This is a genomic window from Psychrobacillus sp. FSL K6-1267 (genome assembly GCF_038003265.1).
In the GTDB taxonomy this organism is placed as follows: domain Bacteria; phylum Bacillota; class Bacilli; order Bacillales_A; family Planococcaceae; genus Psychrobacillus; species Psychrobacillus faecigallinarum.
Map to the genome: position 1 here is coordinate 1,614,805 of NZ_JBBOOR010000001.1, position 230,686 is coordinate 1,845,490.

Below are 230,686 nucleotides of genomic sequence, written 5' to 3' on the forward strand. Positions count from 1 at the left end.
GCGAATTGTCGGATGAAATTTATTGAAGCTCATTTTTTTTATCTCCTTTATTATTGATTGATTAATCAATCGTTATTTTGTTAAAAAGAATCTATTTGGAATTAACTCCAAATAGATGAATTGTTGAGGGTATAAAGCGATCCCACATAATACTAGATTCATTGTCTGTTGTATTTAGACGAATACCGATCAAAAGACTAGTGTAAAGAGTAGCGACTATAGATGGATCTTGTTGTATAAATAAATTATTCTTTTGCCCGTTTTTGATTAATAGAATGACTTTTGCTTTAAATTCATCATGAAAGACATCTAGTTTCTCAAATACTCTAGGGAATCGCTGATGCTGACCAACAACCTGAACAACCAATCCAAGATAGTTATTGATACCTGCATAGAGTCTAATATGAGTTTTTATCATATTTTCTAATTCATTTAAAAGGTCTTTTGCATCTGGATTAAATGCTAATACTTGGTTTGATAATTCCTCGAGAGGTTCTACAACAACAGTATAAAAGAGCTCTTCCTTATCTTTAAAATAAGTAAACACACTGCCAAAGCTAACCTTTGCAGCCTCAGCAACTTTTTTTATAGTTGTTCCTTCATATCCTTCCGTTGCAAAAAGGTAAGTAGCGGAATCTAATATTATTTGTCTTCTAGTCTGCATATTCAGTATTTGTTTTTCTGATAAAGGCATTATACTCCTCCTTAATGAATGATTAATCAATCGTCTGTTGTTAATAATATCTCTCTTTTTAATAGATGTAAAGTATTTTATTGCAAATTTTAACAAAGGTACTTGGATTGGAATATTTCTTAGTACCCATTTTCATACTGAACGGAAGGAACAGTTTAGTTCAACAAGAAGGTGAATTTGAAAGGACATCGAAGTAGTTAATATAAGAAAAGTATTCAAGTAATGGGTTAGTTGAATAAAAAGTTTAATTAACCATCAAGTAAATCACTAGAGTGGTTAATGATTGTACTTCAAGAGTAAATAGAGGTGATTTATTGTTTTAATAGACATAGGGTCTGGTGATATAAACAGAATAATTTCTATCCACTCTCATTATTATTAAAATGATGAAATGTTGCATTCTTTGGCAACACACTTTTAATCATTTTAATTTCATTTTCATTAGGATTCTCTATATTAATTTCAGAACCCCAATGTGAAGATTCAAAGAATAAATTGCCCTTAAATTTTAGAAAGATCGAAAACCATTTTACTTCTCCGTGATTATTTAAACTTTCTTCTAAAATATAGTTAATTAGGTTTTGATTTATGTCCCCAACAAAACTAACCATTTTTAAACGGTCTAAACAAATTTTTTTTAGATCCGTTTTCAAACTTAACTCTTTAATAGTTTCGACTTCTTCGTTCCATAAATGAAATTCTATAGAGTCTGCAGATTTTATAAAATATTTAATGAAAGAAAACCAATATTTATAATCTTGCGTGCCATTTTCTTCTGAAAAATTTACATAGATAAAAAAATTATTCTCCATCCAATCCCACCTCATATTTTTAAGTTACTTAATGTACCATTCAATATCCGCTGATTCCCTTTAGAGATGCTCCATAATCTTGCCATTAGCTTAATAATAAAATTATACACTAGCATATAATCCAACATCTGGGTCAGAATGGATCCCACTATTAACAGTTGATTCAGATGAAAGTCTTGAGTGGTGTTGGCATGACGGCGATAAATTAATGATATTCATTGAAAAAGAACGACTAAATAATTTTGACTTTAGTAGGCTAAAGTCAGATGCAGGCTAAAGAGATACATATATGTAGATCTAGTGTCTTCTAATATTTTTGCTCTTTTTAGAATTCTTTTACATCTGTTGCTAAAAAATTATTCCAATTTATACTATTGACGGTTTAAATTAAACTTGTTATCATTCTCCTAATGTTTTTAAAAGAATAGATATACCTTGTATAATTTCAAGAATACGGCTTGAAAGTTTCTACCAGCTACCAATAAATAGCTTGTCTACAAGGAATGGGAAATTAATGATGTTTTTTATTCCATTTTTTGTAGAAAAGCTTTGGCCAATTAGTGGTCAAAGCTTTTTTTATATTAAGAGGATAATAAAATGATTTGGTTGGAAAACTAAATTCAGAGTCATTCCCTTTCAATTCTTAATTATAGGAAATAGGAGATTACAACATGAGAAACTTTTTTAAATTTACAGAACGGAACACTTCCTATAAGCAGGAATCACTCGCAGGGATAACGACCTTCCTATCTATCGCTTATATATTAGTCGTAAATCCTATTATTCTAAGTCAATCTGGGATGGATAGTGGAGCTGTATTCACGGCAACTGCTCTTACTGCAATCATCGGAACACTACTTATGGGTCTACTTGCTAACTACCCAATCGCAATTGCACCTAGTATGGGATTGAATTCATTTTTCACTTTTTCTGTCTGTATTGGGATGGGAATAGAATGGCAAGTCGCTTTGACGGGTGTCTTTGTTGCAGGAATCATTTTTATGCTATTAAGTTTAATGAAAATCCGTGAGAAAATTATCAATATCATTCCACTGGATTTAAAATATGCAATAGCTTCTGGAATAGGCTTCTTCATCACATTTATTGGGCTGAAAAATGGAGGAATTATTACTGGCAATCCAGATACATTTGTTTCCATCGGAGATTTAACTTCGCCAATGACCCTACTAGCAATTATTAGTCTTATCCTTACTATTGTTATGTTAGTTCGTGGAATAAGGGGCGGAATTTTCTACGGGATGGTCATTACAACGATTATTGGTATGATTTTTGGATTAATTGATGTTCCTTCATCCATTGTTGGAAGTATACCGAGCATTAAACCGACATTTGGTGTTGTATTTTATCATTTAGATGAGATTTTTACACCAGAAATACTGACAGTTATTTTCACTTTTTTAATCGTTGCCTTTTTTGATACAGCTGGCGCATTAATTGCACTTACTAGTCAAGCAGGAATGATGAAAGGTAACACGATTCCAAATATCGGAAAAGGTCTACTTGCCGATTCAACAGCTGGAGCGATTGGTGCTATTTTAGGTACATCGACACCTGCAACGAGTGTTGAATCTTCCGCTGGTATTGCTGTCGGAGGAAGAACAGGCTTTACGTCTGTCGTGATTGCAGCTTGTTTTGTAATTGCTTTATTCTTTTCACCACTAGTTGCAGTTATTTCAGTCGAGGTTACAGCAGCTGCATTAATTATTGTAGGCGCATTAATGGCAATGGAGATCAGTAAAATAAACTGGACTAAATTAGAAGTTGTCATTCCATCATTTTTAACAATTATTATGATGCCTCTTACTTCTAGTGTGGCAATTGGAATCGGATTGGGTTTTGTTCTTTATCCAATTTGTTTAGTAGCACAAAAGCGTTATAAAGAAGTTCATCCAATTATGTATATACTTTGTTTATTATTCATTTTATACTTTGCTTTTATCGTATAGGAAGAGAATTAGAGGACTGTGAGAATACAGTATCTGGGTAATTAAATTAAAAGAGACATAGATTAGTTCAGCTAATTTATGTCTTTTTTATTATATGAACATAGCGTCCATATTTTGCTCACACACTACTTTCGATACATCACGAACTCTAGTCACACTTAAACCTTGTATTTAGTAGAATAGATGTTATTGTATTATAAATACTAAAACTAATGCCTCGATAAATATTTACAATTTAAAGATTAAGGAGAATCACATGAGCTGGAGCAAATTGAAGAAAAAATTGGAGAGTTATCTCTGTCCTGCATTATATGGAAGGGTAGAATACAGTGCAAGCAGCTACCGTTATTTACCTGATAAATCCGGACTTTGTTATATTACGGTAGATAGAAAGAATGTACTGAATATGAGTGATAAAACTAACATAATCAAATGGTATCTGACTGAGCAGGAAATTAAAAATGATTCAACTATCCAAATACCTATCAACATTGAGGAAATTGAAGCGGTAAAAAAAGAAAGCAATGGTATAATTCCAGAAGATCGTTTACAAGTAATTGCAAGGGGTAGAAAATTATCAGAATATGCAAAGGAAGTTTTGTCAGCGCAGTCATCATTAAGCAAATCAAATTTTGTAATTGTATCTAATAAGTTTTTATCCACTCCTATAGAGGAAAGCATAGAGAGTAATGATATATTATTGAATGTTCTTGCTTTGGTAGACAGACGGCTTGGCAAAAAACGAATTTTAAACATGTCGGAGAAGATGAAGTTAAAACATCCAATTGTGCAGTATTTTTATAAACTACGGCTCAGTACGTTATGATAATAAATAACGTGAAAGTATGCCACAATCAAATGGAATAAACCAAAACCAAGAAAAATATGCTTACATTAAAGAGTTTCTTACCTTATTGAGTAAGAAACTCTTTAATGTTTTTGCGTCGTACTATGGTTTAAGCTCCGAATATCGACTACGAACTTAGTAAAACCTTATTTCACTTATGGGCTTCTGCACATTTCAGACAAACTACCTGCTGAAATACAGTAAATCTTAAAATTTACTATTATCAATAGGCTAACAATAATGTTAGTCTATACTAGTTCCGAAATTTTTAGAATGAACAATATGAAACTATAATAGGAGAGTCCTAAAGTGAAAAAGAAAATGAAATATTTAATTATACTTTTAACGGCCATCTTAATGGTTGGTTGTACAAACGTAGAAGACGCAGCCATTTCAGATGTAACAATTCCTCAAGACATACCCACAGAATCAAATATAAATAGTGAAAAAGAAGAAACTACCCCTACTGTTGTGGAACCAGTAATTGAAGAAATATCAACACAACCAAAAGAGAATCTTTTTTCAGGATACAAACTTATCGAAGTTGATGGGGGGGATTTGTCCGGACATCGTGAATCTAACGTGGTCGTTGACATTGGTTACGGGGAACGTAAATATTGGGCATTTACGAATGAACACGGGCAGCTAGTACGTGTCATTGCTGAAGAAATCACTCTACAAGATGACAGTACCGAGCCTGTATTATCGTCTGGCAGATACTACTCTGATGAGGCTAAGGTGCCGGGTGTCGAACGTGACTTTTTAGATGAAGGACATATCATTGCTGATTCTCTCGGAGGGGTATCCAATGCTTATAATATTACCCCACAAGAAAGTACACTTAACCGACATGGTGATCAAGCGTATATGGAAGATGCCATTCGTAAAGCGGGTGGAGCTACTAATTTTGTAGCAATTATCACATATCCTAATACAGAAACGCAGATTCCCTCAAGCTATCAGTATACCTATACGATAATGGGTAACAAGATCGTTGATACATTTGACAATGTGAACCCTGATGAAGTAAATGCATCCCTTGGTTTAACAGAGAGTGAACCTTCCAATTCAACCAGTTCCAACACAAACGAAGATATTACCAGTGTGGATACAAACGGTAATGGACAGGTAACCATTAAAGAAGCAAAAGCAGCAGGGTTTAGTATGCCAATCACCAGTGATCATTGGTTATACCCATATATGCATGATAATGATAAGGACGGTATGGTAGGTGAGTAAGTTCTTAGAGCTAAAATAGTGACTCATGTGTTTTAATGTAAAAATATAAAAGAGCACTATATTTTTATAAGTGCCCTAAGTGTTAAATTTTATAGAAATGGCTTTCTTTATTGAACACAGAAGATTTAAGCAAAAGTGCAGGTATTTTTCTACTTCTGTTTTTGGATAGAAACTTCGCATAGAAATTATTAAGCGAATGAAGTGCTTTATATATTCAATAAAGATTAGATACTGTTCCATTGTTCACTCTAAATTAGCAATTAACATTCGACTTTGTGAAAAAAAAATTATAAAGTAATGGGTACTCTAGCAAAGCATGGCCATCTTTCAATGTCAAAAATGCTTAGATGCAGAGGGTTTTATTAAAATGAAATCATAACTTATAATCATTTATGGAGCTCTAAACTTAAGAAACTTTAACTAAGTTTAAAACATGGGGAAATTTCTCATGGTTTTTATAATAGGAGTGTCGACTAAACACCTACATATTGGATCAAGTAGAGTTACTATTGACATTGAGTGGTTATATATTTTCAAGTTTTTTTCTTAAAATCTTTTGAACCAAATTAATAGGGATTTAGAATGTGGGTCGGAAATCATCTGGAGAGGGTAAAGCATGAAACCTGATATAAAAGAAATTACCATTCAATTAGAATGGCACCAAATTTGGATTGAAACTCTTGGGGAACTAGGAGAGAAACTGGGTATAGATGAGGTTGATTTACGGAGTATGAATTTGTCCCATTACCCGCTAGACCAAGCAAATATAACAGATTGTATCTTTGATGGCATAGATTTAAATAACAAGGATCTCTCATCATCTTCACTATGTTCATCAACTTTTATATCTACAAATTTAGAGGGAGCAGATTTTGGTAAATCTAATGTCTCGTATGCAGACTTCACAAATGCCAATATTAAAGCTGCTAGACTTGCTGATAGTGAATGTATTAAAACAGTGTTTATTAAAGCAGATCTGTCAGACGCTAATTTAGTAGCAGGGCTTTTTGACGAAACGGATTTTCGTAATGCAGTTTTATTAAATGCGGATATAAGATTAGCAACGTTTGAAAGCGTATTGCTAAACGGAGCTATATTAACTGGAATTCGTGGAATAGAAGAGGCTTTTATAAAAAGTATCAATATAGGAAGCCCAGAACATCCAATAATTCTAACGGATGAAAAAGCTAGGATATGGTTGCGAAATAAAAGTATGAACAATGAGTAAAATTTAAGGAAAGCAATATGTGCGGAGCAGGAATTGACACTTATTGTCCAACTTACCGCTAGTCTAACAGACGTAGCAAATAGTATCATGGATAGGTGATTGACATTGTAGCTCTGCACCATCTAGCCGATAACTAAACACAAGACAAAGTTATTGTAAATCAAGAAGGCGATGTGATCACTGTTATACCCAAATAATTAATAAAAGGGTGAATACAAATGTTTATAAAGTATGATGAATATGATCTAGTAGAGCTTTTTCAAAGTGAGCCAGTCAGTATAACGGGCAATATAGATGATGGAGAATTAATTTATACTTACAGGGATGAACAAAATTTCAAGTTAATTTTAACTTTAGATGTATATAAACAAACGAGTAGTTTAAGCATTACATTTAATGATTCTATAGTATTTACAGGTGATTTTAATAATGTAACAAGTATTAAAAAAGATGATAAAGCTTTTGTAATGTATGTGGGTGAAGAAGAGAGAATAAAAGTTAAATTACATAAACAAATTGGAGTAGAATTACTTTAATATAGGCTTATTTTGATATTTTACCGATAATCAGTAGCATCAATGATTAGAAAAAAAGAACATTACATATTAGTTAAGTAAAATATGTAAAGCCCTAATACATTCATTAGACTCCAACATTTCATAAATAGAAAGTACCCTCAATCAAAGACGATTTAGTAATGATAATAGTAATGAAATTTTATATTCGTCTCTAGCTATTTAACCGTTGTTTTATTTCGTCAGTAGTGAAAGAGTATCAGGATATTTTATGTATACTAATACGTAAGGTTTAATTTCGCGATTATTTTAACTTATCCCTTTACCTCTTCGTGCGAAAATGGAATATTATAACTATTGATAGTTTGCTAGAGGGGGAGAAGAATGTTCACCTATGGGGCATTATTGTATACTAAAGGATATAATGAAATGAGTTTTTCTAAACATGTGATTAGGACAAGCCTATGAAGGTATTGGATGTAGATTTATTACAAGATGGGCTACAGCGTAACATTAAAAAATTAGAAAGATTAAATACTGAAATAGAAACAATCCAACGTGGAGTCGAAGGACTAGTTCAGATGGAGGATCAATTAAAAGGAGAAGGAGGAGGTGGCATTCGCTCCTTTTATGAGGAATGCCATTTACCATTTCTTCAGTTTTTTCAATTGTTTTCCTACGATGCTCAACAAGTACTTTATCAAATTGGCAAAGCTCTTCACTCTCTTGAACCAGACCTATCAGGTTACATATTAGAAGAATTCTTAGAGGGTGAACTGGAGCAGGGATTGACTCTTATTGGCCAACTTACCGCCAGTCTAACAGACGAAGCAAACAGTATCATGGATCAGGTGAGTGACATTGTAGCTCTGCCCCATCTAGATGATAGTACAGTGCAGGAGGGGGTTATTAGTTCTAAGAGAAAACGTGATGATACCCTCTCGCAACTGTATGAATTTGACGCAACACAGACGACTGCTTTAAACACCATGGAACAGGATATTCGGACAATGGAAACATGGCTCTCTGATTTAGAAAGAATGTTTAATAGCGGGCTAACGGATGTTCATTTCCAAGCAGATAATTGGGGAGTATTGACTGCTAAGAATAATTTGAAGACAGAATTGGCTTATCGTACATCTCCAATTTCTCAACTTTCCTCCATGTTAAATAGAGAAAATCAGTTGACCACTATGCTCCAGGCATTTATAGCTGGTAATGGTCCCATACGATTTGGCTATGGTGGTTTAATTAACATCCACCATCCTTTTGTGGCAACTGATATGATTGCCTTATCATGTGCTAGACCAGAGGGCAATGGGACGGAACAAGAAAATATTGATCAAAATCTATTCGTAAAATCCTTCCACAGTTTCAAGGGCATTGCTGAAGACTTCTGGAATGGGGTAGGTATACGACGTGAAAAGGCACTAGATTCTCCATATGATTTTATAAACTTTTGGACTTTTGGGCTTTCAGATAGTATTGTGTCAGGATCCAATGAAAGAAGTGCCAAGATGTTCGACACGAAACTGGACTTTTTAAATTATGCTACATTTGGTTTTAGTGGAATGGTCAAAGAAGCAATCTTACCAGATGATCCTTTGTCCAAAGAACATTGGCAAAATAGCTTTGGATTTGTAGGAAGCTTACTTGGACTCAAATGGGCAACATCCACGGCGTCCCCTGTTAAGACACCTGGGAATGGTGCAGGGGATGGTAGGGTAAGAGATGAAGGTAAAAACTTATCTGAAAATGCAATTGTAGGTGAGACTAATAAGTTTAATTTTGTTGACAATGCAAAGAATCATCTAAAAAATGTTGAAAATGTGAATACAAAAAAAGGTGTTGTTGGTGGCCCTAATATGGATGAATTTAATAAAGCTTTGAAAAATCAAGGTTTTAAACCAGATGATTTAATTGTATCTAAAAAAGCACATCCAACAATTGAAGGTATTTTTGAGGTTGAGTATAAAATACCTAGAAAAGATATTTCGGGTAATATTGCCGAACCAGTATCGTATAAAAATATTAAGGAACCTAAAACAGTCTATGACCCCTCTAAGATTAGTGATGAGAAAATTTATCAATGGGGCCAGGAGCGATGCAGAACGGACAAGTAAATGGGAGACTTGTGGAGGGAACTGCTTCAAACGGTTTAAAATATAGAGGGTATCTTAATGAGGCTGGTGAAATAACAAACTTTTTCCCCGTTATTGATTAACTAAAAATATTATTTGATTGGAGTACGAAAATGTGTAGAGAAAATCATGTAAATGAAAGTAAAGCTGAAATTGATAAATTAATGTTAACATATTTTGATTTCATAAATGGAAAGTATCTAGAAAAGGCATTAGAAAGCTTTGCCGAAAGAGAAGGTTATGGACAAGAGATAGTATTTGCTTTTTTTCAATCTGATTTAGATGAATATGATATTGCACAACTACCTAGACCTTTAGACGAAAAACATGTTTTGATAGAAATAGGTTATCCAGCGGTTGAAATTGAACAAATGGCTTATTTAGATTTTAAAACGTTTTATTATTATTTGGAAGAAAATGTAAAAAAGAAGTGGGAAAAAATCCAGCAAATACTCAGTTAACAGATTTATTGGTTAAAGTGAAACATAGTTTGAATATATAATACTGTATAATAATGTTAAAAATCATCTTACCTCTTAGAGACTATATTAGGTAAGATGATTTTTTATCTAATTTTATTTTCTTCAGTCCAGGGGCAAATTATAAATCTTTGTCTTCAGTCTTACGTTAGTATTTATTTGTATAACACCATACATTAGATATAAATAGAAATTTGGTTTCAGTTAATATTATTTCCAAAATGTAAAACTATCTAGGCTTTCGGGGTAAAAATGCTTGGAAAAATAGTTGATTGAATTAACCTAGGATTGCTAAAGAACATTTGATACTACTTAAAAGTAATTTTGTGTTGGAACGTAAAATCTGAATCAACTATTCATATAAATAAATAGAAGATATTGATCAAAATCTATTCGTAAAATCCTACCACAGTTTGAAAAAAGGCATTGCTGAAGGCTTTTGGGATGGTGTACGTATACGACGTGAAAAAGCACTAGACTCTTCATATAATTTGTACAAGCAATACTGGTTAAGGCTTCTCCAAGGGTACGAGTAAAATTCCTTGAGGAGTTGCCGCCACAAAATCTTGGAAAGTACCTGGCTCATTTGCGGTTACAGGTACAAAAAATTTCGAAATGCCACATCCTAATCCAAATATCAAGAAACAATAAGCCTGGAATGAATCCTTTGAAACACTTCGATTTTTATAAAGATTTATTATAGAGAGCAATCTTTTCGATATCTACTCCATAGTGGTCAAGTCCCAAGGTCGTTGAGTAAATCATTTCAGCAAAATAAAAACGGTACGGAAAATTAATTATGCGGACAAAAGAGTAAACAGGTGGTCTGTATTACTCTTTTAATGAAAGAGGCTACTACAGGTTCGGTAATGACTAATCGTTAAAATGATTTAATTGTTACACAGTTAGAATGTGTTATCTTATAAAATACTCTCTAAGTATATAACAACATACATTCATTAGAATCGACATTCTATAAATATAAAGTACTTTATTAAAAGTAAATTTATTAATGACAATAGTAATGAAAATTTATATACATCGCAAACTCTTTAATTACTATTTTCTTTAGTTAATGGTGAAAGAGTATCAGGATTTTGTAGGTATACTAATACTTAAGGATTATTTTCGCGATTGTTTTAACTTCTACCTTTACCTTTTTGCTAGAAAATGGAATATTATAACTATTGATAGTTTGCGAGGGGGAGAAGAATGTTCACTTGTGAGGTATTATTGTATAATAAAGAATATTGTAAAGTGGCTATTTGTAGATGCTCAATGAGGCAAAATCTATGAAAGTATTGGATGTAGATTTATTTCGAGAAGGGTTGCAGAGCAACATTATTATGTTAGACAGGCTGAGCAGTGAAATGGAAGCTATCAACGATGCAGTGAAGGGTCTAGTTCAGATGGAGGAACAATTAAAGGGAGCAGGGGGTAATGCCATACGCTCTTTTTATCAGGAATGCCATTTACCACTTCTGTATTTTTTCCAGTCGTTTTCTGAACAGTTTAAACAAGTCCTTAGCCAGATGGAGGCAGCACTTCATTCACTGGAACCTGATTCCTCTGGTTACATACTCGAAAATTTCCTAGAGGGAGAGCTAGAACAGGGAGTTACGCTTATTAGCAAACTCACTGCTAGATTAACAGATGAGGCAAATAGTATCATGGATCAAGTGAGTGATATTGTTGCCCTGCCTCATTTAGACGATAGCGGAGTGCAAGAGGGAGTGATTAGTTCTAAGAGAAAACGTGATGATACTTTAAACCAACTTTATGAATTCGATGCTACCCAGACATACGCACTGAATCCAATTGAACAAGATTTGCAGATGATGGACACGTGGTTGACAGAAATCTCTGGTCTATTCCAAGCAGGGGTCAAGGATATAAACTTCTTGCCAAGTCAATGGAATGTAATTACGTTTAGAAGTGAGATAAGAACAGCATTGTTCCCAAAAGTATATTTAAATCCAAATGACTTATGGATAAAAGAACAGGAACAGCTGATTGGTACAGAAATTACCCCGGGAACTTTTCGTGCACTCGAGGGTAAAAAGACCAAAACAATCAAGAGAGATGCCTATGGAAGCTTTACCCTATTAAGTTTCCATCTGTACGAAAATGGTCTAATAGTAAAAGAATACCAGCTTGGGACAATAAATCCAATTCAATATGAAGTGGTCGACAAAGTAGATGAGGAATTCGATGATGGTGGTTTTCGCGAGCTCGATGGGTACTTTGAGGGTACAAAACTTGCATTTGTTGATTATCTAAGACCGCACGCGATTGTCAAAAAAGGGGTCAAGCTAGCTTTTTCCTCGGGGTCCAAACTATTTAAATATAAAGGCGATCTATCTGTAAAGAAAACTCCTACGGTTGAAAACAAGTCTAAGGATAGTGTGAAGGGTAGCAAAGAGGCTGGAAATCCTAAAGATGTTCCTTCAGGAGGTGCATATAAGGATGTTCCAAGTAATGGTGGAGAAGTCCATCATATGCCAGCTAATTCTGTTAGTCCGATAAGTAGAGGTAATGGTCCTGGTGTAAGAATGGAAACCATAGACCATAGACAAACAGCGAGTTGGGGTAACTCAAGAGAAGCAAGAGCATATAGAGCACAGCAAAAATCTTTAATAGAACAAGGGAAATTAAATGAGGCTCAAAATATGGACATTAATGATTTAAGAAATAAGTTTGGAAATAAATATGATGAAGGTATTAGACAAATGTTAGAATATACTAAAAGATTAAACAAATCTAGGGGTGGGGTAAAAAATGAATGAACTTATAATAACTCCTAATAAGGGAGTAGGTCCAATTAGTTTTGGCATGACAAGAGATGAGGTTAGAAATGTTTTAGGAGGAAATGTAGTAGAATTTAAAAAAACGCCTATGTCTGATACTTTTACAGATGCATTTAATGACCATGGAATACACATATATTACGATAGTAACGATACGTGTGAAGCAATTGAAATGGCACTACCAGCAGACCCTAAATTTACACATAAACACATGATTGGAAGACCTTTTAGAGAACTGAAGTCAACTATTGTTTCACAAGATAGTGATATTGAATTGGATGAAACAGGCTTATTATCTTTCACACTAGGTATTGGACTTTTTGTTCCTGAACTTGAGGATTCTGAAGATAGTCTTGTTGAAAGTGTAATTGTTTTTAGAGAGGGCTATTACGATTAATAGTGGAGGACAGTAGATTTAAACCTGCTGTCCTTTTTATATGTTTATATTTAACTTTAAGGTCAAATGACTTACTAACCCTTATGACTTTGCGGGAGAGTGCCTAATTCGCAAAAACAAAAAGCGAATCTTTAACGCTGACTAGGAGGTGCCGAATAAGAAAACGGAAGAGAAAGAGTGAATCGACTCCCTTATCGAATTACACTACGTAGGCTACTGATTCGCTACAATATCGGCAAGTTTAGAGCTATAAGTGAACAAAGACATTTTAATACAAAAAAGATAAATGTAGTGCTTTATGAAAGTGGTTACGCATTTACAAAGCAGTAGGAGATCGGCTACCGAGTGCCTGCACGTTGGCTTACTGAAGAAGAAGTAGAAGAATATCTGAGAGGTACGGCTAAATAACGTGAATATCAAATATCATTAATGTTGGACTATTTTTTCTGATATTTAGTATAACTACTGCTATAATTATATTTAAAAATAATGTTGAGGGCGTGCTTACACTTATGGCAGGATGGAGAAGTACTAGAAATGTGTCAAAAGATGAGCAAAAAATGTGGGGTTTTATTATTCTCTTTGCTATTATCTTTATATTTTTTTCAACCGTGGGAAATGGATTTTTTATTACTCTGATAGTTTCATTAGTGATGTTCTTGTTTGTTATTATGATTATCATGAAATTGATAAAATGGGCTGAAAAAGAAAATAGGAAAACATAAGATTTGTTGAATAAATAAAACTTGCCTAATAAATAAAAGAGAGCACACCCAAAATAACGTATTTAAGAACGCCCATGACGGACGTTCTTTTTTATTTCCAAAACTAACTATAGAGGGGATTATGAAATGACAAACTTACAAACATTCGAGGAATAAATTTACGGAGACATTCAACGCTATAGAACAGCGGCAAACTTCGCTACTGGTACAGACGAGGAAAAACGGCAAAACAAAGGGAAGCATTTGAGGTATTAGAAAGCAAAGTAACCGCTACAGACGAGGATTACGAGCAATATCGTACTGGTGCTGGGTATTCATACGAAGCGGGCAACCGCATTGATGAAATTATCGAGAAAACATTTGATGTATTAAATGAATGCGTTAGTAACTGTGAATCATATTGTTATAAATGTTTAAGAAACTAACAAAACCAGATGAAACATAAGGATTTACATCGTTTTTTGATTGGTTAAAAACTAAACAAAAAAATTAAATATTTGTGGTGAAGAATCCTTATAAAAATAGAAGAAAGTGAACAAGTTGGTATTAGACCACTTGTTTACTTTATATTGTGCAAAATTGATTTGGAGGTAAGTAATAATTGGCGCACATTAGAAAAAGAGGCAAAACCTATTCTTATGCTATTGATATAGGTAGTGACCCCTTAACAGGGAAGCGTAAACAGATAAGTAAAGGCGGATTTATTAAAAAGAAAGATGCTGAGGCAGCTGCAAGGAAAATTGAATTATCGTTAGATGAAAATCGATATATAGAGCTTAGTAAAGAAATCTTTTCAGATTATATTTTAAAATGGTTCAACGACCATTACAGTAATAGAATTAAACAAACATCCGCGATGAACAGTAGGTACATTTTAGAGAAACACCTCTTAAAAAATAATTTGTTTGCAAATAAAGAAATAGCTAAAGTTACTACATCGGATATTGATTTGTTTTATAATCAAAAGTTACAAGAAAACTATAGTACGAGTTACATTCGGAAAATGCATCAACTATTATATCAAGCGTTCAGCCAAGCAGTTAAATGGAAGAAAATAATATTCAATCCAGTGGGGGATGCAGATCCGCCATCAGTGAAATACGAAGAAATGTCTATATGGTCACTTAAAGATATACAGGAGTTTCTTGGTCAGTGTAAAGAAGAGCGACACTATTTAACTTTTTTACTTGCCATCTATACTGGCATGCGGAGAGGAGAGATATTAGGGCTGTATTGGAGTGATATAGACTTGGAACAAAAAGTAATTCATGTGAAAAGATCATTAGCACATGTCCCTAAAAAGGGTTATGTTTTCACCTCATTGAAAACGAAAAATTCCAAGAGACAAATCCCTATTCCAGAGTTTATTGTCAATGAATTATTTTTGCAAAAAAAACGAATAGAAGAATGGAAGGAAAAGGTGGGAACTTTATTTGCAGATAAAGACCTAGTCATTTGCACAAGTACAGGGAGCCCACAAGATCCGCGCAATGTTGTTCGAGTAATGAAACGTATTGTCAAGACCGCCAAGGTACCAAACATTCGTTTCCACGATATTCGACACACACATGCATCCATTCTTATTTCTACCGGTATAGATATCGTTAAAATTTCTAAGCGATTGGGTCATGCAAATCCGAAGATAACATTAGAATTCTATGCACATTTATTACCAAATACTGACAATGACATTGCTGATACGTTTCATCAGACTATTCAAAGTCAAACAAACTAATACAGTAAAATCCTGCGGACAAATTGCGGACAAACTTTAAAATTTGAGGCATATGTATAGGAAATCTGAACAAAGAAAAAGCCTATAAACATTGATAAATCAACGTTAATTAGGCTTTTGAATAGGATGGTCCCGACTGGTCTCGAACCAGCGACCCCCACCTTGTCGAGGTTAGAAATGGTACTTTTACTACTTTTCTCTCGCTTTTTTATGCTACTAAAACCTATGTATATCAACGTTTTCTGTTCCATTGTCTGTCAAAAAAGAAATTCTTTATTAAATGTTTGCCTGCAGTTCGTCACACGTTCGTCACGCGTGACGGATATTAAAAGAGTTTATCAAATGCCTCTGTTGCAGCTGAGTCATCTTCCAAAGTTACATGAGAATACATATTAAGTGTGGTTTTGATATCCTTATGGCCAAGTCTCTTTTGTATAAGTTTTATATTTACACCTTGGCTAAGTAAATAGGAGGCCGAAGAATGTCTTAGCCCATGAAAATTAACTTGGCGTAATCCACTTCGTTTAATAAATCTAACCCAAAACTGTGTAATAGAATCTGGGCGATAAGGTTTTCCGGTTGGATCAACAAATAAAAGCTCTACTACATGACCATTTTCATTTCTAAAAGGACTATACAAGTTACCCATTTCTTGTTGGATATTTTGTTGGCTACTATAATATAGTCGTATTTCTTCCATTAAAGCAGCTGGAATGGTAATTGTTCGTTCTTCATCAGTCTTAGTATTTTTTAGCTTTATGCCTTCTTTTTTCGTTACTTGTAATGAGTGGGAGATGTGTATTTGATTAGTATGCCAATTAATAGAGTTAGTTGTAATGCCGAGTATTTCTCCTCTTCTTAGCCCTCCAAAAATCGCCAGCTTACAAATTATACGTTGATGAGTTTCTAGTGTGTTAATAGATTCTAACAAAGTCGGAATTTCTGCAGCCGTAAAGAATTGTTCTTTTTCTGTACGCATTTTCTTTTCTTTAGGCTTTCCCACATCAGTCATTGGGTTTGATTCTTTTGATATGACCTTCCATTTCACAGCATATTTAAATATAGATTTTAATGTTTTATACTTGGAATCCAATGAACCACGGCCAGCCTTTATTTCATCATTAAAAAATTGAACAATATGAAACGTTTGAATGTCCCGGATTTTCTTGTTCCCAAAATAATCATTAAGTAATCGTAGTGACATTTCATATTTTTCTACAGTTGAAACGTTTAAATTTGGTTCTGCAAAGTGCTTTAGCCATCTTGTTGCAAACGATGAAAAGGTTGCATTTTCGTCTTCTAGATGTAATGATGCTCTTATTTCATTTTCAAATTGTTTTAATAATTCATCAGCCTTCCTCGGACCATTGGCTTCAACAGTTCTAGTTTTTCTTATTCTATTTCCTCTTATGTCATTTCCGAGTTCTACATATAACCGATATTTCTTTCTTGGAATTAATTCTTCGAATGATGACATATAAACCTTCCTTTCTTATGTAACATTACAATACGCATATTATATGTATTAATAAAGAAGCTAACCGATACTTTGAAAGTTATTTATGTATTGAGTTAACCTTTTTTTTGCAAATTCATACTCAACATTGAATGTCTCTTGTAGCAGATGAATAGATTTTGATTCAGAAGCGGGTAAGTCTAATCCTTCAAGCATAAATGTAGGTATACATGCATGATAAGCGAAATTAGAGGCTTTCCACTCCTGATAATTTAAATAAGAAGAGGGGAGGACACGTTGATTCCCATCATGCCATTCTATATGGCAAAGTTCGTGGCCAAAATCCTGCCATTGGCCAGCAGGAGATAGTCTATCGTCGATTAAAATTGCATTTCCCACTGTCATTGATCCATATGGTAAATATATGAGTGTAGTTCCTAAACAAGCTGCTATAAGTTCCATATCCAACTGGTGCGGCCTATATATGCCAATAGAGTTGTACATTTTCTTTACGTATTCTTCCATCAAGTTATAAGTGTATCTCATGGTGTTATCCCCCTAAAAACAAACATATGTTCTTTTTTGATTATAAAAGAAAACCCCATCAAAAGAAAGGGGTGCTTGTTCTAGTATAATAATTTTCAATTATTACATATTTACTTACGTCGTCCATAAAACATGATTCTATTAGCCCTTGATCATCTCTTGTGAGTGTTAAATAGTTGGTTGTCTCTTCTGATATTAAAATAATAATAATGCATTGTAAAATATTATTGAACAGCTTGATACACGTTTTAATTTTCTTTGATTGGCTAGGATTAAAGTAATAGTCTGAGAGGTTATTTTGAGTTGAAAAATAGCCTGGCTTGGTTACATGAACATACTCACATAAATTTTTATACTCACGTGTTAAAATTTCAAGAAATGTTTTAAGTTTATACTTTTTGTAATGCGATTTAAGAAATGTGTGCATATTTCTTATTGTGTCAGAGTTTCCATTTGTCACATTAGAATATAGATATCTATCAAATTGTTCTATAATACACCTCGCCATTAATCTAAAAGCGGTAACATTATTTGTAAACAAAAGGTCTAATGCGATGGGTAAATTAAGTATTGCTTCTTTTAAATGTACATTTGTAGTTGAGAGAGCTTTAGAATGAAATGTCATAATACTAAAAACTTGTTTATATAGGTTTTTGAGTTGACCTTGATATGAAGCAGTATTTATACAGTAGTTGTCAGCCCGGTTATTAACAAAAATTAAGTATGTAGCGAAATCATCTTTATATGTTTTATTTACATCATAGTATGTCCTACTCATGGTTAATCACTTTTTTCCAAGCTAATAATACATCTAAGTTTTTTGAATTATTCTTATTGCTTTTGGGAGGTTGGATATTAAAAACAATTTGTAGTTTATCAACTAATGTATTGACCATATCTAAATCATATTTCTCAATCAATCGTATACAACGAGCTAACAATAGTGTTCGAGATTTATATACATAGAATTTAAATTTAGTTCCGAAAAAATCTTCTGTGAAATCTTGAAAGTCGGAATTTTTTTTGATTAAAGTATTACTAATTATAATTTCAGCTACAATACCATAGAGAATAATTTTTTTTTCTTCTAGATTTTTTGTATCTGCAACAATAACAATATTTTTAATTAGGTGGTTTTGGGACACTTTGCTACCTCCTGGATAAATTCATTAGTAATTGAAGTAATCTCTGCTCTAGTGGTAGACATATCATACAAGAATGTTGAAATACTACCATTAGGTACATATTTAAATTCAGTCATTCTATTTTGAAAGTAATTAAAGTCTGGTTCTGACTTAATAATATCATTAATTGTTTTATTAACAGTAGGAATATCTTGAACAACTGTAAAAATAGTTCCCAGTTGTTTGGCCGACGCACCGTGCAAAGTATCGACTCTATTAATAACAAATCTTAGTAAGTCTATACCTAATGCCGAATAAATATCAGGTTTAATTGGAACAAAGTATAAATCCGAAGCTATTAAACTAGCGGTTGTATAAAATGAATATGTAGGTGGACAGTCAATGAGGATATAGTCATAATCCACATTTTTAAGCAGATTTTGAATATAAACTTTCAATAAGTTTTCTGTGCCTCTCTCTGAGGATTCTAATCTTACCATATCTAAATCACCAGCAATGATATGTAGATTAGGAGTAAGTTCTTCGATTGGATTAATTTTAGTTTCAGTTGAAGCAGTATTTCCGCCATAAACAAGTGATATGTCTTGATCAAATAAATACTTTACTGTCTCTTTTCTTTTTTTCTTTTCTAAATAATATCCATAATTTTTAAATTTCTCAAATAAGGACTGTGAAGCATTGAATTGGGGATCCATATCGACAATTAAAACCTTTTTGCTAAAAACACGTTCCAAAGTATAAGCAATATTTATGCATAGTGTAGTCTTGCCTACGCCTCCTTTCATATTTATAAAAGATATTACTTTTGTTGGGTCTTTTTCTACTGTAACTTCTTGTTTGCTCACTATATTTCCTCCTTAAATTTAAATATATTATCATCTGTAAATTTTCTTGAAACCAATTACGTGAGTTTATTTAAAATAATTACATGTTGAATAAATGTTTAAAAATAATAAAATTGGAGTAAAAAATTCAAATCAAAGATTGTAGATAGTTTTGGTAGCTACTTCTCACAAGCAATCCCATCTTTATCACGATCACTTTTTGCATTAGCTTCATAAATTTCCTTTGAAACAAAAGGAGCATATTTAGTAGCTCCGCCTTTATTTTTAATATTCGCCGCCTTTGCAACACCGCCTTTGTAAGTCTTGTTTAACTCTGTGCAGTTCTTAAATGTCTTGGCTGCGGCATCAGCTGGAGTGGGGGAGATAGTTGAAACCCCAATTACTAAAGTCGTTGCTAATAAGATTGGTACACTGATTTTAATTCTCTTTGTTTTTATCATTATTTGTTTTCTCCTTATTTCCTTATTTTTGAAATTACACAAGTTATAATCCAAAACTAATTTATGTTATTTCTCGCAAGCCCAGTTGTCTTTATCTCTATCCATCTTTGATTGATAAGCAGGATGATCAGATGCAACCCCGCTTGGATATTTCGTTCTTAATTCTGTACAATTTTGAAACCATTCCGTTTCTGTAGTATTTGTAGCTGTAGAATTTTCTACCGGAGTAGCGGTAACAGGCTCGGTAATAGATGCAACCTCACTATTAAATCCAGAATCGGTCGCGTAATTTTCAACTGACCAAATGCCAAGCCCTTTGGTTTTAGCACTCTTTTGAGCTTCTTCGTAAGGAGTTAAGTGTCTGGTATTTGGAGGATAAACATAAGCAACTCTTGCAAGACCTTCTTCAATTAGCGTTTCTTGCACGCTTTTTCCGTCGACGTAAACATAAGCAAGTAAACGGCCATATTTATCAACTCTTTCACCTACATCAAATTCTAGAGATAACTCTCCATTATTAATAAGTTCGTCGTTTCTTAGTTTCGCTTCTTCGCCAAATGGTTGTTTACCAAGTTGCGGATGCGAAGTTTCAGGGGTATCAATTAATAAATAACGAACATTTTCTTCTTTTCCGTTATAAATTACTTTAATTGTGTCCCCATCAGTTATTGAAACCAAAGTAACTGGTATAAGGTCTGTTGTTCCAGTGGTTACTGTAGCTTTTTCACTGGAAGTAGTTTCAGCACCATTATTACTTGTGGGTGGGATTGGCTGGGATACGGGTTGAGAAATTTCTTGTTTAGGATCGGCTTCTTTTTTATTTACTGAAACTTCCTTCTTTATTTCTACAATTGTTTTTTCTGAAGGGGGAGCATCCGGGACTGTTAACACAGTTATGAAAAATCCAAGGATGATACCACCTATAATAAAAAACTTTGGTCTTGAAAATGTCAACTTTCCTTTTCTCTGTTGTCTCAATTGGTAATAACCAAACACTGCAATTAACCAACCCAATAAACTCAGTGGGGCAGCAAGTGCGGCTGATAATGCAGGGATGAAAAGAAAAAATATTAATAGTATTATTGTACGTTTTCTCATAGAACCTCCTAAGAATTTAGTATTTTTTCTTTTTCTTTATTAAATTCTGTTTGTGAAAGTATTCCTTGATCTCTCAATTGTGCAATTTTTTCTAGTTGAGTATATCTATCTTCATTCGACTTGCTTGAAGGTTTAGGCACAGTTTTTTTGGCTGATAAGGTCGAGTTCTGACGTGCTTCATTTATTTTCTCTCTTACTGTCGTAAGGAATTCAGTGAATCGTTTGTTGTTGGTAATGTCATCGAAAACCTTGCGAGACCTACCGTAATCAATTAATAGTTCTCGTTGCCCAAAACCATCTGGTGCTAAAGATATTCCATTGATTTTTTTGTAATTAAATTCTTCGAAAAATTCTCCAAAGCCTATGCCTCGAGTTACAAATACTAAGCGAAGATTAGTTGCTACTAAAAGACCTTTGATTTCACGTTTTTTTGTTTTATCGTATTCAGCTGAGATAGATGAAAGTACATATTCATCCGGCATCAAAATTACTTGTTCAAAATAAAGAATAGTGTTTTTGTAGAGCGAATAATTAAAACCAGTTCCGAAACCAGTTCCAAGATATTTTTCCTGTAGTTTTCTGTTTTCATCATTAATACGTTCTTTATCACGCTTTTTTAATGCTTGTTGACGTAGAACTTCGTCTTTTTTCTCAGAGCTTAAGTCTTCGTTGCCCAATATCTTCTTCCAAAAACTCATAGTCTATTACCTCCAAAATTAGTGTGAATCCCTATTATCCCTTAATTACTTTATATTTGAAGTCAAAGGGTAAAAAAGTAGGACATAAATATATGCCCATTTACGTAAATACTACTATATTAAATTTATAAAAAAGAGACATAGAAAAAAACTATATCTCGTAATGCTGTTCTATAACTTACCTTGACTCTTCAAAATTTCCCACATTTTTAGCAATGCTTCTTTTTGTTCCTCAGAACTCTCGTTGAATTCCTTGAATAATATTTTAGAGCGAGGGTCGTTCATCCAGGTTTCGAATTCCTCGTTGTTTGAATCATTATTAAGATTTTTTATTTCGGTTCTTCCTAATAGATAATCAGTCGATACTTCAAAGAAATCTGCAATAGCTTGTAACATTTCATAATCAGGTTTTCTTTCATCTGACTCATATCGAGAAAGTACGACATTGGACACTCCAATTTTTTTGGCGAAGTCTACTTGTTTTATATCATGTTTTTCACGTAGATTTTTAATTCTACTTCCTAAAGTAGCCATTTAGTTTCACCTCATATATTTATGTATTTATTTTAACATTTACCTTAACGGTAAAAATTAATATTACCTAATCGGTAATAAAAATGTTGACATTACCAATAAGGTAATTTAATATAAAGTTATGTTACCAATAAGGTAATTTTGGAGGGGGGATTTAAGTGGATAAAAATATGGTAATTAATCTTAATTTAATCAAAGAAGTTCGAAACTCAAAGGGTTATTCTATCGAAGAAATGTCAAAATTACTTGGGTATGAAGGGTACCAAGCATATTACTATAAAGAGCGTGGTATTCGTAACATGAGTGTTGAAGACATTTCTAAGATTGCTACTATTTTAAAGGTACCAATTGAAAAGCTTTTTTTTAAAAACGATGTTACCGAAACGGTAATAAAAGAAGTTATTTAGGAGGGATTATGATGTGTCAATTAAAAGTATTATCAATCGATGGACAACTTGTTACAGATAGTCGCGAAGTTGCTGAAATGACCGGCAAAGAACATAAAGAGTTAATGCGTTCCATTAGGCAATATTCAAGCGTTTTAACCAGCGCAAATTTGCGCTCGTCAGAATTCTTCATACCACATTACTATAAAGATGCCAAAAAAGAGCAACGTCCGTGTTTTTTGCTTACTAAAAAAGGCTGCGATATGGTAGCAAACAAAATGACTGGTGAAAGAGGTATTCTTTTCACCGCCGAATATGTCACAAGATTTGATGAGATGGAAAAGGAAATTAGAAAACCTAAGGTACTGTCCGAAAAAGAGCAATTAAAGGCATCTTTAAAATTATCATTAGAGACATCTGAAGACGTAGAAGTACTGAAGGTAGAAGTTATGGATTTAAAAGCTAAAGTAGAAAATCAAATAACTATAGATCATGGTGAGCAAAGGAGATTACAAAAAGCGGTTGCCATAAAAGTTTATGAATTAGAGAGTTTATCTGAATTGAGACCTAAAATGTTCCGTGAAATTTACCGTGAAATTAAAGATAGATTTGGTGTTGCGTCCTATAAAGATGTTAAACGTAAAGATCTTCAAATGGCTATTCGTTATATTGAAGCGTGGATTCCAAGAAGAGCAGCATAAATGAGGAGGGCGAATAACCGCCCAGTAAACAGGAGGGACTAACATGAGAAAAGTTCGAGGAGCAAAAGCCTTGTCTGACTATCTAAAATCAATTAACTGCGATATGTCGGAAACAACTATCTATCGTTTATTAAAAACAAAGGATATTCCTTGCAGACGTCCAAGTCCAGGCATTCTAATTTTCGACTTAGATGTAATTGATCGTTGGCTTTTAATTGAGGATGAAGAAAAAAGTGTTTCTTTCTAAGCTAACTTCATTCTACGAGATGTGACCGTATCAATAAATAACCATTCAGATACAAAGGAGATGTGGGAGAAATGACAATCAAAAACGCCGCAAACATGGGAAACGAGGTAGCACGTTTAATGGAATCAGAAGAATTAAATGGTGAACAACTAGCTTTTGATTTGAATATAAGTCGCCAACTAGGAAGTCACATGAAAAATGATAGAAGGAAGATGCAACAAGACATTGCAAAGGTTTCTATCCAAACATATGACAATCCAGAATATATCACTGATGTATTACACGAGTTTAGCGAAGGATATACCTCTCCAGTGTTTAGAGGTAAGCATATCGAGCAACACCGTTTATCTATTGAAGCTTACACGATTCAGGAATTACAAGAAGCTATAAGCAAGATGAAAGAAGTTTGTCTAGCTAAGCCTCCGACTATTATTTCTAAGGAAGAGCGTGAGGAGATTAAAGCTCTTATGGAAGAACTCCTTGATGGAAGAGGTTTTATAGATAACATGCTGATTCAGCTGCAGAAAGATTATGGGTTATCCATAAAAAACTGTATTAAAGGGCTATTACCAAGATGGAAGGCGAAAGGGTGGTTAGGGTGAGAACGGATTTATTTAAAAAAGAAGATTACCATGCAGCGTTAAGAGAGCGTGCAAGCATCTTAGATTGCAGTAAGGCGATTGAGGATTGTGTAAAAACTGGTGATTTAGAAGAAGCTCTATTATTTGTACGTGACATTACAAAATCACTGGAAACGTTAAAAAACTTAGCTAACAGAAAAATGCTTGAGATAAAGATGAAAGGTCTTCTAGATGAATTTGGTGCGGCTGGTATTAATGTGATGGTGGTGAAACGAAATGTTCAATAGTCCTGAGAGTGTAATTATCTATGTTGTTTCTATTGGTGCGGCACTTCTATTGGGGAATATGTGGGGAAGTTTGAACACGGAACATAAAAAAACTGACTAACTCGGCAAAGTTAATCAGCACTTAAACAAATATCTAAATTGATTATACCACTATTTGATGATTAAACAAAAATAGAAAAGAGGAAATAAAAATGGATTTAAACAAAATGGTTATTGCTAGCTTAGCGAAATTGGAATCGGAAGGTAAGGTGCAGGATATTGTTGAAAAGCACGTTTCTTCAACTGTTGAGTCGATTGTGAAAGATGCTTTCGGAAGTTGGAGTGATTTTTCTAAAAGTCTAAAAGAACAAGTAGAGTCACAACTTGCGATCAACCTAAAAGAGCTAAATTTTACAACGTATAACGCTACAATCCTATCAGCAGTAAAAGAAAAATTAAATGATCAAATCGCTTCAGAGGGTGTAGCTAGAATAAATGAATCGCTTGAAGAATTGTTATCAGTTACCAAAGATGAGTACAAGCTATCTGAGTTAGTTAAAGAACTAGCAAATGATATTGACACAGATGAGTTGGGATATGACGATTACCACGAAATGTCGATGCACATAGATAATTCTTTCAGTCTAGCGAAAATAATCTACCTTGATTCTGAATCAGGTAAGGATAAATATGATTGCAAATATGGATTTTGGGTTGAGAAAGATACTGGAAAAATTAAAAACATCGAAATAAAAGAGGGGCGTTTTAGTAATAAGAGAGATATTAGAGAATTTGATGCCCGTGCAATTATGAGAGGCTTTCATGGTTTGGAAGAGACACTATTTAAGATGTATGCACGTGGGGCTAAGTTAATCATTGATGAGGATGATGTTGAATTAGAAATATCTAACCCTGATTACGATTAAAAGTAAGTGTTGTTTATTGACGGAGCTTTTGGCTCCCGTCAAGAAGTCTAGGATTTCCCCCTTTGCTTTCCTAGACTTCTTGATGGGATTCAACCATCGGAAAGAGGTGATTATATGGAAAACCCAATGGTAGCAGGTTACGGCTACGAAGAACCTTTAAGAGAGCCTAGAAAGGTTGGGTGCTGCAACTATCGACATTGCAAGGAAGATTTATATGAAGGTGAAGGTTATGAGTGGGATGGTTACTTGTATTGTTCAACAGAGCATATGGGTGAACACATTGTTGAAGAAAACCTGGCAGTTGATTTAAGTGCATAAAAAAATCCGCTATTGGAGTAGCGGACTTAAAGGATTCTCTTATAAAACGGATGTCTCTATTATAACGAGAATCCTTGGATATGACAAGAGGAGGGATAGTTATGCAAGCTCAATCATTGATTCAAACAGTAGACATGAGTCGTGAACAATGGCTAGAAGCTAGGCGTAAAGGGATTGGAGGCAGTGATGTCTCAGCTATCGCAGGACTAAATAAATGGAAGTCTCCAGTAGCTGTTTACTTGGATAAAGTAGGACAGTCTCCTATAGAAGATACTGCTGGTGAAGCTGCCTATTGGGGCAATGTAATGGAGGATATCGTGGCTCAAGAGTTCAGTATACGTACTGGATTAAAGGTTAGACGAAAAAATGCGATTCTTAAACATCCAGAACATCATTTCATGTTCGCAAATGTGGATCGCTTGATTATTGGAAAACAAGAAGGCCTGGAATGTAAAACAGCTTCGGAGTACTTAAGAGGTGAATGGGAAGATGAAGAAATTCCTGCAGCGTACTTACTCCAAATACAGCATTACATGGCAGTTACCGGATATAAAGCATGGCACATTGCTGTTCTGATTGGCGGAAACAAGTTCATCCATAAAAAAGTAGACCGCGATGAGGAGCTTATCAGCTATCTAATACAAATTGAAAGAGACTTTTGGGAAAACCATGTTTTGATAGAAATTCCTCCAGCATTCGATGGATCTGATGCCTCGGTTGATTTATTAAAGGCTCTTTATCCAGAATCTGAACCAGAGTCAGAGATAAACCTTTCAAAAGATGCTGAAACACTCTTAGAAGCATTGGAAGTAATCAAATCCGCTATCAAGGATTCGGAATCTAAAAAGAAAGAGTATGAAAATCAAATAAAAGCTTTAATGGGCGCTAACGAAAAAGCATATGCAGGCACTCGAAAGATAACTTGGAAGTCGAATAGTGTTACGAGAATCGATTCTAAGCGATTGAAAGCAGAACAGCCTGAACTCTATAAGAAATATTCGAATACCACGTCAGAAAGAAAATTCTTAATCAAATAGGAGGAATACAACCATGGCAACAACAGCCGATGTTAAAAATCAATTAGCTACAAAGGCAAACAACGGAGTACAGAAACAGGTGTCTCCTGAGAATACATTAAACGCTCTATTAAAAAGAATGGGGCCAGAGATTCAACGAGCTCTACCAAAGCATATGGATGCAGACAGAATTGCTCGTATTGCACTTACAGCAGTTCGTACTACACCGAAGTTACTCGAATGTGACCAAACTTCTTTCCTAGCAGCAATCATGCAATCGGCTCAATTAGGAGTCGAACCGAACACAGGGCTAGGTCAAGCTTATCTAATCCCTTATGGAAAGAACGTTCAGTTCCAACTAGGATACAAAGGGTTAATTGATTTAGCAGTACGTAGCGGACAGTATAAGGCAATTTATGCTCATGAAGTGTATGGAAACGATGAGTTTAAGTTTCAGTACGGATTGAATAAAGACTTGATTCATAAACCATCTACTGAACCAGAAGGTGAACCGATTGGTTACTATGCAGTTTATCATCTTAAAAATGGTGGATATGATTTCGTGTATTGGACTAAAGAACGTATTGATCAGCATGCACAGAAGTTCAGTCAAGCAGTACAAAAAGGATGGACAAGCCCTTGGAAGACTAATTTCGATGCAATGGCAAAGAAAACTGTATTAAAAGAGGTATTGAAATACGCTCCTAAATCAATTGAGCTTCAGAAAACCATTGAGGCAGACTCAACTATTAAAAATGAGATTGCAGCTGATATGAGTGACATTATCGATGTTACAGATTATAGCGTGGTAGAGGAACCACAGGAAGAAATGAAAACTAACCAAGATGAACTAATGCCAGGTCAAGTGTTTGAGGACAAGTTGGTTTAAAAAATGGAGGGGGTTTCCCCTCTCTCTGTTAAAGAAAGGAGAGCCTAGATGTGAGTATTTATAGATCCGTTCAAGTTAGCTTCTGGCAAGATGCTTTTGTATTAGATCTTACTCCAGAAGAAAAATATTTTTATATATATCTTATGACGAACAGTAAGGCTTCCCAAATTGGCATCTACGAATTACCAAAGAGAATTATTGAAACTGAAACAGGTTATAACCGTGAGATAGTAGAAAAACTTTTAAATCGTTTTATCGAATATAAGAAAATTGAATATGACGATAAAACGAAAGAAATTTTTATGGTTAATTGGGTGAGATATAACTGGAATAACTCTCCAAAAGTTATATCAAGAGTAATTCAGGAATTGGATTTAATTAAAAATAAATTGTTCGTCAAAAAGTATGTGTCTTTAGCGCTAGAGTCCAATACTAACAAGGCTTTTATAGAGTATGGATACAGTATCGGTACAGTACCTATACTAGATGCGCAAGAAAAAGAAAAAGAAAAAGAAGAAGAAAAAGAAGAAGAAAAAGAAAAACAACAAGAAAAGAAAAAATCGTCAGTTGCAGTTGAAAATGAAATCAATCCATTTGAATTTTATGAAAATAACGGATTTGGAGCTATTACTCCCCATGTAGGAGAAAAAGTTAATGCATGGATAGATGATCTATCTGAAAGCTTAGTTTTACATGCAATGAAGATTGCTATAGAGAATGGAGCTCTTAGGTGGAACTATGTTGAATCAATCTTAAAGAACTGGTCCACCAAAAAAATTAGTTCAGTTGAGGAAGTGGTTGCACTTCAAGAAAAATGGAAGCTTCAACATTCTCATAAACATTCGAAATCAGTCAGAGAAGAAAAAGTACCTGAATGGTTTGGTAAGGATGCTAATCAACCAGCACCTAAAACAAAATCTGTAGTAATGGATATAGAAGCAGAGCGTAGAAGGTTACGCCAAGAATTGTTGGGAGGATGAAATATGCAATCACCAGTAGCTGTATGTGAAAACGAAAGCTGCGAGAAAGTCATTCATAAAGGCGACGAGGTTTGGCATAAGGGCTCTGAGCTGTTTTGCTCTGGGAAATGCTTAATCGAATCATTTGGACCTCAGAAACAAACGATTTTACATGAAAAACAAATTGTTGGAGGTGCGAGATGAGTACATGTAAACGATGTAACAAACCATTGAAAACTCCTAAAAGCATTGATGAAGGTTACGGACCTGTATGTAAGAGAAAGCATGAGGAAGCTGAAGCAGAGTTCCTTAAACGTCAAGTGACCATTGATGAAGAATTGGAATATCAGGAGAGAATGCGAGCATGAACAATATACTCTTTGAAATACCAGGTGAACCAGTAGCACAAGGAAGACCAAGGGCAGGAAAATCATGGACAGGTAAAACTGTCCTCTATGATCCTGATAAGTCGAGGGACTTTAAACAATACGTAAAGCTTGTAGCTGGTCAGCACGCCCCAAAAGAGCTTATAACAGGACCCATTGACTTAGCCATAGACATTTATAGGGCGACACCTAAAAAGTATCAGACGAAGCCAAAACAAGCTCTTATTGAGCAAGGCGAATTAAGACCGACCACTAAACCAGATGTAGATAATTACGTGAAGGGTGTTAAGGACGGTCTGAACAAGGTTATCTGGCAAGATGATAGCCAAGTGGTGAATTTAACGGTTAGGAAATTTTATAGCATGCAGCCGAGGGTGGTCGTTAGGGTTGCTTTTTGATAAGTCGATTAGAAACATAAAGCGAATTAAGGAGTGAGACGATGGAGCTTAATAAGATCTATCAAGGCCATTGTCTTGATGTACTAAGAACATTTACAGACGAAAGTGTAAATACTGTTGTTACAAGTCCACCTTATTGGGGTCTTCGTGACTATGGAATGGGAGAACAGATTGGATTGGAAAGTTCTGTTGATGAATATGTAAATGTATTGGTGGAAGTGTTTCGTCAAGTTAAGAGAGTCCTTCGAGACGATGGCACACTATGGTTAAACCTCGGAGATGCTTATGCAGGAAGTGGCAAAGGCAGAAATGCTGATGGTAAAGGTAATCCTGGAAATAACCATATGCAAAGCGAAGGTCAATTTAAAGGGATTGTGAAGTTACCTAAAATTGTGAATGGATTGAAACCTAAAGACTTGATTGGCTTACCTTGGAGAGTTGCTTTTGCTCTCCAACAAGATGGTTGGTATTTAAGACAAGACATCATTTGGAATAAACCAAATGCTATGCCCGAAAGTGTAACTGACAGACCTACTAAATCCCATGAATATATCTTTCTTTTATCTAAATCACCTAAGTATTTTTACGATCATGAAACCATAAAAGAACAAGCGGTTTATGGGACGCAGGATGTGAGAGGATCTCGAGCAACATTCGGTCAACCACAAAAGCAAAGAAGAGAAGATAAGGTTCGAGGCTCTTTTAACGGAAAGTATGGTAACAAGGCATTTAGAGCAATTCGTGAAAAGCGAAACAAGCGATCTGTATGGACCGTAACTACAAAACCATTGAGAGAAGCACACTTTGCTACATTTCCGGAAGATTTGATTAAGCCATGTGTATTGGCAGGTAGTCCTATAAATGGAGTTGTACTGGATCCATTCTTTGGTTCAGGAACCACAGGATTAGTTTCTTTAAAACATGGTCGTAATTTCGTAGGTATTGAGCTGAATCAAGAGTATATAAAGATCGCTGAAAAACGATTAAGTGATGTGCAACTGGAATTGATTCATGAAATGTAATACGACACTCACAGTCGAAACAAATAGCGAAGTAAAAAGGAAGCGAAATTCGAATGAATGATTCTAATAAAACAGCAGGCAGATAACATTTGTTATTTTACTTATCTTTCTTTAACCCGTAAATAAATAAAATTAAACTTATTATAAAAAAAACGGAAAAAAATAATTTGAAATATATATGTGTGGTTACTGCTTCTGATATTTCTCCCGTCATTTGTCCGATTCGTAAAAATGAATAAATAAATCCTAAGGATAATAAGAAAACAAAACCCATCCCTTTGTATGAAAATGAAATCATTATGTAGCCTCCTCTTTGGTAAATTTTATCATATTAATGAAGTGTTATATAGACAATATTATGTCGCATTACGTAGACAAAGCGTCGCAAAGGAGTGACCAAATTGACAATCACTGAAGATTTCACAACCACCCAAGAATCAAAGTTTTTGAGGATGATCACATCTAATTTGGCTCCAGTGGAAATCATCAAAGAAAAGAAGGGTATCGCTACTCTCATTCGATTTAACAAGCAACAGTATGTGGTGCAACATCCTAGCCATATGAGATCTAATCAGAATTTAAAAAAGGAAGCGAAGTGAGGCAATGATTAACCGAGTAGTACTAGTTGGGAGGCTAACCAAGGACCCTGAACTAAAATACACTCCTTCTGGCGTAGCGATGGCTCGTTTTACAATAGCGGTCAATCGCACGTTTACCAATCAGCAAGGTGAAAAAGAGGCTGATTTTATCAATTGTCTAGTTTGAAGAAAGCAAGCGGAGAATACAGCTAATTTCTTAAAGAAAGGTAGCTTAGCAGGTGTGGAAGGGCGAATTCAAACAGGTAGTTATGAAGGGCAAGACGGTAAGCGTGTGTATACTACTGACGTTGTTGTAGATAGCGTTCAATTCTTAGAACCAAGGAACGGACAGGCCTCACAAAATAACGATAATACAGGACAATATCAGCAGAATTATACGAGGGTGGATGAAGATCCATTTAACGATAAGCCTATTGATGTTCAAGGTGATGATCTTCCATTTTAGATATTAAGGGGGCTAGTGTATGGAAAATTGGGCAGACAACTTAATACGTGAATATGCTGCTGGTAGAGAGCAACTCGGGAGATTAAAAGAATACCTAGATAAAGACAACCCTGTTGATGAGCAAGATATCAAACAGATTAATAGTATGATTGAAAGCATGTCCTTTGCTATCGAATGGATGGAAACAGGAAAACAACCTGGTACTTTTAGAGGTATTGATAAAAGAGGGATCTACCAACGTCAGTATTTTGAAAGCATAGAAGTAATACCTGATATTATGGAGCAATTAGATATTAATAATAAAAAGCTGTATTTAACACGTGAGGAAAAATTAATACTAGCAGATATTTTTGCTTCTTTGTCATTAAGGGAAAGGCAATGTTTTATTCTTTATACAGCTCAAGGTATGAGTATGGGAAAAATAGCGGAAGTTGTAGGAGTAAGTAAGGCTACAGTTCAAAGTTACATTACTAGAGCTAAAAAGAAAGTGGTAGAAAGAGTATATTAAAAGAACAATTGCCATACGTTAGTCATACGATATCATTATAATTGAAGGGAGAAAATGTGGAGGTGCGTTTATTAGCGCATTCCATTTTCTACCTTATTTATATAGGTAATTTTTCCCGAAGGTCTTTCGCATTAAAAAAAAGTAAGGCAATTGTTATCATAATTAGTTATAATTACCTTTGTTGCTTTTATATGAATGGGAAGGAATTTATCTGTTTTTTGTCGAATAGATTAATTAACCCCAATTCAAAAGTTTGTAATAGCTACAAAGGGGATATGTTATGTTAAAATTAGGTATAACTATAATTAGTCTTATAGTAATATATGTTGGTATTATGAGTTCCGGAGATTCGAATGGTTTTTATAGCTCAATGACAGTATTTTTCGCTATGCTTATTCTAGATTACCATTCAAATCATGAAAAGTTTACCGATGCATATATTAAATTAGCTATGATTGTATTTGGCTTTTTTTCACTTATTAGTTTAATGGGTGTAATTGACTTTTTGACAATCCGAGAAATAAAAGGGCAATTTTATATTTCTTTTTCTGATGTAATGAGATTAGGAAAAATGGGTATAATAAATATACATATTCTCTTCGCCGTAATGGTTGCATTGATTGTATTGTTTTCAGGAATTGAATATGTATTAAAAATAAGTAAAGCTAAAAAAGATCAGCAAAAGTTAGTAAAGGATGGAGGGAGAAAAAAATGATTAATTTCTTATTCTTTATCTTATTTTTTACAGTATTGGGTATACAAATAGGAATTATATTGGTCCTTAGAGAAAAAAAGGTGCCATTATTAAGAGCGTTACTCCACTCTACAGTAATCTATTTCTTACCGTTTATTATGGTTGCTGCACACTTTGAAATGTATAAAGAAAGATATATTCTTCTTTCTGAATTATTGGAAGAGAACAGTATAAGCTTAGAAAATTACAAAATAATGCAGAAGAAAATGGGGAGCGGAAGTTTTTTAATTTTAGTTGTTGCATGGGCTATAAAAGATTTACTTACTCCTAAGGACAATATACTTTTTATGCTTGAATGTGCAGAAGAATACGAAAAAAAATACTTACGTACTCCTAAAAAGGTGAGGGAACGCGTGCAAAATGACATTGGTTTCGTTGGTTTGGCTAGTGTAGTTCTACACAATGTCTTAGAGGTTATGAAAGAACACGCGGGAAACTCACTAATGCAAAAAAAGCTCGCATAAAAATATATATAAATAAGTTTTTAAAAAGCCATATTCATTGAGAATATGGCTTTTTATGTTTTTTTATAGAAGCGAATAGCATAATGGGGTGATGCCATTGAATGTGAAGAAAAATAAAGGTGGAGCTAAAGGGAAGTATGTTGAATGGCTTACACCAGAGGGACTTATACGTTTGGAAGGATGGGCTCGTGATGGACTGACTAATGAGCAAATAGCACAAAACATAGGGGTTACTCAATCAACCTTATATGATTGGCAAAGGAAGTATTCGGAGATTTCGGAGGCCTTAAAAAGAGGCAAGGAAATAATAGACCTTCAAGTGGAAAACGCCTTGCTTAAACGAGCGCTAGGCTACGAATTTAAGGAACAAAAGTATGCACAAGTAGAAATGTCACAGGAAGAGCATTACGCTCTAAAACAGGTTGTTGTGAATCGATTTAAGATGGATAATCCTGAAGCAACATTGGAAGAAATTAGACTAGTAGAGTTACAAGTATCCAAGTATAAGAGTGTACTGGTAGAAGAAAAGACTAAAGAAGTTGTCCCTGACACTACTGCTCAAATTTTTTGGTTAAAGAATCGTAGGCCAGACAAATGGCGTGATAGACAACAGGTAGAGCACAGTGGCGAAATAACAAATACTATTCAGCAGTTAACGCCAGAAGAACGTCAGAAACGAATTGATGAATTGAAGGCGAAGTTAAAATGATTACAGATGAAGAATTAATGGAACTGGAAAGGTTATTGCAACTTGAAGCAATTGACACAGCTAAAAAGAATTTTTTTAAATTTTGCAATTTGCTCGCTCCTACTTTTTATAAAGAGAGCCGGGCTTTTTTAGTTTATATGAGTAATGAAATGCAAGATTTCTATCAATCGGATGACGAGGTACTAATCGTAAATGTCCCCCCTCGTCATGGTAAATCCCGTACAGCCTCCATGTTCGCTAAATGGGTATTTGGACAAAATCAAAATGAAAAGATCATGACAGGTTCCTACAATGAAATGTTATCGACTACTTTCTCGAAAGCCGTTCGAAATGACATATCCGAAATGAAAGCGGACATAAATAAAGTGGTATATAGCGATATTTTCCCCGAAACACGTATCAAACATGGTGATGGTGCGATGAACTTGTGGAGTTTAGAAGGTGGGTATAACAACTACTTAGCTACTTCTCCTACTGGTACTGCAACAGGGTTCGGTGCTTCTTTGTTAATCATTGATGACTTAATCAAGAATGCGGAAGAGGCTTATAACGAAACCGTTCTTGATAAGCATTGGGATTGGTTCACTAATACAATGCTGTCTCGTGTTGAAGAAGGTGGGAAAATAATCATCATTATGACGCGGTGGTCCTCTAAAGATTTAGCAGGACGAGCGCTTGTTCATTTTAAAGACGAGGGAAAAAAGGTCCGCCACATTAATTTAAAGGCACAGCAAGAGGATGGCTCTATGCTTTGTGATGAAATATTAAGCCGAAAATCATATGAGAGTAAAGTTCGTGCAATGAGCCCTGAAATAGCTGCTGCAAACTATCAGCAAGAACCGATTGATGTTAAAGGTCGCTTATATAGTAGCTTTAAAACGTATGATGGCAACTTACCACAATTTAAAGAGATTAAGAATTATACAGATACAGCTGATACAGGTGCTGATTACTTATGCTCTATCAATTACGGTGTCACGTTTAACAACGAGGCTTATGCGCTTGATGTTCTTTATACAAAAGACGGTATGGAAGTTACTGAACCAGCTACAGCCAAAATGTTGTTTGAAGGAAACGTAAACAATGCTGATATTGAATCGAATAACGGCGGTCGAGGCTTTGCGCGTGCAGTTGAAAGGTTACTAAAACAAAATCATAACAGCAATAAAACGCTTGTACGTTCATTCCACCAATCGAAAAATAAGCAAGCTCGGATATTATCTAATGCTACTTGGGTGATGGATCACATTTACTTCCCTTCAAACTGGAGGGATAGATGGCCAGAATATTATGAGGCTATGAGCAAGTATCAAAAAGAAGGTAAAAACAAACATGATGATGCTCCAGATGCTACTACAGGCATCGCCGAAAAGATTGGTGTAGGAGATGTATACAGTTTTAATTAGAGAGAGGTGAGAGAGTGGCAGCATTTTTCCCATATCAAGGAGCTAGCACAGACACAGAAAAAATTAATGAGCACGTTACAGAGAACGCCAGTAAAGTAATTAGCAATCTTAAGCTATTAGAGAACGAGATTAATAAGTTTAAGTCGTCTCTCAAAAGACAATGGATGATTACTGGTGAGAATTACTATGAGGGTGAGCAAGATATTTTAAAAAGAGAAAGAATGATCATCGGTAAGGGTGGCCTTCTTGAAAAGGCTGGTAACCTCCCTAATAACAAAATACTTGATAATCAATACTCTAAGCTTGTAGATCAGAAGGTGAATTATCAACTAGGTAAACCTATAACCATCGAAACAGAGGATGATAACTACTTAAAGAAGCTACAAACTATATTCAATAAACGCTTCCATAGAACACTTAGAAATATTGGACAGGATGCATTAAATGGGGGGATAGGTTGGCTATATCCTCATTATAACGAGGAAGGAGAATTTGTTCTAAAAAGATTCCCTCCTTATGATATCATTCCGTTCTGGAAAGATGCCGAGAAGACAACTGTTGATTATGCTGTACGCATTTATTCAATTTCTATTTACGAAGGTGATAAAGAAGTAGTAAAGGAAAAAGTAGAAGTCTATACCAAGAATGGAGTAGAACATTACGAATGGTTTAACGGTCAGCTAGTGCCGGATGTTATCCAACCTAACTCTTCATATATCACTGTAGATGATGGGGAAACAGTAGAAAAACTAAACTGGGCTAGGGTGCCTTTGATTCCTTTCAAATTTAATAACAAAGAAATACCACTTATTAAGCGTGTGAAGTCTCTACAAGATGGAATTAACATCATGCTCAGTGACTTTGAAAACAACATGCAAGAGGATGCTCGTAATACAATTCTTGTTTTGCATAACTATGATGGACAGGACTTAGGTGAGTTCCGACGTAACCTAGCGCAGTTTGGTGCGGTTAAAGTTCGTTCTGGTGATGGTCAAAAAGGTGGGGTAGACACCCTAACAGTGGAAGTGAATGCGGATAACTACAAATCAATCCTAGCTCTGTTTAAAAAGGCTCTCATAGAGAATGGCCGTGGGTATGATGCTAAAGATGAACGTATGGCCAATAACCCTAACCAAATGAACATACAGTCCATGTACAGTGATATCGAGCTTGATGCAAATGGTATTGAGACAGAATTCCAAGCCTCGTTTGAAGAACTTCTGTGGTTTGTTAATAAGCATTTGGCTAATACAGGTCAAGGCGATTATGATGAACAACAAGTAAACGTCATATTTAACCGAGATATATTAATAAACGAGATGGAAGTTGTAGAGGTATTGGAGAAATCCCCTTATATGCCACTCGAAAGTCGTCTTGCCCAACATCCATATGTTAGTGATGTGCAGCTGGAGTTAAAACGTTTGAAGCAAGAGCAAAAAGAGCAAATGGATCTTTTTGATAACTACGACACTACCTTCCAGAAGAAGCAAGGTGATGTAATTGGCAAAGACACGTGATTACTGGCGAGAACGTTTTGAACAATTAGAAGATGCTCAATTTAACAAGGGGGCTACTTACTATAAGGACTTAGAAAAAGCCTATATTCAAACGTACAACGCTATTGAGGCAGACATTTTGAAATGGTATAGCCGTTTTGCCGTTAATAATGAAATATCCCTGGATGAAGCTAAACGATTACTCAAGTCGGATGAGCTCAAAGAGTTTCAATGGACTGTAGAGGAATACATTAAGTACGGTGAAAAGAATGCTATTAATCAAGAATGGATGAAGGAACTAGAAAATGCCTCTTCTCGAGTCCATATAAGCCGTTTAGAGAGTTTACAACTACAGCTAAGGCATCACGTAGAAAAGCTCTACGGTGGACAGCTAGAAGGCTTTGAGCAACTGATGAAAGAGACCTATCAAGATCAGTATTATCATGTAGCGTTTGAGATACAAAAAGGATTTGAAGTCGGGTTTACCTTGCAAGCAATTGATGAAGTCCAGCTTACAAAAATCATCAGTAAGCCATGGACTGCTGATGGTATGACGTTTAGTCGTCGTATATGGCGTGATCAGAACCAATTAATACATTTACTACAAACCAATCTTATGCAAACTGTGACAAGAGGAGAGGCTCCAGATAGATTAATCAGTGTAATTACTAAGAAAATGGGTTCTTCTCGTTCTAACGCAGCGCGATTAGTACAAACCGAAGCTTCTTTCTTCAGTGCTGCAGCTCAAAAGGATGCATTCAATGAGTTAGGTTTAGAGAAGTATGAAATCATTGCAACGCTTGATGGCAAAACAAGTGAAATATGCCGGAGCATGGATGGCAAAGTATTTGATATAACTGACTTTGAGCCTGGTGTAACAGCTAATCCTTTCCATGCTAGGTGTAGGACTACAACGGCACCTTATTTTGAGGATGACTATAGTAAGCGAATTGCGAGAGATTTGGAAGGTCAAACATATTATGTACCTGGCAATATGAAGTATGGTGAATGGTATCAGTCGCAAGTTGAAAAACATGGCGAAGAGAAATTGGCTAGTTCTAAAAAAAAGAAAGCGAATAAACAAGCGGATAAAAAAGAGTATGCAAGTTTTAAACAAATAATAGGCAATAATAATCCTAATACATTGGATGCCTTCCAAGAAATAAAGTATAATGATAGCAATGTATGGTATCATCTTAAAGGTTTTAAAATGGCTGTTGAGAAAGGTGATATTCACGCACTGACGGGATATGATACGTATAAGAGTGTTGCTAACGAAATTCGAGAAATCTTGGTTGGCCTTACTACATCTGACGGTATTGTAATTACAAGCTACAAATCACATTTTATAGATAGAATTATTGGGCAAATTGAAGCTGGAACGGCCCAAAAGGGAAAAAGGACTGGTGTACAAATTGAAGATGTCAAAGAGGCACTCTTGAATCCTATAAGCATTAAAGAAAGTAGAAATAATGCGCGTCAATATATTAATGAAAAATGTATAGTGACCATAAACATCTTATCGGGTCATTTGATTCAAACTACACCAAAAGCAAAGGAGTGACACTATGATTAAAATGTCAAAAAGAGATGAAGAGTTTTTAAGGAAACATCTCTCAAACCTTGATGAGCTACGAAAAGGAAAGATAAATGACTTATTGTCGGAAGTATACGATATAACCATTGAAGGGTTAGATGAAAATGATGATCCGACAGATTTATATTTTGAAGCGCAAAAAGTTTATGATTCTATATATTTATTAAATTAGCACCCAACTACAGAAATGAAAAGTTGAGTGCTTTTATTATGTCCGTTTTTACTACAGATGGTAATTTAACAAAGATGTATGTTACACCAGTTTGTACATTTCATATTCAAGGTAATCTAATTTGCTTGTCCATCTTAATCCAGAAATCTCAGGTAATAGGCTTCTGTAATCTGCCCAGTTAAGAATGTGCACGTTTTCTAATTCTTTCGAAATGGAAACGAGTCCCTTTGAATTGTATGCTGGTTTATGAACATAAATTAGTAGTCTCTCAGCAAGATCAATTTCTTTTGACCAAGTTTCTAAATCTGGATTAATTGGTCCATGTAATCTACCGATATAAATTTTTAGGTTATTAGAATCATTCGTATCGTACCACCCTTCTTGCAGTATTCTTTTACCAAGTGTTTGAAAATCTGCCTTTCCAATGTAAAGTAAAATGTCACTTCCATAAACCGGATGTCTACCATATATCTGATAAATTCCATAGTCTATTTCAGTATTCGTGAGAGAAGGCAATTCATCATGTCTAAATGGTCCCTTCCATTGTAATTGAATTAATCGAGTTTGTGCTTCTAACACTCTCATCACCCTTTTAGTAATTTTTAATATTTCCATTTTATACTATAAAATGAAAATATAGATATAGTCTTTTTAGCGTTTGCAGACGTAAAAGAACAAAGCTGGTCGAGGACGTAACCTCGTAAAATTAAATCGTAACCAATAGGAGGAAACATACATGAAACGTGAATTTTTAGAAGGTTTAGGACTTGAAAAAGAAATAGTTGAGAAAATTATAGGTGAGCATGGAAAGTCAGTAGAATCGAATAAATCGAAGTTAAAAGACATAACCACTGACCGTGATGATCTAAAGATTCAACTGGAACAGCGCGACAAGGATTTAAAAGATTTGAAGAAGAAAGCAGAAGGTAGCGAAGAACTTCAAACTCAGCTTGCTGATCTTCAATCAAAGTATGACACGGACAAGGGTGAGTACGAACAAAAGTTGAAGGATACTCAGCTATCCAGTGCTATCAAACTAGCTCTTGCTGGTAAAGTACATGATACGGATATCGCTATCTCACAGATTGACAAGGCCACAATTGAATTAGACACAGAAGGCAAGATTACCAAAGGTTTAGATGAGCAGTTAAAAACACTGCAAGAATCGAAACCTTTTTTGTTTGTCCCTGAAAAGAAAAAACAGACATTTAAAGGTTGGGATCCAGCAGATAGTAATAACGATAAAGACAGTTCATCAGACATTGGTAGTAATTTTGCTAAAGAAGCGAATTCAAAAGGAACCCCAGCTGAAAAAGCTGTAAATCCATGGATTTAAAAAATAATAAAGGGAGGGCATCCAAATGCCATATGTAAGCGAAACAAGAAACTATAGCCGAGTAAATTTTTTAGCATCTTCCAAAGTACAGTCGTTCACTACTCTGGTGAGTGATGTAGGAGTTACTGCAGTGGAAGGAAAGAAAATCGTGAAAGCAGGTACTATATACCCTGCAAATGATGCAACAGCTAAAGGAATTATTTACAACGATGTAGATGTTACTAATGGACCGCAACCAGGCGCACTGATTGTAGAGGGGTACATTTTAGAAGAACGTCTTCCGACAGCACCAACAGCCGAAGCAAAAGCAGCAATGACAAAAATAACATTCCGATAAAAACATAATGAAAAGAAGGGTGGAAACCAGTAATGCCAGACATTTTAGAATTATTTAATCAGAAGACAGTACTAAATTATTTGAAAGAACGTCAACTTACTCCTTATTTGGGGGAAACGTTATTTCCAGAAGTAAAACACGACACACTAGAATTTGAATATCTAGTAGGTGCTAGCAACTTACCTGTTGCTGCAAAGATTCATGCGTTTGATACTGAGGCTGAGATTGGTTCTTTAGATTTTAACGACCAAGCACTTGAAGCTGCTTATATTAAAAAGAAATATCAAATCAAAGAAAAGGATTTAATTGCTCTACAATTCCCACGTACTCCACAAGAGCAACAAACATTGGTTAAACGTGTATTTAATCTAATTGACCGTGCAGTAGCTGATGTACGTGCTGAAGTAGAAGTAATGCGTATGCAAGCTTTGGCAAATGGAGAGTTAAGCCTTGCAATGGAAAGTGGTGATACCTTAACAGTAGATTATCAATTGCCTGATGATAATAAAGAAGCTTTGTCAGGCACTGATATCTGGGGGACTGGCACTGAAGATATTATAGGAGACTTAGAGCGTTGGGCATCTGCATTAGATGAAAAGCCGACACGTGCTTTAACTTCTACTAGAATCGCTAGTCAAATATTACGTAATTCAAAAATCATTGGTTACTTATTCGGAAAAGATAGTGGACGAGTTGCTACATTAGGTGATCTTAATAGTTTCCTAACTTCACATCAATTACCAACCATTGCAACATATGATTCCAAATATCGTGTGCAAAATGCTAATGGAACTTATTCAACACAACGCTACTTTCCAGAAAACAAATTCGTAATGTTTGGTGATAGTGCTCTAGGTGAAACTTTACATGGTCCTACACCAGAAGAAAGCCGCCTGTTGCTAAAAGGTAATGAAGAAGTAACGAATGTAGGAAACATTATTGGTATGGTATTTGAGGAAGGATTAGACCCTGTATCAACTTGGGCTAAAGCTGCTACTACTGCTATCCCATCATTCCCTGAAGCAAACAACGTATTCCAAGCCCAACCAATCGTATAAGAAGGAGGACAACAGTATGAAACTAGTAGAAGTATTAAAGGTTCCAGTTCGTTATAAAGGAGAAACTTATAAAAAAGGTGACTCTTTTGAAATGGATGATGATCACTTTAACGAAGAGTTAGTTAAAGTCACTGGTGAAGTGAAGCAAGAGGATAATCCTTTTGATGGAATGTCTATTGATGAATTGAAAGTTTATGCCGAACAACAAAACATTGATATCGGTAATGCTACAACAGAAAAAGGCATTATCAAGAAAATCGAAGAAGCTCATAAGACAGAATAGGGCGTGATACGATGCTATTAGCAGTTAAATTACGACTTGCTATGTTTGGTATTCCAGTTTCCAATGATCCAAAAAATACAGATGATATGATGCTAACCTTTATTATCGAAAAGGTGACTAATCATATCAAAAATCAAACAAATCTATACTCAATCCCTGATGGCCTGCGAGAAATCGCTATCGATATGGTCGTCGGGGAATTTTTATATACCAAAAAATCAATGGGCTTGCTTAATATTGATTCCCTCAATTTTGAGGTGATGGTTAAACAGGTCCAAGATGGAGATACCAATACTGTTTTCGCAGTAGAAGAAGGTATGTCCCTAGAGAATCAATTCAATCACTTCCTTTCTTATCTACAACATCCTAATGCTGATTTTGCTAAGTATAGGGTGTTAACATGGTAAGTCGTAGAAGAAAGGCTCTAGAGTTACTTTGGAAAGGCATATGCACTGTATATGTGTGGGGAGAAATAGAAGATCCCCTTACCCATATCACTAAGCAAGGAGAAGTACTTAAATACGATAACCTTAAATGCAAACTGTCTCACAAAAATCTTAGTGCTACTAGTTCTACTGGTGGTCCAGCTATCATTGTTCAACAGGTAAAATTGTCTCTTGGTAATGAGTATGACATTCCTGCAGGCTCCAAAATAATCGTGAATCAGAATGGTCAAACTTCTGCGTATACTCGCAGTGGTGAACCTGGAGTGTTCATGGACCATCAAGAAATAGTGTTAGAACCTTTTAAGAGGTATGCCTAATGGCTAGATGGGGCAGGGTGGATTATCGACAACTGAAACGCCTACAAGAGAAGATGCAAAAACTAGAGGCTGCAGGCTTAGCAACATTCTGTGAGGATGCTGCGAAAGAAATAGCTGCTAGATTGCTAGCAAAAGCAATTAAGCGTACTCCAGTTGGTGTATATGAGGATGGTAAAACTGGAGGTACGTTACGCAGAGGGTGGACTATTGATGCGAATGTAGTAAGACGAGGGAATGTATATGAAATAGAAGTCATTAATCCAGTGGAATACGCTCAGTACGTTGAATTTGGACATCGTACAAGAAACCATCAAGGCTGGGTTAAGGGTAGGTTTATGATGACTATTTCTGCTGACGAAGTACAACAACAGGCACCGAAGTTACTTGAAAAGAAACTCAATAAACTATTGAAGGAGGCTTTCGATGGAGATTAATGACATACAAGAAGCTATATCCATTAAGCTTCATCAAACTTTCGGATCTGGTTACAAGAAGTATATCGATGAAGTACCGCAGGGGTTTATAACTCCTGCTTTTTTGATTCAATTTTTAAACTTAGAACATATCCGGCAAATCGGTGATAGGTGGAAGGTGACTACGCTATTCAACGTACAGTACTTCCCCAAAAACGGTTCGTCTGAGGCTTCTAATATGACATTGAAGACACAACAATCACTAAAACAAATAGCGCTGTTAAATGGCTCTCAAATGCTAGGCAGTGGTTCTAATAGTGAAGTGATAGATGGCATAGCCCATAATTTTGTTCATTTTAACTTCTTTCTACAAGATGTTGAAGAGAAAGTATTCATGGGATCGTTAGAGCACTATGTAAGCAAGAAAGGGTGATATCAAATGACAAAAAAACAAACTGCTCTGGAAAAGGCTGAGGTTACTACAGAAGTTGCAGCAAACACAGGAACTTCTTTATTGGAGTTCTCGAAGGAACAACTTGTTAAATCCCGCCGATATGTTCATCGTCGCGATGCACTCAATGCATTGCTGGAGGATGACAGAGTATATTCATTTGCACAGGTGGAAGAGATTTTAAAGAATTTTGATAAAGGAGGACTGCAATAATGGCACTAGGTGGAGGTTTTTGGTTAACACAAAACAAAGTGTTGCCAGGTACGTATCATAATTTTATTAGTAAAGCCCGTGCATTCGTGAATTTATCGGATCGTGGTTATGCAGCATTGCCCATTGCACTAGACTGGGGTGCTGACGACACTGTTATGACAGTAACCAAAGAGGATTTGCAAAAAGATTCTTTAAAGCTTTTTGGTTATGACTACACACATCCAAAATTAAAAGGGATCCGTGATTTATTTAAAGGTGCACTTACTGTATTCTTTTACAAGTTAAATTTAGGAGGCAGCAGAGCCGAAAATGATTTTGCTACAGCTAGCTACAAAGGGTTACGCGGAAATGATATTACCATCGTTATTCAACCTAACGTAGACGAACCAGCAAAATGGGACGTAAAAACTTTGTTAGATGGAACATTAGTGGATGAACAATTGTCTATCTCGACTGCAGTTGATTTAAATGCGAATGATTTTGTCACTTTCAAAAGCAATGCAACATTAGCTGCAACAGCAGGTACCCCTTTGACAGGAGGAGCCAACGGAGCTACAGCTTTAACTGCAGGTACACCTCATCAATTGGCATTGGATGAGCTAGAGGCATATGGCTTTAATACTCTTGGATGTTTATCAGAAGAGCCTGTTATAAAATCGCTTTATGCGGAATACACAAAACGTATTCGAGATGAAGTTGGTGGTAAGTTCCAGTTAGTTGGGCATAAGTTAGGCGCTGCTAATCATGAAGGAGTTATTGATGTCCAAAACGATGCAATCGGTGAGGGAGAAGAGGTCTTTGGTGCTGTATATTGGGTTACTGGTGTACAAGCTGGAGTAGCGGTGAATCAATCAAATACAAATCGCACATATGACGGTGAACATACGATTGATATGTCTGAAACAAAAACGCAGCCCCAACTAAAATTGCTTTTGAATTCCGGAAAATATGTTTTCCATCGTGTAGGTGATGCATTCAACGTGCTAGAAGATGTCAATACATTCACTTCCTTTAGAACAGATAAAAACGAGGATTTCTCGTTTAATCAGACTATAAGAGTCTTGGATCAAATTGCAATTGATACAGCACACTTATTTAATACTCGCTATTTAGGTAAAGTACCGAATGATACAGATGGTCGCATTTCTTTGTGGAATGATATTGGTAAGCATCGTAGTGTAATGCAGGGAATTCGAGCTATTCAAAACTATGACAAAGAAAAGTTATTGATTGGCCAAGGGGAGTCCAAACGAGCTGTTGTAGTCCAAGAAGAAATTACAAATACACTAACGATGTCGCAACTTTATGTGACAACGATGGTTGCGTAAGGGGGTAGTCAAATTGGAAGAAAACAAATTACTAAATCATCCAAATACAGAAAAACTATTGAACACTTTTTTAGAAAGTAACGGTAAAGCTAAATTACCACTTAAATTAAACCTACAATACTTTGCGGCTGCTGATACCATGCATGCGAAAGACGCCATACATGGAGCACAAGGAAAGGCTTACATCACGTTAGAGGGTGTACGGTATTTATTTGCCCAACTGATTAACTTAGAGGCACGGATGGATAAAACCAAAACTCAGGTACCGATTATGGGGCGCACAGGTAAGGGGAACAAATCAACAGGTTGGGAAGGTACTGGCTCAGCAACGTTTCATTTTAATACTTCAATCTTTCGGAAACTGTTAAAGCGTTATAAGGACACTGGAGAAGATATTTATTTTGATATCCAAGTGACTAATGAAGATACTTCTTCAAGTGTAGGTCGTCAAACTACAATTTTAATAGACTGTAACTTAGACGGCGGTTTAATAGCATCCTTAGATGCAGATGCAGAATATCTAGAAGATAGCATCGACTTTACTTTCGAAGATTGGGATATGCCAGAGGAATTTTCTATCTTAGGTGCAATGCAATAACACTTTAGGAGCTCACCTTGGTGGGCTCTTATAAAATATAAAGAGAGGTTTGTTATATATGCCATTGAGAGTAACTGACATTGTTGATACTATCCATAATCAAAATGAGAAACCTAAAGAATTATATGAAAAAGTATTTGATGAAATCGGAAATCACATTAAAGACAATGCTGAGCGGTTAGCTAATCAAATTGTTGATACACATCGAGGAATGAAAATTGAAATAGATATACCAATTAATGAATTAGTTAATTTTTCGGTTAAATTTGATGAATATATAAAAAAATCGGAGGGCAAATAAATGAGTAACTTAACAGCTTTTTTAGCACAAAATGCAATCAAGGTAGAAATAGCAGAACATCCGGTATCCAAGCGTTTTATTGATCCAGATACAAAAAAAGTGATGAACTGGAAAGTCGGTGCAGTAACTTCTGATGAAGATGAGTCATTAAGAAAGCAGCATACTAAACGTTTACCTGTTCCAGGTAAGAAGAATATGTTTCAACCAACCACTGATTATGATGCTTACCTTGCTTCATTAGCTGTGAAATGTACGTTGTTCCCTGACTTAAACAACAAAGAACTTCAAGATAGCTACAAAGTATTGGATGCAGAATCATTACTGAAGAAAATGTTATTACCAGGTGAGTACGCAGATTATCTAAAATTCATTCAAAATAAAAATGGTTTTGACGTAGGTATGGAAGAGGCTGTAGAAGAAGCAAAAAACTAATTGACGACGGTGACTATGATGCCAATGTAGCATATTATTGTTTGCATAAACTTCATAAGTGGCCGTCTGAATTCGATTCTCTCCCTAAATATGAAAAGGCTTTTGTCATTGCAGCTGTACAAATAAAAATGGAAAATGACAAGAAGAAAGAAGAGGAGGCCAAGAGAGAAAGTAATAGAAAAAAAGGAAGAAAAAAGAAATAGATTCTAGATATTATTACTCCTTAACGGTAATATTTATATATAAGGAGGTTATATATATCAATGCTTTTAATTCTTATTGTTGTAACAATTATTATTCTCTTGATTATGTTTTCATTTGCTCTTGTAAAGGTTGCTTTTACAAAATCATCAGTTTGTCCTCAGTGCGAGAGAAAATTTAAAGGTGCTACAAACGCTTTGAAATGTCCGCATTGTAAGCATAAGCTTTATAGAAATAAACAAGGTCAATATATGTTATCTCAGAATTAAGCACTCTCTTTGAGTGCTTTTTATTTTGGCACAAAAAGGGGTGATCAATATCGCAACAATTAGAACCGCCATACAAATTCAAGATAATATGTCTCAGGCCTTTCAATCGATGAATACTGCAATGAATGTGGTAATAAGTAGTTTCGAGTCACTGCAAGAAGCTTCTGGTAATGCAATCGATACTAATAGTATTCAATTAGCTAGGCAAGAATTATCCAGAGCAGAAAGTGCATTTAATGACGTGGAACAAGAGATTAGACAAGCTGAACATGCCCAAGAGCAGTTTAATCAAGAAATAAGGGCAGGAACTGCTTCTGCCGATGGCTTGCTAGAGAAAATTTTGGGGTTAGTAGCTACTTACTTAGGATTACAGGCTGCAGGTGATGTACTTAATCTTTCCGATTCGCTAGTTCAAACAAGCGCTCGGTTAAACATGATTAATGATGGACTTCAGACAAATAAACAATTACAAGAAATGATATTTGAGTCCGCTGAGAGATCTAGGGCTTCCTATATGGATACAGCTCAAATTGTAGCAAGGGTAGGAATGAATTCCGGTGATGCATTTTCTAGTACGAGAGAGATGGTATTTTTTGCAGAACAGTTAAATAAAAAATTCAAAATAGCTGGTGCAACAACGGAAGAAATGAGTTCTGCGATACTTCAGTTAACACAAGGACTCGGATCTGGTGTTTTAAGAGGAGAGGAATTAAATGCAGTATTTGAAAGTGCACCTAATATCATTCAAAGTATAGCAGATTATCTAGATGTCCCATTAGGTAGAATTAGAGAAATGGCTTCTGATGGAGCACTTACTGCAGATATTGTGAAAAACGCCATGTTTGCTGCAGCAGAAGAGACCAACGCTGCCTTTGAAAAAATACCAAAGACTTTTGCGGATATATGGACAAGCTTTAAGAATCGCGCTTTAGTAGCTTTTGAGCCAGTTTTGATGAAGCTTAATGAGATAGCAAATAACGAAAAATTCCAAGGCGCAATAAATTCTATAGTCGATTCATTGTACTTCCTGTCAGCAGTTACTTTAGTAACTTTAAATACTTTAAGTAGCATTGGAAGTTTCTTATATGATCAATGGTATTATCTAGGGCCGATAATATATGGTATTGGTGGAGCTATTTTGACTTTCACTACTTATCTAACATTAGCCAGACTTGCAATTCTTGCTGTCACTGCAGCTCAATGGGCTTGGAATGCTGCAATGGCCGCAAACCCAATTGGACTAATCATTATAGGCATTGTTGCAGCAATAATGATATTAATTGGTTTATTCTATGCAGCAATTGGTGCGATAAACCACTTTGCCGGTACTTCTATTAGCGCTACAGGTGCAGTTGCAGGTTATTTTATGTTAATGTTCGCTGTTATCCAAAATCAATTTGCACTTCTTTGGAATATCATAGCATCCGTTGTTGAATTTTTTGTGAATGTTTGGCAGCATCCAATTTACTCAGTGATGAAACTGTTTGCAAATCTAACAAATAGCTTCTTAGACAATGCGCTTGCAATGACGAGTGGATGGGATGGATTTGCTACAGCATTTGTTAATGCGATTATATCTGCAGTTAATGGCGCTATAAAGGCATGGAACTGGTTCATTGATTTACTACCAAAAGATATTGCAAGCACATTGGGCTTAGGAAAAGGAAGTGAATTCAGCTATAGAACATCCATTACAAGTGATTTATCCGCAATGAAAAATGCAGTAAATGCCATGGTGGGAGAACCTCCCGAAGGTTATTGGGAAGCACCGAAAATGGAATCAAAGAATTTAAGGGCTGCTTGGGATACTGGATATGATAAGGGATCTAATTTTAGTTTTGGAGAAGGGCGAAAAGACGTTTCATTTGAAAATCCTTTTGATGATATCCTCAATGGTATTCAAGGAGCTGTTAATCCATTAAATGAAGCAGGTAAAGATACAGCAGGAAACACAGCGAAAATGGCTAAAAAAATGGATGCCTCTGCAGAAGACTTAAAGTATTTAAGAGACATTGCTGAGCGTGATGTAATTAATCGATTCACAACTGCAGAAGTAAAAGTGAATATGAAGAACGATAACTATATCAATTCAGAGATGGATCTTGATGGTGTTATTGACCACTTTGGTGAGAAGTTAGAGGAAACATTAGAATCAGTAGCGGAAGGGGTGTAACAGGTGGCATATAGTTTCTTTATAGATGGAATACAACTTCCTGTTGCTCCTTCTTCGTTAGAAATGAAAATTAATAATCAAAACAAGACCATCACCTTGATCAATGAAGGGGAGGTCAATTTATTAAAGCAGGCAGGGCTGACAGATATTAGTTTGGAAGTTCTATTGCCTAATGTAAAATATCCTTTCGCTGTCTATCCAGATGGATTTCAACCGGCAACCTTCTATCTTGAAAAACTAGAAAAACTGAAAATATCTAAGACGCCCTTTCAATTCATCGTCACTCGATTAAAGCCGAGTGGCGATTTACTATTTGATACGAATATAAAGGTATCTTTAGAAGACTACTCTATTGAAGAAGATGCAGAGAACGGTTTTGATATTACATTTCCTATTACTCTCAAACAATATAGAGAATATGGAACAAAGGTGATTCAAGTTAAAAAAGCTACATCTGCTAAGGCTAAGCCAGTGGCTACTGCAGTTAAAAAAAGAGCTTCAACCAAGGCTCCTCCAAAGTCATATAAGGTTGTAAAGGGTGATTCATTATGGGCAATATGTAAGAAACATTTTGGAACAGTAACTAGAACTATGACAGATGAGTTAGCTGCTAAAAACGGAATAAAAAACCCTAACATTATTTATCCTGGGCAGGTGATTAAATTTTGAGCATACAGATTATCATCCAAAATGGGGATAGGTTGATGGAGCCAGCAGTAGAGGACGGTATCGTGTGGGAGACTTCTCGAAAAGGGTCTCCCGGTAAATTAACCTTTAGTGTTGTGAAGGACCAAGCTCTTCAATTTGAAGAGGGAAATGCTGTTCGTTTCAAGAAAGATGGACAAAATGTCTTTTTTGGTTTTATTTTTACCAAGAAGCGTTCTAAAGATGGTTTAATCAGTATTACTGCCTATGACCAGTTGCGCTACTTAAAAAATAAAGATACGTATGTATACACGAATAAAACGGCAAGCGAGTTTATTAAGATGGTAGCAAATGATTTCCGAATGAACACAGGAACCATTGAAGATACAGGGTTTAAAATTGCTAGTCGGGTAGAGGATAACAAAACTTTGTTTGATATGTTTCAAAATGCCCTTGATTTAACTATGAACAGCACTAAAAAGATGTATATTCTTTATGATAACAACGGCAAACTTACCCTTAGAAATTTAGAAAAGATGAAACTCGATTTATTATTGGACGAAGAAACGGGAGAAAACTTTGACTATACATCTTCTATCGATTCCAACACTTACAATAAGATCAAACTTTCATACGAAAACGAGAAGAAGGGTAAACGTGAAATCTATATAGCGCAGGACAGCAAAAATATGAATGAATGGGGCGTTTTACAACACTTTGAAACCATTCAAGAGGGTACGAATGGGAAGGCTAAAGCAGATGCATTACTCGCTCTCTATAATCGTAAAACACGAAGCCTTAGTATGAACAAGGCTTTTGGAAACATCTATGTACGTGGCGGGAACATGTTGGTTGTTCGTTTGAACTTGGATGATGTCAGCCTCATGAATTACATGATTGTGGAGAACGTCAAACATACATTTAATGAAAATGAACATTTCATGGACTTGCAATTGATCGGTGGTGAGTTCAATGCGTAGTATGGAAGACATTCTAAAAATGTTTAAGCGTGCTGCTAAAGAAGCGATTGAAGCTGCAGATCCGACGGCCATTGAATTTGGTATTGTTACAAGTGTTTCTCCATTGAAAATCTTAGTGGAACAAAAGAAGGAACTTACTTATGCGCAATTGGTATTGACTCGAAATGTCCGCGATTATGAAATCGAAATGACCATAGAACATGTGACAGAAGAGGCTGAATCACATACCCATGAATATAAAGGGAAAAAGAAGTTCATCGTACACAATGCGCTTAAATTGGGTGACGACGTTATGCTCATCAAAATGCAAGGAGGGCAAAAATACATTGTCCTCGATAAGGATGTGAGCCAATGATACCTCAGTCGAATAATGACCTACTCAGCGATTTTGAAGAAGCCGTAGAACAACCCACTAAAAATTATAAATTACATTTAGACAAGAATCGTATTGCAGGATTTATCGATGAGATAGAGGCCTTAAAGCAAGCGATTTTTTTAATGCTTTCCATCGAAAGATATGACCATATTATTTACTCTTGGAACTTTGGTGTGGAATTCAAGGACTTGTTTGGACAGCCTATTGCTTTCGTTCTCCCTGAGATAAAAAGACGTATCGCCGAATGTCTTCTTCAAGATGATCGAATTCAGGAGGTAGACAACTTTGTTTTTGAAACACAGAAAGGTAAGGTTCATGTAACCTATACGGTCCATAGCATCTACGGTGATTTCGAAAGCGAGAAGGAGGTGGTTTACTAATGCCAATTGATTTAGATATTACCTACGAGGATTTACTCGAACAAAAATTAGCTGGTGTCAATCCTGCTCTTGATAAGAGGGAAGGTACATCAATTATTTACAATGCAACGGCAGCAAACACTATTGAAATTATTCAAATGTTGTATACGTTAAAGAATCAGATAGACCTGGTATTTGCAGACACTGCTCCGAGGGAATATTTAATAAGGCGTGGAGCTGAGCGCGGTAAGAAACCTTTAGAGGCTACTAGAGCTAGACTAAGAGGTGTGTTCAATAAGAGTGTGAATATAGGGGAGCGCTTTTCACTCGAAGACCTCAATTATGTGGTTACCCAGAAGATTACTGACTTTGAATACGTGTTAGAGGCTGAAACAGTAGGAGAGATTGGTAACTTATACCTTGGAACGCTAATCCCTATCAACTATATAGATGGCCTTACAACTGCAGAGTTAGTAGAAGTTTTGGTTCCAGGGGAAGATGAAGAAGATACGGAAGTTTTTCGTGAGCAATACTTCGATAGTTTTGATTCTACAGCCTTTGGTGGCAACCGGAAGGATTACAAAGACAAGGTGAGGCCTTTGCCGGGTGTCGGTGGTGTCAAAGTTTACAGAGCATGGAATGGAGGTGGTACGGTCAAATTAGTAATTATCGATTCGCAATTTAAAGTACCCACTCAAAGCTTGGTTGATGAGGTTCAAGAAAAGGTGGACCCTTTATCTGCTCAAGGGGAGGGGGTTGGCTTAGCTCCCATAGATCATATAGTAACTGTTTTTCCAGTTGAAGGGATGCCAATAGATGTCGTATTAAATATTACTTATCAAACGGATTGGTCGTGGCAGGATATCGAGGAAAGCGTTCATACGGTAATTGATAATTATTTCACTGAATTGGCGAAAGATTGGGCAGGGGCGAATAGCTATGAAGAGGATCATGCAGGATTAGTAGTTCGTATATCTCAGATAGAAACAAGGATACTAGGTGTTCCTGGGGTGGTGGATATTGCTAATACCCAACTCAATGGAGGTACTTCTAACATCGTTCTTTCTCCAGAGGCTACACCGAAACGGGGTGTAGTAAGTGGCTAAAGAAGTAGATATTCTAAGTTATTTGCCACCAGTTTTTCATGAGATTAAAGAATTGGTTGAAGTGGCTGCTATCGAAAATCCGGTTCTCAGCAGTTTGTGGGAAGAAATCGAGAAGAGTTTAGATGATCAATTCGTGGCTACAGCGAGTGAAAGAGGTATAGCTCGTTATGAAAAAATGTTAAAGCTCAATGTACCTGCTACTGATTCACTGGAAACTAGGCGATTCCGCGTGCTTACTCGCTATCAAGAACAAGCTCCCTACAGCTATAAAGTATTAAAACAAATACTAGACAGTTTACTTGGGGAGGGGCAATACAAGTTAGAACGTGATGTCTCTGCTAAAACATTGAGCGTGAAAATCGAATTAACGGTAAAAGGGATGTTTGAAGCAGTGGTTGTCATGTTAGAGCGTATTACTCCTCAAAACATGGTTCTGAAGGTTGAGTTACGTTACAACCAATATGCTTTGTTATCTAAATATACGCACGCTCAACTATCGCAATTCACACACGAACAATTAAGAAATGAGGTGTTAAATTAATGCCAACTAATACTCCTAACTTTAATTTAGTTAAACCAACGCAAGAAGATTTCTATAACGTTGATGTACCAAATAATAATATGGACATCATAGACGGAGAATTAAAAGCTCTACAAGATGCTATTACTTCAGGTGCTACAGAACAAGAACTAAACAATATAAGGGAAGCTCTGGAGACTCATTTGACAGACGAAGCGGACCCGCATAATTCAACACAACAAGCGATCGATTGGGCAAAAAGCTTTGGTTTAGGTTCGTCAGCTAGAGCCTTATCTGATTTAAATACTATAAATGCGGAATCAGGTTTTTACTTTACTACAACCGGTGCTCTGAATACCCCTAAAGGGGTAGGAGATACGGGTTCTGTTTTACAAATTGCAAAAAATATCAACAACGTATCCCAGGTGTATGTAGATATGAATAACGCTTGTTTATATAACAGAGTTAGAAACGGGAGTTCATGGGGGGGATGGAAACTTATTATAGACGAATCTATGAAAAATATTCCTGGAGGTATCGTAGGTCTGGATAGTAAAGGGCAAATACCTTCTAGTACATTACCATCTGACAACGAATTGAAACTACGAACATTGGGACTGTTTTAGAAAGGGGAACAGCAATATGCTTACAACAAGAACACGCAAGTACAATATTATCGACGGTACTATAAATTCCTCTATGCCTGAGACAAACATCATAAGTATTACAGGAAAAGGAATGTTAAAAACAGTAAGGGAAATGACACAGAGTGGAAATAGACATCCTCATGATTTAACCTTTCGTGTATACATTGACGGTAATCTAATAACGACTGATAGTAATATACAATTATTCAATAGATACGGTATCGCGGTAGCTTCTTCACAGGTTTATTCAACTTCGTATAACTTGCCGTTTGAACAAGAATTCAGAATAACATTGGAGATAAAACCTAGTACACAAACCCCCCCACAGCAAGGGTTCAGGATAGACCTGGATATGCTATTTATTATGGAATCGTAAAGGAGGATAAAAATGTACTATATTATTTATAACAAACAGGATAACAACATAGCTGTTATCACATCACTACCTGAAGAAAGCATTTCAACGTACTTTACTAATTTTGTGAAAGGAATAGGCGGCAATGAAAGTTCTTACGGAACTATTCAAACTAACGATTCTAGAATATTCTCTCACAAGATTACAGTGGATAAAGGGTCAATATTAATAGGAGAGATAGATACGCCAACTGTTCCTATGATTCCTTCAGAAGCGGATGAACTCCGAGAAAAAAATATGGTATTACAGCTAGCACTAGCCGAAGCAGTGGAAAAGCAGGAAAAGGACAAGGTTACAAATCAATTGGCATTAGCAGAAATGATAGAAACATTAACTATAAGAGGAGTGTTGTAAAATGGTTACATTATACGCAGATTTAATAGAATTAGGTTTACGAGTATTAGAAAATCCAAGTGAAGGTGAAATTGCAGTACCGTCTTTTTTAAGAGAAGGTGTTAGAAAAGAATTAGTAAAACGGGAGGCTATAATGTAGGTTAAATTTCTTTTGATATTCTATATTTTTGAAACTTCTTTCTACTATATTCGTATACGTAAGTTATTCACCACAAGAAAGGAGTATGAAAATGCAAACACTTCTAGGATTACAAGTCCCTTTGCAGGTAGCAATAATAACAGCAACAATTGGGGCAATTACATTAATAATAAATACTCTGATAGGAAAATGGAACATAAGTAGCTTAAAGCAAAGAAGATACATTGATACAATAAGTAAAGAAAGAATTGAGTGGTTAAATAAAATACGCAATAGTTTTGTTGAATTTTCTACTACAACTTTGGAATATACTATCCTATGGGATGTTTATAAAGCCAAAGATTTAGAAAAAGAACATGAAAAAAGTAAACAATTATATGATGCTCTAATCAAATTACATGCAACTTCTGAAAAAATATCCTTGCTATTAAACCCCACTGAAGAATTTTCAATTAAACATGACGGAGATTGCGCTAACCTATTGGACGTTTTAAGTGAAGAAAAATTTATAAGAGAGGAGTATACTAAACGTCATGCAGTATTACATTTCACACAACAGGTGATTCTAAAAGCAGAATGGCAAAGGATAATAAAAGAAATAGAGATAGGTAAAAAGCTACAGAAAAGTGATGTTGATCTTATATATAATGAAGTATCAAAGGAAATTCTTAATAGTCAAAACAAAGAAGAAGTAGTCCTTAATGTATAAGTAACAGGAACAAAGTAGATGGGATTTAGATATTTGTAAAATAAAAAAGGAAGAAACTATTTAATTTTTACCTTCATTTCTGGAACACGATACAAGTCTTGCAGAAAATTTTTGAGAATGATTTTTGTTACCTACCGCGAAAACATTCAAGAGGGTTTAATATAATTAACTTAATCAGTTATACTAGATAATAGAAGCCATCCTTCCGAAGCTGATTTAACATTTAATGGAATAAATATGAATTTCGGAGATTACAGGTTTTGCATAAAAGGGAACATAGTAGAGGGTACGGAACTATTTTGATGAGTACGCCCTATAACCTGGAAGTGAAATATAAGAACTATTACTATTACTATTACTATTACTATGTCAGTGGATAGTCACGGGCACTGTGTAAAGGGAAAGTACCTTTAAAAGAAAATTGAATTCAAAGTTGATGGCAACAATATAAAGTTAAATTTGTGAGTATTATGGAACGTCCTAATAGGCGTTCTTTTTATTTATCCATATTATCTCGAGGAGTTTTGAGAATGATGGAGGGAGAGAGTGTAGGTGACGAGATTGCAAATAACCGGGTTTAAATCCATTGGAGCACTACTTGCAAGTTTTGCTATGTATATGCTTCAAATAGTAAACGAGGCCATTGTGGTACTCGTTTTTTTCATGTTATTAGACATGGTTACAGGAGTGTTGAGGTCCTTTTTGACCAAGAGTTGGAACAGCACTGTCGGAATGGCAGGAATTATCAAGAAGGTAGCTATCTTTGTGTTAATAGGGATGGCCGGTGCGGTTGAATATATAGCTTTATCAGCAGGACAAGATGGAAAAGGTCTAGTTATTCTAGCAGTTACTAGCTTCTTTATTGTTAATGAAGGAATTTCTATTTTAGAAAATTGCGCCCAACTCGGGCTGCCTATTCCGCCGGTTTTATATAACGTTTTGGAAAAACTCCACAAGGATCCAATAGGCAAGGAACAGAGCATACTTAGACATCCTACAATGGAGAGAATGGACAAAGTAAAGCTGTTAAAAGAAAACGAAGTACTGCAGCAGGAATTATTAATAAAAGAAATCAAGGAGGAAGAAAAATTATGAAAATCAACTGGAAAGTACGTTTTAAGAATCCTGTGTTTATCTTTCAATTAGTGTTATCAGCACTAATACCGCTTTTAGCATCTGCAGGCCTAAGATTTGAGAATCTGACTACATGGAGCATCGTTGTCGATTTAATTGTACAAGCATACAGCAACCCATTTCTTTTATTTACAATGGTTGTAGCTGTATATGCAACGCTTACTGCCCCTACAACTAAAGGTCATTCCGATTCAAGACAAGCTTTAAATTTTAGCAAGCCTAAAGGGGTGAAATAAATGTCAAAGCCATCGAATTTCCTAATCGCACTTGATGATGGCCACGGCATGCAAACTGCAGGAAAGAGGACTCCTATTATACCGGAGCTAGGGAGATACATCCCAGAGAATGAATTTAACAGGGCAGTAGTAAACCTCATGGATAAAATGTTAAGAGATATTGGTTTTAAAACATTGTTAGTAGCACCTACTGATGCAGATACTTCTTTAAAAGCAAGAACCGATTTGGCGAATTCAAGCAAAGCGGATATATTTATTTCCATTCACTTTGATGCGATGGGAAGTACATGGGGAACTGCAGAAGGACATTCTATTTTTGTGTATCCCGGATCAGCATCTAGTAAAAAACTAGCAGAGTGTATTGCAGAGTTTTTAAAGCAAGGAACTACACAAAAATGGCGAGGGATTAAAGAGCAAAACTTTCATGTGTTAAGAGAGACGAAAATGCCGTCAATCCTTTCTGAGAATGGATTTATGGATAATCCGCGTGAGGCAAGGTTGATGGTAGATAAAGATTTCCAAAAAGAAGTAGCTAGGGAACACGTACAGGGTATTTGCGAATACTTTGGAGTGAAATTTATTGAAAAAGAGGTGGCAGGAGTGTCTGAACAAAAAATTGTATTATCGCCAGGTCAACAAAAAGCAAAGGATTCTTTAGTAAAGCATGGATTAATGGCTGCTAATTATGAGGTAATGGATTCGGTGGATGTTCGATTAATTACCATGCTTGCGCCTTTGTTAAATAAATTAGAAGAAAAAGGTTCAATATAACATTCAACCCTGCTCACTTAATTGTGGGGGGCTTTTTTATTTATTCTAATAATCTAAATATAATTATTCCATTATGGACTCTATAATCAATTATGTAATATAGAGCGTTCTTTTTTTTTGAATAAAAACAATACCATTAACATTCCTCAGTATTAGAATGTTTTATATTAGTTTAATATTAGAAAAGCGGAAAATTATACTATTATGATTACTCGAAGATATTCGACTAAAGGGGAGAAAGTATGAAAAGAAGGCTATAGAAAGAAATAATGGTTACTGTTTTATTCGTTTCGACAATATTGTCATTTTCACCAATTGCTCACGGAAAAACAACTTCCGTCCAGCAGTCAGATGATGCAATAAACAGAATAGGAGTTGAAAGATGTTGAGAGAAGAAGGGCCATCATCAAGAAAGAATTCTTTATTCCGTTCAAAAAGATTACGAAAATACTTAATAATTTTTGCTTTAACAACAATATCTTTTGTTACGGGAATATCAAATGCATTTGCTGCAACCATAGTAGAATTTGATTACACAGGTCAAGTACAGAGTTGGATTGCACCAAAAGCGGGGAAATATCAATTAGAGGTATGGGGAGCTCAAGGAGGTCAGTCAGGCTATAATAGAACTGAAGGAATGAAGGGAGCTTATAGTTCCGGAAGTATAGATTTGAAAGAAGGAGAAATCTTACAGATTTATGTAGGTGGAAAAGGAAATGAAGGTAAATACTATTATCCAGTAGCTGGTGGTTGGAATGGCGGTGGTGAAGGCGGTTTATACTCTGGAGGATCCGGTGGTGGAGCTACAGATATCCGTAAGGGTGGAAAATCAGACAATGACAGAATTATAGTGGCTGGTGGCGGTGGAGGCGCAGGGGAGGAAAATGATCAAGGTTTTTCAACAGATATCGGTGGTAACAATTCCTCTACAGGTGAAAAAGGTATTTACGATAATGGTGGCGGCGGCGGTGGATTTCTAGGTGGCAAAAGTGGAACAGGAGGTCCTGATGGCCAGAATTCTGGGACGGATGATCAAGGGGGTTCTTCTGGTTCATCTTTCTTTGGAATATTAAAAGATGGTGTTATTGAATACTATGTGAGAGAAGGAAATGGTTACGCTAAGATTACTCTTATAGAACTTCAACAAGCTGTAAAAGAAGGGAAAATAGTAGATACCACTCCACCAAAGACAAAAATTGAAATAAACTCTAGCTCGCTTGTTGAAGATTTATACAATTCTGATGTGACAATTTATTTATCTGCAACTGACGATATATCAGGGGTAAATCGAATTGAATACAAAATAAATGGTAGTGAGTGGATCCCTTATAATGAGGTTTTAATTCTTACTAAAGACGGGGTCACAGCATTTGAATACAGGAGTATAGATAACGAGGGAAATACCGAAGCTACGAATTACGTTTCAATAAATATAAAAAAATAACATCAAATTTGGTGGCTATATTAGCCACTTTTTTTATTTTCATAAAATCCCTAGTTGAAAAATCAAACAAACGTTCTTATAATGAAACAAAAGGAGGGAACAAGTGTGCGCGTTTTAATTTTAAAGTCGATGAAATACAATCAAGTATCCGAAATGATCTATATGAAAAACAATGGTGAAATCAGTAAACGAAGAGTAAAGGTGCTAAGTGTTTCAAAGGATTCATTCCAGGCTTATTGTTTCTTGAGAGGTACAAAAAGGATTTTTAAAATAGAAAACGTACTTGCTTTTGTTCCAGTTATCCAAAAGGAACGTGAGGTTATATGAGTTCTCATGATTTATTTTTCGAAGAAATAAAGAAATCCAAGTACCCAGTAGATCCACGAAGAAATATTAAATGTAGCACATCGATGATGTTAACGGAACATGTAGGTATGCTTCGTGACTATTACGAGGAAGTGAAGAAAGAGCCTAAACCCGAGTTAACCGAGTATGACTATGTACTTCTATCAGAGGCAATCGAACTTGCTTTCTCGTCATATGCAGATACTAAAATTAAACGTTGGAAAGATGGCCAGTTTATTTATAACAGAGGTACAATTGAGGAAGTGGATTTAAAACGTAGGGTGATTCAGCTGCAGGATCCTTTTTATTTATTGGCAATAAAAATGGATGATATAGTAGATGTAACTATCATGGATTGAGGAGTAGTTGTATGAGGAAGACTGATGAGCAAGTAAAAATTGAGCAAACAGTAAATGAACTATATGAAAAATACCCCAAAGGCATGGTTAATTCATTCCTAGAGCGTATTGCGAAATGACAGCTGAAGAATTTGAGGCGACAGTAAAATTATGCGAGTTAATAGAGAGTGCAGAAGCCGATAGACAGAAAGAAACCGCTGACCACTGATGGATGGTGGTTGTTTTAATTAGACAGTTTTACCAACCTCTCTTAAAATGTCTGAAAAAAAAGGGATAGCTAGATTAATACATACCCAGTCAAGCACTCATACTCATGACTAAGCTTTTTGCTGTTTCAACATAAAGAGGAAGCATTTCTTTACCATAATGACATTACCTAAAGCAAAATTTCAGTGCTTGTTATAATTAGTCTTGCTCACTTAGTTGTGGACAGGGCTTTATTTGTCTATTTTTGTCGAAATTTTTCTGGAGGATTATTGAAATTTTAGTAGAATTATTAACATATAGGAGGTAATTTGGATTATGTCTGTTTTAACTATTTTCTCGAGTTAAAATACATTGCAGATAATTAAAGATACTTCGCAATATTAAATAAAAGAAAAGAGGGATAGTAGATGAAGAAATTATTTACATTAAAGAGAATTACTATATTAAGTGCCATAATGTTTCTGTGTTTGTCCTCCACAGCCTATGCTGCAAAATACGCTTATGGATACTCATTAGATGTTATAGGCTATAAATTACAAGGAAGTAACGCAACATATTTTACAACTAATGCAGCTAAGTATTGGAATGACGCAGTAAATACTCGAATTGGTCCTGGTCCAACTTCGAAGAATCTAGTTGCGGTTATGGATTACCCTGATAGTTTTTTAGGACTATATAGACCAAGTCCTATTGTCGCAGGTGGAGTCACTCAATTTTCAATTAGCATAAATGAGAGAACGCTTAAAGCGTATCAAATAGAAAAATATCCGGGGCAAGATTGGAACCAACTAGCTATAAATACAACTGTACATGAATTTGGACATGCATTATTTCTTGCTGATTTAGATGCTAGTCATCTAAATGTTTCAATCATGAGCAATGGAAGAGATAGATTTAACCATGTTCCTAGAAAACAAGATATTAATGAAGTGAAAGCCATGCGTGGATACTAATTTTACAAAAAGGAGAATTTTATATTATGAAAAAAGTATTAATGATCACACTTATTTTTCTCTTCTCAATAGGGTCTGCATTCAGTTTGATAGTTTTGGCTAAATCTGACTCCAACCCCAAAAATAAATTAACTTTTTCGGCAGAAACTCATGCAGATTGGCCAGATTATGATATAAATGAACTTACTGAAAAAGCAGATCTAATAATAATTGGTAAAGTTAAGGATAGTAAAAGGAGTTTAAATAAAATAAGTCAAGACTTTTCTATAGAAAGGCAATTTTCTGATATCACAATTGATAAGACAATTAAAGGAAATATAGAAAATGAAATAGTACTAAACCAAGTTCTTGATTATGTAGAAACTGGAGAAAATTACTTGCTTTTTTTAGACAAAGGTGAAGATGGATATTATTATCCAATGACAGACACTGCTACTATTAAAGAAAGTAATGGGGAATATTACACTAATATAGAAAAATTAGATGGTACTTTTAAAGAAAAAGAACTTATTGATAGAATAGAATTAATTAATAACCAATAACTATTAAATGTAGTTTTTATAGGAGTAAATTTCTTTTCCTCTGTCGAAAGGTGGACAATATGAAGATTAAGTTTTATTTAACGATAGTTATTGTTTTGCTACTCGTGTTATCTGCTTGTACTAATGGTAGTCCTGGTAATCCTTCAGCAAAAGATATTTTAAAGTCTAACAAGGATGCAGATATTTTACAGTACAATGGACTAATATATGAAAATGTAGAAAATTATGATTATCTAACTGATCTCAACCATGTAGTTAAAATTGACGAAATCGGTGAAGTTAAAGAAACTAAAGAATCCTATAGGGGATTTAATGATTTTAGTGCGAGTAAATTACCTGTTGGATCAAAAGTTTTTTCAACAAGTGAAGAATTCAATTATTTCTTAATTATTGAACTAAATGAGGAAGATATTATTTACACTGTAATATTAGAGGGATAGTAATGATTTACTGGAGTTTGGAAAGTTATTTGCATTTTATGATTTTATAAGAGGTTCAAGTGTTTTAGTTAAAAAAAGTCCTTCTCTGTGAGTTGGACTTTTTTAAACTTCAAATGAATACTTTATCATTGTTAAGTAATTTACATAGACGATTCTTTAATTTTATACATGTAAATAAAACGGATGGAAGTAAAGGAAGGGAGATTTAATATGATAAAAGAATTGATTATTCCTGAAGAACTTGAACATATGGAATTACTAGGCACTCAAGTTGATTCCACTAGGAAGGGAGCAAGTATTGTTATACTTGGGGAACATCTGCATGATGACAACAAACGGCCTCCAACCATTCGAGTTTTTACTGCTAATATGGATGCAGAGAAGAAGGTATTTGAAATTGATATTGAGTTGGATTCTTACAGCTTTTTTAAGACCGAAGATGCATTGGATTTTGCTGGAAAATTGCCACATATGTCTGCGTTAGAATTAATACTTTATTTGAATTAAATGAGATCTATTTATAGAAGTAAAACCACTCCGCGAAGAGTGGCTTTTTTGTCTTATATAATAAAAAACTGTTCGTAAAAATGAGTTGGTAAATGTATCTCTAATCCCTTATTGCAAATATTTTTTTACTAAAGCACGCGTTAGTTCAATAAAAAAACAGCATATATAATAGAAATTTTATTTAAACCTTATTTGAATCTCAACTCATGTTTTTCTACATAAATGAATTGCGCCTTTAGTTTCAAAATTTATTTATTTTGAAATGACTTCACCATTATCATTAAAAGTCCATTTATCTAAATCTTGGTCAAAAATAATTTGTTCTTACTGCTTTCACATTATATACTACAACAAAAATTGAGAGAACTTCGACAGACATCGTTTTGCAAACAAAAAGCATCTGTTAATAACAGATGCTTTTTACTCGTGTAGTTGCTAGCGAAAGGATACAGCATGAATCAAAATAATGCTGATTAATTTGATGTGGTGCTGCATCCTTTCTAGTGCTATGGCATATAAACTGGCCACTATGTCTCCCGGCAAAGCGCCAAAGCAACTAACACTACACTTATATTCATCACGGTAAACCACTCCGATTCCTTAAATAGATTTAATACATTTGCAACAGTAGAGGAAACCAATCCTGCATACAACGTACCAACAAACCATCCAGTAGTACTCATAAATGTGGTTAAAGCGGTCGGGAGTATTTGAATTGCACAAAAACCAGTTAATATCAAATTAAATAGTAATTCTATTAATAGAATATAATTTTTTCCAATACTATTCAAGAAATTTGCACATTTATAAATAAATACGATATCTTTGTTGATTAAATTATTAACTTATATTCAACATTATGTCCCGATTATTGAACAACAGTACAATCTTAAACTAACCTGCACCGTTAATTTAATTACACCCTTTCACAAACTTTTTTGTTTTAACACAAATATTTCGTTTGATAAAAAAACCTTTATCCTTAACAGAACAAACTAAAAAATAATATTTATTATTAATTCGTCACACAATCGTCACGAAAAAGGAAAAAATCCTATACTTACCGATGATTTTATTAGATAAAAAAAGCCGAAATCCCTTGTTGTATAAGGATTTCGGCAGGATGGTCCCGACTGGTCTCGAACCAGCGACCCCCACCTTGTCGAGGTGGTGCTCTCCCAACTGAGCTACAAGACCGGAATTTATAAAGTTAAATTGATTTTACCATATTCGAGAGTTGGCGGTATATAGTTTTTTTTCTGGTTCTTTTGAATGGGTGTCATAAAATCCTCACATATAAACCAAATGGGGTACTTGTTTGTGGCTGCTGACTTCCACTAAGATGGAAGAGATAGTGGGAGGGAATAAGATCATGTTAAATGAAGCGCAGGATTTTATGAGACTTTATTATTCAGAAACAGGTAAAGAGGAACAAGAGTTGGTTGCTCGCCTGAAAGAAATAGAAGAAGAGATTAATCGTGATGGTACTTACGTACATACAGCGGAAGAGTTGAATTTCGGTGCTAAAGTAGCTTGGCGCAATAGTAATAAATGTATAGGTCGTTTGTTTTGGCAAAGTCTAACGGTCATAGATAAGCGAGAGTTACATAAAGAAGAAGATATTTTAAAGAGCCTACTTGACCATATTCAATACGCTACAAACGAGGGAAGAATCAGGCCGACAATTTCGATTTTTTCTCCTAGTGATGTCCGTATTTGGAATCATCAGCTGATACGTTATGCAGGATATGAAACGGAGGTAGGGGTCATTGGAGACCCTGACTCTCTATCTTTTACGAAAGTATGTGAGGAGCTTGGGTGGAAAGGGAAGGGCACGAAATTTGATGTACTTCCACTAGTGATTCAAGTGAAGGATCAGCCTGCTAGATTTTTTGACATTCCTGAATCGTATATATTAGAGGTTTCCATTCGCCATCCAGAAATGGAGTGGTTTCAAGACCTACTGCTAAAATGGTATGCCGTTCCGATGATTTCCAACATGAAGCTAGAGATTGGTGGAATTAACTACTTAGCTGCTCCATTTAACGGCTGGTATATGGGTACAGAAATAGGAGCACGGAATCTTGCGGATGATTATCGTTATAACATGTTACCTAAGATAGCTGAGAAAATGGGACTGAACACTAAGTCAAACGCTTCACTTTGGAAGGATCGCGCATTAGTTGAGTTGAATGCTGCCGTTTTATATTCCTTTAAGGAGGATGGGGTCAGTATTGTTGATCATCATACTGCGGCACATCAGTTTAAAAAGTTCGAGGAAATAGAAAGAGATGCAGGTAGAGATGTCAGCGGAAACTGGACTTGGCTTATCCCACCTATGTCACCTGCTACTACACATATTTTCCATAAGCCCTATAACAATGAAAAGTTAACACCGAATTATTCCTATCAGCCAAATCCGTATTAATCATGGATTATTCAGGAATGGAAAGACCATCAATGATAAGATTGATGGTCTTTTGTTATTGGAGAAATTAGGGGGCATTTTGTTGTGTCAACAAATAAAGAAGAGGGTTATGAGATACAACTGTTGAATAAGTAGTTATAGGTAAGTTAATTTCATAAATAGCACTTTGCCAATTAAAAACGAACGTTTCTTACTTGTTCCTTATAGCGGAGGGTTGTAATAATGCATCAGAATGCTCGCGAAAACGACGGTGATCGTTTTCCGCTCACCTCACGGAATGCTTCAGCCTATAGCGGAAAATTATATTATTAGAAAAGAATAAATTTATTTATAGATTGTTCGATTTCAAATCAATAGGAATTATGAAAAGTACCATAAACAAAATTTTACTTTATGATGGGTTCATTAAAATTATTCATGAAGGAATGTGAAACAGATTTTCAGAGCAATGTTGAATTTGTAGAAAAGTATTTGAAAGCTAATATTGTAAGGCAGATCGTGAATAACAAAGTCTTCAAAATTAGCTACGACAATTCTAAAAGATAGATAGGAGTAGTAATATGACTAAAGATAAAATGAAGGGCTTTGTTAGTCTAGGGGCCTTATTAAGTATTTTCGGGTTAATAATGATATTTTCCAGTGTGCATTTTGGTACTTCCTTCGCGGATCATTGGCTTTCAAAAGAGGGAGGGGCAGATACAGAGATATACTTAATGAGAATCTCGGGCTATACAAATAATTTTTTAGCTACTGGGAGTATACTTTTGGGTATTGGCCTTGTCACAATTATGTATTTTTATTATAAAATAATAAATTATAATGAAAAAAACAATGAATAATTTTCTATGTAACGTCTTGGTTTAACGAATAAATATAGCGATATATCGAGGTTTTCTTTATAAGTTACCCAAGTATTTTTAACTTTCTTCATTAAAAAATTTGAAGGGCATCATTCCATTAAGAAATGATGCCCTTCAATATACTCGTTTGTTAAGCCTCTGATACAAATCGATTTCTACCAGCATGCATTCCGGCAGAAAATAGGAGAATAGCAGTCACGATGAATAAAATCATAGGAGTATTCCAGCTTCCTGTCGTATCGTGAACAAAGCCAAAGAAGACAGGACCAATAGCAGCGAGTAAATATCCAATTGACTGGGCAACACCGGATAAGTCAGCAGCCTCCATTGGTGTTCTAGATCGAAGAGAGAAGAACATCATAACTAGCCCGAAGGATGCCCCGCCACCTAATCCTAGGAATACCATCCAGAGTATTGCAAGTGATAGACTTCCGTATAATAACCCTGTGAAACCAATTAAATAGCAAACTGTATACACTGCTACTAGAATTCGCTGATCCTTCATTCTACCTGCGAGTATCGGAATGAGAAAGGTCATTGGAAGCTGTGAGAATTGCATGATAGATAGCATCCAGCCTGACTTCTCTGCTTCCATTCCTTGTGTCTGCAATATTTCAGGAATCCATGCAGCAGTTGTGTAAAAAATAAGCGATTGGAAACCCATACATAAGGTAATTGACCATGTTAGTGGAGATTTTAAGATAGATTTAGCCTTCACTGGATTGGTGTCCGGTCCTTCTGTGACAAGCTGCTGCTTTTTCTTAATTTGTGGTATCCAAACTAAACAGGCAACGATAGCTAAAATAGACCAAAAACCAAGGGCTCCCTGCCATCCAAACGAAGTTCCTTCTGCGATAGGATAGCTAATGCCGGCACCGATGCCAGCTGATAGATTCATAGAAACCGTGAAGATACCTGTGAGTAACCCAATCTGTAATGGAAATTTTAGCTTGATGAAGCTAGGGATCAATACATTTGCAAATGCAATTGCTACTCCTACCAAGGCAGTTCCGAATAATAAGAAAAATGGAGTGCCGATGGAGCGGATTGCAATTCCTACGGCCAGTAGCAATATGGCAAGAAATAATGTCATTTCCATTCCCAACCGACGTGCTATTCTTGGAGCAAATGGGGAGATGATAGCAAAGGCAAGCAATGGGATAGTAGTGATAAACCCTGCTAATACATTAGAAATGTCCAAGCCATCCCTAATATAAGAAATAATTGGACCAACTGCAGTAAGTGGTGCCCGCAGTGTTGAGGAAATAAAAATTATCCCTATGATTAATAGGGCGATTGTTTTTTTATTAGATTCTGGAGTAGTCAACAATTCGAATTCTCTCCTTACACCTTCTGTACTTTCATTCTAGCAAATCCTACACTCTTTAACTGAAAAATTCAACAGTAATACAAATTAAATTTTAGTAAGAAAATTGGATGTCAAACACTATTATCTATATGTTACACTATAAATGTAAATATTTTGAATAATTACATCCTATTATACTAGGAAACACTGAAATAGATAGATACAGAAGATAGTTCTTTTCATCACGTAACTACTATAGATATATAAATAAAGGGGGAGTTAGATGGAACCACAAAAAATTTTATCATTAGTAAATGTTTCCAAAAGCTTTGGGAACAAGCAGGTTCTAAGCGGGATAAACTTAGATGTCTACGAGGGACAGATCATCGGATATATTGGACCGAATGGAGCAGGTAAAAGTACTACAGTGAAGCTAATACTTGGTTTAATTGAAGGTTATTCAGGGATGATTGAGATTTTTGGGGAAAATATACACAAAAGTGATTATACATATAAAAAACGGATTGGCTATGTCCCAGAAACTGCGGAGCTTTATGAAAACCTGACAGCCTTTGAGTTTCTAATTTTTACTGGTGAAATGTATGGACTAACGAGCGAGAAAGCCGAGGAAAAAGCCTTTTCTCTCATGAAAGAATTTGGTCTAGAAGGTGCTTTTCATCAAAGGCTTTCCTCTTTTTCAAAAGGGATGAAGCAGAAGGTATTAATCATTTCTAGCCTGTTGCATGACCCTGATCTTTTGTTTTACGATGAGCCACTTAGTGGCTTAGATGCCAACAGTGTCATGGTTATTAAAGAGATTCTTGCAAAACTTGCTGAGCAAGGCAAAACAATTTTCTATTCCTCTCATATTATGGACGTCGTAGAAAAAATCAGTAATCGAATCGTGCTATTGGTGAACGGGGAGGTAGTAGCAGATGGAAGCTTTGAAGAGCTAAAACAGCAAAGTCAGGAGGGCTCACTGGAGGGGATTTTTAATCAATTGACTGGGTTTACTGAGCATGAAGAGATAGCAGAACGTTTTGTACAAACAGTAAGCGAGGGGAAAAGGCTATGAAGGATTTTGCATCGCTAAGAGTGCTAGATCGCTTTAGGACAGTTTTTCTCAAGCTGGATATTGATTATGACATGATGAGAAGGGTCTTGCAGCTTAAGCTGACGATGGATAGTCGTAGAATGCCTCCTATTTTCAATGGCTCTAAAGTAAAAAAAGATGGAAATCAATTTCTAAAATCTTTATGGATTTATGGACTTTTTGGACTTATCCTGTTGACCCCATTTCTTTTTTTAGGAAATAGCTTTCTTTTTTCTTTTACTATTATGTTCAGCACGCTGTTTCTTATCTTAATGACTTCTATGATTTCCGACTTTTCTGCAGTACTTTTAGATATCCGAGATAAGAATATCTTACAGCCGAAGCCAATTAGCAATAGAACGATCAATGCTGCTAAGACCATGCATATTTTGATTTATATTGTTTTATTGACCGGCTCTTTTGTTGCTATTCCATTGGTAGTTAGTATATTTAAGTTTGGTATACTGTTTGCACTTTTATTTTTGCTTGAAATTATTTTAATAAGTTGTTTGACGGTCATTTTTACAGCTTTTGTTTATCTATTTATCCTACGCTTCTTTAGTGGAGAATTCCTAAAGGATGTTATTAATTACGTTCAAATTTTCCTAGCGATTGGTATGACTGTCAGCTATCAGTTAATAGCACGCATATTTGACATCGTAAATTTAGATATTGGCTATAGCTTCGCATGGTGGCATTTGTTCCTCCCACCTTTTTGGTATGCTGCACCTTTGGAGCTGTTTTTTAATGGCAATGATGCTTTTTATACGATTGTTTTCAGCGTGCTTGCAATTATCATACCTATTTTTGCTGTTTTACTTTACGTGCGACTCATGCCTGCCTTTGAAAACTACCTAGCCAAATTACAGAGCGATTCAAATAGAAGAAAGAAAAAGGCTCGAAGATTGACTACCTTTTGGTCTAAGGTTTTGTGCAGAACGAGTGAAGAGAAGGTTTTTTATAGATTTTCCTCCATTATGTTAAAGGAAGAAAGGGAATTGAAGCTAAAAATTTATCCAATGCTAGGTTTTGCAGTTGTTTTCCCATTTATTATGCTTTTCAATAACTTGAGGTTTAGCAGTTATGAGGAAGTAGCGAGTGGAAATTCGTTTATGGTGATCTATTTTGCGCTAATCTTTGTTCCTTCGGTAATTCCAATGCTTGAGTTTTCTAACTACTATAAGGCCCATTGGATTTTTTACGTAGCACCGATTCCTACTAGAGCTACTGTATATAGTGCAACCTTGAAGGCTACTATTATAAACTATTTTATGCCTATATTAATTCCTTTAAGTATAGTTTTCCTTTGGATTTTTTCCTTTCGAATATGGTTGGACATAATCATAGCTTTGCTAGTTGCAGTAGGACTAACAATAGTTTCCTACTGGATATTCATCAAAGATCCTTTTCCATTTTCCAATACACCGAAGCAAGCTCAGGATAATTCGATGATTAAAGTGTTTGGGTCAATGTTTTTAGTTGGTGTCATGGCATTTGTTCATATGATAGTTACTATAGTTAGCCTCGAGTGGTTATACATTTTAGTGCTTATAATTAGTATTTCCATAGGATGGAAGCTGACTTTTTATAGTAGAAAACAGAAAGTAGATGCATAGAATGGATATTCAAACAGAGCAACAAATTACAGCTTTAATCGAGGCTGATGCTTGGATGATGGATTTATTGAGAGTTGTACAGAATTTGAAGCTTCCGGATTGGTGGATATGTGCTGGATTTGTACGCTCCAAAATATGGGATACATTGCATAATTATGACGCAAGAACTCCACTAGCAGATATTGATGTTATTTACTTTGACCCTAGTTGTCTAGATGAGGAAATGGAGAAAAGGATAGAGCAGAAGTTATTCGCTATCAGGCCAGAAATCCCTTGGTCAGTGAAAAATCAGGCGAGAATGCATGAAGTTAATAATCTCCCTCCCTATAAGTCTGCGACAGACGGGATAGCCAATTTTCCAGAAACGGTGACGGCTCTGGGCGTAAAATTAGAGGGGGATAAGTTAATTTTAACTGCTCCCCATGGAGTGGATGACGTCCTCCAGATGCATGTAAGACCAATTCCTAGATTTAATGCAAGCAGCGACCTTAAAGCGATTTATGAAAGACGTATGATGAATAAAAACTGGAAAGCTATTTGGCCAAAGGTCGATGTATAACTAATGTCGAATACTCATGAGAAATGAAAAAATTTGTAGTTCTTTCCCTTTTTGTCTACACAACATCTTAAAACTGATGAACCGATTGGGCAAACGGTGCATATGATGTTATGACTTGAATACAAGGAGGAAGAACATGAAATATTTGCGACATATCGTGACGAAGGCAGTTGTTGCTAAAGGTAAGAAGAGAACGGAATCTTGTGAAACGCTTCGACCACCAAACACACCTTCTAGCATTTTAGGATGCTGGGTTATCAATCATACTTATCAATCCAAAAAACATGGGAAATTTGTAGAAGTAACAGGAAAATTTGATATTAATGTGTGGTATGCCCACCACGATCACTCCAAAACATCGGTATTTACTGAGACAGTGAACTATAAAGACCGCATCAAACTAAGCTTCAGAGATAAAGACTCTACTGGTGAAGAAGTGCATGTGCGTGTTATTCAGCAACCAAACTGCACGGAGGCTATCATTGTCAATGGTCAATTCCAAGTAACTGTAGAGAGAGAATTGCTTGCTGAGGTCGTTGGAGAAACAACTGTTTGTATACAAGTGTATGATGAAGACTTCGAGGAAGAATGGTCCTATGAAGATGAAAGCTCATCTAGTTCTTCTAGCTCTTCTTCCAGCTCATCTGAAGACTTCCACGATTCGTCCTCTCTTTAATAAGCCGGCGCAGTCCGGCTTTTTTTTTATGGGTTAAAATAGTATATGTTTTTTCCTAATTGGTTGTAGAGACACATACGGAGATATGAAAGTGTAAGCTGTTGTCTAGCTCTGGCTTTATACTCAAGGTCATTTTGAATGAGGGGAATCCAACTGTACTAGAGAAGGTTAATACTCTTTAGGAGTGTAATAGCGGGAAGTTGAGTCCGAACTTGAGGAAGGTCAATGAAAGAGGATAACAGATGCGCCTCACCTCTTTAGTAATGTGTTTTTTCCAACATAAAACAAATAAAAGAGCTCGCATTATGTCTGCTTCATTTATTTAATTTGTTATAATAGGTGTAGTAACAATGAGAAGAGGTTAACAATGACTACAATAACTCCAATGATGCAACAATACTTAAAGATTAAAGAAGACTACATAGATGCTTTTTTGTTTTTTCGTCTCGGCGATTTTTATGAACTCTTTCATGATGATGCGATTAAAGCAGCATCTATTTTGGAAATTACTTTAACAAGCAGGAAGGACGGCATTCCGATGTGTGGGGTGCCACACCATGCAGCTCAGAGTTATATTGAAACCTTGATCACAAAAGGGTATAAGGTGGCAATCTGTGAGCAGGTGGAGGATCCGAAAGTAGCAAAAGGGGTGGTAAAACGAGAGGTTGTACAACTCGTGACTCCAGGCACTCTAATGGAAGGAAAGTCGCTACAAAATAAAACGAATTATTTTATTGCATCTGCTGATTTACTGTCTACAGATGAAATCGTCTTCTCTTATCTAGACGTATCTACTGGTGATGGGTTTACTACTATTATAAAAGGCGACGAAAAGGAAGTAGTTCAGCAGCTATTAGCATTGCAAGCAAAGGAACTGATTGTAAGCGAGCAAATGTATTTAGTAATCAATGAATTATCCTCGATTCACAATTTTGTACTGTCTATCGAGCAGGAGGAGCTGACAGATGAAGAAGCAGAAAAGTATGTCAAGGATCATCCGGTTACTACACATCGTACCGTCAAAAGATTACTAAAATACATACAAAAAACACAAAAGAGATCGCTTTTACACATTCAGCCCTTAACTTTCCAAGAAAGAGAAGCATTCCTAGCAATGGATTACCATTCCAAACGCAATCTAGAACTTGTATCTTCTATCCGGAATGGAGATCAAAAGGGAACATTATTATGGTTGCTCGATGAGACAGTTACAGCAATGGGTGGAAGAAAATTAAAACAATGGATTCATCAGCCACTTGCCACTAAGCAGGCGATTGAATCTCGACTTGATATCGTCACGAGCTTCTTAGATGATTTCATGCTTAGAGAGGAAATTAAAGAACTGTTTAAAGAGGTATACGACTTAGAGCGTTTGGTCGGAAGAATAGGATTTGGAAGTGCAGGAGGTAGAGATCTTGCCCAGCTAAGACAGTCTCTTTCTAAAATCCCGCAGATTAAACAGCTGTTATCGGAAACGCAGGACGAAACGTTACAGCGTTTGGGAGAAGCAATTGAGGATTGTCAGGATATATGGAGAAAACTTGCAGATGCAATTAGTGATCAACCACCGATTTCCGTGAAAGACGGAGGGGTTATTAAAAACGGCTATAACGAACGTTTAGACCAGCTTCGAGATGCTTCTGTTAACGGGAAAAAGTGGATAGCAGAGCTCGAGCAAAGAGAGCGTGAAATCACGGGAGCAAAAAATTTAAAAATAGGCTATAACAGAGTGTTTGGATATTATATCGAGCTGACCAAATCGAATATCCATTATGCAGATGAATCTAGATATGTCCGGAAACAGACACTGGCAAATGCGGAACGGTACATAACGGACGAGCTGAAAGAGAAGGAATCTCTTATTCTATCTGCGGAGGACGAAAGCTTAGTGCTTGAATACGAACTTTTCACCGAGCTCCGAGAGGAAATTAAACATTATATTCCGCTTGTTCAAAAGCTGGCCAAACAAATTAGTGAGCTAGATGTGTATATTTCCTTTGCAGAAGTTGCTGAAAAACATCGTCTGACGAGACCTGTCTTTCATAACTCGAAAGCTATGATTATCAAAGAGGGCAGACACCCAGTTGTAGAGAAAATGATGAACAACCAATTATATGTCCCTAATGACTGTGTGCTCACTGAAGAAGAAAATATGATGCTAATTACTGGACCTAATATGTCTGGTAAGAGTACCTTTATGAGACAGGTGGCAATAACTGTCATTATGGCACAAATCGGTTGCTATGTACCAGCTAAATCAGCAGAATTGCCGATAGTAGATAAAATATTTACACGAATCGGAGCTGCAGATGACCTTGCTGGTGGTCAAAGTACTTTTATGATTGAAATGATGGAATCGCAACATGCCATTGTCAATGCAACAAGCAATAGTCTTCTTCTATTTGATGAAATTGGTCGAGGAACGTCCACATATGACGGCATGAGCCTTGCTCAGGCGATGATGGAGTATATTCATAATCATATTGGGGCAAATACGTTATTTTCTACCCATTATCATGAGCTGACGGAACTTGAGCAAACATTGTCCCATCTACGAAATGTTCATGTAGCTGCTACGGAGAAGGATGGTAAGGTCGTATTTCTTCATAAGCTACAGGATGGGCCAGCAGATAAAAGCTATGGTATTCATGTGGCAGAGCTTGCGATGCTTCCGGAAGGAATTATCTCAAGAGCTAGGGAAATCCTTGATACCTTCGAGCAGCAGGACAAAAAGGAATCAAAAAAGGAGAATGAGTCAAATACTCAGCTATCATTTTTTGATGAGTTGCCTACTCCATCAACTACTCCTAAAATAGTGCAAACGAAAACTTCAGACAACGAAACAACCGAAAAAATAGTAAAAAGGCTTAAGAAGGTTAACATTTCGGGTACTACACCTTTAGAGGCTCTTCAATTATTATATGAACTGCAAAATGAGCTAGATTAAAACATAATAGGTGGTGAGCAACAATGGGGAAGATCGTCGTAATGGAAGAGCTTTTATCCAATAAAATAGCGGCGGGGGAAGTAGTGGAGCGTCCTGCCTCCGTCGTGAAGGAATTAGTGGAGAATGCCATTGATGCAGAAAGCACCTCCATTGAAATCATGCTACAAGAAGCAGGACTAGCAGAAATACAAGTAACCGACAACGGAAAAGGTATGGATGAAGAGGATGCTCTTCGTTCCTTTTCCAGACATGCCACTTCTAAAATAATGACTGAGCATGATTTGTTTCGTATTCGCACCCTAGGTTTTCGTGGGGAGGCACTTGCTAGTATTGCCTCTGTATCTAAAATCCTTCTCTGGACATCCAATGGGGAAAACATCGGTACAAAGGTGGAATTAGAAGGCGGGAAGATTCAATCTTGTACCCCGGCTCCCATTCGCCGAGGGACTGATATCGTTGTGAAGCAGTTGTTCTTTAACACACCAGCACGACTTAAATATTTGAAAACTATTCAAACGGAGCTAGGTCATACTATCGATCTTATTAATAGGCTAGCACTTAGTTTTCCTAAAATAGCTTTTAAGCTTTCACACAACGACCAAACAATCCTACAAACTAGTGGCCGCGGAGATTTGAGACAGGTTCTTGCCTCTATCTACGGAGTGTCCAATGCTAGAAAAATGATTAAATTTGAGGCAGAGTCCTCTGATTTTAAAATTTACGGATATGGTACGCTTCCAGAGATTACGAGAGCATCTAAAAACTATATGACGATTCTTGTCAATGGCCGTTGGGTAAAGCATTACGGGCTGAACAATGCAATTGTAGAGGCGTATCATACCTTACTCCCAATAGGTCGTTATCCGATTGTCGTATTGAACATAGAAACAGACCCAATGCTAACGGATGTTAATGTTCATCCCGCGAAGCATCAAGTCCGGCTGAGTAAGGAAAAGGAACTGATGGAGCTTGTGAAGAAGACCATCCGTTCTGTTATGCATCGCTCTCAGCAGCCGCCGGAGATTAAAGAAAAACCCGTAAGGCCAAAGCCACAGCCTAGCTACCAGTTTGACTTTTTTAAACAAACATACGAGTCGGTAAAGCCTCCTCAGAATGAGGAGCAAGATACTACGACTCCTATAGCTACTTCTACTCCATTAGGCCCTGAAGACACCAATTGGGGAGGAACCCCTAAGGTCTATGAGGAATCGTCTCCTCTTACGGAAGAAGTATACCCAGAAGAAATCATAGAACAAAAAGAGCCGTTTCCAGATCTTCATGTGGTTGGTCAAATCCATGGTACATATATTGTGGCGCAAAGTGAGGATGGGTTTTACTTGATTGACCAGCATGCGGCTCAAGAACGCGTCAAATACGAGTATTATAAAGAAAAGGTAGGAGAGGTTGATGCAACTGAGCGCCAAGCGCTTTTATTGCCACTCACATTCCACTACTCTTTAGATGAATCCTATCGTATTAAGGAATCTTTGGAGGAGCTACACAAAGTAGGGATATTCTTAGAGGAATTTGGTTCTTCCAGCTTTGTTGTCAGAGACCATCCAGCTTGGTTTCCTAAGGGGCATGAAACGAAAATTATCGAAGGACTGATCGAGCAAGTATTGACGAACCGAAAAACAGATATTAAAAAGCTTCGGGAAGAAGCTGCGATCATGATGAGCTGTAAGCTCTCGATTAAAGCAAACCATTATTTAACTTTACATGACATGGAGCAGTTGCTAGTCAGCCTTAAAAATGCAAAGCATCCACTGACTTGTCCGCACGGTAGACCAGTCATTGTCCATTTTTCTACGTATGAAATTGAAAAAATGTTCAAAAGAGTAATGTAGGAGGGGTTATATGGGGAAGTATATTTTATCAATTGATCAAGGAACCACTAGTTCAAGGGCTATTCTGTTTGATAAGGAAGGTAACATCGTTCATTCTTCTCAAAAGGAATTCAAGCAGCATTTTCCGAAATCAGGCTGGGTAGAGCATGACGCAAAAGAAATTTGGGGAACTGTGCTCTCGGTATTGGCGGCCGTATTAACGGAGAGTGGAAGTCAGCCGGGAGATGTCCATGCAATAGGGATAACCAATCAGCGGGAAACGACAGTTGTCTGGAACAAGCATACAGGCAAACCTGTATATAATGCGATTGTATGGCAATCAAGACAGACTCAGTCTATTATCGATGACCTTAAGAAGGATGATCTAGAATCCTTCTTTCAAGAAAAAACTGGCTTAAGGCTGGATCCTTACTTTTCGGCAACTAAGGTCAAATGGATTTTAGATAATGTCGAGGGGGCAAGAGAGCAGGCAGAGGCTGGAGAACTGCTGTTTGGGACCATTGATACATGGTTAATCTGGAAGCTTTCAGATGGAAAAGCACATGTCACAGATTATTCAAATGCCTCTCGAACGATGATGTATAATATTTTCGAGCAAGAGTGGGATCAAGAGATTTGCGAGAAGTTAAATATACCGATGAACATGCTACCTACAGTTGCTTCCTCCTCAGAAGTTTATGCAAAGACAGATCCGTCTGTTTTCTTTGGCAAGGAGGTAGACATAGCTGGTGCCGCAGGAGATCAACAGGCTGCCTTGTTCGGTCAATGCTGCTTTGAAAAGGGCATGGCGAAAAATACCTACGGTACAGGTTGCTTCATGCTATTAAATACCGGGGAGGAAGCCGTAACATCTGACTCTGGTCTACTAACGACAATTGCTTGGGGCTTGGATGGTAAAGTCACATACGCATTAGAGGGAAGTGTATTTGTGGCTGGTTCAGCCATACAATGGCTACGAGATGGACTCCGTATGCTAAAACATGCAAGTGAATCTGAGAACTACGCAAAACGAGTCGACTCTACAGAAGGTGTCTATGTCGTACCTGCCTTTGTTGGCTTAGGAACCCCATATTGGGATTCTGATGCAAGAGGTTCAATTTTTGGGCTCACACGAGGCACAACCAAGGAGCACTTTATACGTGCGACACTGGAATCACTTGCCTATCAATCAAAGGATGTTTTAGATACGATGATGAAGGATTCTGGTGTGGAGGTAGAAGTTCTCCGAGTAGACGGTGGGGCAGTAAGTAACGAATTTCTCATGCAGTTCCAAAGTGATTTGTTAAATTTACCTGTAGAGCTAGCGAAGCTCAATGAGACAACAGCACTGGGTGCTGCATTCCTAGCAGGATTGGCAACGGGATTTTGGAAGGATGAGCAAGAGCTTTCGAACATGAGAGAAAGCCAGCGCTTGTATGAGCCGGAAATGGATGAGGAAAAACGTAAGAGATTATATAAGGGCTGGAAACTAGCCGTAGAAGCAACAAGACTATTCAAAATATCAGAACAAGGAGTGGACTAAGTGAAATCTTCAGTAGAACGTGAGCAAATACTAAACACACTAAACTTTTACGAATTTGACGTATTAGTAATCGGAGGCGGGATTACTGGTGCAGGTATTGCACTAGATGCAGTAACAAGAGGTATGTCTGTAGCCTTGATAGAAATGCAAGACTTTGCAGCAGGGACATCTAGTAGATCTACAAAGCTGATCCATGGTGGTTTGCGTTACCTTAAGCAAATGGAAATAAAAATGGTTGCGGAGGTCGGAAAAGAACGAGAAATCGTATATGAAAATGCGGTTCATGTTTCTAAGCCTACCGGTATGCTTCTACCGTTCCATAAGCAAGGGACATTCGGACCTTTAAGCACTTCTGCTGGCCTTAAGCTTTATGATTATCTGGCAGGAGTCAAAAAGGAAGAGCGTCGTTTGATGCTTTCTGCAAAGGAAACATTAGAAAGAGAACCTTTAGTAAAAAGTAAAGACCTTCTTGGTGGAGGATATTATGTAGAGTACGTGACAGACGACGCAAGGCTAACGATTGAAGTTGTAAAGAAAGCGATTGAAAAGGGTGCTGTTTGCTTAAACTATGCTAAAGCTAGATCATTCCTTTATAACGACGAAAACAAAGTGGTCGGTGCTGAAATTGTTGACATGGTAACGAACAAAAGAATAGCAATCCATGCTAAAAAAGTAGTTAATGCGACTGGACCATGGGTTGATGGTGTGAGAGCACTTGATGCAATCGAAAACAAAAAAAAGCTGCGACTAACTAAAGGTATTCATGTAGTAATTGACCAATCTATTTTCCCTCTCCGTCAGGCAATATATTTTGATACACCTGATAAGCGAATGGTATTTGCTATACCTAGAGATGGAAAAACATATGTTGGAACGACAGACACCTTCTTTGAAGGCAAAATTCAAAATCCAGTAGCTACGCTAGAGGATGTGGAATACTTAATAGATGCGATTCACTATATGTTCCCTGATGTAAGAGTTGGAGTAGAGCATGTAGAATCCACATGGGCTGGTGTACGACCTTTAATATACGAAGATGGTAAAGACCCTTCTGAAATTTCCCGGAAGGATGAGATTTGGCAATCGGAGGCTGGCCTTCTAACAATAGCGGGTGGTAAGCTGACAGGCTATCGCAAAATGGCAGAGACGATTGTAGATAAAATTTCCAAGCAGCTTGGGGACGAAAAGTATGGTCCTTGTGTAACGAAACATTTAAATTTATCCGGTGGAGAAACTGGGGGCTCTGAGCAATTTGAAGGTTTTGTTACAGTAAAAGAACAAATTGCTCCTTCTTATGGTTTGTCACGTGAGGAAGGTAGAAGATTAGCTAAACTCTATGGCTCTAATGTAGATAAAGTATTTCAATACGCTCATATTCTATCTACCGTTCCTTCAAATTTACCGCTAGGTCTGCTTGCACAGGTGTATTATGCAGTTCATGAGGAAATGGCATATTCTCCTGTGGATTTCTTAGTTAGAAGAACTGGTATGCTCTATTTCCATATCGATCAGTATAAAATGTATAAGGATGAAGTATTAAATGTTATGAAGCAATTGCTCCAATATTCTAAGGAAGAGACCGAAAGTTATTCGCAACAATTGGAAGAAGCATTACTAGATGCTATGTTTTCGGAAGGTAGTGTTGTCGAGTGAAGGAAATTTTAGAAGCGAAGATGTCAGATGGTCATCTCATTTATGTAATGAAAAATGTACCAAATGATACACCAATCGGCCATGTACACCTTTTACATGGCTTGGCTGAACATATCGATCGTTATGATGCGTTTGTGCATTTCCTTGTCGATAAAGGTTTTATCGTCAGTGGACATGATCATCGGGGACATGGTAAGACTGCTGGAAAAAATGGTAAGCTAGGTTATTTTGCAGACCATTCAGGCTTCGAGAGAATAACAGAGGATGTACGAGAAGTATTGATAACCGTCCGAGAAGGAATAGGCGAAATTCCTGTTATTTTATTTGGTCATAGCATGGGCTCGTTTGTCGCCCGTCGATATATGCAAAAATATAGTGACTCCCTGTCAAAAGTTATTCTAAGTGGTACAGCATTTGATCCTGGAATAATGGGAGACATGGGAAGGTTAATTGGTAAAATAGCTTCTAGGATAAAATCACCGCAAGCGGAAAGCCCATTGCTTAACTCGCTTGCCTTCGGTGGATTCAACAAGCAAATCGATCAACCAGAGACTCAGTTTGACTGGTTAAGCACTGACAAGGTAGAGGTAAATAAATATATTGAAGATCCACTTTGTGGATTTATCCCATCTAACCAGCTGTACGTGGATATGTTCGGTGGGATGAGATCCATTCATAAGGAATCGGAAATCATGAAAATTCGCAAAGATTTGCCAGTGCTGCTCATTAGCGGTGGGAAGGATCCTGTCGGAAAAGACGGCAAGGACATTTTTAAAGTAGCGGAAGGTATGAAAAAAGCAGGTATGTGGGATATAACCGTGCAAGTGGTGGAAGGTGCAAGACATGAACTCTTAAAGGAAAAGGGAAAAGATAAAACAATGGACTACATTTACAAATGGATGATAAAGGATGAATAAAAAACCAGCTGTTATTGCAATTGTAGGGCCAACCGCAGTAGGCAAAACGGCGTTAAGCATTGGGCTAGCAAAGGCTTACAATGGGGAAATCATCAATGGTGACTCCATGCAGGTTTACCGAGAGTTAAACATTGGTACCGCGAAAATTACAGAAGATGAAATGGCAGGAGTTCCACACCATCTGTTGGACATCAAGGATCCGACAGATGGCTTCTCTGTAGCAGAATACCAAAAACTTGTACGAGACAAAATAGAAGAAATTGCTTCTAGAGGTAAAGTGCCCATTATTGTTGGGGGAACTGGTCTTTATGTGCAATCGGTACTATATGACTTCCGCTTTACGGAACAGCCCAAACTAGATAGAACAAGGATACAGGAGCTTGAAGGCCTTAAATCGGAAGAATTATATGCAAGACTTCTAAAAAAAGATCCGGAGGCTGCTAAGGATATCCATCCGAACAACGTCCAAAGAGTAATCCGTGCAATTGAGAGGCTAGAGCTAACTGGAATGCAGCGAGATGAAATTGAACAAAAACAAGGACATGAAAAGGTTTATCCCCATTATATTATTGGTCTTAATATCGACCGCGAAGTGCTCTATGAGCGCATTAACAAACGAGTAGATATCATGGTGGAGCAGGGGCTGTTGAAGGAAGTGAAGGGACTTTATGACAAAGGTATTAGGAACTCGCAATCCATCCAAGCGATTGGATACAAAGAAATTTATGAATATTTGGATGGGAAGAAAACGCTTGAAGAAGCGCTTGAGCGATTGAAGCAAAACTCTAGAAGGTATGCCAAGCGTCAGCTAACCTATTTCCGTAACAAAATGGATATTCATTGGTTTAATCCGTTTGAAGACAATAAAAGAATTTTAGAAGAAATTAATAGCTTTTTGCAGGAGAATAAATAATTAAGGCGAATAGTTAAAGTGTTAGGGTATTTTAGCGTAAAATGCAAACGGGGGTATTAAGATGAAACCGATGAATATTCAAGACAATTATTTAAATCAGTTAAGAAAGAACGAGATTTTTGTAACAGTATTTCTTTTAAATGGATTCCAATTAAAAGGAACAGTTAAATCATATGACAATTTCACAGTATTGTTTGAATCAGATGGGAAGCAACAATTAATTTATAAGCATGCGATTTCTACGTTTGCTCCATCTAAACCTGTTAAATTATCAGAAGAGTAAAATCGAATCCATTGACAGTTCCACTTGCTCCTATTATTATTTGATAGAATCTTTAAATGAAGTGGAGAGGTTAAATATGAAGACTATTACGACAGATGAGCTTCTAAAAAAAATAGATGCAGGCGAGCAAGTAAATATTATTGATGTACGTGAACAAGAGGAAGTGGATGCAGGTATTATTCCTGGAGCAAAGCATATCGCATTAGGGCAAGTGGAAACAAGCTTGGATCAAATCGACCCGTCCGTTCCTCATTACATAATTTGCAAGGCTGGTGGCCGCAGTGCAATGGCTTGCGAAATTCTAGAAGAGAATGGTTACGACGTAACTAATGTGACAGGCGGAATGATGGCCTGGGACGGCGAAGTACAATTCTAATATCTACTATACAAAGGGGCTAATTTCATTTTTTGAAATTAGTCTTTTCTCTTTTATCAAAAGGAAGTAATGCTTTCATAAATGAAAGTATATTTTTATCCAACAAAACACAAATTACAACGAATAGAATTAGGAGATGCATCATGGAATTTATAACTACTTTATCAAAAAATGTAACAGAACTGGCAGAATCAGCTGAATCTAAGATTGTCGAACAACATAAAGAAGTGGAAGGAATTGCTTTTCACAATCAACAGAAAGTGCTTCATGCATTTAAGGAGCATCACGTGAGTGACCATCATTTTAACCCTTCAACTGGATATGGCTACGATGATGAAGGACGTGATACATTAGAAAAAGTGTATGCAACGACTTTTGGAGCAGAGGCGGCGCTTGTTCGACCGCAAATCATCAGTGGTACTCATGCGATTTCTATCAGCCTATTTGGAGTTTTACGCCCAGACGATGAATTATTATATATAACTGGGAAACCCTATGATACATTGCAATCGATTGTCAGTGGTGGAGAAGAGGACACTGGATCTCTAAAAGACTTTGGCATTAACTATCAGCACATTGACCTTTTAGAAGATGGTGCTGTGGACTGGGAAGCAGTAAAAAATGCAATACACGACAAAACCAAGGTAGTGGCGATTCAACGGTCTAAAGGTTATGCAGTCCGTCCTTCCTTCACAGTGAATCAAATTAAGGATATGGTCGAAAAAATTAGAGGGATCAAAAAGGATGTCATTATCTTTGTGGACAACTGCTATGGAGAGTTCGTTGAAACCCTTGAGCCAACTAACGTCGGAGTTGATTTGATGGCTGGTTCTCTTATTAAAAACCCAGGTGGCGGTATCGCTAAAACTGGTGGTTATATTGCAGGAAAAAAAGAATTTGTTACAAAATGCGCTTATAGAATGACTTCACCGGGTATAGGTTCAGAGGCGGGTGCTTCACTGAATACATTATTAGATATGTATCAGGGATTTTTCCTAGCTCCACATGTCGTTTCGCAAGCGGTAAAAGGCGCTATCTTTACCTCAGCAGTTTTGGAGGAAGTAGGCATGACAACCGAGCCTCATTATTCACAGAAGCGTACGGATTTAATACAATCCGTCTCCTTTCAGACGCCAGATCAAATGATTCAGTTCTGCAAGGCAATCCAAGCACATTCACCTATTAATGCACAGTTTGCGCCAGAACCAGCTTACATGCCAGGCTATGAGGATGATGTAATAATGGCTGCTGGAACCTTTATACAAGGCTCAAGCATGGAACTAACTGCAGATGGACCGATTCGTCCTCCTTATACTGCTTTTATCCAAGGTGGATTGACATATGAACATGTGAAATATGCGATTTTGGGGGCAGTTCAGTCTTTATATAAATAACAAAAAAATACCACTTTCTAAAAATAGAGAGTGGTTTAATTTTTTTGAAAATTTTATGTAAGAATTGTTGACATGGTGTTGACATGTTAGCTAACATCACATATACTATGTTTATAACCTACATAGGAGGTGCAGCGATGGAAAAGGAATGGAGACGTTCCATGCCACTGCTATCGATGAATATTGTCATGCAGCTAACAGGATTAACAGCAAGACAAATTCGATATTATGAAGAGCAAGAATTAGTTCAGCCTGCACGAACGGAAGGTAAGCAACGCATGTTCTCATTAGACGATATCGATGTCCTGCTAGAGATTAAAGACTTATTGAAATCTGGTGTGAACATAGCCGGTATTAAACAAATTTTTGAGATGAAGAAAAATCCTGCAACCTCCAAGGACGTCCGACAAGTAATCTCTGATCAGGAGTTACGCGAAATTGTTAAGGAAGAAATGCGATTGGCACAAAGACAGCAGCGAGCTTCTTTGAGGCAGGGGGACTTATCTCGCTTTTTTCGTTAAGTGAGTTTAAAAAAATATCAAATATTTAGGAGAGTGGAAAAATGAGTAAGTATACAAAAGAAGACATCAAAAAGTTCGTTCAAGAGAATGAGGTGAATTTTATTCGTCTTCAGTTTACAGACATACTAGGTACGATTAAAAACGTGGAAATTCCAGTGAGTCAGCTCGACAAAGCTCTTGATAATAAAATGATGTTTGACGGATCTTCTATCGAAGGATTTGTTCGTATTGAAGAATCTGATATGTACTTAGTTCCAGATTTAAATTCGTGGGTAGTATTCCCTTGGATTACAGGAAAAGGGAAAGTAGCTCGTCTAATCTGTGATGTAAATAAAGCAGACGGAACTCCATTTGCTGGAGATCCTCGTAGTAACTTAAAAAGAATTTTAAAAGAAATGGAAGAACTAGGGTTCACTAGCTTTAACTTAGGGCCAGAGCCGGAATTTTTCCTATTCAAATTAGATGCTCAAGGTGAGCCGACGCTAGACTTAAATGACCATGGTGGTTATTTCGATTTAGCTCCAGTAGATCTTGGAGAAAACTGCCGTCGTGATATCGTACTTGAGTTAGAGGAAATGGGCTTTGAAATTGAAGCATCTCACCATGAAGTAGCTCCAGGGCAACATGAAATTGACTTCAAATATGCGGATGCTATCACTGCTTGTGACAACATTCAAACATTTAAGCTAGTAGTTAAAACGATTGCACGTAAACACGGATTGCATGCAACATTCATGCCAAAACCATTATTCGGTGTTAACGGTTCAGGAATGCACTTTAACGTATCATTATTTAAAGGTAAAGAAAATGCATTCTTCGATGAGTCAGCAGACATGAAAATGAGCGAAACATCTATGCAATTCATGGCCGGTGTATTAAAACACGTCCAAAGCTTCACTGCAATTACAAACCCGACTGTAAACTCATATAAACGTCTAGTCCCTGGTTACGAAGCGCCTTGCTACGTTGCATGGTCTGGTCAAAACCGTAGTCCACTGATTCGAATTCCTTCTTCTAGAGGATTAAGTACTCGTATCGAGGTTCGCTCAGTAGACCCAGCTGCAAACCCATACTTAGCTATGGCTGTAATTCTTCAAGCTGGATTAGATGGTATCAAAAACAAATTAACACCACCGCCAGCTGTAGACCGTAACATTTATGTTATGACAGAAGAAGAGCGTATTGAAAACGGTATTCATAACTTACCACCATCATTACACGCAGCTATCCAAGAACTTGGTAAAAATGAGATTATCCGCGGAGCTCTAGGCGAACACATCTACGCTAACTTCGTAGAAGCAAAAGAAATCGAATGGGATATGTTCCGTACAACTGTACACCCATGGGAACGTGAGCAATACTTGAAGATGTATTAATAGTAAAGCGTTGGGGCTCTATGCTTCCAACGCTTTTTTGTTTATTGTAAAAAGAGGTTCGTGGTATGAATTTAAAATGCAAACACATTTCTACCACAAAATTATTCAATTTCTTTCATTTACTCATCAAACTTATCAATTGAACGTGCAGCAATCTTATTAGAAACATGTGCATAAACGTCCGATGTAATTTTCATAAATCCATAGCCCAGTCGTTCCTGTCCAAAATTCATATCAGCACAAGCGTCCAGTAACATAACTGTATGTGTATGTCTTGTTGAATGATTAGGCAAAGATAGTTGACCGATTTCCTCTATACATCCTTTAATCGCATTAAATACTTGCAAAGCTGCATCTCTTTCTCAATATATAAATGTTTATCACAAAAGCAGGAGTTATAGTTTAATTTGTCGAATTAGTTTCACTTACATTAAAAAGAGGTGGATCAACTATGGAATTTATAATAGATAATGAATGTATTAATAAGGCAATATCAGATGTTAATAGAGCAGTATCTTTAAAAACAACCTTTCCTATACTGACAGGTATTAAGATAATTGCAAATAATAATGGTTTAACCCTTGTCGGTAGCAATTCAGATTTTATTATTGAAAAGGTTATTCCTTTAATGATTGATGGAAGGAAAGTATTGGAAGTTTATAATCCTGGCAGTGTTGTAATTTCAGCAAAGTTTTTAAGCGAAATTGTTAAGAAATTGCCCGAGAAAATACATATAAAAGTAAACGAAAAACATTTAGTTACCATACAATCCAATGAAATAGTAACAAACTTATACGGATTTGATGCAGAAGAATACCCCACTCTTCCTCAAATAGATGAAAATAAACATGTTACAATTTCTAGTGAAGATCTAATAGAGGCTATTAAACAAACTGTTTTTGCAGTATCAAAAAGCGAGGCTAGACCTGTCTTAACAGGAGTTAACATGTCAGTCAAAGATAGCAGGCTTAAGTGTGTGGCAACAAATTCTCAACGTTTAGCTTTAAGAGAGGTTGCAATAAACTCCAATGTAGATGGAACTTTCATTGTACCGAGTACAAGTTTAAATGAACTAATTAAAATAATTAATAATGAACATAGTGTATTAAATATTTTTTTTACAGACCGGTATATGATTTGTAAATCAAATACACTTTCATTTTTTTCTAGATTAATTGATGGAATTTACCCAAATGTTTCAGGATTACTTCCAGAAAACTCGAAAACAACAATTACTCTCAGTACAAATCAACTATTAAAAAGTATAGATAGAGCTTGTCTCTTTGCGAGTGAATGGAAAAATAATAATGTACATCTAGAAATCATGAATGATTTAAAAATACAAATTTCCTCAAACTCGTCGGAAATAGGGAAAATAGAAGAAACTTTGAACATTAAGGCTATTACAGGTGAAACTAACTTAAATATTTCAATTGATGGGAGTTTTTTAATGGACGCATTAAAAGCAATCAAGGAAGAAGAGATAAGAATAAGTTTTGGCGGTTCTATGAGACCAATCCTAATTGAACCTATTGACAATTTATCTTATCTTCATCTTATTTCACCTGTTCGTTCCTATTAAAATGTACTTTTGTAATTTTTTCTTTAAGGAGCTTAGGCTCTTTTTTTGTTGAAATTCAACTAATAAATATATTAACACTGTACATAGTCGTAAGTTTAAAAAACATAAAAAAAGACCTTCTTCAAGGTCTAATCAGTTTTAGTTCGCTATTCACATGTTCACGAATAAGAAGTAATTCAATAACATCCTGAGATGAATATGAGTAAGGTGCATTATCAGGAATAAGCTCATTGAATTGTCTAACCAAGTCATTAAGGGTGTCTACATAAAAGTCATTTAAATGTAATTCAAATTTTATCAATATTGTTCTCCTTCTTCTTTTTTAGAAGCATGAACCATTATCTATAATTTTATTCAATTGGTAGTGAAATACATGCATTAAAAATTAAGAAAATAAAAAAGGACCTTTATCTAAGGTCCTCATGTAAACTGAGATGAGAGTAAAATAAATTTCTCAGTTGTTATTTAGCTTATGTAAGTAACAATTTATTGTACAGGCATGAATACTGTACAAATACAAAATTTCTTTCATAATCAAAGAAGTCGACTTCTTTTAATAACATCTCTGAACAATACAATAGCGCTAGAGATTGAAACAAGCGCTATTGTATTAAATGATTAAGGCCTGTCTAAACATGGCGCAGATGCACCAGTGCCACAATTAAAAGCTGATGCCGGACTTTGGCCGATTAAAAATGTTGTTAGGCATAAAACAGAGATAAAAAGTTTAATGTTTTTTCGTCTTACCCACTTAATATTAGAGTGTAATCACTTTTACAATAATCACAAGTCCTTAGGTACACATGGGGCGTTACTATAATCAGGCTTACAAATTGGAGGTGCTTGTACAGTTGCTGCTGAAGCAATTGTTGTAGATGATAAAGCAAACACAAAGCCAAAAGCGAGTAGTAACTTAGTTATTCTCTTTTTCATTATTTTCACCATCCTTTCAAATATAAGTAAATTATAGACAACGGTACCAATTTAGTCATCGGTCATTTTGAGTGAATTTTCAGTGAATTAAGTAGTGCTTACTAATTAGTAGAATTGACTTTCTAATGGGTAAATATTATTGTATCGTTAGAATTTATTTCAGTAGATACATCAAAGAAAAGATGAATGTTGATACAATAATTGGAGTTAACAAGCAATTTTATGTGGTGCAAAATACAGAGTATTAAACTCTAATAAGATAGACAACATATTATCGGCAGGAGGCGACTCCATCGGGGGAAGGGAGATAGATAAGCCATCAAAAATGACGCGTGAGCGACGGTGATGGCTTATCCACCCTCGGAAAGCGGAATTCAATTATACTTTGTTCTTTGTAAAGTTACTAATTCTTTAGAAATTGAATCAATTGTAAAAAACAATCAGCTTCAGGTAAATTACCATCAACTGATTGTTTAAATTAGTATTCTTCATATCTAAAAATATGCAATCGTACTTACATTAAAGATGCGAGCTTTCTCTAATATTATTTCTGTAAAAAGGAGCTTTCAAAGAAATCAAGCAAAGTATCTAGAGTAATTGGATCACTGTAAGTAGAAGCTTTTGTGTTTATTTCATATACTTGACCGTTTTTGACGGCAGGGATGTTCTTCCATAAATCTGTTTCTAAAAAAGAGTTATCTACATCAGGATTTTTGCTAAAAATTACATAGTCTCCAGCGAATTCAGGAAGTAATTCTGTGGAAAATGTATATATACCAGATTCAAGAGCCAATTCCTCCACTTTTTCCGGCATTTTTAGACCCATGGCTTGATATAAAATTTCAGTGCCACGTGCATAATTATTTCCGAAAACATAAAACTCCTTATTACCACTTTCAATAACAGAAACAGTAGCATCTTCACCAATTTTCGCTTTAATAGCCTCTCCAGTGGATGCCGCGCGTGATTTAAAATCCTCAATCCATTCTTTAGCTTCTTTTTCTTTGTTCAGCAGCTTTCCAATTTCCAACTGCTGATCTAAATAGTCCAGTTTTCCCCATGTAAAAACAACAGTCGGTGCGATTTCATTTAATTTATCAATATTATTCATATGCGAGCCTGCTATAATCAGGTCTGGATCTAATTCAATTATTTTCTCTAGATTTTCCTCTGTTACAACTTCTACTCCATCAAGTCTTTCTTGAAAAAGAGGGTTCATCTTCGTCCAGTCGTCAATTCCAACGATATTAGCATCTAAAGCCAGTGCATTTGGGCCATTTGTAAGAGTTATTACTCTTTGAGGATCTGTAGGAACCTCAATAGGTCCAGTTTCAGATTCATATGTAAAAGTATCTGACTTTGTCTCTCCTTCAGTTTCTTCCTTGTTCGTGTCATTGTTCCCACATGCTGCAAGTAAAAGCACTAAGAAAAATAAGGATGTTATAAATAGCTTTTTCATCATGTAAAACTCCTTTTTTGTCATTTGTATTTTAAGAAAAGTTGATATTAATTAGTAATGATAATCATTTTCAATTAACTCTCATATATATTAATTCTATTATTAAAAATTGTCAATAATATTTTATTTTCATGGTTGGAAATACATGTGTAATATCACAAGTAGAAAAATAATTTACTGGTCCTAATAGAGGAGGATAAAAAGCTTCTCAAATATTTTTAGTTTTTCTGGACAAACTACTAAAAGAGGTTACGAAGGAGGGATAAAGATGGAAATATTATTGAATAGGATTCATGAAGGAATTGAATATCTTACTTCACAAGGTAAACAAATTAACTTAATAAAAATGAACCCTGACATTTTTGATTCTTTGACGCAAGACGAACTTCCTAATGTTAAAATATGTAACGATGCCACAACGATTTTTGGAGTTTCAATGGAAGCAGATGAGAACGTAGAAAAATATGAATTCATTATATCTAGGCCACTTAACTAAAAATAGAAAGGGACCTCTTTGTATAAAATAGAGGTCCCTTTCAACATATACAGCTACTGTCTAATAGATTGCAAGGAAGAGGAATGTACCGATTAATAATCGGCTTCACAAAATCTATTGGACTGGAAATTTATTATCTATACTTTTCTAAATCACTTAAGGCTTTTTGCAAGCCTTCCTCGATGCTTTCATTTAAATCTGTTTGGTATACATAAAAGATTAAGCCATTATGAAATTCGTATAGATTATAGGACACAACATTCATGCTTTCCGTCTCTTTTTTAAATTCTTTAAGCCCTTTTTTCCGATCCTCCTCAGAAGGGTAGATATAGATTAAGAATGGTTTGTTATCTAGCAAATATATATTTGGTTTTATGCCGTTTAGCTTATTGCCAAAAATATTACCAAAAATATTACCAATCCTCTCCTTTGGCTCTTCTAAAGTAAGGTGCTGATTTTCAAGGGAGCTAATTACGTCCTTTAAGGTAATAACTTTAGGATCTTGCCCTTGGCAAGCAGTTATTAACACAAATAGAGTGAATAAGAATAAGTAAGCCTTCCTCATCTTAATGCTCCTTATCATTTGTTGTTCTATCTCATTTTGATTTGAATAGTAAGCCTTTGCCGACATACTTACGATAACCCCATATACCGAATGACATGATAGCCACACCTATCATTAGTAATAAAATATAGTCAAAGGAATTTACGTTTATTATTTGATTAAGTGATATACCTATAAGGAGACCACTTATCCCGGCAAATAAAGACCAAAAGAAACGTTTCATTCTATAATCCTCCTCTAAAGTACTGTTAACATTAACAGTCATTTTACTCTACTATCTATATTCTACAAATATTTCCAAAAACCTTGTAGAAACCGCTATAATAGAAGAGAATTAAAAAATGGAATAGGACTAATAACAGTTGAAACTTCAACTAATATAAAATAGGAATAACAAGGAAACGACAGGAGTATTTTTAATGAAAAAAATAATAATTGGTACTGCTTGCATTATGATAGTTGGTATATTCGTAGGTACTTTATTTTACGAAAATTTAGATGCGATTCCAACGGATTCCAAGCAGAATAATATAACAACATTAGAACAAACAAAGCCACTACAGCCATTCTATGTAGACGATTTAACTGGATATTCTTTAGAAAATGATCAAGTACAAATTACTTTTAATAGTGGCAATGAATGGATTGAAGTTCCTATTGAAAAAGAAAAGTTATTTGAAGGGGAATATTCCGGAAGTAAGACAGAATTGATAGATGATAGCTATATACTTTCACAGGGGCATGCCTATTTTTTATATTCTAATGAAAATGATTCAAACGAAACCAGTATCGAATTGCTTTATACAAAAAATGAAGGTAAGACATGGGGGAATATAGTTGTCGTAGATCGCTATCCTCTAATTCGTTTTCGAAAAGTTGAGTTTTTAAATGATTCCTTTGGTTACGTCATAATTTCAGGTGATCGTACAATGTCACAGGAATGGACAAATGTTTATATTACGAAGGATGGCGGGATGCAATGGAAAGAAGCGACTCATTCGAATATCACCAGATTAATTTCAGATGGGGGATTTGTTAGTGAAGAAATAGGCTTCTTGTCATTTGGGATACTTAACCCTGAAGAACCTGATCTTCATATCACGCAAGATGGAGGGGCCTCTTGGCGTGAAGCCAATATCAATATTCCAGAGAAATATAACAAAATATTTGTTCTGGCGGAGGTGCCTTTTAAAGAAGATGACTACTTAGCCGTCTACATTAATCAAGGACCTAATGGGGATTACCAAGGTGGGAAAGTTAAAGGGAAATTCATTTCTAATGATAACGGAAAGACATGGGAATTTTTAATGGAGGTAACACCAAATGAACCGAAAATATAAAAAAATAGGAGGCTGGTTATTCTTTCTAATGGCCATTGGATTGTTTAGTGTTCAAATGGGATATTTCTTTTTAAAATCAAGATATGTAATAGAGTACGTGGATAATAGATTTTTTTACGTGATAAACATATTAATAGTATTAGCCATTTTCCTCTCCTTGTTTCTTCTGCTCACTGTCAATAAAAAGTGGAAAATGATAATAGTGAGCATTACAGTCGTACTTCTATTTATACAAGGGGTTTTTATTACTATCCATAGCTATCAAACTAAACATATTCTAAGTATTTCACCAGATTTTAAAAATGTGTTAGTCATTAAGGAAGATAGGAAAGCCAAACAGGCAAAATACTATAGATTATATTATTGGATATTTGCTCGGGAAAAAGAAATTTTGCCCTATAAAACTAAAAGCGAGTTTAAAGTGAAGTGGGTAGAAAAAGACATTGCCGCTGTTACTTATAAAGCTGCTGATAGTACGATACACCAATATATCGGTACCTATGGGGATCGTGACGAGGGTTCCTATTCTTACGTTGGTCCATCTATCGCTGGACAATGGCAAGGAGATAATGCAATGGTTATCAGTTCACCGGATGGAATTACTGTTATACACAACGGAAAAACGGAAAAGTTTAAATGGGACAGTGTTGTTCAATTTGGTACATTAGCCGTTGTTTTGGTCCAAAATAACGAAGCAACTTGGATGATAGGTTTATCAGAGAACTTTAATAGTAACTCGAATGAACCAATACCACCCTCAGGAGAAATCGTATTATATGAAGCAACTATGAATAACAACGATCCGATAACTCTGAAGTATCTATCTGCTGAATAAATTATAAATGAGTGCAAGTAAATCCAATCTATCTATATGTATGGATTAATTTATCCACTAACAACTATAACTGATGATTGAAAATTTCTAAATTAAATTTTATATTGCGTTCAAGTTATCCATAGGGGTGTATTAATTGAAAATAAAAATAATAATAAGTTTAGTTGTTTTGGTTGGATTAGCAATTTTAGCTATAGTTGCTACCTATCCTGGCAGTCAAGAGGATGCTGAAGTAAAATATGCTGAATATCTGAATAAACAAGGTGTAGATGATAATAAGATATCATCAAAAAAGATAATTAAAGACTATAAGAATGGTGGGTATGGATTTATAGTCACTTTTGAAGATGATCCTGCTTATAGTTATGAATATTTTTATAATGGTAATAGTAAAAAAATAGTTCTAGTTGTCTATGATGATGGAAAATCAATAGATGAAGGTATGAAATATGAACCTATAAATGATTAATAATAATGCAACATTCTCTACGAGTTAACCTACAAAATCCAAATGGTGTAGACATTTGTCTAATGCTGTTTGAATAACAAGTAAACATCATATTTAATCGTGATGTATTGCTAAAAATTAAACAGAGGTAATTGTATTAAATCCAAATAGTTATAAAGTGGAGCTCAAATTTAAAATTTTAGGGGGAATTGAAATTGAAAAAAATACTCGCTATGTTTTTTACAATATTATTTTTGACTGCTTGTTCTGAGACCACGAAAAACGATTATAAATTTATTGGAGAAAGTGATCATTGGGAAGCTGAATATTTGTATAAAGGAATCGAAAAATGGGGAGAAACAAATGGAACAAAAACGTATTCGAACGATGCCAGCTATGAGTTCGTTTTAAAATACAAAGGTTCATTAGAAGATTTGTCGTCACTACAAAAGCTTGAATACTCTTATCAAACTGATAATAGTAGCGGGAAAAGAATTCAAGAGTTCACAGAACCTCCATCGTCCGTTACATTTTCTTCTTCAGGGGCCTCAAAAGGTGGCTCAAAATTAACCGAAGATGCTGTCATTACAGTAAATGTTAAATGGGGAGATTTAGAAGAATCATTTGATCTGCATAATTTAAAGTAGCATATATGATTTTTACTCCATACAATCTTGGCTTTCTAAGAAAGAAAAGGGGTTCGTAAAATATGCTTCGATACTTTCCATTTCATTAGCTGTGGTATATATATTGCTTTTCTATGTAATCGTCGGCAAAATTTAATTAATGAATAAAATCAATTCATAGGTGAATGTGAACTATCGAAAGTTCTATTATGTAAATTTCTTTCCGAAGATCTATTCAAAGGGGATGATTAGGTGAACTCATCTATTTACAGCAACGAATTGGGGCTGTTTACTTTCAATGAAATAACCAATAACTATGAAAATCATGAAAGTAAAATTCATTGGAGCTTAAATAGTAGTAATTTAGACGATGCCAAGAGGCTGTTGATAATCGCCGAAAAGTTTTTTACATCTATAGATGAGAAGGCAAGAGTATCTGTAGCAACAAATATGATTCATTATAAAAATGATTTTTGGCCAGAATACGATGAAAATGATCCGACTCTAAATTGGGATGAAGTGGATGCTGGGGAATATGATATAACAAAAGAAAAGTTTGCTACGTCTATTTCATTATATGATGTGGAAATAAGTGGAAATGAAATATATTGTGAATTCCGTGATGGCAATTTGTTTGGAGGGCATAGAATACACGCAACCTTTGATCATTGTTTAGACCTACTAGAGGCTAGTATTTAGTTGAGAAAATGGATAGATATTGCGGTTGTAGGAATTATTATATTAATTATCGTTTTAAATATTTTCTTTAAGAGATAATAAATAACATACGTACACACCTTAGCCTAAAACGAAAACATTTTAGGTTTTTTCTTTATAGACTGATAATTATTTTCTTCCGGGGAACACTAGGAGAAAATAATAAAGGTGTGTAAGAGATGAAAAAAGCTGTATTTTTAGATCGCGATGGTGTTATAAACGAAGTACTAACTAATAGAGTTAAATTTGTGAATAAACCGAAGGACTTATATTTCCTGCCAGGCGTACCAGAGGCTATAAAAAAATTAAATACTATCTTTAATTATGTGTTTGTGGTTACCAATCAAGGTGGAGTAGGTCTTGGATATATGAAGGAACAGCAGTTAATTCATATACATGAGCATATGAAGGAAGCTTTAAGGAAGAAAGGAGCGATTGTGAATGATGTTGTCTATTGTCCCCATAAGCCAAAGTCAGGCTGTTCCTGTAGAAAGCCTAATAGTAAATTAATTGAAGATCTTGCCAAGAAGTATGAAATAAATTTACCCTCTTCTTATATGGTTGGAGACACAGATACGGATATTATTGCGGGTAAAAAAGCTGGTACAAAATGTGTTTTCCTTGGAAAAAGTGACCCTCTAGCTGATGCGATATTTTCTGATTTAGCAGGCGCCGCTGAATGGATTATTCAGGATAGTCAAAGTAAGTAAACCGAGAATATTATTTCCTAAACTTAATTGCTGCTCGAAGCAGAAAGGAGCTTGTGTATGAAGATACATTGGATAAATGGCCAATATTCAGAAGATAATAGGATTTTTGATACTAAGAATGAAGTGTATGAATGGTCTAATTCATTGTATGGCGATTTTTTAGGCTACTTAGTTAGTAAAGTGAATGTTGGGTATACAACTCCAGATGAAAAAGTGATTAATTCTCTCGAGAAGCTCATACCAAAATGGGCAAACTATCTAAATATAATGGTTGTTGTGCAAAAAGATAAAATTAACGTAAACAATAAATATCTTTATAGAATTTGGACTTTATTTTAAAGGGGGGAGTTAATATGAATTTTTACATTGCCTCAAATTTTCAGAATATCCATGAAGTAAGAGAACTTGCTAGAATTTTAAAACTTGAAGGTTGGAACCACACATATGATTGGACTAAGAATGAAAGAGTAGATTCGTATAACTTGCTCTCTGAGATTGGCAGAATAGAAAAACAAGCAGTAGTTGATTCTGATTTTCTTGTTGTTCTTCTTCCAGCCGGTAAGGGTAGCCATATTGAGATGGGAATAGCTCTGGGGTTAGAGAAAAGAATTTTTTTATATTCTTCTACGAATTCAAGTTTTGATTTTGACCAAACTAGCACTTTTTATCATGTGGATGGGGTTGACCGTTTTACTGGAGATCTACAATCCTTCGCTCACTATTTAATAGGTATACATCACCAATAACATTAAGGGATAAGTTAGGCAGTTTTTTTGTTAGTATACAAAACAAGACCGATTATTAATGGGAATAAAAACATCCAGATTAAATTTTCATTTAAAACATTGACCATGTTATTATTAATGTTTTTATTGTCGATGTAGTAAAAAAAAGCTCGTACTGCCGTTAATAATACGTAAATGGTTATAGTGAATTTGAGAAATTTCCCCGAGAATACTAGGAGTAAAATCAGTACAAAAGAAGTTAGTAGGACTAGAAAGAAAAAGGAGTTCAATTCATGCATTCTATAGTTGATCGGTATATCCGCAAGCATGATTATTTTTCTAAGAAATAAAAAAATAAATAAATTTATTAATACAATGACGCACACACATATCCCAATTATGTCTATCAATCGCATTTAGAAGCCTCCACAAGACGTTAAAATTTAGTTAAGTCTATTAGATTTATTTTTTTGAAATATTTAATGGATCAAAAAACAGCTCATACTCCTTATATTGTATGGAAATTCCATATCGTTGCTTGTAGACGTTAAGGGCTTCTTTTAAGTAGTTAGCTGTAATTTCAAGGTGCAAGCAAATTTCCTCGACAGTCGTATACCCATGTAGATAACACTCGATTAAATGATCAAGTGAGACAATTTTTTCATAGCCCCACCTTCTTGCAATCAGTTCTAGCTTTTGATTGTTTATATTACCTAAATCGGTTATATTCCCGGTGGACGTCTCGTAATGTCCTAGCTCTTCAGCCAAAATACAGTGTTTTTCGTAAGAGGACTTGGATTTATTGATTTCTATATTATTGTCATAGTATAGACCGGAAAGCCCCTTTGGCAAGTCCTTTTCCATAATACATATTTGCGGATATTCCATCAGTAGTTTCTCGAAACTCATGTAATTACACCCCCTTAATCCTTCATGGAAATTATTTTCTTTGTGATTTGATAAACTCAATATACTTTTTGATGTCCTCCATCTCTTCCTCGGTAACATCCTCATCTATATGGGCGGCAATTGTTTCGATATTCTTACCCTTTTTAGATTCTAATGGAGGGAAAAATTCATTGATAGAAACATTTAAGATTTTAGCAAGCTCATATAATATTTCTTGATTGGCCTTCCTTTCTCCTTTTTCATAACGAGAAATAGTTTGTTTAGTAGTATGTAACTTTTCAGCCAATTCTTCTTGGTTCATATTTCTCATAATCCTCCATTTTTTTATCTGTTTTCCTACGTAATTAGTCAGCTCCATGTCACTTTTTTCCTCCTGCAATAGTATTTATCTAATTATATAATAAAAGTCACCATAACGGAAGTGAAATTAAGGTATAATGCTATTTAACCATTTACAAGTAACCGATATGGTGATATATTGTTTTCACAATCAGGTTTGAACTTCTAAGATAATGGATGAATAATAATTTTTATCGTAAAGTCACCGAAATGGTTACTTGGAGAGGGAGGAGAAAATTAGATGAAGCAGGAAACGTATTTGTTGGATGTATGGTATTTCAATGATGGTACTCTAAAGGATCCATTTGAGATTTGGTTTGTAGTTACGAAAACCAGAGGCTATGAGGAATATTTAAAAGTGAAGGAACAGTCAAGTGAAATACGCTTTAACCCATACTCTGAAAGTCTTTTATCTAATATGTTTAGGAACTGGTAGCATGAAGCGTTTGAAAGGGGTGAGTTCTAATTGTCTGTTTTATACGTACTTCTGACTACTGTTACTCTAAGCTTTAGCTTTTGTTTGATTGAAGTGGACAAGCGCTTAGCTCGACTAGAGAAAGTAAGAGAGGGAGCTGATATGTATGAAAAATGAAAAACTAAAAATCGAGCAAGCTGTATGTTTGATTAAAGATGGAGAAATGGAGCTAGTGGAAAAACCACAATATGGCTACGGAAAACAAATTATTACTTGGCAAAATGGAAAGCCTACACATATAGAGATTCAATCGACTAAAAGAATATAACCGTTACTGGAATAACCAGGACACAGACTTGAAGACAAGTCTTGTGTCTTTTTTTTGCTTTGCACCCGTTGTAGTTTAAGGCCAAATGGAAAAGGATGCCTCTTGTAATCTTGCCGTTAATGTCCAAATATACAAACTTGTGCATTCCATATTAAGGAGGACTTTAAATGAATATACAGCAAATAGATACTCGTAAAACCAAAAAAGCAGTGGAACGTGCTTTTGCAGAATTTAGAAGATATCTACTTCAATCTTCTTTAGATAAAATGCCAACTATTACAGCTCAGTATTCCCTGGTACCGCCATCTGGAAGCTTTAGTGGCTCGACAACTGAAAATTCAGCAGTGAAAAATATAGATTATGAGCGAAAAAGAAAGCTAGTAATGGAAAAAATTATAAGTGCTGTTAACAAACTATCCTACAAGGAAAGGTCTATAATTACGATGAAATATTTTGGTGAGGAGGAGGTATACGATTATGAAGTTTACACTGACCTTCACCTTTCTCATCGGCAGTATTATCGTATTAAAGCTGCGGCCTTTCAAAAGCTTGCTATAGTACTGAATTTAGTTGTATGGAAAGAACAAGAGAACTTGATTAAGGACATAGATCTGGAAGATAGTGAAATAATCGAGTGGCACTTTTAAGGCACACTTTTTTGTTTTAGATGTGTTTTAATATAACCTATAGAATGGTTTTAAAAATTAATTACCTAATTAGTGCTTTGTAATTAAAACACAACCATTGTCACTTTGTTGTTTGGAATAGAAAGTGAGCTCATAAAAAGAAGGCACATTGCTGGCACACATTTTCGTTTTGGATATGTTTTAATATAAACTAAGAAGAATAAAAATATGAGTGGACAGAAGAGAACGTTCCCAATAGGGCCGTTCTTTTTTTGTTCCCTAAAAAGGAGTGAGGGAATGGAATTATTCATCGGCATGAGTTGCACAGTTTTAGGCTTTCTTGTTGGGTTGCTTACTTATAGTCGCAATAGGGACAAGGATATGAAGGCAGAGGCAGCTAGAACAGCGGTAATTGAAACCAAGCTCGATAACATCAGTAGAGGGGTGGAGATAATTCAACAAGAAATGAAAGCATCGGAAAAGCATCGAGAAATTTTGTCAGAAAGACTTATAAGAGTGGAAGAAAGTACTAAGCAAGCTCACCGTCGATTAGACGAAGTAGCACTTATTCAGGAGGTGACGAGTGTATGAATATCAACTGGAATGTGCGTTTACAAAACAAGATTTGGGTGATGAGTTTCCTGTCCCAATTATTTATCCTAGCAGAGCTAATGCTTATTGCTTTCAATAGTCTAGGAATTACTGAGTATACCTTTTCAGAGAACATAGAGAAATGGATATTAGCCATGGTAAATGTAGTTTTTGGCCTGTTAGCGACATTAGGATTGATTCAAGATCCTACTACACAAGATCTCTCTGATAGTAAAAGAGCAATGACATATAAAAAACCAAATTGAGCTGCCCTTATGGGTGGCTCTTTCTATTGAAAGGGGGTGATTCCATTGGTGTAGACAACGGTTGTACAAGTTTTCTTTAAAAAAATAAAAACAAAAAATTAGAAGAGGTGATTGATTATGGTAAAAATTTTTATTGATCCAGGTCATGGGGGAACTGATCCAGGAGCTGTAGGTAATGGATTACAGGAGAAAAATTTAACTTTGCAAATTGCAACACGTGTGAAAAATATTCTTTTAGCTGAATACAACAATGTAACTATATTAATGAGTCGTACAGGAGATACATTTCCAACTTTGCAGGATCGTACGAATCAAGCGAATGCCTGGGGAGCAGATTTCTTCCTTTCTATTCATATTAATGCAGGAGGGGGGACAGGCTATGAGGATTATGTCTATCCAGGTAGCGGAACTCCTACTACAACATATCAAACAAATATTCATTCAGAGATCTTAAAGCTTGTTAATTTTTCAGATCGAGGAAAGAAAACGGCTAATTTTCATGTTTTGCGTGAATCAAATATGCCTTCGTTGCTTACAGAAAATGGCTTCATCGATAATGCCAATGACGCAGCTAAACTTAAGACATCCTCTTTCATTGAATCTCTAGCAAGAGGCCATGTAAATGGTATTGTTAAGTCCTTTGGGCTTCCTAAAAAGAGTACCGCTGTGTATCATACAGTAGTAAGTGGAGATACAGTTTACGGTTTAAGTCAAACTTACGGAAGCACAGTTCAACAGATTAAAGATTGGAATGGCCTAGACTCCAATTATACAATTTATGTTGGTCAGGTTTTAAGAGTGAAATAATAGGCCAATGATGCAGTGAGTAGTTGGGAGTCCTTCATTGTAAAATATTAAATAATTTATATTGAAAAAGCGTTGAGATTTCTATCTCAACGCTTTTTTCTATTTAGCTTCGATTGTTACGCCTTGCAGTTTTATATATTGTCCATCAGAGACTGTAATATATGTATCTGCTTCAACGTTTTCATTTGTCACGATATCCTCTAACTGATGCGAACTGCTCTTTGAGACTTCGTAGTATCCTAATCCTGTCTCAGCATTATAAATAATTTTATATTCTCCAGCCGGGATATCTTTTCCTGCTTTGTACATACCGTCTTTATAAATATCATCATTAGGAACTATAGAAGGAGCTTGCTCAATAGAATACATATCACCATCCTGAAACTTAAAATATTCTCCATCGTGAAGCGTCACATAGGAATGAGAATCCTTACTTAAATTATCATTGAAAATAATACCTTCCAATGTACCTGAGCTGTCTTTTGAACTTTCTATATATGTGTAGCCGTTAGCAAACACTATATATTCTCCTGCGGATATATCAGTACCAACCTTGTATGTCCCTGATTTAATCTTTCCATCATTTTTCTTTTCTTGTTTATCCTCGTCTGTTTTTGGATCATCTGTCGTTGAAGCTTCGTTTTTATTGTCTTCTGGGGTTTTCTCGGTAGCTATATCGTTGTCCGGCTCATCATCTCCGCCAACTGATGCAAGTGCAATAATAAAAATTACGACGATTACCCAGAACCACCACTTCTTATAAAAAGGTTCTTTTGGATTTCCCATTATTCTTCTCCACCTGTCATATGTAGAATTACATTTAAACATTAACAGAATGCCCATTATTACTGTTTTTTATGAGAGCAAAGAGATATTTTGTTGTTACAATCAAACAGTAAATAAAGTGACGAGAGAAAAAGTAAATACTTTAACGTGTTAGTCGATTATTTAGGGGAGACTCTTTTAGATTGCGTCTTTCTAGTGTATAGGTAATAGGCTGGAGGAGCTTAGGGAGGCCATTACTCAATAGGCATTTTGAAAGAAGAATATTGTTTTATTATCACATTATAAAAATGAAAACTTTTGTATGTATAAGACTGGTCGCTAAACAAGGGCGATCAGTCATCAAAAAAGGTTAATAGAATTTGCAATGTTATTGGATTCCGTATTCTTTAATAAGAGCCTCCATTTTTCTCGAAAACTCGCGATCCAATTTCCTAACTTCATTTAGAATTTCGTTTGCTTTAGTTATTTTGTTTGGATCATTGGCATCAAGACCAGCAGCAATTTCACTGAATGCGATATGTTGCTTGCTAATAGCATCTATTAATATTTCATGCGTGGCTGCAATATCATCATTTGGAGGAATAATAGCTTCAATGTTTTCTAAAACAAACATATTTTGTGGAAGAATTTCCTCGTAAATAGCAGTGGCAAATGTATAGCTGTCCAATTCACCATTGGATGATCCAAATCTTAGCTCATCCCAGCGTACTGCTAAATCTGTTACCTCCATATAAGCTACTCTCACATCGTCCACATAGTATTGCACCAGTTCCTTATCTGTAGATACCACTTCCTCCTCAGGTACTGTTGCTTCTTCTTTTGAATCTGATTTGTTTTCCTCAGCAGCAGTCTCTTCTTTTGTTACTACTTTCTCTATCTCTTTTTCAGGTTTTTCTTCCTCCTTTGCTACGGAGCAAGCAGTAAGGCCCAACATACAAGAAACCATTATTAAAAAGAACCATTTTCGCATTATCAAAAACTCCTTTTGGCTTTTAATCCTGTGCTTATTAAAAAAAGTAAAGAACGTATTGTATAACTTGGTTTAAGATGATAGAAAAATAGTTGCTTTTACAAGGATTTAGTTGAGCAAATGTAAGGTCTGTCGTTAGTTCCTGTACTTTATTTATTATTTCTCACGATAAGAAAGGGGATTTCAGTCGGCTTTAAAATATGCACTTATTTACTATATTCATCTCTTAAAATGAAGTCACTGCTATAAGGAAGGAAAACGGGTTTTTGTTAGAGTGGATATATACGACAGGTTACGAGAACAGTAGGATTAGAAAATGTATTTAAATAACATTTTTATGGAAAATAAATATTGAGGCATGAGGTGGCATTGAGAAGAAAAATCCTACTATGTAGCTTTTAAATAATCAGATGTGGAATTGGGGGGACGCATATATGTATTAACTTCAGTACTCATCAGCTAGGGAAACAAAAAAAGGAAGACAAAAATTTTTATTTTAGTCCTTCCTTTTTTGTTGAATCTAATGATTTGAGGATAGAAGAGCCAAATTAATGTAGCGAAAGGGAATGGGATGAATTGTTTCACCCCCATTAGATAATTTTTGAACAATATTCTCAGTTAGACAATGAAGCTAATTTAAAAAAGAGGTTTAGGAAAACCATTGAAATGAGCGATGATGCCAATTTGTCCTATGTGGTATGCTTCGTGACTATATATATGATGGAATACCCAGTTAAAAGTTGGGGGAGAAGGAGGAATCCAACCATCAGAAAATTTAGGGACTTCAATCAGTTGATTAAACTGTTGATCAGTCAAGTTATTTAATATTCCGTCTGTATGTATGCGAATATCTTGATAAGCTTTAAGTATTTCGAACGGAGAGGAATTTTTGTCTAAAGTCAAAACTAACTTTTGTTGGAGTGCCACTTCATTAATCCAGAAATCCTCACTAGTAGCAATATGTGAAATAACCCATGCCAAATTATTTGGATAGGTTGGTGAGGTTTTAAACCAGCTTTCTTCTTGTAAACTATTCAAATAAGGTAATAACGTTTTTCTGTAATCATTCCGATATGGAAAAGCCAAATAAATCAATCCTTTCTATTAATATAAATTAAATAATGTAAATATAAATTTTAATAAACAAATGTATTCATTTATGAATTCCTAAAGATTTTTTAATATTCCGATGAATTGAAATAGGATAAAGAGCTTACAAATTTGATGTTAATATAGTACAATGCTACTTATATATCTGTAATTCCGGAATTAGTGGAGGGATAGAATGTGGATGCAAATGAATTAATTAATGTGATTAATCATAGTATAGAAAAGTTAGATTATGCTTCAGCAAGAAAATATATAGAGGAAAATCTAAATCTAGTTAATATCAATAAGCATTTACTTATTGATAATGCGAGAAGTGTGTTAGATTACATAAACGACACCCTAGAATCAGGAGCCCAGCCTTTAACTCGCCAAGAAGTTTCCTTGATTTACACGATTAATAAGCATGCTATGAAATTTGACGTTAGAGCTTTGAGAATGGTAATAAGAGATAACCCGTCCTTGCTAATAAGACAAGACATCAAACATTATTTTAATGAAGATGCAAAGACTCTCTTAGAGGGAATGAATGTAATACCAAAACAATCAAAACAAGCAATAATATAAACAAAACCCCTTCATGTCTCGAACATGAAGGGGTTTTTCGATGATCTAAACAAAAATGTCCACTTTCTTGTTAGATATGATATCGGCTCAAAGTAATCATACTATGAAAATTGTAGAAGTCAAGCAATCATTAGTGAATATGTCGGTAAACTCCTACTACTTTTCCTAAAATAGAGACTTGATTAACAATAATCGGATCCATCGCAGAGTTCTCCGGCTGAAGGCGGAAATACGTTTTTTCTTTAAAGAATCGTTTTACTGTTGCTTCATCCTCTTCTGTCATTGCTACAACGATGTCCCCATTATTAGCAGATTGCTGTTGTTTAACAATGACATAATCTCCATTCAAGATTCCAGCTTCAATCATACTATCACCCATAATTTCTAACATAAATAGGTGATCATCTGAAGTACCAAATGTTTCAGGAAGCGGGAAGAATTCTTCAACGTTTTCAATTGCAGTAATAGGCATACCAGCTGTAACCTTCCCAACTAAAGGAACATGCACAACTCCCTGCCTTTCGACCGTAGCCTCTAAACCATCTAATATTTCTATTGCACGTGGTTTCGTAGGGTCTCTACGAATTAAACCTTTACTTTCCAATCTTGCTAAGTGGCCATGTACAGTAGAACTTGAAGCAAGACCTACTGCCTCACCAATTTCACGTACGGATGGTGGATAGCCTTTTTTACGAACTTCTTCCTTTATAAAAGCTAGAATATCTTCCTGTCTTTTAGACGCTTTCTTCAATGAGTTCACCTCTTTTAGTAATAAATTCCCTACTAGATTAATACTTATTAATAGTATACCAGTGTCCTGAAAATTATGCAAACATAGGTTCTAATATTTGTTGACAAAAACAAATGTTCGTATTAATATTAGAACATACATTCCGAACAAACATTCTAATTTTGGGGGTTTTTTTATGAATTGGGTAAAAAACAATTATTTTTTAGCATTATTTTTAGGACTAAATCTTATATTTATGACAACTATGGTAATCTCACATACAATAACAACCGAGGAAGACTCACACATCAAAATAGAACAAGGGGATTCCTTATGGGCTCTTGCAACAAAATATGGCATAGAAGATTCAAGGGAAGAATGGGTGAGTCAGGTAATAGAAATGAATAATTTATACGATACCTCTATTAAAGCTGGGGATGTTATAGTTGTTCCTAAAGTAAGTGAGAACCTTCACTTAAATTATGGAACAGAGGTAGCGGGAGAATGAAATCAGTTATTTATTGTCGAGTAAGTACAGACAAATCCACACAAGAAACTTCTTTAGAGAGACAAGAGGAAGAGTTGATAGATTTTGCTAAAAAACAGGGCAGTGAGGTTTCTCAGGTTTTTGCAGATCAGCATAGTGGATATGATGTTGAGAGAGACGGGCTATTAGAGATGCTCAATTATGTAAAAGAAAATGATATCAAAGCGGTGTTTGTGCAAGATGAAACTAGAATAGGTAGAGGTAATGGTAGAATGGCTGTCCTTCATTTACTTCAGAAAACAAACACAACGGTCTATACGTTACAGGATAAAGGGATATTAAACTTAAATGAAATGGATTCTATGCTTTTAGAAATCCTTGCCTTGGTGGAGGAATATCAACGTAAAATTCATAATGCTAAGATTAAAAGAGGAATGAAGCGCGCGATATCAAAAGGCTATCGTCCAGAAAAGAATTTAAAAACTCGTGGAAACCCTGAGGGAAGAGAGCGAATAGATATACCTGTTGATGAAATTGTCCGATTACGGAACGCAGGGCTCACATACGAGGAAATCACCTCTACATTAAAGGGATTAGGTTTTAATATAAGTAAAGCAACCGTACATAGAAGATATATGGAATTTAAAGAGACTCACGAAGGGTAAAGACTTGCACTTCCTGAGTTTTTTTCATACCTTTATATAAGAGTTAGTTGAAAGGATGAAAAATATGTTAAGTAAAGAAAAACTAGCACGTATTAATGAGCTGGCAAAAAAGTCTAAGTCCAGTGGATTATCTATTGAGGAAGCAAAAGAACAAAGTGCTTTGCGTAAAGAATATTTGGAAACATTTAGAGCAACAATGAGAGATACAATAGAAAGTGTAAAAGTTATCGACCCTTCTGGAAACGATGTTACACCAGAAAAGGTACAACAAGCGAAAAAGGGTAAATTTCTGAATTAACTAATCATTTCAGAAACCATTGATAATACACGAATTGTTGTCTAAACTATTATTATAGAAAAAATTTTGTTCGAGAGGATGTCATTCATGTCATTACAATCAGATTTATTAGCAATTACGACTATTCGTACTCTATCTATCGATGCAATCGATAAAGCAAACTCTGGTCATCCAGGTCTTCCTATGGGAGCTGCACCAATGGCGTACACATTATGGACAAAACATTTACGCCACAACCCAAGCAATCCTAATTGGTTTAACCGCGACCGCTTTGTTTTATCAGCAGGTCATGGCTCAATGCTGTTATATAGCTTGCTACACCTTGGTGGTTATGATCTTCCTATGGAAGAGATTAAAAACTTCAGACAGTGGGACTCTAAAACTCCCGGACATCCAGAATTTCGTCACACAGCAGGGGTAGAAGCAACAACTGGTCCTTTAGGACAAGGTATAGGTATGGCTGTAGGTATGGCTATGGCTGAGGCGCATTTAGCTGCTACTTACAATCAAGAAGGACATTCTATTGTTGATCATTATACGTATGCATTATGCGGAGATGGAGATTTGATGGAAGGTGTAGCTGCTGAAGCTATTTCTCTAGCGGGACACTTAAAATTAGATAAATTAATCGTATTATATGATAGTAATGATATTTCGTTAGATGGAGATTTACATAAATCTTTCTCTGAGAACATTGAAAAACGTTTTGAATCATACGGATGGAACCATATTTATGTAGAAGATGGTAATGATATTGAAGCAATTTCAGCTGCAATCGACAAAGCTAAATCACAAAACGATAAACCAACAATTATCGAAGTGAAAACAGTTATTGGATTTGGTTCTCCCAACCGCTCTGGAAAAGCAGATGCTCATGGTATGCCGCTTGGTAAAGAAGAATCTCTATTAGCTAAAGCAGAATATAAATGGTTATTCGAAGAAGATTTCTATGTACCAGAGGAAGTTTATGAAACTTTCAAGGAAGCTGCTGAGCGTCAAGGTGTTCAAGAAGAAGCTACATGGAACGAAAGATTAGCTACTTATGAAAAAGAGTTCCCAGAGCTAGCTCAAACTCTAAAACAAGCGATTAATGGAGAGATGCCTGCAAACTTTGCAGATGCACTTAAAACTTATGAAGAAGGAACTTCACAAGCAAGTAGAGCAGCTTCAGGTGAAGCGATTAATGCCATCGCTAAAAATCTGCCTTCATTTTTCGGAGGAAGTGCTGACTTAGCTGGTTCTAACAAAACGACAATTAAAAATGCTGGAGATTTCTCTGCAGAAAACTATGCAGGCAAAAACATCTGGTTTGGTGTTCGTGAGTTTGCAATGGGTACTGCTCTTAATGGTATGGCCCTTCATGGCGGTCTACATGTGTTCGGTGGGACATTCTTCGTATTCAGTGATTATGTACGCCCTGCAATTCGTCTATCCGCATTAATGGGATTGCCAGTAACATATGTGTTCACTCATGATAGTATTGCAGTAGGGGAAGATGGACCAACTCATGAACCAGTTGAGCATTTAGCTTCACTAAGAGCTATGCCAGGCTTATCAGTAATCCGTCCAGCTGATTCAAATGAAACAGCGGAAGCATGGAAATTAGCTGTATCCTCTAAGGATCAACCAACTGTGTTAGTGCTTTCTCGTCAAAACTTACCTACACTTAAAGGTTCTGTAGACCAAGCTAGTGAAGGTGTGGAAAAGGGAGCTTATATCGTTTCACCAGTTGAAAATGCAGAGGGTATCTTACTTGCAACAGGTTCAGAGGTTGGACTAGCAGTAGAGGCTCAAAAAGCTTTAGCAGAAGAAGGAATTCAAGTTTCTGTAGTATCTATGCCATCATGGGATAGATTTGAAAAACAAGATACTGCATATAAAAATGCTGTGTTGCCTTCTAACTTAACAAAACGCCTTGCTATTGAAATGGGATCTTCTCTTGGATGGCATCGTTATGTTGGATTCGAAGGTGACGTTATTGCAATAGACCAATTCGGTGCAAGTGCACCTGGAGAGATCGTAATGAAGGAATATGGCTTTAGTGTAGAAAATGTTGTTTCTAAGATGAAAAATCTACTACAAAAATAATATTCTTCTTTGCAATTCGAATACTTTTTCTTAAAAGTATTCGAATTGCTATTTATCAAAGAATTTATATAGAATGCCTATGAAATTTATAGTATAATTTCAATTGGTGTCTTGTACACGTAGAGAAGTTGGTAAAGGAGGAGAAACATTGGATACTTGGATATGGGTTGTTATAGTAATTGTCGCTTTAATCGGTGGTGTTGTAATCGGATTTTTTGCAGCACGACAATATATGATGAAATATTTGAAAGAAAATCCACCAATCAATGAACAAATGCTACGTATGATGATGGCACAGATGGGTCGTAAGCCATCCGAAAAACAAGTGAAACAAATGATGAACCAAATGAATAAAATGCAAAACAAATAATTAAAGGCACTCATTAATTGGGTGCTTTCTGACTGTAAACATCTCAAACTAATTGAGCTGTTTGCAGTTTTTTATATACACTCATTTTATTTTGGGATTATTTCTAGTATGAAAAAGGATTACTTCAAAAATATTTGTTGAATTTTATTAAATAGACTCCCAAAGAATATAGATTCTCTTTAAGGAGATTTTCACACTGAATTTATTATGTAAAGATTTCAATTATTAACGATTTGTTATCTATTATAAATAAAAATAAAAAGAGGATTCCAATTCTATATTGGAATCCTAATCTTAAAATTTTATTAAATATGCTAAAATAATGGAATACTAATCGTTTAAAATGAAATTAGAAATGCCTATTATTACCCTAGCAAGCTATATTGCTTTAAAAAATCTGATACAACTTCTTCATATTCATTGCTATTTTCATTAAACGATTTAGCGTGTGCTCCTATATCGAATAATTTGAGCATTTTAGGTCCTTTTTTCTTTTCGTATAAATCTTCTGTCATCTTTGGCAAGATGAAATCATCCTCCATACTATGAATAAATAAAACAGGTTTTTCTATTTTATCTACTACATCAATCGGAGATACCAAATTCAAGGTGTAACCATCTCGCCATTTTAAAAAGAGATTAGCAAATCGGATGGCTAAGCTAGAGCGAAGTGGTGTGGTTTGGGTAAGTAAATGATAAACCTGGTCTTCAAAATCAGAGAAAGCGCAATCTGAGATATAGAAGTCTGCATCGTCAATAATTGAACCGGCATATAGTAGGGTGGTGGCTGCTCCCATTGACTCCCCGTGTATCCCAATTACCGCTTTTTCGCCTGCACGTTCCCTTACTGCTTCCACTATTGCCTGTAAATCCATTTTTTCGTAATAACCAAAGCTTGTCGTTTTACCTCCAGAATCACCATGTCTACGATGATCATAGACGACGCTGTTAAAGCCAAGTCTTTCGAACATTCTTACAAAACGTAGCGAATTAATCTTATTCTCAGTAACACCATGACAAATGATGACATAATTCTTCGTTTGGAGAGGTTCAATGAAAATCGCTTTCAGAGAGTAACCATTCTTGGAGGGTATCCACCGTTCTAATTTGTTTACAGCATTAAACCAGACCTCATCTAAACGTTTGGAAGTAATTTCTCGATTGTAAATAAAGTCATCTTCTTTTTTCTTCATGTACATGAGTTTATTCGTGAGAAAAAAACCAAACACAGTGGCTACTGCTGTAAGAATACTTGTGAAAATACTCGTCCAAACGATAACTCTTTTTTTCATAAGCTCAGCTCCTACTTGCTCTTATATAATCTATACATCCCTGTCTCAATTGGTCTGGAAACATATGGAGCAACGATATTGACTGCTTTTAATAATTCGTCCATATTGATATTGGTGGAAATATCCATTTTATGTAGCATATTCACAACATCCTCAGTTGCTACATTTCCTGTGGCACCGGGTGCAAAAGGACATCCTCCTAAGCCACCTGCAGATGTGTCGAATCTTGAAATACCGGCCTGTAGGGCTGCAAATATATTGGCAATCCCCATTTTGCGAGTATCATGAAAATGTGCAGTAATTAACGTATTCGTAAATTCATTTTTTATAGCATGGAATAAATTATAGCTTTCTTTTGGATTCGCCATTCCAATGGTATCTGCTACGCTAAGTTCGTTTACTCCCCATGACACGAATTCCTTGCATAGATCGAATGTCTTTTGTGGATCGACCGCACCCTCAAAAGGACAATAGAACGCAGTAGAAATACATGCTCGGACAAAATGTCCATCTTCCATTAGTTTTTCCACAATAGGCTTTAATTCATCCATACTTTCTCTTGTAGTTTTGTTAATATTTTTTTGGTTAAAGCTATCTGATACACCTACGAAAACTGCGAAGCTAGTAGCTCCATTTTCCATTGCTAGCTCTACACCTTTTTTATTTGGTGTTAGTACAAATTGTCTACCCACTTTTTTAACTTTCGTAACGATCTCTTTTGAGTCTTTCATTTGTGGAACCCATTTTGGTGATACAAAAGAACTTAGTTCCATTTCTTCTATACCAGCCTGTTGTAGCTGTTCAATAAAAGCTAATTTTATTTCTGTTGGAACCTCATTTTTTTCATTTTGTAGGCCATCTCTTGGTCCTACCTCGATTATTGTCACTTTATTTGGTAAACTATACATATTCATCCCTCCCTCTTTTATTGTAATGAATGGATGGTTGAACAAGCAAACTTTTAATTTGATTTATTAGATTTTATTGAAAAAGGGAATATTAAGGAGGAAGTTCACGTGACAAATGAAGTTGTGATCGTAAGTGCTGTTAGAACAGCGATTGGTTCTTTCCAGGGTGGATTAAAGGATGTACCAGCAACTAAACTTGGGGCTATCGTTATTGATAAGGCGTTAGAAAAAGCAGGGGTAGAAAAGGAATCAGTAGATGAAGTAATCATGGGGAACGTGCTTCAAGCAGGTCTAGGACAAAACCCTGCCAGACAGGCATCCATTCAAGCTGGACTTCCACAATCGGTTTCAGCTCTGACTATAAATAAAGTATGTGGTTCAGGACTTAAAGCAATTCATCTTGCTACTCAAGCAATTATTGCTGGGGATGCAGAAATAATTGTAGCTGGCGGAATGGAAAATATGAGTCAAGCCCCTTTTCTATTAAAGAATGCTAGAGACGGCTTCCGGATGGGAGACCAAAAAGTAGTGGATAGCATGATTTCCGATGGACTATGGTGCGCATTCAACGATTATCACATGGGTATAACGGCAGAAAATCTTTGTGACCGTTATGACATCTCACGTGAAGAGCAGGACAAATTCTCTGCGCGATCACAAGCAAGAGCTGCAGAAGCTGTAGAAAATGGAAAGTTTGATGAAGAAATAGTTCCTGTGGAAATTCCACAAAGAAAAGGAGATCCCGTTATCTTTGATAAAGATGAGTATCCGAAAAAAGGGTCTACTGAGGAAAAACTAGCTGGATTGCGTCCGGCATTTAAAAAAGATGGGTCTGTTACCGCTGGAAATGCTTCTGGTATTAACGACGGGGCAGCTGCTGTAGTTGTGATGTCTAAGCAAAAAGCAGATCAATTGGGCCTAAAACCTTTGGCTACCATTGTGGCTAACGCATCTGCTGGAGTAGATCCAAGCGTAATGGGTATTGGTCCGGTAGAGGCAGTGAAAAAGGCATTGAATAAATCCCAGTTATCTCTTAGTGATATTGAGCTTATTGAAGCAAACGAAGCTTTTGCAGCTCAATCTATAGCAGTTGATAGAGAGCTATCCTTCAATCATGATATACTAAATGTAAATGGTGGAGCTATTGCTTTAGGTCATCCAATCGGTGCTAGTGGTGCTCGTATTTTCGTTACTTTACTTCATGAAATGGAGAAGAGAAATGCTAAAACAGGACTTGCGACACTTTGCATTGGTGGAGGTCAAGGGGTAGCTACTATTGTGAAACGCTCATAAAGTAGGTGAAAAAATGGCTAAAAAAAAGCAAAAAAGACATCAACAGCCGCAAGTAAAATCCTCTTCTGTAAAAGAAGAAGGTAATGCTCTTTCTGATCAGCTTTCTATGGATGTTCTTGCTAAGTTAAAAGAAACGAAGCAACAGTTAGTGACAGCTGAACAAGAAAGAGAAGAGGAAAGACAGGCACAGCTTGCTTTTGAAAAAAAACAAAAAGAAAAGAACAAAACCTTTGAAGAGCTACTCGATGAGTATGGCTTTGGTGGATCTAAGTTCTAATTGAAGACCTATTCACCCGCAAAGGTGAATAGGTTTTTTTATTAGATAAGGAATTTTAAAAAATTAGCATAGGGCTATTTGATAAGTAGAATATTATTTTTCCTTCATCTTTAGAGCAGACAATCCTCTCAATAAGTAAAAGAAAATAATTAAAACACATTTTTTTTTGCTTTTATGCTGAAATCGGTCTGTTTCCTAGAAGCAGCAGTTTACGACAATAACTGTGTAAATTACTACAATGGAGCCTTGTTTTACGGCAATCTCACTCTCATTTGAAAATCCAATTTCCAAAAACAAAAACTCGATTATAAAAAATATATAAAATTTTCAAACAATTAATTGATAAAAATATCCAATTATACTATGATTATCATAACAATATAATAGACATGTAATATACCTGTCTGTTCCTATAGAGGAGTGACCATTTAATGAAAATGGCAAGGCTGGGGGTTCTTTTAGATAGAGAGGAAGCAGAGAAGCAATGGGGGAGGGGAAACAATGTTTTTGAATGTTATGTTTATGAAATTCTCGACCATTTTAGACTCCCTTATCAAAAAATAGATAGTTTGGAACAACTTAATTCCTTTGATTTATTGATAGTCGCTCAATGCCCGGATACTGAAGCTACTCAAGCAAAAATACTAAACTATGTAGAGTCTGGGGGAATTGTGATTGCATATGGTGGACTAAATAATCTGAAGGATAAGTTAGGATTTAAAAGTCAACATATTTCCACTGCAGGATATGCAGAGCTTTCGACTTTTCTCAATCAACAGACCCCTCTTCGATATCTTCAAGCGGAACCTTGGACCTATGAAGGGACAGAGTTATCGCACAGCCAGTTAGGGACATTGCTAAATGAGGATGCGTATGCACTACAGCGAATTCAGCACGGAAAGGGCTCGATTGAGCGTTGGGCAGTTCCTATACCACAAACGATCGTTGCTATGCAGCAAGGAACTGCTCCAGTAACTTTAGACGGTATTCCAGCACCAGATGGGAGTGCAAATATTGATGAGGATATTTTAAAGGCAGATGATGGCTTCGAGCTAGATTGGGATTTAGATAGAATCTTTACCCAAACAGGAATGCCGTATTTTCCTCATCCTTATGCAGACTTATGGAGAGAGGTTATTCTAGAGCATCTTGTTAAATGTGCAATGGATAAACAACTTACTATTCCTCTTATTGATTATTGGCCAACTGACGTGAAGCATATGGCTATGATCTCTCATGATAGTGACCTTAATGTTGATGAATCAGCACAAATAACACTAGATACACTAAAATCAGAGAATGTGCAATCCACTTGGTGTATGATTGCGCCTGGTTATAATGCTTCTATTTATGAGCAGATAAAAAAAGATGGTCATGAAATAGCACTCCATTATAATGCGCTTGAGCAGGATGATGGCATTTGGTCGCAGGAAGCCTTTGAAGCACAGCTTACATGGCTACAACAATCTACAAAAGTTGAAAATATAATTTCAAATAAAAATCATTATACGAGATTCGAAGGGTGGGGAGAATTTTTTGTATGGTGTGAGAAATATGGGATTGAAGCAGATCAGTCGAGAGGGCCAAGTAAAAGAGGAAATATAGGATTCCTATTTGGAACATGCCAACCTTATTTTCCAATGGCTTGGGCGGATGAAAAAAATCGACTATATGACGTGTTGGAGATTGGCTTCCTGACGCAGGATTTAAATCATCATACATTAGCTGATGCAACGGTCATTGAACCTTTTCTTGAAGGAGTAAAAAGAGTGAATGGAGTGGCCCATTTTCTATTTCATCAAATTCATATTTATCAGCAACAACCTGTTCGTGAAGCTATAGTCCAATTAATCCATACTGCAAAGCAGCAAGGCTTTTCGTTCTGGACCAGTAAGCAAATTAACAATTGGGTAAGAGGAAGACGAAAAGTAGAAATCATAGGTATTTCCGATTTAGGTGAGATCGAGCTTAAAGGGAATATATATGAGGATAAGTTAGTCGTTCTTTTGCCTGTTTCGGCTGAAACTTCACAAACGGTCAAACGTTTTGGATTGAACTGTAAAATTGCTTCGATTGCCAATCACATCTTAAAAGAAGCTTAATGTTGGAGGGGCTTATGATGAAAAACAATACTTTAGCAATATTTGGTGGCCAACAAGTAAAAACGACTCCCTTTGGTACTGGAAAGCGCTTTGGCTTAGATGAAGCCACGGAGCTGCTTGAAGCATTAGAGCAGAATACTCTTTTTTATCATTTTGGCAACAAGGTCAAGCAATTTTTATCCGATTTTAATGAAATGTATGGAGTAAAGTATAGTGTTGCAACCTCCTCGGGTACTGCTGCGCTTCATGTAGCCTTAGGAGCTGCTGGCGTTACAGTAGGTGATGAAGTAATAACAAGTCCGATAACAGACCAAGGTACCGTTATCGGAATTCTGTATCAAAACGCTGTCCCGGTGTTTGCAGATTTGGAGCCACATAGCTATAACCTAACAGCTGAATCTATCGAAAGAGTAATTACACCGAAAACCAAAGCAATTATCGTCGTTCATCTTGCTGGCAACCCCTGTGACATGGAACCAATCATGGAGCTTGCTAAAAAACATAAGATAAAGGTGATTGAGGATTGCGCCCAAAGCTATCTAACCACGTACAAAGGACGTTTGACGGGAACAATTGGAGATTATGGGTGCTTCAGCACAAATGATTTTAAGCATATATCTACTGGAGATGGCGGAATTGTTAGTATTAATTCTGGTCAAGAGGAAGATTACTACACAACACATGCTTTTGCGGACAAAAATTATAAAAGACAGGAAAAGTCAGTTATAAGGGATATCGAATACTTGGCACCAAATTATCGAATGACAGAGCTACAAGGTGCAGTTGGTATAGCTCAATTAAAGAAGCTGGAATGGATTTGTACGAGACGAAACGAACTTGGAGAACAATTGACCGTAGGAATACAGAATACGAAGGGCATTCATCCAATGAAAATTACTAAAGGTGGATGGTGTAGCTACTGGTTTTATATGTTCACTCTGGACTCGGAATCTTTGAAATGTACACGTGAAGAATTCTCGACGGCACTATTAGCAGAGGGTATACCAAACTCACCTGGGTACATACCACAGGTTCTGTACGCTCAAATTTTATTTCAACAAAAGCAGGCTTACTTAAATAGCCATTATCCTTTTGACCAAGGTAACTATGATTATGCTATTGGAAGTTGTCCGAACGCGGAAAGAATTTTGCAGAATGCAATTCGACTAGATATCAATGAGTTTTTTGAGAACAAAGATATAGAGGATATGATTACGGCGTTAAATAAAGTAGCAGCCCATTATCGTGTGTAAGGGAGAGGTCTTTATGTATAATAAATTTATAGATCATGGGACTCCTATTGACGCGGAGGAAGAGCGAACTGCTGCCTTATGTACGAAGGAGGAGGGCACTAGATTTGTTATTGCTTCAAAGGGGTTTGTATTAATAGTTGACATAGACATGGGTAGTTCCAAACAGGTTTTTTTCCCAGAGGGAAATAAAGAATATCCTTTTGCTTCCTTTAGTAGTAATGGGCTATTTTATACAGGTGCAGGAAATATGCTGCTGGTGTTGGACCCGTTCTTGGAACGCTTCATAGATTATCAAATGATTGAAAATGAAGAAGAAATTGTTGGATTTAGTTTTGCGGAGGATTTAACAGGTAACATTTATTTCACCACCTATCCACGATGTTTTTTACTATCCTATAATCCAGAAACGAAGAGTGTCATGGATTACGGCTCCATGCATTCACAAGAAAAATATCCAAGTAGTCTTGCAGTTGACGAATATGGCTGGGTATATATTGGAGTAGGTACAGAATTCAAGGACATAATAGCCTTTCATTTAAAAACAGGCAAGAAAAAGAATCTAATTCCCTCTTCCCTTAGGCAAAAGGGGTCAGGTTATATTTACCTTGGCACAGATGGTTTTGTCTATGGGCATATGGAGGCATCAGATATGAGGGATGTATTAACAGCTTCACAGTGGTTAAAGTTCACAGAGGGTGAATTTCAGACTGCTAATTATGTTGCACCATCTTATTATGGAGGAACTGGATTTCAAAAAATACACCATTATGAAGAAGCATCCTATGAAATATTAAGCTACAGTCTATCGGAAAGATATGTAGAAATTGTAGAAAAGAAAACTGGAGTTCATACAACCATTCAGCTAAATTATCAGTCGGATGGAGCTGAACTCTCTACTATTTATCTCGATATATCCGGATACATTTATGGAACATCCATGCATCCTCTACAATTTTTTCAATTTGATATATCTAATAACTCCTTTAAAAATTTTGGAGCACTAGAAAAAGGCGGCGGTGGAAATATTTGTGCCTATGCCTCCCAGGGCGATTTACTTGTGGGAGTAGCTTATGCAGGTGGCAAGCTTTATGTTCATAATATGAATCAGAAATCAGAAAAACCTACTAGCCCTCGCTTAATTTTAGAGGAGGAGCATATTCATCGTCCACGGTGTGCTCTTGCCACGAGCGATAAAAAAGAAGTCGTATGGGGTGGATTTCCGGGTTATGGGGTAGTTGGTGGTGCTTTAGCATTCTTTCATATCGAGACAGAAAAACATACTGTAATTTCTAATAATAATATTTTACCCTATCACAGTACGATCTGTCTTAGCGAGCTAAGAAACGGGGATCTCGTTGGTGGAACTAGTGTAGAAGCCCCAGGAGGAGCCGAGGTCAAAGCGCAAGACGCCAATTTGTATGTGTTAGATAAAAAAACAAAACAATTGAAGTATAAATTTGCTCCCTATAAAGGAACACGAGAAATCATCTCTATTTATACGGATAGTTATGATTACGTTCATGGAGTGACGGAGAAAGGTTTATATTTTGTATGGATGCCGTCAACCAACACAATTATTACTGAAAAGAATCTCTCTCATTATGGGGAGCCTATTCGCTCTTGTTTCGTGTTTGATGAGCTCACTCAATCTCTTTACTGCCTGATGAGTAAAGGACTCTTCGTGAAGAATATGCAATATCCAGGCACTGAAATTTTGTTAGTTGAAGAATTGCCCACAAAGGCTAGTAGCGGAATTGCTCTCTATCAAAAAAGAATTTACTATGGGAGCGGCAGTCATTTGTATAGCGTAAGTCTAGATTGATGGAGGGCAGGAATGTATACATTAACTACTTTAAATCAACAAGGGGCCTCATCCCTTTTACACGAAATAGGAAGTAAAGAAGACTGGGAGAAAAAGAGAAGTCAATTAGAAAATACATGGCTTGAATGTATTGGAGGAATCCCGCCATTAGTAAAAACGCAGTTTGAAGTATCCTCATGGGAGACATTTCCTGAATACTATTTTCTAAAAGTAAGGTATGCTACGTTTTTTGGAGATACTGTGCCGGCAAACCTGCTACTGCCACGAGAGGTTAACTCAAAAAATCTGGCGAGTAAGAACGATGCCTTGGAAATCTTATATTCGGATAAATTACAGCATCCAGCAGTGATCGCCTTACATCCTACGAGTGAAGTAGGGAAAGACGATGTAAGTACGCCAGAAGGTAGAGAAAATAGACAATATGGACTTGAACTTGCCAAGAGGGGATATGTAGTTCTTGCACCTGATACTATTACAGCAGGAGAACGGGTTCTAGATATCGAAAAACCTTTTCAAACAGCAACCTTTGATAGGCAACATCCTAATTGGTCGGCTGTGGCGAAGATGATTACTGATCACAAGCAGGGAGTTAGTCTGTTAGAGAATTTTACTTGCGTTGATAGCACTAGAATAGGTGCTATTGGCCACTCTTTAGGAGGCTATAATAGCTACTTCTTAGCTGGAGTTGATCGAAGAATAAAGGCAGTGGTTTGTAGCTGCGGTTTTTCAACAATTGCTGGGGATCCAGAACTGCATCGATGGGGTAAACGAGAATGGTTCAGTCATATACCAAAGCTAAGTGAATACATAAATGAGGGTAAAGTTCCTTTTGAGTTTACGGAGATAGCGGCATTGGTCGCACCAACCCCTTTTTTTATGTGGATGGGGCAAAATGATTATATATTCCCACACTGGAAGCCGGCTGCACAAGGCTTGAATGATTTGAACTCCTTATATCGATGGTTAGAACAAGGGGATCGAATTAAAACGCTTATTGGAAACTCTGATCATGATTTTCCAAAAGAAATTAGACAAATGGCTTACCTATTTTTAGATAGGTGGTTAAAGGAAAAGTGATACTATCAACCTTCCACATGATATTATGTATTTATAGTTAATTTGGGCAGATTTGAGGCAGGGGAGTTGTATGCATTGCTAAAAAGAAAAAGTGACTTTGAAAGTCGTTATAACAAGTTTATCCATGAGGTAAAGCAAGAAATAATTACAGGAAAGATTAAGCCTGGAGAATTTATCCTTCCAGAAAACACTTTGAGTAAAGAGTATGAGCTTAGCCGAGTATCCATACGAAAAGCATTAGCAGAACTAGTGGACGCAGGCCTAATAGAAAAAATAGCTGGAAAGGGCAACCGAGTTACATTGCCCTGTGAAACACAGAAGCAAACGATTACACTTGGATGGTTTTCCAACTCTTACGAAATAGAGACAATCCGTCAGATTATTAGTCGATTTGAAGAGCTTAACCCATATATAAAGGTAAATCTTGAAGTTTTGCCGAATAATCAGTATGTCTATAATCTTTCACAAGCCTTTAAGCATGGAAATGGTCCAGATGTTTTTATTGTTTCGGATTATCATTTTAGACAATTGATGGATTCAAATCGTTTAGACCTGCTAGAGCCTTATTTACCAGCACATCTTGATTCGGAGAAGGATAGCTATCATCAGATTTTTGATATGTTTACTACGGAAGGTAAAATTCATTTGACGCCATTCGTCTTCTCGCCAGTAATGATTTGCTATAATAAGGACATTTTTAAAAAAGCGGGGATAACTGAAGAATTTTTAATAAAGGATTGGGAGGATTTATTGCATATTTCTCAGCAGGCTACTAATGAAGTTAGTGAGGATAATCTTATTAATGAGTATGGTTTTTGTTTTTCCTCTTCTACAAACCGTTGGCCAGTATTTCTTCTGCAAAATAATGGACGTTTTATCGGTTCCGATGGTTCTCAGCCAGTGATGAACAGTCAAGAGAATATAGAGGCGCTTGAGTTTTGTGTAGATTTGATGTATAAGCATCAAGTTTCTCCAATATTTTCTCATGGTAGCAATGACCTCGCAGAAAACTTGTTTATGCGTGAAGGAGCTGCAATGATTCTAACCACCTATTATTTCATGAATGAATTTAGGGACCATAAAATACAGTGGGACGTAATTCCCCCTCCTAAAAACAAAAAGTCTGCCACCCTGTTACTAGGTGGTGCTTTGGGAATCAATGTGGACAGTACGATGAAGGAGTCTGCACATGCACTTATTGATTTTATGGTTGGTGAGGAAGCGCAGAAGCTTATAAAGAAAAATGGCTGTACGATTCCAATGCTTCGGACTGTGGCAGAAGATAATAGTCTTTTACAGACTGGGATTCATCCGGAACACTATAATGCATTTATAGAAACGATGCCAAATGCTGTAACTATAAAGGATTTAAATCTGACTGTTGAAGAATTTGAATTAGTTGAACGAGAAATGCAATTCCTATGGGCGAATATGGAAAAATCACAGGATACGTGTCAAAGAATTCAAAACCTACTAGAAGGAAAAAATTCCTTAGTAAAAAAATAGTTAGTTTTTTTATGAAACGGCAGGTAGGTTAATTGATTTCTTTTTTATCTATGCCTCCGAATGTAATAGTAAGGTAAACAGTTTGTTGGGGCAGCAATTGAATTGCGATATTTCTACGAAAGGAGGAGAAAAAGCATGAAATTAGCCTTGCTTAGTCCTCGTGCCCCTCAAGTCGGTTTTTATTATAACTTAACTAAAACAGAATCTCACTTAGTGTTTAAGATAGACCGAGCAATAGAAGAAAAGGTAGACTATTTATTTTTTCCTAAAGAGGAACAGATTAGTAGAAGAGCTTTAATATCTGACAAGATGACATTTTTAGGTAAACAGGCTTGGATAACTTTCCTGAACAATGAAATGTATCCATCCAAGTTTTCTATTAAAGGTGCAAGTTCGCTTGAAATAGAAGGGAATCATTTTTGTCATGTGAGCAACGATGCCAATATTTCAGTATATTTTTACGAAGCTTCCGTATTGATCATGTTAGAGGTAAAAGAAGATACTACAGTTTCACTAAAAATATCGAGGCCAATTCAAATTTTGATAAATGGCAAAGAGACTATAAAGGGACAAGGGATTTGTGACTTCCAAAATGGAATGCTTAAGTTAAACCTCGAAAAAGGCCAATATAGCGTGGCGGTTACGCTATAAATAAGCCTTTTTTATTATAAATAGATGGAATATTTCGTGAATCTTATAAATCTAAGAGGTGTTTGGTATGGAACTGACAGGATGGAGAGGTACATTATATCGATATATGGACTGGGGGATGAAACTTGCTTATGTAAATATCCTTTGGTTAGTTGGAATGGTCATAGGGCTGGGGATTCTTGGGTTTTTTCCAGCTACTGTTGCAATGCTTACCATTATTCGTAAATGGAGCAATGGGGAAGAAGATATAAAGTCCTTTACACTCTTTAGAGAAATCTATAAAAAAGAATTCCTCAAATCTAATCTATTTGGTTACATATGGGTTATTATTGGCATCATTCTTTTTGTAGATTTACAATTTTTCCGTAGTTTGCCTAACATAGCTGCTTTAATAGCTTCCTTTTTCTTTTTTATATTAGGGGTCATTTATTTGATTGCTCTATTATATGCGTTTCCACTCTATGTTGGTTATCAGATGAAGCTAATACAATACTTTAAAGATTGTATTTATATTGTACTTTCCAACCCATTATTTGCAATTTTCATGGTTTTAGGGTTTTATTTTCCTTATTATTTAATGATGAAGATACCTGGACTAATCCCTTTTTACGGTGGAAGTTTAATAGGTGTTGCTTTGATTTTTATCTCTAATAAGATGTTTCAAATCATAGAATCTAAGCAGAGGCACAATATTAATACGGCCCACAAATAATTTTAGAAAAATATTGAATAGTTGTAAAATTTAAACTAATATTATTATAAATACAGGTATTATACAGGTAATCATTTTAGCGAATCAGTACAAAGGAAAGGGGAAATAGGTTATTGTAACTAAAAATAAGAACTTAGAGACAGTTGTACCTCCAGTAACTGAATTGAAGAAAAACCCCAAGCCGTCCAAGAAAAATTCCATTAAACAAAAATTATGGAGAGATCGCTATTTATTGTTACTTCTTTTGCCGGGGGCATTATATTTTTTAATCTATCGATATATTCCTATGGTCGGTATACTTCTTGCATTTAAGGATTATAGTCCCTTTATAGGGTTTATTGATAGTCCTTGGGTAGGGTTAAAATACTTTCGATTAATATTTGAGGATGCTGAAGTGGTGCAAGTTATATGGAATACACTACAAATTTCTCTACTACAAATTGTTTTTGCTTTCCCAATCTCAATTATTCTGGCCCTCATGCTAAATGAGTTAAGGAACCAACTTTATAAAAGGTTTCTTCAATCAATTGTTTATATGCCCCACTTTCTTTCATGGGTAGTAGTTGTTGGTATTACAGTTATTTTTCTTCGGAGTGAAGGTTTGGTGAATAACTTTCTAGGAACCTTTCTAGATATAAATCCTATTCCTTTTTTAACAGATCCAGCTATGTTTAAGCCCATTGTTATCCTTCAAGTAATATGGAAGGAATCTGGGTGGGGAACAATATTGTTCTTGGCCGCCTTATCAGGAATCAGCCCTCATCTATACGAGGCTGCAGTAATGGATGGTGCAAGTCGAATGAGACAGATTTGGCATATTACTCTACCTGCATTGAAAAGTACAATTGTCATTCTGCTAATTCTTCGCCTAGGAAATGTAATGGATAGCGGTTTCGAGCAAATCTTTCTGATGTTAAATCCCTTCAACATGGAATCTGGGAACGTGCTCGACACATATGTATACTTCAAGGGAATACAACAGGCTAATTTCAGCTTTGCTACTGCCGTTGGCTTATTCAAAGGGATTATTGGATTAATATTAGTAGTACTCGCAAATAGGCTAGCAAAACGCTTTGGGGAGGAAGGTTTATATTGATAGATTGATAATTTAGGATGATGAGACTATGAAGAAAGGTCTCATTTGATAGGGGGTATGTTAATGTTCAGATCTTCAGGAGAAAAAGTAATGGATTTTTTTAATGGAACGGTTCTTTTAGTTATTGCTGCTGCAATGCTATTTCCATTTTTATATATTTTCTCAGTTTCTTTTTCCAGCGTCAGTGATGTATTAAATAGCGATTTCCTCATATGGCCAAAGGAATGGGTGACTGATGCCTATACGTATATACTAGGTTCTGATCAATTTGTAAGATCCTTATTTGTGACAGTTTATATTACTGTAATAGGTACTTTTGTTAACCTATTGTTTACAACCACTATGGCTTACTCATTAACTAGAAACATTTTGGGTCAGCGTACAATTCTTTTTCTAGTTTTATTTACAATGCTTTTTTCAGCGGGGATGATTCCAACTTATATCGTCGTAAAGGAAACAGGATTATTAAATTCCCTATGGGCACTTATAATCCCTGTTGCAATCAGTCCTTTTAATTTGATTATTATTACTCAGTTTTTTAAGGGCATTCCTGAGGAACTAACTGAGGCAGCGTTAATAGATGGTGCAAATGATATTCAAATATTTACTCGTATTATCTTGCCTTTATCTAAGCCGGCATTGGCGGCGTTTGGTTTATTTTACGCGGTAGGTCATTGGAATAGCTATTTTTCGGGAGTTCTCTATTTAAATGATCCTGCAAAATGGCCGATTCAAGTAATTTTAAGGCAAATCGTTATTGTCAACGAACCTAATGCTGCACTCGGTGGGCATGCAGCCATGCTTGAAAATTTACCACCTCCAGAAACGGTACAGATGGCAGCTATTTTGTTAGCCACCTTACCAATTTTGATAGTCTATCCTTTCTTACAAAAACACTTTGCTAAAGGAGTGATGCTTGGGTCTGTCAAAGGATAACTTTCTATTGTAATGACATCGCAGATTTTTTTCACCAGCCAACAAAAATAGTAACGGAGGGGTTAATGTGAGAAGTAAGCAGTGGTTTTATGGTTTTATAATTCTTATTATTGGTCTTGTTTTAGTAGCTTGTACCGATGAAAATGCCCAAACTGAACCAACGAAAGAGCCTGCAGATGAAACAAAGACTGAAGAAGGAAATAAAGAGGAACCTAAAGTAGATCCTTTTGATCATACAGAGAAGTATACAATTACAGGGATGACATTCCGTTTTGGAGATCCGCCACCACTAAAAAGTCCAGGACTTGATATGATCAACGAGCGCTTCAATGTAGACTACAAGCCAGAAATTATACCTCAGGGAGATTACATTGAAAAGTCTTCTGCTATAGTAGCATCCGGCTCTATGCCAGATTTAATCGGTTTTCCAGGCACAGATACACGCTTTTATCAATGGGCTGAACAGGGAGCGTTCTTGCCACTAGATGATTATCTTAAGCACTATGACACGCTAGGAAACATTCCAGACTATGTCTATAACTCTTTTAAGGTGAATGGCAAAATATATGGTATTCCTCGTTACTCTCAACCATATCCTGTAACGCCAGTTATTCGTAAGGATTGGTTAGATAAGCTTGGCTTAGAAATCCCAACAAACTATGAAGAATTAGAGAAGGTTGCAATTGCCTTTACGAAGGAAGATCCGGATGGTAATGGTAAAAATGATACTTATGGGGTTGCAATTGGAGAAAATATTAACCCGAACTTTAACATGGGAACATACTGGGATTTTAATGCATGGTACCACCAAGACGAGGAAGGCAATTATATCCCAGGTATCATTTCTGAAGGAAGAAAAGATTTGATTCAATTCTTCGCTAACCTTTATAAAGAAGGTGCGATGACGAAGGATTTCGCAGTACTTGATTGGGCTAGTACAAACACTGAGTTCTATTCTGGCAAGGCTGGAATATTTGTTGGTGGGGTTTCAGGTATGTCAGAGGCTTACTTTGAGGGATTATTAGCAGCAAATCCAGACGCTCACTTAGTAGCAATTCCTCCTTTTGAAGCACCTGATAAATCAAAAGGCTTTACAATCGGATCTGGCTATTCAGGAATTCTAGCACTTAATGCAAAAATGGCTGGTGATGAAGGTAAGATTTTCCGCGCATTAGAAATGGTAGACTTCGGGAAGAAATTCTATCCAAGAGACACGAAAAATCCAGACAATGCGGATTTCGATTTCTATTTAGGTGGAGAAGGTAAAGGATATAACATGGAAGACGGGCAGGCTGTTCAATTGCCAAACTTCTCATCAGATGGGCTTTCTCCTTCAACTTATTTCTTAGACAATCGTGAGCAAGTACCAACAGATGCAAATATCACATATGCTGATGACTACAAAATGCCAGAGATGAAGGAAATGGTTCAATCTTTACAAGAAATGTTTGAAGCCAATAAATTATATGTGGATCCATCATATGGGGTTATGTCTCCAACTAACCAAGAAAAAGGTACAGATCTAACTCAGTTCATTATGAACGAGCAATCCAAAATGATTGCTGGCCAAAGACCGATTTCTGATTGGGATAGCCTAGTAGATGAGTACATGAAACGAGGTGGAGAAGCAATCATCAAGGAAACAAACGAAGGTATTAAAGCAAAAGGCTACACAGAAAGAGAATGGAAATAATCTCAAAGTAAGGGCTGTCTCAAAAGTTTACCAGACTTTTGGGGCAGCTCTTTTTTATAGCTTTCCATAAGGACTATTTATCTTCAAACACTAATTTACTTCTTTTATTACTCTTGAATTCAACGTAAATATTATAGAAATAATTACTATTAAAATGCCACATAAAAGCATAATATTCGAAATTGTTATATTCAACATTAGTGCTAATGAAACAAACCCATAGGAAAGTGGGACAAGACCATTAGATGAGGCATTAATAAGGCTCATTACTCTTCCCATTTTTTCTTCATCACATTGCTCTTGAATAAGGGAGATGAGTGAAACATTAATTATCGAGGAAAGGACGCCCATCATCAAAAGTAAGATAATACCTTGCCAAACTGCTTCGATTTGACCAAGTAAAGATAAGAGAAGCCCCAGGATAGAAATGATTAGTAATACTATTAGTCCTCTTTTCTTTCTTAAGTTTAGTAATCCTACAATTATGGCACCGACTAACATTCCACCTTGGTAAGAACCTTGTAAAAAGCTTAAATCTAACGGTACTCCATGGATCACTTTGTCTACTAGAAGTGGTATGCCCATGAGAAGCGGACCGAAAAAGAAAAAGTTAATGACAACTAGAACAAACAACATATTTTTAAGGAAGGGCATCTTCCAAACATAGGAAAATCCTTCTTTTAATTTCTCTTTCGTACTATCCATTTTCGAGGAGTTTTGTTTACGATTTTCTTCCTTTATGAATGCGGAAAAAACAAAAGTCAAAGACAAAAAGAATGCGATTAACGAAAATAAAATACTAAAAGATCCTACAGTAAGTACCCATCCACCAATCATTGGCCCAGAAAACATAGCAATTTGGTTTGAGCTTTGAATAAATGAATTTGATCTTGTAAGAAGATCTTTGGAAACTAGGTTAGGAAGTAATGATGTATTTGCTGGAGAAAAGAATGCATCTAATACTCCAAATAATAATGCAAAGCAAATTAGTGGCCAGAATTCAAGAATATCCATTCGTAGAAAAAATACCATAATTATAACCAAAACACATCTTACTAAACTTGAAACAAGCATAATTTGAGATCTTTTATAGCGGTCTGCCCATACTCCACCAATTGTCATAAAGATGATACGTGGTAGCATAGTTACCATCATCACAATCCCAAGGGCACTTTCTTTATTTAGAACCTTGATGATATACCATTGCTCCGCAAATAAATAAGTAGATAGTGCTAAAAAAGAGGTTGTACTTGATAACCATAAAAAAACAAATGCTCGATTTCTTAACAAATTTGAAGAAAGGGATTCATTCTTGTTTTCCCTTAACACTTGCTCTCTACTCAATAGATATACTCCTTTTACCTTATGGTTTGTTTTTAAAGATAGGTTCTTCAATCTGAAATGCAGTGGTCATAATATAATAGTTTTGCTGTTCAAGGTCTGTATCTTTTTCAAGCTCATCTAGTAGCTCTCTATACTCCCGAGTAAATTCGAGGAATTTGTCTTTACTAACTTTTACTTCTTTTTGAATAGAGAGTTTAGGCCATTCTTCGACATTTGACGAATTTAATTCAAAGGATTTATCAGGTGCAGTTAAAACTCTGGTCTTAGCACGATCAATTACCTCCAAATATGACTGTCTAGTAGCCTCTTTTGCTTCCACGTAACTTAATAGGTTATCGGCAGGGATGAACCCCTTTGCTACAGCTTGGTAAAACTTTAGAATATTTCCTCCGCGTTCTTCCTTTCTTACAAGCTTAATGATTTGGTGCTTCTCCAGTTCTCGAAGATGATAAAGAATTTTTGCTCTAGATAAGTTGAGTTCCTGGGCAAGCATATGTCCTGTGTGGGGTTGTTCGACTAGTAGCATCAGCATTTTAGTACGTAACGGATCACTAATAACCTTTAACTGTTCGTAGCTTTCAATTATAAAAATGGATTTTTGCTGCATGTAAATTCTCCTTTTTAACCGGTTAATATTTATTAACTGTAATCCATTATGTAATAAATGTAAATAGATGTAACGTGTTTTTATGTAAAAATAAAAAAATTTTGAAATTTTGATGGTAAGAATATAGACGATACTATATTAAGAGAAATTATTGGGTTAGAATGGATAGGATGAAAATGGAAAGAGGGGTGAAATAATAATGAAAATACATATTTTAGGTGCGTCAGGCTCAGGCACTACTACTTTGGCTCAAGTATTATCAACTGTTCTTCACAATACACATTTGGATACGGATGATTATTTCTGGTTAACAAAATATACGGAAATAAGAGAAGTAGGAGAAAGAAGATATCTACTGAAGGAAGACCTAAATAAGTATGAGAGCTCTATTTTATCAGGGGCATTATGTGGTTGGGGAGATAACTTCAAATCTTATTTCGATTTGGTCATTTTTTTGTCGATTCCACCAAATATTAGATTAAAAAGATTAGAGAAAAGAGAGTTTGAAAGATACGGGGATGAAATATATGTAGGTGGGGCTAAGCATGATCAATATAAGAAGTTTATTGAATGGGCGTCCTTATATGATTACGCAGGTTTAGAAGTAAGGAGTAAAGCTTTACACGAACAATGGATGGATTCGTTAAACTGCCCGATATTGAGAATTGAAGGAGATTATTCAGTGGAAGAACGAGTACATCTTACAATGGACTTCTTGCGCGATAACGGTAGTTTCTAGTTCAATGTCCCGTATTTTTAAATAGCTCATAGATTTCTATAATAACCAACTAAATTGCTTCAACACTATGTGAATTACGACAAAGTATAGCTTATTTACTACAATCCTTAGCTATATTACTACAATCCTTAGTTAATTTACTACAATAAGCACAAATTTTACGACAATACAATATCATGCTCGGTAAAACATAAAGAGCCCCTAAGTATAGTTCCATCAGGGGCTAAAATCTTTGTTATTATATTCGATGCTCAGTATATTTATCTTTTTTTGTAATTTCAGCTGCTTTTTCTAGTATTTCTATTGAAACCTTGGATTTATACGCTTCTATAGTTTCCATTAGTTGCTCTTTAGAGCTTGCTCCAACGATTGCAGCACCATTTTGAAGCACATAATGAAGGGCAATCGAATTTAGAGGTATATCTAATGCTTTAAGCTTAACTAATGTGTCTAATAGTTCTTTGTTGGAGTAGGAGAGGTAATCTCCAGTCTTTTTCGCTCGAATTAGACCTTCATCTTCCGTCAACAAGCCCTTTGCAAGTGAGCCCCTGCTGAGTAGTGAACAATCGTTTTGCTCGAGTAAGGAAAGCCATTCCTCCGGTCTTCTATCTAGTAAACTATATTGCATCATAACTGAAACTGCAGAGCTTTTATTCAAAAATCGATTGATAACATTTGGTCGAATAGAAGAGATGCCGTATTCCCTAATTAGGCCATCTTTTTTGAGAGATTCCATTGTGTCGATAACCTCATCCACGTTGTCTTCCATTGTTCCCCCATGGAGCTGGTATACATCGATATAATCTGTTTGGAGACGTTTTAAGGAGTCATGAATAGCTTTTTGAATCCATTCTTTAGAGGCGTCCCAATGCCAGCCATCACCATTTTCATTTGGTCGATTACCAACCTTTGTTGCAATGATTACCTCTTGTCTATGAGATTTAAGAAGGCTCCCTAGCATTTTTTCATTTTCGCCCTGATCATATAAATCTGCAGTATCATAATAAGTAATGCCATGTTCTAATGCGGTTTGAATAATCTTTTCTGCTTCTTCAAGATTTGATGGCAGTGACATACATCCAAGTCCAATTTCTGAAATTGAAACATCACTTTTTCCTAATTGTCTTTTTTCCAAGATTATCACTTCCTTTCTTACATGTTACAATGAGAACTAGGTAGATTCAAATAAGAGGGAGCGAAACAATGAAAAAATTTGAAGAAAAAACAGTGCAGACCAATCTTGAATTTTCTGGACGAATCATAACCTTACAAGTGGATGAAGTACTATTGCCAAATGGTAAAACAGCTAAAAGGGAGATTGTTAAGCACCCTGGAGCAGTGGCAGTAATAGCTGTGACAGACGATAAAAAGATTATCTTGGTAGAACAGTATAGAAAAGCCTTGGAACGCTCTATTATTGAAATACCAGCTGGCAAAATTGAACCTAATGAGGCACCTGAGCTAACGGCATTGCGAGAGCTAGAAGAGGAGACAGGTTACACCTGTGCTAATATGAAATTTATCCAATCATTTGCCACTTCACCAGGCTTCGCTGACGAGATTATTCACCTTTATATGGCAGAGGATATTGCAATAATGGAACAAGCATCTGCCTTAGATGAGGATGAGTTTGTGGAACTATTGCACGTATCACTTGAGGAAATGGAACAAATGGTAATCTCTCAGCAAATATTTGATGCTAAAACAGCGTTTGCATATATTTGGTTAAAAGATTACTTAAAATGAAGCATGTTTGAACCTAGTACAAGCATAAGATGAAAATAGATAGGGGGGATTCCAAGTTGAACCAGTCTTATACTATTTTCATTTCACTATGCGTACTAGTTTTGAGCTTTGTTGGTGGATTAATATTATTCGAAAGAAGTTCACCAGAACAGCAGCAATGGATCATCAACCTTTTGGATGCAAGAGTCTTACTTGAAGGGCCACCTAGTTTTTTAGAGACTATCTTTCCTCATTTGATGATTGCAGTCGTGTTTTTTCTGTTTTATCAGCATCGGTATTTGCAAAAGTTTACATTAGTTATTTGTGCCTTCAAAATAACCTTTTATGGCTTTTGTTCAAGTTATTTACTACAGACACAAGAAACTACATTCCCGTATGTTTTCTGGTGGTTTCCTTTTCAACTAGTTTACTGCATTCTACTTTTGGCTTTGGCAAATCGGGTAAATCTCTTTACACTTGCCTTCTATATAATTACTATTATAATAGAGTTTATTCTTTTACCATTTATAGTATATAATAATTAGTATTAAATAATAATTATTATTATGTGAATCTCTTGTAATGAGAAAACACTTCTTGGTATAATAGTGGTAGTTAAGGAGGCGTCATATGGAAAGCCGTATTGATCGTATTAAAAAACAATTATCTGGTGCGGGCTATAAACTGACGCCACAGCGTGAAGCGACAGTTCGAGTATTGCTTGAGAATGAAGAAGATCATTTGAGTGCGGAAGATGTTTTCCTACTAGTTAGAGAAAAATCTCCTGATATAGGGCTTGCAACAGTTTATCGTACATTAGAGTTATTGAACGAATTGAATGTTGTAGATAAGATTCAGTTCGGAGACGGCGTATCACGCTATGATTTGAGACAAGAGGGCGCTGCTCATTTCCACCATCACCTTGTTTGCATTGAATGTGGAGCTGTGGATGAAATTCAAGAGGATTTACTCGAGGATGTAGAGGAAATCGTCGAAAAGAAATGGAACTTTATCATAAAGGATCATCGACTGACTTTCCATGGGATTTGTCATCGTTGCCAAGATAAATAACCAGAAAGGATAGCTATTATATGCTATCCTTTTTTTAATAGTTAAAAAAGGATATGCTGTTACTAAATTACTTATCTAGGTTCAGCGTAATAGCGCGAGGTTAAATGAAAAAGCTCCAATGATTAGGGAAATTACCCTTCCCTTTTTTTGCAGCTATCAGCATAGATTTTTTAAAAGGAGATTTTAAATTTGAAAGAAGGCCTACTTCATTTAGAAGACTATTTACATTTCCTGCGTATTGAAAGGCAGTTAGCGGAAAACACTTTAATTTCGTATAAAAAAGATTTAACGGATTATTTGAAGTCTGTTTATGAAAAACAGCATTTGCAGAGTTTAAGTGATGTAGAAAGACAGCATATTATCATCCATTTAAGAGATTTAAAGGAGAATGGTAAGTCTGCAAGGACAATTTCTCGTCATATATCATCTATTCGATCCTTTCATCAATTTCTATTGAGAGAGAAAGTGGCATCGAATGATCCGACTATTCATTTAGAGCTGCCCCAGTTGGAGCAGAAACTCCCAAACTTCTTGTCAGTAGAAGAACTCAACAGTCTTCTTGGAAGTATCAGTGTGTCCAAGCCACAGGGTGTTCGAGATTTGGCTATGTTTGAACTGATGTATGCAAGTGGTATGCGTATAAGTGAATGTCTAAATCTAAATCTCGAGGATTTACATTTGTCAATGGGCTTTGTTCGTGTATTTGGAAAAGGCGGGAAGGAACGTATTATTCCACTTGGAGGAGCTGCGTTGCGAGCATGCAGTAATTATATTGAAAATGCTAGGCCGCAGTTACTTAAACAGGAACGTACCGACGCAATATTTATTAATCAGCGTGGCAAACGTTTAACAAGACAGGGTATTTGGAAACTACTAAACAAACATGCCCTTATGGCTGGTATTAAAAAAGAAATTACGCCTCATGTACTAAGGCATTCCTTTGCTACTCACCTAATTGAAAATGGTGCTGATTTAAGGGCAGTACAGGAAATGTTAGGGCATGCAGATATTTCTACAACACAGATTTACACTCATGTAAGCAAGAAAAGATTAAAAGAAGTTTACAAACAATATCATCCTCGTGCATAATGTCAGAGGTCTGACATTTATTTTTGAGGAATTTTTGGTACACTAATATAGAACAAGTAGGAGGTACTATTCATGGAAAAATTTAAGCGTATACATGTTATTGTTATGGATTCGGTAGGAATTGGAGAAGCACCTGATGCAGCAGCATTTGGTGACGTAGGCTCACACACGCTGGGTCATATCGCAGAAAAGATGAATGGCTTAAACATGCCAGAAATGCAAAAGCTAGGATTGGGTAATATTGAACCAATCAAAGGAATTGCTCCAGCAGAAAAACCAGCAGCTTATTTTGGTAAAATGCAAGAAGCTTCTGTTGGAAAAGACACGATGACAGGTCACTGGGAAATCATGGGCTTAAACATCGATAAACCTTTTAAAGTGTATCCTAACGGCTTCCCACCTGAATTGATCGCTGCTTTAGAAGAAAAAACTGGTCGTAAAGTAATTGGGAACAAACCCGCAAGTGGTACAGAGATTTTAGATGAGCTTGGGGAAGAGCATATGAAAACAGGGGCAATCATTGTATATACTTCTGCAGACCCTGTTTTGCAAATAGCTGCTCATGAAGAAATTATACCGCTAGAAGAATTATATCGAATTTGTGAAATCGCTAGAGAGCTTACTCTGTCGCCTGAATTTTTAGTGGGACGTATTATCGCACGTCCGTTCATCGGAGAGCCAGGAAGCTTTGTGAGAACTTCTAATCGTCATGACTATGCATTGAAGCCATTTGGTCGCACTGCAATGAATGAATTACAAGACGCTGGTTTAGAAGTTATGGCAATTGGTAAGATTAATGATATTTTTAATGGAGAAGGTATTACTTCAACAGTTAGAACGAAAGATAATATGGATGGCATGGATAAATTTATCGAGACATTGGCAAAAGACTTTACAGGTATAAGCTTCTTAAATTTAGTAGATTTTGATGCTTTATATGGTCATAGAAGAGATCCAATCGGTTATGGTAAAGCACTTGAAGAGTTTGATGCTCGCTTGAAGGAAGCGCTTCCTAATCTCACAGAAGATGACTTATTGATTATCACTGCCGATCACGGTAATGATCCAACGATGCCTGGAACAGACCACACGCGTGAATATGTTCCTTTAACAGTTTATTCGCCTAGATTCACAGAGGTAAAAGAATTGCCTTTACGCATGACATTTGCAGATATCGGAGCAACCATTACTGAAAACTTTGGTGTTAAACCAACAGCTTTTGGTGAAAGCTTCCTATCCTTATTAAAATAAAGGACGTGTATGACAATGAGAATGAATGATATTATCGAAAAGAAAAGAGACGGCCAAGCTTTAACAAAAGAAGAAATCAATTTCTTTATTGAAGGCTATACAAACAATTCAATCCCAGATTATCAAGCTAGTGCTTTACTAATGGCCATTTATTTTCAGGATATGAACGATGAAGAACGTGCTAACCTAACAATGGCTATGGTTAATTCTGGTGAGCAAATAGACCTCTCTGCTATTGAAGGAGTTAAGGTTGATAAGCACTCTACCGGTGGAGTTGGTGATACAACGACATTAGTCTTGGGTCCACTAGTTGCCGCTTGTGGCGTTCCAGTAGCTAAAATGAGCGGACGTGGCCTTGGACATACAGGTGGAACAATCGACAAACTTGAAGCCATTGATGGTTTCCATGTGGAGTTATCTTCCGAGCAGTTTGTTAAACAGGTTAATGAAATCAAAGTAGCAGTAATCGGGCAAAGTGGTAACTTGACACCTGCTGACAAAAAGCTCTATGCATTGCGAGATGTTACCTCTACTGTAAACAGCATTCCACTGATTGCTAGTTCAATTATGAGTAAGAAAATTGCAGCAGGAGCAGGTGCAATTGTTTTAGACGTTAAAACTGGTGACGGTGCCTTCATGAAAACAACTGAAGATGCTCGAAAGCTTGCAAAAGCAATGGTTCAAATCGGTAATAGTGTAGGACGTCAAACAATGGCAATTATTTCTGATATGAGCCAACCACTCGGAAGAGCGATTGGAAATGCCCTAGAAGTACAAGAAGCAATTGACACACTAAAAGGCAAAGGTCCGGATGATTTAACTGAGCTATGCTTAACTTTAGGTAGCCAAATGGTAGTTGTAGGAGAAAAAGCTGATACTCTAGAAGAAGCCCGTATAATGCTACAAAAAGCAATCGACGATGGTTCTGCACTAGAAATCTTCAAGCAATTCATCAAATGGCAGGGTGGCAATGAAAAAGTAGTAGACGATACTGCTCTATTACCAAAGGCAAATTTCATCTTTGAAGTGTCTGCTAAAAACGCAGGCTTCGTAACTTATATGGAGGCAGATGAAATTGGTACTGCTGCCATGCTATTAGGTGCTGGGAGAGCTACAAAAGAGTCTGAAATCGATTTAGCAGTAGGTATAATGCTAAACAAAAAAGTAGGAGACCAAGTAGATGAAGGCGAATCACTTGCTACTATTTACGCGAACTCTGAAAATGTTCAAGAGGTTATGAATAAATTACACGAAAACATTCATATCGAAGCAGAACGAAAAGAAGCACCACCATTAGTTTATGAAATAATTACAGAATAATATTTGTAATAGAGCGACCTTGGTCGCTCTTTTTTTGTTAGCTATTTTAAAGTTGTTGGAAATGGTTGTTTTCAAATTATCTTTTAGACCACCTAGTATTTTAACCATATATTCATTGAGTAAAAGATTTTAAAGAGTATAGGCTTTAATTTGCCCTTCCATAGACATCTCGTAAAAGTTTATAAAAACTTTTACGAGATGTCTATTTTTTGATTAGAAATTGTTGAATATTCCCATACTAAATGTGTATAGCCCATTTGTCGAAAATCTTCTAAATTTCGATGATTTCTTCTACTTTTGTCAGGCGCAAAGGATTATAGAATTCTATGTGGAATTGCGCTTTATGAGGAGGCGATTTTATGAAACATGATGTTGAAAAAGTAGGAGACGAAATTGTAATTATTCGATTGAAAGGTGAGCTAGACCATCATAGCACTTCTGAAATAAGGAATGAGATAGTACCAATGATTAAAAATGGCTCTATTAAAGTACTAGTTTGGAATTTGAAAGATTTAAATTTTATGGATAGTTCAGGTATAGGACTAATTCTAGGTAGAATGCGAGAGCTAGCGCCAATTGATGGTCAAACAATTATAGTTAACCCGTCACCAACGATGCGTAAAATTTTTCAGTTTGCAGGTTTAAGCCCGTACATCTACAGTGAGTCAGAAATTGAAATAATTTCAAAGTTAGGGGGAATAGTTTATGGACAATGAAATCACATTATCTTTTATTGCCAAAAGTGAGAATGAAGCATTAGCGAGAATGGTGATGTCTAGTTTTATCTCAGCAATTGATCCGACAATTGAGGAGCTATCTGAATTTAAAACAGTTATCTCAGAAGCTGTAACCAATGCTATTGTGCACGGTTATGAAGAGGATGGCGTAGGCAAGATTGAAATTCATGCCGAAAGAAGCGGAAGAGAGATTGTGGTCTCCATCGTTGATTATGGGCGTGGAATACAAGATGTGACACAGGCGAGAGAGCCTTTATATACTACCAAGCCTGAGCAGGAACGCTCTGGAATGGGCTTTACGATAATGGAAAGCTTCAGTGACGACGTGGATATTTACTCCATTCCTGATAGGGGGACAACCGTTACTATCACGAAGAAATTTGTACCAATTCAAGAATCATGTAGGATCGTCTAATGATGAACAACAAGCCAACTATTTTACTGACCCAAGAGAAAATGAGAGAACTTATTGCCTTGTCGCAGGAAGGGGATAAGTTTGCCAGACAGCAAATGATAGAAGGAAATACAAGATTGGTTTGGTCTATTGTTCAGCGCTTTGCTTCTAGGGGGGCAGACCTAGAGGATTTATTTCAAATTGGATGTATTGGTCTTATGAAGTCGGTTGATAAATTCGACTTGTCCTATGAGGTAAAGTTTTCTACGTATGCAGTTCCTATGATTATTGGAGAAATACAGAGATTTCTTAGAGATGATGGAATGGTGAAGATAAGCCGATCAATACGCGAACTAAATTTTAAAATTCGTCATGCTACAGACGATTTTCTTAAGACTCATGAACGGCAGCCAACCATTTTAGAGCTAGCAAGTATATTAGAGGTTTCAAGAGAAGATATAGTCATGGCCACGGACGCTTTAAGAGATCCCGCTTCCTTGCAGGAGCAACTCTATGAAAACGATAGTGGTGATGCTTTAACCTTGATGGACCAAATGAGAGATGAGCGTTCTGAAAAGTCATTTGATCATATTCCTCTGAGAGAATTGGTAGAAAAACTAGAAAAACGAGAACAGATGATTATTTATCTGCGTTATTACCTAGACTGTACTCAAAGTGATATTGCTGAAAGGTTAGGTATATCCCAGGTTCAGGTGTCAAGGCTAGAAAAGAAGATATTGACACAGTTAAAGAGCTGGCTAGTGCCTGTTGGTAGTACCGCTAATACAAAAGCTAGAGATAGGTGATTATTACGAAACCGTTATTTAAGGATGTGGCCGAGGCCGAAGCATATTTAAAAGAGAAGTTTGGGGTGAATGAGTCTTATGATTTCGGGATTCTTCATACCCATTTGTTTAAATTTCCAGTGTTACTTGTTTATATTAACGGTCTTATTGATGGTCCAACGTTAACTGAATTGATGACCGGCACTTTAAAATGTCCTCCAGAAGAGGACCTAGATCAAAATGAAATTATGAGTCATTATTTTCCTTATTACTCTATAACGGAATATGATTCTAGAGAAAAATGGATTGCCGCGCTACTAAGTGGTCAGGTAACATTCATTTTAGAAAATGGATCTGTTTACACGATTGATGTACGTAGCTATCCCGGTAGAACACCTGAGGAGCCTGACAACGAAAAGGTTGTACGAGGCTCCAGGGATGGCTTTACCGAAAATATTGTATTAAACACTGCTCTCATTCGTAGACGAATAAGAGACACCAATCTCCGATTTGAACTACACCAAATATCCTCCATGAGTAAAATGGACATTGCAATTTCCTATATTAAAGGAGTGGCAAATGAAGAAAACTTAAAACTTATTCGGAAGCGTCTTAAAAATATTAAACATGACGGTTTTACAATGAGCGATAAGGCATTAGAGGAATGGTTATTTGTTCAAGGCTTTCATCCTATGCCTTTTGTTCGCTTTACAGAACGACCGGATATAGCTGCTGCACATTTGCTTGAAGGACATATTTTACTCGTAGTAGATACCTCTCCATCGGTTATTATAGTCCCTACGACTCTTTTCCACCATTTACAACATGCAGAGGAGTATAGACAGGCACCGGCAATAGGAACTTTAGTAAGATCGATTCGTTTTTTTGGTGTTTTCTTCAGTTTATTTCTCTTGCCATTTTGGTATTTAATGTCTAAGCATCCAGAACTTCTTCCGAATGCCTTGGACTTCTTAGGTCCCAATGAGAAAAGTGCCATTCCGCTTTTACTACAAATAATCTTTGCGGATATTGGGATAGAATTTTTAAGGCTAGCAGCTATTCATACGCCCACTCCGTTATCCACTGCGATGGGTATCATTGCGGCATTAGTTATTGGCCAGATGGCTGTAGATGTTGGATTATTTGTTTCTGAAGTCATTTTATACACAGCAATCACAGCTATATTTACATTTGCTATCCCTTCCTATGAGCTAAGTATAGCGACTAAAATATTCAGAATGTTTATTTTAATTGTGACAGCCATTTTAGGAGTAAATGGATTTTTTATAGCAACCGTATGTTTGATTTGGTACATATGTAGTCTTAAACCGTTAAATGTACCCTATTTATGGCCGTTAATTCCTTTTTATCCAAGAGCATTTGCTCGTATACTCATTCGTTTTCCGATGCCAACCAACGCAAAGCGACCTTATATAACACGATCACCTGTTCGAGATCGCTCCAAATAGCATTGCATTTCCCTTATTCGATATGGTAAAGTTCATATAGAAATGAGGAAAAGAGGCGAGGATACATGGTAATGGTATCAGAGCATGCTGTGAACGAAAAAGGGCACCTATTAATAGGTGGTATTGACTCCTTAGAACTTGCAAAAACATATGAGACTCCTCTGTTTGTATATGATCTGTCTCTTATTAGAGCTAGAGCTAGAGCCTTTTTAGACACATTCAAGCAAGAAAATGTAGTTGCACAGGTTGCCTATGCAAGTAAAGCCTTCTCTAGCGTTGCGATGTACCAAGTGATTGAGCAAGAAGGCTTATCCTTAGACGTTGTCTCCGCTGGAGAACTATATACAGCTATTAAAGCAGGGTATCCTGCAGAGCGTATTCATTTTCATGGTAACAATAAAAGTGTTGAAGAATTAATATTAGCTATGGAGCATAAAATTGGTTGTATAGTGGTGGATAATTTTTATGAAATTGAGCTTTTAAAACAACTAACTGTTAAACTCAACCAAAAAGTGAAAGTTCTTCTGAGAGTGACTCCAGGGGTTGAAGCACATACCCATGATTATATTACGACTGGACAACAAGACTCAAAATTCGGATTCGATTTGATGAATGGACAAGCAGATAAAGCTTTCCAACAGGTTTATAAAGATGAATTTATTGAATTACTGGGATTGCACTGCCATATCGGGTCCCAAATTTTTGAAACAATCGGATTTAAAGTGGCAGCAGAGAAGCTTATTACTAAAATGATTGAGTGGGAAAACACCTTTAATTACGCTTGTACAGTGCTAAATTTAGGTGGAGGGTTTGGGATTAAATATACGGAGCAAGACACACCATTAGAACCGTCTATTTATGTGAAGGAAATGGTGATTGCAGTAAAAGATTTAGTTTCCAAAGCGAACCTAGATATGCCTGAAATATGGATTGAACCTGGTCGTTCGTTAGTAGGGGACGCGGGAACGTCACTTTACACGATCGGCTCGGAAAAAGAAGTGCCAGAAATACGAAACTATTTAGCGGTTGATGGCGGTATGTCTGATAATATTCGCCCAGCTTTATATGGAGCGGAGTACAGTGCAGCTATTGCTAACAAAATGGGAGAACTCAAGGAAGTGGAGTATACCATTGCTGGTAAATGCTGTGAATCTGGTGACAAGCTAATTGAACATATTACACTACCAAAAGCTTCACCAGGGGATATTTTGGCTGTTTTTTGTACAGGTGCATATGGTTATGCAATGGCAAGCAATTATAATCGCATAGCAAAACCCGCCGTTGTTTTTGTTGAAAACGGTCGTCACCAGTTGGCAGTGAAACGAGAAACTCTGGAAGACCTTGTTCGTCTTGACCTTCCCTTCACGTTAGAGAAAGGAAGAGGCTAAGTGAAAAACAAGAATGTTATTTTGTTTCTAATTATATTTATAGTTGGTATAGTATGGGGAGCATTGTATTGGTTCCTTATAGCACCAAATGTTAAACTATAGTTGGACAATTATCATAAAAGGTAGTAAAGTTCTTTTAAAGAAATTAAAAGAGGGTCTAAAACATGTTATGTCGTTATAAAAAAGCATATGAAAAAATTTCTATGGGGCTGTTGTCTTTCATGCCCAATGAAAAAGATTTGAAAAAATTGCTAGAAACAATTCATCAATATGAATCTAATCCAGATTGGCATTTATTTGTTTGGAAAAAGGATGAAGATGTAGTAGGAATTGTAGGAGTTCGTATGGAAGGCACTGAAGGTGTCATTCAGCATATTTCTGTGAATCCTTCTCATCGAGGTGAAGGTATTGGCAAAAATATGGTTCAAACACTGTCGAATATTTTACAAACCACCACTGTAAAACCAACAGAAGAAATAAAACCTTTCTTTGAAAAATGCAATGCAGATAAAGAAGAGAACTGACCTTAGTGGCCTTCTCTTCTTTTTTTCTGTTTTTCTCGTTCTTCAAGTATTTCAGAGCGATCTCTAAGCATATGTTTATGAATAAGAAAATTTCGATCTTCTTCTTTTACGAATGGTATCTCCTCAACCCGGGAAAGAAGCTCCTTGTTTTGGATGTCAATTTGAAATCCTAAAAATGGTTCCTGCCTTTGGATAGAATTATAGGCATTTGTAGCATCTTGGTATAATCGATGAAAATTAATAGTTTCAAAGAAGGGAGAGTGACTTGTTTCTTTCATTCGCTTAATACTGCCACCCATTGTTTTTAGTGCTCCTGAAAAATTCCCTCTACGCCAATGGTACATAGAAGTGGAAAGTAGGATAAGTGCAGCCAAAGAATGTACTTTTTGGCGAGGTGCAACTTCCTTCCAATAGTCTTCTAACAGCTCGTGGCATTCGAAATAATCGTTGATGTCATTAAATTCTTTTAAAAATTGAACAAAATTAGGATGGAATGTAGGGTGCATTACAATCACCTTTCCTCTATAATTATGATTAAAATTAATATTAGGTGGAGTTTTATGTCTTACGAAGTAAAAACAGAAGCATTTGAAGGTCCACTCGATTTATTATTACATTTAATAAATCGTTTGGAAATAGATATATATGATATTAAAATGGCCGAAATCACCACGCAATATATGGAACACATACATGCGATGCGTGTGCTGGAGTTAAATGAAGCAAGTGAATACTTAGTGATGGCCGCTACCTTGCTCTCTATTAAAAGTAAAATGCTTCTTCCGATTCATCAGGATGATCAACTGGAAGATGATTTTGATATTAATCTTGACGATCCTAGGGACGAGTTAGTTCTTAAATTAATAGAGTACAAGAAATACAAAGAAGCTGCTAGTAATTTGCAAGAGTTAGAAGAAACTCGAAATCTATTTTACACTAAGCCTCCTACGGATTTGAGTGGCTATCAAAGCAATCAGCAATTGGCCTTGTTTGATCTTGAAGTAAATGTTTACGATATGCTTGGTGCTTTCCAGAAGATGCTTCGGAGAAAACAGCTAAATGCTCCTCTCCATACTCGCGTAAGTAAACAAGAGGTCTCCATTCGAGAGTCGATGAATAATGTAATCTCTGCATTAAAAGAGCATAATGGAAGACTGTCATTTTATGAGCTTTTCCCTACTAGAGATAAAACAACAATTGTTACTACTTTCTTGGCAATATTAGAGCTTATGAAACGACAGGCGGTCAAGGTTGAGCAGAAGAAAAATTTTGAAGATTTATTTGTTCAACTAGGAAAGGAAATAGAAATATATGAAGAAATTGAAGAGTAAAATAGAAAGCCTCTTATTTGTTAGTGGAGAAGATGGCTTAACAAAGAAACAGCTTGCATTTTTAACGGAGGAAGATGAAGAAAATGTAAGAGAAGCTTTAGACTCGCTTATGATGGAATATGAAGATTCTGAGGAAAGAGGAATTCAACTTAAACAACTTGCTGGCACGTATCAATTAGTAACGAAGGAAGAAAACGTGGATTGTATTCAAAAGCTAGTTGAAAATCCTACTACTCAATCTCTATCTCAGGCATCTTTGGAGGTTTTGGCTATCATCGCATATAAGCAGCCTATTACAAGGGTAGAAATAGAGGATATAAGAGGAGTGAAATCAGAAAGACCGATACATACTTTATCTGCTAAAGGACTAGTTCAAGAAGTTGGACGTGCAGAAGGAACGGGTAGAGCTATCTTGTACGGCACCACACAGGAATTCCTACAGTACTTCGGTTTAAAAGATATAAGTGCATTGCCTCCTTTACCAGAAGATGTGGAAGTAGACGATATGGGAGACACCGATTTGTTTATGACCAAGTTTCAAGAGGCATTTGAAGGATAGAAATAAATGAAAAAGGAGTATTTTCCATTTACAAAAAAGCGTTTATACTAGTTTTGTTTTTTCTTTTAATAAATATTAGTAATGCCCATGCAACCTCATCCTCCTATGCTGTTATTGATGCTAAGACAGGAAGACTATTGCTTGGAAGTAATGCGGATGTAGAGTTGCCTATTGCAAGTCTTACAAAGGTTTGGACGGCTTTGACTGTGTTGGATAATGCCACACTTGACGAAGAGATCACAATTTCTTCTGTTGCTGCTGCCCAGGAGGGTTCCTCGCTCTATTTACAGCCTGGAGAGGTCTGGACAGTTAACTCCTTACTGCATGGTCTTATGCTTCAATCAGGAAATGATGCTGCATACGCTTTAGCAGAGCATACAGGAGGGTCATTAGAAGGTTTCGTTAAGCTGATGAACGAGAAGTTTGAATTAGCAGGGTTAGATCATTCTCACTTTACGAATCCGTCAGGTTTACACAATGACGATCATTACGCTTCTGCACATGACATGGCTAATATGTTCCGTTTAGCACTCCAAAATGAAGACTTTAAAAAAATCTCCTCCGCCAAAAATTTTGTGCCAGAGGAACGTTCGATCAAATGGAGAAATAAGCACAAACTAATGCACTTCAACGAGTACACCGTTGCCGGAAAAACTGGCTATACGAAGAGAGCAGGAAGAACCCTTGTCACTTATTTAAAAGATAAGGATAAGGAAGTTATAGTAGTGACATTGAACCACTCGAATGATTGGAATACTCATGTCTCCTTGGCTGAGCAAGTCTTTCAAAACTATGAGAATGTTAAGGTAGTGGAAAAAGGGAAATATCAGCTATTTCAAAAAGACGTGATAGAAGTAAAAAAAGACTATTATTTATTGTTGAATAAAGAGGAACAGGATCAGTTGAATAATGTTCTAATTATTCCTCGTAATAACAACGAGAAAAAGCCTTATTTGTGGAAAGTAATGATTGATAAAGATGTTGCACTAGAATTTAATGTGAAGAAAGTCAAATAATTTTGAGAAGACAGTTTTTCCAAAAGACTGTCTTCTTTTATTTTATGTAAAAGTGTGACATAATTCACTCATGTATGGAAAGAATGGACGAGGTGAATTACTTGGAAAGATTACAAAAAGTATTAGCACACGCAGGTGTTGCTTCTAGAAGAAAAGCTGAAGAGTTAATTTTGGAAGGAAAAGTAAAAGTAAACGGTAAAGTAGTGAAGGAATTAGGTACAAAAGTTTCTGACTCTGATACGGTGGAGGTTGAAGGAGTAAAGTTAGAGAAGGAACAAAAAAAATACTACTTACTTTATAAGCCAAGAGGAGTTATTTCTGCAGTAACGGATGACAAAGGTAGGAAAACCGTGACGGATTTATTGCCTCATGTTACAGAACGCCTATATCCAGTAGGAAGATTAGATTACGAAACGTCAGGAGTACTACTTTTAACAAATGACGGAGATTTCTCGTATGCGTTGACCCACCCTAAATTTAAAGTGGACAAAACCTATGTGGCGAGACTTAAAGGAATACCACTTAAGGAACAATTAAGACCTCTTGAGCGTGGAGTTGTCTTAGAAGACGGCAAGACCGCACCGGCAAGGGTAAAGCTTTTGTCTTCTGAAAAGAAAACGAATAAGTCGATTGTAGAAATCACTATCCATGAAGGAAAAAATCGTCAAGTACGACGCATGTTCGATGCAATTGGTTTTCCTGTGCAAAAACTAAAAAGAGAACGATTTGGCTTTCTAACTTTGCATGGTTTAAATGCAGGGGAGTGGAGAGAACTAACAACTCATGAGGTAAAACAGCTCAGAGTTCTTGCTGAAACAGGTAAAATAGGTAAATAACAATGAAAAGTTCACAAAGCCTTCATATGTCCTTCTCAATTTGGACATTAATTTTGATATAATATTGTCGGCAATGCATGGAATGGAGGAAATAAATTTGGCTCAATCCAAACAAAAACGTTTTTACATAAGAGCAGTTATTTTAGTAGTACTTACACTAGCAATTGTATTTACAATTTTCTCTAACGTGACTAAAGAAAAAAATGCAGTTTTACAAGTCGGCGATAAAGCACCGGATTTCCATGTGGTAGACACGAATGGAGAACAGCATAAGCTTTCTGATTACAAAGGACAAGGCATCTTTTTAAATTTCTGGGGAACTTGGTGTAAACCTTGTGCAAAGGAAATGCCTGCAATGGACAATCAGTACAATGTCTACAAAGATCAAGGTGTTCAGACTCTAGCTATTAATGTTGGAGAATCGGATTTAAAGGTAAATCGTTTTGCTAACCGTTATGGCTTAACATTTCCTATTGCAATCGATCAAAACAAAAGCTTGTTGGATTCCTATAATATTGATCCGCTACCAACAACCTTTTTGATTAGCCCGGAAGGTAAGATAGAAAAGATTATTAAAGGTGAGATGACCGAGCAAGATATTGCAAATTTCATGGAACAAATCAAACCTTCCTAAAGGAGTCTTTTAGATGGACAAGATAGTTTGTAAATGTGGGCACGTCAACCCTGCAGGTACAGAGCTTTGTGAAAGCTGTGGACGCCCTTTAAGTCAACAATCGAGAGAACAAAAGATTGTTGATATGAGATATGAAGGGTCTGCAAGACGTTCTCAAACCTATAACAAAACAATAATTGATAAAATCTGGAATTTCTTCTCTAGTGTAAAAGTCGGAATGTGGATTATCGTTGCTATCCTAATAGCTGCCGCTATAGGAACTATTCTGCCACAGGTTTTTTATGTTCCTGCAACGAGAGAAGAAGATATTGCAGCGTATTATGAGAGAGTGTATGGATGGTTTGGAACATTATATTATGAATTAGGACTTTCTGATCTTTATAGCTCCTGGTGGTTCCAAACGCTAGTGGGAATGCTAGGTATTTCTTTAGTCATTGCAAGTTTGGATAGAGTAATACCACTTTACAAATCTCTTAAAAAACAAAAAACAAAAAGACATATTAGCTTTTTGAAACGTCAGCGTGTATTCGGCGCAGCAGAAGTAGAAGCTCCTGTCGAATCTCTTGAGAAGGCGGAAGAAAAGCTTAAGTCAATGAAGTATAAGGTTAAACGAGAAGGAAATGCAATTCTTGCAGAAAAAGGTCGTTTTTCCAGATGGGGGCCTTACGTAAACCATTTAGGTTTAATACTTTTCCTGTTTGGTGTTATGCTACGTGCAATCCCAGGGTTTTATGTAGATGAAACTATGTGGATAAGAGAAGGAGAAACTCTTTACATACCACAAACAGATGGTTATTTCTTAGAGAGTAAGGATTTCATCTATGAAACATATACAAAAGAAGAGTCAGAAGAAGTTTTTGGTGAAGCACTTGATAGAGTGGGATCGATTGCTAAAAATTATCAAACGGATGTAGCTTTATATAAAGGGCCAGATGATGCAGTCGCTGGTCATCCCGAAGACTTAAAGTTAGTGAAGGAAGAGTCCATCCAGGTTAATGAACCTTTGAAATTTGATAATTTCTCTGTGTTCCAGATGGATTTCCGTCTTAATGAATTAAAGTCTATGACTTTCCATTTGGAGGACAAAGCTACTGGTACTGATCATGGTCAGTTTACGGTGGAGTTATCAAATCCACAAAGTATGTACGAGTTAAATGATGGTTATAAGGTAGAAATTGTAGACTACTACGCTAATTTTTCTGGTTTTGTAGATGGTGAACCTCAATCAGAGACTCCTGAGCCTAAGAATCCTGCATTTTTAGTGAAAATGTACAGCCCGGAATATCCAAAAGGTGAAACTAGTTTTGTCATGATTCAAAATACATTAGAACCTTTAGGGGAAACAGAATATAAAGTTAAATTTGAAAGTGTAGAAACTAGAGATATGTCAGGTCTTACAATTCGCAAAGATTTAACACTTCCTATTCTAATGCTTGGTGGACTTATCTTTATGATTGGTGTTGCACAAGGGTCTTATTGGAACCATAGACGTATTTGGCTTCAATATTTAGAGGATGGACAGATGGTAGTAGCTGCTCATACGAACAAAAACTGGATGAGCGTTAAGAAGGATATCGATGAGGTTTCGAAGATAACCAATATACCACCATACGAAGATCAGCAAGATTTAGATGCAAAACAAGAAAAAGAGGAAACAGAGGAAGGTGTAAAATAAAATGACAATGGTTTCTGTAAGTGAGACTTTATTGTTTGTAGCGTTTGTCGCTTATTTGGTTGCTACGTTTTTATTTGGTGGAGCAGTCAAATCTTCAAGTGCAGCAGCTACAAATTCATATAAACGATGGGGAAATTTAGCAATTATAGTGACGATTATTGGTTTTGTAGCTAACTTGGGTTATTTTATTACCCGTTGGATTGCTGCTGGACATGCACCAGTAAGTAACTTATTTGAATTTACTACAGCATTCGGAATGCTCGTAGTAGGAGCTTTTATACTTATTCACTTTATCTATAAAACTCCTGCTCTTGGTCTTTTTGCATTGCCTATAGCAGTGCTAATCATTGCCTATGCAAGCATGTTCCCAAAGGATATCACTCCATTAATCCCAGCTCTAAAAAGTCACTGGTTAACTATTCATGTTATTACAGCAGCACTTGGTGAAGCTATATTAGCAATCAGTGCAGTAGCGGGTTTAATATGGTTACTAAAAAATATCGACCTAACAAAACCGTCTAAGCAACGTTTTTGGATAGAAGCAACCATGTACCTTTTAGTTTTAGTTTTAGGTTTCGTTATTTCAACTGTTTCATTTTCTGCAGTAGATTATTCAGCAGAATATTCTTATATAGACAAAGAAGGAAATCCACATGATATAGAATATAACCTACCAGCACTATTTGGTATGAATGAATCAGAGGTTATTACTGATGGGGCTATGGAACCGCTAATTGAAGTTCCACCTTTAATTAATGGTAAGAAGTTAACGACTGTTGTATGGGCAGTCCTATTCGGTACAGTACTTTATGGATTACTTCGATTAATCTTACGTAAACGTATTGCTACAGTTTTACAGCCATTAGCTAAAAAAGCTAATTCTCAACTAATGGATGAAATCGGGTATCGCTCTGTATTAATTGGCTTTCCTGTATTCACATTAGGGGCTCTAATATTTGCAATGATATGGGCTCATGAAGCTTGGTCTCGTTTCTGGGGCTGGGATCCAAAAGAAGTTTGGGCTCTTATCACATGGTTATTCTATGCGGTATTCTTACATTTAAGATTGACAAAAGGATGGCAAGGTGAAAAATCTGCATGGTTGGCATTAATAGGTTTTATCATCATTATGTTTAACCTTATTGCTGTAAACTTAATCATTGCGGGTCTTCACTCATACGCATAAGTAAGTCAAAAGTAGTGTCAAAAAGCTCTACATTCAGCAGAATGTAGAGCTTTTCTTTTCTTTTATGTTAAGTAATTGTACAATATAGAATAGATGTAGATAGAAGGGTATGATATTTAAATGTCAGAAATGATAAAACTTTTAGTAGTAGATGATGAAGAACGTATCCGTCGTTTGTTGAAAATGTATTTAGAAAGAGAAGGGTATATGGTAGAGGAAGCTGAAAACGGAGAAGCTGCTCTTTTGCTCGCTTTAGAAAATGAATATAATTGTATTCTCCTAGATATTATGATGCCTGAAAAAGATGGTATAGAGGTTATTACAGAGCTTCGAGAACATAAAGACACACCAGTTATTCTTTTAACAGCTAAGGGCGAAGAAGCTAATCGTGTAGAAGGCTTTGAATTGGGAGCGGACGATTATATTGTAAAACCTTTTAGTCCAAGAGAGGTTGTTCTTAGAGTAAAGGCACTTCTGAAAAGATCAGCAGCATTTTCTCCATCACAGACAGTTTCCATTTCTAAGGATATTGTTGTATTTCCTCATTTAACCATTGACCATGATGCACATAGAGTCACTGCAGATGGTGAAGAAGTTAGCTTAACTCCAAAAGAATATGAATTGCTTTACTTCCTTGCTAAAGCGCCAGATAAAGTTTTTGATCGGGAACAGCTGTTAAAAGAAGTTTGGCATTACGATTTCTTTGGAGATTTACGTACAGTAGATACCCACGTAAAAAGATTACGTGAAAAATTAAATAGAGTTTCTGAAAAAGCTGCGAAAATGATTGTAACTGTTTGGGGAGTTGGCTATAAATTCGAGGTAGGAAATGAATAGGATTTGGAATAGTGTGGTCGGGAAGCTATGGGGAACCATATTGCTTCTCGTCTTATTTGTGTTGTTTATCGTTACAGTCCTAATGCTAGAATTTTTAGAAGACTTTCATACAGAACAAGCGGAAGAAATTCTTAGACAAGAAGCTGCTACTATAGGGAAAATTGTAGAACAGCATGAAAATCTAGAGAATTCCCTCTCCATTATTAGTGATATTTTAGGCTCGGAAACAAATACATTAATTGTAAGAAATGCAGATTCTGTATTCCTCTCCGTTCAAGAGGGTCTCAATAAAGAAGTTATCAATGATAAAATATTAGAAGACGAGCAGCTTTCCAAGATTTATACTTCGGATAAAACAATTATTAAGAAAATGCTAATGCCATCCATGACAGAAGAAAATCGAATGGAAAACTATATAATTTTGGCATCTCCTCTAGAAGCTGACGAACAGGTTCATGGAGCAGTTTTTATTTATCAAAGCTTAGAAGTTGTAAATAAAACCTCTAATAATACAACAAAAATTGTATTTCTGTCTGGATTTATAGCTCTGTTACTTACAACCTTGCTTACTTTCTTTCTTTCTTCTAAAATCACATCTCCCCTTCGATCGATGCGTGAGGCGGCTTTAGAGCTAGCAAAAGGAAACTTTGAAACGAAGGTACCTTATACGCAAAGAGACGAGATAGGGGAGCTTGGCTCTGCATTTAACAGAATGGGTAAGCAATTAAAGCATCATGTGGAGGTAATCAATCAGGAAAAGGAACAGCTTTCAAGTATTCTCACTTCTATGACAGATGCCGTAATTACGTTCAACAAAGAATTTCAAGTACAGGTTAGTAATCCACAGGCTGACCAACTGTTAAATAAATGGCATGAAGAAAATGACATTGCTAACAAATCAGATTTACCTGATGAACTTCAGCATCTTCTAGAGCATGTATTGCATTTAGAAGAAGAATTAGATGAGGAATTAGAAATAAGAGGATCATACTTCTCTGTGTCGATCAGCCTTCTTTATAGCAATGAATCTGTTCGTGGGGCAGTGGTCGTATTGCGCGACATGACTGAGCAACATAGATTAGACAAAATGCGTTCAGATTTCATCGCTAATGTTTCTCATGAGCTAAGAACACCTATTTCTATGCTGCAAGGATACAGTGAAGCCATTATCGATGAAATAGTCACGACAGAAGAAGACAAAAATGAAATGATTCGGGTTATTTATGATGAATCTAAACGTATGGGTAGACTTGTAACAGAGTTATTAGATTTAGCGAGACTTGAATCAGGTTATTTGAGCATACACAAAGAAAAAGCAGAAATTGTTTCGGCAATCGAAAGGATTACCCAAAAATTTGACCAAGCTGCGAAAGAAAGTAACGTTCGCTTAAAGTTTGATCACAATATACCTTCTGAGGAATTAATCGAAATTGAGATAGACGAAGATCGTATGGAACAGGTTTTAACGAACTTAATTGATAATGCTTTAAGACATACTCCGGAAGAAGGCTCTGTTTCCGTACTGTTAGAGAAATCCAAAAACCAAATCATTATAAAGGTATCAGATACTGGATTTGGTATACCTGCAGAGGATTTACCTTATATTTTTGAGCGGTTTTATAAAGCCGATAAAGCTAGAACTAGAGGGAAAGCTGGCACTGGCCTCGGCCTTGCTATTGCCAAAAATATAGTCGAAAGACACGAAGGTCACCTATCAGCAGAAAGCACAGTCGGGGTAGGCACAACATTTATTATTCAATTGCCATTAAGCTAATGTAACAAATCGGGAGATGAAACGACTAATTGAAAGAACGGGGGGAGCATTATGAATGACTCCGTTTTCCACCGCTTGTATGATACCTATCATCAAGACGTTTTTCAGTTTTTGATCTATCTAGTTAAAGATAGACAAACTGCGGAAGACTTGGTCCAGGAGGTTTATGTTCGTGTTCTAAGAGCTTACAGTAAATTTGAGGGAAAAAGCTCCGAGAAAACATGGTTATTTTCAATTGCAAAAAATGTAGCTATTGATCATTTTCGAAAGCATTCCGTTAGAAAGAAAAGAATGTTTGATGCTTTTGACTGGGAATCTACACAGCTTGCATCAAAAGACATGTTGCCGGAGGATTTTACTGTTTTAAATGATGAAATGAAAGCCTTGCTACTAGCTTTAGATACATGTACTGGAGATCAGAAAATGGTAGTCATTATGAGATATTTTCAAGAGCTGTCCATTGCTGAAACCGCACAAGTATTAAATTGGACAGAAGGTAAGGTAAAGACTACTCAGCATAGAGCTATTAAATCACTTCGAGAAAAATTATCTGATAAACAAAAGGAGGGTAATGTTTTACATGAGTAATCAAGAAGAAAAGAATAAAGCGATAGATGAGCTCTTACACAACATGCCCAAGTTCACAGATAATCGTTCGAAGGATGAAGTATACAATCGAGTGAAGTTAGAAATGGATTCTTCCGATTTAAATAAAGTCATACGAAATAATAAATGGTTTTCTAAATGGATGCCACTTTTAGTGTCTGTTGCTTCTGTTTTGTTGTTAACGTTCTTAATTTCTTCATACTTGGGTACAAGTAGTGAAAAATCTGCAATCCAGCAACAGGCTACAGACAAATCGGACATATTGAGAACGTTGGACGTTGCTCCTGCCTCTGAGGTAGAAACAACAGAGGGCGGAATGGAAGCCAAGGAAGATGCGGCTATAGAAAATTCAAATGATGTAGTCAATTCTTTAGCTGTCGAAAGTGAATTAGTGCCCGTTCAAGCCTTTAACAACGCTAGAACTGTATATGAAGATGATTTAAATGATGGAATTCCATTTCATTTTTCTGTAACAGAAGGGGCAGAAGCTTACCCAATCACAATAATTATACCTAAGGATAAAATAAACGAAGATTTTACTGACGGATTGCCAAATAGTCTTCAGTTATATGAAAAATATGCAAGCACTATAGATGAATCTGCTCTAGGGTTCGAGGAATATTTGCCCTTGCAAGGTAATTTAGTTTCAGATGGCGATACGCTTCAACACTATTTACCTAAAGGGCATGGTTATGATGCTGCTTCAGCTACTTCCGGAGTGTATACTGATACAATTCGTCATATTTTTAAGGACTTTTCCTTCCTAGAACGATTAAGTGAGGATGGCACAGCTATCAATTGGGACCAAGTAGGAGTAATAGGGAAAAAGGAATTGGCAAGCGGAAACAAAGAACGAATGTATTTTAAACACACAATGAATAGCGGACTGACATTCCTTGTTCCAAAGGATGCTAAGTTTGAGAATGCTTTTAAAGATATGCCAAAATCAGCAAATGATCTTTATACGACTGTAGTACCGAAAAATGTTAGTTATGAGGTATCAGAGGAAGACAACACGGTTGTAATAACATTTGACGAAGCATTAGATTTGGCAACATTGGAATATGAAGATTCTATTCTTATGATTGAAGCCTTTACTTTAACAGCTGCAAGCTTCGATAAAACAGTTCGTCTAGAAAATGTTGTACAGAAGCAATGGGATCGATTTGATTTGACAGCTACTTTACCAATCCCAATTGGCCCTAATGGGTACATGATGAACTACTGAATAATAAAGAGTCGACCTACTAATTAGTCGGTCGATTTTTTTATTGGGTTTTTTATTCGAAAAAAGTGTTTTATAACCGGATAGAAAAATTTATGACCGTTCGGACGAGTTTTATGACCGGATAGAAAAATTTATGACCGTTCGGACGAGAGTTATGACCGGATAGAAAAATTTATGACTGTTCGGACGAGTTTTATAACCGGATAGAAAAATTTATGACCGTTCGGACGAGATTTATGACCGGATAGAAAAATTTATGACCGTTCGGACGAGAGTTATGACCGGAAAGAAAAATTTACGACCGTTCGGACGAGATTTATGACCAGATAGAAAAATTTATGACCGTTCAGACGAGAGTTATGACCGGAAAGAAAAATTTATGACCGTTCGGACGAGAGTTATGACCGGATAGAAAAATTTATGACCGTTCAGACGAGAGTTATGACCGGATAGAAAAATTATGACCGTTCGGACGAGTTTTATAATCGGAAAGAGTTATTTATTACAGTTATATATTAAGGTGAACAAAAATCACTGTATTTTAATTTCATAAAAAAGATTCATCTGTTAATATACTTAAATCGAAACAGTTGTATTGCATATATTAATATAGTTTGATAAAATGATTGTAATTCGAGATAATCTTGAATGACAATAAAATATTGATTCATCTTCGGGGCAGGGTGAAATTCCCGATCGGCGGTATTAGAAGAGTTTTTTCTTGAGCCCGCGAGCCGTAAAAGGCAGGATTTGGTTAAATTCCAAAGCCGACAGTATAGTCTGGATGGGAGAAGGTGAAGGTGCAGTCGTTTTTCGTATGCTCTTATACGGATACGCTTATTTAAGTGTACCTTTTTCTCCTTTAAGCTTTATTTGCTTAAGGGATTTTTTGAGTATTGATAACGAACTGAACCTTTCTTCTTGTGGAGTGAATCGCAAAAGGAGAGAGGATTTATGGCAAAAAGTAAGACGCGAATGCTTATTGCAATCGCAATGCTAAGTAGTATTTCTTTCGTTTTAATGCTGCTTGCATTTCCGTTACCAGTTTTACCAGCTTATTTGAAAATTGACTTCAGTGATATCCCAGCGTTAATTGCTGCTATCACAATGGGGCCAGTTGCAGGAATCATTGTAGCTTTCATGAAAAACGTACTAGATTGGTTCTTTTCAGGAAGTCCCACAGGCGTTCCAGTCGGTCATATGGCTAACTTCGCAACTAGTATTTTGTTTTTGACACCTGTTTATGTCATTTATCGTAAAGTTTCTTCCTCTAAAGGGATTGCTTACGGCTTAGGCGTCGGGACAGTTTGTATGGCTCTTGGTATGAGCCTGTTAAATTATTACGTTTTCTTACCAATGTATTCGTACTTTTTAAACTTCCCAGCGGAAACAGGAACAGCTTTATTTAATTCTATCATTTACGGTATTTTACCGTTTAATCTGATAAAAGGTATTATAGTTACAATTGTTATGGTTGTTCTATTTAAACGATTGAAGCCTATACTAGACAAGGTGAGCGAGTCGTTTAAAGTTCCAAATATAAATTAAAGATATGTATGACTGCTGGCAAACTAGACAATTTCTAGTTTGTCTGCGGTTTTTATTTTTTTGTAGGTATAGCATTAACCTGCCACTTAAGTTTATAGAAATATAAAAAGCCAAGAAAAATGAGCTAGTCATCCTTCTTGGCATTAATATACTATTCAAATTTTAGAGCGTCGCCTTCAAATGATTCTTCAGCAACTTTAATGGAATCGGTAGGGCAGCCTTCAAATGCATCCTCCATGTCCTCCATCAGTTCCTCTGGAACTTCCGTTGTTCCCGTGTTATCATCTAAAATAACAAAGGCAATACCTTCATCGTCATAGTCATATATGTCTGGAGCAGCTGCTCCGCAAGCTCCGCATGCGATACACGTATCTTTATCTACTATAGTATATTTTGCCATTAGTATATTCTCTCCTTTAATTCTACTTATAAGAATTAGCTATCTTATTCATTCTAAAGCTGTTTACGTTTCTTTTCAACAAAAATACTTTCAAACTGTGAGGTATTTAAATTGTATTTTAGCCAACTATTACTAAATATTATTCAAAAATTTAATGGGGAACGGTCAGCAATGGCTTCCTTTTACTTATTAAAAGGGATAAAATCTGGACAAACCATTCAAGATGTCACTTATTTTAATCTACATCGTTTTTTCTCTATTTATCCGAAGTTAACACAAGAAGAATATAAGCAGCAGTTGTTTAAACTCCAACAAAACAACTGGATTGAAGAGGAAGATTCTCTACTAAGGATTAGTCATAAAGGTTTAAAACAGTTAACTGGATATACAGAACCTTTGTTTAATGGCTGGGAGCTAAGGGGAAATGAAAAATTGTTCTGGTCAAGATTAGAATTAGTAGTCCAAACACTATCTTATTTTAATAAAAATGAAACTAGATTTATTCCCAATCAAAAAGATTATTCGGTTCACCAGTTTGTGAAAGATTACTTACGAGGGAGAGACTATAAATCATCAACATTTCAAAAGGACTTTAAAAGTCAGTTAGAGCATTTACTTCAAATTGCTGAGTTACAGGAAATACATCGTATACTATTAGTCTATCGAATGAGCGGTTATCACATTAGTGGGCTCACATGGGAGCAATTAGCACTGGAGTGTGGAGAATCTATTATAGATATGAAGCTTCAATTTGTAGAAGCGTTGCATATTGTCTTAGATAACATCAATCAAGAAAGTCATCCAGATTTAATAGGTTTAACAAAAGAGATTTTTGTACATAGTCCTTTAACACAATCCGCTTTAAAGACCGAACAGCTTTTAAAGGAAGGTTACTCTATCCAAGATATCGCTGCCCTAAGATCTTTAAAAGCAAATACAATCGAAGATCACTTAATAGAAATAGCAGCAGCTGATCGAAGTTTATCATTGACATCATTTATATTGAACGACCAAATAAAAAAAGTGCTAGAATTCTCCAATAAACATCAAACCAAAAAATTGAGGTTAATTCGCGAGAACATACCTGAGTTAAGCTATTTTCAAATTAGACTGGCTTTAGCTAAAGGGGAGAAAGAAAATGGATGAACTTCAACACATTCTTCAAACAAGGTTTGGATATAAAGATTTTAGAGAAGGACAGAAGGAAATAATCGAAAAAGTCCTAGCTGGAGAGGATGTAGTAGCTATTTTGCCCACTGGGATGGGTAAATCGTTGCTGTTCCAGCTACCAGCATATTTAAAGAATGGAGCGGTGCTAATAGTATCCCCTTTGCTTTCTTTAATGCAGGACCAGGTAGAGCAGTTAAAAATGATGGGAGAAAAAAGAGTAGTGGCCATCAATTCATTTTTATCCTTCGAGCAAAGAGAAAAGGCGTTATCTGGTTTACAAAATTATAAATTTATTTTTACATCACCTGAAATGTTACAGAATGAGCGTTTTCAAAGAAGGTTAGCTAGTTTAAATTTAGCTTTTATAGTTGCTGATGAAGCGCATTGTATTTCCCAGTGGGGATTTGATTTCCGACCTGATTATTTAAGGATCTCTGAGTCGCTTAAATCGTTAAGAAAGGCAAATGTGCTAGCCTTAACTGCTACAGCCACAAAGGAAGTTGTAAAAGATATAAAAACTACCTTGTTAATGGAACAGCCATTTGAATATATTCATTCCTTGGATCGTCCTTATATTGCTTACGAAGCACATGAGGTGGAGAGCCAAAAAGAAAAGGTAGAATGGATATTAAATAGGATTACTAGCACTACTGGACCTGGTATATTATATAGTCAGTCGAGGAAAAAAACTGAATTTTATACAGAAGAGTTACAAAAAAAGGGCATCAGAGTCGCTTATTATCATTCTAAAATGGATCAAGATGACCGTATTCTCATTCAGCAACAGTTCCAACAAGGCCATTTAGATTGGATTTGTGCTACGAATGCTTTTGGAATGGGTATACATAAGGATAATATTAGACAAATTATACATGATCATATACCAACCTCCGTTGCCAATTATATGCAAGAGGTTGGACGGGCAGGTAGAGACGGAAAACAGTCCATTGCCTCCATTCTTTATATGTTATCCGATGTAGAACAAGCTTATTTTGTTGCGATGCAGGATTTTCCCGACGAACAGGATATTATCCTTGCATATCAGACCAATGAAAATCAGGTGCAGTTATCTGAAACAACGGAAAGAATTTTAGATTATTGGAAAATGGTATTGTCAACAGAGGAAACTATAGAACTGTTTAAGAATATTCGACAAAAAAAATGGATAGAAATTCAAAGCTTGTACACGCTATTACAAAATGAGAATTGTATTAGGGAACAGGTAATTGCCTATTTCGATCAAAAGCTGATAGACAAGCCTTTAAATTGCTGTTCAAAATGTTCTTTAAATCTTCAAGAGTTATTTCATTTACACGATAAACCCCTTATCCATGCTACAGTATTAGATTGGAAAAGTAGATTAGGCAGTATCCTATAATACTTAACAACATTTACATTTTCAACAAAATTCGTCATAATAGTAGTAGATAAGTGGAAGAATGGAGTTTGACTAATATGAGTAAAGATGATTATCAAAAAAAGATTGACGAACATAGACAGTCCATTGGTGTAGAGAGTGAAGCAACTGAATTGAGAAGAAGTAGAAGAAATCCACCAGGTAAAAAGAAAAAGAAAAAGAATATACTCATCCCATCCTTGTTTTTTATATTTATCTTATTGCCTGCAAGTGTTTTGATTTATGTACAATTTTTTTATCAACCAGAAAGCGAAGCCTCAACTGAAGACGAAGGAATCATACAGGTTGTTACTAAGCCAATTTCGAATTTGAACAGCAGCAGTGAAGAAGAGGAAGAAAAAGAAGAGGCAAACGAAACGGAAGAAAATCAAACTTCAGAAGCAGAGAAGCCTGAAGATACAACAGAAGTGCCTCAATCAACTCCAGCCCCTCCGGCAGTTGAACCTAAAGAAAAGGAGGAGGCAGCAACACCAGCACCAACTCAGCCTAAAAAAGAAACTGTACAAGAACCAAAAAAAGACGCGAAAACTCATATAGTTAAGGGTAATGAAACATTATATCGAATCGCGATGAACTACTACAATAATCCAGAAGCAGTCGAAAAGATAAAAGCTGCAAATGGACTAGCTTCCAATGAAATTTATGAAGGACAAAAATTAATTCTGCCATAATCACAAGTTGGAAGGATAAATTCACTTTTTATAGAATATATAGGTATAGACCGTTTTGGAAAGAGGTGTTTGTATGTTTGTAAAAAGTGTAATGATACCAAAGGAAAAATGCTTAACTATTAAAGGCAATGCTTCAGTTTTGGACGCTTTAAATGAACTAGAGGCAAAGGATATTGATGCATTACCAATTATTGAGGATGGAAAGTATAAGGGGATGTTTAACAAGTACCTTTTATACAAGGCGTTCTTTTATAGCAACACAGATAAAGATACTTTTTTGAAACAAACAAAGGTATCTGATGTTGTAACAAGGGAAGATACATTTGTTCAAACTAGTGATGTGTTTGAACAGGCTTTTATGAAGCTATATGATTTTCCAATTTTAGCAGTAGTAGAAGATGAGAAGTTCTTAGGCATAGTCACACGCTATGACACAATTCATCAGTTTAAAAGTGCATTTGGTATGAATACAAAGGGCACTCGAATTGCCTTTACTTCTGTAGAATCTGAAGGAAGAATTCTGAAAATGTCCGACATTTTGCATAAGTATCACACTTCTGTAATTTCGCTAGTAACATTTGATGAAACTGACAAGCTAGTGCGCCGAATAGTTCTTAAAATTGACAATGAGCAAAAATTAGATCGAATTATTCAAGACTTAGAAAAGTCAGGTTTTCGAGTGTTACATATTGATAAAGATGAGTAATATAATCAATATAACGAATGGTTTAAGGACAGGGATAAAATCCCTGTCTTTTTGCTGGAAAGATAATATAGTCATGCTGAAGCTATAGCTGATACCTCTCGTGTTTCCCCATTTGCTTTTCGGGGTAGATATAGGCGCTTGTGCTTTTTTTATAATGGTTAGGGGGGATTTAATGTTGTATATAGTAATAACAGTTTTGGTATTTTGCTTGCTTCTTTTCACATATATGCTCTTTTTAGCATTTCAAACGAATGTCAAAGAACATAGTCTCTGTGTAAAAGAAATACCTAAAGGAGAGCAATTCCATATATTTTTTATATCTGACATTCACCGTCGGAAAATTAAAGATGAACTCATCCACAGTATTATCGGAAAGGTGGATGTAGTAGTTATTGGTGGAGACCTCACGGAAAAAGGAGTACCATTGAATCGGACAGAATTCAATTTAAAGCAATTAAAAAAGCTTGGCCCTGTTTTTTATGTTTATGGTAATAACGACCGAGAAGTCGGAGAAAGTAACTTATTAACTTTGTTCGAATCCCTTGATATTCATATTTTGAACAATAGTTCTGTAGTTCTTTCTAATCTAAATCCTTCCTTGCGATTAGTAGGTATTAATGATGGCTTTGTCGGAAAAGTAAATATAGCAGAAGCCTTCGAGGATGTAAAAGAAGAGGATATCTTAATTTTTGTAACACATGCACCAGCATTCTTTCATGCGGCTCAAAAAATAAGTAACCCACGATTAATGTTGGCTGGACATTTACATGGCGGTCAAATTCGTATTGGTCCTTTAGGGATATATGAAAAGGGTAGTTTTAGATTGAAGGAAAATAAAGCAGAGTTAATAAGCAATGGGTTTGGTACTACAGGCGTACCGCTGCGCCTTGGTGCTAAACCAGAATGCCATATCATTACTCTTAAAGGTTGTAAATGATTAGTAAAAAGTAAGAAAGGAAGTTTTGTACTTGGAACAAATTATTGATGTAGTAGTAGTTGGAGGAGGACCTTGTGGAATTTCTGCAGCAATTTCCACACAAGAGTTAGGATTAAAAACGCTCATTATAGAAAAGGGTAACATTGTAAATGCGATATATAATTATCCAACCCATCAAACTTTCTTTAGTACCAGTGAAAAGCTTGCCATTGGAAATGTACCGTTTATCGTAGAGGAAAGAAAACCAAAAAGAAATCAAGCCTTGGTTTATTATCGCGAAGTAGTAAAACGTAAAAATATTCAAGTTAATAAATATGAGCATGTAAAAAATGTGGAAAAAGCTTCGAATCATTTTGTCATTACAACTTCTAAGGGCTCTTATAAAGCGAAAAATGTTATTATCGCTACGGGATATTATGATCATCCAAATTATATGGGTATTCCTGGAGAAAAACTGCCAAAAGTATTCCATTATTTTAAGGAAGGGCACCCTTACTTTGCCCAAAATGTTTTGGTGATAGGGGGCAAAAACTCAGCTATCGATGCTGCACTTGAACTCAATAAGGCGGGCGCGCATGTGACAGTAGTGTACCGTCAAGGGCAATATTCACAAAGTATTAAGCCTTGGGTTCTACCAGAATTTGAAGGCTGTGTACGTAATAATGAAGTAAATATGCACTTCAATACGGAAGTTATGGCTATAAATGATGATAGTGTAACTTTAAAGGGTCCCGACGGTGAATTTACGATTGAAAACGACTTTGTTTTCGCTATGACAGGTTATCATCCAGATCATTCATTTATAGAAAAGATGGGTGTAGCAATAGATGCCACTACCGGTAAACCCTTTCACAATCCGGATACGATGGAGACTAATGTAGAGGGGATTTTTATAGCAGGAGTAATCGCTGCGGGCAATAATGCAAATGAAATTTTTATAGAAAACGGTCGATTTCATGGAGAACAAATTGCTACAGAAATAAAGAGAAAAGCTTTGTAAGAAAGTGCGCATGTGAATAAACAAACATCCTGTTAAAACTGTCTTCTTCTATAAAGGAGTTTCTAAATGATTGAAATTATTACCGATGTACATAATCTGGAAGGTACTTGTTATATAGAGATATTACCTGATATATATAAAGGGGAATGCTGGAATACTTCTTCTATTTATTTCACAGAAGAGAACTTTAGCTATATGCTGCCCGTCTTCGAGAAGTGCTGTAAAGAATTTGATTATTACGCATTCAATGAAATTGATATAGATACGTGGAAAGTGATTTCTTTCGAATTAGAACAACTAAAAATATTTTTAACTGAAAAACCTATTAAAATTAGCTTGAAAGAAGTATTGGGTTTTCCATTTGTTTATTCCGAAAAAGAATTTATGGAAAACTATGATACAAATAGTGCGCAACTTATTACAATGATTACTCAATTTCAATTATGGATACAGAAAAAAAGTTTAGTAACAAGTTTTATCTCTGTTTTAGGTATATAAATAAAAGAACATATTATTTAACAAAAAGAAGAAAGCAAAATAGCTTTCTTCTTTTTGTTAAAAACTATAGCTATTTCTCTTGTCTACTAAATATACTATGTAGAGCTTGCTCAGGGTTCAGATGGTTTAAGGCGATCAGGAGAGCTAGTCGAGCTTTTTGCCCGTTTAGACCTTGAGCGAAAATCACCCCACGCTCCTTCAATCCTTTTCCTCCACCTACATATCCATATACGTCCTGCGCAATGCCATTAAAGCATCTTGACACTAAAACAATGGGTATATTCTTTTCTAAAATATCATGGATAACGGGTACTAAGCTTGGTGGAACATTACCTTGACCCAATCCCTCTAGAACAATACCATCAAACCCTAAGTTAACCGATGCCTCAAGAAGATCAGGCTCCATTCCTGCATATACCTTAAACAGAGCAACCCTTTTGTTAATTTGTTGAATCGGAAATATTGGTTGATGATTAGGTGAATGATGAAAATACACAATAGACTTAGAGATAAATCCTATAGGTCCATACTGAGGACTCTGAAATGTACTTACATTGCTAGCATGTGTTTTCGTTACGTTCTCGGCTGTATGTATTTCGTCATTTAATACTACTAATACGCCTTTACCTTGTGCATCATCTGATGAAGCTACTTGTATAGCAGCTACTAAATTGTATAAACCATCCGATCCTATTTCGTTTGCCGATCTCATAGCTCCAGTAAGTACGATGGGAATAGTGGTTCCAATGGTCAAATCTAAAAAATAGGCCGTTTCCTCTAATGTATCGGTTCCGTGTGTAATAACTACTCCATCAATATTTCCTTCTTGAATGTATTGATCAATTAATTGTTTAAGTCGTAACATTTCAAAAGGGGTAATATGTGGTGATGGGAGATTAAAGATTTCAGTTTCTATAATATTTGCAAAGCCCTTTAGTTTTTCTGCCTCCACCATAAGTGGATTTTTTTCGGACGGCATCACAGCACCTGTATCTACATTTACTTGCATTGAAATAGTACCGCCTGTATGGATGAGTAAAATTGTTTTCAAATATATAACCTCCAATTTTTTTACAAAATGATTAGAAATTATTGTATACTATTATTAGTAATATGGAAGGAGTAAGAAAATGTTCGTACTACTTTCCTGTGCAATAGCACCGGCTCTTGCGCTTTTAAGTTATTTCTATCTTCGAAAAGAAATTTCGAAAGAACCTTCAAGACTCTTGTTACATACTTTTATTTATGGTGCTATATTAACATTTCCAATTATGTTTATTCAGCACGTTCTAACTGAGGAGCATTTGTTTGATACTCTATTTTTACGCAATGTTTTAGTGACAAGCGCTTTAGAGGAATTTTTTAAATGGTTGATTTTAATGGTAGCCTTATACAACCACATAGACTTTGATGATCCATATGACGGAATTCTATACGGAGCAAGTGTTTCTCTTGGATTTGCCACGGTAGAGAATATCCTTTACCTCTTAAACTTCGGAATGGACGAAGCTTTTTTAAGAGCATTACTTCCCGTTTCGAGTCATGCATTATTTGGGGTTGTCATGGGATTTTATATTGGAAGAGCTAAATTTACTTCTACCAAAAAAATAAAATATGAGGTTTTTTATGCATTAGCTGCCCCATTGTTTCTACACATAATTTATAATAGCATACTAACCTTCACAGGGTTAGAAATATTGTTAATGGTACCGTTTATGCTGTTTTTATGGATTTTTGGCCTGTCGAAAGTAAAGCAGGCACATATCTTATCACGTAGAACAAGATTTGAAAAGCACGAATATTTTATAAGGGAAGATACAAATTAGTTCATATCACAATGATTCACTAACAAAACTTTGGTGGAATAAATTTATATCAACAAGATGGATCTTGACTATTAGTCATGATCCATTTTTATTTTAGGGATATTAGCGTTGTGTGAATGTGAGGATTTTTGAGAAACTGATAGAATTTTTAATCAGTTATCCATCATCAATATCATTACTACTAAAATTGGAGATAAATTTTAATATAAAAAAGTCCAATTTCTTAATTTAAAATTTAGAAATTGGACTTTTTTAGTTACTCAAGAATTCATAGAATGCGCCTGTTGTAAATGAAAATCATCGATTAAGAAGTAAGCAAATACAATAAAACTATAAACTCCGAATATAAGATAATTTATCTCTTACTAAAAGACTCCTTTTTAAAAGTTAATATGTATAAACTAATCCAGTTTATCCAAGCTAGTTAAAAAGGAGAGATGTCATATGAAACAGATTAAATACATCCTAATTGGCTTAATATTTTGTACAGCCAGTTATATGTTGTTAACTAAAGAACAAACAACTCAAGCATTCTCCGAACAAATAGTTCAGCGGGGAGCATATGGGGACGATGTAATCGAATTACAAGCCAGATTACAGTATATAGGCTACTATACCGGTGAAATTGACGGCAAGTTTGGTTATGGAACTTACTGGGCGCTTCGAAACTTTCAAGAGAAGTATGGATTACCGGTCGATGGAATGCTTGGGGAGAGTACTAAATCGAAATTAGTGAAAGCGTCAAAATTTGACAAAGCATATGTACATGAACAAATTAACAAAGGCAAAAGCTTTACTTATTATGGTAACGAGAGTCTAGATAATCAAGTCAAAAATGAAAAACCAGATAGTACTAATATGCAGTTACCACCTGAATATAGTGAAAGGGATTTAAAGCTAATCGCTAACGCAGTTTATGGAGAAGCACGAGGGGAGCCTTATGAAGGGCAAGTTGCAGTAGCTGCAGTAATTCTCAACAGGATAGAGCACCCCGACTTCCCTAATACTGTTAGTGAAGTTATTTTCCAACCATTAGCTTTCACAGCAGTTGCAGATGGGCAAATTTGGTTAGAACCAAATGAACGTGCTAAAGAGGCAGTGTTAGACGCATTAAATGGATGGGATCCATCTGAAAATGCCATCTATTATTTCAACCCAGACACAGCAACTAGTCAATGGATTTGGTCAAGACCGCATATCAAAAAAATCGGACAGCATATTTTTTGCTCATAAGGAGACCATATGAAAAAATTTGGATGGGTAATAGTTATAGCTGCTTTAGCCATATTTGTTGTTTACCATTTTAATGTGCAGGAGCAAAATACAAACCTTAAAAATGCTCTAGCAAGTCAATATTCTAATCAGTTAAACTCTGCTTCAGAAAAGCTCACAGAGTTAAGCGATTCAATCGATGAGACATTAATATTCAAGGATGAAGCATCATTAGATCGTCCGCTACAGGACGTTTGGAGACTTTCTTCCGATATCAGAGCTTCCATCTCAGCATTGCCTATAGACCAAGAGACTTCATCTGGATGGATGAACTATTTAACTCGAATTGGTAATGGAGCAGCTCAAGTACGAGCTGGTAAAGTACCGATTGAAGAGTGGCAAACCAACATGGTAGACGCCCGTGGGAATTTGAGAAGTTTATCAGATCAGTGGGCATTTACCAATCGAGATGATGGAAATAAGGACTATATAGTAACTTCATTTGTCCAAAATAAATTAAGTAAGGAAAGTCAAAAAAATTGGAAATCGCTTGGTGCTTCGGTTAAAGCCTATACAGAAAGTGATTTTCCGATGACAGCGAGTGAAACCGATCAACAAAAGAAAAAGGATTTACAGCATATTTCGGACGAGCCAGTAAGCGTTGAAGATGTAAAAGAAAAATTCGCTAAATTCTTCCCAGAGTTAGCTGATGCAAAAATACATGTTACAGAAAGCGGAAAGGATGCTCCTTATCCTTTTTATCATATTGAATTTCATAAAGGCATTCGTATAGGTTATGCGGATTTCACTAAAAAAGGAGGCCATCTTTTATCTTTCTTAATGGAAAGACCTTTCGATAAAAATTCAATCGATACGGAAAGTATGAAGGAAAAAGCTTTAGCTCAAATGAAGAGGCTTGGATTCGAGGATACTGAGTTGATAGAATTCAGAGAAAATACAATTGCTTGGCATTTAGCATTTGCTCGTAAGGATGCCGAAAATAATGCTATTGTTTATGCGGATGGTGTTCATCTCAAAATAGCTAAAGATAATGGGGAGCTATTAGGTTTAAATGCAATGGAATATATTCAAGAGGAAAAAATAGGTAGTCAAAAAATAGTGCCATTAGACTATAAAGAAATTTTTGCTGATGATTTAAAAATCGAAGAAGAGAAGATGGCATATGTAGAAAATGATGAATTACAGCAACGACTTGCTTACGAATTATTGACTAGAAGCGATAAGATAGGAACTTATAAAGTCTATATCGACGCGGAAACTCACGAGATTCTCCAATCGGAGAAACTGCCTTAAAATAATATATAGAAAAATCCCTCTTTAAGTGTCATAATTAAGTCATTATTACAATTAAAGAGGGTAAAAATTATGCAAATAAAACTAGGTACTAATTTAACACTTGAGCCAACATTCACAGACAAATCCGAAAAATACCGGTGTAAAGTAGTAGATATGGATGATCAGTTTATATATATCGATTATCCTATTGATACAGTTACAAATAAGACAATCGTATTGATAGAGGGTACTCAACTAAGAGCTACATTTATAGAGGAGGCTAAATCAGTATATGCCTTCCCTACAGAGGTGCTAGGTAGAAAGTTGGGGCAAATTCCGATGATAAGACTTCCTTATCCTGAATCCTCTGATTTCATGAAAATTCAACGTCGAAATTTTGTTAGGGTTGTTTCTCCCATAGATATCGCAGTTGAATTTGGAGATGAAAAATACCAATTTGTAACTGATGATATTAGTGCTGGTGGTGTAGCAATTATCATTCCCTTTGACGTGAAATTTAATGCAAATGATGAAGTTTCTCTTATTATTCCCCTACCTTTTAATAATGGAGAAATGAGATACGTTTTTACAACTGCTTTAGTTGTACGTATTTGGGAAAAGGAATCTGTAAAGATTGCATCCCTTCAATTTACCAATACAGATGATTTAGACAAGCAACAAATCGTACGGTTTTGCTTTGAAAGACAGTTGTTATTACGGAAAAAAGGACTAAATTAAAAGTCTGTATTTACAGGCTTTTTTTTTTTGAATCGTAATATGATAAAATATATGCGTATAGAGTGGAGGATAAATTAATGAAACAAATTCAAATTGCAATAGACGGCCCAGCAGCTGCTGGTAAAAGTACAATAGCAAAACAAACAGCTGAATTATTAGGGTATACATATGTAGATACTGGAGCAATGTATCGCGCTATTACGTATAAAGCGCTTGGACTTAACATAGATTTGCAAGATGGGACTAAGCTAACAGAGCTACTGAAAGAAACCTCTATTGAACTTAAGCCTTCTCCAAAGGGACAACTAGTATTCCTAGATCAAGTAGAAGTAACCGAAGAAATACGTTCTAAAGAGGTAACTGCCAACGTTTCCGTCGTAGCTGCTCATGCAAATCTACGGGAAGAAATGGTAAAGAGACAGATAGAAATGGGCAAGCATGGCGGAGTTGTTATGGATGGCCGTGATATAGGAACTCACGTACTGACTAACGCAGAACTTAAAATTTTCATGTCTGCAAGTGTGGAGGAACGAGCAAACAGAAGATTTTTAGAAAATCAAAAAAGAGGAATTCATACAAACCTAGAAGAATTAATGCATGACATAGCTTTAAGAGATAAATTAGACAGCGAAAGGGAAGCATCTCCTTTAGTAAAAGCGAAGGATGCTATTTTCATTGATACTACATCTCTTACTATTAAGGAAGTCTCTAATAAGATTATGCAGCTAGCACAAGAAAGGATGGTATGATTGGAGCTATATTCCTTTGCAAAAACAGTCGTTTTTGCAGTCTTAAAACCGATTTATCGATTTGAAGTGATAGGGTCTGAAAATTTTCCTAAAGAGGGCGGAATCTTGCTTTGTTCTAACCATATAGAAAATCTAGATCCTCCTGTTGTTGGAATCAATGCTCCACGGCCAGTCAATTTTATGGCGAAAGAGGAGCTTTTTAAAATACCTATACTAAAAAGCATACTACCTGGAGTAAGAGCTTTCCCGGTAAAAAGAGGGATGAGCGATCGTGATGCCTTACGTAAAGCGTTAAAGCTTTTAAAAGAGGGAGAGGTTGTTGGACTATTTCCTGAAGGGACAAGAAGTAAAGACGGAAAACTTGGAAAAGGCTTTGCTGGTGCAGGTTTTTTTGCATTGAGAGGAAACGCAAATGTAGTGCCATGTGCCATAATAGGACCCTATAAACCTTTTAAACGTTTAAAAATAGTGTTTGGTGAAGTAATTGATATGGAACCATATAGAGAGAGAAGAGCCTCTGCTGAAGAAGTAACTGAAGTAATAATGGAACAAATTGCTAAGCTAATAGAGCAATATAAAACTAACTGAAATATAAATTTCTATTATAAAAGTGCTTCTTTTTGTATTTCTGTGAAAGTTCGCATAAAATAGAGAAGAGACGTTGTGAAGGAGGAATATCATATGTCAGAAGAAATGAACTTAAACACGCAAGAGTTTAAAGAAGGAGATCTGGTAAAAGCGACGGTTGCACAGGTAGATGAAAAATCTGTGATCGTATCAATTGAAGGTGCACCTTTCGATGGTATAGTTCCAATTAGCGAGCTATCTAGCCTGCATATTGAAAAAGCATCCGACTCCGTTTCCATCGGTGATGAACTAGAACTTATGATTACAAAAGTAGAAGAATCAAACTATGTTCTTTCTAAAAGAAAAGTTGATGCTGAAAAAGCATGGGAAACTTTAGAAAAACAGTTCCAAACCGGAGAAATTATTGAAACAGAAGTTAAAGAGGTTGTAAAAGGTGGACTAGTAGTAGATTTAGGAGTGCGTGGATTCATACCTGCTTCCCTAATTGAAGATTACTTTGTTGAATCCTTTGAAGACTATAAAGGACGAGTTTTAACCTTTAAAATTGTAGAACTTGAAAAAGACAAAAACCGATTAATCCTTTCTCATAAAGCGGTAGTAGAGGACGAAAAGTCGGTAAATAAAAATAAAACACTTGATGCTATAAATCCCGGTGACGTTGTTCCAGGAACAGTGCAAAGATTAGCTTCCTTTGGTGCATTTGTAGATATTGGAGGAGTAGATGGACTTGTTCATATCTCTCAAATATCTCATGAGCACTTAGACAATGTGTCGGACGTGTTAACTGAAGGACAAGAAGTTAAAGTAAAAGTTTTATCTATAGATCGTGATTCGGAAAGAATTTCATTGTCTATTAAAGATACTTTACCTGGCCCTTGGTCTGATTTAGAAGAAAAGGCCTCAAAAGGTTCTGTTTTAACAGGAAAGGTTAGACGTTTAGTTTCTTACGGAGCTTTTGTCGAAGTTTTCCCTGGGGTTGAGGGATTGGTTCACATTTCACAAATTGCTCACCAGCACATAGGTACTCCTCAAGAAGTACTTAAAGAAGGGCAAGAAGTACAGGTGAAGGTGTTAGATGTAAACAGCAAAGAAAAACGTTTGTCACTAAGCATTAAAGAGCTAGTGGAGAACGAAGATAGTTTCAACTTAGCTGATTATCAAATGCCAGAGGAATCCAAGGGCTTCTCTATTAGCGATGTTCTAGGCGACCGCTTAAAGGACTTCACTAACAAATAAGAATAGCTTTTTTTCGTCATAATATGTAACTTATTCAAGCAGGTGACTTCAATAAAGTCGCCTGCTTTTATTATTTTGTTGTATAATACAACTTAGACGAAGTTTGGAAGGATGTAATAGTAATGACAAAACCAGTAGTAGCAATCGTTGGTAGGCCTAATGTAGGTAAATCGACCATATTTAATCGCATTGTAGGAGAACGTGTATCTATCGTGGAGGACATTCCAGGAGTAACACGAGATCGTATATATAGCTCGGCTGATTGGCTTACCCATGAATTCAATATAATCGATACAGGTGGTATCGAATTAAGCGATGAACCATTTTTAGAACAAATTAAACAACAGGCTGAAATTGCAATGGAAGAAGCGGATGTGATTATCTTCTTAACAAATGGTAGAGAAGGAGTCACGGCAGCTGATGAATACGTTGCTAAAATACTTTACAAAACGAAGAAACCTGTTGTGCTAGCAGTAAACAAAATCGACAATCCAGATATGCGTGAAATGCTTTATGACTTTTATACTTTAGGATTAGGCGAACCATTTCCGATTTCCGGTTCTCATGGCTTGGGTCTAGGAGATTTATTGGATGAGGTAGCGAAAAACTTTCCTGATATAGAAGAGCAGGAATATGGTGAGGAAGTTATTAAGTTCTCCCTAATTGGTCGCCCAAATGTAGGGAAATCATCTTTAATCAATGCGTTTTTAGGTCATGAGCGTGTTATTGTTAGTGATATAGCGGGTACAACAAGAGATGCTATTGATACAGAGTACTCTTTTGATGGACAAGATTATGTGATGATCGATACTGCGGGTATGCGCAAAAAAGGGAAAGTGTATGAAACTACTGAGAAATATTCCGTTCTAAGGGCATTAAAAGCAATTGAACGTTCGGATGTCGTCTTAGTTGTTCTAAATGCAGAAGAAGGTATTCAGGAACAAGACAAGAAGATTGCAGGCTATGCTCATGAAGGTGGTAAAGCTGTAATAATTGTTATGAATAAATGGGATGCAATTGAAAAAAATGACAAAACGATGAATGAAATGACAAAATCAATTCGTGAGCATTTCCAATTTTTAGATTATGCCCCAATAGTATTTGTTTCGGCTAAAACAAAACAACGTGTTCACGCACTTTTCCCTGTCATCAATCAAGTAAGCGAAAATCATGCGATGCGTGTACAATCTTCTATCTTAAATGAAGTGATCGAAGATTCAGTTGCTAGAAACCCTGCTCCTACAGATAAGGGTAAAAGATTACGTATTTATTATGCGACACAAGTGGCTATCAAACCACCTACATTTGTTGTATTTGTAAATGAACCTGAGTTAATGCATTTCTCTTATGAAAGATTTTTAGAAAACCGTATTCGTGAATCATTTGATTTTGAAGGTACGCCTATTAAAATTATTACTCGAGCTAGAACTTAAAATAGCATAAAGGGGGATTAAAAATGGCGAATATTACAGTGCTTGGAGCTGGTAGCTGGGGAACGGCTCTTGGAATGGTTCTTGCGCATAATAACCATGATTGTCTTCTTTGGTCACACAGAGAGAAGCAAACAGAGGAAATACTCAAAGATCATACCAATAAGCAGTACTTGCCTGATACCAAATTACCCGAAAATCTTAGAGCTACAAGTGATTTGAAAGTAGCGATAGAGCACGCTTCAACGATTGTAATTGCGGTACCTACCAAAGCAATCAGAGAGGTATGTCAGGACTTTGTAAAGCTAATGAATGATAAAAAGCTTTTCATCCATGTCTCTAAAGGAATTGAACCAGATTCCTTGAAACGAATTTCTGAGATGATTGCTGAGGAAATACCAGCATCTTTAGTTGAAGGTATTGTTGTCTTGTCTGGTCCAAGCCATGCTGAGGAAGTAGTGCTTCAGCATCCTACTACTATTACAGTGGCTAGTGACAACATGGTAGCTGCTGAAAAAGTTCAGGATTTATTCATGAATAATTATTTTAGAGTTTATACCAATGATGACGTTATCGGCGTAGAGATAGGAGCCGCCTTAAAGAACGTCATTGCATTAGCTGCTGGAATCGTAGATGGACTTGGCTACGGAGACAATGCAAAGGCTGCTCTTATTACTAGAGGATTAGCTGAAATTTCAAGACTTGGTATTAGTTTAGGGGCCAAGCATTATACTTTTTCAGGTTTAACAGGTATGGGAGATTTAATAGCAACGTGTACGAGCGTTCATTCTCGTAACTGGAGAGCAGGTAATCTACTTGGTAAGGGTGCAAGTCTAGAGGAAGTGCTAGAAGAAGTAGGAATGATTGTAGAAGGCGTTCGTACGACAAAAGCAGCTCATCAGCTGGCGGTAAAACAAGAAGTCGATATGCCTATTACGGCTGCTCTCCACTCTGTTCTTTTTGAAAATGTACACCCGAAAGAAGCGGTGGATTCACTAATGCACCGTACGAAAAAAAATGAATTGGAAGATTATAAGACGTTTTAAAAATTGACATAAAGAAGAGTTGTATGAAAAAACAACTCTTTTTTCATGTGATATAATATTTTCATGAAAGGTGGGGAAACTCTTGTTACTAGTCTCTTCAATGGACAAAATGTGGATATCCTTTGGTTCCATGGGATGTATGTTTATGGCTATGTTATTAATGTTTTTTGTTAAAAATAAATTTTCTAACCGAATCCTAAAATTCATCTTTGGTCTAATAGCATACATATTACTATTCATAGGATTTATCACAATGGTTTATATCATTTTCAATCCAACAAAAGCTTAGTAAGGAGATTCGGATGAAAAAACTATTATTAACAGTTATGGCGATGGTTGTACTAGTATTAAGTGGATGTGGTTTTAAAGGTGGTTACGAGCCAGAAAACCTATTGCCTTATGAAGACCAGCTAAATTCCGTTCAAACTGCAGTAGAGAGCTTTAGAGAAGCTTCAGGTGGTTTGTTGCCTATTAAAACACGTGAGCAGGAAACAGATCAATATATAAAATATCCAATAGATTTTAAGAAAATTGTTCCCGCATACTTAGGGAAAACTCCGGCTAATTCATTCGAAGCAGGTGGAATTTATCAGTATGTTTTAATGGACGTGGAGGAAAATCCAACTGTTAAATTGGTAGATTTGCGTATTGCAGATACATTGCGTGATATTAACTATCGAAAAGGTATTAATGGCTATGGCCCTATTGCTGAGACAATCACGGAAGGGGTCTATAAGCTAGATTATAAAAAAATGGGCTACAAGAATGAATTATCTGTACAAAGCCCTTATTCCGACACAATGCTCCCTTTAGTGGCTACTGGAGACGGAAAAGTGTATGTAGACTATTCGATTGAGCTAAATCGAATGCTACAAGACACAGAAGTCAATGTGAAGCCAGGTGATGATATACGTTTTCTGCTAACAGACAACTTCGCAATTGTTCCTGCATATTCATTGCCATATACAGTCGATGAAAATAACGAACCAGTTTTTATGCTCAATAAATAACAACATAGGAAACGTTTCATGTGTTATGCATGAAACGTTTTTTTAGTGCATATATTAAATTGCGAAGAAAGGAGAATACCGATGTCTAGTAAACTGTATGAACAAATAGCAGAAAGAACAAATGGCGATGTGTATCTTGGTGTAGTAGGTCCGGTTAGGGTAGGTAAATCTACGTTTGTCAAAAGAGTAATGGAGCTAGTTGTAATACCGAATATTGTTGAGGAATCAGAAAGATTACGAGCACAAGACGAACTTCCACAAAGCTCTCCTGGAAACGTCATCATGACTGCAGAACCTAAGTTCGTTCCAGCCCATGGCACTAATATATACTTGGGAGAAGAACAACTGCGGCTGCAAATTAGATTAGTAGATTGTGTAGGTTATATGATTGATGGTATTAAAACCCACTCAGGTGAAGAGGGGCAAAAACTTGTCCATACACCATGGCACAATGACGCTATTCCGTTTGAAGAAGCAGCGAGAATTGGGACTGACAAAGTCATACGCGATCATTCCACAATCGGAATTGTAGTGACGACCGATGGCACTGTGAATAATATTCCAAGAAGAGCAGCTGAATCAGCGGAAAATGAAATTATCACTCAACTAAAGGAAATAGGAAAGCCTTTTGTTATTGTTGTAAATAGTAAAACGCCTGGCCATTTAGAAACACTTCAATTATGTGAAGAGCTTCAAAAATACCATGAGGTGCCTGTAATTCCAGTCGCTGTCGATAGAATGACTGCGGATGAAATTCAGTACATACTCCAACAGGCGCTTTATGAATTTCCAATTACGGATATTGAACTGGTAAAACCTGATTGGACAGATGTATTGGAACCAGATCATTTTGTGAACAATCAAATTACGACTTCTTTACAGGAGTGGTTGCAAATTGTTTCTAAAATGAGAGATGTCAAAGAGTTGGCTTCAAAATTTAAAGAAGTACCATTTATTAAAACCGCAGAGGTGATAGAAGCAGATCCAGGTAGGGGCTCTGCTTGTATTCAAATAGATCTTAAGCCAGAGGTATTTCAAGAAGTTTGCGATGAATGGCTAGATGAACCGATTACGTCTAAAAAAGATTGGCTCTTGTTTGTGAAGGAGGCTTCAACAGCTAAAAAAGCATATCATCGATTTGCCGATGCTCTTGAAGCAGCAAAAACTACTGGTTATGGAGTATCTTTGCCATCAATACAAGACTTCCAGCCTTCTGCACCTGAAATTATTAAGCAAAATAATTTCTTCGGGGTTAGTTTAAAGGCTAAGGCATCCTCTCTTCATATTATTCGTGTAGATATGGAAGCGGAATTTGCCCCACTTTTGGGCTCAGAATTTCATAGTCAGCAGCTTCTAAAGGATTTAAAACATGGGTTCTTACATGACCGAGATGCATTATGGGAAACACAAGTTTTTGGAACTTCTCTTGTAGAGGTTATGAAAGAAAGCATTCGATATAAAACAGAAAGTGTTAGTCAGGTTGCGAAGAAGAGAATGCGTCAAACAATTGAAAGAATGGTAAATGAGGGAGACCGTGGTATGGTTACCTTTATTTTATAAATATGATTTGGGGCTTTTTGCGACTATGCAAAAAGTCCCGTTATTTTGTTAAATTACCTTTTTTTTTAGGAAAGTTGCTCAAACACAGACAAATAGTGTTGCGAAGGGTTTTCGGTTGTGATACTCTTTTTACAGGATTGAAGCTTATCTTCCTTTGAGAGGAGGTGAATAGTATGAATAAAACAGAATTAGTGAACTCTGTAGCAGAGGCTGCTGATTTATCTAAAAAAGATGCATCTAAAGCGGTTGAAGCTGTATTTGAATCAATTCAAACTGCTCTTGCAGATGGTGAAAAAGTTCAATTAATCGGTTTTGGTAACTTCGAGGTTCGTGAACGTGCTGCACGTAAAGGACGTAACCCTCAAACAGGTAAAGAAATCGACATCGCTGCTAGCAAGGTGCCTGCTTTTAAACCAGGTAAAGCACTTAAAGATGCAGTAAAATAATGGATGATGTAGTACATAGAACGGTTACTGTGAAGCTTGCTTCATGGTAGCCGTTCTTTTCTTTTTGTTATATAATATTAATTTGTGTTGTCTGTGAAGTGAAAATTATTTCTTATCTGCGTTTCATATGCTAAGATACATACGACATATTATGCAGTTTTATCTAGGGGGTCAGCAGATGACGAAGGTCAATCTGAAAAAAATAGAAGATGCAGTGACGATGATTTTAGAAGCTATTGGGGAGGATCCTACAAGAGAAGGATTACTGGATACTCCAAAAAGAGTTTCTAAAATGTATGCAGAAATGTTTGAAGGGCTTCATCAAGATCCAAAAGAACATTTCAAAACAGTTTTTAATGAGGAGCATGAGGAACTAGTTTTAGTAAAAGATATACCTTTTTTCTCTATGTGTGAACATCATTTAGTACCTTTTTATGGTAAGGCACATGTAGCATACATACCTAGAGATGGAAAAGTGACAGGGCTTAGTAAGCTTGCTAGAGCGGTAGAAGTTACAGCAAGAAGACCTCAGCTTCAAGAAAGAATTACTTCTACAATTGCGGACGACATTATGGAAATGATTAACCCACATGGCGTTTATGTTGTCATTGAGGCTGAGCATATGTGTATGACGATGCGCGGGATAAAAAAACCAGGCGCTAAGACAGTAACTGCTGTAGCAAGAGGTATATACGAAACAGACGAGATTAAACGTTCAGAGGTTTTATCGTTTATCCAAATGAAATAACTACTTTTGAGGATAGTAAATAATATGGTATGATGAATTTAGATTATGAACAAAGGAGACTATTGTAATGTCTAGTTCAGATTTTATCGTTATAAAGGCAGAGGAAGATGGAGTACAAGTGATAGGCTTGACTCGTGGCTCAGATACTAAATTTCACCATTCAGAAAAACTTGATACAGGTGAAGTAATGATCGCTCAGTTTACAGAGCATACATCTGCAATGAAAATTAGAGGTAAAGCTTCTATTCATACAGACAATGGAATTATCCAAAGTGATTCTAAGAAATAATTAACCTAAATGGCCAATAATCGCTAGTTATAATATATTTGATCATGACAGATTAAAGCTAACTGCGATTGGGAAATGGAGTAAAGTGTATGAATGAATCTTTGATTAAACATCATATAGAACAATATAAAAAAGATATTCTCATGCAAATACAGCATAATACTCTGTTAAAATATGCAGGAATACCTGTTATTGATGAAGATCGTTTGTTTTTTACACTTTTACCGCTACTCAATGGGGAAGAATGGGCTGAAGCGAACAAACAATCAACCATTGCCGTATCCCTTATTTTTGCAGCACTTGCCGCTCATGATTTGGTGAAGGAACAAAACGCAACGACAAAAGAGCAGCAATTACAAGTATTAGCTGGAGATTATTATAGTGGGAAATATTATCAGCTATTAGCTAAGGGGAAGCAAATTGAGTTAATTCAAATCTTTTCCTCAGGAGTCTCATCTATCACGGAGCATAAAACAAGATTTTATGATCACTTAGATTACTCATATGGAGAGCTTATGCAATCTATTCAATTGATCGAAAGCAAGCCAATTGAACAATTTATGGAGCACTTTTCCTACAATGAGTATGTATTTATCATGAAAGAAGCTTTACTTCTTCTAGCTCTAAGAAGAGAGTTAACTGCATATGAAAATAGGGAAGAAACATTTTATATCCGAAACTCATTCCTGCTACAGACTAAGATAGAAACTCTTCGTGCTGAAATGGAAGCGGTTGAAAAAAATTTGGTGCGCGATGTAAGATACTCGAATATATTAAAAGAAAATGTAAAGCATGCGATTTTAGAGCGAGTGACCGAACAAGCTTTAAAAAGCAGTTGAGAGAAGGTTTAACACATGGGAAAAACAAAAGAACAGCATGTCCATGAAGTTTTTGAGAAAATCTCTGAGAACTACGATTCTATGAATTCTGTCATAAGCTTTCAACAGCACAAAATTTGGCGCAGCGATACGATGAAAGCAATGCAGGTTAAAGACGGAAGCAGCGCCTTAGACGTTTGCTGTGGTACGGCGGACTGGACAATTGCAATAGCGAAAGAGGTTGGTCCTACAGGAACAGTTAAAGGGCTAGATTTTAGTCAAAATATGCTGAATGTAGGAAAAGAAAAAGTAAAGGAAATTCCACAAATAGAATTGATTCATGGAAATGCTATGGAATTGCCCTTTGAAGACAATACATTCGACTATGTAACTATTGGATTTGGTTTACGGAATGTTCCGGATTATAAACAAGTGTTGCAAGAAATGAATCGAGTAGCTAAACCAGGCGGTATGATTGTTTGTTTAGAAACCTCTCAGCCGGATTCCAAGCTTTTTAATGCTGGATTCCGCTTTTACTTTAGATATATCATGCCAGTTTTCGGAAAGCTTTTTGCTAAGAGCTACAAAGAGTATTCTTGGTTACAAGAGTCTGCAAAGGAATTTCCTAATAGAGCGGAACTTGCCAAATTATTTGAAACGGTAGGAATGGTTAACGTTAATAGTAAACCATACAGCGGTGGGGCAGCAGCCAGACATATTGGCTTTAAGAAAGATTTTTAAGTGGGGGAAGGTTTGTTTCTGTGGATAAGATGAGATTAAAACTGCTTTATTCCGATCTTAAATCGGATTTGGAAGTCATTGAAAACGAATTAGCAGCAGCTGTGAATTCTTCCTCCCACTTATTGAATGAGGCCTCGCTTCATTTGTTGCTAGCAGGGGGAAAACGAATTCGCCCTGTGTTTGTACTGCTTTCCGCTAAATTTGGAAACTATTCTATAGAGTCTATTAAGCAAGTTGCTGTTTCTGTCGAATTGATTCATATGGCATCTTTAGTCCATGATGATGTTATAGATGATGCTGAAACTAGAAGAGGCCGAGAAACGGTGAAGTCCCAGTGGAACAACCGCGTAGCTATGTATACAGGTGACTTTCTTTTTGCTAAGGCTATTGAATACATAACAGCAGTAAAAAATACATACGCCCACGAAGTTCTCTCGCACACGATGGTTGAGCTTTGTATCGGGGAGATTATTCAAATTGAGGACAAGGGTTTTGTTGATCAGACAGTTAGAGATTATTTAAGAAGAATAAAAAGAAAGACGGCAATCCTCATCTCGGCTAGCTGCGAATTAGGTGCTATTTCATCCGGAGCAGATGAAAAGACTGTTAGGCATTTAAAGAGATTTGGTTATTATGTGGGAATGTCCTTTCAGATTATTGATGACATCTTAGATTTTACATCCACTGAGGAAGAGCTAGGTAAACCAGCTGGTGGTGATCTGTTGCAGGGAAATATTACTTTACCTGTTATTTACGCAAAGAACGATCCAACTATCCATCCGCTATTGCAAAAAGTCTTTGATGGTGAAATTGAAGAGCGAGAGATGCAAGTATTACTTGACGAGATTCGTCAATCGGATGGTATAAAACGCGCTAAACAAATAAGTAATATGTATTTACAAAAGGCGCTGCATGAAGTAAAACAACTTCCAACAAACTCTGCCAAGAAATCTTTGCAAAATGTTGCATTATTTATGAGCAAACGCAACTTTTAATTGAAATTAATTGACTGTAATGTTAGTATTTTTAACGGTGGAGAAATAAAATCCATTTTATATTTGAAGGAGTGTTCATGATGGAAAAAACATTTTTAATGGTAAAACCTGACGGCGTACAACGTAACTTAATTGGAGAAATCGTTAGTCGTTTCGAGAAAAAAGGATTCCAATTAGTTGGAGCAAAATTAATGCAAATTCCTACTGAATTAGCAGAACAACACTACGGTGAGCACAAAGAACGTCCATTCTTCGGAGAACTAGTTGACTTCATCACTTCTGGACCAGTTTTTGCAATGGTTTGGGAAGGTGAAAATGTTATTTCTACAGCTCGTTTAATGATGGGTGCTACTAACCCAAAAGAATCTGCTCCAGGAACTATTCGTGGTGACTTCGCAGTAACTGTTGGAAAAAACATTATCCACGGTTCTGATGCACCTGAAAGCGCTGAGCGTGAAATTGGATTATTCTTCAAGCAAGAAGAGCTAGTATCTTACTCTAAAGATGCTAACAAATGGGTTAACTAATTTAAATGTATGAATAAAACCAATTCTCTTAATGGTGAGTTGGTTTCAGACTGTAGACAAACTCAAAGAAATTTGAAATTGTTTATAGTCTTTTTTTATTTACAATACATATAAGAAATTGTCGAATTCCATTTTGGGCACGGCCTCAGCCTTCTTCCTCTCTACGCTCAGCCCCGGTGCTTCGCCTTGTGCTGTTAGCGTAAGAGTCTTCGCGCCTTCCATTTCAATCGACCATTGTCGGCATATTTAAAAAGTGTTGAGTATCATGATGACTAAAAGTCTAATCAATGAATGTGAACAACTTGAAATGCTAATGTTTAAGCCACTTGGCCAAAGCACCAGTTGTCCGTAAATTAAATGCAATGATTAATTCCTTTTCATTTATCCATTGGTAGAACTTCTTTACTCTACTACTAAGAGACCACCACCTCCTTTCTATGTGTTTGCTTATCTTCGCTAAATTCCTTCTAATCCTATGTTTTATATTTTATCTAACAAAAAAGAATTTAAAGTAAATGTTCATATTTATCTGTTTTTTAACTATATTCTAAACGAATAGATTGCGCTATACTTTATAGATAGGCTAGTGGAAGGGAACGATATTATTTGCAAGATTACATAAAATTTGTCGAATCTATTAAAAGAAAAACTGGTATTGATTTAGCTTTATATAAGGAAGCCCAAATGAAACGTCGCTTAACGTCATTATATGAAAAAAAAGGTTATAAGAATTTTATTTCTTTCTTTGAGGCGATAGACAAAGACCGAGATCTTCTGAATGAGTTTTTAGACAGGATGACTATTAATGTATCAGAATTTTATCGAAACAGTAAGAGATGGGAAGTATTACAACAAAAAATTTTTCCAAAGCTGTTAGCCGAAAATAAGCGATTAAAAATATGGAGTGCTGCGTGCTCAACAGGAGAAGAGCCCTATACTACAGCCATGGTGCTTTCAAACCATCTACCATTGTCTCAAATATCAATTATAGCGACTGATATAGATGAAAATGCAATCCAAAGAGCTAAGGTAGGTATCTATCCCGAAAGGTCATTGGCCGAGGTACCAGTTGAAATGAAGAATAAGTATTTTGAGAAGCAAACTTCATTTTATAAAATAGATGATATTATTAAACGAACAGTTACCTTTAAAAAGCATAATCTTTTAATGGATACATACGAGAAAAATCTCGATCTGATTATTTGTCGCAATGTCATGATTTATTTTACTGAAGAAGCTAAAGACCAAATTTACCAAAGTTTTAGCAACTCATTACGTCCTGGTGGGATACTTTTTGTTGGCAGTACAGAACAAATTTTTAATCCTACTAAATACGGATTTGAACCGGAGGATACTTTTTTCTATAGAAAAAAGTAGTAAGATTGCATTAAGTTTGGCTAAGCAAGGAATTAGTGGCATTTAATGAGGAACTGTCCGATAAAAAACGGACAGTTTTTCTTCTATACTTTAAGTTTATATGTTATAGTTGAAAACAAATACTTTAGCGAGTTGAAGGGGGAAAGCGTTTTGCGTTATTTAACAGCAGGTGAGTCACATGGACCACAACTAACAGCCATTATAGAGGGTTTACCAGCCCAATTAGAGATTACAGGTGAAAAGATAAACAAGGAATTAAAACGACGTCAAGGTGGACATGGCCGTGGAAGACGTATGCAAATAGAAAAAGATACAGTTGCCATCACAGCAGGAGTGCGTCACGGTAAATCACTAGGATCTCCAGTCTGCCTAGTAGTTAATAATGATGATTGGAAACATTGGACTCATATTATGGGCATTGAACCGCTTGGAGAAGACGTGGATCCGGACGAGATTAAAAGAAAGATTACAAGACCTCGTCCAGGTCACGCAGATCTTGTCGGTGGTATGAAATATGGCCATCGTGATCTACGAAATGTTTTAGAACGTTCTTCTGCTAGAGAAACAACCGTCCGAGTGGCAGTTGGAGCAGTAGCAAAACAATTATTAAATGAGCTTGGTATTTCCATTGTTGCTCATGTAACCAAAATAGGTGGTATTGAAGCAGATTTAAATTTAGCAGAAGGAATGTCGATTGATGAAATTCGTGAGAAAGTGGAGGCAGACCCTGTCTATTGTTTAGATTCTGAAGCTTCTGCGAAGATGGTAGAGGCAATTGACCAAGCTAAAAAAGCAGGAGACACTATTGGAGGAGTCGTTGAGGTAATAATTACAGGTATGCCTGCAGGTGTTGGAAGCTATGTTCATTATGATCGAAAGCTTGACGGTAAACTCGCTATGGCAATGATGAGTATCAATGCATTTAAGGGAGTCGAGGTTGGCCTAGGATTTGAGATGGCTAACTTGTTTGGTAGTCAAGTGCACGATCAAATCTCTTGGGACAAAGAAGAGGGATACGTTCGTGATACAAACAGACTTGGTGGTATCGAGGGTGGTATGTCAACAGGAATGCCGATTGTTGTAAGAGGTGTGATGAAGCCTATACCAACATTATATAAACCATTACAAAGTGTCGATATCGATACAAAGGAGCAGTTTAAAGCAAGCATTGAACGATCTGATAGCTGTGCAGTACCAGCAGCATCTGTAGTAGCAGAAAACGTTATTGCCTGGGAGGTTGCTTCAGCTGTATTAGATACTATTAAAGGCGATCAAATGGATATTTTAAAAGCAGATATTGAAAGACATAGAGCGTATACAAAGGGGTTTTGAACATGATTATCCCAGTTAGAACAAATGCCTCTGTTTACGAGGTGCATCTTGGAGAAGGCATCCTTGAGGATTTTTCCTTCAGAAATAAAAAAAAGCTAGAAGACTATGATCAGTTAATTATCGTAAGCGATGAAATTGTTTGGAGTTTACATGAGGACTATGTAAGAGAAAATTTTACTGCGCCGTTTAAAATATGTATTGTTCCAACTGGCGAGTCCTGTAAAACCTTTGAATCCTATTTAAATGTACAAACCTTTCTTTTACAGGAGGGAGCTACACGGAACTCTGCCCTATTTGCTTTTGGGGGAGGGGCTGTAGGAGATTTAACAGGGTTTGTTGCAGCTACCTTTATGCGAGGCATTGCATTCTATCAAATCCCTACTACTATCCTTGCACATGACAGCTCTGTTGGTGGAAAAACAGCGATTAATCATCCGATTGGAAAGAATATGATAGGTGCTTTTTATCAGCCGAAAGAAGTGATTTATGATTTTCACTTTTTAAAGACACTTCCCCTAAGAGAGGTTAAGTCCGGCATGGCTGAGGTTATTAAGCATTCACTTATTAGCGATAATAAGTGGGTGGAGGAATTTTACCAGCTTACTTCATTAAATAATCTAGATAAACTTCAATTGTTACAATGGCTGGATAAGGGCATTCGTGTCAAAGCCAAAATTGTTGAAATGGATGAAAAAGAGAGCAGCTTCCGAAAATATCTCAACTTTGGGCATACATATGGTCACGCAGTAGAAGCATCCATTGGATACGGAAAGATTTCACATGGGGAAGCAGTAATGATTGGAATGGTTCCCGCACTAATGCTTAGTGAAAAGTTCGGCCATCTGCCTAATGGCTTTGCAAAATCATTTTATTCGTTGGCTATTAGACTTGGATATGATATAAAGCAGGTTTTAGCATGTCCCTTTGAGCAATTGGCGGATTTCATGCTGAAGGATAAAAAGACAATGAAAAAGCAACTGCATTTTGCATTACTTGACACCATTGGAGTGCCTTTTATAAAGGTTGTTCCAATGGAAGACATAAAACAGTGTGACGAACAATTACGAAAATGGATAATGGAGGGGAAATAATTGATTAGAGGCGTTAGAGGAGCAACAACAGTGGATGCAGATTCTAATGAGCAAGTAATGCAAGAAACGTCCCGTCTTGCTTTAGAAATGGTCAAGGCGAACGACATTGATCCTGAGTCAATCGCTTCTGTCATTATTAGCACCACTACGGATATTACTTCAGCATTTCCTGCGAGGGCTGTGAGAGGTATAGAAGGATGGTCGCATGTCCCGGTAATGTGTACGCACGAAATGAATGTCCCGGGTGCGCTAGAGAAATGCATACGTTTAATGATGCATGTCAATACAGAGAAATCACAAAAGGATATACAACACATATATTTAAACAAGGCAATTCAATTGAGACCAGATTTATTAAAAAGATAATAATAGAATTGGGGTAAATAGAATGAAATTCAAAAAACAAATTGCTGGATTACAAGCATACCAACCAGGAAAAACAATGGATGAAGTTAAGAAGGCCTTTAATCTTGAAAAGGTTACAAAGCTTGCATCTAACGAAAATCCATATGGTGCTTCACCAAAAGTAAAGGAATTTTTGGCAAATGCTAATATAGATTTTGCATTATATCCAGATGGATATGCCTCTAAGCTTCGCACGGCGGTTGCTAACCGTTTGAATATTTCCGAAAAGCAATTGTTATTTGGTAACGGCTCTGACGAGAATATATTAATCGTTTCCAGAGCGATTCTAGAGCCTGGTTTAAATACTATTATGGCAGATTTAACTTTTGGTCAATACAAGCATAATGCCGTGGTGGAGGGCGCAGAAGCACGTACTGTTCCTCTTACAGCAGAGGGAGAGCATGATTTAGAAAAAATGCTTGCGGCCATCGATGAAAACACAGCAATTGTTTGGATTTGTAATCCTAATAATCCTACAGGGACTCTAACTCCAAGCGATAAAATAAAGGCTTTTGTAGAGCAAGCACCAAGTGATGTATTAATCGTATTAGATGAAGCTTATACAGAGTACATTACGGATAGTAGTTATGAAGATTCTATTCAGTTAATAGAAAAACATCCCAATGTTTTAGTGATGCGTACCTTCTCAAAAGCTTATGGGTTAGCAAGCTTCCGTGTAGGTTACGCAGTAGGTTCTGAGGAAGTAATTAGTCAGCTAGAGCCGACGAGAGAGCCATTTAACAATACCGTCATCTCTCAGGAAGTAGCCATATTAGGACTGAGCGATCAGCAATTCATCGCTGATTGCAAAGAAAAAAATAATGCTGGGAAATCTCAATTCGAAGCATATTGTAAAGAGCGAAAGCTGCACTTCTATCCTTCTCACACAAATTTTATTTTGATGGAAGTAAAAGCTGATAGTGACGTAGTTTTCCAAGGGCTTATGCAGCGTGGATATATCGTTCGCAGTGGTAATGCTTTAGGAAAACCAGGGTATCTTAGAATTACTATTGGAACAAAAGAACAAAATGAAGAATTACTTCAAAAACTAGATGAAGTATTGACAGAGGTAGGGGTAATTTAATGAAACAAACCATCTTCATTATTGGACTTGGTCTCATAGGAGGCTCTCTAGCTTTAGGGCTAAAGAGGAAAGACGGTCTGACTATTGTAGGCTATGATAGCAATGAAAATTCTCTTGTTACTGCTAAAAAGCTAGGGGTAATTGATGAAATTGCTTCTAATATGGAAGATGCTGCACAGCAAGCAGATATTATCGTATTTGCAACTCCAGTCAGTATAACAATCGACCTTATGAAGCTGCTTCCAACATGGAAACTAAAAGAAAATGTGATCATTACGGATACGGGTAGCACGAAGAATGAAATAATGAATGCTGCTGAAGTACTTAAGCATTTTGGAATTACTTTTATTGGGGGGCATCCGATGGCTGGTTCCCATAAAAGTGGTATAGGAGCAGCTCGTGCCTATTTGTTTGAAAATGCATATTATATGCTTACTCCCTTTGTAGACGAAGCGGAGGAAAATTTAAAGAGACTTAAGGATATTTTGCTAGTTACTAAAGCAAAGCTCGTTGAGATTAGTGCACAGGAGCATGACCATATGACAGCAACTGTTAGCCACTTCCCTCATTTAATAGCAGCCTCACTTGTACATCAACTGTCAGAGGAAAATAAGAGCTTTCCTTTTACAAAGCAGCTAGCAGCAGGTGGTTTTCGAGATATAACTCGTATTGCTTCTTCCAACCCGATTATGTGGAGAGACATAACGATGCAAAACCGCCAGGAAATTAGTAATCAGCTTCAGCTTTGGACGGAGGAGATGTTACGATTAAAGCATCTTATAGAAAAGGCAGACCAAAAAGATATCGAGGAATACTTTGCACAGGCAAAACAAATTCGAGATGATCTACCAATTGCTCAAGGAGCATTATATAGTGTATATGACCTGTATGTGGATGTTCCGGATTATGCCGGTGTTATCTCCGAAGTTATTGGTTATTTAGCAAAAGAGGATATAAGTATAACAAATTTGCGTATTGTGGAAACAAGAGAAGACATATTTGGTATTTTGGTCATTAGCTTTCAGTCGATGGAAGACCGTGCGAAGGCTGTTAAATGTATTGCTACTCATACCTCATTTGATACATATATTGCTTAGGGAGGGATCTACGATGTCAGATAAACTATTAAATTTTGATAAGCCTTCCTTACAAGGAAGTATTAAAATACCAGGGGATAAATCAGTTTCTCATCGTTCTATTATGTTTGGGGCTATCGCAGAAGGAACTACAACAGTAGAAGGCTTCCTACAGAGTGATGATTGCTTAAGTACAATTGATTGCTTCTCAAAGCTCGGGGTTGATATAAAGGTAGAAGAGGACCGTGTAGAAATAAAAAGCAACGGGATTTCTACATGGAAAGAACCTGATGAGATTTTATATACTGGTAACTCTGGAACTACAACTCGTTTAATGCTTGGAATATTAGCAGGATCTAATATCTCCTCTGTACTAATAGGGGATGAGTCAATTCAAAAAAGGCCTATGAAAAGAGTTACTGAGCCATTAAAGCAAATGGGCGCAAAACTGATTGGTCGAGCAAATGGACAGTACACCCCAATATCAGTGGAGGGGTCAAATTTGCAGGCCATCCATTATAAAATGCCTGTAGCAAGTGCTCAAGTTAAATCTGCTATATTATTAGCTGCTTTGAATGCTGAAGGTGAAACAATAGTAGAAGAAATAGAGACTACTCGTGACCATACAGAAAAAATGCTTAGTCATTTTGGAGTAAATATTCAAGTTGAGGACAGAATGATTCGTCTTCACGGTGGGCAAAAGCTAACAGGTACTCATGTAATAGTGCCTGGGGATATATCATCTGCTGCCTTTTTCTTGGTTGCGGGGGCTATTTCTCCAAAGAGTAGGTTGGAGCTGACCAATGTAGGGTTAAATAAAACTCGGACAGGGATCATTGACGTATTACAATCTATGGGTGCATCTTTAACAATCGATATATCAGAAAATACAAGTCACGAGCTAATCGGTGCTTTGACTATTGAGACGTCAGATTTAAAAGGTACAACTATAGGAGGCGATCTAATTCCTAGATTAATAGATGAGATACCAGTAATAGCTCTTCTAGCAACTCAAGCTAAGGGAAAAACAATTATCAAAAATGCAGAAGAATTAAAAGTAAAAGAAACAAATCGCATAGACGCAGTTGTTAATGAACTACGAAAACTTGGAGCTAATATTACTCCTACAGAAGACGGGATGATCATAGAAGGGCCAACTCCATTGCATGGCGGAGAATTATTGACTTACGGAGACCATCGTATTGGGATGATGGCTGCTATTGCGGCACTAATTACAGAGGGATCGGTATCAATCGACAATCATGAATGTATTGCTGTTTCTTATCCAAATTTCTTTGAACATATAGAAAAAGTCACGAAACAATAACTTTTCCATAACTCTCCCTAATAAGGAGAGTCTTTTTCTTGTTCTACTTTAAAAGTTCTTGTACGATTAATAAATGAGAAGGAATGGTGATGATATGGAAAGAATGATGCCCTTTATTCGAGTAATGGAGAATGGAGATATAGAAAAGTTAGGAGTAATGCTGGACGCGTTCTTGCTAGAAGGAGATCCGGATGAGCAGTATGAGTTAGCTGATATGTTGACAGAGTATGGATTTGTCCAAGAGGCATTAAAGCTTTTAGAGCATTTAAACTTTATATTCCCAGAAGAGGATCAGCTCAAAATAGATCAGGCACAATTATATTTAGAATTGAATAAAGAAGACGATGCTTTGGAAATGCTAAGCAATATAGAAAAGAAAAGTGAGTCCTATCCACAGGCTTTGCTTACTTTAGCTGATTATTATCAAATGATTGGTTTATATGAGGTTGCTGAACATAAAATAAATGAAGCAATTGCTATTTTACCAAAAGAGCCATTACTGCAATATGCAAAAGGCGAGCTATTGTTTGAAACGGGGAGATATTTAGAGGCTGCGCGATTAATGGAAGAGCTGTTAGCTTCTCAAAATGAACTACAAGGAGTAAATTTACCTTTAAAAGTAGCTGAAATTTATAGTGCTGGTGCTGCTTATGAAGAGGCGATTCCTTATTACACAGATGCATTAAAGAAGGAAGCGGCTCCTGAGGTTCTATTCCAAGCTGCTTATGCTTTTTTCCAAGCTAGACAATATGAGACTGCAGCAAAACATTTAAATCATCTTTTAGAAATTGATCCAGATTTCTTCTCAGGGTATATGCTCCTGGCAGAAACTTATGCAATGCTAGAAAAGAACGAGGAAGCATTAGAGGCTATTACGAACGGAATAGCTCGAGATGAATTTGAAAAAGAATATTATTTATTTGCAGGTAAAATTTCATTGAAATTGGGTAGAGTGAAGGAAGCAGAAAGTTTTCTTCAGCAAGCTATAGCATTAGATCCAGAATATATGGATGCTATCTACATACTTTCTTCTTTGTTTTCACAGGAAGAGATGGATGAAGAACTGATTGAACTATATGAGGCCTTAAAACAGGAGCAATTTGAATGGTCATCTATGTATCCACTTCTAGCAGAGGCATATGAACGTTTAGAAATGTATGAAAAAGCATACGAATTTTATAAACTTGCATATACTGAACATAAAGAGGATGTAGCATTTTTAGAAAAATACTTATACTTCCTTTTAGAAGAAGGTAAGCGTGAAGAAGCTAAAGAAATCATTTCCAAATTGCAGAAGCTTCAGCCTGAAAACAGTGAATGGTTTGACATGATGGAATAAAGATAGGAAGGAGAGGTTATGTGACTGCTTCTGTTTCAGTTGGCGAGAAAAAAGAGTTTGTCCGTTGGTTTTTGAAAAAGTATCAAATGAAAAGAAGAGAGTGCGTGTGGATTTTAAATTACTTAATAAGCCATGAAACAATGTTGAACAATGTACATTTTGTGGAGGAAGCTCATTATTGCCCTCGTGCTATGATTATGTCTGTAACTACTTCCTCCGGAATACCTTTTAGATTCTACAAAGGTAGTATCATGACCGCGGATGCAGAAAAATCATTTCATGATCTTCGATTGCACCCAGAGGAAGAAATGTATATTCAGTTGAACTTTCAAACACTTCCTCCTAGTCCGGAGTACCTAGCGGTTTTAGAAGAGAACCCTTATATGCCGAAATACTTGCATATTAGTGAAAAAGATAAGATGATAGCAGAAGATATATTGACAGAAAGCTTGCAATCTTTTCAGGCTGAGCAGTTGAAAAAACAGATTGATCAAGCAATTGACGAAAACAATAAAGAAAAATTTCTCGAGCTTTCCGCATTGTGGAAAAATCTTCCGTATAGAGAAAAATAGGAGAGATGAGATTATCATGCATTGGAACGGAAAAGATAGCGCAGTTTTTCAAGCACAAAAAGAATATATAGACACAGCAATAATTCCACTAATATTAATAGACGGTTCAGAGCATGGCTTCCCATTTGCTGCTTCTGCAGCTGATTTTACCTTATCGTTAGCCAACACAATTGAAAATCAATTTAAAGGAAGGATTGTTTTATTTCCTTCCTTCTCTTACACAAATAATCAGGACAAGCTATCATTACTAGATGCTTGGAATGAGGAATTAAAAAAAGCTGGGTTTAAACACACATTTTACGTTACTTCTGATAGAGAGTGGAGTACAATGGGGGAGGATCAAAATGTAATATGGTTCCCATCAATACCACTTGATTCCATGGATCAAAAAATGAAAATATCCGTATTGGAAGATCAATTAAGACAATTAATCCCGCTTTTTGCAAAAAAATGGGCAAATTCGTGACAATATCTTTCATTAATTGTTCACAAAGTTCATAATTCGTGGCAGGAATTATTGACCTTCTATTTTTATTGATATATCATTGAAATGTCCTAGTATTATTAATTCAAGCAAGTATGTCCATTGGACTGACCTTTAAGTTAGAGGGGGGAAAAGGATGAGTAACAATAAAGTATCAAGACGTCAATTTTTAAGTTATACATTAACGGGTGTTGGCGGATTTATGGCTGCAGGTATGCTAATGCCAATGGTACGTTTTGCAGTTGATCCTGTATTGCAAAAATCAGAAGGTGGAGACTTCGTACTGACTGAGAAGAAAATTGCAGATCTTACAGATGTGCCTGAGCGAGTAGACTTTACTTTTGAACAGGTAGACGGCTGGTACAAGTCTGATGTAACTAGCTCTGCATGGGTTTACAAAGAAGGAGACAGCGTTATCGCATTATCTCCAATCTGTAAGCACTTAGGATGCACAGTCAACTGGGAAGGTGACCCAGCGCACAAAAACCAATTTTTCTGTCCATGTCACGCAGGTCGTTACGAGAAAAACGGACAGAATGTTGCAAAAACACCACCTCTAGGTCCGTTGGATCAATTTGAAGTACGTGAAAATGACGGTTTCTTAGAAATTGGAAAAGCTATAACTAACACATTAGTTTAATGTAAGGGGGTACGACATCAGTGCTTAATAAAATCTATGATTGGGTGGATGAACGTCTTGATATTACACCTATATGGCGTGATATCGCAGACCATGAAGTACCAGAACACGTAAACCCTGCACATCATTTCTCAGCATTTGTTTATTGTTTCGGAGGATTAACTTTCTTCATCACAGTTATTCAAATTCTTTCTGGTATGTTTTTAACAATGTATTACGTACCTGATATCGAGAATGCATGGGAATCTGTTTACTACCTTCAAAACGAAGTAGCATTCGGTGAAATCGTGCGTGGGATGCATCACTGGGGAGCATCACTTGTAATTGTTATGATGTTCTTACATACTTTACGTGTATTCTTTACTGGTTCTTACAAAAAACCTCGTGAACTAAACTGGATGGTCGGAGTATTAATATTCGCTGTTATGTTAGGTTTAGGATTTACAGGTTACCTACTTCCTTGGGACATGAAAGCATTGTTCGCTACAAAAGTAGGTATTGAAATTGCCGCATCTGTTCCAGTTATTGGTGGCATGATCAAAACGTTATTAGCTGGTGATGAAACAATCATCGGTGCACAAACATTAACAAGATTCTTCGCGATTCATGTATTCTTCTTGCCAGCTGCTCTTTTTGCTTTACTTGCAGCTCACTTTATCATGATTCGTCGTCAAGGTATTTCTGGGCCACTATAATGGGTAAGTGGAACAGATAATTCTTAAAAGGAGGGGACAATATGCATCGCGGAAAAGGTTTGAAATTTGTTGGAGATTCTCGTGTAACGGATCCTTCTAGCCGTAAAAAGAAAACTCCTAAAGACTATTCTGAGTATCCAGGTAAAACAGAAGCTTTCTGGCCTGATTTCTTGTTAAAAGAATGGTTAGTTGGAGCAGTATTTTTAGTCGGTTATTTAGTATTGACAGTCGCACATCCATCGCCGTTAGAGCGACCAGCTGATCCAACGGACACAGGATATATTCCTTTACCTGACTGGTATTTCCTATTTTTATATCAATTATTAAAATACGAATTTGCTTCTGGACCATATAATATTATCGGTGCAATCGTTATGCCAGGACTTGCTTTCGGAGCACTTTTACTAGTACCATTCTTAGATACAAGCAAGGAAAGAAGCCCATGGAAACGTCCTTTACCAACTGGTTTCATGCTTCTAGCAATCGCTTCCATCATTTTCTTAACTTGGGAATCTGTAGCAAACCATGACTGGGAAGCTGCTAAAGCACAAGGTGAAATTAGAGAAGAAGTCGCTGTGGAAATTGATGAAACAGCACCAGGCTATGAAATTTATCAGGGATCTTCCTGTATAGGTTGTCATGGTAATGCATTTGAAGGCGGTATAGGTAAGCCACTTATTGGTTTAGAATATACAGCTGAAGAAATTGTTAATATTGCTCATGAAGGGATTGGAACTATGCCACCTGGCTCTTTCCAAGGAACAGAAGAGGAATTACAACAGCTTGCTGAGTTTATAACAACCTTACAGCCAGTAGAATAATCTTTACTATTAAGGGAGTCAGGTAACTGGCTCTCTTTTTTAGCTATAAATTTTTTAATGGTACAACTATGTTACAAAATAACTGAATTATAAAAAAGAGGAGATTGGGTAATATATATGTTAATGCATTTAAAGATGTTGCTTTACAACAAATCCTTTATGTGGTTATTGTTTTTTGTAAATCTTCTGGGCACGATTTATGGTTACATTTGGTATGAAGGGCAATTATCTGTTACTGAAGCTAAGTTTTTAATATTTGTACCAGACAGCCCGACTGCGAGTCTTTTCTTTACGATAGCTCTTCTTGGCTGGCTGCTTAAAAAGAATTGGAAGCTAATAGAAGCATTAGCACTAATTACATTAGTTAAATACGGTTTATGGGCTGTAGTTATGAATCTATGGACATATGTGGAAACTGGAGGTATTGGATGGATGGGGTGGATGCTAGTTGCATCTCATTTTGCTATGGCTTTACAGGCTGTTTTATATATTCCTTTCTATCGTTTTAAACTTGGCCATATTTTAATCGCGGCAATATGGACCTTACATAATGACGTTATTGATTACGTTTTTGGACAAATGCCAACCTATAGAAGCTTAAGTGATTATGCCAATAATATTGGTTACTTTACTTTCTGGCTATCAATTGCATGTATTCTACTTGCAATATCCATTTATCAAAGAAGGTCAAATCATATTAGTTGATTGTAGATCCGTTTCCTATTAAAATTAGTGTTAGATATTGAGAGGGGGAAAAGTCTGTTGGGAATGTATATCATTTATTTTGCGATAATTTTATTATTGCCGATATATGCACAGATGAAAGTTAAAAGCACCTATAAAAAGTATTCTAAGGTACGTTCTACATCCGGTATGACTGGTGCAGAAGTAGCTAGACGAATTTTAGATGAAAATGGTTTATATGATGTTAAAGTAGTAGAAAGCAGCGGTTTCTTAAGTGATCATTATAATCCGATGACCAAAATTGTTGCATTATCTAGTCATAACTTCCATGAAGCTTCTGTAGCTGGTGCTGCAATAGCTGCTCATGAGGTAGGCCATGCTATTCAGCATAAAGAAGCTTACTCTTTTTTAACATTAAGACATAAATTAGTTCCCGTAGCTAATATATCTTCTAATGCATCTTGGATCTTTATTATGATTGGTATTTTTGCAACTTCAACTAACATGTTGTTATTAGGTATTATTCTATTAGCCATGGGGGTTGTATTCCAAATCGTTACTCTTCCTGTTGAGTTTAATGCCTCTAGTCGAGCTATGAATCAGATGGTTTCGTTAGGTGTTATTCGTAACGAAGAAGAGAGACACGCTAAAAAAGTATTAAGTGCAGCTGCCTTAACGTATGTAGCAGCCGCAGCGGTAGCAGTGCTTGAGCTATTACGTCTAGTCTTAATCTATACAGGTATGTCTAGAGATGAATAATTAAAAATGAAGACTATCTTAGCTTCTGCTAGGATAGTCTCTTTGTTTTAAAATGATTTAATTATAAATAAAAAACAAAAGAGCATGTTTTGCAGAGTGAAAATGCAAGCATGCTCTTTTTATATCCTTTAGTTTAAAGGAGTGGTCTTTTTTGTTCGTCTAATGTAAAGCCCTCACCCATTACATCATTTGTTTCTGTAACTGAAACAAATGCATGGGGGTCAACAGCTGAGATGATAGTTTTTAATCGCATAATTTCATTTTTAGAAATAACGCAATATAATACTTCCCGATCTTTTTTTGTGTAATGCCCATAGCCTTTTAGGACGGTTACTCCCCGGTCCATTTCGGTTGTTATACGATTAGCAATGGCATCCTGATGTTCAGATATGATGAATGCTCCACGAGCTGCATATGCACCCTCCTGGACGAAATCTATAACTCGAGCACCTACAAATACTGCAACAAGCGTGTACATCATTGAGCGAATATCCAAGAATGTTAGCCAAGAAACTAAAATAACTAATGCATCAAACATAAACATTGTTTTACCCATGCTCCAGCCCAAATATTTTTGGGCTAATCTAGCAATAATGTCAACTCCACCAGTAGTGCCACCAGCTCGGAAGATGATACCAAGCCCTGTACCTATAAAGACACCAGCAAAAAGTGAGGCTAAAAATAAATCATCGCTAATTCCGAGTTGAATCTCATATATTTCGAAGATTTTTAAGAAGACAGAAACTGAAAAGGTTCCTATAAGGGTATAATAAAATACTCTTCTACCTAAAAGCTTCCAACCTAAAAAGAACATAGGTATATTCAGCACAAGATTCATAACAGAAACATCTAACCCAAATACAAAATAAAGAATTAGCGTAATCCCTGAAAATCCGCCTTCTCCAAGGGCATTTTGCATATTAAAATGTACAAATCCAAAACTAAAAATTGCAGATCCCAGTATAATCATCAATATATTCTTAAATTTTAAGCCTATTCCCATTGTACCACCTCATTTAATAGTCCATACTAAATCTATAATATTTTATAGCTTTTGACAACAGTAGTGTATATTTATTACGATAAATGTGGGAGAGTGAGTTTATGAAAGAACATAAAAACTTGAAAATGCTTCAACAGGAAGTAGATACATACATAAGCCAATTTAAGGAAGGATACTTTCCTCCAATGGAGCTCCTAGCAAGACTCACAGAAGAACTAGGAGAGCTTTCTAGAGAGGTTCAACATAAGTATGGTACTAAGAAAAAAAAGAATACAGAGGTACAGAAGGAACTTGCTGATGAAATGGGTGATTTCTTTTTTGTATTAATTTGTTTGGCTAACTCAGAAGGTATTGACTTAGAAGATGCTTTACAAAAAGTACTCTATAAATATAATACACGTGATAAAGATCGATGGACTAAAAAGGAGGACTCATAATGGTAATAAAAGTAGCAGTAGCAGGGCCCAGAGGCAAAATGGGAAGGGAAGCAGTTGGAACCATTATAAAAAACGAGGATTTTCTATTAGTAGGATTATTAGATTCAAAAAAAACAGAAGCTACCTTAGGAGATAATATACCGATTTATACTTCTTTAACAGTGTTAATCGAAGAGACGGTACCGGACGTTTTGGTTGATTTGACCGTACCTTCTGCTGTTTACGAGCATATTATTACTGCATTGGAGTATGGGGTAAGACCTGTTGTTGGCACTACAGGCTTTTCAGAAGTACAATTAGATAATATTAGAAACTTGGTAGAAGAAAAACAAGTCGGCTGTATTATTGCTCCGAACTTTTCTATTGGAGCCGTATTAATGATGAAGTTTGCCCAAACTGCTGCAAAATATTTACCGGATGTTGAGATAATTGAACTGCATCATGATGAAAAGGTAGATGCGCCTTCAGGGACTGCGATTAAAACTGCACAAATGATACAAAATACTAGAGAAGCTTCAGTTCAAGGTCATCCAGAAGAAGAAGAAATTCTTAAAGGTGCAAGAGGCGCTAATTTTGATGGAATGCGCATCCATAGCGTTCGTTTGCCCGGTTTAATAGCACATCAACAAGTGCTTTTAGGTGGAGATGGTCAGCTATTAACTTTAAGACACGACTCCTTCAATAGAAGTTCTTTTATGTCAGGTGTGGTTATTTCTATTAAAGAAGTGATGAATCAAAGCAAATTAGTGTATGGTTTAGAAGAAATTATCCTATAGGAGGAAGCAACATGAGAATCGCATTAGTTGCCCATGATAAGAAAAAAGAAGATATGATCCAATTTGTAACAGCTTATAAAACCATCTTAGAGGAGCATGAATTATTTGCTACTGGGACGACTGGTAAAAAGATTATTGATGAAGTAGGTTTGTCAGTCAATCGCTACAAATCTGGCCCCCTAGGAGGAGACCAACAGATCGGATCAGCAATAGCCAACAATGAAATGGATATGGTTATCTTTTTTAGAGATCCACTTACAGCTCAGCCCCATGAGCCTGATGTAACTGCTTTAATACGTCTATGTGATGTTTATCAAATTCCATTGGCTACAAATATGGGGACGGCAGAAGTACTCTTAAAAGGAATCGAAGAAGGATTTTTAGATTGGCGACTGCTAGAAGAACGCCGCGGACGTTAAGGAAATGAGGATATAATATATGCGTAAATTAAAAATAGGTATCACTTGCTATCCTTCAGTCGGGGGTTCCGGTGTTATTGCAACAGAACTTGGGAAAATGCTGGCAGAAAGAGGTCATGAAATACATTTCATCACTTCTAGCGTGCCTTTCCGTTTAAACAAAATTTACCCAACCATTACCTTTCATCAGGTAGAGGTTAATAGCTATTCGGTATTTCAATACGCTCCATACGATATTGCGCTGGCAAACAAAATGGCTGAGGTAATTCAGGACGAAGGTTTAGACGTTCTGCACGTGCATTATGCTATACCTCACGCAGTTTGTGCAATATTGGCAAAGGATATGGCAAACTCAGACATTGGAATAGTTACTACATTACATGGAACTGATATTACAGTGTTAGGCTATGATTCCTCGCTTACAGGAGCTATTCAATACGGAATTGAGAAGTCTGACGTGGTAACTGCTGTCTCTAAATCCTTAGTAAAGCAAACGAGAGAACTTATAACAACGAAAAAGGATATAGAGACAATTTATAATTTTGTCGATGAAAGAGAATATCATAAAAAAGACGGTGGCAATCTTAAGGAACTTTTAGGTATAAAAGAAAATGAAAAAGTTATTATTCATGTTTCTAATTTCAGGAAGGTCAAGCATGTACCAGATGTAGTAAAAAGCTTTGAGCTCATACATAAAGAAATTCCGGCTAAGCTTTTACTAGTTGGGGATGGACCAGAAAAGCACCCGGTCATGGAATATGTAAAAGGCAAGCCGATTGAAAAGGACGTCCTATTTTTAGGGAAGCAGGAAAATGTTTCGGAATTATATGCCATTTCTGACTTGATGTTACTATTATCTGAAAAAGAGTCCTTTGGATTAGTGCTATTAGAAGCAATGGCCTGTGAGGTTCCATGTATTGGTACAACTGTAGGAGGGATCCCAGAAGTAATAGTTCCAGGAGAAAATGGGTATCTTGTTCCTCTTGGCGATATAGAAAAAGTAGCTGAATATGGATTGAAGATTTTAAAGGACCCTATTTTACATAATCAATTAAAAGAAACCGCATTAGAGATAGTACGAACTCGTTTTAGCTCTGCACAAATAGTCGAACAATATGAAAAGATGTACGAAAGAGTGGCGAAAAACTGATGAAAGATCGATGGCCAGATGCATTTAAGGTGATTTCTAAACTGGAGGATGCTGGCTTCGAAGCATATGTAGTTGGTGGGGCAGTGCGAGATTTCGTGCGAGGAGTAAAAGCGAATGATGTTGACATTACTACAAATGCCTTACCACATGAGGTGAAAACTCTTTTTGAACATACCATCGATGTAGGAATAGAGCATGGAACAGTTCTTGTAGTACTAGAAGATCCTATTGAAGTAACGACCTATAGATCTGAAACGTCTTATAGTGACTTTAGAAGGCCAGATGAGGTCCGATTTGTCCGAACATTGAGAGAAGATCTCCAGCGTAGAGATTTTACCATCAATGCAATGGCTTTGACGAAGGAAGACGAGCTAATCGACTTTTTTGGTGGTAAACAGGATTTAAAACTTAAAATTATTAAAGCGGTTGGAAATCCAAAGGAACGATTTTCTGAGGATGCTCTTCGTATGCTAAGGGCAATTCGTTTTTCCTCTCAACTAAATTTTTCCTTAGAGCAGTCTACTTTGGATGCTATACAAGAGCTCCACCCTCTAATAACTCACATCTCTATGGAAAGGGTCAAAGTAGAGCTTGAAAAGATTTGGGTAAGTAATTATCCGTATAGAGGCATGGAACTTTTTGCTGCAACTGGTCTCTCCGAGCACTTTTTAGGAGATTGGTGTACCAACGTTTCATTATGGAAGCAATTTAATCACTTTGGCAATAGAGCCAATGGCTGGGCTTTTTTTGTATTGATGAACGAGGGACTGAATATAGGCGAGTTATTGTCTAATTTCAAATGTTCAAATGATGAGAAGAGCTATGTCAAAAACGTGTTGCTTGCGGTTAAGTTTTTGAAGAAGGGTTTTTGGACTTCATATGAATTATTCCAGTTTACAGTAGAGGTTTTAATTGCTGCCGCTAGCTATAGTCAAATTATACAGCATATTGAACATCCCTATACTCCTGACATATTAGCTGATTTAAAAGCCAAACTGGCTATTTCATCTGTACGTGAGATTGTTGTAAGCGGACATGATTTGATGGAATGGAAGAAGGAAAAGCGTGGGCCATGGATTCGGGAAGTATTAGATAGATTAACTACAATGATATTAAATGAGGAAATAGAAAATGACAGACAACATATAAAGGAATGGTTTATTCGTGAATATGTCAATTAAAGAAAAAATTATTTCCAGATTAAAAGAGGCAAGCGGTGAACCAATCTCAGGACAAATACTAGCAGATGAACTAGAAATATCTAGAACAATGGTATGGAAGTATTTAAAGGGACTAGAGGAAGAAGGCTATGAAATAGTAGCTATAAAGAAAAAAGGTTACATCCTAAATAGATTGCCTGATACAGTGGCTGCTGAGCGTATTTCTCTTCATCTTCAAACAGAGCATCTTGGAAGGGAAATTATTTATCATCCTGTTTGTGAATCTACCCAAACAATTGCTGCAAATAAAGCTAGAGATGGCGCTACGCATGGTACAGTTGTCATTGCTGAGGAACAGACAGCCGGGCGTGGAAGAATGGATCGCTCATGGGAATCTTCATCTGGTGAAGGAATATGGATGAGTGTCATTTTGCGTCCGAAAATAACTCCACAATTTGCGGCCCAATTTACTTTAGTAGCTGCTGTATCAATTGCACGAGCTATTGAAGAGGTTACAAACTGTGTCCCTAATATTAAATGGCCAAATGACCTTCTGCTTAACGGGAAAAAAGTAACAGGTATTCTAACTGAGCTGCAAGCAGATATGGATAGAGTTCAAGGAATTATTGTTGGGATAGGCATCAATGTCAATCAAACCGCTGATTCTTTTAAGGGGGTATTGGAGCCTATTGCAACCTCTCTAAAAATGGAGTCGGGCACAGCTGTAGACCGGTCTTTATTGGTCTCTAAAGTACTTTTTCATTTAGAGAGATATAGTGATATGTATATAAAGCTAGGATTTGAACCTATTAAACTTATTTGGGAAAGCTACAATTGCACATTAAATAATCGCATTAGAGCTACTACCTTAAGAGAGACTGTCGAAGGTCAGGCAATAGGAATGACAAATGATGGTGCGTTACAGCTTCGGCTTGATAATGGGGAGATAAAAAATATATATTCCGCAGATATCGATTTATTAAAAACTTAGTTTGGACGTTTGAGTCGAATTCTGTTATTCTTTATGCGAAGGGTAGTATCTTTAGTGAGAACTACACCTATATTTTAGTTAAAAAAATTTAATAGTCTGCCTTGATCTTAGATTGACAGGGACGGAGAAAACCGATGAATTTAATTTTTCTGCCCTTCTGTCCACTTTCGGATTGAAGGGCTTTATATTTGGTTTTCTCTTCATCTTGCAGAATGCATCAGTATTAAGGCTGTGCTGGACGTATGGATATTATGAGGAGGGAAATGATTGAAGACGACGAGTGACTTTTTGAAGATGAAAAGTAAAGAAGACAAGATTACGATGATGACTGCTTACGATTATCCAACTGCTAAGTTTGCAGAAGAGGCTGGAGTCGACATGATTTTAGTTGGTGATTCTGTTGGGATGGTTGTATTAGGCTATGATTCAACAGTATTAGTAACCATGGAAGATATGATTCATCACGGCAAGGCAGCGAGAAGAGGAGCAACAAATACGTTTTTAGTAGTTGATATGCCCTTTGGTACGTATCATGGGAATATTGATCAATCACTTGCGAACGCTGTCCAACTAATGCAAAAGACTGGGGCACAAGCGGTGAAAATTGAAGGGGCAGATGATGTAATACCTGTCATTGAAAGATTGACTTTTGCTGGTATTCCAGTGGTAGCGCATTTAGGTTTATTGCCACAATCGGCCGGAGTTTTAGGTGGCTATAAAGTACAAGGGAAAACTGCAGAAGCAGCACAAAAGCTAATAGAGGATGCAAAAAAATGTGAACAGGCAGGTGCTTGTGCCGTTGTTTTAGAATGTATTCCTTATCAGCTTACTGCAGAAATCTCAAGCAATTTAACTATTCCAACTATCGGTATTGGAGCGGGCTCCACTGCTGACGGCCAAGTATTAGTTTTCCATGATTTAGTGAAATATGGCTCACACCATATCCCTAAATTCGTAAAGGAATACGCGAATGTGGGTGAACCAATTCTTCAAGGCATTAGCCAGTATGTTGAAGAAGTTAAGAGTGGAATATTTCCTTCTTTGGAGCATTCTTTTACGATGAAGGACGAACAATTAAATCAGTTATATGGAGGCAATCATGCGAACAGTACAAACGATAGATGAATTAAAAGCTATTATCTCAAATCAAAAACAACAAACCATTGGATTTGTGGCTACAATGGGTTATTTGCATGAAGGACATAAAACACTTCTGACAAAAGCAAGAGCTGAAAATGAATTCGTAGTTGCAAGTATTTTTGTAAATCCTGCACAATTCGGTCCTAATGAAGATTTAGATAGATATCCCCGAGATATTGAAAGAGATACAAAAATTGCAACAGAGGCAGGGGTAGACTTATTGTTTGTTCCAACGCCAGACGAGATGTATCCTTTTGAAAGTGGTATTACTATCAACGCTGGAGAGATTTCAACCAAGCTGTGTGGTGCAACTCGTCCAGGACATTTCGATGGAGTTTTAAAAGTAGTTTCCAAGCTATTTCATTTAATCCAACCTACTAAGGCATACTTTGGCCAAAAGGATGCACAGCAGTTAGCTATAATTAAATTATTTGTAGAAGCATACAACTTTCCACTTGAAATAGTTGGCGTTCCAACTGTCCGTGAGGAGGATGGCCTAGCGAAAAGCTCAAGGAATGTCTTTCTAAGCGAAAAAGAACGAGATGAGGCACCTCATATATACAAGGCGTTAAATTTAGCAAAGGATACATGGTTGAGAACGAAGGATATAGAAGGGGCTATTTCCAAAGCAAAACAATATATTAATGAAAATACTTCTGGTAAAATAGATTACCTGGAGGCATTGGCCTATCCTACTTTACAGCCGGTTAACGAGTACACAGAAGAAGTTCTCTTCGCAACAGCTGTTTTTTTCGAAAAAGCAAGATTAATTGATAATATGATAGTTAATATAAAGGAAGTGCAATGATGTTAAGAATGATGTTAAATAGTAAGATTCACCGTGCAATAGTTACAGAAGCAGATTTAAACTATGTAGGTAGTATTACGATTGACCAAAATATATTAGATGCAGTAGGCATGCTTCCAAATGAAAAAGTTCATATCGTTAACAATAATAACGGTGCCCGTTTTGAAACATATATAATCGCTGGAGTACGTGGTAGCGGTGTAATATGTGTAAATGGAGCTGCCGCACGTCTTGTACAGCGTGGAGACGTAGTGATCATCCTGTCCTATGCTTATGTGATGAATGAAGAAGCAAAATCACATCAGCCTACAGTAGCAATCATGAATACGGATAACACAATCAATCAAATTATCCACTATGAACCAGAAGCGACTGTTATGTAAGATTTGAAAGCTAGACTTAGCCAAAGTCTAGCTTTCTTTTTGGATTTATAGCCGTTCAATTACATAGGTAACCGGAAAAATGTTGCAGAAATTGAGAGAAGTGTTGCGGTAATGCTCAAAAATGTTGTGAATATTAAAACAAAAGTTGCAGGAAAGCAAACCTTCGCAGAGTTGCAGCGTTAAGAACGGAATGTAGGCTTATGGCAAATCTAAGCAGTAATTATTATTTCGTTCTACATATATTTCGTTTCTATTTATGGAATGTGGTACAATTTTTATAAAGCAACACAAGAAAGTTTCTAGGAAAAATAGATGCTTTTAATTTAAATGATGGTGAGATGAAGAATGTTGGAAAATCATAAATATGCAGTTGTAGATATTGAAACAACAGGCCATTCATCTGCCAATGGTGACCGAATTATTCAACTTGCAATTGTTTTTATTGAGAACAATCGGATTAGTAATTCATTTACTACGTTCGTAAACCCCAAAAAAGCGATTCCTTTGTTTATTCAGGATTTAACGAACATAAAGGACGAGGATGTAAAGGACGCTCCGTTATTCGAAGAAATTGCTCCTAAAGTTTTGGAAATTCTGCAGGACCATATTTTTGTTGCGCACAATACAAATTTTGATCTGACATTTCTTCAACAGGAGCTAAAACGGGTAGGTTTGCCTAAATTAGTTTGTAAATCTATTGATACAGTAGAATTCGCTAAGTTGATGTTCCCTAATATTTATAGCTATAAGCTTCAGGACATTGCGACTGAGCTCCATATAGAATTAGAGTCTGCTCACCGTGCGGATGATGATGCATTGGCTACTGCACATTTGCTTTTAAAATGCTTTGACCAGCTGCAAGCATTGCCATTAAAAACGGTGGAGCTATTACATAAAAGATCCTTCCAACTGAAATCCAATCTAGCACTCATCTTTTTTGAAGTTATAACGATAAAAAGAAAGACTTATGTGACCCAAGATTATTTAGAATATCGCGGAATACCACTAAAAGATGTGAAAAAAGAGCCTGCACCAGAATGGAGTAAACTTGCTTATCCGATTTCTAATGATGAAAAGAATCGATTATTCCAACACGGTAGCCTGAAGCTAGAGGAAAGACCAGGGCAATATAAGCTAATGGATGAGATTCACCATGCACTAATAGAATCCAAAGAGATTGTGTGCGAGGCGGAAACCGGAATAGGAAAAACATTAGCCTACCTTATTCCATCCGTTTTATATGGATTAGATCAAGGAAAGCCTATTATAGTTAGTACATATACAACACATCTCATTGATCAGCTTATAACAGAGGAAATCCCAAAGCTTTATGACATTCTTAACATTAGACTTAGAGTGGCGAAGCTAAAAGGTATCAATCACTATATTGATGTTTATCGTTTTTGGGAGCACCTTCAGCAAGAGGATGAGTCTTACGATGAGACGTTTACGATTATGCAAGTTTTAGTTTGGCTTACTATAACAGAGGAGGGTGACCTCTCGGAATTGAATGTTTCGGGTGGTGGTCAGCTATTTATAGATAAAATAAGAAGGACCTCAGAAAAAAAGATTAACGATGTAAAAGGGATAGATTTTTATGAGCGTGCTCTTCGTCGAAGTGAGCACTGTGATATCCTGGTAACGAATCATTCCATGATTATTATGGATACGGAACGAGAAACAAAGCTATTAGGCCATGGTTGTGCCACAATTATTGATGAGGCACATCAAATGATACATGCTAGTATATCCCGAAAAGAAAGAATTTTTTCATATACTAATTGGAAATATATTTTAGGTCAATTTGGCACGCTAGATACAGATCATCTACTTTACAAGCTGTCTCTTCTAAATGTTTCCTTGTCTGTCCGCATTCGTATTGAGAAGCTGTTTGTTGACATAGTTGAATCATTTGATCATGCAATGGGATATGTTATCTCTACTATTCAAAGCTATCCACATAAATCGAAGAGTACCAAACGAACTTATGCTATGGAGGATTTAAATTTAGAGAAAGCTTTTTTTATAAAAGTTGCTAAGAATCTACAAACATTTATCTATTCAACTAAGCCCTACGTGGGCTCAGCAAAGAAAAATATTATTGATGAACAATTATTAGTATTAGTAAATGAGTGGGAATATTGGTTACGTGAACTGGAGATTAAAGTAAGTGAATGGGATGAAATCTTCTTGCAGGATAAGGAAGTAGAGGCGAAATGGCTCGAGTTAGATAATAGAAGCGTCCCTGGAAGTCTCACTATCATCAAAAGACCATTAAATTATCAAGAGGATATAAAGGTTGCCATGGCTCCTTTAAGAGAGCAGGGAGGAATTATCTGGACTTCTGGAACATTGACAGTGCCCTCCAATAAATACTTTATTACTTCTCAGCTTGGATTGAGCTCAAATATACCTATCCATCAGTTTAAAGTAGAATCTAACTTCTACAAGGGTGCAGAGCTTTTAATCATCGAGGATATGCCAGACATTCAGCAAGTATCTCAATCGGATTATATTGAATCAGTTGCGGAAGCAATTGTCCAGACGGTTTTGGTCACTGGAGGAAGGTGCTTTGTATTATTTACTTCACAGGATATGTTACGTAAGACTGTGGAATTGATACAGGATACTAATCTGCTTGAAGATTTCATGCTATTTGCACAAGGAATCACGACTGGGAGCAGGATGCGTTTGTTAAAGTCATTCCAGCGATTTTCTAAGTCTGTATTGTTCGGAACCAATAGCTTTTGGGAGGGAGTAGATGTTCCAGGTGAAGCTCTTTCAGTAGTGATTATGGTTCGCTTACCTTTTTCTTCTCCCGATGATCCCTTATTTAAAAAGCGTGCAGAGCTGCTAACTAAAAATGGACAAAATCCTTTTTCTTCCTATTCCTTGCCAGAGGCAATTTTAAGATTTAGACAAGGATTTGGAAGATTAATTCGTTCCTCTGCCGATAAAGGAGTATTTATCGTATTAGACAGAAGGATTGATACGAAGTCTTATGGTAGTGATTTTCTACAGGCAATCCCAAATATTCCTGTTAAGAAAGTATCATTAGAAAATATAGTCTTAGAGCTAGAAAATTGGTATACTAATGAAGGATGAGTATTAGAAAGCGGGTAGAAATATGGAAAACAAAATTGAAGTGATATCAACCGTCACCGTACAATACCAATCAGATCTATATAAGATAGTGGATGCATTGAACCGTTCGTTGAAGGAAAAGGATCTAATGTTTGGATTAGCATTAGATAAAGAAGATCAAGAAAAAGCAGTCTTCACAATTTATAGGACCTAAACTATGGCATTAAAGAGATGGCTAATATTTATCGTTGTTTTTGCTATCAGTCTCACCATAATCCTAAGCCTACTTATTTATAAGGAAGCAAGAGAACCTTTCAATGATAACCTGACGAAGGCAGAGTCTTATACGCTTCAAAATAATTTATTGAAGACAATAGATGATTCGTATGTGTATAATAATACCGACTCATATCAGACAATTATTGGTACCAATAAGGACGGCTCTAAAAAAGCTTTTTTTATCCCAACAAAGGATAACGAAGAGCAAATTATGGAGGTAAGTCTTGATGAAGGTATATCTGAAGAGAAAGCTGTTTCGATAGCTTTGGAAGGGGAAAAAGGTAGTAAGCTGCTTCACGCGAAATTAGGTGTGGAAGAGGTCGGGCCAGTATGGGAGATTACCTTTGTGAATTCTAAGGATAACCTCAACTACGTATATCTGTTATTTGATAATGGCGATTGGTGGAAGAGAATATCCAATTTGTAAAATATATTTTTAACTTTTGGAGGACAACATGAAAAAAATTATGATTAAAGATATGTCTAGCCATGTTGGAGAGACAGTAAAACTTGGTGCGTGGCTTGCAAACAAACGCTCTAGTGGTAAGATTGCCTTTTTACAGCTTCGCGATGGTTCTGGATTTGTACAAGGAGTAGTAGTGAAGGAAGTTGTGGGAGAAGAGATTTTCCAAACAGCAAAAGGTTTAACTCAAGAAACTTCTATGTATATTACTGGAGAAGTAACAAAAGATGAGCGTTCTTCATTTGGTTACGAGCTTCAAGTAAAAGAAATAGAGGTAATTCATGCAGCGGTAGATTATCCAATCACACCGAAAGAACACGGTACTGAGTTCCTTATGGACAACCGTCACCTATGGTTACGTTCAAGAAAACAACACGCGATCATGAAAATTCGTAACGAAATTATCCGCGCTACATACGAGTTCTTTAATAATAACGGCTTTGTAAAAATGGATCCCCCGATTTTAACTGGCTCAGCTCCAGAAGGAACTTCTGAGCTTTTCCAAACTAAATATTTCGATGAGGATGCATATTTATCTCAGTCTGGTCAGCTATATATGGAAGCAGCTGCTATGGCTTTAGGAAAAGTATTCTCTTTTGGACCAACATTCCGTGCAGAAAAATCCAAAACACGTAGACACTTAATTGAATTTTGGATGATAGAGCCTGAAATGGCATTTACAGAATTTGATGAGAACTTAGAAGTACAAGAGCAATACGTTTCCTTTATTGTTCAGGCCGTTCTTAAAAACTGTCAATTAGAATTAGAGCGCTTAGGTCGCGATACATCTAAACTGGAAAAAATTCAAGCACCTTTCCCTCGTATTACTTATGACGATGCAATCAAGTTCTTACATGAGAAAGGCTTTGATGATATCGAGTGGGGGGACGATTTCGGATCACCTCATGAAACAGCTATCGCAGAAAGCTATGATATGCCAGTTTTCATCACTCATTATCCAGTAGGCATTAAGCCATTTTATATGCAGCCACATCCAGACAGAGAAGATGTTGTGTTATGTGCCGATTTAATTGCTCCAGAAGGATATGGTGAAATTATCGGTGGTTCTGAACGTATTCATGACTATGACCTATTAAAGCAACGTCTTGCGGAACATAAATTAGATGAATCAGCCTATGCTTGGTATTTAGAGCTTCGTAAACAAGGGTCTGTTCCTCACTCAGGATTTGGTCTTGGATTAGAACGTACTGTAGCTTGGTTAAGTGGAGCAGAGCACGTTCGTGAATCTATACCATTCCCAAGACTATTAAATCGTTTGTATCCATAATCTTAAGCCAAAGGAACAATATATATTATCATCATGCAATAGATAAGAAAGGGAGTGCGAGTATGCATAAGCGAAATCGGCTCCGAATCTGGACAGAGCAGGGAAATGTAACCATTTCCCAGCTTTTTTTTAGCCATTATAAGGCCATTAATATGAAGGATGAGGAAGCTATTCTGCTATTACATCTTATCGCTTTTGGAGAAGCGGGAAACCACTTTCCAACCCCTCAAAACTTAGTGGAACGTACACATTTTAGTGAACATAAAGTAGTGACGATTTTACAGCGTCTTGTCCAAAAAGGTTTAATTCAAATAGAACAGCATATGGACGACGATGGAGTCCATTATGAGTACTACGATTTTAATCATTTATGGGAGCTCTTGGTCGATTGCGTAGAGCAACAAAACCTAACTAAAGAAGACGAAGAAGTAAAGGGCGAAGAAGGCGAAATTTACAAGTTATTTGAGCAGGAGTTCGGTAGATTATTATCTCCAATGGAATATGAAACGATTGGCATGTGGTTTGACCAGGACAACCACTCAGCCTCCTTAATACGTTTAGCGTTAAAAGAGGCAGTTTTATCTCAAAAGCTTAGCCTGCGTTATATAGATCGGATATTATTCGAATGGAAAAAGAAAAATATTAAAACGGTTGAAGCTGCAGAAAATCAATCGGCACAGTTTCGACAGCATATACCTATACAAAGACCAAAGGAGCAACCTGCAAACACAGCGAAGGTTCCTTTCTACAATTGGTTAGAAGAAAGAGAGTAGGTGGAGAAAGTTGCTTACAAAAGCCCAATGGCATTTTTGTTTAGAGGAAATGGAAAGGATGTTTCCGGATGCTCATTGCGAGTTAGTCCACGACAATCCTTTTGAATTATTGGTAGCTACATTACTTTCAGCACAATGTACTGATGTCCTTGTAAACAAAGTAACAAAGGATCTTTTTCAAAAATATAAAAAACCTGAAGATTACTTGGATGTATCCATAGAGGAATTACAAAATGATATCCGCTCAATAGGTTTATATCGTAATAAAGCAAAAAATATTCAAGCACTTAGCAAGCAACTAATTGAGCTCTATAACGGCGAGGTCCCTGCTAATCGTGATTTACTCACGACATTTCCAGGTGTTGGTCGTAAAACAGCTAATGTAGTTGTTTCGGTAGCCTTTGATATACCAGCCATAGCTGTAGACACTCATGTAGAACGTGTTTCAAAGCGACTGGGACTATGCAGATGGAAAGATTCTGTTCTGCAGGTAGAAGAAACGTTGATGAAAAAGACACCAATTGAATCGTGGTCTAAGGCGCATCATCAACTGATATTTTTTGGGAGGTATCATTGTAAGGCCCAAAATCCCAATTGTCCGCAATGTCCTTTGTTGCCGGTTTGTCGAGAGGGTAAGAAGAGGATGAGTAAAGTTGTCCAAGCTTAGAAAAGAAGATTTTAAACCTATTTTTGCAAGATGGTCAGTTATTCGGAATCAGTTGGAGATTCTTTATAAGGAAAGAGAGAAAGACACCCATGATTTAATGGAGAAGGGCATCGAATTATTGAGTGAATTATTTGTATTGGCTGAAGGTACTTCCCCTTTAAATTATGAAGAGCGTTTTATCTTTGTTCAAAAGAATTATAAGTCTTATGCAGCTTTTCGACAACTAGATGAATTGTTCAAGGAAACAGAAAAAAAACTTGCTCGTCGATTCATCATGGAATCAAGAATGCCTTAATATTTTTAACACTACCCCATAAGAACTGCCTTTAGAAGTTAGATACTAAACTAACATACAGAGGCAGTTTCTATGGGGCATTTTTTATGATAATTTTTTTATTTTTCATCTTGCTTGGTGAGCCTTATCAAAGATGCACCTAAGACTATAAAAACTTAATAATATAGGTTATATTTAACAGAATAATATTATTTTTTCTGGAGGTTTATATGAAAACTTTCATATATATGTTGAGACACTGTGATTCAATTAAAACGGGAAATGAAAAAGATAGAGGCCTAACTGAAAAAGGTGTGACGGATGCTCAACGACTAATAAAGATTTTACAAGAAGAAAATATTAATACAGTTATATCTAGCCCATATACCCGTTCTGTATTAACAGTTCAACCATTAGCTGAATACATTGGACAAAATGTGGTAATTCTTGAAAATCTTAAAGAAAGAGTTTTTAGTCCTGAGAAAAAACGTTTATCTGATAATGAGCTTCAATGTTTGTTAGAGAAATCTTTTGAGGAACCGGATTTTTCTCTTAAGGGAGGAGAGTCGAATAAAGAGTGTCAAAAACGGGGAATAAATGCACTCAAATCAATATTACATACTTTTAAAGGTCAGAAAATAGTAGTAGGTACTCATGGTGCAGTGATGACGTTAATGATGGGATATTTTGATAGTAGTTATGGCTTGGATTTTCTTTTAAGCACTTCAAAGCCTGATATTTATAGAATGGAGTTCAATGAATTGGAATTAGTAGATGTAACTAAAATATGGAAGTGATGACTATTTATTAAGTTCATAATGTCAATAAAGCTTTAAAAGAGCATCAGCTTATCCAAGAATGCTACTCATTTATTATTAATTTTGAAAGGAAGATGCTCTTTTGAATTCGTTAAAGGGGAAAATTGCAGTTGTTGCTGGTGGAACACGTGGTGCTGGTAGAGGAATTGCTGTTAAGTTGGGAGAAGCTGGAGCAATAGTATATGTGACAGGGAGAAGTACAATTCATAGTCAGTCACCCATGGGCCGTATGGAAACGATTGAGGAAACAGCAGAATTGGTAACAAAAGCCGGGGGAAAAGGAATACCTGTAAAGGTCGATCATACTATTGAAACGGAAGTTGTTCACCTATTTGACCGTATCCAAAAGGAACAGGGAAGGTTAGATATATTAGTTAATGATATTTGGGGAGGAGATCCTCTTACGGAATGGGGAAAGCCAATAGGAGAGCATAGTCTTCATAAAGGACTTCAGATGCAAAAACAAGCTGTCCATTCACATATTATTACTTCTCATTATAGCATTCCTTTATTTAAAGAGAATAATAGTGGCCTGATCATCGAAATTACTGATGGCATTGATTACGAACCTCGAGGTAACTTCTATTATAGTCTAGCAAAAATCTCCTCAATCCACATGGCACAGGCGATGGCCATGGATCTAAAAGAATATAATATTTCTGTCATTGCTGTTACTCCTGGTTTTTTACGTTCGGAAGCAATGCTTGAATCGTTTGGTGTTACCGAAGAAAATTGGAGAGATGCAACAAAGATAGATCCTCATTTTATTGCGTCAGAAACACCATTTTATATTGGAGAGGCTATACGCTGTCTTGCAAGTGATCCTCATATAGCTAAAAAGACAGGTGGGGTATATAGCACCTGGGAACTTTCAGAGGAATATGCATTTAAGGATGCTGATGGTTCACAACCACATTGGGGAAATTATTTTATAAAAAATGTGAAAGTATAAAAGGTAACATCTTTCAGTCTCTTCTTGAGCAGATTCATTTTCAAAGTCAAATTGTTTATTAGAGTTGCAAGAGACTCTTTATTTACCGTAAGATTGATTCATATTTTATATCAGAAATAAAAAAAAACCATAAAAAACGAGGAAAGTTTATATGAACTTTCCTCGTTTTAGCTTTAAAAATTATCATCTAACTATGATAAAGAATGCTTGGTTAAGGTGTAGTTCCGCTTTCGGTGTTACCTTCTGGATTTTCTACTGGACTTTCTCCATCAGTTCCACCTTCGTTTCCTTGACCACCCTCATTAGCGCCACCATCATTGTTGCCAGTGTTGTTGCCATTCCCGTTACCATTATTACCGTTGTTGCCATTATTTCCGTTATTACCATTATTACCGTTATTACCATTGTTACTGTTGTTACCATTATTTCCGCCTTGGTTCTTATTCTCATCTTCAGGATTTTCCTCAGGGTTTTCTTCCTCAGGCTCTGGATCCTCAAGATTTTCTTCCTCTATACCTTCTAAAACTAATTCTGCGCTAGCTGGAGCGCTTCGAACATCTTCAGCTAAAGCTGTAACTGTAAATACATACTTACTACCAGGAATAAGATTTTGGACGATTAACCCTGTTTTGTTTGTCGTTTGCAAAATCTCATTTGGACCATTGTCTATTGAGACCGCAACTTCAAATTGAACATCTATATCTTCCTCGTCTGGCTGTTCAAATTCCCAATTTAATGTTGCAGATGATGTCGTTTCGTCATATTGAACTGATAAATTAGTTGGAGCGTTGAGCTCAAGCTGATCATATTCTTCAGATACTTCTGTAGGCTCTGTTCCTTTAACGAATAACTCCGTTAACTTTTTATCATCAGGAGTATATTCACTAGCTAATTTTAAAGGATTAGATCCTTTTTCAATTGTTACTTCTACAACAGAATTAGGTTTTTTAAATTTTTCCGTTTTCTGTCCTTCAGAAATATTCCCCATTACCTCTTTAAAGATACGTTGGGGGAGACTACGCTCTTCAGATGTAGTGATAGCTGAGTTATCATCATAACCAGACCATACGGTTACTGAATAATTGGTTGTGTATCCAGCAAACCATACATCCGGAACTCCTTTTTTGTCTCCTCCGAAGTTGGAAGTACCAGATTTACCTGCAACATCCAATCCACTAACTGCTGCGGCCTTACCAGTACCTTTTGTTAAAACATCTCTTAGAACATCTGTAATGATGTAAGCTGTTGAATCCTTCATAACTGCTTTAGATTCTGGCTTATAGTTTTTTTCTGTTTTGCCATCTCTATATACAATTTTATTAATCGCATATGGCTCTGTATGAATCCCTTCATTACCAAATGCAGCATATGCTCCTGCTAGTTGGATAGGGGACATGAATTTTGAGATACCACCGATTGCATAAGCTTCGTTGACTGTACCGATGTCTACTCCAAATCGACTAATAAATTCTCTTGATTTTTTAGTACCTACTTCTTTTAAAGTTTTGACGGCAGTAGTATTACGTGATTTATATAATGCTTCACGCATAGTCATAGATCCTAAATATTTGTTATCAGCATTACGTATTACCTGATCGGTCCCTGTATATTTAATTTCTTCGTCCACAAGTGTCTGAGCAGGGGACCAACCTAAAAATTCTACAGCTGGACCATAATCTATCAACGGTTTAATAGTCGAACCTGGTGAACGATTAACCATATCTTGAGCATGATTATATCCTCTATCTGCTCCGTAATTTCTTCCTCCACCAACAGCAACTACTGCCCCTGTCTTAGTATCAATCACTGCAACACCAGATTGTATATCCTCTGTTGGGAATATATCTGAGGACAAGGTCTTTTCTACTTGCTCCTGAGCTTTTGGTTGAAGAGTCGTATGGATGGTTATTCCTTCGGAAATGGCATCTGCATCACCGTTTTCCTCAAGCTCATCTAATACTATGTCGATAAACGCATCATATTTTGAATCTTGGTTTGCAACTCTTTCTTCTTCTGGAAGAAGGGAGTCGGTAACTGGAACCGCTTGAGCAGCCTTCATTTCCTCGTCAGTTATTTTTCCATGAAGATTCATTAGATATAGGACCGTATTTCTTCTTTTTTCAGCTAGTTCTGGGTTTTTAAAAGGATTATAGTTATTTGGACTTTGGGGCATGCCCGCTAGCACTGCCATTTCATGTAGATCTAAATCCTTTAATTCTTTACCGTAAAAATATTTAGAGGCAGTTCCGAATCCATAAATACGTCCTGACATAAGAACTTTGTTAAAATACATTTCGAAAATTTCTTCTTTTTTATATTCACGCTCTAACTGAAGAGCCAAATGGGCTTCTTGAGCCTTACGTTTTATTGTTTTTTCATTTGTAAAGAATGAGTTTTTAACAACTTGTTGAGTGATTGTACTTGCACCCTGTGCACCAAATCCATCTTTCAGATTGGCCAAAACGGCTTTACCTAATCGTAGAACATCGACTCCCATGTGGTCGTAAAAACGTGCATCCTCTGTTGCTAATATGGCATCTTCCATTTGTTGAGGGATATCTTCATAGGAAACATATTCGCGACTTTCGCTTCCGACAGTTGCAAACACTTCCCCATTAGCATCTAATAATTTAGGACTAATTGGATCCTTTAACAAGTCCTCGTCTAAATCTGGAGCACTGCTTGCGTAAAATGCAAATACAGATCCGCCAGCTATCAATCCTACTAATCCAACAGCCACAATAGCTAGTAAAACTCGCTTAATCCATGTTTTGGCAGGTTTCTTTTGTTTTTTCTTTTGAGCCATTTGTTGCTTTCTTCTTTGTTCACGAGTTGTTTTTTGCTCACTCATAAACGTCTCCTCACTTTCGCTTTATACATACAAGTCATTAACTATCTTTAAATAATTGACCCTTGGTGCATATTTTGGGTTTATTTCAATCCCATATTCTTCAAATTCTTCGAGGGTTATTGATTTCCTTCCCCCCGATAGCATTCTATCCCAAAATAATTTTAAATGCTCGTAAGACAAATAAAAATATCTATCCATACTAGAAAATCGAACTAATAAGAAGCTAATCCCAAGTTGTTTAACTACTTTCCCCATATGCTCTACTTGATGTAAATGAACATTTTTCAAAGGAAAGGAAGTTTTATTTTCCGTTTCTTTTGCTTCAAAGTCAATATATTTTCCTTTGTAGACTCCGTTAAAGTCAGTAGTTGATGGGGTTCGATAATATGCTTCTTTTATAACTGCGGAGCTTCTACTTGGATAATCCACCTTGACGACCTGAATAGGTATTGGCTTTTTATAGATGACTGCAATGTCATGAGCTAGATAGTACTCGTTGGCATCATTTATCTCATCTTCTAACGTCCTACCCCTATTACTAAAAGAATAATCTTTTTTCTTTGGAATATTTGTTTTCTTGGTAGGTGTATATACTTTCCCATTAGGGTATTGAATAGCCAAGACAATCACCTCTTTTATGGTATTAGTTTATCACAAGTTAGTTAGACGAACGAGTAATCAATTTAGTTTCATTTTTGTAACTGTCGACGGACCACTAGTTTTGTCTGATGTAAAGAACCTTTGTCGAGCAGGAAGGTATTTATGATGTAGGAAGGAACTTAACAGTTAAAGGAGAGTGGACATTATGAACAAAATTGAACGCCTTATCGACCAACTTGAACTATTGGAATATCTATTAGAAAACCGTCTGAATGAAGAACAGGATCAGTTCGAAGAAGATTTTAGTAAATCATCCTTTCGTTTACTAGGTAAGATGGAAAAATTGGAGAATAATATGTAAGGAATGTATGTTCGTCTGAAACTGGTAATATGATATGCTTTTTGATAAACTATTACTAGATTGAGAGGGATTACATTGTCATTAACAAGTGTAAATAATCAGCTTTTAAACGAGTGTGATATTTGTATAGAACGTTTTCACCGTTTCAGAGAAGAGGACCGAGAGCCTGATTTTTTTAGAGAAGTGAAGCCATATGCATATAATATAGATGAATTATTAAACGAATGGGAGCAGCTTGTTCGACCTTGGATACAGACCAAACGACCAAAATATGTACATCCAAGCCAAATTGATTCACTACTAGAATCTATGAGGCAATTTGTTGTGCAGTCATTTTATAAAGCAACAAGTAAAAAACGTTTCTTAAAGTCTGTACATTCTTCCAAATACACATTAGAAACAATTCTTCAGGCATTGAAGGAGGTTGGAGAGTAACATGCAAAAGAATAAAAGTATTGCAGAGCTATTAGAAAATTGGAGAATTGATAGCAATCGCCACCTGCAAATAGAGCATATCCATACAGTAGAGGAAAAAGATGCAATTTATGCACCTTTCCCAGAAAAAATGCATCCCTCTATTAAAAATGCTTTGAAAGGACGTGGGGTGAGTCAACTCTATATTCATCAAAGACAAGCTTTTGATGCTGCTTCTTTAGGGAAGTCATTTACTGCTATTACTCCAACTGCCTCTGGTAAATCTCTTTGTTACCATCTTCCTGTCTTACAATCGATAATGGAAGATCCAACCTCTCGTGCCATTTATTTATTTCCGACAAAAGCATTAGCACAGGACCAAAAAAGCGATTTAAATGAATTGATTCGAGAGAGTGGAGAAGAAATATTAAGTTTTACGTACGATGGTGATACCGAGCCGGGGATTAGACAAAAAATTAGAAAATCTGGACATATTGTGTTGACTAATCCAGATATGCTGCACTCCGGCATACTACCTCACCATACAAAATGGGTTTCCCTTTTTGAAAATCTAAAATATATTGTCATTGACGAAATTCATACATATAAAGGTGTATTTGGTAGTCATGTCGCACATGTTATTCGCAGATTGAAAAGGATCTGCGAATTTTACGGTAGTAAGCCGCAATTTATTTGTACGTCAGCTACTATTAAAAATCCTAAAGAGCTTGCAGAAAATTTAACAAATGAAACACATCAATTAATTGATCAAAACGGTGCTCCTGCTGGCAGAAAGCACTTTGTATTTTATAATCCTCCTATTATACATCCAGTATTTAATGTTAGAAGAAGTGCGGTTTTAGAGGTTAGGGATCTTGCGCAAGAGTTATATGTAAACGGAATTCAAACTATTGTATTTGCTAAAAGTAGAGTAAGAGTGGAAATGCTAGTAACTTATTTAAAGGCTTTGGTGAGTAAAAAGATAAATGATCAATCTATTCGTGGCTACCGTGGAGGATACTTACCTTCTGAGCGAAGAGTTATCGAAAAAGGGTTGAGAGAAGGAGTAATTCGAACAGTAGTTAGCACAAATGCACTTGAGTTAGGAGTAGATATTGGCCAGCTTCAGGCTTGTATTATGACTGGATATCCAGGAAATATTGCAAGTGCTTGGCAGCAAGCAGGTCGAGCAGGCCGTCGACAGGACGAGGCCCTTATTATTTATGTGGCTCAGTCGACAGCTCTAGATCAATACGTAGTAAAGCACCCTGACTATTTTCTTGGACAATCACCTGAAGAGGTCCGGATCCATCCAGACAATATGATAATTTTGATGGACCACCTTAAATGTGCAGCCTTCGAGCTTCCATTTAGTACTAGTGATACATATGGAGAATTCTATATACAAGAGCTGTTAGAATTTCTTGAGAGCGAAGGAGTTCTTATAAAGACATCGGACAAGTGGCATTGGATGTCCGAAAGCTTTCCAGCTAGTAATGTAAGTCTGAGGTCTGCTTCTCAGGACAATGTCATAATTATTGATCAAACGATTCCGACAAAAACTAGAGTGATTGGAGAAATGGACCTTTATAGTGCGATGACGTTACTCCATGAAGAAGCGATCTATCTCCATCAGGGAACTCAATTTCAAGTAGAAAAACTCGATTGGGAGGAGAAAAAGGCCTTTGTGAAGGAAGTGGACGTGGATTACTTTACTGATGCTAATATCGCAATCGAACTAAAGGTATTAAGCGAGGATAAGGAAAGAGAAGCGGATATTGGTACGCTTAGATTTGGTGATATCATTGTTCTTGCTCAGCCTACTATCTTCAAAAAGATTAAGTTCGATACCCATGATAATATTGGTTCAGGTAAAATACATCTACCGCCCCTAGAGCTTCATACCTCGTCCACTTGGTTTAGCTTCGATAAACCAAACAATTGGTCAGAAACGTTGCTTTCAGACGCAATGACAGGAGTGGCCTATGCGCTACACTCGTTTATCCCTTTATTCATACATTGTGATGCTAAGGATATTCATGTAGTACCTCAGGTAAAATCGATTAATGTAGAAAAGCCTACTTTTTATATTTATGACAGCTATCCAGGGGGAATTGGTTTATCCGAGAGAATGTTTGATCTATGGAATAATTTAGTGCCTAAGGTGACGGAGCAGGTAGAAAGCTGTCCATGTACTGGTGGTTGTCCCGCTTGCATTGGCGCTCAGGACGCCGAACAAAACTTGAAAAAAGAAGTTATTAAACTTCTTCACTTATTGCAGGTGAATCAAAATGTCGTATGAAAAAAAACTATTAGAAATGAAGGGCCTATTAAAGAAAAATACTCCTGAAAAACAGCAACCCAAAAAGGAAGTGCTAGATATTGCACTTCCTTTTTATACAGAGCAATGGGAAAAGGCTGGATTAAAGCTAATAAAAAATGAAAAAGGTTTCTTCTTTTTAAAAGAAACATTTTATCGTAACAAGCATATACATGGAACTATTGGCTTGGATAAGCTTGAAGCTGCTATTTCTTTTATGCAGGAAAGATATCCAACTCATCCGCTTACTATTTCTCCAAACAGCCCTTATTGCTTTTATGACACGGAAACGACCGGTCTAAAAGGGGCTGGTGTCTTAATTTTTTTGAATGGTATTTTAAAAAAGGTTCCTGGAGGTTATTTATTGTCTCAATACGTGCTAGCAGACCCAGGACAGGAAGCTGCCTTTCTATTGGCCACTGAGTTTTGGAAAAACACTCAAACTATTATTACTTATAACGGTAAAAGCTTTGATTTGCCCCAATTAACGACAAGGTGGACAATGAATCGTAACACTTTACCACCCATGAAATCTCAAGGACAAATTGACTTAATGCACTCATCTAAAAGAATTTGGAAAGGTGATTTAGAGCGATTTAAATTAAAGCAATTAGAAGAAAGTAAATTAGGTTTTAGTCGCAAAAATGATATACCTGGTCATTTAGCTCCAATTATTTATTTTGATGCGGTTAAGCATGGTAACCCAACTAACCTTATGAGAATTTTAAAGCATAACGAATGGGATATCCTATCACTAGCAACGCTTTATACTTTATCGGTGGATCTACTAAAAGAAACCGAGGTTCAGGAAACTGCAAACACCTATACGAATATTGGAAAATGGTTTAAAGATTTAAAGTCTAAGGATGCAAGCAAGGAATGGTTCCAATTTGTATTAGATCAATTTCCAGAAAGAGAAACAAGCATGGCCTACTACTATATGGGTTTGCATTTAAAAAGGCAAAAACTGATGGATGAAAGTATCGAAGCCTTTAAGGAAGCTTTAAAAGAAATAAAAGGGAAATATCGTTTAGAAGTTCTGGTAGAACTAGCAAAGCTATATGAACATCAAAAAAAAGATTATGAAAAAGCATTAGAAATGACCCTTGAATGCCTTGAATATTGGAGAGATTCTGAAATAGATTCACATAAAGATTTTAGTAGTCAGCTCCGTATGCGGGAAATAAGAATAAATAAGAAAATAAATATTTCCCGGGAAAGCGCACAACCTAACAAAAAACGCACTTAATCGCCCAAAAATACTCCATTATTCGACACCACTATGCTATAATACGAGTAGCGAATTGTAGACGGAAGGAAGATGCTGCATGGAATTTAAGTTAAAGGCTTCTGATATATTAGAAAAAGAATTTAAAACAGGCTTAAGAGGCTATAATCAAGAAGAAGTAGATATGTTTTTAGATGATATCATCCAAGATTATGAAGCGTTCGAAAAGAAAGTATCACAGCTGCAATTAGAAAATAAGCAACTAAGAGAAGAGTTAGCTGAGGCACCAAAACGAACAGCTCCTGTCCAACCAGCAGCTGGCGCTACTAATTTTGATATTCTAAAAAGATTATCTCATTTAGAAAAACATGTGTTTGGCGCAAAATTGTACGAGTAATATTATATTAGTAAAGAATTATTGTATATTCAGCTAACATCGTGTATAATTGGTTTACCACTTATATATTCGGGCAATCGCTGCAATGCTAGACATTGTAGAGGAAAGTCCATGCTCACACAATTCTGAGATGAATGTAGTGTTCGTGCTTAGTGAAAAAATAAACTAAGGCAGCCATTTTGGCTGACGGCGGGATGAAGGCCTAAGTCTTCGGATATGGCTGACAATCTCTGAAAGTGCCACAGTGACGGAGCTGTATAGGAAACTATACAGGTGGAACGAGGTAAACCCCACGAGTGAGAAACCCAAATTATGGTAGGGGCATTTTCTTGAAGGAATTGAACGGATAGAAAAACAGACAATAATCTGTAGATAGATGATTGCCATCCACATACGTACGAGGTAATGCACCGTTTGAGTACCGTGGAAACAAAACATGGCTTATTGAGTGTATGAGTGGCTATAATTAATAATACAGAAAGCTCTCCAATCACGGAGAGCTTTTCTTTTCTTAATAGATAAAAAAGTATATGCTTATTTATAGTATTTATATAGCTATGGGAGTGTTGTACCATTATGGTATGTAAGTAAAATACTATCGTACTGCTTCCGCACTTTTCTGATATATTTTTTGATTCTTTATAATATAATGCAAAATCTTCACTATCCTCACAAATTTTTTCTAAAATTGCTTACTACGAGATGTTTACATAGAGTCGATCATAAGATGGTCATCACCGATTATAAGAGAATAGGCATATTCCGAACAGGAGATGCAGGATGAAAGCGGGTCATTAAAGTTGAACAAAGAGCAACAACCTGAAAGCTTTTCTTCATATCCAAATAATTTAGTGGAGAAAGTATTTAATTCGACTACTGAGGGTATTATGATTACGGATGAAAAAATGCGGATTACGTTAGTAAATGCTGCGTTTGAAAAGGTTACGGGCTATGTTTTGAACGAAGTGCGAGGTGAAACTCCACGTATACTGAAGTCAGGTAGGCAAGAAAAAACATTTTACGCAACTATGTGGAATGAGTTGAAGCTTAAAGGTACCTGGCAAGGCGAAATATGGAATAAAAGAAAAAACGGAGAACTTTACCCAGAATATCTAACTATTTATAGCATACAAAACGAGCAAGGGGAAACTACTAATTACTTTGGTGTCTTTTCCGATATTTCCATAAAAAAAGTGGTAGAGAAAGAAATGGAAACGTTAACTTTCAGTGATCGCCTTACGAGTTTACCTAATAGATCTTCCTTTAACGAATTATTTTCACAAATAATCAGTGAATCTGGTTCTCAGGCAAAGCATGCAATCTTGTTTATAGATTTAGATCGCTTTAAGCAAGTAAACGCCTCACTTGGCAATGAAGTAGGGGATATCATCCTAGTTGAATTTGCTAAACGCATTAAGCAAATTATTAATAAAGACGATATTTTTGCAAGATATGGTGGAGACGAATTTTTGCTTGCTATACAGGATATTAAAAATCAAAAAGAAGCCGCCCAATATGCTTCAGAAATTATTAAATCGCTTAGCAAGCCATTCTATTTAGATGATATGGAAATTTATATCACTTCTAGTATTGGAATTGGATTATACCCTCAAGACAGCGAGGATGTTGACAAGCTTTTACACAAGGCTGACAAGGCAATGTACTTCGCTAAACAAAATGGTAGAAACCAATATGCTTTTTACTTCGAGGAATTAAAGAGGGATTCAAAGAGGCAATTGTTCCTAGAAGCTGAGTTGAGAAAGGGTATTCAGGCTAAAGATTTTAACATATACTATCAACCGAAAATTTCGCTAGATACAAATGAAATCGTTGGAGTAGAAGCTTTAGTTAGATGGCAAAATGATCAGATTGGAGTCGTATCCCCTGGCGAATTTATACCTTTAGCAGAGGACACGGGCCTTATCATTCCTTTGAGTGAGCTAATAGTTGAAAAAGTATGTTTAGATATTCTTGAATGGAGAACACTTGGTTTAAATAACCTTAATGTATCAATAAATATTGCTTCACTCCATTTTCAACAGGATAATTTTATCGAGAGAATAAATGAAATATTGATGCAATATAATTGTAGTCCACAGCAGCTTGAATTAGAATTAACAGAGCGTACGATTATGAAGGACTCCGAGAGTATTATAACCAAGCTAATAAAGCTTAAAAATATGGGTTTTAAAATTTCCATTGATGATTTTGGTACAGGATACTCTTCTTTAAGCTATTTAAACCGATTTCCTTTAAACTATTTAAAAATTGATAGAAGCTTTATACAGCATATTACTTCATTAAAGGATAAACAAGCGATCGTAGAATCAATTATATTAATGTCTCATCGCTTGCAATTCAAAGTAATAGCTGAAGGTGTAGAATCCAAAGAACAAGTAAAAATCTTAAAAGAAATGAACTGCGATATTATACAAGGATATTATTACAGCAAGCCAGTTCCAAGTAAAGGGCTAATGGATTTTCTCGAGCTTTGGGAGATCCTTAAGCAAGAAGGGAAGCAATAATGACAACATTTAAATTAGTAGCAACTGCAGCAATGGGCTTAGAAGCCATCGTTGCAGAAGAAGTGAAAGCACTAGGATACGAAACAACGACTGAAAATGGAAAAGTATATTTTGAAGGAGACGAGCGGGCAATTGCAAGAGCCAATGTTTGGTTAAGAGTAGCAGATCGAGTGAAAATTGTCGCAGCTCAGTTTCCAGTAAGAACTTTTGATGAACTTTTTGAACGTACAAAGGCTATTCAATGGGAAAAGTTTCTTCCTGTGGATGCTGCATTTCCCGTTCAAGGTAAATCCGTCAAATCTACTTTATTCAGTGTTCCAGATTGTCAGGCAATTGTCAAAAAAGCGATTGTAGAAAGATTAAAGCTTGCATATAAACGAATTGGATTTCTGGATGAATCAGGTGCAACATATAAGATTGAAATAAGTATACTTAAAGATGTGGCAACAATCACCTTAGACACGAGTGGTGCTGGATTGCATAAACGTGGCTACCGACATGGCCAAGGGGAAGCTCCATTAAAGGAAACGTTAGCAGCCGCTTTGGTAAAAGTCTCTAAATGGAGCCCAAATCGTCCATTTGTCGATCCATTTTGTGGTTCTGGGACAATTCCAATAGAAGCAGCTATGATTGGCCAAAATATCGCTCCAGGCTTTAATAGAGATTTTCACAGCGAAGATTGGTCTTGGATGCCTAAAACAATTTGGGATGATGTAAGAAACGAAGCAGAGGATTTAGCTGATTATGATCAAAAATTAGAGATTATCGGCTCTGATATTGATCATAAGATGATTCAAATCGCAGAACAAAATGCATTTGAGTCAGGATTTGCAGATATAATCAGCTTTAAACAAATGCAGGCAAGTGACTTTTCAACCAATCTGACGGATGGTGTCATGATTGGTAATCCTCCTTACGGCGAACGTATAGGAGAAATCGAAGAAATTGAAAAAGTTATCAGCGACCTTGGCCATACAATGGAAACATATCCATCATGGTCGGTATATATGCTTTCTTCTATGGAGAATTTTGAAAATCTTTACGGACGTAAAGCAACTAAGAAACGTAAATTATTTAATGGATTTATTAGAACAGACTACTATCAGTTCTGGGGTAAACGTTCATAACAGTAGGGGAGACTAGCTCTCCCATGCTGTTATATTATTATTCAAGGGAGTTAGAAAATGAAGCAGGCTTTGCCATTTAAATTATCAAAAGACCGTTCTTTCTTTGAATCATTAGGAGATTGGATGGGAGACGTATTATACGATGAATTGCCAGAGAAAGGGTTTGAATGTCGTGATGAACAAATTTTCATGGCATATCAAATCGAAAAAGCATTAAAAGAAAAAAATGTATTATTTGCAGAAGCAGGCGTAGGTACCGGTAAAACAATCGCTTACTTACTTCCTGCTATTTCTTATGCAAGATATACTGGAAAACCAGCCTTGATTGCATGCGCGGATGAAACGCTAATAGAGCAATTGGTAAAAGAGGCCGGAGACATCTTTAAGCTACAAAATTATTTAGATATAAAAATCGATGTTAGGTTAGCTAAATCGCGTAGCCAGTACCTATGCCTAAAACGATTGGAAGAAGCGCAAAAGGATAGCGATAACGACTTCTTTATAGAAGAAATTGAAGATGGAGTACCTGATTTCGTTTATGGCTCGTCTTCTCTTCAAAGTATCTTTCCATTTGGTGAGCGTAGCCAATTTTCAGGAGTAAGTGATGTAGACTGGCAAAAGGTTAACTTTCATCCTACTCAACAATGTACTGTCTGTGATTTACGCAATAGATGTGGGCAAACAATTCACCGTCAGCATTACAGAGAATCATCTGATTTAATCATCTGTTCCCATGACTTTTTAATGGAACATCTGTGGACTAAGGATTCACGTGTTCGAGAAGGACAATTGCCATTTTTACCAGAAGTGTCGATGATTGTATTAGACGAAGGACATTTGCTAGAATTCGCAGCTCAAAAAGCGTTAACCTATGAAGTACAAAGTGAAACATTAATTCGATTACTTGAAAGAGTAATGGTAGATGGTGTTCGCGAAAAGACTTTAAACTTAATGGAAGTTCTCCAAGATACGCATGAGAAAATTTTTAGCGTTTTACGAATCGGCAGCTTTGCGGAAGAAACGGAACGTATGAAGATTAACAAGTCATCTGAGCTAATGCAGTTATGTAAGCATGCCATTAAAATTACAGATGATTTACTAGAGGAGTTCGTGTTTGAATCAGAGCTTTTTACAATTCCAGAATATGAACTTAGAATGGTAGAGGAATTTTTAGAGCAATATTCTTTTTCCTTGCGATTATTTACAGAGAAGGGCGATGGGGTTGAGTGGTTAGAAATAATCGATGGCTACGAAACACTTATTATCATGCCTAGATTAGTTACAGACATTTTAAATGAAAAGCTATTTTCTACCAAGCTTCCGATCATCTTTTCATCTGCTACATTATCGATTGAAAAAGATTTTACGTATTTGGCAGATTCGTTAGGAATAGAAAAGTTTCAATCATTCTCAGTGCCGTCTCCGTTTGACTACGATGAAGTGATGAAAGTTAAAACGCATCATATTAGCCAGGAAGAGAAGGCTAGTGAAGTCGATCATTTATTGAAAGCAAAACAACAAACACTTATTTTGTTTAAATCAAAAGCTGCGATGGATAAATTTAGGTCCTCCACAAGTACTGATGATATTGCATATGAAGGGGATCGTGAGCTTTCCACAATCGTCAAAGAATTTCAAAATGGAGAGTTTTCTACACTTTGCTCTTATCATCTTTGGGAAGGCTTAGATTTGCCTAAAGAAGCATTAACTAGAGTAATTATTTATGATTTGCCTTTCCCACCGGTAGATCCGTTATTTGATGCCAAACGTTCATTTTCTAATAATCCATTTGAAGAAGTGGAGCTGCCGTTCATGCTGCTTAGACTTCAGCAAGGAATAGGTCGACTAATTCGTACCTCTGAAGACTACGGTGAAATTCACCTATTGTTGAACGAAAAAGAAGCGCCATTAGAGGGACGTTTTGTAGGGATTTTGCCAACACGAATTTCAAATTAATTTTAAATAGCCTTTTTCTTTTAAGTTTGTGGATGTAAACCACTCATTCCTTATGAATTTTAAGGAATTTGTTTGTTATACATTGGACGAATATAAAAGGAAAAGGTTTTTTAACGAATCCCTTTAAATTGAATAATATAAATAACAGGGCGTATGTCTCAAGAATTTAAAAAGGTGGGATTGAGTATACAAAATATGGATGATACAGTTTATTTAAACAAGGACGATATTACTAGTGATTTTCATTATGCTAATACAGAAGAGAAAATGACTGGTCCATGGTTTGACAATTTAACTTTTTTACAAATGAACCATTCAAAAAATATTCATCAACAAAATGAAGTAGCTAATAAAGACACATCAAAACAGCCATCGGAAGAATTAAATGAGATAGTAAAAATAAAGCGACCTACGATTATAAGAAGAAAATGTAGTAGATCATTATTGACATCTTCCACTGATTACAAATTTATATTAATGGACGCTAAGAAGAGCAAGAAGGATAGCAGCATGCTAAACTGTTTGAAAGTAGCCAGAAGCACACTAAAGTCTTATTATAACCTTTTAAACAATAGCTATATCTCTAGCAAACCTAAAGAAAAATATAAAAGAGCTCATCTATTCACCTCTTCACAAACAATGGAATTAGATGATTATAACTACGAATTAGAATTGATGGCTTACATGGAATATGAAGATAATCAAACAGACTGGGAAAGAAAACCACATTTATTACTGCAAGATTCATCTGTGTTATTAGACCAACATTTATGATCTATCCTGAATATTACAATTTGTTGGCATATGTATCTAAAATAAATACTGTAAGTGTAATTATACGGAGAAAAAAAAGGCAAATAACCATCCGTGGAACCTGTTAAAAGTAATATCGAAGTTTTATCTATGGCACCGTAGAAATAGAGGATGCTGGAGTTTCAACTCCTCCTAATTTGATGTCTGGGCTTGGTTCATAGAAACTAAGCTCATTTTTAAATATATAAATATATAGTAAATTGGGTTGAAGAGACTTAATTAGCTTTATCCAGATATGCTTGGTGAAGAGAGGGGGACTGCTTGGTATATTTGTAGCATTCTTCAAAAGAGGCTGGGACATAAGTAGATTCATGCTACATAAAAATGCTGTGAGTTGATTCTTATTACAATCTATAAAGAAAAGAATACTTCATTCTGAGTGAATGCGTTTTGATAGACATTTATTTAACTGAAGATATCTTCTTTTATATGTGAAGGTATGTGCAGTTTTCACTTGATATCGAAGATAATTCGGGGTGTTTGGATCGGAGACGGCGACTCCTAGGGGACAAGCGTGTGGTAGAGACTACAGGCTCGAGCAGTGCCCCCAGGAAATCGTCCGCTGTAGCAGAGAACACCAACTGTAAGTAGAAAAAGCCCCGGAAATTTACTAAACGGTAAATTTCCCGGACTCTTGAATTTTTAAGGTGGGTTTTATCCCAGCTTCGTAATATTAAGATTTTGAAGTTACCAGAATTTATACCCTTTTGAACCTGGAGGAGCATTCTGAAGCATATCGAACACTGGAACTGTATAAGCAAACAAGATTAAGAAGATACAAATAGTCAACCAGATCTTCCAGTTTTCCAAAACCATTGGAGTTTTTTCTGCATTTTCAGAAACCTCGCCAATTGGGAATTCTGTTTCTCCTTTAGGAGCAAACCATACTAGGTGGACGATGATATACAATACCAAGATGATACCGATGAATAAAATCGTACCACCAACTGCCTGAGCTATCTGATAGCCAATCCAATCAGTTGCTTGTGCAGAATCACCATAGGTAGAGAAATCTGAACGGCGAGGAGCACCCATCAAACCAGCTATATGCATAGCTCCAGACATGATGGACATACCTACTGCCCATACAATAGCTTGTATAATTGCTAGCTTATTCATTTGTTTAGTCAACACTCTACCAGTAAGATGAGGAATTAACCAATAAGCGGCACCAAAGAATGTTAAAACAACTGTTGTTGCTAAAGTGAGATGAAAGTGACCAGTAACCCAGATAGTATTATGTACTACTTGGTTCATTTGGTTAGATGCATTAATAATACCTCCAGCTCCAGCAGGGATGAAGGCTGCCATACCGATGAATGGTACAACGAATCGAGCATCCTTCCATGGAAGCTTTTTAAACCATCCAAATAAACCTTTTCCTCCAAGCTGTCTTCCGCGAATTTCAAATGTAGCGAACATGGAGAAAGCAGTTAGAAGGGAAGGTATAACAACCATCATTGTCAAAATTACTTGCAAGTATTTCCAAAAAGAATCAATACCAGGCTCTGTCAATTGGTGATGGAACCCAACAGGAATAGAGAAAATCAAGAAAAGCATAAAGGAAAGTCTTGCAAGTGCATCCGAATAAATTTTCCCGCCGATAATTTTAGGAATGATTACGTACCAAACCATATAAGCAGGTAATAGCCAGAAATATACTAATGGGTGACCAAAATACCAGAAAAGTGTACGAGAAAGTAGAATATCAATCTTATCTACCCAGCCTAATGACCAAGGAATCAATTGGAAAACTACCTCAACTGCAACACCAAGTGAACAAATGATCCACATAGTTAAGTTTACGATTACCATAAAAGTTAATAATGGACTTGGTTCTCCAGGATTAGCTTTGCGCCATTCTCTATATTTCATTATAAGGCCAGCTCCACCTATCCAAGAGCCTACGACTACTAGTGCCAATCCCACATAGAAAATCCAATGTGCTTGTAGGGGTGCATAGAAAGTGTACAGAACAGATGCTTCATTTAATAAAACCATTACTGCAGCAGCAGTTGTTCCGATTGTCATTGTCCAGAACCCAATCCAGCCAAGCATTCTTTGCTTATCTGTCAATGTGCCGGCAGTGCGGCTTACAGCAGCAATTTGGAAACCAAAGATAAAATAAGTTGTTAAAATAAGTGCTAATAAAACCCCATGAACCGTTAATAATTGATAGTATCCGATTCCCCAAGGAAGAGTAAATTGTCCAGACCGTACAAGTGTTTGTAATAGCCCACAAAGTCCTCCGATTAAAAGTGCAACGAATGCTACATGGATGTGAGCCATTGCGAGCTTGCCATCACGACGATCTACCTTCACAAAGCTTTGTGCTTTTTCTGTTATTGTTGCCATGTTACTCAACCACCTTTAACTTCGATGTCATAGAAGTGTGTCCTATGCCACAATATTCGTTACATAATATTAAATACTCTCCAGCTTTATCTACTGTTGTTACGTATTCTGAAACGTAGCCAGGTTCTAGCATCATATTAATATTCGTACCTACTATTTGAAAGCCATGAATTACGTCTTTTGTTGTTGCGATAAATTTAACAGTCGACCCGAGTGGTACTTCAAATTCTTGTGGATTATAGAAGAAAGCAGAAGCAACGACTACTACCTCGTAATCCCATTCCTTACCTTCGACCTTATGAACTCCAGGATTATTAAAAGGAGCAATTTCATCTACTCGCTCAGGATCAATATATACTTTTGCACTAGGTGGATGAGAACCGTAATGAAATGCGCTAAAGCCAACTATAATTAAGAATAAAACCAAAGACCCTACCCCGAATGTTATCCACCATTTTTCATACTTGTGAATATGCATAACCTTTAACCTCCAATGATTTAAAATCTGTCAATAAATAAATAGAATGCCAGAAACCAAGTTACTAATATAAAGATCCCCACTACGCTAACAGATATTAACGTGCCCTTAAGTTCTGGTTCTTTATTGTGTTTTTTGGACATCAGTCGTACACCTCCAAAATATTCTTCTTTTTATCTATAGCTACATCATAAATTTAAATAATTATGTGTGATGTGATATTTCTCACACATACAAAGGTATTATGTGAAGATAATGTGAAATAAATTAAAAGTCATAGAAGTGGAAGGGAGATTAGTGAAGATAGTTGCAGTTCAGACTCTTGAGAAATAGAGTGCTAGCTAAAGATCTTATCCTTTAAATTAGCTCAAGGTCCTTAGGGATTGCCAAATAAAAAAGAATCCTTTATTTAAAAGGATTCTAAGTTTTATATGTATTCTTATTGATAGTTAGTCCTCGTCTATTGTAAGAATAATAGTCATAAGGCCTATGTCTTCGGTTTCTACAGGCAAGCGAAAGGCATGATGAAAACCAAATAGTTTACTCTTGCCAACAATGACAGTTGGCGGTGTAATATCAATCTCTAAACCTTCTTGGGCAACAGTAGTACACAAGTTGCCTGCAATCATATTCCCGAGTTCACCAGTAAAAGATTCGAGCATTTCGCCCTCGAGAGGCATGCCGAACATAGAGGCGCCAACGGAGGAGAAGAATTGGGAGGATGCATCAACAATAATTCTTCCCTTAATGTCTCCAACAATTCCAATGAGAACGCCCATCTCTTCCTGATCAAATGGTTGAATCATTAGTGTGGGAGACTTAAAACTAAGGTTAAGAGGAATAACAGACTTTAATGATTGAATGGTACCATTTAAAAGTGTTTTAATATGCTTGGAATTACCCATTTTATCCCCTCCTAATAGTAAAGATGAATCAATTTTATCATATTGTCTAGTTAAAAAGAATATATTTTGTAGTCAATTGTTGAAAAATGTGATAACATCTAAATGAGAATGAATATCAAGTTCAGTTGAGAGGGAGATTGTCATGGTATTTATATTAATTGGATCGACTGTAGTTATATACAGCGTAATAACAAAACACATTTTAAATTCTATTACACCGCAAACAAAATAATAGTAGTACAGTGATGACTTTGTGAACAATAAAGTCATCTTTTTTTATATTTTCTGATATGATATACATATTGTTTAAAGAATAAAAAGGGGAAATAAATTTCACATGAATCCATTAGAGGAATTACAGAAAATCAAAGAATCGAATGCTTTACTAGCGACAATTTTTAAACAAAACAATGATGAAGAGAGATATGCAAAATCAAAACTTTTTGCAGAAAAAATAGAAAAGGGAACATTTACAATTGCTTTTGCAGGTCATTTTTCAGCAGGTAAATCAAGTATGATTAATGCCCTTGTAGATGAACAGCTATTACCAACAAGTCCTATACCAACCTCTGCGAATATAGTTACGGTGAGCAAAGCGGACAAGAATTTTGCTATTGTCCACTTTGTAAATGATGCTCCGGTCAAATTCTCTGGGGAATATGATATTGGACAAGTAAAAAAATATTCCAAGGACGGGAGTAAAGTTTCTCAAATAGAAATTGGACATCAAACCTCGGAGCTTCCTAAAGGGATTATAGTTATGGACACACCGGGAGTGGATTCAACGGATGATGCACATCGTGTATCAACAGAGTCTGCATTACATCTAGCAGATATCGTGTTTTATGTAATGGATTATAATCATGTGCAATCCGAGCTGAATTTTCAATTTACTAAACAGTTGCTTCACTACAATGAAAATATTTATTTAATCGTAAATCAGATTGATAAACACAGAGAAGAGGAATTATCTTTCACTGAGTATAAACAATCTGTTTCTACAGCTTTCAATGCTTGGAATGTCGAGCCAAAGGATATCTTTTATACTTCATTAAAAAACAAAGAAATAGTACATAATGATTTTCAACAAGTTAGGCAGATCGTAAAAGAATCTATACTACATAAAGAAGAACTTTTCCTACGGTCAGCATCAGCTACTCTAAAAAAGCTAAAGGATGAACATATAAAATTTTTAGAAGAGGAAAAAAAAGACTTACAGCAGGAACTAAGTTATTTACTCACAGAAGAAGATTGGAGCAATGTTGAAGAAATATTAGATCAGCTGGAAACTTCAGAGAAGCAAATACAGCTCCAAGAGAGCGGTGCGTGGAAAAAGACATTTGAAACGAGCAGGAAGGCTATATTGGAAAACGCCTCAATTATGACTTATGAAATGCGTGACCTTTTAAAACAATATGCAGAAAGTAGGCAGGAGTCATTTAAGGTTGGTTTCATCGGAAGCAAGAAAAAAACAGAAGAAGAAAGAAAAAGAAGGTTAGCTGAAGCAATTCAGATGCTGGATAAAATTGTAGCTACTAATATTACTACACATATAAAAGATTTAATGAAGGGTCTTTTAAAGGATGTTAGCTTGTTAAATGAAGAAAAGGCAAACGAAATAAATAATATGTCCTTTTCTTTACCTGAGGAAATCATCGCAGACACTATGCATAGTGGGGCAAGTGTTACGGGTGATGCAATACTGAACTATGCTAATAGAGTAAATGATGCAGTTATTAGATATTATGTGAAGGAAACTGACCGATGGAAGGACGAAAATTCAAATTATATCGAACTACATTCATCCAATCTAGATGTGCGGTTAGAGGATAAAACGAATGTTTTAAAGGAAAAGCAAGAAGCTATATTAAAAGTGTCTGATATAGAAGAAAAAATAGAAAATTTGGATAAGCAATTATCGACACCTTCGATCCAGTATAGGAAAGATAGAGATTATCTTCTTGATGAATGGGAGAAAGAACGCTTGTCCTTCGAGCGCTCTATAGTAGAGTACGTTGATAAAACTAGTGAAGAAACAGAAGTAATTTCCCCTGTATTAATAGAGGAAGAGATATTAGAGGAAAGTGCTACATTACCTTTAGATGAAGTAGTGCAAAGGGCAAACAAAATTGGAGAGATTTTATCGGAGCTTCCTGATTTTAAGGACGCCGCGTCTGTTATTAAGAAAAAGGCAATGCGTGTTCAAAACCAACAATTTACAATTGCTCTATTTGGTGCTTTTAGTGCAGGAAAATCAAGCTTTTCTAATGCCTTAATGGGAGCGGATGTTCTGCCGGTTTCTCCAAACCCTACAACCGCTGCCATCAATAAAATACATCCAGTTTCTAAAGAACATCTGCACAATACCGCTGATGTTACTTTAAAATCTAAAGAACAGTTACTCGCTGATGTAAAGTTTGCCTTTTTACAATTGGGTAAAAACGTTATTTCATTAGAGGATGCATACGAAAAGGCTCCTTCTGCCTTAAGTGAATCAGCTGCAGAAGAAGTGCATAAGTCATTTGTGAATGCTTTCTACAAAGGATATCCTGATGTACGGAATCATCTAGGTGAGATACTAAATGTGGATAATCAAGAATTTTCTCTTTATGTGGCTGAGGAATCGAAAAGCTGTTTTGTTGATTACATTGACTTTTATTATGATTGTGAGTTAACTAGATTAGGCGTCACTTTAGTAGATACACCAGGTGCAGATTCCATCAATGCTAGACATACTGGTGTTGCGTTCGATTATATACGAAATGCAGATGCCGTTCTTTTTGTCACATACTTTAATCATGCTTTTGCAAAGGCTGATAGAGAATTTCTTATTCAGCTTGGTCGTGTTAAAGATTCCTTTGAACTAGATAAAATGTTTTTCGTTATAAACGCCATTGATCTTGCAAGCAACGAGGAAGAGGCTAACTTAGTTAAACAGTACGTAAAAGACGAACTGCAGCGATTTGGAATTCGATTTCCTAGGGTGTATGGAGTCTCTAGTCTTCAAGCTTTAAAAGAAAAGCAAAACAAAGAAAGACTTCATCAAGGCATGGAACATTTTGAAGAAGCATTCCATCATTTTTTGGAAAAAGATCTTAAACAAATTGCAATAACTTCATTAGAAGAGGAATCTAATCGACAAAAAAATAAATTGCTTTCTTTAATAGAACAAACGGAGGCTAACTTAGCAAGAAAAGAAGAACGACTTACTGAGCTTAGCGATCAGGAACTAAAAATAAGGAATCGTTATACTGAATACAAGTCTGTATCTTTAACTAAAGATGCGGTTCAGGAATTGGAATCCCTTCTTTTTTACGTATTACAACGTGTGTATTATCGATTCAACGAATTTTTTAAGGAAGCGTATAATCCTTCAATTTTCTCTAATTATAATGCATCTACGGCTTTGGACTTAGCATTGAGGGATATACTTCAAATGATTCGTTTTGATCTGGAGCAGGAAGTCCGTGTAACGAATTTCCGACTGCTACAATATATTCAAAAACAAATGACTCAAATAGATAAAGAAGAAATGCGAGTATTAAAGGAATGGAATGGGAGCTTAACTTATAGCCCTCATGAAAGTGAAGACTACGAATTACTAGAGTTTGTTGGCCCCTTTAAAGACAAAGACAAATATACTCATGTAAAATCATATTTTAAAAGTGCTAAGTCATTTTTTGAAAAAAATGAAAAAGAAAAACTAAGAGATGCTCTATCCGAGCAAACAAAAGTTGAGGCAGCTGCTTATTTAGATGAGGAAAAAAAACGTTTAGTAAAATGGCTAACTATCTATGCAGAGAAGGAAGTAGAAAATGCTCGCTTAAAATGGTTAAATGAATCCTTAACTCAGTTGGAGGCAGAAAGAAGATTACTGGAGCAGGAAGAAACACTAGCTAAGTGGAAGGATATCTATAAGAAATTAGATACTGGAGGTAACGAAAAATGACAAAGGTATTTATAGAGCTTTCAGAAATAGATATAACGTCTTCAAGATTTATTGATACGCGCTTTATCTTGGGGGAACCTTCCGCAGGCTATGAAGTATTTAAAGAAAGCCATGTGAGTGGAGCAGTTTATTGGGATCTTGAAAAAGACCTCTCTGATATGGACGATTTTAAAGGTAGACATCCGATGATTTCTAAGGAAAAAATGATTGAGCTTGTACAAAACTCAGGTTTAAATTTAGATGATAAAATTATTATTTATGATCAAGGGGAAGCTCCTTTTGCATTAAGAGCTTATTTCTTACTGGAATGGGCAGGGTTTAAAAATGTAAGAGTTATACGCCAAAGCTTTGAAATGATAAAACAGCAACTTCCAATAACTGATGAAGTGACTCAATATACCAAGTCGAATATGACTCCACTTTGGAATGACGAAATTTATTTAACTATGGATGAAGTGCGAGATATTGCCAATGGAAAAAGGGACGGACAGTTAATTGATGCTCGTTCATCGGCTAGGTATCGGGGAGAAATAGAGCCTATTGATCATATAGCAGGTCATATTCCAACAGCAATAAATTACGACTGGGAGCAACTAAAGCGAGATGGTGCATTTTTGGAGCAAGAACTAATGGAATCTCAGCTAAGCAACCTTTCTAATAAGGATAAGCCTGTCATTGCATACTGTGGGAGCGGAGTAACGGCAGCTCCATTATACGCAAGCTTAAAAGAAGCTGGTTATAAGGATGTAAAATTGTATGTAGGTAGTTACAGTGACTGGATCCGAGAAAATGATGTAGAGAAATCTAACTAATAATAAAGAGACCATATCTTCTAGGGGATTGGTCTCTTTATTATTAGGTTTAATTTTTTGAAAAGCTTAAGATTTGTATTTAGATAATTTTATGGCTATTTACGACTTCTCTTGAGATCACTCTTTTTTAAACAGGTATTTTTTGTTTATATATGCTCCTTCACTGGTAACGATTACCTCTGCATATGGTATTCCAAATACAGTATAAGTGTTTAGAATAATATACGGTAGTTGTTCCTCTTCATCGATCTTATTACTATCAATCTCATATGAAACTACTAATAGCTGATCAAATGAATTTTGAAAAATATTATTAAATGTACCTAAGTTAAAATCATTCCACTCAGAATCATTATGTACGTTTGTATAAAGAAAACTGGTTGGTAAAAAAGCAATGAGACAAAAAATAAAAGATATTAACTTTAAAAATGCTTTGCCTGAACTATAATTTATCCTTCTTCGTTTACGGTACCTCATATTAAACAACTCCAATACTTGTTTTTAAACGCTATAGCAACTTATTCGAATTGTCCTGTAAACATGAATAAATTTAGTTCAGAGACCCATTGGTTAAATTATAAACGATATAAAATAAGGAGGAGTTTAGGTAAATTCATTCAAAATCGTAAGAAAATGAAACAATAAGGGATTAGCTACGTCTAACTTGACTAATAAAGAAAATTGGAAGGGAATGGTTGATATTTGAGGAAGAAAATGGCCCTTTATTTATCAATGGTTTTTACTTCAGTCGTTCTTTTTGGCTGTCAATTCGAAGAAAACACTGTAAATAAACCTAGTACTCAGCAGTATTTAGAAGAAAATGAAAAAGTGGAGACAGATGTAGAATTTTCTGTGGTTACCCTTACAATGATAAAAGAGGGTACATCAATTGTTTTTGATGATCACAATGCACTTGAGCAATTTAAAAGCATAATTTCAAGCGCGGTAAAAGAAAATGGAATCGTAAATATAGCCAATCCAGATTATTCTGTAGATATAATCAATGAAAATAAAGACAAACAGGTTTTACATCTTTGGTTGGGTGGAGCATTTGAAGAAAGTACCTTAATGAATACAAATGACACTCACACTATTTATATTCTTCCTAGTGAATCTACCAATAAGATATTGAATTTAATAGAACAGGTCTAAAAGATAATCTTTTAGCGACACTAAGCTTTATCTCTTTACTATTATCCCCTTAACTAAAAAATATTTTAGTTAAGGGGATAATTAGCATTTTACCAATTAAACACGAATATTTGTCACTCCGTGGATTGGAACGACCGGCGGCGACTCCAGCGGGATGAGTGAAACAGATAAGACAGCACAAACGAGGCAAAAGCCACGGTTATGGCTTATCACTCATCTCGTGGAACGCGTCCGCATAAAGTGGAAATCAAGTAAACTATACGCATTGGTAAAAATATTTTTGCTTAGGCTCGTCTAATATTATTTAAGTTAACAGAGTAGTTCGCTTGTTTTTGGAGAAACTAAATAATATCTTTTTAAGGGTATTTCATATATAATAAATTGTCGTATAAAAGAATTTGGTGTATAATAGGAAAATTGTATGTGTAAGAAAAGAGGGGCTAAATAATGAAAAAATCAATTTATGGTCTAACAAGAGACCAATTAATAGAGTGGTTAATGGAACATGGACAAAAGAAATTCCGTGCTGAACAGG

The 230,686-nt window shown here is 36.2% G+C and carries 258 protein-coding genes, 1 tRNA gene, 1 other RNA gene, 4 pseudogenes and 2 riboswitches (2 of these 266 running past the window's edge); of the genes and pseudogenes, 221 read left to right on the forward strand and 43 right to left on the reverse strand.

All coding sequences use genetic code 11. The features are described from left to right. The 3 genes from MHB55_RS07905 to MHB55_RS07915 all read right to left on the reverse strand — a co-directional run. Positions 1-33, reverse strand: the 5' portion of a protein-coding gene (locus MHB55_RS07905; RefSeq protein WP_340862943.1) for an MFS transporter. The gene continues 1,200 nt to the left of window position 1, outside the view; 33 of the gene's 1,233 nt are visible here — the first part of the coding sequence; it begins with the start codon at positions 31-33; its stop codon lies off the left edge, out of view. A gap of 58 nt (positions 34-91) precedes the next feature. Beyond that, positions 92-694: a TetR family transcriptional regulator gene (locus tag MHB55_RS07910; protein WP_144538208.1), complete on the reverse strand. Its 603-nt coding sequence runs from the start codon at positions 692-694 to the stop codon at positions 92-94. 359 nt (positions 695-1,053) lie between these two features. Continuing rightward, a complete protein-coding gene (locus MHB55_RS07915) occupies positions 1,054-1,506 on the reverse strand; it encodes a hypothetical protein (protein WP_340862944.1) in 453 nt (150 codons plus the stop codon). A 139-nt stretch (positions 1,507-1,645) separates the two neighbouring features. On the opposite strand from MHB55_RS07915, the pseudogene MHB55_RS22260 reads away from it, so the two are divergent. The 12 genes and pseudogenes from MHB55_RS22260 to MHB55_RS07965 all read left to right on the forward strand — a co-directional run. Next, positions 1,646-1,783, forward strand: a pseudogene (locus MHB55_RS22260) (DUF1963 domain-containing protein); the annotation flags it as partial. A gap of 138 nt (positions 1,784-1,921) precedes the next feature. Continuing rightward, positions 1,922-2,023: riboswitch (purine riboswitch) on the forward strand. Positions 2,024-2,177: 154 nt separating this feature from the next. Then, the gene (locus tag MHB55_RS07920) at positions 2,178-3,473 is read left to right on the forward strand and encodes an NCS2 family permease (RefSeq protein ID WP_340862945.1); all 1,296 of its coding nucleotides are present in this window, start codon (positions 2,178-2,180) and stop codon (positions 3,471-3,473) included. Positions 3,474-3,729: 256 nt separating this feature from the next. Further along, positions 3,730-4,299, forward strand: a complete 570-nt coding sequence (locus tag MHB55_RS07925) for an SF0329 family protein (protein WP_340862946.1) — start codon at positions 3,730-3,732, stop codon at positions 4,297-4,299. A gap of 330 nt (positions 4,300-4,629) precedes the next feature. Further along, a complete protein-coding gene (locus MHB55_RS07930) occupies positions 4,630-5,559 on the forward strand; it encodes a DNA/RNA non-specific endonuclease (RefSeq protein WP_340862947.1) in 930 nt (309 codons plus the stop codon). A 616-nt stretch (positions 5,560-6,175) separates the two neighbouring features. Beyond that, on the forward strand, positions 6,176-6,787 hold the full coding sequence (locus tag MHB55_RS07935; protein WP_191696309.1) for a pentapeptide repeat-containing protein: 612 nt from the start codon (positions 6,176-6,178) through the stop codon (positions 6,785-6,787). A 218-nt stretch (positions 6,788-7,005) separates the two neighbouring features. Continuing rightward, the gene (locus MHB55_RS07940) at positions 7,006-7,323 is read left to right on the forward strand and encodes a hypothetical protein (protein ID WP_340862948.1); all 318 of its coding nucleotides are present in this window, start codon (positions 7,006-7,008) and stop codon (positions 7,321-7,323) included. Between the two features lie 443 nt (positions 7,324-7,766). Then, positions 7,767-9,425 carry a T7SS effector LXG polymorphic toxin gene (locus tag MHB55_RS07945; RefSeq protein ID WP_340862949.1) on the forward strand — a complete coding sequence of 553 codons (1,659 nt, stop codon included), beginning with the start codon at positions 7,767-7,769 and terminating at the stop codon, positions 9,423-9,425. A gap of 131 nt (positions 9,426-9,556) precedes the next feature. Further along, positions 9,557-9,904, forward strand: coding sequence for a hypothetical protein (locus tag MHB55_RS07950; protein WP_340862950.1), 348 nt, complete (start codon positions 9,557-9,559; stop codon positions 9,902-9,904). 1,310 nt (positions 9,905-11,214) lie between these two features. After that, positions 11,215-12,708, forward strand: a complete 1,494-nt coding sequence (locus MHB55_RS07955) for a ribonuclease YeeF family protein (protein WP_340862951.1) — start codon at positions 11,215-11,217, stop codon at positions 12,706-12,708. Further along, entirely contained in the window at positions 12,701-13,126 is a 426-nt protein-coding gene (locus MHB55_RS07960; RefSeq protein ID WP_191696304.1) for an ABC transporter ATP-binding protein, read from the forward strand. Before MHB55_RS07955 ends, MHB55_RS07960 begins: the two co-directional genes overlap by 8 nt. Before the next feature lie 1,021 nt (positions 13,127-14,147). Further along, a pseudogene (locus tag MHB55_RS22265) lies at positions 14,148-14,276 on the forward strand (DUF1998 domain-containing protein); the annotation flags it as partial. A 176-nt stretch (positions 14,277-14,452) separates the two neighbouring features. After that, a complete protein-coding gene (locus MHB55_RS07965; protein ID WP_340862952.1) occupies positions 14,453-15,586 on the forward strand; it encodes a site-specific integrase in 1,134 nt (377 codons plus the stop codon). A gap of 325 nt (positions 15,587-15,911) precedes the next feature. Here MHB55_RS07965 and MHB55_RS07970 read toward each other — a convergent pair whose 3' ends face one another. From MHB55_RS07970 to MHB55_RS08005, 8 genes are all read right to left on the reverse strand, one after another. Further along, complete coding sequence (locus MHB55_RS07970; RefSeq protein ID WP_340862953.1) at positions 15,912-17,063, reverse strand: tyrosine-type recombinase/integrase; 1,152 nt, start codon at positions 17,061-17,063, stop codon at positions 15,912-15,914. 60 nt (positions 17,064-17,123) lie between these two features. Further along, complete coding sequence (locus tag MHB55_RS07975) at positions 17,124-17,588, reverse strand: ImmA/IrrE family metallo-endopeptidase (RefSeq protein ID WP_340862954.1); 465 nt, start codon at positions 17,586-17,588, stop codon at positions 17,124-17,126. A 770-nt stretch (positions 17,589-18,358) separates the two neighbouring features. Then, entirely contained in the window at positions 18,359-18,733 is a 375-nt protein-coding gene (locus MHB55_RS07980) for a hypothetical protein (protein WP_340862955.1), read from the reverse strand. Beyond that, the gene (locus tag MHB55_RS07985) at positions 18,715-19,578 is read right to left on the reverse strand and encodes a ParA family protein (RefSeq protein ID WP_340862956.1); all 864 of its coding nucleotides are present in this window, start codon (positions 19,576-19,578) and stop codon (positions 18,715-18,717) included. Before MHB55_RS07985 ends, MHB55_RS07980 begins: the two co-directional genes overlap by 19 nt. A 158-nt stretch (positions 19,579-19,736) precedes the next feature. Further along, positions 19,737-20,018 carry an excalibur calcium-binding domain-containing protein gene (locus MHB55_RS07990; protein WP_445678230.1) on the reverse strand — a complete coding sequence of 94 codons (282 nt, stop codon included), beginning with the start codon at positions 20,016-20,018 and terminating at the stop codon, positions 19,737-19,739. Positions 20,019-20,084: 66 nt separating this feature from the next. Then, a complete protein-coding gene (locus tag MHB55_RS07995; RefSeq protein WP_340862957.1) occupies positions 20,085-21,116 on the reverse strand; it encodes a thermonuclease family protein in 1,032 nt (343 codons plus the stop codon). An 8-nt stretch (positions 21,117-21,124) separates the two neighbouring features. After that, on the reverse strand, positions 21,125-21,814 hold the full coding sequence (locus MHB55_RS08000; RefSeq protein ID WP_340862958.1) for a PH domain-containing protein: 690 nt from the start codon (positions 21,812-21,814) through the stop codon (positions 21,125-21,127). Positions 21,815-21,985: 171 nt separating this feature from the next. Then, complete coding sequence (locus MHB55_RS08005) at positions 21,986-22,348, reverse strand: helix-turn-helix domain-containing protein (protein WP_340862959.1); 363 nt, start codon at positions 22,346-22,348, stop codon at positions 21,986-21,988. Between the two features lie 158 nt (positions 22,349-22,506). On the opposite strand from MHB55_RS08005, the gene MHB55_RS08010 reads away from it, so the two are divergent. The 14 genes from MHB55_RS08010 to MHB55_RS08075 all read left to right on the forward strand — a co-directional run bounded on the left by MHB55_RS08010 (position 22,507) and on the right by MHB55_RS08075 (position 30,443). Continuing rightward, positions 22,507-22,755 (forward strand): helix-turn-helix transcriptional regulator, encoded by a 249-nt coding sequence (locus MHB55_RS08010; RefSeq protein ID WP_340862960.1) that lies wholly within the window; start codon positions 22,507-22,509, stop codon positions 22,753-22,755. Between the two features lie 11 nt (positions 22,756-22,766). Further along, positions 22,767-23,435 (forward strand): Rha family transcriptional regulator, encoded by a 669-nt coding sequence (locus tag MHB55_RS08015; RefSeq protein ID WP_340862961.1) that lies wholly within the window; start codon positions 22,767-22,769, stop codon positions 23,433-23,435. A 43-nt stretch (positions 23,436-23,478) separates the two neighbouring features. Then, a complete protein-coding gene (locus MHB55_RS08020; protein WP_340862962.1) occupies positions 23,479-23,682 on the forward strand; it encodes a hypothetical protein in 204 nt (67 codons plus the stop codon). 71 nt (positions 23,683-23,753) lie between these two features. After that, on the forward strand, positions 23,754-24,284 hold the full coding sequence (locus MHB55_RS08025) for an XRE family transcriptional regulator (protein WP_340862963.1): 531 nt from the start codon (positions 23,754-23,756) through the stop codon (positions 24,282-24,284). Beyond that, positions 24,281-24,550, forward strand: a complete 270-nt coding sequence (locus tag MHB55_RS08030; protein ID WP_340862964.1) for a hypothetical protein — start codon at positions 24,281-24,283, stop codon at positions 24,548-24,550. Before MHB55_RS08025 ends, MHB55_RS08030 begins: the two co-directional genes overlap by 4 nt. A 191-nt stretch (positions 24,551-24,741) precedes the next feature. Further along, on the forward strand, positions 24,742-25,455 hold the full coding sequence (locus MHB55_RS08035; protein ID WP_340862965.1) for a hypothetical protein: 714 nt from the start codon (positions 24,742-24,744) through the stop codon (positions 25,453-25,455). Between the two features lie 114 nt (positions 25,456-25,569). After that, positions 25,570-25,773, forward strand: a complete 204-nt coding sequence (locus MHB55_RS08040) for a hypothetical protein (RefSeq protein WP_340862966.1) — start codon at positions 25,570-25,572, stop codon at positions 25,771-25,773. Positions 25,774-25,874: 101 nt separating this feature from the next. Next, the gene (locus MHB55_RS08045) at positions 25,875-26,810 is read left to right on the forward strand and encodes a YqaJ viral recombinase family nuclease (RefSeq protein ID WP_340862967.1); all 936 of its coding nucleotides are present in this window, start codon (positions 25,875-25,877) and stop codon (positions 26,808-26,810) included. Between the two features lie 13 nt (positions 26,811-26,823). Beyond that, the gene (gene recT / locus MHB55_RS08050) at positions 26,824-27,678 is read left to right on the forward strand and encodes a recombination protein RecT (protein ID WP_340862968.1); all 855 of its coding nucleotides are present in this window, start codon (positions 26,824-26,826) and stop codon (positions 27,676-27,678) included. A 50-nt stretch (positions 27,679-27,728) separates the two neighbouring features. Continuing rightward, positions 27,729-28,658, forward strand: a complete 930-nt coding sequence (locus MHB55_RS08055; RefSeq protein WP_340862969.1) for a DnaD domain-containing protein — start codon at positions 27,729-27,731, stop codon at positions 28,656-28,658. Positions 28,659-28,661: 3 nt separating this feature from the next. After that, a complete protein-coding gene (locus MHB55_RS08060) occupies positions 28,662-28,841 on the forward strand; it encodes a hypothetical protein (RefSeq protein WP_340862970.1) in 180 nt (59 codons plus the stop codon). After that, a complete protein-coding gene (locus MHB55_RS08065) occupies positions 28,838-29,005 on the forward strand; it encodes a DUF6011 domain-containing protein (RefSeq protein WP_191697271.1) in 168 nt (55 codons plus the stop codon). Before MHB55_RS08060 ends, MHB55_RS08065 begins: the two co-directional genes overlap by 4 nt. After that, a complete protein-coding gene (locus tag MHB55_RS08070; protein WP_340862971.1) occupies positions 29,002-29,421 on the forward strand; it encodes a RusA family crossover junction endodeoxyribonuclease in 420 nt (139 codons plus the stop codon). The genes MHB55_RS08065 and MHB55_RS08070 overlap by 4 nt, the downstream gene beginning before the upstream one ends. Before the next feature lie 41 nt (positions 29,422-29,462). After that, complete coding sequence (locus MHB55_RS08075) at positions 29,463-30,443, forward strand: DNA-methyltransferase (RefSeq protein ID WP_340862972.1); 981 nt, start codon at positions 29,463-29,465, stop codon at positions 30,441-30,443. Between the two features lie 97 nt (positions 30,444-30,540). Here the strand turns inward: MHB55_RS08075 and MHB55_RS08080 are convergent, their stop codons facing one another. Next, on the reverse strand, positions 30,541-30,741 hold the full coding sequence (locus MHB55_RS08080; RefSeq protein WP_340862973.1) for a hypothetical protein: 201 nt from the start codon (positions 30,739-30,741) through the stop codon (positions 30,541-30,543). A gap of 103 nt (positions 30,742-30,844) precedes the next feature. Between MHB55_RS08080 and MHB55_RS08085 the strand changes: the two genes are divergently transcribed. The 10 genes and pseudogenes from MHB55_RS08085 (at position 30,845) to MHB55_RS08130 (ending at position 38,593) form a co-directional block, all read left to right on the forward strand. Beyond that, entirely contained in the window at positions 30,845-31,042 is a 198-nt protein-coding gene (locus MHB55_RS08085; protein WP_340862974.1) for a hypothetical protein, read from the forward strand. A 4-nt stretch (positions 31,043-31,046) separates the two neighbouring features. Then, positions 31,047-31,487, forward strand: a pseudogene (gene ssb / locus MHB55_RS08090) (single-stranded DNA-binding protein). 19 nt (positions 31,488-31,506) lie between these two features. Beyond that, positions 31,507-31,995, forward strand: a complete 489-nt coding sequence (locus MHB55_RS08095; RefSeq protein ID WP_340862975.1) for a sigma-70 family RNA polymerase sigma factor — start codon at positions 31,507-31,509, stop codon at positions 31,993-31,995. 280 nt (positions 31,996-32,275) lie between these two features. Continuing rightward, entirely contained in the window at positions 32,276-32,710 is a 435-nt protein-coding gene (locus MHB55_RS08100) for a hypothetical protein (protein WP_340862976.1), read from the forward strand. Further along, positions 32,707-33,213, forward strand: coding sequence for a hypothetical protein (locus tag MHB55_RS08105; protein ID WP_340862977.1), 507 nt, complete (start codon positions 32,707-32,709; stop codon positions 33,211-33,213). The genes MHB55_RS08100 and MHB55_RS08105 overlap by 4 nt, the downstream gene beginning before the upstream one ends. Before the next feature lie 103 nt (positions 33,214-33,316). Further along, complete coding sequence (locus tag MHB55_RS08110) at positions 33,317-33,922, forward strand: transposase (protein ID WP_340863959.1); 606 nt, start codon at positions 33,317-33,319, stop codon at positions 33,920-33,922. Beyond that, complete coding sequence (gene terL / locus MHB55_RS08115) at positions 33,919-35,328, forward strand: phage terminase large subunit (RefSeq protein WP_340862978.1); 1,410 nt, start codon at positions 33,919-33,921, stop codon at positions 35,326-35,328. The genes MHB55_RS08110 and terL overlap by 4 nt, the downstream gene beginning before the upstream one ends. Positions 35,329-35,342: 14 nt before the next feature. Next, the gene (locus MHB55_RS08120; RefSeq protein WP_340862979.1) at positions 35,343-36,845 is read left to right on the forward strand and encodes a phage portal protein; all 1,503 of its coding nucleotides are present in this window, start codon (positions 35,343-35,345) and stop codon (positions 36,843-36,845) included. Beyond that, positions 36,829-38,388, forward strand: coding sequence for a minor capsid protein (locus MHB55_RS08125; RefSeq protein ID WP_340862980.1), 1,560 nt, complete (start codon positions 36,829-36,831; stop codon positions 38,386-38,388). The genes MHB55_RS08120 and MHB55_RS08125 overlap by 17 nt, the downstream gene beginning before the upstream one ends. A gap of 4 nt (positions 38,389-38,392) precedes the next feature. Beyond that, the gene (locus MHB55_RS08130) at positions 38,393-38,593 is read left to right on the forward strand and encodes a hypothetical protein (protein ID WP_340862981.1); all 201 of its coding nucleotides are present in this window, start codon (positions 38,393-38,395) and stop codon (positions 38,591-38,593) included. Between the two features lie 81 nt (positions 38,594-38,674). Here the strand turns inward: MHB55_RS08130 and MHB55_RS08135 are convergent, their stop codons facing one another. Next, positions 38,675-39,172, reverse strand: a complete 498-nt coding sequence (locus MHB55_RS08135) for a hypothetical protein (protein WP_340862982.1) — start codon at positions 39,170-39,172, stop codon at positions 38,675-38,677. Positions 39,173-39,329: 157 nt separating this feature from the next. On the opposite strand from MHB55_RS08135, the gene MHB55_RS08140 reads away from it, so the two are divergent. The 35 genes from MHB55_RS08140 (at position 39,330) to MHB55_RS08310 (ending at position 61,937) form a co-directional block, all read left to right on the forward strand. Next, entirely contained in the window at positions 39,330-39,929 is a 600-nt protein-coding gene (locus tag MHB55_RS08140; RefSeq protein ID WP_340862983.1) for a phage scaffolding protein, read from the forward strand. 25 nt (positions 39,930-39,954) lie between these two features. Continuing rightward, positions 39,955-40,266: a hypothetical protein gene (locus MHB55_RS08145; RefSeq protein ID WP_340862984.1), complete on the forward strand. Its 312-nt coding sequence runs from the start codon at positions 39,955-39,957 to the stop codon at positions 40,264-40,266. Between the two features lie 32 nt (positions 40,267-40,298). Next, positions 40,299-41,324, forward strand: a complete 1,026-nt coding sequence (locus tag MHB55_RS08150) for a major capsid protein (protein ID WP_340862985.1) — start codon at positions 40,299-40,301, stop codon at positions 41,322-41,324. Positions 41,325-41,340: 16 nt separating this feature from the next. Beyond that, positions 41,341-41,607, forward strand: a complete 267-nt coding sequence (locus tag MHB55_RS08155) for a hypothetical protein (RefSeq protein WP_340862986.1) — start codon at positions 41,341-41,343, stop codon at positions 41,605-41,607. 11 nt (positions 41,608-41,618) lie between these two features. Next, a complete protein-coding gene (locus MHB55_RS08160) occupies positions 41,619-42,014 on the forward strand; it encodes a hypothetical protein (protein ID WP_340862987.1) in 396 nt (131 codons plus the stop codon). Then, on the forward strand, positions 42,008-42,370 hold the full coding sequence (locus MHB55_RS08165; RefSeq protein ID WP_340862988.1) for a hypothetical protein: 363 nt from the start codon (positions 42,008-42,010) through the stop codon (positions 42,368-42,370). The genes MHB55_RS08160 and MHB55_RS08165 overlap by 7 nt, the downstream gene beginning before the upstream one ends. Continuing rightward, positions 42,370-42,804 carry an HK97 gp10 family phage protein gene (locus MHB55_RS08170; protein WP_340862989.1) on the forward strand — a complete coding sequence of 145 codons (435 nt, stop codon included), beginning with the start codon at positions 42,370-42,372 and terminating at the stop codon, positions 42,802-42,804. Before MHB55_RS08165 ends, MHB55_RS08170 begins: the two co-directional genes overlap by 1 nt. Next, positions 42,794-43,216 carry a phage tail terminator family protein gene (locus MHB55_RS08175; RefSeq protein WP_340862990.1) on the forward strand — a complete coding sequence of 141 codons (423 nt, stop codon included), beginning with the start codon at positions 42,794-42,796 and terminating at the stop codon, positions 43,214-43,216. The genes MHB55_RS08170 and MHB55_RS08175 overlap by 11 nt, the downstream gene beginning before the upstream one ends. Positions 43,217-43,222: 6 nt before the next feature. Next, positions 43,223-43,447: a hypothetical protein gene (locus MHB55_RS08180; protein ID WP_340862991.1), complete on the forward strand. Its 225-nt coding sequence runs from the start codon at positions 43,223-43,225 to the stop codon at positions 43,445-43,447. Then, positions 43,447-44,775, forward strand: a complete 1,329-nt coding sequence (locus tag MHB55_RS08185) for a phage tail sheath subtilisin-like domain-containing protein (protein WP_340862992.1) — start codon at positions 43,447-43,449, stop codon at positions 44,773-44,775. Before MHB55_RS08180 ends, MHB55_RS08185 begins: the two co-directional genes overlap by 1 nt. A gap of 13 nt (positions 44,776-44,788) precedes the next feature. Beyond that, positions 44,789-45,373 carry a phage tail tube protein gene (locus MHB55_RS08190; RefSeq protein WP_340862993.1) on the forward strand — a complete coding sequence of 195 codons (585 nt, stop codon included), beginning with the start codon at positions 44,789-44,791 and terminating at the stop codon, positions 45,371-45,373. A gap of 58 nt (positions 45,374-45,431) precedes the next feature. Then, complete coding sequence (locus MHB55_RS08195; protein ID WP_340862994.1) at positions 45,432-45,674, forward strand: hypothetical protein; 243 nt, start codon at positions 45,432-45,434, stop codon at positions 45,672-45,674. Beyond that, complete coding sequence (locus MHB55_RS08200; RefSeq protein WP_340862995.1) at positions 45,675-46,106, forward strand: phage tail assembly chaperone; 432 nt, start codon at positions 45,675-45,677, stop codon at positions 46,104-46,106. A gap of 495 nt (positions 46,107-46,601) precedes the next feature. Then, positions 46,602-48,749 carry a tape measure protein gene (locus MHB55_RS08205; RefSeq protein ID WP_340862996.1) on the forward strand — a complete coding sequence of 716 codons (2,148 nt, stop codon included), beginning with the start codon at positions 46,602-46,604 and terminating at the stop codon, positions 48,747-48,749. 3 nt (positions 48,750-48,752) lie between these two features. Beyond that, positions 48,753-49,418, forward strand: coding sequence for a LysM peptidoglycan-binding domain-containing protein (locus MHB55_RS08210; protein ID WP_340862997.1), 666 nt, complete (start codon positions 48,753-48,755; stop codon positions 49,416-49,418). Next, complete coding sequence (locus tag MHB55_RS08215; protein ID WP_340862998.1) at positions 49,415-50,374, forward strand: XkdQ/YqbQ family protein; 960 nt, start codon at positions 49,415-49,417, stop codon at positions 50,372-50,374. The genes MHB55_RS08210 and MHB55_RS08215 overlap by 4 nt, the downstream gene beginning before the upstream one ends. Next, complete coding sequence (locus tag MHB55_RS08220; protein ID WP_340862999.1) at positions 50,367-50,729, forward strand: DUF2577 domain-containing protein; 363 nt, start codon at positions 50,367-50,369, stop codon at positions 50,727-50,729. Before MHB55_RS08215 ends, MHB55_RS08220 begins: the two co-directional genes overlap by 8 nt. Continuing rightward, positions 50,726-51,130: a DUF2634 domain-containing protein gene (locus MHB55_RS08225; RefSeq protein ID WP_340863000.1), complete on the forward strand. Its 405-nt coding sequence runs from the start codon at positions 50,726-50,728 to the stop codon at positions 51,128-51,130. The genes MHB55_RS08220 and MHB55_RS08225 overlap by 4 nt, the downstream gene beginning before the upstream one ends. Next, positions 51,130-52,215 (forward strand): baseplate J/gp47 family protein, encoded by a 1,086-nt coding sequence (locus MHB55_RS08230; RefSeq protein ID WP_340863001.1) that lies wholly within the window; start codon positions 51,130-51,132, stop codon positions 52,213-52,215. Before MHB55_RS08225 ends, MHB55_RS08230 begins: the two co-directional genes overlap by 1 nt. Next, positions 52,208-52,756: a putative phage tail protein gene (locus MHB55_RS08235; RefSeq protein ID WP_340863002.1), complete on the forward strand. Its 549-nt coding sequence runs from the start codon at positions 52,208-52,210 to the stop codon at positions 52,754-52,756. The genes MHB55_RS08230 and MHB55_RS08235 overlap by 8 nt, the downstream gene beginning before the upstream one ends. Beyond that, entirely contained in the window at positions 52,756-53,361 is a 606-nt protein-coding gene (locus MHB55_RS08240) for a pyocin knob domain-containing protein (RefSeq protein WP_340863003.1), read from the forward strand. Before MHB55_RS08235 ends, MHB55_RS08240 begins: the two co-directional genes overlap by 1 nt. A gap of 16 nt (positions 53,362-53,377) precedes the next feature. Then, on the forward strand, positions 53,378-53,758 hold the full coding sequence (locus MHB55_RS08245; RefSeq protein WP_340863004.1) for a hypothetical protein: 381 nt from the start codon (positions 53,378-53,380) through the stop codon (positions 53,756-53,758). A gap of 12 nt (positions 53,759-53,770) precedes the next feature. Then, entirely contained in the window at positions 53,771-54,151 is a 381-nt protein-coding gene (locus MHB55_RS08250; protein WP_340863005.1) for a hypothetical protein, read from the forward strand. A 1-nt stretch (position 54,152) separates the two neighbouring features. After that, positions 54,153-54,290, forward strand: coding sequence for a CD1375 family protein (locus MHB55_RS08255; RefSeq protein WP_340863006.1), 138 nt, complete (start codon positions 54,153-54,155; stop codon positions 54,288-54,290). A gap of 91 nt (positions 54,291-54,381) precedes the next feature. Next, positions 54,382-54,999: a hypothetical protein gene (locus tag MHB55_RS08260; RefSeq protein WP_340863007.1), complete on the forward strand. Its 618-nt coding sequence runs from the start codon at positions 54,382-54,384 to the stop codon at positions 54,997-54,999. Positions 55,000-55,551: 552 nt separating this feature from the next. Continuing rightward, the gene (locus tag MHB55_RS08265; RefSeq protein WP_340863008.1) at positions 55,552-56,094 is read left to right on the forward strand and encodes a phage holin family protein; all 543 of its coding nucleotides are present in this window, start codon (positions 55,552-55,554) and stop codon (positions 56,092-56,094) included. Beyond that, positions 56,091-56,369: a phage holin gene (locus tag MHB55_RS08270; protein ID WP_340863009.1), complete on the forward strand. Its 279-nt coding sequence runs from the start codon at positions 56,091-56,093 to the stop codon at positions 56,367-56,369. The genes MHB55_RS08265 and MHB55_RS08270 overlap by 4 nt, the downstream gene beginning before the upstream one ends. Next, positions 56,370-57,140, forward strand: coding sequence for an N-acetylmuramoyl-L-alanine amidase family protein (locus MHB55_RS08275; RefSeq protein ID WP_340863010.1), 771 nt, complete (start codon positions 56,370-56,372; stop codon positions 57,138-57,140). Between the two features lie 382 nt (positions 57,141-57,522). Further along, entirely contained in the window at positions 57,523-58,584 is a 1,062-nt protein-coding gene (locus MHB55_RS08280) for a glycine rich domain-containing protein (RefSeq protein WP_340863011.1), read from the forward strand. A gap of 105 nt (positions 58,585-58,689) precedes the next feature. Then, positions 58,690-58,911, forward strand: coding sequence for a transcriptional regulator (locus tag MHB55_RS08285; protein ID WP_340863012.1), 222 nt, complete (start codon positions 58,690-58,692; stop codon positions 58,909-58,911). Further along, complete coding sequence (locus MHB55_RS08290; protein WP_340863013.1) at positions 58,908-59,288, forward strand: YolD-like family protein; 381 nt, start codon at positions 58,908-58,910, stop codon at positions 59,286-59,288. The genes MHB55_RS08285 and MHB55_RS08290 overlap by 4 nt, the downstream gene beginning before the upstream one ends. A 614-nt stretch (positions 59,289-59,902) precedes the next feature. Beyond that, complete coding sequence (locus tag MHB55_RS08295; protein ID WP_340863014.1) at positions 59,903-60,448, forward strand: hypothetical protein; 546 nt, start codon at positions 59,903-59,905, stop codon at positions 60,446-60,448. 26 nt (positions 60,449-60,474) lie between these two features. Next, positions 60,475-60,990, forward strand: a complete 516-nt coding sequence (locus MHB55_RS08300; RefSeq protein ID WP_340863015.1) for a hypothetical protein — start codon at positions 60,475-60,477, stop codon at positions 60,988-60,990. A 59-nt stretch (positions 60,991-61,049) separates the two neighbouring features. Further along, positions 61,050-61,430, forward strand: coding sequence for a hypothetical protein (locus MHB55_RS08305; protein WP_340863016.1), 381 nt, complete (start codon positions 61,050-61,052; stop codon positions 61,428-61,430). Positions 61,431-61,640: 210 nt separating this feature from the next. Next, positions 61,641-61,937 (forward strand): hypothetical protein, encoded by a 297-nt coding sequence (locus tag MHB55_RS08310; protein ID WP_340863017.1) that lies wholly within the window; start codon positions 61,641-61,643, stop codon positions 61,935-61,937. A 527-nt stretch (positions 61,938-62,464) separates the two neighbouring features. Here the strand turns inward: MHB55_RS08310 and MHB55_RS08315 are convergent. Together MHB55_RS08315 and MHB55_RS08320 are read right to left on the reverse strand one after the other, a co-directional pair. After that, positions 62,465-62,728 carry a hypothetical protein gene (locus MHB55_RS08315; RefSeq protein WP_340863018.1) on the reverse strand — a complete coding sequence of 88 codons (264 nt, stop codon included), beginning with the start codon at positions 62,726-62,728 and terminating at the stop codon, positions 62,465-62,467. A gap of 333 nt (positions 62,729-63,061) precedes the next feature. Next, a tRNA-Val gene (locus MHB55_RS08320) sits at positions 63,062-63,134 on the reverse strand. Positions 63,135-63,309: 175 nt separating this feature from the next. Between MHB55_RS08320 and MHB55_RS08325 the strand changes: the two genes are divergently transcribed. Both MHB55_RS08325 and MHB55_RS08330 read left to right on the forward strand, forming a co-directional pair. Beyond that, positions 63,310-64,365: a nitric oxide synthase oxygenase gene (locus MHB55_RS08325; RefSeq protein WP_151110281.1), complete on the forward strand. Its 1,056-nt coding sequence runs from the start codon at positions 63,310-63,312 to the stop codon at positions 64,363-64,365. 560 nt (positions 64,366-64,925) lie between these two features. Next, positions 64,926-65,204 carry a hypothetical protein gene (locus MHB55_RS08330; protein ID WP_144541791.1) on the forward strand — a complete coding sequence of 93 codons (279 nt, stop codon included), beginning with the start codon at positions 64,926-64,928 and terminating at the stop codon, positions 65,202-65,204. 151 nt (positions 65,205-65,355) lie between these two features. Here the strand turns inward: MHB55_RS08330 and MHB55_RS08335 are convergent, their stop codons facing one another. Beyond that, on the reverse strand, positions 65,356-66,555 hold the full coding sequence (locus tag MHB55_RS08335) for a CynX/NimT family MFS transporter (protein WP_151110279.1): 1,200 nt from the start codon (positions 66,553-66,555) through the stop codon (positions 65,356-65,358). 262 nt (positions 66,556-66,817) lie between these two features. Between MHB55_RS08335 and MHB55_RS08340 the strand changes: the two genes are divergently transcribed. From MHB55_RS08340 to glnA, 15 genes are all read left to right on the forward strand, one after another. Beyond that, on the forward strand, positions 66,818-67,609 hold the full coding sequence (locus MHB55_RS08340; protein WP_151110277.1) for an ABC transporter ATP-binding protein: 792 nt from the start codon (positions 66,818-66,820) through the stop codon (positions 67,607-67,609). Further along, positions 67,606-69,243 carry a hypothetical protein gene (locus tag MHB55_RS08345; protein WP_151110275.1) on the forward strand — a complete coding sequence of 546 codons (1,638 nt, stop codon included), beginning with the start codon at positions 67,606-67,608 and terminating at the stop codon, positions 69,241-69,243. Before MHB55_RS08340 ends, MHB55_RS08345 begins: the two co-directional genes overlap by 4 nt. Position 69,244: 1 nt before the next feature. Further along, a complete protein-coding gene (locus tag MHB55_RS08350) occupies positions 69,245-69,802 on the forward strand; it encodes a nucleotidyltransferase family protein (protein WP_340844358.1) in 558 nt (185 codons plus the stop codon). Positions 69,803-69,938: 136 nt separating this feature from the next. Continuing rightward, positions 69,939-70,478 (forward strand): outer spore coat protein CotE, encoded by a 540-nt coding sequence (gene cotE / locus MHB55_RS08355; protein WP_144541801.1) that lies wholly within the window; start codon positions 69,939-69,941, stop codon positions 70,476-70,478. 367 nt (positions 70,479-70,845) lie between these two features. Next, on the forward strand, positions 70,846-73,425 hold the full coding sequence (gene mutS, locus MHB55_RS08360; RefSeq protein ID WP_191697962.1) for a DNA mismatch repair protein MutS: 2,580 nt from the start codon (positions 70,846-70,848) through the stop codon (positions 73,423-73,425). 23 nt (positions 73,426-73,448) lie between these two features. Then, positions 73,449-75,272, forward strand: a complete 1,824-nt coding sequence (mutL, locus tag MHB55_RS08365; RefSeq protein ID WP_191697961.1) for a DNA mismatch repair endonuclease MutL — start codon at positions 73,449-73,451, stop codon at positions 75,270-75,272. A 10-nt stretch (positions 75,273-75,282) separates the two neighbouring features. Beyond that, on the forward strand, positions 75,283-76,794 hold the full coding sequence (glpK, locus tag MHB55_RS08370; RefSeq protein ID WP_151110267.1) for a glycerol kinase GlpK: 1,512 nt from the start codon (positions 75,283-75,285) through the stop codon (positions 76,792-76,794). After that, positions 76,795-78,447 carry a glycerol-3-phosphate dehydrogenase/oxidase gene (locus MHB55_RS08375; RefSeq protein ID WP_144541809.1) on the forward strand — a complete coding sequence of 551 codons (1,653 nt, stop codon included), beginning with the start codon at positions 76,795-76,797 and terminating at the stop codon, positions 78,445-78,447. Next, entirely contained in the window at positions 78,444-79,364 is a 921-nt protein-coding gene (locus MHB55_RS08380) for an alpha/beta fold hydrolase (RefSeq protein ID WP_318245425.1), read from the forward strand. Before MHB55_RS08375 ends, MHB55_RS08380 begins: the two co-directional genes overlap by 4 nt. Beyond that, positions 79,357-80,277, forward strand: coding sequence for a tRNA (adenosine(37)-N6)-dimethylallyltransferase MiaA (miaA, locus tag MHB55_RS08385; RefSeq protein WP_191697960.1), 921 nt, complete (start codon positions 79,357-79,359; stop codon positions 80,275-80,277). Before MHB55_RS08380 ends, miaA begins: the two co-directional genes overlap by 8 nt. 61 nt (positions 80,278-80,338) lie before the next feature. Then, complete coding sequence (gene hfq / locus MHB55_RS08390) at positions 80,339-80,560, forward strand: RNA chaperone Hfq (RefSeq protein ID WP_144541813.1); 222 nt, start codon at positions 80,339-80,341, stop codon at positions 80,558-80,560. Between the two features lie 76 nt (positions 80,561-80,636). Continuing rightward, positions 80,637-80,936, forward strand: coding sequence for a rhodanese-like domain-containing protein (locus tag MHB55_RS08395; protein ID WP_144541815.1), 300 nt, complete (start codon positions 80,637-80,639; stop codon positions 80,934-80,936). A 143-nt stretch (positions 80,937-81,079) separates the two neighbouring features. Continuing rightward, positions 81,080-82,330, forward strand: coding sequence for a methionine gamma-lyase family protein (locus MHB55_RS08400; protein ID WP_154310998.1), 1,251 nt, complete (start codon positions 81,080-81,082; stop codon positions 82,328-82,330). Between the two features lie 137 nt (positions 82,331-82,467). Then, entirely contained in the window at positions 82,468-82,851 is a 384-nt protein-coding gene (locus MHB55_RS08405) for a MerR family transcriptional regulator (protein WP_144541819.1), read from the forward strand. A gap of 41 nt (positions 82,852-82,892) precedes the next feature. Continuing rightward, complete coding sequence (gene glnA / locus MHB55_RS08410) at positions 82,893-84,227, forward strand: type I glutamate--ammonia ligase (protein WP_144541821.1); 1,335 nt, start codon at positions 82,893-82,895, stop codon at positions 84,225-84,227. A 119-nt stretch (positions 84,228-84,346) separates the two neighbouring features. On the opposite strand, the gene MHB55_RS08415 is transcribed toward glnA, so the two are convergent. Continuing rightward, positions 84,347-84,574: a hypothetical protein gene (locus MHB55_RS08415; protein ID WP_340863019.1), complete on the reverse strand. Its 228-nt coding sequence runs from the start codon at positions 84,572-84,574 to the stop codon at positions 84,347-84,349. Between the two features lie 104 nt (positions 84,575-84,678). Here MHB55_RS08415 and dnaN point away from each other — a divergent pair, with 104 nt between their 5' ends. Further along, positions 84,679-85,809 (forward strand): DNA polymerase III subunit beta, encoded by a 1,131-nt coding sequence (gene dnaN / locus MHB55_RS08420; protein ID WP_191697403.1) that lies wholly within the window; start codon positions 84,679-84,681, stop codon positions 85,807-85,809. A 783-nt stretch (positions 85,810-86,592) separates the two neighbouring features. Here dnaN and MHB55_RS08425 read toward each other — a convergent pair. Beyond that, positions 86,593-86,742, reverse strand: a complete 150-nt coding sequence (locus MHB55_RS08425; protein WP_154310977.1) for a hypothetical protein — start codon at positions 86,740-86,742, stop codon at positions 86,593-86,595. Between the two features lie 544 nt (positions 86,743-87,286). After that, a complete protein-coding gene (locus MHB55_RS08430; RefSeq protein ID WP_144537082.1) occupies positions 87,287-88,201 on the reverse strand; it encodes an iron-hydroxamate ABC transporter substrate-binding protein in 915 nt (304 codons plus the stop codon). A 268-nt stretch (positions 88,202-88,469) separates the two neighbouring features. On the opposite strand from MHB55_RS08430, the gene MHB55_RS08435 reads away from it, so the two are divergent. After that, positions 88,470-88,697 carry a lactate dehydrogenase gene (locus MHB55_RS08435; RefSeq protein WP_144537080.1) on the forward strand — a complete coding sequence of 76 codons (228 nt, stop codon included), beginning with the start codon at positions 88,470-88,472 and terminating at the stop codon, positions 88,695-88,697. 133 nt (positions 88,698-88,830) lie between these two features. On the opposite strand, the gene MHB55_RS08440 is transcribed toward MHB55_RS08435, so the two are convergent. Next, positions 88,831-89,262 carry a hypothetical protein gene (locus MHB55_RS08440; RefSeq protein ID WP_340863020.1) on the reverse strand — a complete coding sequence of 144 codons (432 nt, stop codon included), beginning with the start codon at positions 89,260-89,262 and terminating at the stop codon, positions 88,831-88,833. Between the two features lie 31 nt (positions 89,263-89,293). Further along, complete coding sequence (locus MHB55_RS08445; RefSeq protein ID WP_191697408.1) at positions 89,294-89,485, reverse strand: hypothetical protein; 192 nt, start codon at positions 89,483-89,485, stop codon at positions 89,294-89,296. 196 nt (positions 89,486-89,681) lie between these two features. Between MHB55_RS08445 and MHB55_RS08450 the strand changes: the two genes are divergently transcribed. The 8 genes from MHB55_RS08450 (at position 89,682) to MHB55_RS08485 (ending at position 94,684) form a co-directional block, all read left to right on the forward strand. Beyond that, positions 89,682-90,602 (forward strand): WD40/YVTN/BNR-like repeat-containing protein, encoded by a 921-nt coding sequence (locus tag MHB55_RS08450; protein WP_340863021.1) that lies wholly within the window; start codon positions 89,682-89,684, stop codon positions 90,600-90,602. Next, on the forward strand, positions 90,586-91,437 hold the full coding sequence (locus tag MHB55_RS08455) for a hypothetical protein (protein ID WP_340863022.1): 852 nt from the start codon (positions 90,586-90,588) through the stop codon (positions 91,435-91,437). The genes MHB55_RS08450 and MHB55_RS08455 overlap by 17 nt, the downstream gene beginning before the upstream one ends. A 136-nt stretch (positions 91,438-91,573) precedes the next feature. Then, the gene (locus MHB55_RS08460) at positions 91,574-91,906 is read left to right on the forward strand and encodes a DUF3139 domain-containing protein (RefSeq protein ID WP_225216078.1); all 333 of its coding nucleotides are present in this window, start codon (positions 91,574-91,576) and stop codon (positions 91,904-91,906) included. A gap of 194 nt (positions 91,907-92,100) precedes the next feature. After that, positions 92,101-92,532, forward strand: coding sequence for a hypothetical protein (locus MHB55_RS08465; protein WP_225216079.1), 432 nt, complete (start codon positions 92,101-92,103; stop codon positions 92,530-92,532). Positions 92,533-92,763: 231 nt separating this feature from the next. Beyond that, the gene (locus tag MHB55_RS08470; RefSeq protein WP_191697411.1) at positions 92,764-93,210 is read left to right on the forward strand and encodes a DUF2262 domain-containing protein; all 447 of its coding nucleotides are present in this window, start codon (positions 92,764-92,766) and stop codon (positions 93,208-93,210) included. A gap of 197 nt (positions 93,211-93,407) precedes the next feature. Next, positions 93,408-93,938, forward strand: coding sequence for a D-glycero-alpha-D-manno-heptose-1,7-bisphosphate 7-phosphatase (locus MHB55_RS08475; protein ID WP_191697412.1), 531 nt, complete (start codon positions 93,408-93,410; stop codon positions 93,936-93,938). A gap of 57 nt (positions 93,939-93,995) precedes the next feature. Then, positions 93,996-94,277, forward strand: coding sequence for a hypothetical protein (locus MHB55_RS08480; protein WP_191697413.1), 282 nt, complete (start codon positions 93,996-93,998; stop codon positions 94,275-94,277). Positions 94,278-94,291: 14 nt separating this feature from the next. Beyond that, entirely contained in the window at positions 94,292-94,684 is a 393-nt protein-coding gene (locus MHB55_RS08485; RefSeq protein WP_191697414.1) for a group-specific protein, read from the forward strand. 441 nt (positions 94,685-95,125) lie between these two features. Here MHB55_RS08485 and MHB55_RS08490 read toward each other — a convergent pair whose 3' ends face one another. Further along, complete coding sequence (locus tag MHB55_RS08490; RefSeq protein ID WP_191697415.1) at positions 95,126-95,572, reverse strand: ImmA/IrrE family metallo-endopeptidase; 447 nt, start codon at positions 95,570-95,572, stop codon at positions 95,126-95,128. Positions 95,573-95,603: 31 nt separating this feature from the next. Then, a complete protein-coding gene (locus MHB55_RS08495) occupies positions 95,604-95,930 on the reverse strand; it encodes a helix-turn-helix domain-containing protein (protein ID WP_144537060.1) in 327 nt (108 codons plus the stop codon). A 222-nt stretch (positions 95,931-96,152) separates the two neighbouring features. Between MHB55_RS08495 and MHB55_RS08500 the strand changes: the two genes are divergently transcribed. The 7 genes from MHB55_RS08500 (at position 96,153) to MHB55_RS08530 (ending at position 98,944) form a co-directional block, all read left to right on the forward strand. Further along, on the forward strand, positions 96,153-96,347 hold the full coding sequence (locus tag MHB55_RS08500; RefSeq protein ID WP_340863024.1) for a hypothetical protein: 195 nt from the start codon (positions 96,153-96,155) through the stop codon (positions 96,345-96,347). A gap of 30 nt (positions 96,348-96,377) precedes the next feature. Further along, positions 96,378-96,503: a hypothetical protein gene (locus tag MHB55_RS08505; protein WP_263619337.1), complete on the forward strand. Its 126-nt coding sequence runs from the start codon at positions 96,378-96,380 to the stop codon at positions 96,501-96,503. Further along, on the forward strand, positions 96,493-96,654 hold the full coding sequence (locus tag MHB55_RS08510; RefSeq protein WP_144537056.1) for a DUF3954 domain-containing protein: 162 nt from the start codon (positions 96,493-96,495) through the stop codon (positions 96,652-96,654). The genes MHB55_RS08505 and MHB55_RS08510 overlap by 11 nt, the downstream gene beginning before the upstream one ends. Before the next feature lie 167 nt (positions 96,655-96,821). Further along, positions 96,822-97,301: an ArpU family phage packaging/lysis transcriptional regulator gene (locus MHB55_RS08515; protein WP_340863025.1), complete on the forward strand. Its 480-nt coding sequence runs from the start codon at positions 96,822-96,824 to the stop codon at positions 97,299-97,301. 276 nt (positions 97,302-97,577) lie between these two features. After that, positions 97,578-97,871 carry a hypothetical protein gene (locus MHB55_RS08520; RefSeq protein WP_144537052.1) on the forward strand — a complete coding sequence of 98 codons (294 nt, stop codon included), beginning with the start codon at positions 97,578-97,580 and terminating at the stop codon, positions 97,869-97,871. Further along, positions 97,868-98,137 carry a phage holin gene (locus tag MHB55_RS08525; RefSeq protein ID WP_191697418.1) on the forward strand — a complete coding sequence of 90 codons (270 nt, stop codon included), beginning with the start codon at positions 97,868-97,870 and terminating at the stop codon, positions 98,135-98,137. Before MHB55_RS08520 ends, MHB55_RS08525 begins: the two co-directional genes overlap by 4 nt. Positions 98,138-98,254: 117 nt before the next feature. Further along, positions 98,255-98,944 (forward strand): N-acetylmuramoyl-L-alanine amidase family protein, encoded by a 690-nt coding sequence (locus MHB55_RS08530; RefSeq protein ID WP_340863026.1) that lies wholly within the window; start codon positions 98,255-98,257, stop codon positions 98,942-98,944. A gap of 99 nt (positions 98,945-99,043) precedes the next feature. Here the strand turns inward: MHB55_RS08530 and MHB55_RS08535 are convergent, their stop codons facing one another. From MHB55_RS08535 to MHB55_RS08545, 3 genes are all read right to left on the reverse strand, one after another. Then, the gene (locus MHB55_RS08535; RefSeq protein ID WP_340863027.1) at positions 99,044-99,730 is read right to left on the reverse strand and encodes a hypothetical protein; all 687 of its coding nucleotides are present in this window, start codon (positions 99,728-99,730) and stop codon (positions 99,044-99,046) included. A 367-nt stretch (positions 99,731-100,097) separates the two neighbouring features. Beyond that, a complete protein-coding gene (locus tag MHB55_RS08540) occupies positions 100,098-100,700 on the reverse strand; it encodes a hypothetical protein (RefSeq protein ID WP_340863028.1) in 603 nt (200 codons plus the stop codon). 636 nt (positions 100,701-101,336) lie between these two features. After that, positions 101,337-101,786: a DinB family protein gene (locus MHB55_RS08545; RefSeq protein ID WP_340863029.1), complete on the reverse strand. Its 450-nt coding sequence runs from the start codon at positions 101,784-101,786 to the stop codon at positions 101,337-101,339. Positions 101,787-101,987: 201 nt separating this feature from the next. Here MHB55_RS08545 and MHB55_RS08550 point away from each other — a divergent pair, with 201 nt between their 5' ends. Continuing rightward, entirely contained in the window at positions 101,988-102,374 is a 387-nt protein-coding gene (locus MHB55_RS08550; protein ID WP_191697423.1) for a hypothetical protein, read from the forward strand. 130 nt (positions 102,375-102,504) lie between these two features. Here MHB55_RS08550 and lexA read toward each other — a convergent pair whose 3' ends face one another. Then, entirely contained in the window at positions 102,505-103,125 is a 621-nt protein-coding gene (gene lexA / locus MHB55_RS08555) for a transcriptional repressor LexA (RefSeq protein ID WP_151110235.1), read from the reverse strand. A 175-nt stretch (positions 103,126-103,300) separates the two neighbouring features. Here lexA and yneA point away from each other — a divergent pair, with 175 nt between their 5' ends. The 5 genes from yneA (at position 103,301) to MHB55_RS08580 (ending at position 107,012) form a co-directional block, all read left to right on the forward strand. Then, the gene (gene yneA / locus MHB55_RS08560) at positions 103,301-103,612 is read left to right on the forward strand and encodes a cell division suppressor protein YneA (RefSeq protein ID WP_191697424.1); all 312 of its coding nucleotides are present in this window, start codon (positions 103,301-103,303) and stop codon (positions 103,610-103,612) included. After that, positions 103,609-104,256, forward strand: coding sequence for a YneB family resolvase-like protein (locus tag MHB55_RS08565; RefSeq protein ID WP_191697425.1), 648 nt, complete (start codon positions 103,609-103,611; stop codon positions 104,254-104,256). Before yneA ends, MHB55_RS08565 begins: the two co-directional genes overlap by 4 nt. Before the next feature lie 64 nt (positions 104,257-104,320). Next, positions 104,321-104,554, forward strand: a complete 234-nt coding sequence (locus MHB55_RS08570) for a DUF896 domain-containing protein (RefSeq protein WP_144537032.1) — start codon at positions 104,321-104,323, stop codon at positions 104,552-104,554. An 87-nt stretch (positions 104,555-104,641) separates the two neighbouring features. Beyond that, the gene (tkt, locus tag MHB55_RS08575; protein WP_340863030.1) at positions 104,642-106,642 is read left to right on the forward strand and encodes a transketolase; all 2,001 of its coding nucleotides are present in this window, start codon (positions 104,642-104,644) and stop codon (positions 106,640-106,642) included. A 148-nt stretch (positions 106,643-106,790) separates the two neighbouring features. Continuing rightward, a complete protein-coding gene (locus tag MHB55_RS08580; RefSeq protein WP_144537029.1) occupies positions 106,791-107,012 on the forward strand; it encodes a YneF family protein in 222 nt (73 codons plus the stop codon). Between the two features lie 365 nt (positions 107,013-107,377). On the opposite strand, the gene MHB55_RS08585 is transcribed toward MHB55_RS08580, so the two are convergent. Both MHB55_RS08585 and MHB55_RS08590 read right to left on the reverse strand, forming a co-directional pair. Next, entirely contained in the window at positions 107,378-108,304 is a 927-nt protein-coding gene (locus MHB55_RS08585; RefSeq protein WP_340863031.1) for an alpha/beta hydrolase, read from the reverse strand. A gap of 11 nt (positions 108,305-108,315) precedes the next feature. Beyond that, positions 108,316-109,212, reverse strand: coding sequence for a hydroxymethylglutaryl-CoA lyase (locus MHB55_RS08590; RefSeq protein ID WP_340863032.1), 897 nt, complete (start codon positions 109,210-109,212; stop codon positions 108,316-108,318). Positions 109,213-109,320: 108 nt separating this feature from the next. Here MHB55_RS08590 and MHB55_RS08595 point away from each other — a divergent pair, with 108 nt between their 5' ends. The 12 genes from MHB55_RS08595 to MHB55_RS08650 all read left to right on the forward strand — a co-directional run bounded on the left by MHB55_RS08595 (position 109,321) and on the right by MHB55_RS08650 (position 123,630). Further along, a complete protein-coding gene (locus MHB55_RS08595) occupies positions 109,321-110,505 on the forward strand; it encodes an acetyl-CoA C-acetyltransferase (RefSeq protein WP_191697428.1) in 1,185 nt (394 codons plus the stop codon). A gap of 13 nt (positions 110,506-110,518) precedes the next feature. Beyond that, positions 110,519-110,782 (forward strand): DUF3886 domain-containing protein, encoded by a 264-nt coding sequence (locus MHB55_RS08600; RefSeq protein WP_191697429.1) that lies wholly within the window; start codon positions 110,519-110,521, stop codon positions 110,780-110,782. Between the two features lie 431 nt (positions 110,783-111,213). Beyond that, a complete protein-coding gene (locus MHB55_RS08605) occupies positions 111,214-112,884 on the forward strand; it encodes a hypothetical protein (RefSeq protein ID WP_191697430.1) in 1,671 nt (556 codons plus the stop codon). Positions 112,885-112,901: 17 nt separating this feature from the next. Further along, entirely contained in the window at positions 112,902-114,137 is a 1,236-nt protein-coding gene (locus tag MHB55_RS08610) for a DegT/DnrJ/EryC1/StrS family aminotransferase (protein ID WP_340863033.1), read from the forward strand. Positions 114,138-114,150: 13 nt separating this feature from the next. Further along, complete coding sequence (locus MHB55_RS08615; RefSeq protein WP_340863034.1) at positions 114,151-115,959, forward strand: hypothetical protein; 1,809 nt, start codon at positions 114,151-114,153, stop codon at positions 115,957-115,959. Between the two features lie 12 nt (positions 115,960-115,971). Continuing rightward, positions 115,972-117,036, forward strand: coding sequence for an alpha/beta hydrolase family protein (locus MHB55_RS08620; protein WP_340863035.1), 1,065 nt, complete (start codon positions 115,972-115,974; stop codon positions 117,034-117,036). A 75-nt stretch (positions 117,037-117,111) separates the two neighbouring features. Continuing rightward, complete coding sequence (locus MHB55_RS08625; protein WP_191697434.1) at positions 117,112-118,542, forward strand: extracellular solute-binding protein; 1,431 nt, start codon at positions 117,112-117,114, stop codon at positions 118,540-118,542. A 135-nt stretch (positions 118,543-118,677) separates the two neighbouring features. Then, on the forward strand, positions 118,678-119,193 hold the full coding sequence (locus tag MHB55_RS08630) for a hypothetical protein (RefSeq protein ID WP_340863036.1): 516 nt from the start codon (positions 118,678-118,680) through the stop codon (positions 119,191-119,193). 67 nt (positions 119,194-119,260) lie between these two features. Further along, positions 119,261-119,905, forward strand: a complete 645-nt coding sequence (locus tag MHB55_RS08635) for a YesL family protein (RefSeq protein ID WP_191697436.1) — start codon at positions 119,261-119,263, stop codon at positions 119,903-119,905. A gap of 163 nt (positions 119,906-120,068) precedes the next feature. Then, positions 120,069-121,001, forward strand: coding sequence for an ABC transporter permease (locus MHB55_RS08640; protein ID WP_225216080.1), 933 nt, complete (start codon positions 120,069-120,071; stop codon positions 120,999-121,001). A gap of 63 nt (positions 121,002-121,064) precedes the next feature. Next, on the forward strand, positions 121,065-121,937 hold the full coding sequence (locus tag MHB55_RS08645; protein WP_151110216.1) for a carbohydrate ABC transporter permease: 873 nt from the start codon (positions 121,065-121,067) through the stop codon (positions 121,935-121,937). A gap of 67 nt (positions 121,938-122,004) precedes the next feature. Further along, positions 122,005-123,630 (forward strand): extracellular solute-binding protein, encoded by a 1,626-nt coding sequence (locus MHB55_RS08650; RefSeq protein ID WP_191697437.1) that lies wholly within the window; start codon positions 122,005-122,007, stop codon positions 123,628-123,630. A 90-nt stretch (positions 123,631-123,720) separates the two neighbouring features. On the opposite strand, the gene MHB55_RS08655 is transcribed toward MHB55_RS08650, so the two are convergent. Further along, positions 123,721-124,974: an MFS transporter gene (locus tag MHB55_RS08655; RefSeq protein WP_340863037.1), complete on the reverse strand. Its 1,254-nt coding sequence runs from the start codon at positions 124,972-124,974 to the stop codon at positions 123,721-123,723. Between the two features lie 19 nt (positions 124,975-124,993). After that, positions 124,994-125,581: an ArsR/SmtB family transcription factor gene (locus MHB55_RS08660; RefSeq protein ID WP_340863038.1), complete on the reverse strand. Its 588-nt coding sequence runs from the start codon at positions 125,579-125,581 to the stop codon at positions 124,994-124,996. 199 nt (positions 125,582-125,780) lie between these two features. Here MHB55_RS08660 and MHB55_RS08665 point away from each other — a divergent pair, with 199 nt between their 5' ends. Then, a complete protein-coding gene (locus MHB55_RS08665) occupies positions 125,781-126,320 on the forward strand; it encodes an AAA family ATPase (protein WP_191697439.1) in 540 nt (179 codons plus the stop codon). Between the two features lie 238 nt (positions 126,321-126,558). On the opposite strand, the gene MHB55_RS08670 is transcribed toward MHB55_RS08665, so the two are convergent. Beyond that, positions 126,559-127,455 carry an aldo/keto reductase gene (locus MHB55_RS08670; protein ID WP_340863039.1) on the reverse strand — a complete coding sequence of 299 codons (897 nt, stop codon included), beginning with the start codon at positions 127,453-127,455 and terminating at the stop codon, positions 126,559-126,561. 68 nt (positions 127,456-127,523) lie between these two features. Here MHB55_RS08670 and MHB55_RS08675 point away from each other — a divergent pair, with 68 nt between their 5' ends. The 12 genes from MHB55_RS08675 (at position 127,524) to MHB55_RS08730 (ending at position 138,073) form a co-directional block, all read left to right on the forward strand. Beyond that, positions 127,524-128,066, forward strand: a complete 543-nt coding sequence (locus MHB55_RS08675) for an NUDIX domain-containing protein (RefSeq protein ID WP_144536989.1) — start codon at positions 127,524-127,526, stop codon at positions 128,064-128,066. A gap of 56 nt (positions 128,067-128,122) precedes the next feature. Beyond that, positions 128,123-128,590 (forward strand): hypothetical protein, encoded by a 468-nt coding sequence (locus MHB55_RS08680; protein WP_144536987.1) that lies wholly within the window; start codon positions 128,123-128,125, stop codon positions 128,588-128,590. A gap of 85 nt (positions 128,591-128,675) precedes the next feature. After that, positions 128,676-129,116: a ferric iron uptake transcriptional regulator gene (gene fur / locus MHB55_RS08685; RefSeq protein ID WP_144536985.1), complete on the forward strand. Its 441-nt coding sequence runs from the start codon at positions 128,676-128,678 to the stop codon at positions 129,114-129,116. Positions 129,117-129,305: 189 nt separating this feature from the next. Further along, a complete protein-coding gene (gene xerD, locus MHB55_RS08690) occupies positions 129,306-130,205 on the forward strand; it encodes a site-specific tyrosine recombinase XerD (RefSeq protein WP_144536983.1) in 900 nt (299 codons plus the stop codon). A 72-nt stretch (positions 130,206-130,277) separates the two neighbouring features. Further along, positions 130,278-131,456 (forward strand): phosphopentomutase, encoded by a 1,179-nt coding sequence (gene deoB, locus MHB55_RS08695; protein ID WP_144536981.1) that lies wholly within the window; start codon positions 130,278-130,280, stop codon positions 131,454-131,456. 15 nt (positions 131,457-131,471) lie between these two features. Next, positions 131,472-132,776, forward strand: coding sequence for a pyrimidine-nucleoside phosphorylase (locus MHB55_RS08700; protein ID WP_151110200.1), 1,305 nt, complete (start codon positions 131,472-131,474; stop codon positions 132,774-132,776). A 359-nt stretch (positions 132,777-133,135) separates the two neighbouring features. Continuing rightward, complete coding sequence (locus MHB55_RS08705; RefSeq protein ID WP_144536977.1) at positions 133,136-133,492, forward strand: STAS domain-containing protein; 357 nt, start codon at positions 133,136-133,138, stop codon at positions 133,490-133,492. After that, a complete protein-coding gene (gene spoIIAB / locus MHB55_RS08710) occupies positions 133,482-133,928 on the forward strand; it encodes an anti-sigma F factor (protein WP_144536974.1) in 447 nt (148 codons plus the stop codon). Before MHB55_RS08705 ends, spoIIAB begins: the two co-directional genes overlap by 11 nt. Continuing rightward, a complete protein-coding gene (locus tag MHB55_RS08715) occupies positions 133,928-134,713 on the forward strand; it encodes a SigF/SigG family RNA polymerase sporulation sigma factor (RefSeq protein ID WP_144536972.1) in 786 nt (261 codons plus the stop codon). The genes spoIIAB and MHB55_RS08715 overlap by 1 nt, the downstream gene beginning before the upstream one ends. Before the next feature lie 2 nt (positions 134,714-134,715). Then, positions 134,716-136,161, forward strand: coding sequence for a spore germination protein (locus MHB55_RS08720; RefSeq protein ID WP_340863960.1), 1,446 nt, complete (start codon positions 134,716-134,718; stop codon positions 136,159-136,161). Between the two features lie 65 nt (positions 136,162-136,226). Beyond that, a complete protein-coding gene (gene lysA / locus MHB55_RS08725) occupies positions 136,227-137,549 on the forward strand; it encodes a diaminopimelate decarboxylase (RefSeq protein WP_144536971.1) in 1,323 nt (440 codons plus the stop codon). A gap of 164 nt (positions 137,550-137,713) precedes the next feature. After that, the gene (locus MHB55_RS08730; RefSeq protein ID WP_144536969.1) at positions 137,714-138,073 is read left to right on the forward strand and encodes a GNAT family N-acetyltransferase; all 360 of its coding nucleotides are present in this window, start codon (positions 137,714-137,716) and stop codon (positions 138,071-138,073) included. 2 nt (positions 138,074-138,075) lie between these two features. Here the strand turns inward: MHB55_RS08730 and MHB55_RS08735 are convergent, their stop codons facing one another. Beyond that, entirely contained in the window at positions 138,076-138,579 is a 504-nt protein-coding gene (locus MHB55_RS08735) for a DUF309 domain-containing protein (protein WP_151110199.1), read from the reverse strand. Positions 138,580-138,633: 54 nt separating this feature from the next. Here MHB55_RS08735 and MHB55_RS08740 point away from each other — a divergent pair, with 54 nt between their 5' ends. From MHB55_RS08740 to MHB55_RS08795, 12 genes and pseudogenes are all read left to right on the forward strand, one after another. Beyond that, a complete protein-coding gene (locus MHB55_RS08740; RefSeq protein WP_340863040.1) occupies positions 138,634-139,404 on the forward strand; it encodes a segregation/condensation protein A in 771 nt (256 codons plus the stop codon). Beyond that, positions 139,385-139,963, forward strand: a complete 579-nt coding sequence (gene scpB, locus MHB55_RS08745) for an SMC-Scp complex subunit ScpB (protein ID WP_144536965.1) — start codon at positions 139,385-139,387, stop codon at positions 139,961-139,963. The genes MHB55_RS08740 and scpB overlap by 20 nt, the downstream gene beginning before the upstream one ends. A gap of 53 nt (positions 139,964-140,016) precedes the next feature. Further along, positions 140,017-140,979, forward strand: a complete 963-nt coding sequence (locus MHB55_RS08750; protein WP_191697443.1) for a D-alanyl-D-alanine carboxypeptidase family protein — start codon at positions 140,017-140,019, stop codon at positions 140,977-140,979. A gap of 101 nt (positions 140,980-141,080) precedes the next feature. Then, positions 141,081-141,815, forward strand: coding sequence for a pseudouridine synthase (locus MHB55_RS08755; RefSeq protein ID WP_144536961.1), 735 nt, complete (start codon positions 141,081-141,083; stop codon positions 141,813-141,815). A 97-nt stretch (positions 141,816-141,912) separates the two neighbouring features. Then, positions 141,913-142,449 (forward strand): thiol-disulfide oxidoreductase ResA, encoded by a 537-nt coding sequence (gene resA / locus MHB55_RS08760; protein ID WP_305076191.1) that lies wholly within the window; start codon positions 141,913-141,915, stop codon positions 142,447-142,449. 13 nt (positions 142,450-142,462) lie between these two features. Further along, positions 142,463-144,124 (forward strand): cytochrome c biogenesis protein ResB, encoded by a 1,662-nt coding sequence (resB, locus tag MHB55_RS08765; protein ID WP_151110197.1) that lies wholly within the window; start codon positions 142,463-142,465, stop codon positions 144,122-144,124. A gap of 1 nt (position 144,125) precedes the next feature. Next, positions 144,126-145,310: a c-type cytochrome biogenesis protein CcsB gene (gene ccsB, locus MHB55_RS08770; protein ID WP_151110195.1), complete on the forward strand. Its 1,185-nt coding sequence runs from the start codon at positions 144,126-144,128 to the stop codon at positions 145,308-145,310. 120 nt (positions 145,311-145,430) lie between these two features. Further along, positions 145,431-146,147 (forward strand): response regulator transcription factor, encoded by a 717-nt coding sequence (locus MHB55_RS08775; protein WP_144536954.1) that lies wholly within the window; start codon positions 145,431-145,433, stop codon positions 146,145-146,147. Continuing rightward, positions 146,140-147,921 (forward strand): ATP-binding protein, encoded by a 1,782-nt coding sequence (locus MHB55_RS08780; protein WP_340844373.1) that lies wholly within the window; start codon positions 146,140-146,142, stop codon positions 147,919-147,921. Before MHB55_RS08775 ends, MHB55_RS08780 begins: the two co-directional genes overlap by 8 nt. A 45-nt stretch (positions 147,922-147,966) precedes the next feature. After that, positions 147,967-148,509: pseudogene (sigX, locus tag MHB55_RS08785) on the forward strand (RNA polymerase sigma factor SigX); the annotation flags it as partial. Continuing rightward, entirely contained in the window at positions 148,502-149,755 is a 1,254-nt protein-coding gene (locus MHB55_RS08790; RefSeq protein WP_340863041.1) for a hypothetical protein, read from the forward strand. The pseudogene sigX and the gene MHB55_RS08790, both read left to right, overlap by 8 nt. A gap of 665 nt (positions 149,756-150,420) precedes the next feature. Next, a riboswitch (FMN riboswitch) is annotated at positions 150,421-150,555 on the forward strand. A 154-nt stretch (positions 150,556-150,709) separates the two neighbouring features. Continuing rightward, positions 150,710-151,303: an ECF transporter S component gene (locus MHB55_RS08795; protein ID WP_144536946.1), complete on the forward strand. Its 594-nt coding sequence runs from the start codon at positions 150,710-150,712 to the stop codon at positions 151,301-151,303. Positions 151,304-151,454: 151 nt separating this feature from the next. On the opposite strand, the gene MHB55_RS08800 is transcribed toward MHB55_RS08795, so the two are convergent. Beyond that, on the reverse strand, positions 151,455-151,703 hold the full coding sequence (locus tag MHB55_RS08800; protein WP_144536944.1) for a ferredoxin: 249 nt from the start codon (positions 151,701-151,703) through the stop codon (positions 151,455-151,457). Between the two features lie 111 nt (positions 151,704-151,814). Here MHB55_RS08800 and MHB55_RS08805 point away from each other — a divergent pair, with 111 nt between their 5' ends. The 7 genes from MHB55_RS08805 to MHB55_RS08835 all read left to right on the forward strand — a co-directional run bounded on the left by MHB55_RS08805 (position 151,815) and on the right by MHB55_RS08835 (position 158,102). Continuing rightward, on the forward strand, positions 151,815-152,849 hold the full coding sequence (locus tag MHB55_RS08805; protein WP_340863042.1) for a helix-turn-helix domain-containing protein: 1,035 nt from the start codon (positions 151,815-151,817) through the stop codon (positions 152,847-152,849). Then, positions 152,842-154,251: a RecQ family ATP-dependent DNA helicase gene (locus MHB55_RS08810; protein WP_151110187.1), complete on the forward strand. Its 1,410-nt coding sequence runs from the start codon at positions 152,842-152,844 to the stop codon at positions 154,249-154,251. The genes MHB55_RS08805 and MHB55_RS08810 overlap by 8 nt, the downstream gene beginning before the upstream one ends. Positions 154,252-154,328: 77 nt before the next feature. Then, the gene (locus tag MHB55_RS08815; protein ID WP_151110185.1) at positions 154,329-154,961 is read left to right on the forward strand and encodes a LysM peptidoglycan-binding domain-containing protein; all 633 of its coding nucleotides are present in this window, start codon (positions 154,329-154,331) and stop codon (positions 154,959-154,961) included. Between the two features lie 73 nt (positions 154,962-155,034). Continuing rightward, positions 155,035-155,667, forward strand: a complete 633-nt coding sequence (locus tag MHB55_RS08820) for a CBS domain-containing protein (RefSeq protein WP_144536936.1) — start codon at positions 155,035-155,037, stop codon at positions 155,665-155,667. Positions 155,668-155,839: 172 nt separating this feature from the next. Continuing rightward, positions 155,840-156,604, forward strand: a complete 765-nt coding sequence (locus tag MHB55_RS08825; protein WP_191963865.1) for a metallophosphoesterase — start codon at positions 155,840-155,842, stop codon at positions 156,602-156,604. A 31-nt stretch (positions 156,605-156,635) separates the two neighbouring features. Next, positions 156,636-157,604: a YpdA family putative bacillithiol disulfide reductase gene (locus MHB55_RS08830; protein ID WP_340863043.1), complete on the forward strand. Its 969-nt coding sequence runs from the start codon at positions 156,636-156,638 to the stop codon at positions 157,602-157,604. Between the two features lie 66 nt (positions 157,605-157,670). Further along, positions 157,671-158,102: a hypothetical protein gene (locus MHB55_RS08835; RefSeq protein ID WP_144536930.1), complete on the forward strand. Its 432-nt coding sequence runs from the start codon at positions 157,671-157,673 to the stop codon at positions 158,100-158,102. Between the two features lie 70 nt (positions 158,103-158,172). Here MHB55_RS08835 and MHB55_RS08840 read toward each other — a convergent pair whose 3' ends face one another. Beyond that, the gene (locus MHB55_RS08840) at positions 158,173-159,153 is read right to left on the reverse strand and encodes an asparaginase (protein ID WP_144536928.1); all 981 of its coding nucleotides are present in this window, start codon (positions 159,151-159,153) and stop codon (positions 158,173-158,175) included. Positions 159,154-159,232: 79 nt separating this feature from the next. Here MHB55_RS08840 and prsW point away from each other — a divergent pair, with 79 nt between their 5' ends. From prsW to MHB55_RS09010, 34 genes are all read left to right on the forward strand, one after another. After that, a complete protein-coding gene (prsW, locus tag MHB55_RS08845) occupies positions 159,233-159,928 on the forward strand; it encodes a glutamic-type intramembrane protease PrsW (RefSeq protein WP_144536926.1) in 696 nt (231 codons plus the stop codon). A 498-nt stretch (positions 159,929-160,426) separates the two neighbouring features. Further along, complete coding sequence (sleB, locus tag MHB55_RS08850; protein ID WP_225216089.1) at positions 160,427-161,161, forward strand: spore cortex-lytic enzyme; 735 nt, start codon at positions 160,427-160,429, stop codon at positions 161,159-161,161. Between the two features lie 9 nt (positions 161,162-161,170). Next, complete coding sequence (locus MHB55_RS08855) at positions 161,171-162,454, forward strand: PepSY1/2 domain-containing protein (protein WP_144536922.1); 1,284 nt, start codon at positions 161,171-161,173, stop codon at positions 162,452-162,454. Positions 162,455-162,526: 72 nt separating this feature from the next. Further along, positions 162,527-163,174 (forward strand): flagellar brake protein, encoded by a 648-nt coding sequence (locus tag MHB55_RS08860; protein ID WP_144536920.1) that lies wholly within the window; start codon positions 162,527-162,529, stop codon positions 163,172-163,174. 77 nt (positions 163,175-163,251) lie between these two features. After that, entirely contained in the window at positions 163,252-163,923 is a 672-nt protein-coding gene (gene cmk / locus MHB55_RS08865) for a (d)CMP kinase (protein WP_144536918.1), read from the forward strand. Next, on the forward strand, positions 163,924-164,511 hold the full coding sequence (locus MHB55_RS08870; protein WP_340844375.1) for a lysophospholipid acyltransferase family protein: 588 nt from the start codon (positions 163,924-163,926) through the stop codon (positions 164,509-164,511). Positions 164,512-164,604: 93 nt separating this feature from the next. Further along, a complete protein-coding gene (gene rpsA, locus MHB55_RS08875; protein ID WP_154310939.1) occupies positions 164,605-165,747 on the forward strand; it encodes a 30S ribosomal protein S1 in 1,143 nt (380 codons plus the stop codon). 122 nt (positions 165,748-165,869) lie between these two features. Further along, entirely contained in the window at positions 165,870-167,180 is a 1,311-nt protein-coding gene (gene der / locus MHB55_RS08880; protein WP_144536913.1) for a ribosome biogenesis GTPase Der, read from the forward strand. A 23-nt stretch (positions 167,181-167,203) separates the two neighbouring features. Continuing rightward, entirely contained in the window at positions 167,204-168,223 is a 1,020-nt protein-coding gene (locus MHB55_RS08885) for an NAD(P)H-dependent glycerol-3-phosphate dehydrogenase (protein ID WP_340863044.1), read from the forward strand. Between the two features lie 109 nt (positions 168,224-168,332). Beyond that, on the forward strand, positions 168,333-168,512 hold the full coding sequence (locus tag MHB55_RS08890; RefSeq protein ID WP_225216090.1) for a DUF2768 domain-containing protein: 180 nt from the start codon (positions 168,333-168,335) through the stop codon (positions 168,510-168,512). Between the two features lie 13 nt (positions 168,513-168,525). Next, a complete protein-coding gene (locus tag MHB55_RS08895) occupies positions 168,526-169,233 on the forward strand; it encodes a hypothetical protein (RefSeq protein ID WP_144536909.1) in 708 nt (235 codons plus the stop codon). 81 nt (positions 169,234-169,314) lie between these two features. Beyond that, positions 169,315-170,793, forward strand: coding sequence for a stage IV sporulation protein A (gene spoIVA / locus MHB55_RS08900; RefSeq protein ID WP_144536907.1), 1,479 nt, complete (start codon positions 169,315-169,317; stop codon positions 170,791-170,793). Positions 170,794-170,966: 173 nt separating this feature from the next. Next, positions 170,967-171,239, forward strand: coding sequence for an HU family DNA-binding protein (locus tag MHB55_RS08905; RefSeq protein ID WP_144536905.1), 273 nt, complete (start codon positions 170,967-170,969; stop codon positions 171,237-171,239). A 178-nt stretch (positions 171,240-171,417) separates the two neighbouring features. Further along, entirely contained in the window at positions 171,418-171,987 is a 570-nt protein-coding gene (gene folE / locus MHB55_RS08910) for a GTP cyclohydrolase I FolE (protein ID WP_340844377.1), read from the forward strand. 67 nt (positions 171,988-172,054) lie between these two features. Next, complete coding sequence (mtrB, locus tag MHB55_RS08915; protein WP_144536901.1) at positions 172,055-172,276, forward strand: trp RNA-binding attenuation protein MtrB; 222 nt, start codon at positions 172,055-172,057, stop codon at positions 172,274-172,276. A gap of 89 nt (positions 172,277-172,365) precedes the next feature. Further along, positions 172,366-173,115 carry a heptaprenyl diphosphate synthase component 1 gene (locus MHB55_RS08920; protein ID WP_144536899.1) on the forward strand — a complete coding sequence of 250 codons (750 nt, stop codon included), beginning with the start codon at positions 172,366-172,368 and terminating at the stop codon, positions 173,113-173,115. A gap of 15 nt (positions 173,116-173,130) precedes the next feature. After that, a complete protein-coding gene (locus tag MHB55_RS08925; protein ID WP_144536897.1) occupies positions 173,131-173,835 on the forward strand; it encodes a demethylmenaquinone methyltransferase in 705 nt (234 codons plus the stop codon). 29 nt (positions 173,836-173,864) lie between these two features. After that, positions 173,865-174,830, forward strand: coding sequence for a heptaprenyl diphosphate synthase component II (gene hepT / locus MHB55_RS08930; RefSeq protein WP_144536895.1), 966 nt, complete (start codon positions 173,865-173,867; stop codon positions 174,828-174,830). A gap of 80 nt (positions 174,831-174,910) precedes the next feature. After that, complete coding sequence (ndk, locus tag MHB55_RS08935) at positions 174,911-175,357, forward strand: nucleoside-diphosphate kinase (protein ID WP_144536893.1); 447 nt, start codon at positions 174,911-174,913, stop codon at positions 175,355-175,357. A gap of 606 nt (positions 175,358-175,963) precedes the next feature. Next, positions 175,964-176,734: a CheR family methyltransferase gene (locus tag MHB55_RS08940; RefSeq protein WP_151110167.1), complete on the forward strand. Its 771-nt coding sequence runs from the start codon at positions 175,964-175,966 to the stop codon at positions 176,732-176,734. A 150-nt stretch (positions 176,735-176,884) separates the two neighbouring features. Next, positions 176,885-178,066, forward strand: a complete 1,182-nt coding sequence (gene aroC / locus MHB55_RS08945; RefSeq protein ID WP_340863045.1) for a chorismate synthase — start codon at positions 176,885-176,887, stop codon at positions 178,064-178,066. Between the two features lie 2 nt (positions 178,067-178,068). Next, on the forward strand, positions 178,069-179,157 hold the full coding sequence (gene aroB / locus MHB55_RS08950) for a 3-dehydroquinate synthase (RefSeq protein ID WP_154310932.1): 1,089 nt from the start codon (positions 178,069-178,071) through the stop codon (positions 179,155-179,157). Then, positions 179,158-179,523, forward strand: coding sequence for a chorismate mutase (gene aroH / locus MHB55_RS08955; RefSeq protein ID WP_144536885.1), 366 nt, complete (start codon positions 179,158-179,160; stop codon positions 179,521-179,523). Between the two features lie 22 nt (positions 179,524-179,545). After that, positions 179,546-180,646, forward strand: a complete 1,101-nt coding sequence (gene hisC / locus MHB55_RS08960; RefSeq protein WP_151110160.1) for a histidinol-phosphate transaminase — start codon at positions 179,546-179,548, stop codon at positions 180,644-180,646. After that, a complete protein-coding gene (locus tag MHB55_RS08965; protein WP_144536881.1) occupies positions 180,646-181,743 on the forward strand; it encodes a prephenate dehydrogenase in 1,098 nt (365 codons plus the stop codon). Before hisC ends, MHB55_RS08965 begins: the two co-directional genes overlap by 1 nt. A 13-nt stretch (positions 181,744-181,756) precedes the next feature. Continuing rightward, positions 181,757-183,049, forward strand: a complete 1,293-nt coding sequence (aroA, locus tag MHB55_RS08970) for a 3-phosphoshikimate 1-carboxyvinyltransferase (RefSeq protein ID WP_151110158.1) — start codon at positions 181,757-181,759, stop codon at positions 183,047-183,049. Positions 183,050-183,143: 94 nt separating this feature from the next. Further along, positions 183,144-184,388, forward strand: coding sequence for a tetratricopeptide repeat protein (locus MHB55_RS08975; protein WP_225216082.1), 1,245 nt, complete (start codon positions 183,144-183,146; stop codon positions 184,386-184,388). A 20-nt stretch (positions 184,389-184,408) separates the two neighbouring features. Then, on the forward strand, positions 184,409-184,960 hold the full coding sequence (locus MHB55_RS08980; RefSeq protein ID WP_144536877.1) for a ReoY family proteolytic degradation factor: 552 nt from the start codon (positions 184,409-184,411) through the stop codon (positions 184,958-184,960). A 16-nt stretch (positions 184,961-184,976) separates the two neighbouring features. After that, complete coding sequence (locus tag MHB55_RS08985; protein ID WP_151110156.1) at positions 184,977-185,426, forward strand: YpiF family protein; 450 nt, start codon at positions 184,977-184,979, stop codon at positions 185,424-185,426. 154 nt (positions 185,427-185,580) lie between these two features. Further along, positions 185,581-186,084 carry a ubiquinol-cytochrome c reductase iron-sulfur subunit gene (locus MHB55_RS08990; RefSeq protein ID WP_144536873.1) on the forward strand — a complete coding sequence of 168 codons (504 nt, stop codon included), beginning with the start codon at positions 185,581-185,583 and terminating at the stop codon, positions 186,082-186,084. Between the two features lie 20 nt (positions 186,085-186,104). After that, positions 186,105-186,779: a menaquinol-cytochrome c reductase cytochrome b subunit gene (gene qcrB / locus MHB55_RS08995; protein WP_144536871.1), complete on the forward strand. Its 675-nt coding sequence runs from the start codon at positions 186,105-186,107 to the stop codon at positions 186,777-186,779. 41 nt (positions 186,780-186,820) lie between these two features. Further along, positions 186,821-187,600: a menaquinol-cytochrome c reductase cytochrome b/c subunit gene (locus MHB55_RS09000; RefSeq protein WP_144536869.1), complete on the forward strand. Its 780-nt coding sequence runs from the start codon at positions 186,821-186,823 to the stop codon at positions 187,598-187,600. 117 nt (positions 187,601-187,717) lie between these two features. Continuing rightward, positions 187,718-188,305: a DUF1405 domain-containing protein gene (locus MHB55_RS09005; protein ID WP_154310931.1), complete on the forward strand. Its 588-nt coding sequence runs from the start codon at positions 187,718-187,720 to the stop codon at positions 188,303-188,305. 63 nt (positions 188,306-188,368) lie between these two features. After that, positions 188,369-189,043, forward strand: coding sequence for a zinc metallopeptidase (locus tag MHB55_RS09010; RefSeq protein ID WP_144537226.1), 675 nt, complete (start codon positions 188,369-188,371; stop codon positions 189,041-189,043). 133 nt (positions 189,044-189,176) lie between these two features. On the opposite strand, the gene MHB55_RS09015 is transcribed toward MHB55_RS09010, so the two are convergent. Then, a complete protein-coding gene (locus tag MHB55_RS09015; protein WP_144536865.1) occupies positions 189,177-190,046 on the reverse strand; it encodes a YitT family protein in 870 nt (289 codons plus the stop codon). Between the two features lie 101 nt (positions 190,047-190,147). On the opposite strand from MHB55_RS09015, the gene MHB55_RS09020 reads away from it, so the two are divergent. The 18 genes from MHB55_RS09020 to MHB55_RS09105 all read left to right on the forward strand — a co-directional run bounded on the left by MHB55_RS09020 (position 190,148) and on the right by MHB55_RS09105 (position 205,908). After that, positions 190,148-190,483: a nucleotide pyrophosphohydrolase gene (locus MHB55_RS09020; RefSeq protein WP_340863046.1), complete on the forward strand. Its 336-nt coding sequence runs from the start codon at positions 190,148-190,150 to the stop codon at positions 190,481-190,483. Further along, positions 190,483-191,259: a 4-hydroxy-tetrahydrodipicolinate reductase gene (gene dapB / locus MHB55_RS09025; protein WP_340863047.1), complete on the forward strand. Its 777-nt coding sequence runs from the start codon at positions 190,483-190,485 to the stop codon at positions 191,257-191,259. Before MHB55_RS09020 ends, dapB begins: the two co-directional genes overlap by 1 nt. A gap of 11 nt (positions 191,260-191,270) precedes the next feature. Next, positions 191,271-191,678, forward strand: a complete 408-nt coding sequence (mgsA, locus tag MHB55_RS09030; RefSeq protein WP_144536859.1) for a methylglyoxal synthase — start codon at positions 191,271-191,273, stop codon at positions 191,676-191,678. A gap of 19 nt (positions 191,679-191,697) precedes the next feature. Continuing rightward, positions 191,698-192,828, forward strand: coding sequence for an N-acetyl-alpha-D-glucosaminyl L-malate synthase BshA (gene bshA, locus MHB55_RS09035; RefSeq protein ID WP_340863048.1), 1,131 nt, complete (start codon positions 191,698-191,700; stop codon positions 192,826-192,828). Then, positions 192,828-194,009: a CCA tRNA nucleotidyltransferase gene (locus tag MHB55_RS09040; protein WP_340863049.1), complete on the forward strand. Its 1,182-nt coding sequence runs from the start codon at positions 192,828-192,830 to the stop codon at positions 194,007-194,009. Before bshA ends, MHB55_RS09040 begins: the two co-directional genes overlap by 1 nt. Continuing rightward, entirely contained in the window at positions 193,999-194,979 is a 981-nt protein-coding gene (locus MHB55_RS09045; protein WP_340863961.1) for a biotin--[acetyl-CoA-carboxylase] ligase, read from the forward strand. The genes MHB55_RS09040 and MHB55_RS09045 overlap by 11 nt, the downstream gene beginning before the upstream one ends. A gap of 267 nt (positions 194,980-195,246) precedes the next feature. After that, entirely contained in the window at positions 195,247-196,104 is an 858-nt protein-coding gene (gene panB / locus MHB55_RS09050) for a 3-methyl-2-oxobutanoate hydroxymethyltransferase (protein WP_340863050.1), read from the forward strand. Then, positions 196,079-196,927 carry a pantoate--beta-alanine ligase gene (gene panC, locus MHB55_RS09055; protein WP_144536849.1) on the forward strand — a complete coding sequence of 283 codons (849 nt, stop codon included), beginning with the start codon at positions 196,079-196,081 and terminating at the stop codon, positions 196,925-196,927. The genes panB and panC overlap by 26 nt, the downstream gene beginning before the upstream one ends. Next, positions 196,927-197,310: an aspartate 1-decarboxylase gene (gene panD / locus MHB55_RS09060; RefSeq protein WP_340863051.1), complete on the forward strand. Its 384-nt coding sequence runs from the start codon at positions 196,927-196,929 to the stop codon at positions 197,308-197,310. The genes panC and panD overlap by 1 nt, the downstream gene beginning before the upstream one ends. A gap of 345 nt (positions 197,311-197,655) precedes the next feature. Then, entirely contained in the window at positions 197,656-200,415 is a 2,760-nt protein-coding gene (gene dinG, locus MHB55_RS09065) for an ATP-dependent DNA helicase DinG (RefSeq protein ID WP_144536845.1), read from the forward strand. A gap of 22 nt (positions 200,416-200,437) precedes the next feature. After that, on the forward strand, positions 200,438-200,608 hold the full coding sequence (locus MHB55_RS09070) for a YpmA family protein (protein WP_144536843.1): 171 nt from the start codon (positions 200,438-200,440) through the stop codon (positions 200,606-200,608). A gap of 3 nt (positions 200,609-200,611) precedes the next feature. After that, positions 200,612-201,100 carry a cell wall elongation regulator TseB-like domain-containing protein gene (locus tag MHB55_RS09075; protein WP_144536841.1) on the forward strand — a complete coding sequence of 163 codons (489 nt, stop codon included), beginning with the start codon at positions 200,612-200,614 and terminating at the stop codon, positions 201,098-201,100. A gap of 28 nt (positions 201,101-201,128) precedes the next feature. Next, positions 201,129-202,424 carry an asparagine--tRNA ligase gene (asnS, locus tag MHB55_RS09080; protein ID WP_144536839.1) on the forward strand — a complete coding sequence of 432 codons (1,296 nt, stop codon included), beginning with the start codon at positions 201,129-201,131 and terminating at the stop codon, positions 202,422-202,424. Between the two features lie 62 nt (positions 202,425-202,486). Beyond that, complete coding sequence (locus MHB55_RS09085; RefSeq protein ID WP_144536837.1) at positions 202,487-203,197, forward strand: DnaD domain-containing protein; 711 nt, start codon at positions 202,487-202,489, stop codon at positions 203,195-203,197. 10 nt (positions 203,198-203,207) lie between these two features. Next, on the forward strand, positions 203,208-203,864 hold the full coding sequence (gene nth / locus MHB55_RS09090) for an endonuclease III (protein ID WP_144536835.1): 657 nt from the start codon (positions 203,208-203,210) through the stop codon (positions 203,862-203,864). Further along, positions 203,851-204,159 (forward strand): YpoC family protein, encoded by a 309-nt coding sequence (locus MHB55_RS09095; protein ID WP_191697464.1) that lies wholly within the window; start codon positions 203,851-203,853, stop codon positions 204,157-204,159. The genes nth and MHB55_RS09095 overlap by 14 nt, the downstream gene beginning before the upstream one ends. Before the next feature lie 209 nt (positions 204,160-204,368). Continuing rightward, positions 204,369-204,935: a histidine phosphatase family protein gene (locus tag MHB55_RS09100; RefSeq protein WP_340863052.1), complete on the forward strand. Its 567-nt coding sequence runs from the start codon at positions 204,369-204,371 to the stop codon at positions 204,933-204,935. 103 nt (positions 204,936-205,038) lie between these two features. After that, positions 205,039-205,908 (forward strand): SDR family oxidoreductase, encoded by an 870-nt coding sequence (locus MHB55_RS09105; RefSeq protein ID WP_340844387.1) that lies wholly within the window; start codon positions 205,039-205,041, stop codon positions 205,906-205,908. Between the two features lie 211 nt (positions 205,909-206,119). Here the strand turns inward: MHB55_RS09105 and MHB55_RS09110 are convergent, their stop codons facing one another. Together MHB55_RS09110 and recU are read right to left on the reverse strand one after the other, a co-directional pair. Further along, positions 206,120-208,759 (reverse strand): PBP1A family penicillin-binding protein, encoded by a 2,640-nt coding sequence (locus MHB55_RS09110; RefSeq protein ID WP_340863053.1) that lies wholly within the window; start codon positions 208,757-208,759, stop codon positions 206,120-206,122. A 21-nt stretch (positions 208,760-208,780) separates the two neighbouring features. Then, positions 208,781-209,380 (reverse strand): Holliday junction resolvase RecU, encoded by a 600-nt coding sequence (gene recU / locus MHB55_RS09115; protein ID WP_144536825.1) that lies wholly within the window; start codon positions 209,378-209,380, stop codon positions 208,781-208,783. Between the two features lie 184 nt (positions 209,381-209,564). Here recU and MHB55_RS09120 point away from each other — a divergent pair, with 184 nt between their 5' ends. The 10 genes from MHB55_RS09120 (at position 209,565) to MHB55_RS09165 (ending at position 220,461) form a co-directional block, all read left to right on the forward strand. Next, positions 209,565-209,720, forward strand: coding sequence for a hypothetical protein (locus MHB55_RS09120; RefSeq protein ID WP_154310921.1), 156 nt, complete (start codon positions 209,565-209,567; stop codon positions 209,718-209,720). Positions 209,721-209,795: 75 nt separating this feature from the next. Beyond that, a complete protein-coding gene (locus tag MHB55_RS09125; protein WP_144536823.1) occupies positions 209,796-210,155 on the forward strand; it encodes a YppE family protein in 360 nt (119 codons plus the stop codon). 1 nt (position 210,156) lies between these two features. Further along, positions 210,157-212,436 carry a DEAD/DEAH box helicase gene (locus MHB55_RS09130; RefSeq protein WP_340863054.1) on the forward strand — a complete coding sequence of 760 codons (2,280 nt, stop codon included), beginning with the start codon at positions 210,157-210,159 and terminating at the stop codon, positions 212,434-212,436. Further along, positions 212,426-213,703, forward strand: coding sequence for a ribonuclease H-like domain-containing protein (locus tag MHB55_RS09135; RefSeq protein ID WP_340863055.1), 1,278 nt, complete (start codon positions 212,426-212,428; stop codon positions 213,701-213,703). The genes MHB55_RS09130 and MHB55_RS09135 overlap by 11 nt, the downstream gene beginning before the upstream one ends. Before the next feature lie 79 nt (positions 213,704-213,782). After that, the gene (gpsB, locus tag MHB55_RS09140; protein WP_144536817.1) at positions 213,783-214,079 is read left to right on the forward strand and encodes a cell division regulator GpsB; all 297 of its coding nucleotides are present in this window, start codon (positions 213,783-213,785) and stop codon (positions 214,077-214,079) included. A gap of 65 nt (positions 214,080-214,144) precedes the next feature. Continuing rightward, an RNA gene (gene rnpB / locus MHB55_RS09145) (RNase P RNA component class B) lies at positions 214,145-214,528 on the forward strand. A 351-nt stretch (positions 214,529-214,879) separates the two neighbouring features. Next, positions 214,880-216,604, forward strand: coding sequence for a putative bifunctional diguanylate cyclase/phosphodiesterase (locus MHB55_RS09150; RefSeq protein ID WP_340863056.1), 1,725 nt, complete (start codon positions 214,880-214,882; stop codon positions 216,602-216,604). Further along, on the forward strand, positions 216,604-217,731 hold the full coding sequence (locus MHB55_RS09155; protein WP_144536813.1) for a THUMP domain-containing class I SAM-dependent RNA methyltransferase: 1,128 nt from the start codon (positions 216,604-216,606) through the stop codon (positions 217,729-217,731). The genes MHB55_RS09150 and MHB55_RS09155 overlap by 1 nt, the downstream gene beginning before the upstream one ends. 57 nt (positions 217,732-217,788) lie before the next feature. Next, on the forward strand, positions 217,789-219,687 hold the full coding sequence (locus tag MHB55_RS09160; RefSeq protein ID WP_340863057.1) for an ATP-dependent DNA helicase: 1,899 nt from the start codon (positions 217,789-217,791) through the stop codon (positions 219,685-219,687). Between the two features lie 180 nt (positions 219,688-219,867). Further along, complete coding sequence (locus MHB55_RS09165; RefSeq protein WP_340863058.1) at positions 219,868-220,461, forward strand: hypothetical protein; 594 nt, start codon at positions 219,868-219,870, stop codon at positions 220,459-220,461. Positions 220,462-221,187: 726 nt separating this feature from the next. On the opposite strand, the gene MHB55_RS09170 is transcribed toward MHB55_RS09165, so the two are convergent. The 4 genes from MHB55_RS09170 to MHB55_RS09185 form a co-directional block, all read right to left on the reverse strand. Beyond that, positions 221,188-222,855, reverse strand: coding sequence for a b(o/a)3-type cytochrome-c oxidase subunit 1 (locus MHB55_RS09170; RefSeq protein WP_340863059.1), 1,668 nt, complete (start codon positions 222,853-222,855; stop codon positions 221,188-221,190). A 1-nt stretch (position 222,856) separates the two neighbouring features. Next, entirely contained in the window at positions 222,857-223,333 is a 477-nt protein-coding gene (locus tag MHB55_RS09175; protein WP_144536805.1) for a cytochrome c oxidase subunit II, read from the reverse strand. Between the two features lie 20 nt (positions 223,334-223,353). Continuing rightward, positions 223,354-223,476 carry a cytochrome c oxidase subunit 2A gene (locus MHB55_RS09180; protein ID WP_144536803.1) on the reverse strand — a complete coding sequence of 41 codons (123 nt, stop codon included), beginning with the start codon at positions 223,474-223,476 and terminating at the stop codon, positions 223,354-223,356. Positions 223,477-223,782: 306 nt separating this feature from the next. Further along, a complete protein-coding gene (locus MHB55_RS09185) occupies positions 223,783-224,238 on the reverse strand; it encodes a chemotaxis protein CheX (protein ID WP_144536801.1) in 456 nt (151 codons plus the stop codon). Positions 224,239-224,575: 337 nt separating this feature from the next. Here MHB55_RS09185 and MHB55_RS09190 point away from each other — a divergent pair, with 337 nt between their 5' ends. After that, positions 224,576-228,187, forward strand: coding sequence for a dynamin family protein (locus MHB55_RS09190; RefSeq protein ID WP_340863060.1), 3,612 nt, complete (start codon positions 224,576-224,578; stop codon positions 228,185-228,187). Further along, positions 228,184-228,999 carry a sulfurtransferase gene (locus MHB55_RS09195; protein WP_340863061.1) on the forward strand — a complete coding sequence of 272 codons (816 nt, stop codon included), beginning with the start codon at positions 228,184-228,186 and terminating at the stop codon, positions 228,997-228,999. Before MHB55_RS09190 ends, MHB55_RS09195 begins: the two co-directional genes overlap by 4 nt. A gap of 117 nt (positions 229,000-229,116) precedes the next feature. On the opposite strand, the gene MHB55_RS09200 is transcribed toward MHB55_RS09195, so the two are convergent. Then, the gene (locus MHB55_RS09200) at positions 229,117-229,476 is read right to left on the reverse strand and encodes a hypothetical protein (protein ID WP_144536795.1); all 360 of its coding nucleotides are present in this window, start codon (positions 229,474-229,476) and stop codon (positions 229,117-229,119) included. Positions 229,477-229,701: 225 nt separating this feature from the next. Here MHB55_RS09200 and MHB55_RS09205 point away from each other — a divergent pair, with 225 nt between their 5' ends. Both MHB55_RS09205 and rlmN read left to right on the forward strand, forming a co-directional pair. Continuing rightward, the gene (locus tag MHB55_RS09205) at positions 229,702-230,151 is read left to right on the forward strand and encodes a hypothetical protein (protein ID WP_340863062.1); all 450 of its coding nucleotides are present in this window, start codon (positions 229,702-229,704) and stop codon (positions 230,149-230,151) included. A 447-nt stretch (positions 230,152-230,598) separates the two neighbouring features. Next, a protein-coding gene (gene rlmN, locus MHB55_RS09210; protein WP_191697474.1) for a 23S rRNA (adenine(2503)-C(2))-methyltransferase RlmN crosses the window boundary here: on the forward strand, positions 230,599-230,686 show its start. It continues 983 nt past the right edge of the window; the window shows 88 of its 1,071 coding nt (coding positions 1-88); its start codon is at positions 230,599-230,601; its stop codon lies beyond the right edge, outside the window.

Bases quoted from the DNA above. Each gene is read 5' to 3' on its own strand.
- MHB55_RS07910 (WP_144538208.1), bottom strand. From the start codon at position 694: ATGCCTTTATCAGAAAAACAAATACTGAATATGCAGACTAGAAGACAA.
- MHB55_RS07915 (WP_340862944.1), bottom strand. From the start codon at position 1,506: ATGGAGAATAATTTTTTTATCTATGTAAATTTTTCAGAAGAAAATGGC.
- MHB55_RS07920 (WP_340862945.1), top strand. From the start codon at position 2,178: ATGAGAAACTTTTTTAAATTTACAGAACGGAACACTTCCTATAAGCAG.
- MHB55_RS07925 (WP_340862946.1), top strand. From the start codon at position 3,730: ATGAGCTGGAGCAAATTGAAGAAAAAATTGGAGAGTTATCTCTGTCCT.
- MHB55_RS07935 (WP_191696309.1), top strand. From the start codon at position 6,176: ATGAAACCTGATATAAAAGAAATTACCATTCAATTAGAATGGCACCAA.
- MHB55_RS07940 (WP_340862948.1), top strand. From the start codon at position 7,006: ATGTTTATAAAGTATGATGAATATGATCTAGTAGAGCTTTTTCAAAGT.
- MHB55_RS07945 (WP_340862949.1), top strand. From the start codon at position 7,767: ATGAAGGTATTGGATGTAGATTTATTACAAGATGGGCTACAGCGTAAC.
- MHB55_RS07950 (WP_340862950.1), top strand. From the start codon at position 9,557: ATGTGTAGAGAAAATCATGTAAATGAAAGTAAAGCTGAAATTGATAAA.
- MHB55_RS07955 (WP_340862951.1), top strand. From the start codon at position 11,215: ATGAAAGTATTGGATGTAGATTTATTTCGAGAAGGGTTGCAGAGCAAC.
- MHB55_RS07960 (WP_191696304.1), top strand. From the start codon at position 12,701: ATGAATGAACTTATAATAACTCCTAATAAGGGAGTAGGTCCAATTAGT.
- MHB55_RS07970 (WP_340862953.1), bottom strand. From the start codon at position 17,063: ATGTCATCATTCGAAGAATTAATTCCAAGAAAGAAATATCGGTTATAT.
- MHB55_RS07975 (WP_340862954.1), bottom strand. From the start codon at position 17,588: ATGAGATACACTTATAACTTGATGGAAGAATACGTAAAGAAAATGTAC.
- MHB55_RS07990 (WP_445678230.1), bottom strand. From the start codon at position 20,018: ATGATAAAAACAAAGAGAATTAAAATCAGTGTACCAATCTTATTAGCA.
- MHB55_RS07995 (WP_340862957.1), bottom strand. From the start codon at position 21,116: ATGAGAAAACGTACAATAATACTATTAATATTTTTTCTTTTCATCCCT.
- MHB55_RS08000 (WP_340862958.1), bottom strand. From the start codon at position 21,814: ATGAGTTTTTGGAAGAAGATATTGGGCAACGAAGACTTAAGCTCTGAG.
- MHB55_RS08005 (WP_340862959.1), bottom strand. From the start codon at position 22,348: ATGGCTACTTTAGGAAGTAGAATTAAAAATCTACGTGAAAAACATGAT.
- MHB55_RS08015 (WP_340862961.1), top strand. From the start codon at position 22,767: ATGTGTCAATTAAAAGTATTATCAATCGATGGACAACTTGTTACAGAT.
- MHB55_RS08020 (WP_340862962.1), top strand. From the start codon at position 23,479: ATGAGAAAAGTTCGAGGAGCAAAAGCCTTGTCTGACTATCTAAAATCA.
- MHB55_RS08025 (WP_340862963.1), top strand. From the start codon at position 23,754: ATGACAATCAAAAACGCCGCAAACATGGGAAACGAGGTAGCACGTTTA.
- MHB55_RS08035 (WP_340862965.1), top strand. From the start codon at position 24,742: ATGGATTTAAACAAAATGGTTATTGCTAGCTTAGCGAAATTGGAATCG.
- MHB55_RS08040 (WP_340862966.1), top strand. From the start codon at position 25,570: ATGGAAAACCCAATGGTAGCAGGTTACGGCTACGAAGAACCTTTAAGA.
- MHB55_RS08045 (WP_340862967.1), top strand. From the start codon at position 25,875: ATGCAAGCTCAATCATTGATTCAAACAGTAGACATGAGTCGTGAACAA.
- recT (WP_340862968.1), top strand. From the start codon at position 26,824: ATGGCAACAACAGCCGATGTTAAAAATCAATTAGCTACAAAGGCAAAC.
- MHB55_RS08060 (WP_340862970.1), top strand. From the start codon at position 28,662: ATGCAATCACCAGTAGCTGTATGTGAAAACGAAAGCTGCGAGAAAGTC.
- MHB55_RS08065 (WP_191697271.1), top strand. From the start codon at position 28,838: ATGAGTACATGTAAACGATGTAACAAACCATTGAAAACTCCTAAAAGC.
- MHB55_RS08070 (WP_340862971.1), top strand. From the start codon at position 29,002: ATGAACAATATACTCTTTGAAATACCAGGTGAACCAGTAGCACAAGGA.
- MHB55_RS08075 (WP_340862972.1), top strand. From the start codon at position 29,463: ATGGAGCTTAATAAGATCTATCAAGGCCATTGTCTTGATGTACTAAGA.
- MHB55_RS08080 (WP_340862973.1), bottom strand. From the start codon at position 30,741: ATGATTTCATTTTCATACAAAGGGATGGGTTTTGTTTTCTTATTATCC.
- MHB55_RS08095 (WP_340862975.1), top strand. From the start codon at position 31,507: ATGGAAAATTGGGCAGACAACTTAATACGTGAATATGCTGCTGGTAGA.
- MHB55_RS08100 (WP_340862976.1), top strand. From the start codon at position 32,276: ATGTTAAAATTAGGTATAACTATAATTAGTCTTATAGTAATATATGTT.
- MHB55_RS08105 (WP_340862977.1), top strand. From the start codon at position 32,707: ATGATTAATTTCTTATTCTTTATCTTATTTTTTACAGTATTGGGTATA.
- terL (WP_340862978.1), top strand. From the start codon at position 33,919: ATGATTACAGATGAAGAATTAATGGAACTGGAAAGGTTATTGCAACTT.
- MHB55_RS08130 (WP_340862981.1), top strand. From the start codon at position 38,393: ATGATTAAAATGTCAAAAAGAGATGAAGAGTTTTTAAGGAAACATCTC.
- MHB55_RS08140 (WP_340862983.1), top strand. From the start codon at position 39,330: ATGAAACGTGAATTTTTAGAAGGTTTAGGACTTGAAAAAGAAATAGTT.
- MHB55_RS08145 (WP_340862984.1), top strand. From the start codon at position 39,955: ATGCCATATGTAAGCGAAACAAGAAACTATAGCCGAGTAAATTTTTTA.
- MHB55_RS08150 (WP_340862985.1), top strand. From the start codon at position 40,299: ATGCCAGACATTTTAGAATTATTTAATCAGAAGACAGTACTAAATTAT.
- MHB55_RS08155 (WP_340862986.1), top strand. From the start codon at position 41,341: ATGAAACTAGTAGAAGTATTAAAGGTTCCAGTTCGTTATAAAGGAGAA.
- MHB55_RS08160 (WP_340862987.1), top strand. From the start codon at position 41,619: ATGCTATTAGCAGTTAAATTACGACTTGCTATGTTTGGTATTCCAGTT.
- MHB55_RS08165 (WP_340862988.1), top strand. From the start codon at position 42,008: ATGGTAAGTCGTAGAAGAAAGGCTCTAGAGTTACTTTGGAAAGGCATA.
- MHB55_RS08170 (WP_340862989.1), top strand. From the start codon at position 42,370: ATGGCTAGATGGGGCAGGGTGGATTATCGACAACTGAAACGCCTACAA.
- MHB55_RS08175 (WP_340862990.1), top strand. From the start codon at position 42,794: ATGGAGATTAATGACATACAAGAAGCTATATCCATTAAGCTTCATCAA.
- MHB55_RS08180 (WP_340862991.1), top strand. From the start codon at position 43,223: ATGACAAAAAAACAAACTGCTCTGGAAAAGGCTGAGGTTACTACAGAA.
- MHB55_RS08185 (WP_340862992.1), top strand. From the start codon at position 43,447: ATGGCACTAGGTGGAGGTTTTTGGTTAACACAAAACAAAGTGTTGCCA.
- MHB55_RS08195 (WP_340862994.1), top strand. From the start codon at position 45,432: ATGCCATTGAGAGTAACTGACATTGTTGATACTATCCATAATCAAAAT.
- MHB55_RS08200 (WP_340862995.1), top strand. From the start codon at position 45,675: ATGAGTAACTTAACAGCTTTTTTAGCACAAAATGCAATCAAGGTAGAA.
- MHB55_RS08220 (WP_340862999.1), top strand. From the start codon at position 50,367: ATGCGTAGTATGGAAGACATTCTAAAAATGTTTAAGCGTGCTGCTAAA.
- MHB55_RS08225 (WP_340863000.1), top strand. From the start codon at position 50,726: ATGATACCTCAGTCGAATAATGACCTACTCAGCGATTTTGAAGAAGCC.
- MHB55_RS08230 (WP_340863001.1), top strand. From the start codon at position 51,130: ATGCCAATTGATTTAGATATTACCTACGAGGATTTACTCGAACAAAAA.
- MHB55_RS08240 (WP_340863003.1), top strand. From the start codon at position 52,756: ATGCCAACTAATACTCCTAACTTTAATTTAGTTAAACCAACGCAAGAA.
- MHB55_RS08245 (WP_340863004.1), top strand. From the start codon at position 53,378: ATGCTTACAACAAGAACACGCAAGTACAATATTATCGACGGTACTATA.
- MHB55_RS08250 (WP_340863005.1), top strand. From the start codon at position 53,771: ATGTACTATATTATTTATAACAAACAGGATAACAACATAGCTGTTATC.
- MHB55_RS08255 (WP_340863006.1), top strand. From the start codon at position 54,153: ATGGTTACATTATACGCAGATTTAATAGAATTAGGTTTACGAGTATTA.
- MHB55_RS08260 (WP_340863007.1), top strand. From the start codon at position 54,382: ATGCAAACACTTCTAGGATTACAAGTCCCTTTGCAGGTAGCAATAATA.
- MHB55_RS08270 (WP_340863009.1), top strand. From the start codon at position 56,091: ATGAAAATCAACTGGAAAGTACGTTTTAAGAATCCTGTGTTTATCTTT.
- MHB55_RS08275 (WP_340863010.1), top strand. From the start codon at position 56,370: ATGTCAAAGCCATCGAATTTCCTAATCGCACTTGATGATGGCCACGGC.
- MHB55_RS08280 (WP_340863011.1), top strand. From the start codon at position 57,523: ATGTTGAGAGAAGAAGGGCCATCATCAAGAAAGAATTCTTTATTCCGT.
- MHB55_RS08290 (WP_340863013.1), top strand. From the start codon at position 58,908: ATGAGTTCTCATGATTTATTTTTCGAAGAAATAAAGAAATCCAAGTAC.
- MHB55_RS08295 (WP_340863014.1), top strand. From the start codon at position 59,903: ATGAAGAAATTATTTACATTAAAGAGAATTACTATATTAAGTGCCATA.
- MHB55_RS08300 (WP_340863015.1), top strand. From the start codon at position 60,475: ATGAAAAAAGTATTAATGATCACACTTATTTTTCTCTTCTCAATAGGG.
- MHB55_RS08305 (WP_340863016.1), top strand. From the start codon at position 61,050: ATGAAGATTAAGTTTTATTTAACGATAGTTATTGTTTTGCTACTCGTG.
- MHB55_RS08310 (WP_340863017.1), top strand. From the start codon at position 61,641: ATGATAAAAGAATTGATTATTCCTGAAGAACTTGAACATATGGAATTA.
- MHB55_RS08325 (WP_151110281.1), top strand. From the start codon at position 63,310: ATGTTAAATGAAGCGCAGGATTTTATGAGACTTTATTATTCAGAAACA.
- MHB55_RS08330 (WP_144541791.1), top strand. From the start codon at position 64,926: ATGACTAAAGATAAAATGAAGGGCTTTGTTAGTCTAGGGGCCTTATTA.
- MHB55_RS08340 (WP_151110277.1), top strand. From the start codon at position 66,818: ATGGAACCACAAAAAATTTTATCATTAGTAAATGTTTCCAAAAGCTTT.
- MHB55_RS08345 (WP_151110275.1), top strand. From the start codon at position 67,606: ATGAAGGATTTTGCATCGCTAAGAGTGCTAGATCGCTTTAGGACAGTT.
- MHB55_RS08350 (WP_340844358.1), top strand. From the start codon at position 69,245: ATGGATATTCAAACAGAGCAACAAATTACAGCTTTAATCGAGGCTGAT.
- cotE (WP_144541801.1), top strand. From the start codon at position 69,939: ATGAAATATTTGCGACATATCGTGACGAAGGCAGTTGTTGCTAAAGGT.
- mutS (WP_191697962.1), top strand. From the start codon at position 70,846: ATGACTACAATAACTCCAATGATGCAACAATACTTAAAGATTAAAGAA.
- mutL (WP_191697961.1), top strand. From the start codon at position 73,449: ATGGGGAAGATCGTCGTAATGGAAGAGCTTTTATCCAATAAAATAGCG.
- glpK (WP_151110267.1), top strand. From the start codon at position 75,283: ATGGGGAAGTATATTTTATCAATTGATCAAGGAACCACTAGTTCAAGG.
- miaA (WP_191697960.1), top strand. From the start codon at position 79,357: ATGAATAAAAAACCAGCTGTTATTGCAATTGTAGGGCCAACCGCAGTA.
- hfq (WP_144541813.1), top strand. From the start codon at position 80,339: ATGAAACCGATGAATATTCAAGACAATTATTTAAATCAGTTAAGAAAG.
- MHB55_RS08395 (WP_144541815.1), top strand. From the start codon at position 80,637: ATGAAGACTATTACGACAGATGAGCTTCTAAAAAAAATAGATGCAGGC.
- MHB55_RS08400 (WP_154310998.1), top strand. From the start codon at position 81,080: ATGGAATTTATAACTACTTTATCAAAAAATGTAACAGAACTGGCAGAA.
- MHB55_RS08405 (WP_144541819.1), top strand. From the start codon at position 82,468: ATGGAAAAGGAATGGAGACGTTCCATGCCACTGCTATCGATGAATATT.
- glnA (WP_144541821.1), top strand. From the start codon at position 82,893: ATGAGTAAGTATACAAAAGAAGACATCAAAAAGTTCGTTCAAGAGAAT.
- dnaN (WP_191697403.1), top strand. From the start codon at position 84,679: ATGGAATTTATAATAGATAATGAATGTATTAATAAGGCAATATCAGAT.
- MHB55_RS08425 (WP_154310977.1), bottom strand. From the start codon at position 86,742: ATGAAAAAGAGAATAACTAAGTTACTACTCGCTTTTGGCTTTGTGTTT.
- MHB55_RS08430 (WP_144537082.1), bottom strand. From the start codon at position 88,201: ATGAAAAAGCTATTTATAACATCCTTATTTTTCTTAGTGCTTTTACTT.
- MHB55_RS08435 (WP_144537080.1), top strand. From the start codon at position 88,470: ATGGAAATATTATTGAATAGGATTCATGAAGGAATTGAATATCTTACT.
- MHB55_RS08440 (WP_340863020.1), bottom strand. From the start codon at position 89,262: ATGAGGAAGGCTTACTTATTCTTATTCACTCTATTTGTGTTAATAACT.
- MHB55_RS08445 (WP_191697408.1), bottom strand. From the start codon at position 89,485: ATGAAACGTTTCTTTTGGTCTTTATTTGCCGGGATAAGTGGTCTCCTT.
- MHB55_RS08450 (WP_340863021.1), top strand. From the start codon at position 89,682: ATGAAAAAAATAATAATTGGTACTGCTTGCATTATGATAGTTGGTATA.
- MHB55_RS08455 (WP_340863022.1), top strand. From the start codon at position 90,586: ATGAACCGAAAATATAAAAAAATAGGAGGCTGGTTATTCTTTCTAATG.
- MHB55_RS08475 (WP_191697412.1), top strand. From the start codon at position 93,408: ATGAAAAAAGCTGTATTTTTAGATCGCGATGGTGTTATAAACGAAGTA.
- MHB55_RS08480 (WP_191697413.1), top strand. From the start codon at position 93,996: ATGAAGATACATTGGATAAATGGCCAATATTCAGAAGATAATAGGATT.
- MHB55_RS08485 (WP_191697414.1), top strand. From the start codon at position 94,292: ATGAATTTTTACATTGCCTCAAATTTTCAGAATATCCATGAAGTAAGA.
- MHB55_RS08490 (WP_191697415.1), bottom strand. From the start codon at position 95,572: ATGAGTTTCGAGAAACTACTGATGGAATATCCGCAAATATGTATTATG.
- MHB55_RS08495 (WP_144537060.1), bottom strand. From the start codon at position 95,930: ATGGAGCTGACTAATTACGTAGGAAAACAGATAAAAAAATGGAGGATT.
- MHB55_RS08500 (WP_340863024.1), top strand. From the start codon at position 96,153: ATGAAGCAGGAAACGTATTTGTTGGATGTATGGTATTTCAATGATGGT.
- MHB55_RS08510 (WP_144537056.1), top strand. From the start codon at position 96,493: ATGAAAAATGAAAAACTAAAAATCGAGCAAGCTGTATGTTTGATTAAA.
- MHB55_RS08515 (WP_340863025.1), top strand. From the start codon at position 96,822: ATGAATATACAGCAAATAGATACTCGTAAAACCAAAAAAGCAGTGGAA.
- MHB55_RS08520 (WP_144537052.1), top strand. From the start codon at position 97,578: ATGGAATTATTCATCGGCATGAGTTGCACAGTTTTAGGCTTTCTTGTT.
- MHB55_RS08525 (WP_191697418.1), top strand. From the start codon at position 97,868: ATGAATATCAACTGGAATGTGCGTTTACAAAACAAGATTTGGGTGATG.
- MHB55_RS08530 (WP_340863026.1), top strand. From the start codon at position 98,255: ATGGTAAAAATTTTTATTGATCCAGGTCATGGGGGAACTGATCCAGGA.
- MHB55_RS08535 (WP_340863027.1), bottom strand. From the start codon at position 99,730: ATGGGAAATCCAAAAGAACCTTTTTATAAGAAGTGGTGGTTCTGGGTA.
- MHB55_RS08540 (WP_340863028.1), bottom strand. From the start codon at position 100,700: ATGCGAAAATGGTTCTTTTTAATAATGGTTTCTTGTATGTTGGGCCTT.
- yneA (WP_191697424.1), top strand. From the start codon at position 103,301: ATGAATTGGGTAAAAAACAATTATTTTTTAGCATTATTTTTAGGACTA.
- MHB55_RS08565 (WP_191697425.1), top strand. From the start codon at position 103,609: ATGAAATCAGTTATTTATTGTCGAGTAAGTACAGACAAATCCACACAA.
- MHB55_RS08570 (WP_144537032.1), top strand. From the start codon at position 104,321: ATGTTAAGTAAAGAAAAACTAGCACGTATTAATGAGCTGGCAAAAAAG.
- tkt (WP_340863030.1), top strand. From the start codon at position 104,642: ATGTCATTACAATCAGATTTATTAGCAATTACGACTATTCGTACTCTA.
- MHB55_RS08585 (WP_340863031.1), bottom strand. From the start codon at position 108,304: ATGAAAAAAAGAGTTATCGTTTGGACGAGTATTTTCACAAGTATTCTT.
- MHB55_RS08590 (WP_340863032.1), bottom strand. From the start codon at position 109,212: ATGTATAGTTTACCAAATAAAGTGACAATAATCGAGGTAGGACCAAGA.
- MHB55_RS08600 (WP_191697429.1), top strand. From the start codon at position 110,519: ATGGCTAAAAAAAAGCAAAAAAGACATCAACAGCCGCAAGTAAAATCC.
- MHB55_RS08605 (WP_191697430.1), top strand. From the start codon at position 111,214: ATGAAAATGGCAAGGCTGGGGGTTCTTTTAGATAGAGAGGAAGCAGAG.
- MHB55_RS08610 (WP_340863033.1), top strand. From the start codon at position 112,902: ATGAAAAACAATACTTTAGCAATATTTGGTGGCCAACAAGTAAAAACG.
- MHB55_RS08615 (WP_340863034.1), top strand. From the start codon at position 114,151: ATGTATAATAAATTTATAGATCATGGGACTCCTATTGACGCGGAGGAA.
- MHB55_RS08620 (WP_340863035.1), top strand. From the start codon at position 115,972: ATGTATACATTAACTACTTTAAATCAACAAGGGGCCTCATCCCTTTTA.
- MHB55_RS08630 (WP_340863036.1), top strand. From the start codon at position 118,678: ATGAAATTAGCCTTGCTTAGTCCTCGTGCCCCTCAAGTCGGTTTTTAT.
- MHB55_RS08635 (WP_191697436.1), top strand. From the start codon at position 119,261: ATGGAACTGACAGGATGGAGAGGTACATTATATCGATATATGGACTGG.
- MHB55_RS08645 (WP_151110216.1), top strand. From the start codon at position 121,065: ATGTTCAGATCTTCAGGAGAAAAAGTAATGGATTTTTTTAATGGAACG.
- MHB55_RS08660 (WP_340863038.1), bottom strand. From the start codon at position 125,581: ATGCAGCAAAAATCCATTTTTATAATTGAAAGCTACGAACAGTTAAAG.
- MHB55_RS08665 (WP_191697439.1), top strand. From the start codon at position 125,781: ATGAAAATACATATTTTAGGTGCGTCAGGCTCAGGCACTACTACTTTG.
- MHB55_RS08675 (WP_144536989.1), top strand. From the start codon at position 127,524: ATGAAAAAATTTGAAGAAAAAACAGTGCAGACCAATCTTGAATTTTCT.
- fur (WP_144536985.1), top strand. From the start codon at position 128,676: ATGGAAAGCCGTATTGATCGTATTAAAAAACAATTATCTGGTGCGGGC.
- deoB (WP_144536981.1), top strand. From the start codon at position 130,278: ATGGAAAAATTTAAGCGTATACATGTTATTGTTATGGATTCGGTAGGA.
- MHB55_RS08700 (WP_151110200.1), top strand. From the start codon at position 131,472: ATGAGAATGAATGATATTATCGAAAAGAAAAGAGACGGCCAAGCTTTA.
- MHB55_RS08705 (WP_144536977.1), top strand. From the start codon at position 133,136: ATGAAACATGATGTTGAAAAAGTAGGAGACGAAATTGTAATTATTCGA.
- spoIIAB (WP_144536974.1), top strand. From the start codon at position 133,482: ATGGACAATGAAATCACATTATCTTTTATTGCCAAAAGTGAGAATGAA.
- MHB55_RS08715 (WP_144536972.1), top strand. From the start codon at position 133,928: ATGATGAACAACAAGCCAACTATTTTACTGACCCAAGAGAAAATGAGA.
- lysA (WP_144536971.1), top strand. From the start codon at position 136,227: ATGGTAATGGTATCAGAGCATGCTGTGAACGAAAAAGGGCACCTATTA.
- MHB55_RS08730 (WP_144536969.1), top strand. From the start codon at position 137,714: ATGTTATGTCGTTATAAAAAAGCATATGAAAAAATTTCTATGGGGCTG.
- MHB55_RS08735 (WP_151110199.1), bottom strand. From the start codon at position 138,579: ATGCACCCTACATTCCATCCTAATTTTGTTCAATTTTTAAAAGAATTT.
- MHB55_RS08740 (WP_340863040.1), top strand. From the start codon at position 138,634: ATGTCTTACGAAGTAAAAACAGAAGCATTTGAAGGTCCACTCGATTTA.
- scpB (WP_144536965.1), top strand. From the start codon at position 139,385: ATGAAGAAATTGAAGAGTAAAATAGAAAGCCTCTTATTTGTTAGTGGA.
- resB (WP_151110197.1), top strand. From the start codon at position 142,463: ATGGACAAGATAGTTTGTAAATGTGGGCACGTCAACCCTGCAGGTACA.
- ccsB (WP_151110195.1), top strand. From the start codon at position 144,126: ATGACAATGGTTTCTGTAAGTGAGACTTTATTGTTTGTAGCGTTTGTC.
- MHB55_RS08775 (WP_144536954.1), top strand. From the start codon at position 145,431: ATGTCAGAAATGATAAAACTTTTAGTAGTAGATGATGAAGAACGTATC.
- MHB55_RS08780 (WP_340844373.1), top strand. From the start codon at position 146,140: ATGAATAGGATTTGGAATAGTGTGGTCGGGAAGCTATGGGGAACCATA.
- MHB55_RS08790 (WP_340863041.1), top strand. From the start codon at position 148,502: ATGAGTAATCAAGAAGAAAAGAATAAAGCGATAGATGAGCTCTTACAC.
- MHB55_RS08795 (WP_144536946.1), top strand. From the start codon at position 150,710: ATGGCAAAAAGTAAGACGCGAATGCTTATTGCAATCGCAATGCTAAGT.
- MHB55_RS08800 (WP_144536944.1), bottom strand. From the start codon at position 151,703: ATGGCAAAATATACTATAGTAGATAAAGATACGTGTATCGCATGCGGA.
- MHB55_RS08810 (WP_151110187.1), top strand. From the start codon at position 152,842: ATGGATGAACTTCAACACATTCTTCAAACAAGGTTTGGATATAAAGAT.
- MHB55_RS08815 (WP_151110185.1), top strand. From the start codon at position 154,329: ATGAGTAAAGATGATTATCAAAAAAAGATTGACGAACATAGACAGTCC.
- MHB55_RS08820 (WP_144536936.1), top strand. From the start codon at position 155,035: ATGTTTGTAAAAAGTGTAATGATACCAAAGGAAAAATGCTTAACTATT.
- MHB55_RS08825 (WP_191963865.1), top strand. From the start codon at position 155,840: ATGTTGTATATAGTAATAACAGTTTTGGTATTTTGCTTGCTTCTTTTC.
- MHB55_RS08835 (WP_144536930.1), top strand. From the start codon at position 157,671: ATGATTGAAATTATTACCGATGTACATAATCTGGAAGGTACTTGTTAT.
- prsW (WP_144536926.1), top strand. From the start codon at position 159,233: ATGTTCGTACTACTTTCCTGTGCAATAGCACCGGCTCTTGCGCTTTTA.
- sleB (WP_225216089.1), top strand. From the start codon at position 160,427: ATGTTGTTAACTAAAGAACAAACAACTCAAGCATTCTCCGAACAAATA.
- MHB55_RS08855 (WP_144536922.1), top strand. From the start codon at position 161,171: ATGAAAAAATTTGGATGGGTAATAGTTATAGCTGCTTTAGCCATATTT.
- MHB55_RS08860 (WP_144536920.1), top strand. From the start codon at position 162,527: ATGCAAATAAAACTAGGTACTAATTTAACACTTGAGCCAACATTCACA.
- cmk (WP_144536918.1), top strand. From the start codon at position 163,252: ATGAAACAAATTCAAATTGCAATAGACGGCCCAGCAGCTGCTGGTAAA.
- rpsA (WP_154310939.1), top strand. From the start codon at position 164,605: ATGTCAGAAGAAATGAACTTAAACACGCAAGAGTTTAAAGAAGGAGAT.
- der (WP_144536913.1), top strand. From the start codon at position 165,870: ATGACAAAACCAGTAGTAGCAATCGTTGGTAGGCCTAATGTAGGTAAA.
- MHB55_RS08885 (WP_340863044.1), top strand. From the start codon at position 167,204: ATGGCGAATATTACAGTGCTTGGAGCTGGTAGCTGGGGAACGGCTCTT.
- MHB55_RS08890 (WP_225216090.1), top strand. From the start codon at position 168,333: ATGTGGATATCCTTTGGTTCCATGGGATGTATGTTTATGGCTATGTTA.
- MHB55_RS08895 (WP_144536909.1), top strand. From the start codon at position 168,526: ATGAAAAAACTATTATTAACAGTTATGGCGATGGTTGTACTAGTATTA.
- spoIVA (WP_144536907.1), top strand. From the start codon at position 169,315: ATGTCTAGTAAACTGTATGAACAAATAGCAGAAAGAACAAATGGCGAT.
- MHB55_RS08905 (WP_144536905.1), top strand. From the start codon at position 170,967: ATGAATAAAACAGAATTAGTGAACTCTGTAGCAGAGGCTGCTGATTTA.
- folE (WP_340844377.1), top strand. From the start codon at position 171,418: ATGACGAAGGTCAATCTGAAAAAAATAGAAGATGCAGTGACGATGATT.
- mtrB (WP_144536901.1), top strand. From the start codon at position 172,055: ATGTCTAGTTCAGATTTTATCGTTATAAAGGCAGAGGAAGATGGAGTA.
- MHB55_RS08920 (WP_144536899.1), top strand. From the start codon at position 172,366: ATGAATGAATCTTTGATTAAACATCATATAGAACAATATAAAAAAGAT.
- MHB55_RS08925 (WP_144536897.1), top strand. From the start codon at position 173,131: ATGGGAAAAACAAAAGAACAGCATGTCCATGAAGTTTTTGAGAAAATC.
- hepT (WP_144536895.1), top strand. From the start codon at position 173,865: ATGAGATTAAAACTGCTTTATTCCGATCTTAAATCGGATTTGGAAGTC.
- ndk (WP_144536893.1), top strand. From the start codon at position 174,911: ATGGAAAAAACATTTTTAATGGTAAAACCTGACGGCGTACAACGTAAC.
- aroB (WP_154310932.1), top strand. From the start codon at position 178,069: ATGATTATCCCAGTTAGAACAAATGCCTCTGTTTACGAGGTGCATCTT.
- hisC (WP_151110160.1), top strand. From the start codon at position 179,546: ATGAAATTCAAAAAACAAATTGCTGGATTACAAGCATACCAACCAGGA.
- MHB55_RS08965 (WP_144536881.1), top strand. From the start codon at position 180,646: ATGAAACAAACCATCTTCATTATTGGACTTGGTCTCATAGGAGGCTCT.
- aroA (WP_151110158.1), top strand. From the start codon at position 181,757: ATGTCAGATAAACTATTAAATTTTGATAAGCCTTCCTTACAAGGAAGT.
- MHB55_RS08975 (WP_225216082.1), top strand. From the start codon at position 183,144: ATGGAAAGAATGATGCCCTTTATTCGAGTAATGGAGAATGGAGATATA.
- MHB55_RS08985 (WP_151110156.1), top strand. From the start codon at position 184,977: ATGCATTGGAACGGAAAAGATAGCGCAGTTTTTCAAGCACAAAAAGAA.
- MHB55_RS08990 (WP_144536873.1), top strand. From the start codon at position 185,581: ATGAGTAACAATAAAGTATCAAGACGTCAATTTTTAAGTTATACATTA.
- MHB55_RS09000 (WP_144536869.1), top strand. From the start codon at position 186,821: ATGCATCGCGGAAAAGGTTTGAAATTTGTTGGAGATTCTCGTGTAACG.
- MHB55_RS09005 (WP_154310931.1), top strand. From the start codon at position 187,718: ATGTTAATGCATTTAAAGATGTTGCTTTACAACAAATCCTTTATGTGG.
- MHB55_RS09010 (WP_144537226.1), top strand. From the start codon at position 188,369: ATGTATATCATTTATTTTGCGATAATTTTATTATTGCCGATATATGCA.
- MHB55_RS09015 (WP_144536865.1), bottom strand. From the start codon at position 190,046: ATGGGAATAGGCTTAAAATTTAAGAATATATTGATGATTATACTGGGA.
- MHB55_RS09020 (WP_340863046.1), top strand. From the start codon at position 190,148: ATGAAAGAACATAAAAACTTGAAAATGCTTCAACAGGAAGTAGATACA.
- dapB (WP_340863047.1), top strand. From the start codon at position 190,483: ATGGTAATAAAAGTAGCAGTAGCAGGGCCCAGAGGCAAAATGGGAAGG.
- mgsA (WP_144536859.1), top strand. From the start codon at position 191,271: ATGAGAATCGCATTAGTTGCCCATGATAAGAAAAAAGAAGATATGATC.
- bshA (WP_340863048.1), top strand. From the start codon at position 191,698: ATGCGTAAATTAAAAATAGGTATCACTTGCTATCCTTCAGTCGGGGGT.
- MHB55_RS09040 (WP_340863049.1), top strand. From the start codon at position 192,828: ATGAAAGATCGATGGCCAGATGCATTTAAGGTGATTTCTAAACTGGAG.
- MHB55_RS09045 (WP_340863961.1), top strand. From the start codon at position 193,999: ATGTCAATTAAAGAAAAAATTATTTCCAGATTAAAAGAGGCAAGCGGT.
- panC (WP_144536849.1), top strand. From the start codon at position 196,079: ATGCGAACAGTACAAACGATAGATGAATTAAAAGCTATTATCTCAAAT.
- panD (WP_340863051.1), top strand. From the start codon at position 196,927: ATGTTAAGAATGATGTTAAATAGTAAGATTCACCGTGCAATAGTTACA.
- dinG (WP_144536845.1), top strand. From the start codon at position 197,656: ATGTTGGAAAATCATAAATATGCAGTTGTAGATATTGAAACAACAGGC.
- MHB55_RS09070 (WP_144536843.1), top strand. From the start codon at position 200,438: ATGGAAAACAAAATTGAAGTGATATCAACCGTCACCGTACAATACCAA.
- MHB55_RS09075 (WP_144536841.1), top strand. From the start codon at position 200,612: ATGGCATTAAAGAGATGGCTAATATTTATCGTTGTTTTTGCTATCAGT.
- asnS (WP_144536839.1), top strand. From the start codon at position 201,129: ATGAAAAAAATTATGATTAAAGATATGTCTAGCCATGTTGGAGAGACA.
- MHB55_RS09085 (WP_144536837.1), top strand. From the start codon at position 202,487: ATGCATAAGCGAAATCGGCTCCGAATCTGGACAGAGCAGGGAAATGTA.
- MHB55_RS09100 (WP_340863052.1), top strand. From the start codon at position 204,369: ATGAAAACTTTCATATATATGTTGAGACACTGTGATTCAATTAAAACG.
- MHB55_RS09110 (WP_340863053.1), bottom strand. From the start codon at position 208,759: ATGAGTGAGCAAAAAACAACTCGTGAACAAAGAAGAAAGCAACAAATG.
- MHB55_RS09120 (WP_154310921.1), top strand. From the start codon at position 209,565: ATGAACAAAATTGAACGCCTTATCGACCAACTTGAACTATTGGAATAT.
- MHB55_RS09130 (WP_340863054.1), top strand. From the start codon at position 210,157: ATGCAAAAGAATAAAAGTATTGCAGAGCTATTAGAAAATTGGAGAATT.
- MHB55_RS09135 (WP_340863055.1), top strand. From the start codon at position 212,426: ATGTCGTATGAAAAAAAACTATTAGAAATGAAGGGCCTATTAAAGAAA.
- gpsB (WP_144536817.1), top strand. From the start codon at position 213,783: ATGGAATTTAAGTTAAAGGCTTCTGATATATTAGAAAAAGAATTTAAA.
- MHB55_RS09155 (WP_144536813.1), top strand. From the start codon at position 216,604: ATGACAACATTTAAATTAGTAGCAACTGCAGCAATGGGCTTAGAAGCC.
- MHB55_RS09160 (WP_340863057.1), top strand. From the start codon at position 217,789: ATGAAGCAGGCTTTGCCATTTAAATTATCAAAAGACCGTTCTTTCTTT.
- MHB55_RS09170 (WP_340863059.1), bottom strand. From the start codon at position 222,855: ATGGCAACAATAACAGAAAAAGCACAAAGCTTTGTGAAGGTAGATCGT.
- MHB55_RS09175 (WP_144536805.1), bottom strand. From the start codon at position 223,333: ATGCATATTCACAAGTATGAAAAATGGTGGATAACATTCGGGGTAGGG.
- MHB55_RS09180 (WP_144536803.1), bottom strand. From the start codon at position 223,476: ATGTCCAAAAAACACAATAAAGAACCAGAACTTAAGGGCACGTTAATA.
- MHB55_RS09185 (WP_144536801.1), bottom strand. From the start codon at position 224,238: ATGGGTAATTCCAAGCATATTAAAACACTTTTAAATGGTACCATTCAA.
- MHB55_RS09190 (WP_340863060.1), top strand. From the start codon at position 224,576: ATGAATCCATTAGAGGAATTACAGAAAATCAAAGAATCGAATGCTTTA.
- MHB55_RS09195 (WP_340863061.1), top strand. From the start codon at position 228,184: ATGACAAAGGTATTTATAGAGCTTTCAGAAATAGATATAACGTCTTCA.
- MHB55_RS09200 (WP_144536795.1), bottom strand. From the start codon at position 229,476: ATGAGGTACCGTAAACGAAGAAGGATAAATTATAGTTCAGGCAAAGCA.